The following is a 218,573-nucleotide window of genomic DNA, read 5'->3' on the forward strand; positions in this document are numbered from 1 at the left end:
TGCCGCGACGACAGGGGCTGGACCGTGAGCCTGGAACACCTGGGGGCGTGCGAGGTGGTCAACCGCTTCCCCGCCTATCGCCGCTACATCCCTCTGGTCGCCGAGCAGCGCCTGGCCCTGCTGGGCGCCTTCGCCCAATTGCAGCGCCTGCTTTCTCCCGCCTGAACGGCCCTTGCCGGCTCTCCCGGATGCGTATCCGCCGGTCCATTTGCGCTAGCTTGTGGGTATATCGATAACATGTTAATCATAACGGCAGCGCTGCGTGGCTCGGTAATTGCCGCGCCATACAACAATAACGATGGCCGTTGCCGTCAGGAGGTGCCCGGTGCATACCCTGTCTTCCGCACACAACAGCTTCGAAGCCTGGAACCAGGCGTTGCGCCAGGTCTGCGGGCGCTTCGAATCGCAACCCGCGCTGAACCGGACGCTGTTCATCGGCGATATCTCGCGGCAGGACCTCGGCGGTCTGGAGTTGGCGCAGATCCGCACCAACGCAGGGCGCATCGCCCGCCAGGCCACCCATGCCGATCATGACGACGACCGCCACTGCTTCCTGGTCGTCCAGCGCAGCGGCCATGCGCAACTGCGCCAGGGTGGGGACAGCATAGAGCTGGCGCCAGGGGAAATGGCGCTGATGGACTCCGCGGGCGGCTGCGAGATCATTCCCCACGGACTCATCGAACACACCTCGTTCCATCTCTCCCGCGAAGAGGTATGCCGGCACCTGCCACCCAGCCAGCGGGCCTTCGGCAAACTCTCGCCGAACTGCGCCAGCGGTCGCCTGCTGAGCCTGCTGGTGCAGCAGGTGTGCGCCGGAGAACTGCAGCCGTGGGCGGTGGCGGACGAGGGCGGGGCGTTGCAGGAGGCGCTGATCGCCCTGCTCGGGCCGGCGCTACAGCACGCCGGCGAGGAATTGGAGGGACCGCTGGCCGGGCTCTATGGCTACAGTCTGCGCCGGCACGCGGAGCGTCTGATCGAGCAATCCCTGCAGGAGCCGCGCCTGAGTCCGGACATGCTCGCCGGCCGCCTGCGCATCTCGGTGCGCCAGTTGTACCGGTTGTTCGAGGAGCAGGGCGACAGCGTCTGCCGCTACATTCTCCGCCAGCGCCTCAGCCGCAGCGCCGCCGACCTCGGTAACCCACGGCTGCGCGGCGAATCGATCACCTCCATCGCCTTCAAGTGGGGTTTCAGCGACTCGGCGCATTTCAGCCGGGCGTTCAAGAAGCAGTTCGAGGTTTCGCCCAAGGACTATCGGGCCGGCGCGCTACCGGCCTGACGCCGCCGCGCGCTGCCATTCGTCCCGCCGATCCGCGCCGCAGGCGGAGCTGGCCCGGTGAATGCTTGACGCTTCACCGGAGGCACAGCAAGAATGCGGCGTGTCAGGTTGCATGAAAATAACGGCGGCGCTGTCCGGGGTACCTGCCGCGACAAGCAGCACCCGATGCCCGCACCTTTCATGTCGCCAGCGAGGCGCAGGATGTCATTGCCTTGGGGCGTGCGCCGCGTCGCTATTCACTATCAGATTTCGAGTGCCCCCCTACACCATGCGAATGCGCCTGATGCTTTTGGGCGGCGGTAATGCCCTTGGACAGGCGCTGATCCGCCTAGGGGCGGAGGAAGACATCGGTTTCCTCGCGCCCAGACCACCCGAGCAGGGCTGGGATGCCGCCAGCCTCACCACCCTGCTGGACGAAACGCGCCCCGACGCGGTGATCAACCTCGCCTTCTACCACGACTGGTTCCAGGCCGAGCAGGTCGAGGCGGAGCGCCTGGGCGCCCAGGAGCGCGCCGTCGAGCGCCTCGCGGAGCTCTGCCAGCACTACGAGATCCTGCTGGTCCAGCCGTCCAGCTACCGGGTCTTCGACGGCGCCCGCGCCACCGCCTACAGCGAGAAGGACGAGACCCTTCCGCTGGGCCTGCGTGGCCAGGCGCTCTGGCGCATGGAGCAGAGCGTGCGCGCGGCCTGCCCGCGACATGTGCTGATCCGCTTCGGCTGGCTGCTGGACGAAAGCCCGAACGGCTTGCTGGGACGTTTCCTCAGCCGCGCCGAACAACCGCAGCCGCTGTTCCTCGCCGACGACCGGCGCGGCAACCCGACGCCGGTGGACGACGCCGCGCGGGTGGTGCTCTCGGTGCTCAAGCAGCTCGACTGCCAGGCGCCGCTGTGGGGCACCTACCACTACGGCGGACTGGAAGCGACCACCACCCTGGCGCTGGGACAGGTGATCCTCAACGAGGCGCGTACCTATCGCTCCAACCTGATCCAGGAGCCTTCGGCGGAGGCCCATGCCGCGCGCCCGGACGCGCTCGACGAGCCGCAGCACGCGGTGATGGTCTGCAAGAAGATCCTCCACACCTTCGGCATCAAGCCGCGCGCCTGGCGCGCAGGTTTGCCGGCTCTATTGGACAGGTACTACAGGCATGTTTGAACGCCCCATCCTGATCACCGGCGGCGCCGGTTTCATCGGCTCCCACCTGACCGACGCGCTGCTGGCGCGCGGCTACCGCGTGCGTGTGCTGGACAACCTGTCCACCGGCAAGCGCGACAACCTGCCCCTGGACGACGAACGGATAGAGCTGCTCGAAGGCGACGCCGCCGACGCGGCGACCCTGGCGGCCGCCCTGAAGGGCTGCGCGGCGGTCGCCCACCTGGCCGCGGTCGCCTCGGTACAGGCCTCGGTGGACGACCCGGTCGCCACCCACCAGAGCAATTTCATCGCCACCCTGAACCTCTGCGAAGCGATGCGCGAGCAGGGCGTGAAGCGCGTGGTGTTCGCTTCCAGCGCAGCGGTCTACGGGCAGAACGGCGAAGGCACGGCGATCGACGAAGACACCCCGAAGTCGCCGCTGACGCCCTACGCGTCGGACAAGCTGGCCAGCGAGTACTACCTCGATTTCTATCGCCGCCAGCATGGGCTGGAACCGGCGATCTTCCGCTTCTTCAACGTCTACGGGCCACGCCAGGACCCGTCCTCGCCCTATTCCGGGGTGATCAGCATATTCACCGAGCGCGCCCTGAAGGGGACGCCGATCACCGTGTTCGGCGACGGCGAGCAGACCCGCGACTTCATCTACGTCGCCGACCTGGTCGATTTCCTGGTCCAGGCGCTGGAGGCGACGGCGGTGGAACCCGGGGCGGTGAACGTCGGCCTGAATCGCAGCATCAGCCTGAAGCAGTTGCTGGCAGAGATCGGCCAGGTGCTCGGTGGCCTGCCGCCGGTGACCCACGCCGACGCGCGAGCCGGTGACATCAGGCATTCGCGGGCGAACAACGAGCGCCTGCTGCGGCGTTTCCGCTTCGACCAGCCGACGCCGATGGGCGTGGGCCTGGCGCGCCTGCTCGGACGCTGATCACCACCAGGGCTTGTTCAGCGCCAGGTAGAAGATCCCGCCCAGCAGGGTGAGGCTGAGGACGCTGAGCAGGCCCTTGCCGGGGCCCCGCGCCATCCGCAGGGCGAACGCCGCGCAGACGATGTAGCCCAGCAACAGTCCCAGCTTCGCCAGCAGCCAGAGCGGCAGCGGCCAGGGCATCGCCAGGTGCACCAGGCCGAGCGCGCTGAGCAGCAGCAGGGTGTCCACCAGGTGCGGTCCCCAGCGGCGGATGCCGCTGGCCTTGCGCCCCGACCAGTTCCAGGCCAGGCGCCAGACGAATAGGGCGGCGCTGCTGAGGGCGAAGGTGATGTGCAGGGTCTTCAGCCAGAGGTACATGGGGTCCGTTTCCGCAGGATGAAAAAAGGCGCCCGAAGGCGCCTTTTCCCGTTGGGGGCGCAAGCCCCGCGACAGTCTACGACTCAGAACTTGTAGCCGAAACCGATCATGTAGACCCACGGATCGACGTCCACGTCGACCTTGGTCTTGTTCACGCCCAGGGCGCTCGGGCCGTTGATGCTGGCCTTGGTGTCGATGTCCATGTACCAGACGGCCATGTTGAACAGCGCGTGCTCGTTGAGCATGTAGTCGAAGCCCAGTTCGCCGGCCAGGCCCCAGGAGTCCTGCAGCTTCATGCTGCTGAAACCCTGCGCCTTGCGGTTGCTGGCCAGGTCTTCGTCGAAGAAGGTGGTGTAGTTCACGCCCAGGCCGCCGTAGGGCTGGAAGGCGCTGTTGGTACCGCCCATGGGGTAGTACTGGAGCAGCAGGGTCGGCGGCAGTTGCTTGATGTCGGCCAGCTTGCCGTCCAGGCCCGGGCCGAGGCCCTTGACGTCGACCTGGTGGTTGAACGGAGTGGCGGCGACCAGTTCCACGCCCCACTTGTCGGCGAACATGTAGGTGAAGGTCAGGCCGAGCTGGGTGTCGCTGTCGACAGTCGCCTTGGTACCGCGCTGCTTGGCGCCGTCCAGCTTGATGTCGGAACTGCTGTCGTCGGGATCGACGGTGGCGAAGCCGCCACGGATGATGAAGTCACCGGCCTTGTGTCCTTGAATATCCGCAGCGGCGAACGGGGAGGCGACGGTGAGGGCCAGCAGGGAAGCGGTAAGCCAGGACTTACGCATGATGAGCTCCATTCCTTGTATTAGAAAGTGTTGGTGCTGCTAATGGTCAGCCAGCTAACAGTTGCCTTCCTTGACACAGCTCAATCAATCCTAGGAGCAAATGTGACCGCCGCAACGTAAATGGCGCGGCGGATTGTCGCATGTCGTTCAGCCACCTTCGTACTCGTAGGGCGTCACCTTGCTCGCCTGCATGCGGTAGCCGGCCGCCGCCAGCTCGCTGCTGGCGTTCTCCACCTTGAAGGTGCCCTCGACCCAGAATGGCTGATACAACTCGTCCATCTGCACGCCCTTGGCGGTCTTCACGTAGACGATCTGGTTCGACGGCGGCGGCGGTACGTGGATGCAGGCGCCGTAGTAGGGGACCAGGAGGAACTCGGTGACCAGCCCGGCCTCGCTGATTTCCAGCGGCACGATGTAGCCCGGCAGCTTGGCCTCGATGCCGTCCAGTGCCTTCACCACCGGGGCGTTGGGGCTCTGCTGGCTGGCCGCCGGACCGGCTTCGCTGAGGGCGTTGGCGAGGTCGTGGATCGGCAGCGGCGCCGGGGCGGGCGGGGCGCCGGCCGGGATCAGTTGCGACCAGGTCAGTTCGCGCGGCGCGGCGCGCGCCACGGCACTGCCCAGGAGCAGGGCGAAAGCCAGCAGGAGGACGGTCAGGGAGCGCAGCATCGGGGAATATCTCCGGGTCATAGGCGGATCGACAGGCCATCGGCCAGGGACTGGCGGTAGGCGCGCCAGGCCGGCACGCAGCCGATCAGCACGGCGGCCGCCAGGATAGCCCCGAGCAGGCTCCACTCATAGTCGCTCGGCCAGGCCAGCGGCAGGTAGATGCCGTAGTTGGCCTGGACGTAGCCCTGGCTGGCGGCGATGCCGAGGTAGAGCAGGCCGAGGCCGAGGGCGACGCCGGCCAGCGCCAGGCTGAAGGCCTCGGCCAGCAGCAGGCCGAAGATGTGCCAGGGGCGCGCGCCCACCGAGCGCAGGATGGCCATCTCCCGGCGGCGCTCGTTGAGGCTGGTGAGGATCGCCGTGAGCATGCCGATCAGGCCGGTGAGGACGACGAACAGCGAGACCACGAACAGTGCCTTCTCGGCGGTGCCCATCAGGCCCCACAGTTCCTGCAGGGCGACACCGGGGAGGATCGCCATCAGCGGTTCGCCGGGATAGTCGTTGACCTCGCGTTGCAGGGCGAAGGTCGCCACCTTGCTCTTCAGGCCGACCAGGAACGCGGTGATCGCCTGTGGTTGCAGGTCCATGTGCCGCGCCTGCTCGGCACTGACGCGCCCGGCGCCCATCGCCGGCACCCCGTTGCGCCAGTCGACGTGCAGCGCCTCCATGCCGGCGAGGGATATGTGCAGGGTGCGGTCCACCGGGGTACCGGTGCGCTGGAGGATGCCGACCACGGTGAACGGCTTGTCGTCGTGCTTGACCAGGCTCACCGTGCTCACCCCATGGGCCAGCACGATCTTCTCGCCGAGCCTGTAGTGCAGGGCTTCGGCCACCTCGGCGCCGAGCACCACGTCGAACAGGTCCTGGCCGAAGGCGCGGCCCTCGGCCAGTTGCAGTTCCTGGCCGCGGCCGTAGCGGTAGTGCTCGAAATAGCCGGCATCGGTACCCATTACCCGGTAGCCGCGGTGCGAGTCGCCGAGGGAGATCGGGATCGCCCACTTCACCCGCGGGTTTCCGGCGAAGTGCCGGTAGCTGTCCCAGCGGATGTTGTTGGTCGCGTTGCCGATGCGGAATACCGAGTAGAGCAGCAGGTTCACCGAGCCGGAGCGCGCGCCGACGATCAGGTCGGTTCCGGAGATGGTACTGGCGAAGCTGGCCTTGGCCTCGGTGCGGACCCGCTCCACCGCCAGCAGCAGGCAGGCGGAGAGGGCGATGGCGAAGATCGTCAGCAGGGCGGTGAAGCGGCGGTTGGCCAGGCTGGCCAGTGCCAGTCGGAAGAGATACATGCTCAGAGTCCTGCCGGCCGGGCGGCGCGGTTGAGATCGGAAAGGGACAGGCTGCGGTCGAACAGCCCGGCCAGGCTCTGGTCGTGGCTGACGAACAGCAGGCTGGCGCCGGCCTCGCGGCATTCGGCGAAGAGCAACTGGAGAAACGCCTCGCGGCTGTCGGCGTCGAGCGCCGAGGTCGGCTCGTCGGCGATCACCAGCTCCGGCTGGCCGATCAGCGCGCGGGCGGCGGCGACCCGCTGCTGCTGGCCGATGGACAGGCTGTCGGCGCGGCGTTCGTGCAGTTCGCCGCCGAGGCCGAGCTGGCCGAGCAGATGGCTGGCGGCCTGCGCCGGGCTACCGTGGCGTTCGCGGGCGCGCTGACGGCGCAACGCGGAAAAGTGACAGGGCAGCTCGACGTTCTCGCGTACCGAGAGGAATGGCAGCAGGTTGAACTGCTGGAAGATGTAGCCGGTGTGGTCGACGCGGAAATGGTCGCGGCGCGCGGCGGACAGCTTTTCCAGGTCCTCGCCGAGCAGGCGGATGCTGCCGCGGCCGGGCTTCTGCACGCCGCCGAGGAGGCCGAGCAGGGTGGTCTTGCCGCTGCCGGAAGGCCCCTTGAGGAACAGGCTCTCGCCGCGTTCGAGATGGAAGCTGGGAATGTCCAGCAACTCCGCCTGGCCGGGCCAGGCGAAGCCGAGGTTGGTCAGGGTGATCAGTGCGCTCATGGGGGTAGGGGCGGAACGCTCCGCCGGAGCCTCGAGAATGGATGGAGGGGCGCCGCGCCGAATCCCTCGCGGCGCCTCCGGAACGATCCTACAGCTTCAGCTCGGCGCTGGCCGGAGCCAGGTCGGCGCCTTTCTGGCCGTCGGGACCGATCAGTTGTACCTGAATTTTCTGGGTGGCGGGGAAGCGCTTGAAGAACTCGGCGAGGGTCAGCAGCTTGAGCAGCTCGGGCTTCTCGCAACTGAGCTGGTAATGGGCGTGGATATCGGCATGACCGTGTTCGTGTTCGTGGCCTGCCTTCTCCTTGTGCGCGTGGGCCGGCGCCTTGTCGCCGAACAGCGGACTCCGCAGTTCCTGGCTGGCCACCGAGCAGCCGGCGGTGACCGGCAGGGCGAACAGCTCCAGCGGTTTTTCCAGCTGCGTGCGGGCCTTGGCCACGGCGGCCTTGTCCGCGTCGGTGCTGGCGGCGTGTTCGAAACCGACCAGGTTCATCGCCGGGCTGTCCAGCTCCAGTTCGAGGGTCTTGCCGTCCAGCGCCACGTTCAACTGGGCGACGCCGTGCTCGTGCTTGCCCAGGCTGCCATGGGCGTGGTCATGGTCGTGGTCGTCATGGGCCTGGGCGGCGAACGGCAGCAAGACGAGGGCTAACAGCAGTGGGCGCATGAACGGGACTCCGGCAAGGAAGGAAAAGAGTTTGTTACGTTATAACGAATTTTTCCGCCTGCCTAGCCTGGCCGATTTGGCCCCTACGCGCCGACGTGGGAGCATGGCGCGATTCGCTTGTGGAGAAACGAGATGGTGCGGATTCGCGGAAGCATCGGCGACTGGCCGGTGGACCTGACCCTGGAACTGGACGCCGAGGATTGGCGCCAGCTGGCGCAACACGTGCCCCCGCCGCCGCTGGGCGAGCCGCAGGTCGCGGCGGCCAGGGCGCCGGCGCCGGCAGCGCCGGTGGATCGCCTATGGCAGACCGCCCAGGACCTGCTGCGCGGCAGCGGGCGGATCGAGGGGCCGCAGTTGCTGGCGGAGTTGGAGGGGTTCAGCGGTAATGCCGGCGCCGCCAAGCAACTGCTGGTGCGCCTGCGGCACGACGCCCGGGTCAAGGTCGAGGTGGTCGACGGCACCCAGGTGTTCGTCTGGCTGGAGGACTGAGCCCCGCGGACGGGGCTCGGCGACTCAGTAGAGCGCCTGGTACAGCTTGCGGCGGTAGGCGGTGACCAGTGGGTGGTCGTTGCCAAGCAGGTCGAAGACCTGCACCAGGGTCTTGCGCGGCAGGTCGTCCTGGTAGCCGCGGTTGCGCAGGAACAGCTTGAGCAGTCCGTCCAGGGCCGCCTCGTACTGCTGCCGGGCGAGCTGCTGGACGGCCAACTGGTAGGCTGCCTCGTCGTCGCCGGCATCGGCCGCCAGGCGGCTCTTCAGCTCTGCGCTGTCGGGCAGGTCGGCAGCCTGGCGCAGGAAGGTCAGCTGCGCGCGGGCGCCGGCCAGGGCCTGCTTGTGCTCGTCGCTCTTCACCGCGTCGAGGATGGCCTGCGCCTCTTCCAGTTCGCCGCGCTCGGCCAGGCAGCGGGCGTAGAGGATCAGCGCCGCGGCGTTCTCGTTGTTCTCCGCCAGCAGGGCTTTCAGGGTCGCTTCGGCGTCGCCGATGCGGCCTTCGGCGAACAGCGCCTGGGCCACTTCCAGCGGGTCTTCGTCGGGCAGCGCCGGTGCTTTCACATGGGGTTCGAGCAGGGCGCGGATCTGCGATTCGGGCTGGGCGCCGGCGAAACCGTCGACCGGCTGGCCATCCTTGAACAGGACCACGGTCGGCAGGCTGCGGATGCCGAAGCGCATCACGATGTCCTGCTCGACGTCGCAGTTGACCTTGGCCAGCAGCAATTCGCCCTGGTAGGACTCGGCGATCTGCGCCAGCAGTGGCATCAGCGCCTTGCACGGGGCGCACCAGTCGGCCCAGAAGTCCACCAGGACCGGCTTGTGGAACGAGTTCTCGATGACCAGCTGCTCGAAGTTGGCGCCGGTGACGTCGAAGATGTAGGGCGTATCGCTCATGTCGATTCTCGGAAACGCAAGGTGGTGACCACTATAAGTGGGGGCGCGCCGCGCGCAAACAAGCCCGTGCCTCAGGCTTGCCCGCGTTCGGCGTGATACAGGCTGACCAGGCGGAATTCGGCGGGCTCGGCGAGGTCCGGCCAGGTACAGGCTTCGAGCACGTCCAGGCGTCGGTACAGCGGATGACGGAAGTCACGGACCCGCGAGTCGGCGACCAGCGCCTGGCGGCCGCGGCTGAGGAACTGGTCGAGCAGCGGCAGGTTGGCGCGGTCGTAGAGCACGTCGGCCACCAGGATCAGGTCGAAGCGATCGTCCTCGGCGAAGAAGTCCGCCGAATAGCTCAGCTCCACTCCGTTCAGTTCGGCGTTCGCCCGGCTCGCTGCCAGCGCCAGGGGATCCAGGTCGCAAGCCACCACCTCGGCGGCGCCGGCGCGGGCCGCGGCGATCGCCGCCACCCCGGAGCCGCTGCCGAAGTCCAGCACGCGCTTGTCGCGGACCCACTGCGGGCGCGCCGCCAGCCAGCGCGCCAGGACCAGCCCGCTGGCCCAGCAGAAGCACCAGTACGGCGGCTCTTCGAGGATGCGGCGGGTTTCCTCCGGGCTGAACTGGCGGTCCATGTTCTGCGCGTCGATCAGCCACAGGCGCAGGTCAGTGCCGGGCAGCGCGGTGGCGCTGAGCCGGGCGTCGCCGAGCAGCTCGCCCAGCGCCTGGGTCAGGGCTTGCGGTGCCGTCACGGCGCGCGTACCAGGCGCAGTTCGCCGAGGGACTGGGTGGTCGGCTGGGCGATCCGCAACGGATGCAGGCGCCAGGCCAACTGGCCGGACTGGATCACCCGCGCGTGCAGTTCGACGCGCAGCGCGCCACCGGCCGGCGGGAAGGATTCGGGGTTGAACGGCAGGCGGAAGGGCATGAGTTCGCCGGTGGCCAGCACCGTCTCGCTGGCCAGCAGCCGCTGTGGACGGTCGCGCTCGTCGATCACCAGCAGTGCCATCTGCACCTCGCTGCCGCGTGGCAGGCTGCCCTGGATGCTGCTCAGCGTTCCGCTCAGCTCGCGCAGGTGGGCCGGTAGCACCGGCTCGACCATGGTCACGCTGCGCGAAGCTTGCGGCGTTGGCGCAGGCTTCGGCTTGTCGCTGGAACAAGCGGCGAGGAGAAGGACGGCCAGCAGGGCGATCGGGCGCAGGGTCATGGGCTGCTCCATAGCGGTGGAATCCGGGCGGCGCTTGTATAGCGCAAAGTGTGATTCTTGTCGCGCTTCGCGTAGTCCGCAACGTCCGATTCCTCTCGCCTTTCCCAGCGTGCCGGCGCCGGTCGATTCTGCGGGTGCTCGGTCGGGCGCGGATGCGCTACCATGCGGCTTCCTTCAGCTACGCCTGTATCAGCACCATGCATTGTCCCTTCTGCGGTGCCCATGACACCAAAGTGATTGACTCGCGACTGGTCGCCGAGGGCGATCAGGTGCGCCGGCGCCGCGAGTGCCTGGCCTGCGGCGAACGCTTCACCACCTTCGAGACCGCCGAGCTGGTCATGCCGCGCCTGATCAAGCAGGACGGCAGCCGCCAGCCGTTCGACGAGGACAAGCTGCGCGCCGGCATGCAGCGCGCCCTGGAGAAGCGTCCGGTCAGCGTCGAGCGCCTGGAAGCGGCCATCGGCCACATCAAGCACCAGTTGCGCGCCACCGGCGAGCGCGAGATCAAGTCGCGGGTGCTGGGCGAACTGGTGATGGCCGAGCTGCAGAAGCTCGACGAAGTCGCCTACATCCGTTTCGCCTCGGTCTACCGGCGCTTCCAGGACCTCAACGAATTCCGCGAGGAGATCGAACGCCTCGCCCGCGAGCCGGCCAAGGAATGAACGCCGCCGACCCGCTGTACATGGCCCGCGCCCTGGAACTGGCGCGCCAGGGGCTGTACTCCACCCATCCGAATCCGCGCGTCGGCTGCGTGCTGGTCAAGGACGGCCAGGTGGTCGGCGAGGGCTGGCACGTCCGCGCCGGCGAGCCGCACGCCGAGGTCCATGCCCTGCGCCAGGCCGGCGAGAATGCACGCGGCGCCACCGCCTACGTGACCCTCGAGCCCTGCAGCCACTTCGGCCGCACCCCGCCGTGCGCCGATGCGCTGGTGGGCGCCGGGGTGGCGCGGGTGGTCGCGGCGATGCAGGATCCCAACCCCGAGGTCGCCGGTCGCGGCCTGCTGCGTCTGATGCAGGCCGGCATCGCGGTGCAGAGCGGCGTCCTCGAGGCCGAGGCGCGGGAACTCAACATCGGTTTCATCAAGCGCATGGAACATGGCCTGCCGTTCGTCCGGGTCAAGCTGGCGATGAGCCTGGACGGGCGCACCGCCATGGCCAGCGGGGAAAGCCAGTGGATCACCGGGCCCTCCGCGCGTTCGGCGGTGCAGCGCTTGCGCGCTCGCTCCAGCGTGGTGTTGTCCGGCGCCGATACGCTGCTGGCGGACGATGCGCGGCTCAACGTACGCCCCGACGAACTGGGCCTGAACGCCGAGCTTACCGCGCTCGCCGCGGCTCGCCAGCCGTTGCGGGTGCTGGTCGACGGGCGCCTGCGGGTGCCGCTGGAGTCGGCGTTCTACCAGGCCGGTCCGGCGCTGGTGGCGACCTGCGCCGCCGCCTCGGCGCGCGAACGCTTCCAGGACGCCGGCCACGAACTGCTGGCGCTGCCCTCCGCCGAGGGCCACGTCGATTTGCACAAGCTGCTCCTGGAACTGGCGGCGCGCGGCGCCAACGAAGTGCTGGTGGAGGCCGGCCCGCGTCTGGCCGGCGCCTTCGCCCGGCTGGGGCTGGTGGATGAGTACCGGCTGTTCGTCGCGCCGAAGTTCCTCGGCTCCAGCGCCCGTCCTTTGCTCGACTGGCCGCTGGCGCGGATGGCCGATGCGGCGCAGTTGCGGATCGACGACATCCGCGCGGTGGGCGACGACTGGCTGGTCACCGCGCGGCCCCATCCGCGGGACGCCTGAACTTCGCTGCGCGGCGACGCGGCGGACGATGCACAAGCGGCGCAACTGTGGTAAAACGCCACACGGCCATCTCGGTGGCCGTAACGTTCTCAGGGCGGGGTGAAAGTCCCCACCGGCGGTAATGGCGCGCAAGGCGCCTAGCCCGCGAGCGCTTGCCGGACCGGCCACCGCCGGACGACAAGGTCAGCAGACCCGGTGCGATTCCGGGGCCGACGGTCATAGTCCGGATAAAGAGAGAACGGGATTGCCTGCCTGGGCGTACCCTGTGCGCCCGCAAGATCCCCTTCGATCCAAAAAGCCCTGTTTTTCACGAAACAGGAGTTCGTCATATGTCTTCATCTTGGAATACCCGCGCTATGGCACGCAGGCCGCTCGGCGTCGCGCCGGCCATGCTGCGCGCCTGTGCGGCGGAAAAACGGGAGGTCGCATGTTCACCGGCATAATCGAGTCGATCGGCAGCGTCCGCGCAATGACGCCCAAGGGCGGCGACCTGCGGGTCTACATCGCCACCGGCAAGCTCGACCTGGGCGACGTCAAGCTCGGCGACAGCATCGCGGTCAACGGCGTCTGCCTGACCGCAGTGGAACTGCCCGGCGATGGCTTCTGGGCCGACGTCAGCCGCGAGAGCCTGGCGCGCACCGCCTTCCAGCACCTGAAGGTGGGCAGCCGGGTGAACCTGGAAAAGGCCCTGACGCCGACCACCCGCCTCGGCGGACACCTGGTGAGCGGCCACGTCGACGGCGTCGGCGAGGTGCTCAAGCGCGAGGAGAACGCCCGCGCCATCCAGTTCACCGTGCGTGCCCCGCGCGAACTGGCCAGGTACATCGCGCACAAGGGCTCGATCACCGTCGACGGCACCAGCCTCACGGTGAACGCGGTGAACGGCGCGGAGTTCGAGCTGACCATCGTCCCGCATACGCTCAGCGAAACCATCATGGCCGAGTACCAGCCCGGACGCCGGGTCAACCTCGAGGTCGACCTGCTGGCCCGTTACCTGGAGCGCCTGCTGCTTGGCGACAAGGCCGCCGAGCCCAGCGCCTCCGGCATCAGCGAAGCGTTTCTCGCCGAGAACGGTTTTCTCAAGTAACCCACGAATTGCATAAGGGGGTGCCCATGGCACTCAACACGATCGACGAACTGATCGAAGACATCCGCCAAGGCAAGATGGTCATCCTGATGGATGACGAGGACCGCGAGAACGAAGGCGACCTGATCATGGCCGCCGAATGCGTCCGCACCGAAGACATCAACTTCATGGTCAAGCATGCCCGCGGCCTGGTCTGCATGCCGATGACCCGCGAGCGTTGCGAGCGCCTCGGCCTGCCGCTGATGGTGCAGCGCAACGGCTCCGGCTTCGGCACCAAGTTCACTGTCTCCATCGAGGCCGCCGAGGGCGTCACCACCGGCATCTCCGCCGCGGACCGCGCCCGCACCGTGCAGGCTGCGGCGGCGAAGAACGCCGTGGCCGCCGACATCGTCAGCCCCGGCCACATCTTCCCGCTGATGGCCCAGCCGGGCGGTACCCTGGCTCGCGCCGGGCACACCGAGGCGGCCTGCGACCTGGCGCGGATGGCCGGGTTCGAGCCGTCCGGGGTGATCTGCGAGGTGATGAACGACGACGGCAGCATGGCTCGCCGGCCCGAACTGGAGGCGTTCGCCGCCGAGCACGGGATCAAGATCGGCACCATCGCCGACCTGATCCACTACCGGCTGATCCACGAGCGCACCGTCGAGCGCATCGCCGAGCAGCCGCTCGACAGCGAACTGGGCCACTTCAACCTGATCACCTACCGCGACTCGGTGGAGGGCGACGTGCACCTGGCGCTGACCCTCGGCAAGGTCTGCGCGGAAGAGCCGACCCTGGTCCGCGTGCATAACATGGACCCGCTGCGCGACCTGCTGCAGGTCAACCAGCCGGGCCGCTGGAGCCTGCGCGCGGCGATGACCAAGGTCGCCGAGGCGGGCAGCGGCGTGGTGCTGCTGCTCGGTCACCAGATCGGCGGCGACGACCTGCTCGCCCATGTCCGCGAGATCGCTTCGGCGCCGGCTCCGGCGCCCAAGGCCACCACCACCTACAGCACCGTCGGTGCCGGTTCGCAGATCCTGCGCGACCTCGGCGTGCGCAAGATGCGCCTGCTGAGTGCGCCGATGCGCTTCAATGCGATATCCGGTTTCGACCTGGAAGTTGTAGAATACCTGCCCGCCGAATAAGGCCTGTCCCGCCCGCCGCGTGCAAGATCGCGGTGGGCGCTATGCTGGACGGACCTTTCGACCCTTTTCGCTCGGGGCGCAACGGCGTCCCGGCTCTTTAACAGATGAGACCTGCTCATGACCCTGAAGACCATCGAAGGTACCTTCATTGCCCCCAAAGGCCGCTACGCCCTGGTGGTCGGCCGCTTCAACAGCTTCGTCGTGGAAAGCCTGGTCAGCGGCGCCGTCGACGCCCTGGTCCGCCACGGCGTGGCTGAAAGCGAGATCACCATCATCCGCGCCCCGGGTGCCTTCGAGATCCCGCTGGTGACCCAGAAGGTCGCCCAGCAAGGCGGCTTCGACGCCATCATCGCCCTCGGCGCGGTGATCCGTGGCGGCACCCCGCACTTCGAATACGTGGCTGGCGAGTGCACCAAGGGCCTGGCCCAGGTGTCCCTGCAGTTCGGCATCCCGGTCGCCTTCGGCGTCCTCACCGTCGACTCCATCGAGCAGGCCATCGAGCGCTCCGGCACCAAGGCCGGCAACAAGGGCGCCGAAGCCGCGCTGTCGGCCCTGGAAATGGTCAGCCTGCTGGCGCAGTTGGAGGCCAAGTGAGCAATCAAGACAGCGGCAACCCGGCAGCCAAGCCGCCGAAAGGCAAGACCGCCGCTCGCCGCAAGGCCCGCAGCCTGGCCGTCCAGGCCCTGTACTCCTGGCAGATCGCCGGCCAGCCCCTGCACGAGATCGAGGCGCAGTTCCGCACCGACAACGACTTCTCCGAGGTCGACGGCGCCTACTTCCACGAGATCCTGCACGGCGTGCCGCGACAGAAGAGCGAGCTGGACTCCACCTTCGAGCCCTGCCTGGACCGCCCGCTGGCCGAGATCGACCCGGTCGAGCTGGCCATCCTGCGGCTGTCCACCTACGAGCTGCGCAACCGCATCGACGTGCCCTACAAGGTAGTGATCAACGAGGGCATCGAGCTGGCCAAGACCTTCGGCGCCACCGACGGCCACAAGTTCGTCAACGGCGTGCTCGACAAGCTGGCGCCGCGCCTGCGCGCCGCCGAGCTGCGCGGCGGCAAGCGCTGATCCCGCGCCGGCGGCGTCATGGGTGAGTTCGAGCTGATCCGCCGCTTCTTCGCCGCGGCCGCCTGCGCGGCGCCGGCGGCGGAGGTGGCCCTCGGCATCGGCGACGACTGCGCCCTGCTGGCGCCGCCAGCCGGCGAACAACTGGCGGTCTCCACCGATACCCTGGTGGAAGGCGTGCATTTTCCCGCCGGTTGCGACCCTTTCCTTCTTGCCCAGCGCGCCCTGGCGGTCTCCGCCAGCGACCTGGCGGCGATGGGCGCCGCGCCCCTGGCCTTCACCCTGGCCCTGACCTTGCCGCAGGCCGACGCCGAGTGGTTGCAGGGCTTCGCCCGCGGCCTCGACGCCATGGCCCGGCAGTGCGGCCTGGCCCTGGTCGGCGGCGACACCACGCGCGGCCCGCTGAGCATGACCCTGACCGTATTCGGCAGGGTGCCGGCCGGCCAGGCGCTGACCCGCGCCGGTGCGCGCCCGGGCGACCTGCTCTGCGTCGGGGGCCCGCTCGGCGAGGCTGGAGCGGCGCTGGAACTGGTGCTGGAGCGAAGATCGGCGCCCGCCGAGGTGGCCGAACCGCTGCTGGCGCGCTACTGGACGCCGGCACCGCAATTCGGTCTGGGCCTCGCCCTGCGCGGCAAGGCCAGCGCCGCCCTGGACATCTCCGACGGGCTGCTCGCCGACTGCGGGCATATCGCCCGCGCTTCCGGCGTTGCCCTGTTGGTCGAATGCCAGCGCTTGCAGGCAAGCGCCGCGTTGAGCGGCCTGCTCGCCGGCGAGGAAGCCTTGCGCCAGCAACTGGCCGCCGGCGACGACTACGTGCTGGTTTTCACCCTGCCGCCTGAGTACCTTGGCGAGATTCGCGCCGCGTGGCCGGCCACGGCCGTCATCGGCCGGGTCGAGGCGGGACAGGGGGTGCACCTGCTCGACGCCGACGGAAAGGAACTCATACCGGCCGCGGCCGGTTACCAACATTTCGGAACCCAACGTGACTGAGCATCCTGATCAGGCGCCGGCGCAGCCGGTGCCGCCGTCGGTCTGGCGCAATCCCTGGCATTTCCTCGCCTTCGGCTTCGGCTCCGGCACCCTGCCCAAGGCGCCGGGCACCTGGGGGTCGCTGGTGGCCATCCCGTTCATCCCGCTGTGGCAGATGCTGCCGGACTGGGGCTACTGGCTGATGCTCGGAGTGACCATGCTGTTCGGCTTCTGGCTGTGCGGCAAGGTCGCCGACGACCTGCGCGTGCACGACCACGAAGGCATCGTCTGGGACGAGATGGTCGGCATGTGGATAACCCTCTGGCTGGTGCCGGAGGGCTGGTGGTGGCTGCTGATCGGCTTCGTCGTGTTCCGCATCGTGGATATTCTCAAGCCCTGGCCGATCAGTTGGGTGGACCGCAACGTGCACGGCGGCGTCGGGATCATGCTCGACGACGTCCTGGCCGGGGTATTCGCCTGGCTGGTCATGCAGGGTCTAGTCTGGGGATGGGTACACTGGCTGGTCTGAGGCCTCCCATGCGTCTGCTCGTCCTGTTCTGCTGCCTGTGGCTGCTGCCCGGCGTCGCTTCCGCCGCCCCCTCCGTGGGCGAGATCCGCGTGGTCAGCGAAACCTGGACGCGCTACACCCAGGAGGACGGTCGCGGGGTGGCCTGGGACCTGTTGCGGGCCGTCTACGAGCCGGCCGGGGTACGCCTGCGGATCGCCAACGAGCCCTATACCCGGGCGGTCGGCCTGGTCCTGCGCGGCGAGGCCGACGCCTGGGTCGGCGCCTACCGCGGGGAAATCGACGAAGCGCTTTATCCTCGCTGGCCCTATGACGTCGATCCGATCGCCGTGCTTTCCCTGAAAGACAATCCGCCGCCGCCACTGGAGGGCCTGAGCCGGTTCCGCCTGTCATGGATGCGTGGCTACGCCTTCGCCCGCTATTTCCCTACCCTGACCCCGCACAGCGAGTTGCAGCGCCGCACCTCGGCGCTGCCGATGCTGCTCAACCACCGGGTCGACTATTTCATCGATTCGCGTCCGGAACTCGAGGAAATGCTCGCAGGGGCCGGAGCGCTGGCGGCTGAGTACCGCATCACCGACGTCACTCGGTTGCCGCTGTATCTTGGCTTCTCCGATTCCCCCAGGGGCTGTGAGCTGCTGGCGCTGTTCGACCGGCGCATGCGGCAGTTGCATGCCAGCGGCGAGCTGGAGCGGATCTTCGCCCGCTGGAACTGGCCCTATGCGCCGTTGAAGGCAATCCTGCCACCCAAGGAGTGATCATGCTGCGGCTGTGCGTCGCCCTGTTTTCCAGCGTTCTCGCGTTGTCCTCGCCGGCCGCGCCCCAGGTGTTCGTGGTCGGCCTGTTCCCCGGCGCGGCGGTACTCAACGTCGATGGCCAGCGCAAGCTGGTCAGGGTCGGCCAGACCGGCCCGCAGGGCGTCCAGGTGGTCAGCGCCGACAGCCGCAAGGCGGTGCTGCGGATCGACGGCGTCGAGCGCACCTACGAACTGAGCCGCGAATACAACGAGGCAGGCTATTCGGCGCCGCAGCGGCAAAGCTTCAGCATCGCCCGCGGTACGGGTGGGCACTATTGGGTGGCTGGCTCGGTGAACGGGCAGAACATGCAGTTCCTGGTGGATACCGGCGCCACCAGCATCGCCATGAACGAGAACGAGGCGCGCCGCCTGGGTATCGATTACCGGGTGGACGGCAAGCCGATGGTCGCCTCCACTGCCAGCGGAACCTCGCGCGGCTGGCGGGTGACCCTGGACCGGGTGAAGATCGGCGGTATCGAGTTGCTGGGTGTCGAGGCGGCGGTGATCGAGGGTGGCTATCCGACCGAAGCCCTGCTCGGCATGAGTTTCCTCAACCGGGTGCGTTGGCGCGAGGAACAGGGAATGCTGCTTATCGAGGCCAAGCATTGAATGTCGCTCGCTCATAACCCGGGGTTCTATTCATCGTCCATCTCGATAGGTATTTGCGGCATTTCGAGCTGACCGGGCGCCGGACGCTGCTGGTACAATGGCGGACTTCCGTTTCCCTAGGAGTTCCCCGGTGTCCGTCGTGTTCGTCGCCGCCTCCAAACTGCCGACTCCCTTCGGCGAATTCACCATGCATGGTTTCCTCGACGAGGAGAGCGGCAAGGAACATGTAGCCCTGAGCATGGGCGACATCGCCGATGGCGCGCCGGTGCTTGGTCGCCTACATTCCGAATGCCTGACCGGCGACGCGCTGTTCAGCCTGCGCTGCGATTGCGGTTTCCAGCTGGAAGGCGCGCTTGCCGCCATCGCCGAGGAGGGCCGCGGCGTGCTCCTCTACCTGCGCCAGGAAGGTCGCGGCATCGGCCTGCTGAACAAGATCCGTGCCTATGAATTGCAGGATGGCGGTGCCGACACCGTCGAGGCGAACCTGCAACTGGGTTTTGGCGCCGACCAGCGCGACTACGCCATGTGCCAGCCGATGCTCGCGCACCTGGGCGTCTCCTCCCTGCGCCTGATGACCAACAATCCGCGCAAGGTCAAGGCGCTGGAAAGCTACGCCATCACCGTGGCGGAGCGCGTGCCGCTGCAAAAGGGCCTGAACAAGCACAACAGGCGCTACCTGGCGACCAAGGCCGGCAAGCTCGGGCACATGCTCGGCAGCCTGCACCAGGGCGAGGCGGAAACCACGTGAGTCGCCAGCAAGCCCGCGGCGCGCTGGGACGTGCCTGGTGGTTGCAACTGGCGTTGGCGCTGTTGCCGCTGATCCTGGTCGAGTTCTTCCTCGGCGAACTGCAACCCCTTCCCCATGGCCTGGCGATGCCGCTGTTCATCGCCGCGCTGCTGTCGATGTTCGTCAACCTGCCGCTGTTCGGTGCCTACAAGCGTGGTCTCATCGCCACCCAGAAAGCGCTGGATACGGCGGAGGAAGCCGCCGCCTGGACCCGTCTGGCGCAGGTGCGCCGCAAGGCCCTGTTCGGCGCCAGCCTGCCGGCCTGGATCGGCGTGCCGGGTGTGTTCGCCGGGCTCAACGGCGTTGCGCTGATCCTGCTCGGGGTCACCAGCCTGGTGCTGTTCTGGCTCTACCGTATTCCGCGTCAACTCGGTTGATGCGCTCGTTCTGGCTGCTCGCCTGCCTGCTCCTCAGCCTTTCCGCCGGGGCGGCGCAGCGGGTGGTCAGCCTGGCGCCTTCGCTGACCGACAGCGTCCTCGAACTCGGCGCAGCGCGCCGCCTGGTCGGCGTGCTGGATGGCGGCGAGCGTCCGGCGGCGATTGGCGACCTGCCTTCCGTCGGCCGCTACGGCCAGGTCAATCTCGAACGCCTGCTGGAACTGCAGCCCGACCTGATCCTGGTCTGGCCCGGCAGCGTGCCCGAGGCGCAGTTGCAGCGCCTGCGGGACTTCGGCATCGCCCTCTTCATCGCCGAACCGCACAGCCTCGACGAACTGGCCCAGCAACTGGCTGCGCTGGGCGAGGCATTGGGCGAGGCCGAGGCCGGCCAGCGGTTGTCGGCCAGGTTCCGCGAAGGCATGCGGCGCCTGGCCGAGCGCTACCGGCGGGACAAGCCGCTGAAAGTGTTCTACCAGGTCTGGGACCGGCCGCTGTACACCATTGGCGGACGCCAGGTGATCAGCGATGCGCTGCGCGTCTGCGGCGCCGAGAACCTATTCGGCGACCTGCCGCAGCCGGCGCCGCAGGTCAGCGTCGAGGCGGTTCTGGCGCGCGATCCGGCGGTCATCGTCGCCGGCAGTCACGCCCAACTCGAACTCTGGCGGCAATGGCCGGCGCTGGCGGCGACGCGGCGCGGACAGCTGTACCGGATCGAAGACAAGAACCTCGAGCGGCCGAGCTTCGCCATGCTGGCGGCGACCGAGAAACTCTGCCGCTCGCTCGCCGGGGCGCGCTGAATGCTTGCCGGTATCGCGCGCTGTATCGGCGGATAACGCCGGCGGCGTTGTTCGCCCTACGGGCAATTGGGGGGTAGGGCGAATAACCGCAACGCGGTTATCGCTGCCAGTCGGCGGGGTATGTCGGTATGGTGGTGTATCGGCGGATAACGCCGGTGGCGTTATTCGCCCTACGGCAATTGGGGGGTAGGGCGAATAACCGCAACGCGGTTATCCGCCGTTGTCGCTGGGTTTGGCGCTACTGCCGGTCGAGACGCTGGCGTACCGCCTTTTCGATGCCCGCGGCATCCAGGCCGCATTCGGCGAGCATCTCGCTGGGCTTGGCGTGTTCGACGTAGTAGTCGGGCAGGCCCAGTTGCAGCAGCGGGACTTCGAGGCCCTCGCTGGCGAGGAACTCGCCGACCGCCGAGCCGGCGCCGCCCATCACGGCGTTTTCCTCGATGGTCACCAGCAGTTCGTGGCTGCCCGCCAATTCGCGTACCAGGGCTTCGTCGAGGGGTTTGACGAAACGCATGTCGACGACCGTGGCGTCGAGGCTTTCGGCGACCTTCATCGCCTCCGCCAACTGCACGCCGAAGACCAGCAGTGCGACCCTGCCGCCGCGCCGACGGACCACGCCCTTGCCGATCTCCACCGGTTGCAGGTCCGGATCGATCGGATGGTTGGGGCCGCTGCCGCGCGGATAGCGCACCGCGGCCGGGCCATCAAACAGGTAGCCGGTGGTGAGCAGCTTGCGCAGCTCGTCCTCGTCGCTGGGGGTCATCACCAGCATGCCGGGGATGCAGCGCAGGTAGGAGATGTCGAAGCTACCGGCGTGGGTCGGGCCGTCCTCGCCGACCAGGCCGGCGCGGTCGATGGCGAACAGCACGTCGAGGTGCTGCACGGCGACGTCATGAATCAACTGGTCGTAGGCGCGCTGGAGGAAGGTCGAGTAGATCGCTACCACCGGCTTCATGCCCTCGCAGGCCATGCCGGCGGCCAGGGTCACGGCATGCTGTTCGGCGATGGCGACGTCGAAGTAGCGTTCCGGGTAGCGTTCGCTGAAGGCCACCAGGTCGGAACCTTCCTTCATCGCCGGGGTGATGCCGAGCAGGCGCGCGTCCTGGGCGGCCATGTCGCACAGCCACTGGCCGAAGACGCTGGAATACTTGGGTCCGCCGGTCTTCTTCGGCGCACTGCCGGGAGCTTCCAGCTTGGTGATCGCGTGGTAGCCGATCGGATCCAGTTCGGCCGGGGCGAAGCCCTTGCCTTTCTTGGTCACCACATGGAGGAACTGCGGGCCCTTCATGTCGCGCATGTTGCGCAGGGTAGCCACCAGGGTCGGCAGGTCGTGGCCGTCGATCGGGCCTATGTAGTTCCAGCCGAGCTCCTCGAACAGGGTGCCGGGGACCAGCATGCCCTTGGCGTATTCCTCGGTGCGCCGGGCGATCTCCCAGGCCCCGGGCAGGCGCGAGAGCACCTTCTTGCTGCCCTCGCGCATGCTGCTATAGGTGCGGCTGGAGAGGATCTTCGCCAGGTAGTTGGAGAGCCCGCCGACGTTGTGCGAGATCGACATGTCGTTGTCGTTGAGGATCACCAGCATGTCGGCGTCGACTTCCGAGGCGTGGTTGAGTGCCTCGAAGGCCATGCCGGCGGTCAGCGCACCGTCGCCGATCACGGCCACCGACTTACGCTCCTTGCCTTGCAGGCGGGCGGCGATGGCCATGCCCAGGGCGGCGCTGATGGAGGTGCTGGAGTGGCCGACGCCGAAGGTGTCGTACTCGCTCTCTGCGCGGCGCGGGAAGGCCGCCAGGCCGTTCTTCTGGCGCAGGGTGCCCATCAGCTCGCGGCGCTCGGTGAGGATCTTGTGCGGATAGGCCTGGTGGCCGACGTCCCAGACCAGGCGGTCGTCCGGAGTGTCGAAGACGTAGTGCAGGGCAATGGTCAGCTCGACCACGCCGAGGCCGGCGCCGAAATGACCGCCGGTCTGGCCGACGGTATACAGCAGGTACTGGCGCAGCTCGTCGGCCAGGGTTTCCAGGTCCGCCTCGCCCAGCCGGCGCAGTTCGGCCGGCGAAGAGGCGCGGTCGAGCAGGGGCGTGGCGGGGCGCTCGCGGGGAATCTCATGGAGCGTCTTGGGCATCAGGCTGTCGTTATGCAATCCGGAGAGGCCAGCAGTTTACCTGATGCACCGGCCGCGCCCAAGCAAGGGAGCCCCTACCTTTGCCGGGGACTTCCGACGACCCGTCGGTCAGTTGCGTCGCTCGACGATGTAGCGGGCCAGTTGGCGCAGCGGGTCGGCGCTCGGCGGAAAACCGTCGAGGGCGGCCAGGGCCAGGTCGCGCAGCTCCAGGGCATAGCCTTTGGCGGCCTCCAGGCCGAGCAGGGCGGGATAGGTCGGCTTGTTGTGCGCCTGGTCCTTGCCCTGGGTCTTGCCGAGGGTGGCGGTGTCGCTTTCCACGTCGAGGATGTCGTCCTGCACCTGGAAGGCCAGGCCGATCGCTTCGGCGTAGCGTTCCAGGGCGGCCAGCGCGGCGGGCTCGGCGCGACCGCTGGCGAGGGCGCCGAGGCGCACGCTGGCTTCGATCAGCGCGCCGGTCTTGTGCCGGTGCATGACTTCCAGGGCCGCCTGGTCGAGGGCCACGCCGACCGAGCCAAGGTCGATCGCCTGGCCGCCGACCATGCCGGCGGAGCCTGCGGCGCGCGCCAGGCGGGTGAGCATTTCCAGACAGACGGCATGTTCCTGCGGATTGCGCCGGGTGTCGGCGAGCACTTCGAAGGCCAGCGCCTGCAAGCCGTCGGCGGCGAGGATCGCGGTGGCTTCGTCGAAGGCCCGGTGGGTGGTCGGCTGGCCACGGCGCAGGTCGTCGTCGTCCATCGCCGGCAGGTCGTCGTGGACCAGCGAGTAGGCATGGATCAGCTCCACTGCGCAGGCCGCGGCGTCGGCGCGCTGCGGCGCACCGCCGAGGGCCTCGCAGGCGGCGTAGGCGAGCAGCGGGCGAACCCGCTTGCCACCGTTCATCACGCTGTAGCGCATGGCCTCGTAGAGGCGTTGCAGTTCTTCGCGGGGAGCGACGAACAGGGCGTCCAGGGCGGCATCGACGCGCGCCTGGCAGCGCGCCTGGTAGGCCGCGATCATGCCTCGTCGCCTTCCGCATCGAACGGCGCTTCGCTGAGCTCGCCGTCGCGTTCGAGGAGGATCTGTACCTTCTGTTCGGCCTGGCTCAGCGACGTCTGGCATTCGCGGGTCAGGCGGATGCCCTGCTCGAAGGCGCCCAGCGACTCTTCCAGCGACAGCTCGCCGCTTTCCAGGCGTTCCACCAGGGTTTGCAGCTCGGTGAGGGACTGTTCGAAATCGAGGGTTTTCTTGCGGGCCATCGGGGGAGTCTCGGCGAGGTGTACAAAACCCCGCGACACTAGCAGAGGGGCGGGGGCCGGGCAAATCGGCGGAAGGTCGCTACGACCGATCGGGACGACCATGGCGGCGGCCTTGGCTAAGGTGGAGAGAGGTCCAGCGAGGAGGAGCCGACAGGCGATGCGCATCCAGGAGGTCCGGGAACGCAGTATTCCCCTTTCCCGTTACGCCGGCGTGGCGGCTGCCACCGGTGGTTTGAACACCAGCCTGGTGGCGGTGCTCACCGATACCGTGCGCGACGGTCGGCGTGTGGTCGGCTACGGCCACGCCTCGGTAGGGCGTTACGCCCAGGGCGGGCTGATCCGCGAGCGTTTCGCCCCGCGCCTGCTGGGGGCTCCGGCGGACAGCCTGGCGAGCGACGACGGCAGTGGCATCGATCCGTTGCGTGCCTGGGACCTGATGATGCGCGACGAGAAGCCCGGCGGCCACGGCGAACGCTGCGTCGCGGTGGGCGCCCTGGACATGGCGCTGTGGGATGCCGCGGCCAAGGCCGCCGGCCTGCCGCTGCATCGCTTCCTGGCGCGACGCCTGGGGCTGGCGGAAGACTATCCGCAGCGCGTACCGGTCTACGCCGGCGGCGGCTACCCCTATCCGCACGACGACCTGGGACGCCTGGAAGAGGAACTGCGGCGCTTCGTCGATCTCGGCTACACCCACGCCAAGATCAAGATCGGCGCGGCCGGGCTGGACCAGGACCGGCGCCGTATCGACAGGGCGCTGCGGGTTCTCGGCGACGCTTCGCGGCTGGCGGTCGACGCGATGAACCGCTACGACGCGGAGGGCGCCGTCGATGCAGCGAAAGCCCTGGCGCCGCTGGGGTTGTGGTGGTTCGAGGACATCTGCGACCCCCACGATTTCCCTACCCAGGCCGAAGTGGCGGATATCTATCCGGGGCCCATCGGTGCCGGCGAGGCCTTGTTCTCTCTGGCCGAGGCTCGCTTGCTGGATCTCTATGGCGGCGTGCGGCGGGAGCGCGACGTGCTGGTGTTCGACCCCGTGCATTGCTATGGCCTGCCGGGCTACCTGGCGATACTCGACCACCTGTGCGCCCGGGGTTGGCCGCGCGCGGCCTTCCGCCCGCACGCCGGCTACCTGTTCAGCCTGCACTTGGTGGCGGCCCTGCGCCTGGGCTGGGCCGAGGCTACGCCGTCGGCTTTCCGGCCATTCGACGATTTCGCCGGTGCCCTGCCGTTTTCCTCGGGATTGGCGGGATTGCCACAATCGCCTGGTATCGGCTTCGAGCGCCAGGCGACACTTGCCGGGCTGTTCCGCAAGCTTCTGGAGGCCTAGAGAACGGTGATTGGCTGGGGTTGTGCGGAGGCATTAAAAAAGCCGGCTTGTGGCCGGCTTTTCTGGGGTGGGGTTGGCTTACTTCTGATAAGCCGCGCCTGCCTTAGGAATTCTGCATCGACGAGCCGAGGGCTCGTGAAGGAAGCGCTACTCTAGCAAACTCGGCCAGTCCTGCCCAGCATCCCGCGGGGCTCTATTTCGCCGGCTGCGAGCGGCGCCTGGCGAGAGCGCTCAGCACTTGGGCGACGAGGGCTTGGCCGGCTTGCTTTGCTTCACCGGCGATGCCTTGGGTGGCTGGGGCGCGGGAGCGGTATCCGGACTCAGACCCTCCACGCGGTAGCGCCAACCCTTGACGGCTGAGACCTGCCCGTCGGCGAAGCCCTTGCTGTCGGTCAGTTGCAACCAGTACTGGCGCTCCAGTTCCAGAAGCTGGCCCTGCAGCGTGCCGCCGGCGAAACTCTTGAGCGTGAAGGTCAGCAGCGGTTTTTGCCGCGAGGCCTTGGCCGGCGCGACCTCCAGCAGCCTGAGCGCAGCGAACAGGCGTGCGGCCTGCTCGGCTTCCGCCTCGCCCATCAACTGTGGCCTGGATGGGAACTGTCGCAGGCGGATGCCATCGTCCTTTTCACTGGCTCGGGAAATGTTCAGCCGTACGCCGTTGCCATAGGACAGGGTCAGTTCGCGCAACTGTTCGAATGGCAGGTCGGTCAACCGAGGGTCGAGCAGGGCCAGGTCGTTGACCGGCAGGCCGACCGTTCGGTCGATCAGCCAGGCCCCCTCATCGTCGGCCTGCCTGACCAACTGCCCGCCCTGCGAGGTGCGCTTGCCCAGCAACAGGACCAGCGGCGGCGCGTCGCCGCGCTCCAGGGTGATCCGGCTGGCCTGGCCCTTGCCCTGGTCGGAGAGTCCCATGCGTTCGCGGTTTTCCGGCGAGGCGCTCTTTTCCTCCAGCAGGCGCGCGTCGGCCAGGCTGCGCAACAGCTGCCGGATGGTTTCCCCCGAGGCGGGATAGCCGTCCTTGCTGGCGAGCGTCCAGTCCTTGCCATCGCGCCTGGCGCGGATCGTCGGTTGGCCGGGGGTGGCGATGCACAGCGCGGTCACCTGGTGCGGTTTCAGCCCTGGCAGCCAGGCGCGGCTCGCAGGCGGTTGCGCGGGCGGTTGCTGCCGTTCGTGGAGCCAGCCCAAGATTCCGGCGAACAGCGCCAGGGCGAGAGCGAGTCCCGCTACGTTACGCAGGCGCATGTCAGCCCCTCCTCCGGCGCATGCTGCGCCAGCTCCAATGCAGCAGGAGGAACAGGGTGAGCAGTGCCGGCAGCAGGACCGTATTGGCCAGTTTCACCTGTTCCCCCAGGCGCTCGACATCGGCATTCAGCTGGAACTGCAATTGACGCAGTTGCTGGCGGATGCGCAATTTGTCATCGATGAAGCGGCGCAGCGTCGCTTCCATTTCCGGAGTCACCTCCTGGTCGCCGGCGTCCATCGATTGCTGCAAGGTGCGCAGGTTCCTGTCGGTGTCGTTGAGGCTTTGCTGCAGCGCGTTGAGCTGTTCCTGGGCGCGCAGCCCGGCCTCGCGGCGGAGCGCTTCCACGCGGGTGAACGGGCGCTTCGTATGGCCTCGCGAGCGTAGGTCGATCAGCGCGTCCGAACCGGAGAGGTAGTCGAGGGCATTGCCGACGAACAGGTCGTTGTCCGCCCATACCTGCGGCTCGTTGTGGCCGGGCTGTTCCTGGAGCCAGAGCGGATTGCTCAGCAGGTCCGTATCGGCGACCAACAGCACATGGATGTTCGCGCTGTCGCTCAGGCCTTCGCCTTGCTTCCCGCGGTCCGCAGGGAAGGCACTCGTCGCCGGCCCCTCGACCTTGGCGGCCAGCACGTAGCGTTCCCCGGTCGGGACCAGGGTGGCGTTGAGCTGCTCCGTCGAGGATTGGCGGAAGCGTTCCAGCGACAGCGGCATGCTGTGCGCCGAGCTGTGCAGCAACGGAATGAAGCGCGTCGAGGCTCCGCCGAGAGGTTCGAGCAGGCCGACGCTGGCGAGGTTGAGGCTTTCCAGGCCGGTGGTCAGCACGTTGTCGTGGGGGAACGTGTCGCCGGGGAGGTGTAGCCAGGTCGGATTGCGCTCCGGGCGACGTTCGGCGTTTGGCTTGATCATGGCGAACGAGGCATCCGCCAGCAGGGTATCCGGCCGCAACTGGACGCCCCAGGAGCGCAGCAACGGGGCCAGGTCGGAGCTTTTCCCGCCGTCTGCATCGGCGAGACTCAGAGGGTCGACGAAGGCCAGCAGCTTGCCGCCGCGCAGGACGAACTGGTCGATGGCGTATTGGGTCTGTTCGGACAATTGCCTGGGGTGCACCAGCATCAACACCGAGACTTCGGCGGGGATTTCCGTCGAAGCGAGCCCCAGGGTGCGGATGTCGAACTGTTGGTAGAGCTTGTCCATCATCGCCCAGGGCCTGCTGCCCGGCTGCCCGTCGGTGGGCGCCTGCCCGGACATCGGCAGCGAGCTCATCAGGCCGACTACCGTGCGTTCCCGCTGTGCGAGTGCCTGGACCAGGCGGCTGAGATCGTATTCCAGAAGCGGCTCTTCTTCCGGCGAGAAGAACGGGATCACCTGGAGGCCGTCGGTCGGGTTGGTGGCCGCCAGGCCAAAGTAGATGGCTTCGCCATTCGGGCCGATGGGCGGCGCCTGCAGGCCGAAGCGCGCGGCACGGTCCTCGTCGTCGGAGAATGGCAGGGGATCGATCACGAACAATCGGACATTGCCATGGCTCCGCCGTGCATAGAGGTCCAGCACTTCCTCGACGCGGCGGGCGTAGTTGCGCAGGGCGGGCAGGTCACTGGCGCGGCTTTTCGAAAAGAACAGGTAGAGGTTGAGCGGTTCGTCGAGACTGTCGAGGACTTCCTGGGTGCCGGCGCTGAAGGTGTAGAGCTTCTGCTGGGTGAGGTCGAACTGCTGGTCGCGCAGCAGCAGGCTGGACAGCAGGTTGAAAGCGAGGAACAGCAGGCCGACCAGCAGCAGGCCGACGCCCGAGTACAGGGTTCGTTTCATGGATGTTTCCTACGCTGCCTTTTTCAGGTCGATGACGATGGTGGTGGCGACCAGCCAGGCGACGATCAGGCTGCAGAAGTAGGCCAGGTCGCGGACGTCGAGCACGCCCCGGCCGAGCGCCTCGAAACGGACCAGCACGCTCAGCGAGGCAATGCCGTCCAGCAGCCATTGCGGAAGCCAGCCGGAGAGCGCCTGTTGTACGTGGGGAGTGCCGGCGCCGACGAATAGCAGGCAGACGAGAACGGTCAGGGCAAAGGCGATGATCTGGTTCTTCGCCAGCGCCGACATGCAGGATCCGATGGCCAGGTAGCCGCCGGACAGCAGCCAGCCGGCCAGGTAGCCGGCGATGATCGCGCCGTTGTCGGGCGAGCCGAGGTAGTTCACCGTCAGCGGCATCGGGAAGGTCAGCAGCAACGCCAGCCCGGCGCAGAACCAGGCCGCGAGGAACTTGCCGGTGACCAGGGTGGCGCGGGAGACGGGCAGGGTCATCAGCATCTCGATGGAGCCGGACTTGCGCTCCTCGGCCCACAGGCGCATGGCCAGCGCGGGGATCAGCAGGAGGTAGAGCCAGGGCAGGCTGGAAAAGAACGGCGCCAGGTCGGCCTGGCCGCGCTCGAAGAAATCGCCCAGGTAGAAGGTGGCCACGCCGGAGAGGACGAGGAATACCAGGGTGAACACATAGGCGAGCGGCGTGGCGAAGTAGCTGCCCAGCTCGCGTCTGAAAATGGTGCCGATGGCGGTCATGCGGGGGTTTCTCGGGTCAGTTGGCGGAACACTTCTTCCAGTTGGCCGTGTTCGGTACGCACCCCGGATACCCGCCAGCCGCTGCCGTGGATCAGGCGGTTGAGCGCGGGAAGGATCTGCACGCCGGGGCGGGCCAGAATGGTCAGGGTGCCGGCCCGGTCGGGGCGTCCTTCGATACCGGCGACGCCGGGGAGCATGGCGATGGCCAGCGGGTCTACCGGTGCTTCGATGCTGAGGCTGACGGCATGGTGGTAGCGGCTGCGGGTCCTGAGTTCGCCCGGGGTGTTGTCGGCCAGCAGGCGGCCGCCGTTGATCACCAGGGCGCGGCTGCACATGAACGAGACTTCCTCGAGGATGTGCGTGGAAATCACCACGATCTTGCTTTCCGAGAGGTTCTTCACCAGTTGCCGGACCTGGTGCTTCTGATTCGGGTCGAGGCCGTCGGTGGGCTCGTCGAGCAGGAGCAGCTCGGGATCGTGGAGGATCGCCTGGGCCAGCGCGACGCGGCGCTTGAAGCCCTTGGACAGGGTTTCGATGATGCTCCTGCGCTCATCCCGCAGCTCCATGCAGTCCATGGCGCTGTCGATGCGCCGACGTTTTTCCCGTCCGCTGTAGTCGCGGATGGACGCGACGAAGGCGAGAAAGCCCTCGACCGTCATTTCTCCGTAGCTGGGAGCGTTCTCCGGCAGGTAGCCGATCAGCTTCTGTGCCTGGCGCGCCTTGTCCTGCATGTCGAAGCCGAAGATGCGTACGCTGCCGGCGCTCGGCGCGAGGAAGCCGGAAAGCATCTTCAGGGTGGTCGACTTGCCCGCTCCGTTGGGGCCGAGGAGACCGACGATCTCTCCCCGGTCGATGCGGAAGCTCAAGTCGTTTACCACCGTCCGGCCGGAAAAGCGTTTGCTCAGTCTGTCTATGTCGATCATGGTTTCACTGGAAGTTGAGCCGTTTGCTGATATGCGTAGGGGATCGCATGAGCGCGGTAGATTACCGGGAGTTATTGGCTGGTTTTTCCAGTGGGCTCTTTTTAAGATTAGTTACTTATATTGTTGGGAAACTTCCTACGAACTCTCGTTAAAAGATGGAAGTTATCGAGACTTCCAGGGCAGCCCTGTAGCTGGCGCAGCGCCTTGGTTCCGCTGTGGGAACGCGGCCATGTCGCGCTCGCTGGTGCCTATGTTGGGGACGCGTCGATTCCCCCTGCGGAGTTTCACGAGGGAAGGCAGTTGCCGTTTCGATAGACGGGAAGCGGAATAGCCCGGCCGCCTGGATCTTCCGAACTTCGAGACCAATGCAAGTTGGAGGAAGACCCGACTTCCGCCAGTAGCGGTTATTCCTCGCCTTTCAGCAGCGGAAGGCGAATCTCGAAAGTGGTGCCCTGGCCAACCTGGCTCTGGCAACCGATCCTGCCGCCGTGCCGGTCGATCACCGTCTTGACCATGGCCAGCCCCAGGCCCAGGCCGGCGCTGCCCTCGGCGGAAGCGAAGCGCTGGTACTGGCTGAACAGGCGCGGTAGTTCGGCGGCCGCGATACCTTTGCCCTGATCGACGATCCGGCAGCTCAGCCAGTCGCCTTCGAGGCGGATGCTCAGGCTGACGACGGTCCCCGCCGGGCTGTACTTGACCGCATTCTCCAGCAGGTTGAACAGCGCGCGCGTGAGCAGGCCGGGGTCGGCCCAGACCATCGGTTCCTGCTCGTCGTCCCAGTCGCGCCGCAGGTCGATGTCTTTCTGTTGCGCGAGGGGCCAGAGCTGGTCGGCGGCGTCCATCGCCAACATGGTGAACATGCACGCTTCGAAGCGGTAGGCGTCGGATTCGGCCTTGGCCAGTTGCACGAAGGCGTCGGTCAGGCCCAGGGCGCGACGGACCTGCTGCTCTATCTGTCGGTAGACCTGCTGGCCGGCTTCGTCCTCGGCGGGGCGGACGTCGAGCAGGGCGAGGATCGCCGAGTGCGGCGCGCGCAGGTCATGGGAGAGGAAGCGCAGGAGGGTGGCTCGCTGGCGCTCGGCATCGCGTTCGGCGCTCAGGTCGATCAGGCTCACCAGCCAGCCGATGGCGGTTTCGCTTTCGACCGGCAGCAGGCGCGCCAGGTCGAGGCGCAGGTCGCGTTCCCGGTGGTCGCGGAACTCGATGGCTTCCAGGGTTTCCAGCGTTGGGCGGGCGCCGCCGGCGAGGCTCGGATGGCCGAGTTCGGCCAGGCACTGGCGCAGTTCGGCGCCGCGCAGCTCGCCGCCGAACAGGTCGCGTGCCTTGCGGTTGGCCAGCAGGATCTGCCCCTGCGGGTCGCAGATCAGGGTCGCCACCGGCAGGCCTTCCAGGCCGTCGGCCATGAACCGCCGGCTGTCGCGGGTGCGGCTGACCGCCTGCTCCAGGGCGGCGATGCGGTTCTGCAATGGATCGTTGCCGGCGCGCGGGGGGCTGGCCCGCTCGGGCAGCACCTTGGGCTCGCGGTCGAGACGCGCCAGTTCCCAGCCAAAGTAGGCGAGCACCGCGTTCAGCCGGCGCCAGCTCCAGATCAGGTAGGCCAGCAGCAGGCCGACCAGGCTGGCCAGCGGCGACCACCACCAGCCGTTGAGCAGCAGCGCCCAGGAAAGACCCAGGGCCAGGACCGCGCAGGCCAGGGTGAGGAGCAAGGCGTGGCGCGAGCGGAACAGCATCAGGCCGAGCAGCAGCGCTACGCTGGCGGCGGAGAGCAGGGCGGCGAGCCAGGGTTGCAGGTCGACGGCGGTGCGCTGCTGCAACAGCCCGTTGAGGATGTTGGCCTGGATCTCCACCCCCGGCGTGGTGCCGAGGCTGGCCGACAGCGGGGTGACATAGCGGTCGCCGAGGCCCGGCGCGGTGGCGCCGACCAGGACCAGGCGGTCGCGCAGCAGGCTGTCTGGCACCTCGCCGCGCAACACGCTGACGTAGGGCACGCTGGGGAAGCCCGCGTCGGCACCGATGAAGGGAATGCGGATGGCGTGGTCACGCTGCCAGCCGGGCAGGTTGCGCATGTCGTCGAGGCCGGGCATGGGCATGGCGCCGGCATCGGCGAATGCTTGCCAGGCGAGCAGCGGGCGCGGCTGGCCGAGCGGTCCTTCGCGCAGGTAGACGCTGCGCACCGTGCCGTCGCTGTCCGCTTCGACGTTGATATGCCCGATGCCGGCGGCGCAGCCGGCCAGCGGCGCGGTCGGCGGTATCTCCCGTGGCGGTTCGCCGTAGCGCGGCACGCTTTCGCGCAGCAGTGGCAGGAGGACGTTGCCGGCCCGGCACAGCGATCTTGCCAACTGGCGGTCGCTGTCCGGATTGGAGGAGGGTTCGCTGAAGATCACGTCGAGCAGTACGCTGCGTGCGCCGGCGGCGGCCAGGCGATCCAGCAGCTCGGCGTGGACGCTGCGCGGCCAGGGCCAGCGACCGAGGCTTTCCAGGCTACGGTCGTCGATGGCGACGACGAGGATGCGCGGATCGACGGCCAGCGGGGCGAGGTTGCGCAGGCGGTCGTAGAGCAGGTTGTTCAGCGGCAGGCCGCTGCTCAGCGAAAGCAGGGCGGTGAGCGGAAGGAGCAGCAGGCTGACCAGCAGCCATTCGCGCACCAGGCCGCGGAACAGCCGCTGCGCCTGGCTGGGCTCGTCCTGGCGGTCGAGCGCCTTCATCGGCGAGGCCCCGGCGCCCTATCGGGCACTGCCGCCTCGCGGGTAGTAGAGAATGTCGTATACGCTGGTCTCGCCCTCCAGGCCGTCGTTGTCGAAGGCCGAGAGACGGACGTGGTAGAAGGCCGCCTTGAGTCCGCTGAAACTGACTTCCGGGGTGCTCGAGAAACGCTCCTGCTGGATGCGCAGGAAGTCCGGATCGCTGGCTACCTGGGCACGGTAGCGCTTGGCGCCGTGCAGCGGGGCAAGATAGAGCTTCCAAACCGGAGACTCGCCGTGCTCGCCGCCCTGGCCGCGCAATTGCGGGGCGGGTAGCAGGTCCACCGGCGTCAGCTTGCCCTGCGGCTTGACCTTCAGGCCGCGGCGGGCGTCGACCAGCACGTCCTCGTCCGGCTCGGCCTGCGCCGCCTTGCGGGCCGGGCGCCTGCCGTTGAGCGGCAGGTCGTCGCTGGTCAGCTCGCGGTTCACCGCGACGCGCCCGTCGAGCACTTCGGTCAGCGCCTGGCCGTCTTCGGTGCGGGCGCGGAAGTGGGTACCGCGCACGCCCAGTACGCCGACCGGGGTCAGCACCTGGAAGCGGTCGTGATCGCTCTTTCTCTTCAGGACATAGGACTCGACCTGCCCCGCGCGCAGGGCGATCTGCGGAATGCCGGTGTCCTCGTCGAGGTGCAGGGTGACTTCCGAACTGGAGGGCAGGACGATGCGGCTGCCGTCGCCGAGCAGCAGGCTGACGAAGGCGGTCGGAGAGGTCTTGACGCCTTCCAGTTCGTCGATGTCCATGCCTTCTTCCAGGGGCGTCTGGTTGCCCTTGGCGTCGAGCTTCCAGGCGTCGCCGGCGAGATAGAGCACGCTGGCGGGGAGCGGCTGGGGCAGGCACGTTTCGCCCTGCTCGATGAACGGCGGCCGTTTCGTCTTGGCCGGCGCGGCCGCGACGGAGCCGGCGAGCAGCGTCAACAGTCCGCCCAGCGCCAGGGCGGCGCAAGCCGGAAAGAGGGATCGGGAAGTAAGGGCGAGGGCTGTCATAGGCTTCACTGGGCGGCGGGTCAGGTATCGCTGGCGGTCCGGTCAGGCTGCAATCTGCCTGATCGGGCGCCGGTTTCGCAATCCTTGCAACGACATCGGGAGCCCGCACGCTCCCTTGTCGTTTCCTCGGCCGCAGCGCCTGGCGGTTGGGCCAGGCGCTTCGGTTCAGTCGTTCTTGTCGCCGATCAGGCGATAGGCCAGGGCGCCGAGTACCGCACCGAGAATCGGCGCGACCCAGAACAGCCACAGCTGGGAAACCGCCCAGTCGCCGACGTACAGGGCGACCGCGGTGCTGCGCGCCGGGTTCACCGAGGTGTTGGTGACCGGGATGCTGATCAGGTGGATCAGGGTCAGGGTCAGGCCGATGGCGATCGGCGCGAAGCCCTGCGGCGCGCGCTTGGAGGTGGCGCCGAGGATGATCAGCAGGAACATGCCGGTAAGTACCACTTCGCTAACCAGCGCGGCTTGCAACGAGTAGCCGCCCGGCGAGTGTTCGCCGTAGCCATTGGAGGCGAAGCCGGCGGCCAGGTCGAAGCCGGCCTTGCCGCTGGCGATCAGGTACAGCACGCCGCCGGCGGCGAGGCCACCGAGGACCTGGGCGACGACATAGGGCAGCAGTTGGCTGGCCGGGAAGCGCCCGCCGACCCACAGGCCTACCGATACCGCGGGGTTCAGGTGGGCGCCGGAGATCGGGCCGATGGCATAGGCCATGGTCAGCACGCTGAGGCCGAACGCCAGGGCCACGCCGAGGTAGCCGATTCCCAGTTCCGGTACGCCGGCAGCGAGTACTGCGCTGCCGCAGCCGCCCAATACCAGCCAGAAGGTGCCGAAGAACTCTGCTCCGTATTGCTTCATGATGAGGTCCTTTTCAGATCCAGGATGGGACGCGGATCGAGGCGTCCGGATAGCGGGAGGGGATGATTCGAACAAGGAAGGGGAGATGACACATCCGTGTGTCGAAGCCAGCCCTGGGGGGATTGGCTCGGTTGCCTGGGGCGATCGTCCGTTACCGACCCCTGACTGTGGTTCGAGTGGTCTCGTTCCACGGCCCGCCGGAGCGGGTTTACACATCCCTGTGTCGGAGCAATCCATTTGCTCCTTGGCCTACTCAGCGGTTGGAAATCTACCAAGCGCGATTTGTCTGCTGTGAGATTTGCCATATTTCTTCAGATTCTTCCGCGCTATTTCAGATTCGTCGCGTTCAAAACACCCAGCGCAACTCGTCACGCACGCTGACGGCGCCGGACAGGTCGACGTTCCACATCTCGGCCCTGGCGCGGGCCGGGCCGTCGAGGCCGAGCGGAGTAGCGAAGGACGGGCTGGCGGTGCCCTGGCTGAACGAGGGGGCCTGGACCGGGCCGGCCGGATGGCTTACCGATTCCAGGCCGAGGACCAGGGCAAGGCAGGAAAACTTGCCGAGGGCCTGCAGGTTGATGTCACGCAAACGTTGGCTAACTGGCCGGAAACCCATGGCTACGACTCCTTGATAGGTCAGGCTGGCGCTGGCTCGCGGGCTCTTCGTCCCGCTTAATGGCTATTTGGAATCAGGCTATCAAGGGCTGGTCGCGACCAGAGAGATTCGTCACAATTCTTCAGATTTGTACGTAATTCGCCGTTCCTGGAGCGAAAAAGGGGCGTTAGCCCGATTGAACAGGACCAGCTTTTATGCGTGTCGCGATACTGGACGACGAGTCGGCCGAACTGGACCGGGTCGAGCAGACCCTGCAGCAGATACCCGCGCAGGGCGAACAGGCCTGGACGGTGCACCGTTTCGCCCGTGGCGAGGACCTACTCAAGCAGCTCAAGCGGGAAACCTTCGACCTGCTGATCCTCGACTGGCAGTTGCCGGACCTCAGCGGCCTGCAATTGCTGCGCTGGAGCCGCGAGCATCTGGATGCGCCTCCGCCGGCGATCATGCTGACCAGCCGTGACGCCGAACAGGACATCGTGCAGGCGTTGAACAGCGGCGCCGACGACTATGTCAGCAAGCCGTTCCGGCCCAACGAACTGAAGGCGCGGGTAGCCGCCGTGCTGCGTCGCCACGGGGGAACGCGTCCCGCGCAGCATGAGGTGCAGACTTTCAACGACCTCAGCTTCGACGATGCCGAGCTGACCGTGACCCGGGCCGGCGCGCCGATCAGCCTGACCGAGCGCGAATACCGCCTGGCCCGCTGCCTGTTCGCCAACCTGGGACGGCCGTTATCGCGGGAATATCTCTACGAGCGCTTCTGGCCCCACGAGGAAGTGTTGTCCTCGCGGCCGCTGGATACCCACATCTATCGCCTGCGCACCAAGCTTGGCCTGACCGCCGAGCGCGGTTGGCAGTTGCTGACCATCTACGGCTACGGATATCGGTTGGAGAGCGTGGCGACGGTCGACTGAGCGGAGCGGGGTGGCGAGACCGACCTTGGCGGTCGGCGAGGGAGAATGAAAAAGCCCCGCGGCTGCGGGGCTTCTTTTCGGCGAGGCGCGCTTACTTCTGGAACGCGGCCACGGCCTTGGTGATCTCGGCGCGGGCGGCGTCGGCGTTGCCCCAGCCTTCGACCTTGACCCACTTGCCTTTCTCGAGATCCTTGTAGTTCTCGAAGAAGTGCTTGATCTGCTCCAGCAGCAGGGCCGGCAGGTCGGTGTATTCCTTCACGTCCTTGTACAGGACGCTCAGCTTGTCGTGCGGCACGGCGATCAGCTTGGCGTCGCCGCCTGCCTCGTCGGTCATGTGCAGGACGCCAACCGGGCGCGCGCGGATCACCGAACCGGGAGCGACCGGATAGGGGGTCACCACCAGCACGTCCAGCGGGTCGCCGTCGTCGGCCAGGGTGTTCGGGATGAAGCCGTAGTTGGCCGGGTAGAACATCGGGGTGGCCATGAAACGGTCGACGAACAGGCAGTCGGTGTCCTTGTCGATCTCGTACTTGATCGGCGCATGGTTGGCCGGAATCTCGATAGCGACGTAGATGTCGTTCGGCAGGTCCTTGCCGGCCGGGATCTTGCTGTAGCTCATGGGTGACTCCAGAGGTTTCTGGCCAAAAAAGAGGCCGCGATTATAGGCATATTCGGTTGTCGATGCCATGTACCGGCATTCAGCCGTTAGTCGTGTCGCCCGCCGCCTCGCGGTAGTCCGGATGCTCGGCCTGCAGGCGGCGCAGGCGTTGCAGTGGGTCCTGGCGGTAGAACAACTGGAGCTGCCGGTATACCGCCGGATAGGCCTCGTGGAGGAGATCCGGAGCGGTGAAGAAATACTCGCTGGTAACGGCGAAGAACTCCGCCGGATCTTCCGCCGCATAGGGATCGATGGCGGTCTGCGCGTCGGGATCGCGGTCGAGCAGGGCGTTCATCTCGTCGTAGGCGGCCTGCATGGCGCTCGCCCAGTCGCCGATGCGCATGCCGGCGTGCAGCGGCGGCAGGCCGTTGGCGTCGCCGTTGAGCATGTCCAGCTTGTGCGCCAGTTCGTGGATCACCAGGTTGTAGGCATCCCAGCCACCCCCGCCGACGACGCCGGGCCAGGCCAGGACCACCGGCCCTTGCAGGGACGTCTCGCCGCTGCGTTCGTCGTCGAACTCATGGACTACGCCGCTGGCGTCGCGGTATTTCTGCGGGCTGACGAAATCGTCGGGATACAGCACCAGTTCGTGGAAGCCCTGGTACCAGTTCAGCTCCGGCAGGTGCAACAGCGGCAGTTGCGCCTGCGCCGCCAGCAGCAGGCGGCCGAAGTCGTCGAGATCGACGCCGGCGAGTGCGGTCAGGTGCTTGTCGGCGAGAAACAGCACGGCCCGCTCGCGCAGGCGGCGGTCCTCGTCGGCGTCCAGGCCGTCGAGGATCGGCAGGTGCCGGCGTACCCGCTGCCAGAGCTCTTCGGCCACCGGGTGGCGTGCCAGCAGGCGCCGGCGCCGCCAGGCGCGGAACGACCACATGCTCAGTCGCTCTGGGCCTTGGCCTGTTTGGCGGCGCTCGCCTGCAGGCGATGGCGAATGAAGCCGAGGATCATCGGCAGCAGCGACAGCAGGATGATGCCGATCACCAGCAGCGACAGGTTCTTCTTGATGAACGGCACGTTGCCGAAGAAGTAGCCCAGGGTCACCAGGCCGCCGACCCAGGCCACGGTGCCCACCACGCTGAACATGACGAAGCGCGGGTAGTGCATCTTCGCCATGCCGGCGACGAAGGGCGCGAAGGTCCGCACGATGGGCAGGAAGCGCGCCAGGGTCACGGTCTTGCCGCCGTGGCGTTCGTAGAACTCATGGGTGCGGTCGAGGTAGTCGCGGCGGAATACCTTCGAGTCGGGGTTGCTGAACAGCCGCTTGCCGAGGGTCCGGCCGATCACGTAGTTGGTGCTGTCGCCGGTGATCGCCGCGACCATCAGCAGCCCGCCGAGCAGCCATGGGTCCATGCCGCCGGTGGCGCAGATGGCGCCGGCGATGAACAGCAGCGAGTCGCCGGGGAGGAACGGAGTCACCACCAGGCCGGTTTCACAGAAGATCACCAGGAACAGGATGGCGTAGATCCAGACGCCATAGTTGCTGACCAGCATGGCCAGGTAGGTATCCAGGTGGAGAATCAGATCGATTGGGTTGAAGTCCATTGAGCAACCTGCGGAGACAACGCGTTGAGCGGCAGAGGGCCGCCATTATAGGGGGGCGTCCGGATGGGTGGGGGGCTGTTTGTCGCGATCCCGGCAAAACCACTGATTGCAGGATGTTTCGGTAATTTTTCCGAAATTGGTCGGCATAAAGTCTGCAAGAACAGGAGAAATTTCTAGCAGGGAAGGGCGTGCGATGACACTCCAGCCTTTTGCCCAGCCACCGCTCAGTCTCGCCCTGGGCGCCGGGCGCGACCTCCCGGGGCAGGCCGCGCGGGTTCGCGCCGAATGGCTCGCGCCTCGCCCCGGACGGGCTCCGGCGTTTCTCCTGGCGCTGCTCTGGGGACGCGGTTGCGCCAACGTGGTGCAGGCCATCGAAGGCCATCTCGACGCCCTGTTCGCCGACTACGCCTGTACCCCCGAGGGTTGGCCGGAAGCGCAGGCGGCGCGGCAGGTCCTGGCTTCGCTGAACATGCAGCTCTATCGCCGGCGCCGCGAAGGCGAGCCGGGCGTGCTCGAGCTGGCGGCGGGGTTGCTGCTGGTCCATGCCGGAGGCGTGCACTTTCTCCAGTGCGGCGCCGTCGGCCTGCTGCGTTATCGCCAGGGCAGCCCGCAGCGCCTGGGAGGGAGCGGCCAGCCGCTGGGTAGCAGCGCGGAGCTGGCGCTGGTCCAGCACAACCTGACCCAGGTGGCCGGCGAGCCCTTGTTGCTGGCGCCCCAGCCGCTGCTCGAAGTGGCCGACCTGCGCGCCCTCGGAGAGCGTTGTGCGGGGCTGGCCACGGGGCGCCTGGAGGGCGTGCTGCAGCCGTTGCTGCATGCGCCGGGGGCGGTGGCGCTGGTCTTGCCGGGGGCGCTCGAGCGCGCCCCGGCGGCGCCACGGCATACCGGCTGGCCAGCGCTGGGCGCGGCGTGCCCCGGCGACTGAGTGGATGGCTGGACCTTGCAGGCAGCTTGCGCGTTCGGCCCGCCCGGGCGGCTATTCCGCGCCTGCGACGAGCAAGGACGCGAGGCGTTGCTGCTGCTCGCGGCGGTCGATGCCGACGAAGCGTTCTGGCAGCGCGAATGGGCATTGCGGCGCTGCCGTGCGGAGAGCCTGCCGCGAGTATTGTCGTCGCCCCGGTTGCGTCGTCATGCCTTCCAGTTGTTCGCTCCGCCGCGCTGGCCGATGCGCAGCCTGCTGGATTGGGCGCCAGCGCACCTGCCGCTGGAACCGCAATGCGCGCTGGTCCTCCTGGAGCAACTTATCGATGCGGTTCGCGCCTTGCAGCGGCGCGGCGTACAGGGCTTGTGGCTGGCGCCGCGGCAGATCCTGCTGGACGAGGGCGGGCGCCTGCTGTTCCTCCCCGAGGCGGCGGCGATCCTGCCGGGGGTGGCGCGCCAGGCGCTGCCTGCGGACAGCGTGCCGCTGGCGCCGGAGTTGCGTCGCGGCGAGGCGCTCGATGGCCGGGCCGACCAGTTCGCCCTGGCGGCGCTGTTCTATTGGCTGCTCTGTGGTCGCTGGCCGTCGATCGCCTGCCCGGAGAGCGACGGCGGATGCCGCTACGAGCCCCTGGGCGAGCGTCAGGCGGACCTGCCGGTCGGCTGGGATGGGGTATTGGCGCGGGCCCTGGCGCCGCGTCCGGAGGGGCGCTTCGAAGCGTTGTCGGAATTCTGGCTGGCCTTGCAGAAGCCGCTAGCGCATCCCCAGCGGGTCTTCGCGCCACGCCGGTTGCAACGGGGCGTGCTGGCCCTGGTCCTGCTCCTGGCCGGGGCTGCGCTGCTGGTCGGCCTGGCCGGTTAACGGATCGACGGCCAGCGTGCGGGTCTGCCCGCTGCGTTCGAGGTGTGCTTCGGCGATCAGTTGTTCCAGCCGGCCGCTGCGACGCATCAGGCGCAGGTTGCGGTCGAGGCTGGCGGCAAGGGCGGCGCCGCGGGCGTGTCTTTTCGGCACCAGTACATAGAGCGGCTTGACCTCCAGCGGCGGTTCGATGAACACCAGGCGATCCTTCAGCGCCGGCACGTTGCGCGCCAGCAGGTGGTAGCCGGTGTAGCGATCGACCACGGCCAGGTCGATACGCCCGCGCAGGAGCTTCTCGAGGTTCTGCCAGTCGTTGGTCACCGCGTCCTTGGTCAGGCTGCGGTCGGCGTCGAAATCCTCCCGGTTGACGTAGCCGCGGACCACGCCGATGCGGTACGGACGCAGGCTTTCCAGATGCGCGGGATTGACCGGCAGCAGGCGCTCGCGCTGGCGGAAGAAGCCCAGTTGCGAGTCGAGCAGGGGGATGGTGGCGTGGAACAGTTCGCGCCGCTCGGGCGACAGGTAGGCCGGCATGAGAGCGTCGAAGCGCCCCTCGGCGGCTTCTTTCAGGGCACGTTGCCAGGGCAGGAACACCAGTTCGGCGCGGTGCCCGTCGAGGGCCAGGGCTTCGTCGAGGATGCGGCTGGCGAGGCCCTTGCCCGGCAGGTCGGGGCCGACGTAGGGCGCCCAGTCGAGGGTCGCCACGCGCAGGGTGTCGGCCTGCGCGCCGGCCGTGGCGAGGAGCAGGCCGAGCAGGACGCCGGGCCAGTGCCAGGTGCGCGAACCCATGGATGCCTCTGCTCTGAGCGATCGGTTGGGAGGTGCCGTGCCTTTGTCTTCAGCTTAGTTCGTCGCTGATCGGCAGGGTGTAGTTCTTGAACTCCTGGTCTTCGCGGAAGCCGATCGACTCGTAGACTTTCTGCGCTACCTCGTTGTCGACGCTGGTGGAGACACGCATGCGCACCGCATGGGTTTCCCGGGCCATCTGCTTGGCGTGTTGCAGCAGGTGGTCGGCGACCAGTTGCCGGCGCGCCTCCTCGGCGACGTAGATGTCGTTGAGGATCCAGACGCGCTTGAGCGACAGCGAGGAGAAGCTCGGATAGAGCTGGCAGAAACCGAGCAGCCGGTCTTCTTCGTCGGCCAGCGCCAGGTAGATCACCGACTCCTTGCGGCGCAGGCGTTTCTCGAGGAATTTCCGCGAGGACTCGGGGTAGGAGAGCATGCCGTAGAATTCGCGGTACTTGACGAACAGCGGCGCCAGCAGGTCGAGGTGTTCGAGGGTGGCTTGCACGATTCGCATGACGGGCCTCGCATTGCGGGAAGGGGCTGCCGGGACGATGCAGGCTGCATGCCAGCAACGCTTCGATGCTGCCCAATCTCCCTGGAAAGCGCAATCCAAGCGAACGTTTGAATCGGCCGAAGGAGGGGCGACGCGCGCCGGCCCAGCCTTCGGCCGGGAGGCTCAGTCCCTCGCCAGGAGGAAGTTGCCGGTGCGCGGAGCCTCGCCGTCCAGCGCCTGGACCTCCGCCTCGTCCTTCAGGTTGACCCCGGAAAGCTGCCGCCGGCAGGCCTCGCGCATCAGGTAGAGCAGGCGGTGCGCGGCCATGCCGTAGCTGAGGCCTTCCAGGCGGACGTTGGAGATGCAGTTGCGATAGGCGTCGGTGAGGCCGACCCGCGGGGCCCAGGTGAAGTACAGGCCGAGGCTGTCCGGAGAGCTGAGGCCGGGACGCTCGCCGATCAGGATGACGCTCATCTTCGCCCGCAGCAATTCACCGATCTCGTCGGCCACCGCCACCCGTCCCTGTTCCACCAGGACCACCGGGGACAGCGACCAGCCTTCGGCCAGCGCCTGTTCCTCCAGGCGTTCGAGGAAGGGCAGGGTGTGACGCTGCACGGCCAGCGCGGAGAGGCCGTCGGCGACCACGATGGCCAGGTCGATCTGCCCGTCGTAGCAGGCGGCGTGTTCGCGCAGGCGTTGCACCGAGGCCTCGTCGAGGCGCCGGCCGAGGTCCGGGCGTTGCAGGTAGACGTGGCGGTCGGCGGCGGCGCTGTGCAGCAGCAGGCTGTCGCGGCCGCGCTGGCGCAGGCCGTCGCTGATGGCCGCATGGTCGAAGGGCAGGTGCACGGCGTCGCGCGCCTGGGCGTGGGCGTACTGGAAGTCCAGTTGCGGGCGGGTCGGCAGGCTGGTGCCGGTGCGGCCCAGGGCGATCCGCGCGGGGGTCAGCTGGCGCAGCGGCAGCCAGGGGTTCTCGGCGCTGGTGTCGGGCAGGTGCTTGTCGTTCATCGGCATCTCCTCAGGCCAGTTGCGCCAGGGCCTGGCGGAACGCCGGCGGTAACTCGTCACCGAAGCGGATGCGCCCGTCGGCCTGGGTGAAGATTCCCATCCGCTGCAACCAGTCCTCGAATTCCGGCGCCGGCTTCAGGCCCAGCGTCTGGCGCGCATAGAGGGCGTCGTGGAAGGAGGTGGTCTGGTAGTTGAGCATCACGTCGTCGGAGCCGGGAATGCCCATGATGAAGTTGATCCCGGCGACGCCCAGCAGGGTCAGGAGCATGTCCATGTCGTCCTGGTCGGCCTCGGCATGGTTGGTGTAGCAGATGTCGCAACCCATCGGCACGCCGAGCAGCTTGCCGCAGAAGTGGTCTTCCAGGCCGGCGCGGATGATCTGCTTGCCGTTGTACAGGTACTCGGGACCGATGAAGCCGACCACGGTGTTCACCAGGAACGGCTTGAAGTGACGAGCCACCGCATAGGCGCGGGTCTCGCAGGTCTGCTGGTCGACGCCGTGGTGGGCGTTGGCCGAGAGCGCGCTGCCCTGGCCGGTCTCGAAGTACATCAGGTTGTTGCCTAGGGTGCCGCGCTTCTGGCTGAGCCCGGCCTCGTAGCCTTCCTGGAGGATCTTCAGGCTGATGCCGAAGCTGGCATTGGCCGCCTCGGTGCCGGCGATCGACTGGAACACCAGGTCCAGCGGCACGCCGCGGTTGATCGCCTCGATGGAGCTGGTGACGTGGGTCAGCACGCAGGCCTGGGTAGGAATCTCGTAGCGCTGGATGATCGCGTCGAGCATCTCCAGCAAGGCGCAGATCGAGGCCATGCTGTCGGTGGCAGGATTGATCCCGAGCATCGCGTCGCCATTGCCGAACAGCAGGCCGTCGAGGATGCTCGCGGCGATTCCGGCCGGGTCGTCGGTCGGGTGGTTCGGTTGCAGGCGGGTGGAGAGTCGGCCGCGAAGGCCGAGGGTGTTGCGGAAGCGGGTGACCACGCGGATCTTCTGCGCCACCAGGACCAGGTCCTGGACACGCATGATCTTCGATACCGCCGCTGCCATTTCCGGCGTCAGGCCCGGGGCCAGGGCGCGCAGGCTGGCCTCGTCGGCGGCGTCGCCGAGCAGCCAGTCGCGGAAGCCGCCGACGGTGAGATGGGACACCGGGGCGAAGGCGTCGCGCTGGTGGGTGTCGATGATCAGGCGGGTGACCTCGTCGTCCTCGTAGGGAATCAGCGCCTCGTCGAGGAAGTGTTTGAGCGGGATGTCGGCCAGGGCCATCTGCGCGGCGACCCGCTCGCCGTCGTTGCTCGCCGCGACGCCGGCGAGGAAATCGCCGGAGCGCGCGGGGCTGGCCTTGGCCATCACGTCCTTGAGGCTGTCGAAGCGGTAGGTTTCGCCGCCGACGCTATGGGTGAAACGTGCCATGTGTGTCTCCAGTGCCCGGCCTCGCCAGCGGCGGGCCGGGCTTTGTCGTTGTCGCTCTCAGCGCAGGTCCTGTTCCGCCGCCTGGATCGCGGCGAACTCTTCTTCCGGGGTGCCGGACACCAGGTGATGCCGACTGTACAGGGCGAAGTAGCCGATCAGTACAGCGTAGATCGCCACCGCGCCGACCACGACCCGCGGGTCGACCAGGAAGCCGGCGACCACCGCGACGCAGGCCAGCGCCAGGGCTACGCCGGAGGTGAGGATGCCGCCAGGGGTGCGGTAGGGGCGCTGCATGTCCGGGCGGCGGATGCGCAGGGTGATGTGCGCGGCCATCATCAGCACGTAGGAGATGGTCGCGCCGAACACCGCGACCAGGATCAGCAGGTCGCCCTGGCCGGTCAGCGACAGGCCGAAGCCGATCACCCCCGGCACCACCAGGGCCAGTACCGGCGCCTTCTTGCGGTTGGTCAGCGAGAGGCTGCGCGGCAGGTAGCCGGCGCGGGAGAGGGCGAAGATCTGCCGCGAGTAGGCATAGATGATCGAGAAGAAGCTGGCGATCAGCCCGGCCAGGCCGACCAGGTTGACGAACTGGCTCATCCAGGTCGAACCCTTGTAGGCCGACTCCAGCGCTTCCACCAGGGGATTGCCCGAACCCATCAGCTCCTTGGCTCCGGCGGCCCCGGGACCGACGACCAGAATCAGTGCGGCGAAGGCGAGAAGCACCAACATGGCGCCGATCAGTCCGCGCGGCAGGTCGCGCTTGGGGTTCTTGGTTTCCTCGGCGGCCAGCGGCACGCCTTCGACGGCGAGGAAGAACCAGATCGCGTAGGGGATCGCCGCCCAGACCCCGACATAGCCGAACGGCAGGAAGCTGCTGGCGCCGGTCGCCGCGGTCTGCGGGATGTTGAACAGGTTGGCCGAGTCGAAGTGCGGAACCATCGCGACAATGAACACGCCGAGGGCGATGGCCGCCACCGCGGTGATGACGAACATCAGCTTCAGCGCCTCGCCGGCGCCGAGGATGTGGATGCCGATGAACACGATGTAGAACACCAGGTAGATCAGCCAGCCGCCGACGCCGAACAGCGACTCGCAGTAGGCGCCGATGAAGCAGGCGATGGCCGCCGGGGCGATGGCGTATTCGATGAGGATCGCGGTGCCGGTGAGAAAGCCGCCCCAGGGCCCGAAGGCGCTGCGGGCGAAGCCGTAGCCGCCGCCGGCGGTAGGGATCATCGAAGACAGCTCGGCGAGCGAGAAGCACATGCACAGGTACATGGTGGCCATCAGCAGGGTGGCGAGGAACATCCCGCCCCAGCCACCCTGGGCCAGGCCGAAGTTCCAGCCGGCGTAGTCGCCGGAGATCACGTAGGCGACGCCGAGCCCGACCAGCAGGACCCAGCCGGCGGCGCCTTTCTTCAGTTGACGGTGTTGGAAGTAGTCGGCGTCGACGCTTTCGAAGTCGACCCCGGAAGTTGCGGGCGCATGGCCGGTTTGTTCGAGGGACATGGGTTTTTCACCTCAATCTTGTTGTTATCGACCCCGGTTTTCCCGGTGGTGTGCTGTACGTGGTGAACGCAGGCAATAGCTATGCCAGCCGCTCTGCAATCGGCTTGGCGAGGAGGTGGAAGGGGCGCCGCCGTCAGCCTCGGCGGCGTGTTTCACGAGCCGGCGCGACCGCTCCGGGAAAGAGCGGTCGCGGCCGGTCCGGGGTCCTACTAGAAGAAGCCCAGCGGATTGATGTCGTAGCTCACCAGCAGGTTCTTGGTCTGCTGGTAGTGGTCGAGCATCATCTTGTGCGTCTCGCGACCGACGCCGGACTTCTTGTAGCCGCCGAACGCGGCGTGGGCCGGGTACAGGTGGTAGCAGTTGGTCCACACGCGACCGGCCTTGATCCCGCGGCCCATGCGATAGGCGCGGTTGATGTCGCGGGTCCAGAGGCCGGCGCCGAGGCCGTACTCGGTGTCGTTGGCGATGGCCAGGGCCTCGGCTTCGTCCTTGAAGGTGGTGACGCCGACCACCGGGCCGAAGATTTCCTCCTGGAACACGCGCATCTTGTTGTGTCCCTTGAGCAGGGTCGGCTGGATGTAGTAGCCGCTGGCCAGGTTGCCTTCGAGCTTCTCGACGCTGCCGCCGGTTAGCACTTCGGCGCCTTCCTGCTGGGCGATGTCGAGGTAGGAGAGGATTTTCTCGTACTGCTGCTGGGAAGCCTGGGCGCCGACCATGGTCTCGGTGTCCAGCGGGTCGCCGCGCTTGATCGCCCTGACCTTTTTCAGCACCTCTTCCATGAACGCCGGGTAGATCGACTCCTGGACCAGCGCGCGGGACGGGCAGGTGCACACCTCGCCCTGGTTGAAGAAGGCCAGCACCAGGCCCTCGGCGGCCTTCTCGATGAACGCCGGCTCGGCCTGCATGATGTCTTCGAAATAGATGTTCGGGCTCTTGCCGCCCAGCTCGACGGTGGAGGGAATGATGTTCTCCGCCGCGCACTTGAGGATGTGCGAGCCGACCGGGGTGGAACCGGTGAAGGCGATCTTGGCGATGCGCTTGCTGGTGGCCAGGGCCTCGCCGGCCTCCCTGCCGAAGCCCTGGACGACGTTGAGCACGCCCGGCGGCAGCAGGTCGCCGATGAGTTCCAGCAGCACGCAGATGCCCAGCGGGGTCTGCTCGGCCGGCTTGAGCACCACGCAGTTGCCGGCGGCCAGCGCCGGGGCCAGCTTCCAGGCGGCCATCAGCAGCGGGAAGTTCCACGGGATGATCTGCCCGACCACGCCCAGCGGCTCATGGATGTGGTAGGCCACGGTGCTGTCGTTGATCTCGGCGGCGGAGCCTTCCTGGGCGCGGATGCAGCCGGCGAAGTAGCGGAAGTGGTCGGCGGCCAGGGGGATGTCGGCGTTGAGGGTCTCGCGCACGGCCTTGCCGTTGTCCCAGGTCTCGGTGACGGCGAGCAGTTCCAGGTTCTGCTCGATGCGGTCGGCGATCTTCAGCAGGATGTTCGAGCGCTCCTGCACCGAGGTGCGGCCCCAGGCGTCGGCGGCGGCGTGGGCGGCGTCGAGGGCCTTGTCGATGTCCTCGGCGGTGGAACGGGGGAACTCGGCGATCGGCTGGCCGTTCACCGGCGAGGTGTTGGTGAAGTACTGGCCCTTGACCGGAGGCACGAACTCGCCGCCGATGTAGTTGCCGTAGCGGGCCTTGAAGGAAACGATGGCGCCTTCGCTACCGGGATGGGCGTAACGCATGATGGTATCTCCTGGCTCTTGTGCTTATTAGGGGAGGACGCGCTGTCGCGCTTGTCGTAAGCCTGGAGCAAGGGCCGGGCCAGAGTGGCGAAAGGCCCGGAGTAGAGCGTCCTGGAGGTTTCGCAGGGGAGCTTGCGAACGCTCCCTGTCACGCGGGCGGGACGCTCGTGAGTGACACTCTGTACCGTTTTCGGCGCAGCGCATGACTCATCGGTCAGTCCGTCGTTGCATTGCGCCCCGGCCTGTTGGATGCTGCACCGATAGCCGTCCTGAGAGTCGCGGACCGATCCACCGCGCCCAGGCAAGAGACGGCCCGTCCCTCGCGGAGAACCATAACAATGCCTGCCAGTTCCATGAGCCGCCACGCGCGGCAAGTGCTGACCGTCGCCCAGGGCAAGATCCCGCCGGGCGGCCCTGCGACCGATCCGTCCATCGCCCGCTCCTGGCTGCGCTGCCTGGAACAGCACCATCTCGATCCCGGCCAGCCGATGGCGCCGATGGTGCTGGAGCACGCGCGCATGCTCGAACGCCGCGAGCGCCTGCAACAGGTGCTGGAGATCGCCGATGGCGAGATGCACAGCCTCTACCAGCAGCTGTCCGGCAACGACCACGCGGTACTGCTCACCGATGCCCGCGGGGTGATCCTCAATTGCGTCAACGCCGACGCCCAGCGCCAGACCTTCGAACACGCCGGCCTCTGGCTCGGCGCCGACTGGAGCGAGCCCTGCGAAGGCACCAACGGCATCGGCACCTGCGTGGTCGAGCGGCAGGCCCTGACCATCCAGCAGGAAGAGCACTTCCGTAGCCGCCACACCGGCCTGACCTGCTCGGCGAGCCCGGTGTTCGATCCGCAGGGCGAGCTGATGGCGGTGCTCGACGTGTCTTCGGCGCGCCAGGAAGTCTCGCGGCAGAGCCAGTTCCACACCATGGCGCTGGTCAACCTGTCGGCGAAGATCATCGAGGGCTGCTATTTCCTCCGTCGCTTCGAGGGCTCCTGGCTGCTGCGCTTCCATGTCCAGGGCGACTATGTCGGCCTGTTCAGCGAAGGGCTGCTGGCCTTCGAGGAAGACGGGCGGATCCGCGCGGTGAACCAGAGCGCGCTGAACCTGCTCGGTTGTCCGCGCCAGCGCCTGCTCGGCCAGCCGGTGGAGACCTTCTTCGATTGCCGTCTCGACGACCTGCTCGGTCGCGCCTCGCCGCAACCCAGCGCCAGCTGGCCGCTGCGCACCCGCGAGGGACGGACCCTGTACGCCATGCTGCGCGGCGCGCCGCGGGCGATACCCCAGGGCCTGGCGGTGCCCACGGCAGCGAAGCCGGCGCCTGCCGCGCCCGGCCTGTGCCTGGGCGACGCCGAGCTGGCCGCCGATTTCCGCCGGGCGCTGAAGGTCTACGCGCGCGACGTGCCGCTGCTGCTCAACGGCGAGACCGGTTCCGGCAAGGAGGCCTTCGCCAAGGCCGTGCACCTGGCCGGCCCGCGCGCGGAACAGGCGTTCGTCGCGCTGAACTGCGCGGCGATCCCGGAAACCCTGATCGAGAGCGAACTGTTCGGTTATCGCGGCGGCAGCTTCACCGGCGCGCGCAAGGAGGGCATGCGCGGCAAGTTGCAGCAGGCTGACGGCGGCACCCTGTTCCTCGACGAGATCGGCGACATGCCGCTGGCCTTGCAGACCCGCCTGCTGCGGGTGCTGGAAGAGCGTCGGGTAGTACCGCTGGGCGGCGAGCCGGAGGATGTCGACGTGCGCCTGATCAGCGCTACCCACCGCGACCTGGCCGAGCTGGTCGCCGATGGACGCTTCCGCGAGGATCTCTACTACCGCCTCAATGGCATGGTCGTGAGCCTGCCGCCGCTGCGCGAGCGCAGCGACCGCGAGGAGCTGCTGGACTACCTGCTGGCCGAGGAGGCCAGGGGCCAGCGCATCCAGCTCGACGGCGAGGTTCGCCAGGGCCTGCTGGCCTACCGCTGGCCGGGCAACGTCCGGCAGATGCGCACGGTGCTGCGGACCCTGGTGGCACTCTGCGAGGACGGCCGGGTCGGCCTGCGCGACCTGCCCGCGGATATCCGCCAGGCCCTGGCGGCGCTGCCGCCCGCCGCAGCGGCGCCCGCCCCGGCCGCGGGCAACAGCCTGGACGACGCCGAGCGAGCCGCGTTGCTGGCGGCGCTGGACGGCCAGCGCTGGCACGTGAGCCGGGTGGCCGAGCAACTGGGGATCAGCCGCAACACCCTGTATCGCAAGCTGCGCCGGCACGGCCTGGTGCGCGGCCAGGCCTGACGGGCGGGACGGCTCCAGGCGGGCCGCCGCGAGGCCGGCGGGAACCCCGCCGACGCCGCGTCGTCTGATGCCGCGACGCCGGGCGGCCGGCGCCTCCGCTGTGCTAATCTGCCGCCCATTCACAGCGCCTTCGACGGCTTGATCTGCAGGAGTCTGCATGCACATCCACGTACTCGGCATCTGCGGGACCTTCATGGGCTCGCTGGCCGTGCTGGCCAAGGAACTGGGCCACCGGGTGACCGGTTCCGACGCCAACGTCTACCCCCCCATGAGCACCCAGCTGCAAGCCCAGGGCATCGAGTTGATGCAGGGCTACGATCCGGCCCACCTGGAGCCGGCGCCGGACCTGGTAGTGATCGGCAACGCCCTGTCGCGCGGCAATCCGGCGGTGGAGCATGTCCTGAACAAGGGCCTGCCCTACGTTTCCGGCCCGCAGTGGCTGGCCGACCACGTGCTGCAAGGACGCTGGGTGCTGGCGGTGGCCGGTACCCACGGCAAGACCACCACCACCAGCATGCTCGCCTGGGTCCTGGAGCACGCCGGCATGAGCCCGGGCTTCCTGATCGGCGGGGTGCCGCAGAACTTCGGGGTTTCGGCGCGCCTGGGCGGTACGCCGTTCTTCGTGGTCGAGGCCGACGAGTACGACAGCGCTTTCTTCGACAAGCGCTCGAAGTTCGTCCATTACCGCCCGCGCACGGCGATCCTGAACAACCTGGAATTCGACCACGCGGACATCTTCCCCGACCTCGCGGCCATCGAGCGGCAGTTCCACCATCTGGTGCGCACCGTGCCGGGCGAGGGCCTGATCATTCGCCCGAGCGCCGAGAAAGCCCTGGAGCGCGTACTCGGGATGGGCTGCTGGACCCCGGTGCAGACCACCGGCGAAGGCGGCCAGTGGCAGGCGCGCCTGCTCGCCGAGGACGGCTCGCGCTTCGAGGTGCTGTTCGACGGCATCGTCCAGGGCGAGGTGGACTGGCCGCTGACCGGCCTGCACAACGTCGCCAACGCCCTCGCCAGCCTGGCGGCGGCGCGCCATGTCGGTGTGGTGCCCAGCCAGGGCGCGGCAGCGCTCAGCGAGTTCCGCAACGTCAAGCGGCGCATGGAGAAGGTCGCGGAGGTCCGGGGCGTGACCCTCTACGACGACTTCGCCCACCATCCGACCGCCATCGCCACCACCCTCGACGGCCTGCGCAAGCAGGTTGGCGCCGATACCCAGGTGATCGCCATCGTCGAGCCGCGTTCCAACTCGATGAAGCTCGGCGCTCATCGCGACGGCCTGCCGGACAGCGTGCGCCAGGCCGACCAGGTGCTCTGGTACGCGCCGCCGAACCTGGGCTGGGACCTGGCCGCCACCGCCGCGCAATGCGCGATACCGTCGCAGGTCTGCGATACCCTGGAGGCGATCATCGAGCAGGTGCGCCAGCAGGCCAGGCCCGGCGCGCAAGTGGTGATCATGAGCAACGGCGGCTTCGGCGGCTTGCACGGCAAGCTGGCCGCGGCGCTGGCCGAGTGAGGGGCGCGATGAGCGGTCCGGAACGCATTACCCTGGCGATGACCGGCGCCTCCGGCGCCCAGTACGGCCTGCGCTTGCTCGATTGCCTGGTGCAGGAAGAGCGCGAGGTGCACTTCCTGATCTCCAAGGCCGCGCAACTGGTGATGGCCACCGAGACCGACGTGGCCTTGCCGGCCAAGCCGCAGGCGATGCAGGCCTTCCTCACCGAATATTGCGGTGCCGCCGCCGGACAGATCCGCGTGTTCGGCCAGAACGACTGGATGGCGCCGCCGGCCTCCGGCTCCAGCGCGCCCAATGCCATGGTGATCTGCCCGTGTTCCACCGGCACCCTGTCGGCGGTCGCCACGGGGGCCTGCAACAACCTCATCGAGCGCGCCGCCGATGTCGCCCTGAAGGAGCGCCGGCCGCTGGTGCTGGTGCCGCGCGAGGCGCCGTTCTCCAGTATCCACCTGGAAAACATGCTCAAGCTGTCCAACCTCGGCGCGGTGATCCTGCCGGCGGCGCCGGGCTTCTACCACCAGCCGCAATCGGTGGAGGACCTGGTGGACTTCGTCGTCGCGCGAATCCTCAACACCCTGGGGATTCCCCAGGATATGCTGCCGCGCTGGGGGGAACAGCACCTTGTCAGCGACGAGTAGGGTGCTGCTGCTGGTCCTGGCGGTGCAGGTGGGCGGTTGCGCCACCGTGCGCACCCTGGATGCGGCCAAGCCAGGGGCGCCGGTGGTCTACGCCGGCACCCGGCTGGACTGGTACAGCCTGCACGGCGGCTGCTGCCCGATGGAACGCTTCGGCGCGGAGGCGCCGGCCCATCCGGGGCTCGACCTGCCGGGCAGCGCGCTGCTGGACACCCTGTTGCTGCCGTTCTCGCTGGCCACCGCCATCGGCCTCAACCTCGGCGTCAGCGGCGGCATGTAGGGCGGGATCCGCCCCAGGCTCATTTCCCCAGCTTGCGCAGTTCGTCGGACTCGACGAAGCGCACGCCCTTGCCTTCCTCCAGCGCCAGGCGCCAGAGCGCGCGGGCCAGGTCGCAGGCCTCGATGCCGTGGTACTTGCCGGGAAGGATGCGGGCGATCGGCGCAGCGAGGATCTCGGCCAGGCGGAATTCCTCGCGCGGGCCGAACAGCAGCGATGGCCGGGCGATGGTCAGTTGTGGCCAGCCCTGTTCCTGCAGGGCCTGCTCCAGTTCGCCCTTGACCCGGTTGTAGAAGATCGACGACTTGGCGTCGGCGCCCAGGGCGCTGACCACCAGGTAATGCCGGGCGCCCATCTCCAGCGCGCGCTTGCCCACCGCCAGCGGCAGGTCGAAATCGACCGCGCGGAAGGCCTCCTCCGAGCCGGCTTCCTTGATCGTGGTGCCGAGGCAGCAGAAGGCGGTATCGATGCTGCCGTCGAGTTGCGGCAGCAGCTCGGCCAGCGGGCCGACCGGGTTGTCCAGCCGCGGATGCTCGGCCAGCGCCTTGCGGGCAGGGGCGATGACCTTGGCCAGGGTCGGCTCGCTCAATATCCGATCCAACAGGTGCTCGCCGGTAAGACCGGTCGCGCCGGCGAGCAGAACGCGCTTGGGCGTCGAGTGCATGTGTGTTTCTCCCCTTCCACACCAATGAGCGTAGTGCGCGGCGTATCTATTTGCCCGCCGCGCCCTCGCCGGTTTTTCCTTCCCGGGACGCGAGCGCGCGCTCGGCTTGCTGCCCCCGCAGCGTCCGCCAGTGCGCGAGCACGCGTTCCGGTAACCAGGCTTGCGGTTCCGAAGCTTCGAAACCTTCCTCCTTCTCCCTTTGACGCACTTCCTCTTTCGCCAGTTCGAACGCTTTGGACAGATCGTCGGTGCGGTTCAGCGCATTGGCCAGCAAGGCGCGGCCGAAATAGGTGAAGTCGGCGTCGTCGGAACAGCCGAACGAGACCCGGTCGGCACGCGCGGCGGTCAGGATCAGGGTACGTTCGTCTTTCAGCGGCGGGATGAAGCCCCCGCTGTAGCAGGCCGATACCACCAGCACCTTGTCGCGCTGGCGCAGCGGCGCGAGCAGTTCGGCCAGTTCCGCGGCCGGCAGGTCGCCGAGGTTCAGGCCGGGCATGTCCAGGGCCAACTGGTGGTCGCTGGAGCCGTGGCTGGTCAGGTAGATGAAGACCAGGTCTTCCGGCCCGCTGCGTTCGGCCAGGGTGCGCACGGCGCGGGACAGGCTTTCCCGGGTAGCCAGCGGGCGGTCGCCGAAGTGGTCGCGGTGGTTGACCAGGCGAATCACGCCACGAGCGGCGAAACGCTGGCCGAGCAGGTCACCGGCGTAATCGGCCTCGCGCAGGAACACGCCCTGGCGGCCATCGCCGCCCAGGCTCAGGGCATAGAGTTCGCTGGCCGGCGTCGAGGCCGGGATCTTGCGCAGTTCTTCGTCGAGCAGGCGACCCTGGGCCAACAGGCCGATTTCCAGGGTGTCGGGCAGGGCCTTGCCGGCGGCGTCGCGGATGCGCTTGCCGTCGGCCCAGAGTCCCTGCTCACGGCTGCCGTCGGCGCGGTCCAGGGTGCCTTGGCCGGCATAGGCGCCGGCGGCGAAGCCGCCTTCGTAGCGGGTGCCGTCCAGTTGTTCGAGCAGGCCCTGGCCATGGAAGCGCCAGAACTGGAAACCGCCGCGGTAGCGGCTGCCGTCGGCGCCGAGAAGCTCGCCGGGGCCGTTCAGCGCGCCTTCGCTGAAGCGGCCGATCCAGACATCGCCGCTGGCGCTTTCGTAGCGCCCCTGGCCATGGAACTGGTTGTCCTTGAACTGGCCGACGTAGCGGTCGCCATCGGGCCCGCTCCAGCGCCCCTTGCCGTTCAGTTGCCCGTCGCGGAAGGTACCGGCGTACTGGTTGCCCTGGCTGTCGCTGAAGCTGCCTTCGCCTTCCAGGCGGCCCTGGCGGAAGCTGCCCTGGTAGCGGCTGCCATCGCTGCCGTCCAGCGTGCCCTGGCCGCTGTACAGGCCCTTGCGGAAACCGCCGCGGTAGCGAGTGCCCTGTTGTTCCAGGCTGCCTTCGCCATCGAACAGGCCCTGGCGGAAACCGCCCTGGTAGACGCTGCCATCGGCCATCGCCAGGCGTCCCTGACCGTCGAACAGGCCGGCCGCGAAGCCACCGCTGTAGCGGCTGCCGTCGGCACCCTGCCAGGTGCCATGGCCGTGCAGCAGGCCATGCTCGAAGCGGCCGGCGTACCAGGCGCCGTTGTTGTAGTCCAGCCGGCCCTGGCCTTCCAGGCGCCCGTCCACCAGCTCGCCGCGATAGCGCGCGCCGTCAGGCAGGCGCGCATCGGCCGGGAGCAGCGGTTCGCCCTCGCCACAGGCGGCGAGCAGGATGACCAGGGCGGAGCAGAGCGAGAGAGACCTGGCGGGGCGAAGCATGCGGCGTTCCCGATGAGTGGTTCGGTCCGAGGGTGGAGGGGAGACAGTGTGGCGGAAAAATCGTTGCCTGGCAGTAGGGTATTTCCCTGCCGGCCCAGAGCGCCCCCGCGAGCGGGGGCTTTTGGAAGGGGGGAGAGGGGCGCGAAGGCGCCTGGCCGTCAAGCGAACGGCAGCGCTCGCTGGGGCGGGCTCAGACGAAGCAGAGGCTGAGGGTCTCGGCGATGTAGGCGGGTTTCTCCTGGCCTTCGATCTCCAGGGTGGCGCGCGCCTTGATCAGCCACTGGCCGGGATTCTTCTCGTTGACGTCGAGCAGGGTCAGGCCCAGGCGGACCCGCGAGCCGACCCGCACCGGCTGGATGAAGCGCACCGTATCGAGGCCGTAGTTGACCGCCATCTTCAGTCCTTCGGGAAGCACCAGCAGGCCTTCCATCAGCTTCGGGATCAGCGACAGGGACAGGAAACCGTGGGCGATGGTGCCGCCGAAGGGCGTCTTCGCCGCCTTCTCCGGATCGACGTGGATGAACTGGTGGTCGCCGGTGCATTCGGCGAACTGGTCGACCCGCTCCTGGTCGATGGTGAGCCATTCGGAATGGCCGAGATCCTTGCCGACATAGTCCTTGAGCGCTGCTACGGGTACGAATGGCATAAGTCCTCCGGGAGGATGGCTGTTGTTCTCATGGTGCAGGAAGATCAGCACGCGTTGGCGACCGGGTCAAGAAACCATCGGCCTGGCGAATATCGCGTCATGCGGTGCCGCGACTGCGACTGATGGATAGGCGAGGAGCGTGCCAATGTCCCGGCGGGCTGGGCATAATGGTCGGCCCTTGCTGGAGGTGCCCATGTTGCTTCGTGGTCTGACCTGGCTGGTGCTGTTCCAGTTGCTCGGCACAGGTCTGAACGTTCTGTTGTTGCCCATGCTGCCCGGTCCGATCATCGGCCTGGTGCTGCTGTTCGGTTATTTCCTGGCGCGTGGCGAGGTCGGCAAGCCGGTCAACGAGGCGGCCGGCTCGTTGCTGCGCTACCTGCCGCTGCTGCTGGTGCCGGCGGCGGTCGGGGTGATGGCCTATGCGCGGGAGATCGCCGCCGACTTCTGGGCCATCGTCGGCGCGCTGGTACTGTCGCTGGTGCTGTCGTTCCTGTTCGCCGGCTGGACGATGCAGAAGCTCATCGATCGCCAGCAACGTCGCCGGGAGGAGTCCTGATGGCCTGGCAGGCCGCCCTCGAGGCGGTGATCCACCATCCGCTGTTCGGCGTCGGCGTGACCCTGGGCGCCTACCAGTTGGCCCTGGCCGCCTATGAACGGACCCGCTGGGTGTTCCTGCAGCCGGTGCTGGTATCGATGCTGGTGGTGATCGGCGTGCTGCTGCTTTGCGGCATCGACTACGACGAATACAGTGCCAGCGCCAAGGTCCTGACCATTCTCCTCGGCCCCGCCACGGTGGCCCTGGCGGTGCCGCTGTTCCTCAACCTGCGGCGTATCCGCCAATTGTTCTGGCCGACCCTGCTGACCCTGGTGGTCGCCGGTACGCTGGCGACGGTGCTGGGCATCGCATTCGGCTGGTTGTTCGGTGCCGAGCCGCGGATGCTGATGAGCATGGCGCCGAAGTCGGTGACCTCGCCGATCGCCATGCTGGTGGCCAGCCAGATCGGCGGCGTGGCGGCGCTGGCCGCCGTGTTCGTACTGATCACCGGGGTACTCGGGGCGATCCTCGGGCCGGAGCTGCTGCGCGCCATCGGCGTCCGGCACCCCGCCGCGCAGGGCATGGCGCTGGGCATGACGGCCCACGCGGTAGGCACTTCGCGGGCCTTGCAGGAAGGCGAGGAGTGCGGCGCCTTCGCCGCCCTGGCGATGAGCCTGATGGGCGTTGCCACCGCAGTGCTGCTACCGTTGGCGGTAGCGCTGGTTGCCTGACGATGCCCGAGGAGTCGCGATGAAGTTGCCGTTGTTTCCCCTCAACGCCGTGCTGTTCCCCGGTTGCCGCCTGGACCTGCAGATCTTCGAGGCGCGCTACCTGGACATGATCAGCCGCTGCATGAAGCAGGGCACCGGTTTCGGCGTGGTGACCATCGGCGAAGGGCGGGAGGTCGGCGAAGCGCCGAGCCGCCTGGCGATGGTCGGCTGCGAGGCCTCGGTCCGCGACTGGCAGCAGCGCCCGAACGGCCTGCTGGGCATCCGCGTGGAGGGCGGTCGGCGTTTCCAGGTGCTGTCGGTGGAGGTCCAGGCCGACCAGCTCAGCGTCGGCGAGATCGAGTGGTTCGAAGACCTGCCGGAGCAACCCCTGACGTACGAACACAACGATCTCGCCGCGTTGCTCAGCGTGCTGGCCGAGCATCCGATGGTGGCCGCGCTGGAGATGGGCGGCGAGCCCGGCGGCCAGCAGGACCTGGCCAACCAGTTGGCCTACCTGCTGCCGTTCGATACCGAACGCAAGCTCGAACTGCTCGCCCTGCCCGACGCGCAGATGCAACTGGCGCGGATCCAGGTGCTGCTGGAGCACCTGCAGGGCGAGTTGGGTATCGACTGAGCGCCAACCCTCACAGCGGCCGGTAGCGCGCAATGGCTTCCGGCAGGGCCCAGCCGGCGGCGATCGCCAGGGTCGCCACGCAGACCGGCAACAGCAGCCACCAGACCCGTTGCGGCAGCGCCGGCAGCGACTCGCGGCGCTGGTTCAGCCACAGGCTGGCGGCGCAGACCGTAGTGGCGAGCAGGGCGCCGGCGACGATGTCCGACGGCCAGTGCACGCCAAGGTAGACCCGCGACAGGGCGATGCTCAGCGACGGGATCACCGCCAGCAGTACCCAGGTCAGGCGCCAGCGCGGCGGTTGCTGGCGGCTGGCGAGGACGCCCAGGGTGAGGAAGAAGGCGAAGGACGCCGAGCTGTGTCCGCTGGGGAAGCTGAAGCTGCTCAGCGGTTCGGCCAGCACTTCCGGGCGGGCGCGGGCGAACAGGGTCTTCAGGGTCTGGTTGGCCAGCGCGGTACCCACCAGGGTGCCGATGGCGAAGATGGCCGGACGCCATTGCCGGGTCAGCAGGAGGATACCGCCGAGCAGCGCACCGGCGATGAACTGGGTGCGGAAATCGCCGAGCCGGGTGACCACCACCATCACCGGGTTCAGGTCGGCGTTGCGATGCTCCTGGACCAGCGTCATCAGGCCCTGGTCGAGGTCCTGGAGGTACGGCCAGGCGACGGTCATCGCCAGCAGCAGGACCAGGCTCAGCGCGGCCGCCACAGCGGTTGCCCAGCGTTTGCGCCGCAGGCTGGCCTGGACTACCACGCCGACCAGCACCGCCAGGCAGGCCGCGACGATCCCGGCTTCGCTCCAGAAGCCTTCCGGCAACGGCAGGCGCAGGGCTGCGCCGGTGGCCCAGCCGGGCAACAGGTAGGCGACCGCCCAGCCGGCGGCGGCGATCAGCGAAACGCCGAGAAAACGGCCGAACGGCATGTCGAGCATGCCGGCGACCATCGGCAGCATCGGTCGCAGGGCGCCGATGAAGCGGCCGACCAGCAGGCTGGCGATACCGTAGCGTTCGAAGTACACCTCGGCGGCGGTGATCCACTGCGGATGGCTGCGCAGGCCGGGCAGGCGGCGGATGTTCTGGTGGAAGCGGCGGCCGATCCAGTACGAGCTGAGGTCGCCCAGCACCCCGCCGGCGTAGGCCAGCAGCAGGGTTTCGCCGAGGCCGAGGGCGCCGCTGCCGGCGATCACCGCGACGCCGAACAGCAGCACCACGCCGGGGAGGACGATACCGACGATGGCCGCGCATTCGAGGAAGGCGATGAGGAAGATGGCCAGCCCCAGCCACTCGGGGTTGGCGGCCATCCAGGCGTTGAAGCTGTCGAGACTCATTGCAGGTGCGGGTCCTGATGTCCGAGTAGATGATAGTCGCGCCCGGCGACCTGGCCGCGGCGCAGTGGGTTGCGGGTGCAGAAGGCGGCGAAGGTGGCATCGACGAAACGGTACGGCAGGTGTTCGTCGCGCCCCTTCGGAATGCCCAGCCGAGCGGCCTGGATCACCTGGCTGGGGCGCTCGCCGACATCGTCGACGAACAGTCGCTGCGGGTCGAAGCGCTGCGCGTCCCACTCCGGCACCTTCAGCCCCATGGCCTTGCACAGCAGGGTCTGGCCGGCGCACAGGCGGCCGATCTCGCGGGGCCGGCCCTGGCTGTCCGGGTTCAGGCTCTGCATCCGCTCCAGCGCCGTGTGGTCGCTGATGCGATCCAGCCAGGGATGGCCGGACTTGATCAGCACCGCATTGCCCGGCCCGCCGGCGCTGAAGTTCAGCGAGTCGCCGCCGCGCGCGTAATACATATAGATGTGCCCGCCGTCGAGGAACAGTGCCTTGCGCTTCTCGGTGTAGCCGAGCGAGGCATGGCTGCCTTTCTCCTCCAGGTAGTAGGCCTCGGTCTCGATGATTCGCGCCGCCAGCCAGAGATTGCCCTGGCGATGGCGGATCACCTTGCCCAGCAACTCGCGGGCGACCAGCAACGCATCGCGGTCGAAGAAGGTGTCGGGGAGCGGCCGGGCGTCGGGCCAGGGCAAACTAAGGATGGGATCGCGGGACATGGGATTGTCGCTGGGACCATGGCAGTCATAGGCTGGCGAATGATAACAACAAGAGCCTGAATCATGGTTGAACGAGAGCGTGTCGACAGTGCCCACATCACGCCCAGCGCCCATTACACCGGGTACGTCTGGTTCCGCCATCGACTCGCCGAACCGGCCTTCGCCACCGTCTTCGGCCGCTGGGTACACGGCTTCGTCGCGCCGATCAACTGGGGCGCGCAGCTCGGTTTCGGACTGAACATCGAGGATTTCCTGTTACAAAGACACCTCATGATCGACGCGCGCCTGACCCAGGCCGTCGAACGCGAGGGAGTGGTCCAGGTGGTGGAAATGGCCTGCGGGCTCTCGCCGCGTGGGCGACGCTTCCGGCAACGCTATCCACAGTTGCGCTACCTGGAGGCCGACCTGCCGCCGATGGCCGCGCGCAAGGCGGCGTTGCTCCGCGAGCAGGGGTGGCTGGGCCCGGAGCACGCGGTGGCGGCTGTGGATATCCTCGCCGAGGACGGCGAGCGCAGCCTTGCCGCGCTGTTCGCCGGGCTCGATCGCGAGCGCCCGCTGGTGGTGATCACCGAGGGGCTGGTGAACTATTTCCAGCGCCCGGTGATCGAGGCCTTCTGGAGTCGCCTGGCGACCGAACTTAAACGCTTCCCCCAGGGCACCTACCTGACCGACCTCTATCCCGATCTCCGCGAGCACCCGCGCTACCGGCAGATCCGCTGGGGAGTGGGGATCATCGGGCGGCTGACGCGGGGAAGCTATCCGTTGCATTACCGCAATGCCGCGGAAATCGAGGCGGCCTTCGCCCGCTGCGGCTTCGCCTCCACCCTGGTGCTCGACCCGCAGCGCGAAGGCGCCGCCCTGGGCTTGCCGCAGGGACGCCTGCCGAGCCTGGTGCGGGTAATCGAAAGCCGCACGGCATAGCCGCCTCTCAGGCGACCTCCGCTCGCTCCCAGGCGGCGAGGAGGTCGGCCAGTCCGGCGCTGGCCGCCGGATCGGAGTGCGGGAAGATGAAGGCGAAGCCGCCGGCGGTCGAGCGCAGGGGCAGGATGTCCAAGTCCGCCAGGCCGTCGCAGCACAACCGCCAGCCGCGTTGCGGGCGGGATTCGGGCAGCTCGGCGTGCAGCCGCCCGCCGAAATAGCCGAGTTCCACCAGTTCCGCCGCATAGACGCCGAACTGCGGATGTTCCAGCCGAGCGTGCCCTTGGGCTGGCCGATGGCGGACCTCGAAGCGTCGCTCCAGGCCGAGCAGGCGCGTGCGCGGGATCCGCGTGCTGCCCTCGGCGCGCTCCGGCAGTGCCTCGCCGCGCAGGAACGGGCCGTAGAGCCGGGCGCAGGCCTCGCGTCGTTCGAACTGGGCAAGATGGTCGGCGTCGTGGATCAGGGCGAACTCGGCGTTCCCGCAGGCATGGGCGAACACCGCATGTTCCCAGGGCTGGGTGAAATGGTCGTACTCGCCGGCGAGCACCAGGGTCGGGCAGGTCGGGTGCCGCTCGAAGCCGCCGAAGGCCAGCAGGCGCCGGCTATTCTGCCGGTAGCGTTCGATCTCCGCCGCGGTCAGGCGTTGCAACTGGCGCAGCATGGCCTTGCGAAATACCGGGGAGACGCCGGTACGTTCCAGCTGTAGCGGGTTGATCAGGCCGGTCAGTACGCCGTGGGCGAAGGCGCTCTGGTCGCCCTCGTCGAGCCGGGCCAGGGCTTCTTCCAGCAGCAGCCGCGCACCGGGGCGGCCGAATGCGGTGATGCCGGCCAGTAGCAGGCGCGCGCAGCGGCGCGGATGGCGGGCGGCGAACAGCGCGGCCAGGGCCGAGCCGTAGGACAGGCCGATGGGCATCAACGGCGGCAGGCCGAGCCGTTCGGCGAAGGCCGCGATCAGGTCGGCGAGGTCTTCCAGGCTCAGTTCCGCCGCCAGTTGCAGGTTGCCGCCCTGGCTCGGCAGGTCGAGCAGGATCACCGGGTGCTCGGCGAGCAGTTCGCTGACCTCGCCGGTGAACGAGCGGAAGCTCTGGAAGGCGCCGCCCAGCAGGAGCACCGGCGGGCGCGGGTCGTCGGCGCGGGCGGCGAAGGCCTGGTAGCGCAGTTGCCAGCCGTCTAGGAAGAGGATATCCGGTTCGCTGCTCAGCGACTGCGCGCTGTAGTCGGTACGGTAGCGCATGGCGAGGCCCCGCGGTGTGTGCGTCGTTATTGTTGTTCTGCCGAGCGGGTGCCGGTGGGTGGCAGTGGCCAGGCTCGCCTCGAAGGTAAACAGAGGTAGCAATTTTGTTTACCTATCCTTCGGCCGGCGCCTGCGCCCGGGTGTCACCGTCTCGCGCACAGCCCCAGGCGCAGCGGGGCTGCCGCGTTACCGCCGGGGGCGATGGAACGCACTGTCTACCGACCGGCTGTTGCGGCTGGGCGCGCCGGGGCTGGCTCGCTATAATCGCGCATTTCCCTGACGCCAGATGCCGAGACCATGACCGAGTCCGTCCTCGACTATATGAGCCGCCTTGGCCGCGATGCCCGCGCCGCCTCGCGGTTGCTCGCGCGCGCTGCCACCGCGCAGAAGAACCGCGCCCTGCTGGCCGCGGCCGATGCGCTGGACGCCGCCCGCGCGGAGTTGTCCCACGCCAACGAGCAGGACCTCGCCGCCGGCCGCGCCAATGGCCTGGAGCCGGCGATGCTGGACCGCCTGGCGCTGACCCCGGCGCGCATCGACGACATGATCGAGGGCCTGCGCCAGGTCGCCACGCTGCCCGACCCGATCGGCGAGATCCGCGACATGCGCTATGTGCCCTCGGGCATCCAGATCGGCAAGATGCGCGTGCCGCTGGGCGTGGTCGGGATCATCTACGAGTCGCGGCCGAACGTGACCATCGACGCCGCCAGCCTGTGCCTGAAGTCCGGCAACGCGACCATCCTGCGCGGCGGCTCCGAGGCGATCCACTCCAACCAGGCGATCGCCCGCTGCATCCAGCAGGGCCTGGCCGAGGCCGGCCTGCCGGCCGCCGCCGTGCAGGTGGTGGAAACCACCGACCGCGCCGCGGTCGGCGCGCTGATCAGCATGCCCGAATACGTCGACGTGATCGTCCCGCGCGGCGGCAAGGGCCTGATCGAGCGCATCAGCCGCGAGGCCAAGGTGCCGGTGATCAAGCACCTGGACGGCATCTGCCACGTCTACATCGATGTCGCCGCCGACCTGGACAAGGCGATTCGCGTCGCCGACAACGCCAAGACCCAGCGCTACGCGCCGTGCAACACCATGGAGACGCTGCTGGTACATGCCGGCATCGCCGAGCGGGCGCTGCCGCCGCTGGCCACGATCTACCGCGAGAAGGGCGTGGAACTGCGCGGCGACGCCGCGACCCGTGCGCTGCTCGGCGCAGACGTGCTGGAGGCTACCGAGGAGGACTGGCGTACCGAGTACAACGCGCCGATCCTGTCGATCCGCATCGTCGACGGGCTGGACGCGGCGATCGAGCACATCAACACCTACGGCTCGCAGCACACCGACGCGATCATTACCGAGAACTTCAGCGATGCGCGGCGTTTCCTCGCCGAAGTGGATTCCGCTTCGGTGATGGTCAATGCCTCGACCCGCTTCGCCGACGGCTTCGAGTACGGCCTCGGCGCCGAGATCGGGATTTCCACCGACAAGCTGCACGCCCGCGGCCCGGTCGGCCTGGAAGGCCTGACCAGCGAGAAGTACGTCGTCTTCGGCGACGGTCACGTGCGCACCTGATGGGCAAACGTATCGGCCTGTTCGGCGGCACTTTCGACCCCGTGCATATCGGACATATGCGCAGCGCCGTGGAAATGGCCGAGCAGTTCGCCCTCGACGAACTGCGCCTGCTGCCCAATGCGCGGCCGCCGCACCGGGAAACCCCGCAGGTGTCGGCCGCGCAGCGGTTGGCGATGGTCGAGCGGGCGGTGGCGGGAGTCGAGCGATTGACGGTCGATCCCCGCGAACTGCAGCGCGACAAGCCGTCCTACACCATCGACACCCTGGAGTCGGTGCGGGCGGAACTGGCGGCCGACGACCAGTTGTTCATGCTGATCGGCTGGGATGCCTTCTGCGGCTTGCCGACGTGGCACCGCTGGGAGGCGTTGCTGGATCACTGCCACATCGTCGTGTTGCAGCGTCCGGATGCCGACAGCGAGCCGCCGGAGTCGCTGCGCGACCTGCTGGCGGCGCGGAGCGTGGCCGACCCGCAGGCCCTGAAAGGGCCGGGCGGACAGATCACCTTCGTCTGGCAGACGCCGCTGGCGGTGTCCGCCACCCAGATCCGCGCGCTGCTGGGTGCCGGGCGCTCCGTGCGTTTCCTGGTGCCGGACGCGGTATTGAACTACATCGAGGCGCACCACCTGTATCGTGCGCCACACTGATAAAGAAACAGAGACCGACTCAATGCAAACCGAACAACTCGTCCAAGTGGCCATCGATGCCCTGGAAGACCTCAAGGCCCAGGACATCGTGACCCTCGATGTGCGGGACAAGACCAGCGTCACCGACTACATGGTGATCGCCTGCGGCAGTTCCAGCCGCCAGGTCAAGTCGCTGGCCGACAACGTCCTGACCAAGGCCAAGGAAAACGGCGTCAAGCCCCTGGGCAGCGAAGGCCTGGAGTCCGGCGAATGGGCGCTGCTCGACCTGGGCGACGTGGTGGTCCACGTGATGCTCCCGGCGACCCGCCAGTTCTACGACCTGGAGCGCCTGTGGCAGGGCGCCGAGCAGAGCCGCGCCCAGCACCAGCCGGAAGAGTGACGCCGGCATGCGGTTGCGCCTGATCGCGGTTGGCTCGCGCATGCCTCGCTGGGTCGAGGAAGGCTGGCAGGAATACGTCAAGCGCCTGCCGGCCGAGCTGTCCCTCGAACTGGTGGAGATCCCGCTCAACACCCGCGGCAAGAACGCCGACGTGGCGCGCCTGATCCGTCAGGAAGGCGAGGCCATGCTGGCGCGCGTGCAGCCGGGGGAACGGGTGGTGACCCTGGAGGTCGAAGGTCGGCCCTGGAGCACCGAGCAACTGGCTCGCGAACTGGATCGCTGGCGTCTCGACGCACGCACCGTGAATCTCATGGTCGGCGGCCCGGAAGGGCTGGCGCCGGAGGTCTGCGCGCGCAGCGAGCAGCGCTGGTCGCTGTCGCCGTTGACGCTGCCGCACCCGTTGGTGCGGATCCTGGTCGGCGAGCAGATCTACCGGGCCTGGACCGTATTGTCCGGGCACCCCTACCACAAATAGTCCCCAGTCCCGATGCCGCAGCCGATCCACCTGAAAGACCACGAGAAAGACGCCCGCCTGGTGCGTCGGCGCGTCATCGTCGGGGCGGTGGCGGTGGTCTTGCTGACCCTGGTGCTGGTGGCGCGCATGTACCACCTGCAGGTGACCCAGTACGAGTACCATTCGACGCTGTCGGAGAACAACCGGGTCCATGTGCAGCCGATCCCGCCGACCCGCGGGATCATCTTCGACCGCAACGGCGTGATCATCGCCGACAACCGGCCGAGCTTCAGCCTGACCATCACCCGCGAACGCACCGAGGACCTGCAGAAGACCCTCGACACGCTGGTGGAGATCCTCGGCCTGACCGAGGACGACCGGGCCATCTTCGAGAAGCGCATGAAGCAGGGGCGGCGTCCGTTCGAGCCGGTTCCCATCATGTTCGAACTCAACGAGGAACAGATCGCCCGCATCGCGGTGAACCAGTTCCGCCTGCCGGGCGTCGACGTGGCGACCCAGTTCGTCCGCCACTACCCGCTGAAGGAGCACTTCGCCCATTCGGTCGGGTACGTCGGGCGGATCAACGAGCAGGAACTGAAGAACCTCGACCCGATCAACTACAGCGGCACCCACCATATCGGCAAGACCGGCATCGAGCGCTTCTACGAGAGCGAGTTGCACGGCACGGTTGGCTACGAGGAAGTCGAGACCAACGCCCGCGGGCGGGTGCTGCGGGTGCTCAAGCGCACCGACCCGATTCCCGGCAAGGACATCGTCCTGAGCATCGACAGCCGCCTGCAGGAGGCCGCCGAGAACGCCCTGGCCGGGCGGCGGGGCGCCATCGTGGCGATCCAGCCGTCCACCGGCGACGTGCTGGCGATGGTCAGCCAGCCGAGCTACGACCCCAACCTGTTCGTCACCGGCATCAGCTTCAAGGCCTATGCCGAGCTGCGTGACTCCATCGACCGGCCGCTGTACAACCGCGTCCTGCGCGGGCTCTATCCGCCGGGCTCGACGGTGAAGCCGGCGGTGGCGCTGGCCGGCCTCGACGCCGGGGTGGTCACGCCGACCTCGCGGGTCTTCGACCCCGGCTACTACCAGTTGCCCAACTACGACCACAAGTACCGTAACTGGAACCGCTACGGCGATGGCTGGGTGAGCCTGGAGTCGGCGATCTACCGGTCCAACGACACCTATTTCTACGACCTCGCGCACAAGCTGGGGATCGACCGCCTGCACGCCTTCATGAGCCGCTTCGGCTTCGGCCAGAAAGTCGCCCTGGACATGTTCGGCGAAGCCGACGGGCTGATGCCCTCGCGCGAATGGAAGCGCAAGACCCGCCGCCAGGTCTGGTACCCGGGCGAGACCCTGATCCTCGGCATCGGCCAGGGCTACATGCAGGCGACGCCGATCCAACTGGCGCAGATGACCGCGCTGCTGGCCAACAAGGGCCACTGGATCCGCCCGCACCTGGCCAAGACCATCGACGGCCAGCCGCCGGTCGACCCCGACCCGATGCCCGACATCGTGCTGCGCGACCCGGCCAACTGGGACCGCGTCGACTACGGCATGCAGCAGGTGGTGCATGGCGCCCGCGGCACGGCGCGCAAGGTCGGCGCCACCTCGGCCTACCTGATCGCCGGCAAGAGCGGTACCGCCCAGGTGGTGGCGATCAAGCAGAACGAGCGCTACGACCGCTCCAAGCTGCTCGAGCGGCACCGCGACCACGCCCTGTTCGTCGGCTTCGCGCCGGCCAACAACCCGCAGATCGCGGTGGCGGTGATGGTGGAGAACGGCGAGTCCGGCTCCGGCGTCGCCGCCCCGGTGGTCAAGCAGGTGATGGACGCCTGGCTGCTCGACGAGCACGGCAAGCTCAAGGCCGAATACGCGGAACCCGTCGCGCCGCTCGCGGCGGCGGTGGCCAAGCCCGAACCCACGGCAGCCGAGCCGGAGGCGCCCGCCCTTGAACAGTAACTTCGACCGCACCCTGTCCAACGAAGACGTGATGCGCCGGCGCGCCAGCCTGTTGCAGCGCCTGCACATCGACGGGATTCTCCTGCTGCTGTTGCTGATCCTCGGCGCCACCGGCCTGTTCGTCCTCTATTCGGCGAGCGGCAAGAGCTGGGACATGCTGATGAAGCAGGCCACCTCGTTCGGCCTGGGACTGGGCATGATGGTGGTGATCGCCCAGATCGAGCCGCGCTTCATGGCCCGCTGGGTGCCGCTGGGCTACCTGGTGGGGGTCGCGCTGCTGGTGGTGGTCGACGTGATCGGCCACGACGCCAAGGGGGCGACGCGCTGGATCAACATCCCCGGGGTGATCCGCTTCCAGCCCTCGGAGTTCATGAAGCTGCTGATGCCGATGACGGTGGCCTGGTACCTGTCCAAGCGCAACCTGCCGCCGGGGCTCAAGCACATGGTGATCAGCCTGGCGATCATCATCACCCCGTTCGTGCTGATCCTGAAACAACCCGACCTCGGCACCGCCATGCTGATCCTCGCTTCCGGCGGCTTCGTGCTGTTCGTCGGCGGCCTGCGCTGGCGCTGGATCGTCGGCGCGGTGTCGGCGGCGGTGCCGATCGCCGTGGCGATGTGGTTCTTCATCATGCACGACTACCAGAAACAGCGGGTGCTGACCTTCCTCGACCCGGAAAGCGACCCGCTGGGCACCGGCTGGAACATCATCCAGTCTAAGGCGGCCATCGGTTCCGGCGGGGTATTCGGCAAGGGCTGGCTGCTGGGCACCCAGTCGCACCTGGATTTTTTGCCGGAAAGCCACACCGACTTTATCATTGCGGTCCTCGGCGAGGAGTTCGGCCTGGTCGGCGTCTGCCTGCTGCTGGTGCTCTACCTGCTGCTGATCAGTCGTGGCCTGGTGATCACCGCCCAGGCGCAGACGCTCTACGGCAAACTGCTGGCCGGTGGCATCACCATGACGTTTTTCGTTTATGTCTTCGTGAATATCGGTATGGTGAGCGGGTTGTTGCCGGTGGTGGGGGTACCGCTGCCTTTCATTAGTTATGGCGGAACTTCGCTGGTTACCCTGTTGTCAGGGTTCGGGGTTCTGATGTCGATCCATACCCATCGGAAGTGGATCGCCCAGGTTTGAGACCAAGAGTGAAGAACGCAATGCAAGTACTGCGTACATGGGCGGCCAGGGGCGTCCAATGGGTCGGCGTAGCCGGCGTCATTGGCCTGTCCGGGGCGGCCCAGGCGGGGGACTACGACGGCTCGCCGCAAGTGGCCGAGTTCGTCAGCGAAATGACCCGCGACTACGGCTTCGCCGGAGAGCAGCTGATGGGGCTGTTCCGCGACGTGAACCGCAAGCAGTCGATCCTCGATGCGATCTCGCGCCCGGCCGAGCGGGTCAAGCAGTGGAAGGAATACCGGCCGATCTTCATCAGCGACGCGCGCATCAGTCGTGGCGTCGACTTCTGGAACAAGCATGCCGAAGACCTGGCGCGGGCGGAGAAGGAATACGGCGTGCCGGCCGAGATCATCGTCTCGATCATCGGCGTGGAAACCTTCTTCGGCCGCAACACCGGCAGCTACCGGGTGATGGACGCGCTGTCCACCCTCGGCTTCGACTACCCGCCGCGAGCCGACTTCTTCCGCAAGGAGTTGCGCGAGTTCCTCCTGCTCGCCCGCGAACAGCAGGTCGACCCGCTCAGCCTGACCGGCTCCTACGCCGGCGCCATGGGCCTGCCGCAATTCATGCCGAGCAGCTTCCGCGCCTACGCGGTGGACTTCGACGGCGATGGCCACATCAATATCTGGAGCGACCCGACCGACGCCATCGGTAGCGTCGCCAGCTACTTCAAGCAGCACGGCTGGGTCACCGGCGAGCCGGTGGTCTCGGTGGCCGAGATCAACGACGAGAGCGCCGAGAGCGCGGTGACCAGGGGCGTCGACCCGACCATGAGCCTGGGCGAGCTGCGTGCCCGCGGCTGGCGCACCCACGATGCGCTGCGCGACGACCAGAAGGTCACGGCGATGCGTTTCGTCGGCGACAAGGGCATCGAGTATTGGGTCGGTTTGCCGAACTTCTACGTGATCACCCGCTATAATCGCAGCGCCATGTATGCCATGGCGGTTTATCAGCTGGCGGGCGAGATTGCCCGCGCGCGAGGTGCCCATTGAGCAAGCGTGTCCGCTCCTCCCTGATCCTGCCCGCCGTCTGCGGCCTCGGGCTGGCGGCCGTGCTGTTGAGCAGTTGCTCCAGCAAGGCGCCCCAGCAGCCGGCCAGGCAGGCGGGCATTTCCGGGCCGGGCGACTATTCCCGTCCGCATCGCGACGGCGCCCCCTGGTGGGACGTCGACGTGTCGCGGATCCCCGATGCGGTACCGATGCCGCACAACGGTTCGGTGAAGGCCAACCCCTACACCGTGCTGGGCAAGACCTACTACCCGATGAACGATGCGCGGGCCTACCGGATGGTCGGCACCGCGTCCTGGTACGGCACCAAGTTCCACGGCCAGGCCACCGCCAACGGCGAGACCTACGACCTCTACGGCATGACCGCCGCGCACAAGACCCTGCCGTTGCCGAGCTATGTGCGGGTGACCAACCTGGACAACGGCAAGAGCGTGATCGTCCGCGTCAACGACCGCGGCCCGTTCTATTCCGACCGGGTCATCGACCTGTCCTTCGCCGCGGCGAAGAAGCTCGGCTATGCCGAGACCGGCACCGCGCGGGTCAAGGTCGAAGGCATCGACCCGGTGCAGTGGTGGGCCCAGCGCGGCCGGCCGGCACCGATGGTCCTGGCGCAGCCCAAGCAGGCGGTGGCCCAGGCCGCTCCCGCCGCGGCGCAGACGCAGGCGGTGGCGATGGCCCAGCCGATCGAGACCTACACTCCGCCGCCGGCGCAGCACGCGGCCGCCGTGCTGCCGGTGCAGATCGACTCAAAAAAAAACGCTTCATTACCAGCCGATGGCCTGTATCTCCAGGTGGGCGCCTTCGCCAACCCGGATGCGGCGGAGCTGCTGAAGGCCAAGCTGAGCGGCGTGACGGCTGCGCCGGTGTTTATCAGCTCGGTCGTGCGCAACCAGCAGATTCTGCACCGGGTGCGGCTGGGACCGATCGGTTCGGCGGACGAGGTTAGCCGCACCCAGGACAGCATCCGCGTGGCCAACCTTGGCCAGCCGACGCTGGTACGCCCCGACTGAGCGCCTACTCACGCAGGGAATTCCCGCAAGGGATTGTTTGACCATTGGTAGAACCAGAGAGACGGATGAACATCACCACTATCGCGAAACGCTTGTCACTGCTTGTCCTGTTCATCGCCCCTACGGCTGGCTGGGCTGCTGAATCCATGGTTCCGGCGCCGCCGCAACTGGCCGCCAAGTCGTACGTCCTGATGGACGGCGAGAGCGGCCAGGTTCTGGTCGAGAACAACGGCGACCAGCGCCTGCCGCCGGCCAGCCTGACCAAACTGATGACCGCCTACATCGCCACCAAGGAGATCGAGGCCGGCCGCATCGGCGAGAACGACCTGGTCACCGTCAGCGAACATGCCTGGCGCACCGGCGGTTCGCGGATGTTCATCAAGGTCGGCAGCCAGGTATCGGTGAGCGACCTGCTGCATGGCATCATCATCCAGTCCGGCAACGACGCCAGCGTCGCCCTGGCCGAGCATATCGCCGGCAGCGAAGACGCCTTCGCCGACATGATGAACACCACCGCGCAGAAGCTGGGCCTGACCAACTCCCACTTCATGGACGCCACCGGCCTGCCCAACCCGGACCACTATTCCTCCGCCCGCGACATGGCGGTGCTGGCCCGCGCGATCATCTACGGCGAGCCGAGCCACTACGCGATCTACGCGCAGAAGGAATTCCTCTGGAACAACATCAAGCAGCCGAACCGCAACCTGCTGCTGTGGCGCGACAAGACCGTCGACGGCCTGAAGACCGGCCACACCGACGAAGCCGGCTACTGCCTGGTGGCTTCCGCGGTACGCGACGGCCAGCGCATGATCGCCGTGGTGTTCGGCACCAACAGCGAGCAGGCCCGCGCCGCCGAGACCCAGAAGCTGCTGACCTATGGCTTCCGCTTCTTCGAAAGCCGCAACTTCTACAAGAAGGGCACCGAGCTGACCAAGGGCCTGGTCTGGAAGGGTTCCGAGCATGAAGTGAAAGCCGGCCTCGCCGAAGACCTGACCATGACCCTGCCGCGCGGCCAGATGCAGAAGCTGCAGGCCAGCATGGTCCTGGAGCCGCAGCTGATGGCGCCGATCCAGCAGGGCCAGGTGATCGGCAAGGTGGAAGTGAAGCTGGACGACAAGGTCATCCGCAGCGCCGACCTGGTCGCCCTCAACGCCGTCGAGGAGGGTGGTTTCTTCCGCCGTCTGTGGGATAGCATCCGCCTGTTCTTCTACGGTTTGTTCAACTGACCGACCGGCGCCCGCCCGCTCACGAGGCCAGCGGGCGCCCGTCCCCGCGGACCACGGGTCCGCCGCCGCCATGACCGATACCCCTGACGTTCAACCCCCGAAAATCGAATTCCCCTGCGAGCGTTATCCGATCAAGGTGATCGGCGACGCCGGCGAAGGTTTCTCCGACCTGGTCGTGGAAATCATCCAGCGCCACGCGCCGGATCTCGACGTCGAGACCCTGGTGGTCCGTGACAGCAGCAAGGGGCGATTCCTCTCGGTGCAGGTGCTGATCACTGCCACCGATGTCGACCAACTGCAAGCCATCCATAACGACCTGCGCGCGACCGGACGCGTGCACATGGTGCTCTGATGGGGCTCGAGCTGGGCTTCCGTGAGCTCGGCGAGGTTCCCTACGAACCGACCTGGCATGCCATGCAGCGCTTCGTTGCCGAACGCGACAAATCGGTAATGGACGAAGCCTGGCTGTTGCAGCACCCTGCGGTCTTCACCCAGGGGCAGGCCGGCAAGGCGGAGCATGTGCTGTTCCCCGGCGACATCCCGGTGATCCAGGTAGATCGCGGCGGCCAGGTGACCTACCACGGCCCCGGCCAGTTGGTCACCTACCTGCTGCTCGATGTCCGCCGCCTGGGACTGGGCGTGCGCGAGCTGGTCAGCCGGATCGAGCAGAGCCTGATCGGCCTGCTGGCGTCCTATGACGTGCAGGCCGTGGCCAAGCCGGACGCGCCGGGTGTCTACGTCGACGGGGCGAAGATCGCCTCCCTCGGCCTGCGCATCCGCAACGGCTGTTCCTTCCATGGCCTGGCGCTGAACCTGGACATGGACCTGCGACCGTTCCAACGAATCAATCCCTGCGGCTACGCCGGGATGCCCATGACCCAACTGCGCGACCTGGTTGGGCCGGTGGATTTTGCCGAGGTGTGTACCCGATTGCGCGCTGAGCTCGTCTCACGCCTTGGCTACGCTGAACAGAAGACCCTTACGGGCGGGATCGAACTGACATGAGCACTGTTGTGGAGAAGTCCGGAGAAGCCAAGCCGGGCAAGGTGGAAGTCGGCGTGAAGCTGCGCGGCGCGGAAAAGGTCGCGCGGATTCCGGTGAAGATCATTCCCACCGAGGAACTGCCGAAGAAACCCGACTGGATCCGCGTGCGCATCCCGGTTTCCCCCGAGGTCGACCGCATCAAGCAACTGCTGCGCAAGCACAAGCTGCACAGCGTCTGCGAAGAGGCGTCCTGCCCGAACCTGGGCGAGTGCTTCTCCGGCGGCACCGCGACCTTCATGATCATGGGCGATATCTGCACCCGACGCTGCCCGTTCTGCGACGTCGGTCATGGCCGGCCGAAGCCGCTGGACGTCGACGAGCCGACCAACCTGGCCATCGCCATCGCCGACCTGCGGCTGAAGTACGTGGTGATCACCTCGGTGGACCGCGACGACCTGCGCGACGGCGGCGCCCAGCACTTCGCCGACTGCCTGCGCGAGATCCGCAAGCTGTCGCCGGGGATCCAGCTGGAAACCCTGGTGCCCGACTATCGCGGTCGCATGGACATCGCCCTGGAGATCACCGCCAACGAGCCGCCGGACGTGTTCAACCATAACCTGGAGACGGTACCGCGCCTGTACCGCTCCTCGCGGCCGGGCTCGGACTTCGAGTGGTCGCTGGACCTGCTGCAGAAGTTCAAGCAGATGGTTCCGCACGTACCGACCAAGTCCGGGCTGATGCTCGGCCTGGGCGAGACCGACGACGAGGTCATCGAGGTCATGCAGCGGATGCGCGAGCACGACATCGACATGCTGACCCTCGGCCAGTACCTGCAGCCGTCGCGCAACCACCTGCCGGTGCAGCGCTTCGTGCATCCGGACACCTTCGCCTGGTTCGCCGAGGAAGGCGAGAAGATGGGCTTCAAGAACGTCGCGTCCGGTCCGCTGGTGCGTTCGTCCTACCATGCCGACCAGCAGGCGCACGGCAACAAGATCGGCTGATCGACGCCGCGCCAATGCCTTCCGACGCCGCGTCCCTGCACAGGGACGCGGCGTTTTTCATTGGGCAGCCACCAAGCCTCTTCGGACGTAGGACGAACAACCGCTTGCGGTTATCCGCCGGCGCGTAGGTGAGTGCCGTTTGCGCTCATCCCTGCGCGGTAACGAAGCGACTGCGCTGGCCGAGCTGCCGCACCGCCTCGATCAGTGCATCGGCCGCCAGGCTGGGTTGGCGCGAGAAGGCGTAGAAACGCGCCTCCGGCAGCGTCGGAAAACCCTGTTCCGGGCCCAGTTCGCGCAGCCCCTCGCGCATCTGGCTGCGCGCCACCACCGTCACGGCGAAACCGGCCAGCGCGGCGGACAGGCAGCCGGCCATGCTGGCGCTCTCGAACACCAGGCACCAGGGACGCGCAGCGGCGCCGAGGGCTGTGATTGCCGCTTCGCGGTAGACGCAGGGTTCGGGGAACAGCGCCAGCGGCAGCGGTTCGCCCACGGGCAGCTCGATCGCGGTCGCCGCGGCCCAGACCAACGGTTCCTCCCAGAGCAGTTCGCCGTCGTCTCCGACCCGCCGGCACTGCTTGCCGAACACCACGTCGGTGCGCCCCTGGGCCTGCTGGCGGAGCAGGTCGGTGGTGATACCGACCTTGAGTTCGATGGATGCTTCGGGGTGCCAGCGGCGAAAGCGTTGCAGGACGCGTGGCAGCCAGGCGCTGGCGAAGTCCTCCGAAGCGCCGATGCGCAGGCGGTCGCGGATCGGCGTGCCGTGCAGCCTGGCGCGGGCCTCGCGCTCCAGCTCGACGATATTGCGGGCATAGGCGTAGAGCGTCTCGCCCGCCTGGGTCAGCTCCAGGCGGCGGGTGGTGCGGCTGAGCAGGCTGACGCCGGCTGTCTGTTCCAGGCGCTTGATATGCCCGCTGACCGCGGAGGGAGTGAGCGCGAGATTGTCCGCGGCGAGGGCGAAGCCGCCACTGTCGACCACTTCGAGAAAGGTACGCAACAACACGATATCCAGGGATTGGGAGGTGGGGACGGCAAGCTCCATGAGGTCTTCCATTCATCTCGTTTCATGAATAGTAGACGCTAACTATTCATGAATCACGCTTGGCAAGCGTCCTAGGATGTCCCTTCGCTTTCTCTTGGAGAGGTCCGATGAGCCGCTATGCCTTCGTTTCCACCGATGTCCTGGATATCGCCTACCTGGAGTGGAATCCGCAGGGGGCGCGCAGCGCCGTCTTGTTGCACGGTTGGCCGGACAGCCCGCATGCCTGGGAAGACCTGGCGGAGTCCCTGGCGGACGCCGGCTATCGGGTGCTGGCACCAGCCCTCCGGGGATTCGCCCCGACCCGCTTCCGCGATGCGTCTACTCCGCGCAGCGGGCAACTGGCGGCTCTGGCTTGCGATCTGCTGGCATTCGTCGACGGCCTGGCATTGCAACGTCCCCTGCTGGTCGGCCATGACTGGGGTGCCCGCGCGGTGGCCAGTGCCTGCGGACTGCGCGAGGGCTTCGCCTCGCACCTGGTGATGCTCTCGGTGGGGTACGCCAGCAACGATCCGCAGCAAGTTCTTTCCCTGCCGCAGGCCCGTAGCTTCTGGTACCAGTGGTTCATGGCCACGCCACGCGGTGAGCGCGCGCTGCGCGAGGAGGGCGAGGCGTTCGCCCGGCAGATGTGGGACACCTGGTCGCCGCCGGGATGGTATGCCGAGCGCGATTTCCAGGAGGCCGCCCAGGCCTTCTCCGGGCCGGACTGGGTCGCCGTGGTGCTGCACTATTATCGGCATCGCTGGGGCTTCGTCGCGGGGGAGCCGCGCTACGGGGCGGCGGAACAGCGCTTGCTCCCGGCACCGCGCCTGGCGCTGCCGACCCTGGTGCTGCACGGCGGCGCGGATGCCTGCACCCACCCCGACGGCTCCCGCGGACGCGAGCACTACTTCAGCGGGCGCTACCAGCGGCTGGTGCTGGAGAGCGTCGGCCATTTTCCGCAGCGCGAGGCGGCCGCCCAGGTGGCGGACGCTATCCTGCGGTTCTGCGCGGATGACTAGGTCCTGGACACCGCAGCGGCGGATAACGCCCATGGCGCTATCCGCCCTACGAACCGGTGTGCCGCGAGCGGTCGCGGCGGACGTGGGGTCGTAAGCTCCGCCGGCGGCCCTATGGCGTCCGCAGGCGGTCGAGCAGCGCCGGGGTCGGATAGCCGTCCGCCGGCCAGCCGAACTCCTGCTGGCAGGCGCGGATCGCCTTGCGCGTATTGGCGCCGATGATGCCGTCCACCGCGCCCGGATCGTGTCCGCGGGCGGCCAGTTGCCGTTGCAGCTCGATGCGCTGCGAGCGGCTCAGCGGAACATCCTCCAGCGGCCAGGCGCCGACTATCCGGCCGCCGCCCTTGAAGCTGTCGGCGAGCAGGCCGACGGCCAGGGCGTAGGCGCTGGAGTTGTTGTACTTGAGGATGGCGCGGAAGTTGTGCAGCACCAGGAAGGCCGGGCCGCGGTGCCCGGCCGGCAGCAGCAGCGAGGCCTGTTCGCCGGAGAGTCCGGAGGGCAGGGGGCCGCCGTTGACGCCTTGTACGCCCATCCCTTGCCACTCGCCCAGGGGCTTGCGGATGGTGAGTTCCGCCAGGGAATAGTCGAAGCCTGCCGGCAGGCGGACTTCGAAACCCCAGGGTTGTCCGGCGATCCAGCCGGAGGCTTTCAGGTAGTTGGCGGTGGAGGCCAGGGCGTCGCCGGGCGAGCCCCAGATGTCACGCTTGCCGTCGCCGTCGAAGTCCACGGCATACTGGTTGTAGGTGGTCGGGATGAACTGGGTCTGGCCCATGGCGCCGGCCCAGGAGCCGATCATGAAGGAGGCCGGAACGTCGCCGTGCTGGAGAATCTTCAGGGCGGCGAGCAACTGGGCGTGGGCGAATTCCGGGCGGCGTCCTTCATAGGCGAGGGTCGCCAGGGAGCGGATCACGTTCTTGTTGCCCATGTGCGAACCGTAGTTGCTCTCCATGCCCCAGATCGCCACCACCGCATCCGCATCCACCGCATAGCGCGCGTCGACTTCGCCGAGGATGCGCGCATGCTGCGCCAGGCGCGCCTGGCCCTGGCGAACGCGCAGCGGATCGAGGGCGCCTTCCAGGTACTTCCATACCGGTCGGGTGAATTCCGGCTGGCTGCGGTCGGCTTCGACCACGGCGGGATCGGGCTGGACGCCGGCGAAGGCGCGATCGAAGGTCTGCGCATCGATTCCACCGGCCAGCGCCTGTTGACGGAAGGCGTCACGCCACTGTTCGAAGCTTTGCCCAGGCTGGGCCTCGTTCGGCGCGCCAGCGGGCACCGAGGCGGCCGGGCCGGCGCCGGAGAAGGGCGCCTTGGTCTGCAGGGGAGCGGCAGGCTGGTTGTATTCGACTGTCGGATTCTTCTGCGCGCAGGCGCTGGAGAGGCCAAGCCCCATGGCGACGACGGTGCTGCCCAGCAGCCCGCTCACCTTCAGCAGGGCGGATCGTTCGGGGTTACGCATTGCTCTCCTCAGCAGGGTCCTCGGGACGGGCCACCTTAGCACGCCGGCCAGGACGCGTCTGCCGTCGTTGGACGCGCCGGCGGGGCCCCGGGTTCGCCAATGTGGTTCCATCGGCGCGGTGGATATCGTTTGCCATATGTTCGGTCACTGTCGGGCGGCCAATGGTTTCGTCCGTATCGCTCCGCCGCCTGTCGAAGCCTCGCGGCGCACCCGAGTCGGGATCGGCGACGGGTCGCGCGGCATGCTCGAGGCCTTCGACTTCTTCTTCCTGGCCTTCGTTCTGCGCGACATGGCTACCCGCTTCGGCGTCGGCATCGAACGCCCGAGCCTGGTTCGTGCGCTGTAATGGCCAGAGGGTTGCCAGTCGGCCGCGCGGGATGTCGAGGCTGCGGATCATGATGGAGGAACCATTGGCTTTTCGCCCAACCCGATGGGGCCAGGGCTTGCGCGCCGACGATAGTGTGCCCATGGGCGGCAGGCTGGCGGTGGGGTTGGTCTTGTCGACGGGCTTCGGGCGGGGTAGGCGGGGCGCGTGGGTGAGGAGGGCGTTGCGGGAGGATGGACCAGCGGCTGTTTCAGGCCGCCATAACGAAAGAAGCCTCCCAGTTACGGGAGGCTTCGCGGCGGTAGCTGCCTTTGCCTTTCTTCGCCTGTTCCTGGCGGCTGCGGAACAGTGGCTGGGCGACCAGGGATTTGGCCTTGTTCGGCCGCTTGCTTTTCTTTGCCATGGCAGAGGTCCTCGAAGGTGATCGGGCTGGCGCTCGCCAGCGCGCGCATCATCTGCCTGTCGCCGCGGATTGTCCAGTGCCGGTTGCGCCTTCAGGCTGCCGGCAGGCCGAGACGCTGGCCGGCGAGGCTCAGGGCGAGAAGCGAGAGACCGCTCCAGGGGCTGCCGGGTGCCTGTCCCTTGATCTGCGCGTCGATCAACTGGGCATCCCGCAGCATCTGGTTCCAGCGGCTGCTGGAGTGGCGTTGCAGGGCACGGGTCAGCAGCGGACGGCGCTTGTCCCAGACCGGCGGACGCGCCTGGGCGAAGGCTTTCTCCAGCGGGATGCCCTGGCCGTATTGCTGGGACAGGCCAGCCAGCAGGCGGATCTCGCGGGCCAGGCCCCAGAGGATCACCGGCGGCTCGATGCCTTCGCCGCGCAGTCCTTCCAGGATGCGCAGGGCGTGGGCCGCTTCACCGCCAAGGGCAGCGTCGATCAGGCCGAAGACATCGAAGCGTGCGCTGTCGGCGACCGCGGCCTGTACGGTGGCGGCGTCGATCTGGTTGCCCTCGGCGAGCAGCTTGAGCTTTTCGATTTCCTGGGCGGCGGCGAGCAGGTTGCCTTCCACGCGCGCGGCGATCAGCTCCAGGGCTTCGGGGCTGGCGGACAGGCCGGCCTGGGACAGGCGCTGGCGAATCCACTGCGGCAACTGGTGGACGTCGACCGGCCAGACCTGGATGAACTGCGCGGCGTTGCCATCGATCAGGGCCTTGGCCCACTTGGTCTTCTGCGTGCTGCCATCGAGCTTGGGCAGGCTGAGCAGGAGCACGGTGTCTTCCGGCGGCCGTTGCAGGTATTCCTGGAGAATCGCCGCGCCTTTGTCGCCGGGCTTGCCGGAGGGCAGGCGCAGTTCGATCAGGCGCTTCTCGGCGAACAGCGACAGGCTGGCGCCGGCCTCCAGCAGCAAGCCCCAATCGAAGTTGGCTTCGGCATTGAATACCTGGCGCTCGCCGAAGTCGCGCTCGCGGCAGGCCTGGCGAATGGCATCGCAGGCTTCCTGGCAGAGCAGCGGTTCATCGCCGCTGACGACATAGACGGGCGCCAGGGGGCCCTGGAGGTGCTTGGCGAGTTGCGCGGGAGTCAGCTTCATAGGAGAAGACGGGGCCGGCGAAACCGGCCCCGGGGCATCACGGGGTGGGGAACTCGATCGGCGACTGCTGCGGCTCGGCGGCGCGGCGCTGGCGCTCCGCCTCGTCGGCGGCGCGCAGGGCTTCGGCTTCCGCCTTGGCCTTGGCTTCTGCCTGGCGCTGGGCTTCGTCGAGTTGCGCCGGGGTCAGCGCCTGGAGGCGCATGGACAACTGCTGGATCAGGTCGCGCCGCATCTCGCTGCGCAGCTGCGCGGCTTCCTGGTCGGAACCGATCAGGTTGTTTTCGTCGTGCACGTAGACCTTCTGCACCTGTACCTGGTTGCTCATCAGGACCAGGTCGTTGGCGCCGACGATCTCGTAGTTGATCGTGTTGGTCAGCTCGAACTCCGCGCCGCGCGCGGAACCGGTGTAGCTGACGGTGCGCTGCTGGTTGTCCTCGCGGACCAGCACCAGGTGGTAGGGCGCGTTGCTGGTGACCTTCACGCCGCTGTTTTCCAGGGTTTCCTTCAGTTCGCGCACGGTCGGGCCGTAGGCGTTGCGCGCGGATACGTCGATTTCCTTGAGCGCGAATTGCGCATCGCCCAGGCCGCGCAGTTGGAAGCCGCAGGCGGCCAGCAGGGTGGTCATACCGATCAGCGCGGCGCTGGTCAGGATACGTTTCATCAAGCTTCCCTCACTCCTGTTGATCAGCGCCCCCGGATGGCCGGGGGCGTCCAATGGAATCGCGTATCAGTTGGCGACGATGTTGACCAGTTTGCCCGGTACCACGATGACCTTGCGGATGCTCAGGCCTTCGGTGAAACGCAGCACGTTCTCGTTGGCGCGCGCGGCGGCCTCGACATCCTCGCGGCTGGCGCTGGCGGCCACGTCGATGTGTCCGCGCAGCTTGCCGTTGACCTGCACCACCAGTTGCAGGGTGTCCTGCACCAGTGCGCTCTCGTCGACGCTCGGCCAGCGCGCATCGATCACCGCTTCGGCATGGCCGAGCTGGCCCCAGAGCACGTGGCAGATGTGCGGAGTGATGGGCGCCAGCAGCAGGACCACGGTTTCCAGGCCTTCCTGGATCAGGGCGCGGTCCTGGGCGTCCTGGTTCGGCGCCTTCTCCAGCACGTTCATCAGGGTCATCACCGCGGCGATGGCGGTGTTGAACTTGTGGTGCTGGCCGACATCCTGGCTGGCCTGCCTGATCGCCAGGTGGATGGCGCGGCGGACCTGCTTCTGCGCGTCGCTCAGGGCGGCGACGTCCAGCGCGCCGGGGAGGCCGGCGCTGACGTGGGCGTGAGCCAGGCGCCAGACGCGGCGGAGGAAGCGGTTGGCGCCCTCGACGCCGGCGTCCGACCACTCCAGGCTCATGTCCGGCGGCGAGGCGAACATCATGAACAGGCGGCAGGTATCGGCACCGTACTGGTCGATCATCGATTGCGGGTCGACGCCGTTGTTCTTCGACTTCGACATCTTCTCGGTGCCGCCGATCTCGACCGGCTGGCCGTCGCTCTTCAGGCGCGCGCCGACGACCTTGGCCTTGGCGTCACGCTCGACCTCGACGTCGGCCGGGTTGAACCAGTCCTTGCCGCCGTTGGCGGTGGTCCGGTAGTAGGTATCGGCGACCACCATGCCCTGGGTCAGCAGGTTCTTGAACGGTTCGTCGCTGCCGACCAGGCCTTCGTCGCGCATCAGCTTGTGGAAGAAGCGCGCATAGAGCAGGTGCAGGATGGCGTGCTCGATGCCGCCGATGTACTGGTCGACCGGCAGCCAGTAGTCGGCCGCCTTCCTGTCCAGCATGCCGCCTTCGAACTGCGGGCAGGCGTAGCGGGCGAAATACCAGGACGACTCGACGAAGGTGTCCATGGTGTCGGTTTCGCGCTTGGCCGGCTGGCCGCATTTCGGGCAGTTGCATTCGTAGAATTCCGGCATCTTCGCCAGCGGCGAACCGGAGCCGTCCGGTACCACGTCTTCCGGCAGCACCACCGGCAACTGGTCGGCCGGCACCGGGACGTCGCCGCAAGCCTCGCAGTGGATGATCGGGATCGGGCAGCCCCAGTAGCGCTGGCGGCTGATGCCCCAGTCGCGCAGGCGGAACTGGGTGCGCGCCTGGCCCAGGCCCTTGGCCTCGAGGTCGGCGCCGATGGCGTCGAAGGCAGCCTGGTAGCCGAGGTTGTCGTACTTGCCGGAGTTGACGGTGAGCACGGACTCGTCCTTGGCGCCGTACCACTCCTTCCAGACGCTGGACTCGAAGTCGTTGTCGCCCTCGACCTTGGCGATCACCTGGCGGATCGGCAGGCCGTACTTGTTGGCGAACTCGAAGTCGCGCTCGTCATGGCCGGGCACCGCCATCACCGCGCCTTCGCCGTAGTTCATCAGCACGTAGTTGGCGACCCATACCGGCAGCTTGTCGCCGGTCAGCGGGTGTTCGACGAACAGGGAAGTGGCCATGCCTTTCTTCTCCTGGGTGGCGATGTCGGCCTCGGCGACGCCGCCGCGCTTGCATTCGTCGATGAACGCCTGCAACTGCGGGTCGTTCTGCGCTGCCTGGGTGGCCAGCGGGTGTTCGGCGGCGACGGCGACGTAGGTGGCGCCCATCAGGGTGTCCGGACGGGTGGTGAACACCTTCAGTTGGCCGGCGTGGCCGATGGAGACCTGGTCGTAGGGGAAGCCGATCTCCATCCCGCGCGACTTGCCGATCCAGTTGCGCTGCATGGTCTTCACCTGCTCCGGCCAGCCGGGCAGGTTGTCGAGGCTCTCCAGCAGTTCCTCGGCGTAGGCGGTGATCTTGAAGTAGTACATCGGGATCTCGCGCTTCTCGATCAGCGCGCCGGAGCGCCAGCCGCGCCCGTCGATCACCTGCTCGTTGGCGAGTACGGTCTGGTCGACCGGATCCCAATTGACCGTGCCGTTCTTGCGGTAGATCACCCCTTTTTCGAACAGGCGGGTGAACAGCCACTGCTCCCAGCGGTAGTAGTCCGGCTTGCAGGTGGTGACCTCGCGGCTCCAGTCGATCGCCAGGCCGAGGCTGTCCAGCTGCGACTTCATGTAGGCGATGTTGTCGTAGGTCCAGGCCGCCGGGGCGACGTTGTTCTTCATCGCGGCGTTTTCCGCCGGCATGCCGAACGCGTCCCAGCCCATCGGCTGCAGCACGTTGCGGCCCTGCATGCGGTGGTAGCGGCTGATCACGTCGCCGATGGTGTAGTTGCGCACGTGGCCCATGTGCAGCTTGCCGCTCGGATACGGGAACATCGACAGGCAGTAGAACTTCTCCTTGTCGGGTAGCTCCCTGACGAGGAAGGACTGGTGTTCTTTCCAGTAGTTCTGGGCCTGGGTTTCGATCTCGAGTGGCTGATATTGCTCGTGCATGGCGCTACTTAGACGTGACTGTTCGAAAGCCTCGTAGCATACATGACCCCCACTCCTGTCGATAGCCCGCGCCGTTTGTCGCCGGGGGCGGTTCAGCCGAACGGGAACGCTAAGCTTGCCCTATGGGCCGTCGATGGCTGGCTGCCCAGTGGTACCTTCAGAGGTGTTCGATGGCTGAGCTGCAACGCGCGAGTGTAACGGGAGGTGGGCTGTACGAGAGGCTGCTGCAGCGTCTCGCCCTGGCTCTGGATGAAGCGGATACGGCCGAGCGCCTGCGTGACGAGCATCCCACGGAGCTTGAGTTGCGTGGTTTGAGCGAAGCGGAGATGGGGCTGATACGCGCCTATCTCGACCAGGACCTGCACTGGTTGCGCGGCTGGCATGCGGCCGCCGAGGAGCTGGCGCTGCTCGAGCGCCAGCCCGGCAGGACACCTCGGCCGCCCCGGCCGCAACCGCCGGCGCCCCGTCGCCACGTCTCGTTGAAACAGCGGCAACTGCTCTGTGCGCTCTGCGGTGCGCCGGTGCAGTGGAGCAAGGGGCATGGTGTGTTGCCGTGCGGCCATTGCGGCTCGCAACTGTTCCGTTCGGGCAACGGCCGCTAGGGTCTCTTTCCGGGAAGTTTCGCCAGGCGTCGCGCAATCCTTTAGATTGCCTCTTCCGACAGGGAGGGGGCGATGCCGATCCGTTATTTCTTCAAGCAACTTCTGCTGCCGCCGGGTGGCCTGTTGCTGCTGCTGTTTTTCGCTTTCTGGTGGCGCACCAGCCGACCGAGGCTGGCGCGGCTGTGCGGTGTCTGCGGGTTCTTCGGTCTGTGGCTGATGAGCATGCCGCTCAGCGTGGAGTGGATGGCGCGCTGGCTCGAAAGCGAACCGGCCCTGCTGGCGGAGGATCTACCGGGCCTGGCGCAGCGCGCCGACGCCATCGTCATCCTCGGTGCCGGCCGGCAGACCAACGACCCGGCCTGGGGCGACGATGCGCCGAGCCTGCTGGCGGCCGAGCGGCTGCGCTATGCCGCGCGGCTGGCCAAGACCTCGGCGCTGCCGGTACTGATCAGCGGCGGGTTGCATTACGGACGCCCGCCCAGCGAGGCGGCGCTGATGGCCAATGCCCTGTTGCAGGACTTCGGCGTGCCGACGCGCTGGCAGGAAGGTCTCAGCCGTACCACCTGGGAAAACGCCACCCTGAGCGCCCCGCAGTTGCGCGAGGCCGGCGTGCGCCGGGTGGTGCTGGTGACCCAGGCCTGGCACATGCAGCGGGCACGCTGGAGCTTCGAGCGCCAGGGGTTCGAGGTGATCCCGGCGCCGGTCGGCTTCCTCGGCGGGGCCAACCTGCGGCCCTTCGGCGGCTGGCTGCCGGAAGCGCAGGCCTTCTGGCAGAGCGGCATGCTGCTGAACGAGGCGATCGGCCTGGTCGGCTATCGCCTGTTCTACCGCTGAGACGCAACCGGCGGGGGCGCCGGTCTTTCCAGGAGGGGCTGGTTTCAGCCGAACAGGCGTCGCTCCTGCGGACGCAACTGGCGGCCGAGCAGAGCCCATAGCAGCAGCACGCCGGCCAACCCGGCCAGCGGCCAGACGCGGTATTGCAGATAGGGCGTCAGGCCCTGCATGGGTATCACCTCGCCGCGCAGGATGCCCTGCTGGAACTGCGGGATCTGCCGGACGATCCGGCCATAGGGATCGATCAGGCCGGTGACGCCGTTGTTGGTCGCGCGGATCATCCAGCGACCGCTTTCCAGGGCGCGCATCTGTGCCATCTGCAGGTGCTGCAAAGGGCCTATGGAAGTGCCGAACCAGGTGTCGTTGCTCACTGTCAGCAACACCTGGCTCTGCGCCGCGAGCGCGGCGGCGAACTCCGGGTAGACCACTTCGTAGCAGATATACGGGGCGATCTGGTAGCCCTTGGCCTTGAGCAGCGGCTGGTCGGCCGGACCGCGAGCGAAGTCGGACATCGGCAGGTCGAAGAAGGCGATCAGGCCGCGCAGCAGGTCCTGCAGCGGCACGTACTCGCCGAACGGCACCAGCTTCTGCTTGAGGTAGGTGCCCGCGCCTTCGCCGACCACGGTGATGCCGTTGAAGTAGCGACTCTTGCCGTCGGCGAGACGTTCACGCACCGGGACCCCGGTGATCAGCGCGGCGTTCTTCTCGTCGGCGACCTGGCCCATGGCGCCGAGGTAGCCGCTGGCCATGTCCTGGAGAATCGGCACCGCGGTTTCCGGCCAGACGATCAGGTCGACGTCCTGCTGCGGCAGGCTCAGGTCGCGGTAGAGGTCGAGTTGCGCGCGGACCTGATTCGGGTCCCATTTCAGCTCCTGGGCGATGTTGCCCTGGATCGCCACTACCCTCAGCGGTTCGCCGGCCGAATGGGTCCAGGCGTGGCCCTTGAGATAGAGGCCGGCCGCCCACGGGCCGAGCAGCAGGACCAGCCCCAGAAACAGGCTGGCACCGTGCGGGAAGAGGCGCGGCAGGTTCACCAGCAGGGCCGCGCTGAGGGCGATGACGAAGGAGGACAGCCATACGCCGCCCACCGGTACCAGCCCGGCCAGCGGTCCCTGCAACTGGCTATAGCCGGCGTAGAGCCAGGGGAAACCGGTAAGGAACCAACTGCGGAACAGCTCCAGTGCCAGCCACAGGGCGGCGAACGCCAGGGCGTCGCCCAGCGGCGCGTTGTCTCGGCGCAGGCAGCGCGCCCACAGCCAGGCCGGCAGGGCGAAGAAGAAGGCGACGCCGGCGGTGAAGCCGAGCATGAGGAAGCTTGCCAGCGGCACCGAGGCGGCGCCGTAGTCATGGATACTGACGTAGATCCAGCTGGTGCCGGCGCCGAACGCGCCGAAACCGTACCACCAGCCGCGCCACAGGGCGGACTTGCCGGGAAGGCCGCGCAAGCCGAGATAGAGCAGGGCGATCGAGAGGATCGCCAGCGGCCAGTAGTCGAAGGGCGCCAGGGCCAGGGGTGTGAGCGCGCCTGCGGCGAGTGCCAGCAGGTGTCCGGGCCAGCCGGGACGAGAAATCCAACGCATCGAATGTCCTTAGAGCCTGTTCAATGTCCGACTGCGCAGACCGGGGCCGCCTTCGGCTGCCGGACGGCAACGTCCGCGGCGACAGGGGAGTCTGGCGCAAGGCGCAAGAGTAAAGGAGGGGCTGGCGAGACGCCAGAAGGACGGCGCGGGAAGATGCCCCCTCCGCCGCGGCGGAGGGGGCGCGCTCAGTTCTGCAGGGGAGACAGGCGCAGCAGATGGACGCGGCGGCTGTCGGCGTTGAGTACGCGGAAACGGAACTCGCCCAGCTCGACCACTTCGTTGCGCTTGGGCAGGTGGCCGAAGGCGCTCATCACCAGGCCGCCCACGGTATCGAATTCCTCGTCAGAGAATTCCGAGCCGAAGAAGTCGTTGAAGGCGTCCACGGGGGTCAGCGCCTTGACGATGAAATCGCCGCTGGGCAGCGGCTTGATGTAGCTGTCCTCCTCGACGTCGTGCTCGTCCTCGATATCACCGACGATCTGTTCCAGCACGTCCTCGATGGTCACCAGGCCGGCCACGCCGCCGTATTCGTCGATGACGATGGCCATGTGGTTGCGGTTGGCGCGGAATTCGCGGAGCAGCACGTTGAGGCGCTTGGATTCGGGGACGAAGGTAGCCGGACGCAGCAGTTCCTTGATGTCGAAGGGACGCTCGTCGTTGTGCAGGATCAGTGGCAGGAGGTCCTTGGCCAGCAGTACGCCCATGACGTCGTCGAGGCTTTCGCCGACCACCGGGTAGCGCGAGTGGGCGGCTTCGATGATGGCCGGAAGGAATTCCTTCGGCGTCTGGGTCGAGCGGATGCTCATCATCTGCGAGCGCGGCACCATGATGTCGCGCACCTGCAGGTCGGCGACCTGGATCGCCCCCTCGACGATGGACAGCGCCTCGCTGTCCAGCAGCTTGTTGTCGTGGGCATCGCGCAGCAGCTCGAGTAGCTCCTGGCGGTTTCTCGGCTCGTGGGCAAAAGCCTGGGTGATCTTGTCCAGCCAGGACTTGTGCCCGTTGCTCGATCGGTCTTCGCTCATTTTTCCTTGCTCGGTGGCTCTTCGTCGTCGCAGGCGTACGGATCGGGATGACCCAGTTCCGCCAGCAATTCACGTTCCAGTGTTTCCATTTCTTCCGCTTCGGCGTCGTCGATGTGGTCGTAGCCGAGCAGGTGCAGGCAGCCGTGGATCACCAGGTGGGCCCAGTGGGCCTGCAACGGCTTGCGCTGTTCCAGGGCTTCGCGGGCGACCACCGGGGCGCAGATCACCAGGTCGCCGAGCAGCGGGATATCGAGAAGCTCGTCCGGGACATCGGCGGGGAAGGACAGCACGTTGGTCGCGTAGTCCTTGTGCCGGTAGGTGCTGTTCAGTTCCAGGCCTTCGGCCTCGTCCACCAGGCGGATGGTCAGCTCCGACTCCGGACGCTGGCGCAGGGCCAGTTCGCACCAGGCGCGGAACTGCGCTTCGGAGGGCAGGTCCGGGGCGGCGCTAGCGACCTGCAGGTCGAGCTCAAGCGGCATCGTGACCGCCCTTGCCCGTTCCCTCGACCGGCCGCACCTGGCCTTGCTGGCGGCTCTCGTGACGCTCGTAGGCTTCGACGATACGCTGCACCAGCGGGTGGCGGACCACATCCTTGGGCTTGAAGTGGGTGAAGCTGATGCCGGGGACGTCCTGCAGGACCTCGATCACGTGCTTGAGGCCGGAGCGGGTGCCGCGGGGCAGGTCGACCTGGGTGACGTCGCCGGTGATCACCGCGGTGGAGCCGAAGCCGATCCGGGTGAGGAACATCTTCATCTGCTCGACTGTGGTGTTCTGGCTCTCGTCGAGGATGATGAAGCTGTTGTTCAGCGTGCGCCCGCGCATGTAGGCCAGCGGCGCGACCTCGATGACGTTGCGCTCGATCAGCTTGGCCACGTGTTCGAAGCCGAGCATCTCGTAGAGCGCGTCGTAGAGCGGGCGCAGGTAGGGGTCGATCTTCTGCGACAGGTCGCCGGGAAGGAAACCGAGCTTCTCGCCGGCCTCGACCGCCGGGCGCACCAGCAGGATGCGGCGGATCTGCTCGCGCTCCAGGGCGTCGACGGCGCAGGCCACGGCGAGGTAGGTCTTGCCGGTGCCGGCCGGACCGATGCCGAAGTTGATGTCGTGGTCGAGGATCGCCTTGACGTAGCGCTGCTGGTTGGCGCCGCGCGGGCGGATGTGCGCCTTGCGCGACTTCAGGGTGACCTGCGGCGCGCTCTGCAATTCCTCGAGGTCTTCCAGGCCGGACTCCTGCAGGTACAGGTGCACGGTGTCGGGAGTGAGATCGGTGCCGTTCTGCGCCTCGCGGTAGAGACGCTGCAGCAGGCGTTCGGCAACCTTGGTCCGGCGCGGTTCGCCGGCCAGTTCGAACTGGTTGCCGCGGTTGCGGATCTCGATGTCGAGGCGTTTCTCGATCTGGTGGAGATGCTCGTCGAACTGCCCGCAAAGTGTCGCGAAGCTGCGGGCGTCGAACGGCTCGAGGATAAAGCGATGAAGTTCCTGGGGGGCGTTCAAGGTGTTCTGTCGTACTCGCCAGTGGCTGATTGATAGGGAAGAGAATAACCGCTGGATATCGTCGCGCAAAGTTGCCGTATCGCGGCGGCGCTTTCCCGGTTCCCGCTGAAACGTTGGTGCACCGTGGCGGCGGGAAGGTTCAGCGAGCCCGCCGTACGGTCGTCGGCCTCAATGCAGGGTGCTGTCGATCAGGGTACCGCGCAGCGAGTGCGGCAGCGCGTCGTCGATGTGCACCTGGGCGAACTGGCCGATCAGGCGTGGATTGTCGCAGCGGAAGTTGACGATCCGGTTGTTCTCGGTGCGCCCCTGGAGCATGCCTGGGTCCTTCTTCGAGAAGTCGGTGACCAGGATCCGCTGGGTGCTGCCGACCATGCGCCGGCTGATCTCGTAGCCTTGCTGGTGGATGCGGCTCTGGAGGATCTGCAGGCGCTGTTTCTTCACTTCTTCCGGCAGGTCGTCGGCGAGGTCGGCGGCGGGCGTGCCGGGCCGCGCGCTGTAGATGAAGGAGAAGGAGAAGTCGAAGCCGACGTCCTCCACCAGCTTCATGGTCTGCTCGAAGTCCTTCTCGGTTTCGCCGGGGAAACCGACGATGAAGTCGGAGCTGATGCAGATGTCCGGTACCGCGGCCTTCAGCTTGCGGATACGCGACTTGTATTCCAGCACGGTATGGTTGCGCTTCATCGCCGCCAGCACGCGGTCGGAGCCCGACTGCACCGGCAGGTGGATGAATTTCACCAGCTCCGGCACCTCGGCGTGGGCCTGGATCAGCGCGTCGGAGAATTCCAGCGGGTGCGAGGTGGTATAGCGGATGCGCTCGATACCGTCGACGGCGGCGACCACCCGCAGCAGTTCGGCGAAGTCGGCCAGGCGGCCATCGTGGGTCAGGCCGCGGAAGCCGTTGACGTTCTGTCCCAGCAGGGTGACTTCGCGGACGCCGTTCTCGGCCAGGTGGATCACTTCGGCGATCACGTCGTCGAATGGTCGGCTGACTTCCTCGCCGCGGGTGTAGGGCACCACGCAGAAGCTGCAGTACTTGCTGCAGCCTTCCATCACCGAGACGAAGGCGGTGGGGCCATCGACCCGCGGTTCCGGCAGGCGGTCAAATTTCTCGATTTCCGGGAAGGACACGTCGACCTGCGGCTTGCGCGTGCTGCGCGCGGCGTCGATCATTTCCGGCAGGCGGTGCAGGGTCTGCGGGCCGAAGACCACGTCGACATAGGGCGCGCGCTCACGGATCGCGGCGCCTTCCTGGCTGGCCACGCAGCCGCCGACGCCGATCACCAGGTCGGGATTCTGCTGCTTCAGCTCGCGCCACATGCCGAGCTTGGAAAACACCTTTTCCTGGGCCTTCTCGCGGATCGAGCAGGTATTGAGCAGGATGACGTCGGCCTCGGCGGCGTTTTCGGTCACCTCGAGGGCTTGGTGTTCACCGAGCAGGTCCGCCATTCGCGACGAGTCGTACTCGTTCATCTGGCAGCCGTGGGTTTCGATGAAAAGCTTCTTGGCCATGCGCTTCGTCGGACAGTTCGAAAAGGACCGCGCATTATAGAGGGCGGGGCCCCCGGTTCCTAGCGTTGCTGGCCGAAAGGCTGTGCTATGATTCGCGCCCTTCATTTTCCGGCATTGCTTTCCCCGCCATGAACAAGCGCGAAAACCCCATCTACAAGGTGATTTTCCTCAACCAGGGCCAGGTCTTCGAGATGTATGCCAAGCAGATCTACCAGAGCGATCTGTGGGGCTTCCTGGAAATCGAGGAGTTCGTCTTCGGCGAGCGCACCCAGGTGGTGGTGGACCCCAGCGAGGAGAAGCTCAAGGCGCAGTTCGAAGGCGTTCTGCGCAGCTTCGTGCCGATGCACGCGATCGTCCGCATCGACGAGGTCGAGCGCCTGGGTACGCCGAAGATCAGCGAGGCCAAGGGCGCGGGCAACGTCATGCCGTTCCCCATGCCGATGCCCGGCAAGAGCGACTGATTCGCGAAAGGGACGTCAGGGCAGCGGCGCGAAGGGCGTGACGCCGCCGGCAGTCTGCAGTTCGATCAGGTAGTTGCGGAAGATCTGCCCCAGCACCCGGGTGGCGATGTCCAGTTCGTCGCGGTTCATCTGCTCGGCTACCAGGTCGGCGCTGTCCAGGGCGTCCTCGGCGCCGTTCACCGCTGCCATCTTCAGCACGATGTAGGCCTGTACGTTGTTCGCCGGAACCCCTTCGCCACGGAAGAACATGGTGCCGAGGTGGTACTGGGCCTGGGCATGGCCCTGTAGAGAAGCTTTCTCGAACCAGTTGAGGGCGGCCTGGAGGTCGCGCGGGATGCGCTCGCCGTCGTAGAAGAATTCGCCCAGTTCGTATTGCGCCTCGGCGTCGCCGCCATTGGCGACCTGCTGGCAGGCGGCGAGCGCCTGTTGCAATTCTTCGGGAACGGTGTTCAGCGCGCAGCGGCCGGTCGCTGGAATCAGCAACGAGTTGCCTCCCGCCTGCGCGAGCAGCGGCTGGAGGATCAACAGGCAACCCAGGGCGAGGGTGCGGCCGGTACGGAACATGAGGGGAAGACACCTCCTGGATCGGGGCGGGCAAGGGCTGCCCGGCCAACGAAATGCGCTGACCCTCACATTATGAAATAAGCCGACGCCTCCTTACAAAGTCTTTACTGTCTTTTCGGGAACTTTGTCGGCGCGTTTATGCATTTCGGCTAGGAAGGCGTTCCGGCGGGGAGGAGGGCGGCGCCCGGGAAGGGCGCCGCGAAGAGGATCATTTCAGCGCGGCGAAGGCTTTTTCGGCGGCGTTCAGCGTGATTTCCAGCTCCTTGTCGCCATGGGCGATGGAGGTGAAGCCGGCCTCGAAGGCGCTAGGCGCAAGGTACACGCCACCGTCGAGCATCAGGTGGAAGAAGCGCTTGAAGCGTTCGACGTCGCTGGCCATCACGTCCTCGAAGGTGACGATGGCGTCGGCGCCGCTGAAGTACAGGCCGAACATGCCGCCCGCCTGGGTGGTGACGAAGGGGATGCCGGCGGCATCCGCGCGCTGTTGCAGGCCGTCGAGCATGCGCGTGGTGTAGGCGGTCAGTTCGTCGTGGAAACCGGGGCGGCTGATCAGGCGCAGGGTGGTCAGGCCGGCGGCCATTGCCAGCGGGTTGCCCGAGAGCGTGCCGGCCTGGTAGACCGGGCCCAGCGGGGAAATCTGCTGCATGATCTCGCGCTTGCCGCCGAAGGCGCCCACCGGCATGCCGCCGCCGATGATCTTGCCGAAGGTCGACAGGTCCGGGGTGACCCCGTAGTAGGCCTGGGCGCCGCCGAGGGCGACACGGAAGCCGGTCATCACTTCGTCGAAGATCAGCACCACGCCGTGTTCGTCGCAGGCTTCGCGCAGGCCTTCGAGGAAGCCCGGCGCCGGCGGCACACAGTTCATGTTGCCGGCAACCGGCTCGACGATGATGCAGGCGACCTCCTTGCCGACTTCGCCCAGGGTCTTGCGCACCGCCTCGATGTCGTTGAACGGCAGGGTCAGGGTGTGCTTGGCGAAGGCCGCCGGAACGCCCGGGGAGTTCGGCACGCCGAAGGTCAGGGCGCCGGAGCCGGCCTTCACCAGCAGGCTGTCGGAGTGACCGTGGTAGCAGCCTTCGAACTTGATGATGCTGTCGCGCCCGGTGTAGCCGCGGGCCAGGCGGATGGCGCTCATGGTCGCCTCGGTGCCGGAGCTGACCATGCGCACCATCTCCATCGACGGCACCATGGAGCAGACCAGGTCGGCCATTTCCACTTCCAGCGCGGTCGGCGCGCCATAGGACAGGCCGTGGTCGAGTTGCCGGCGCACCGCGTCGAGCACGTCCGGATGGCTGTGGCCGAGGATCATCGGACCCCAGGAGCCGACATAGTCCACGTAGCGCTTGTCGTCCTCGTCCAGTACATAGGCGCCTTCGGCGTGCTTGAAGAACAGCGGGGTGCCGCCGACGCTCTTGAAGGCGCGCACCGGGGAGTTGACCCCGCCGGGAATGTGTTTCTGGGCGTTGTTGAACAGCGTTTCGGAACGGGACATGGCTAGCTCTCTATCTCTCGGGCGAGGCGCGGAGGCGTCAGGCAGGTTCGAACAGGGCGCTGAAGGCGCGGGCGCGGCGTTCCACCTCGGCGGCGGACGCGGCGGCGAACAGCGCATGGATCACGGCGACCAGATCGACGCCGCGGGCGATCAGGCCGGGCGCGGTGTCGAGGCTGATGCCGCCGATGGCGGTGATCGGCAGGTGCAGGCGCGGCCGGGCCTGGTCGAGCAGTTCGACGCTGGCGGCGGGGGCGCCGGGTTTGGTGCTGGAATTGAAGAAGCGGCCGAAGGCGACGTAGCTGGCGCCCTCGGCCACCGCTTGCTCGGCCAGTTCCAGTTGGGCGTGGCAGGTGGCGCCGATGATCGCCTGGCGGCCGAGCAGGGCGCGCGCCGCCGACAGCGAACCGTCGGTCTGGCCGAGGTGCAGGCCGACGCCCAGGCGCGCGGCGAGTTCGGCGTCGTCGTTGACGATCAACTGCGCGCCGTGGCGTTCGCAGAGTTCGCGCAGGCTTTCCGCCTCGCGCAGGCGCCGCGCCTGGTCGCTGGATTTGTCGCGGTATTGCAGCAGGCGCGCGCCTCCGCGGAGCGCGGCTTCGACGTAGGGCAGCAGGCGGCCGTCGTCCAGTAGCTGGCTATCGGTGATGGCGTACAGGCCGCGCAGTTTCATCGGCTGGCTCTCAGTGACAGAAGTCGGTGGGCAGGCGGCGCGGCACGTATTGGCCGTGGCCCGGACTCTCGGCGTCGCGCAGGGCCCGCCAGGTGTAGTCGAGGGCGCTCTGCACGGCGCCGTGCAGCGCTTCGCCGAGGGCGATGCGACCGGCCAGGGCGCTGGCCAGGGTGCAGCCGGAGCCATGGTAGCTGCCGGGCAGGCGCTGGCAGGTGAAGGTGCGGCGGCTGCCGTCGCGGCTGTACAGGCGATTGTGCACTTCGCTTTCGTCGCCGTGTCCGCCGGTGATCAACAGGTGCTCGCAGTGTTCCAGCAGGCGCTCGGCGCACTGGTCGGCGCTGCCCTCGGGCAGGTCGGCGAGCAGGCGCGCTTCCGGCAGGTTCGGCGTGGCGATGGTGGCGCGCGGCAGCAGCCGCTCGCGCATGGCGAAGCCGACGTCGCCCTTGCCCAGCGCACCGCCGCCGCCGGCGCGCAGCACCGGATCGCAGACCACCGGCAGGTGCGGGTGGGCGGCGAGGATCTCGGCCACCGTGTCGACCATCTCCAGCGAACCGAGCATACCCAGCTTGACCGCCGCGACGGGCAGGTCGGCGAGTACGGCGTTGGCCTGGGCCAGCACCCACTCGCGGTCGAGGACGCGGAAGTCGCTGACGTTGACGGTGTCCTGCACGGTCAGCGCGGTGACCGCCGGGGCGGCGTGGCAGCCCTGGGCGAGCAGGGCTTCGATGTCGGCTTGCAGTCCGGCGCCACCACTGGGGTCGTGACCGGACAGGCAGAGCACTACGGGGCGGGAAGTCGGTGTTTTCATGGCGCGTGAGCTTACCACTAAAAGCGCTTCGTGGCGGCTGCGCGGACGACCTTTCGGGCGCCGCGCCCGGGCCCTGCGTGACACGTCCCGGGCCTGACGTGGCGTGGCGTGTGCTAAAGTTCGGCGAATATTCATACAACGCTCGCCAAGGGCGGACCATGACGAGGGAGGTGGGGCTCCCGGTCCGTTCGAGGAGCACTGCGGGGCATCATGCGGCACTGGCTGATTCTCTTTCTTCTTGCGTTGCCGTGCCTGGCGGGTGCGGTGAGCTTCAACGAGCAGGTCGAGCGCCTGCCGCTGGGGCAGTCCATCGACGTGTTCGAGGACGTGCGCGGTAGCGCCGATATCAACGACATCACCTCGCGGGCCATCGACAGCAGCTTCCGCCGCCATGACAAGGACGTGCTCAATGCCGGCTATTCGCGCTCGGTGTTCTGGTTGCGCCTGGACCTGGACTACCGGCCGGTCGCCTCCAGCGATCCGCGCACCTGGCTGCTGGAGCTGGCCTATCCGCCGCTGGACAAGCTCGACCTCTACCTGCCCGATGGCCAGGGCGGCTACCGCCTCGCCCAGCGCACCGGCGACACATTGCCGTTCGCCAGTCGGCCGATCCGGCAGAACAACTACCTGTTCGAACTCGGCCTCGAGCCGAACAAGCCGCAGCGTGTCTACCTGCGGCTGGAAAGCCAGGGGTCGATCCAGGCGCCGCTGACCCTGTGGTCGCCCAAGGCCTACCTGGAGGAGCAGCCCGAACGCATCTATGTGCTCGGCATCATCTATGGCGTGCTGCTGGTGATGCTGATCTACAACCTGTTCATCTTCCTCAGCGTCCGCGATACCAGCTATCTCTACTACATCCTCTATATCGCTTCGTTCGGGCTCTACCAGGTCTCGGTGAACGGCGCCGGCATCGAGTACTTCTGGCCCGACAGCCCCTGGTGGGCGAACGCCGCCACGCCATTCCTGATCGGTTCGGCGGCGCTGTTCGGCTGCCAGTTCGCGCGCAGCTTCCTGCATACCCGCGACCACAGCGTGTGGGTCGACCGCGGCCTGCTGGCGCTGATGGCGGTCGGCGCGCTGGTCATGCTGATGGCGCTGACCATGAGCTACGCCGTGGCCCTGCGCCTGGCCACCTACCTGGCGCTGGCCTTCACCGGCCTGATCTTCGCCGCCGGCATCCTCGCCTGGCTGCGCGGCATGCGCGTGGCGCGCTATTTCATCATCGCCTGGACCGCCTTCCTTCTCGGCGGCATCGTCAACACCCTGATGGTCCTCGGCTACCTGCCGAACATGTTCCTCACCATGTATGCCAGCCAGATCGGTTCGGCGCTGGAGGTGGGCTTGCTGTCGCTGGCACTGGCCGACCGGATCAACGCAATGAAGGAGGAGCGCGCGCGAATCCTCCAGGAGTCCAGCCGCAAGCTGGAAGCGCTGAACCAGGAACTGGCCAACAGCAACCGCCTGAAGGACGAGTTCCTCGCCACCGTCACCCACGAACTGCGCACCCCGATGAGCGGGGTGATCGGTTCGCTGGAGCTGATGCAGACGGTGCCGATGGACGTCGAACTCGCCGAGTACCAGCGCACCGCCGCCGGTTCGGCGCGGGACATGATGCGGATGGTCAACGACATCCTCGCCCTCATCGAACTGCAGGCCGGCAAGCTCTACCCGCGCCGCGAGCCGTTCAGCCTGCGCGGCCTGTTCGACAGCCTGCGCGCGCAGTACGCGCCGCGCGCCGAGGAGAAGGGCCTGCGCTTCGCCCTGCAACTGGACGACAGCCTGCCGGACACCCTCGAAGGTGATGCCGGCAAGCTGGCCCAGGCGCTGGGCTACCTGGTCGACAACGCGATCAAGTTCACCGCCAGGGGCAGCGTGACCCTGCGCGTCGCCGCCGGGCGTACCCATGACGGGGTGGCGCTGCGGGTGGAAGTGATCGACACCGGCATCGGTTTCGACATGGCCGCCGGCAGCGACCTCTACCAGCGTTTCGTCCAGGCCGACAGCTCGTTGACCCGTGGCTACGGAGGCCTCGGCATCGGCCTGGCTCTGTGCCGCAAGCTGGTGGAGCTGCTTGGCGGCGAGCTGACCCACGAGTCCCGGCCGGGACAGGGCAGCCGCTTCCTCCTGCGCCTGCAACTGACCCAGCCGGCCCAGGGCCTGGCGCCGCCGCCGCGGCGCGCCGGCGGGCAGGCGGTGCGGCGTCCCGAGGAGTGCACGGTGCTGGTGGTGGAGGACAACGCCATCAACCAGTTGGTGACTCGCGGCATGCTGCTCAAGCTCGGCTACCGGGTGCGCACCGCCGACAACGGTAGCGAAGCCCTGGAATTGCTGGCGCGCGAGCGGCCGGACGGCGTACTGCTCGACTGCCAGATGCCGGTGATGGACGGCTTCGCCACCTGTCGGGCGATCCGCGCGCTGCCCGGCTGCGCGGAACTGCCGGTGCTGGCGTTGACCGCCCACAGCCACAGCGGCGATCGCGAGCGCTGCCTGGCGGCGGGCATGAGCGACTACATGGCCAAGCCGGTCAAGTTCGAAGAGTTGCAGACCCTGCTGCACGATTGGCTGCTGTGCCAGCCGATCGTCACCAAGTCCGCCTGAAGCCGTTCCGCGGCTGGCTGAAATGCCGGCCTGCGCGACCTGTATGTCTCTTTAGGCAAAGCCTGAAGCGTGATTCACTGGGAAAAAGTGAATCCGGATTCAGTCATGGTCTATCGTGTCACCGAACGCCGCCTGCAACGCGATTCCGCGCTGCGCGAGCGCATCCTCCAGCTAGGCCTGCGGCGTGTCGCGGAGGGCGGTTTCGCCGCGCTGACCATGCAGGCCCTGGCCGACGACGCGGGGATCGCCACCGGCAGCCTGTACCGCCACTTCCGGGGCAAGGGCGAGCTGGCGGCGGAAATCTTCCGCCGCGCCAGCCAGCGTGAGGTCGATGCCCTGGCCGTCGTTCTGCGCGGTCCCGGCGCGCCCGCCTGGCGCCTGGCCGAGGGCTTGCGGCGCTTCGCCGCGCGCGCCTGGAGCAGCCAGCGGCTGGCCTTCGCCCTGATCGCCGAGCCGGTGGATCCTGAAGTCGACGAGCAGCGCCTGCGCTATCGCGAGGCCTACGCCGCACTGTTCGTCGAACTGCTCGAGGAGGGCCGGCGCAGTGGCGCATTCCAGCTTTCCCTGGTGCCGCTTGCCGCGGCCTGCCTGGTCGGGGCCATCGCCGAGGCGCTGGTCGGCCCCTTGTCTCCCCCGGCGCGCGCCGCTCGCGACAGCGGCCAGCCGGAACCGAGTCTGGAGCCGGTGAGTACGGCTCTGGTGAACTTCTGCCTGCGCGCGGTGGGCGCGCCTGTCTGCGAGGAACCCTCATGAACCTGCACCAGTACGCCGAAACCCACGAAGTGACCAACCAGGTACCGTCGCTGGATGGCGCCAACCTCTACCGCCTCGATCTGCCTCTCCAGGAGTGGGTGCGTCGCTACCAGGGCGGCTGGGCCGAGGAGCGCCTGCAGCGCTACGGCGAGCTGGCCGGCGGCCCGCTGATGGCGGCCGGCTTCCTGGCCAACCAGCACAAGCCGGAGTTCCATAGCCACGACCGCTACGGCAACCGCGTCGACCTGGTGGAGTTCCATCCCGCCTACCACGAGCTGATGCGTGCCGCCATCGAACACGAACTGCCCTCGCTGCCCTGGACCGACCCGCGCCCCGGCGCCCAGGTGGCGCGGGCCGGGCTGTCCTACCTGCACAGCCAGGCGGAGGCCGGCACCGGTTGCCCGTTGACCATGACCTACGCCAGCGTGCCGGCGATTCGCCTGCAGGCGGACCTGGCCGAGAAATGGCTGCCGAAGATCCTCTCCCGCGAGTACGACCCGCGCAACGTGCCGATGGAGCAGAAGGCGGGCGTCACCATCGGCATGGCGATGACCGAGAAGCAGGGCGGCACCGACGTCCGGGCCAATACCACGCGGGCCTACCCGGTGGGGATTCCCGGGCCGGGGCAGGCCTACGAACTGGTCGGGCACAAGTGGTTCTGCTCGGCGCCGATGTGCGACGCCTTCCTCACCCTGGCCTACACCGACAAGGGCCTGACCTGCTTCCTGCTGCCGCGCCACCGGCCGGACGGCAGCCGCAACCAGTTCTACATCCAGCGCCTGAAGGACAAGCTGGGCAACTGGTCGAACGCCTCCAGCGAAATCGAGTATCGCGGCGCCCTGGCCTGGATGGTCGGCGAGGAGGGCCGTGGCGTGCCGACCATCATCGAGATGGTCGCCATGACCCGCTTCGACTGCATGATCGGCTCCAGCGCACTGATGCGTCAGGCGTTGACCCAGGCCGCCCACCACTGTGCCTACCGCAAGGTCGGCGGGCGGGTGCTGGCCGAGCAACCGCTGATGCAGAACGTGCTCGCCGACCTGGCGCTGGAAAGCGAGGCGGCGCTGGCCCTGACCCTGCGCATGGGGCATGCCCTGGACCGTGCCCACGACGAGCAGGAGGAGAAGTTCGCCCGCCTGGTCACCGCGGTGGGCAAGTACTGGATCTGCAAGCGTGCCCCGGCGATGATCAACGAAGCCTCCGAATGCATGGGCGGTGCCGGCTACGTCGAGGAAACCATCCTGCCGCGGCTGTACCGCGAGGCCCCGGTGAACTCGATCTGGGAAGGTTCCGGCAACGTGCAGTGCCTGGACGTGCTGCGTGCCCTGTCGAAGGAGCCGGGGGTGCTCGACGCGTTGTTCGCCGAACTGGGCGACGGCCATGGCGACGCCCGTCTCGCCGCGCACATCGGCAACCTCAAGGCGGCCTTCGCCGACACCGCCGACATCCAGTACCGCGCCCGCCAGCTCACCGAGGACGTGGCGATCGCCCTGCAGGCCAAGCTGTTGCTGGAAGCCGGCAACTCCGCGGTGTCCGACGCCTTCATCGGCAGTCGCCTGGGGGACGGCGGGCGGGTCTACGGCACCCTGCCGCGCGGCGTCGAGGTCGAGGCGCTGTTGGCTCGCGCCACCCCGCACCTGGCCTGAGGCGCGTCGCGATGCAGGCGCATCCGCGCTACCGGGAGCTGGTCGAGCAGGGCTTCGCCGCGGCCAGTTTCGTTGGCGACCTCGGCATCCGTCCGCTGGACTGCGGGCCGGGTTGGGTCGAAGCGGGGCTGGACATCCTGCCCCGCCACGCCCAGCAGAACGGCTTCATCCATGCCGGGGTCCAGGCGACCCTGGCCGACCATGCCGCCGGGGCCGCCGCCGCGACCCTGGTGGAGGAGGGGCAGACGGTGCTGACCCTGGAGTTCAAGCTCAACCTGTTGCGCCCGGCGCTTTGCCAGCGCCTGTTGTGTCGCGCCGAGGTGCTCAAGGCCGGGCGCCAGGTGACGGTGGTCGAGGCCGAGGTGTTCGCCGAGCGGGACGGTCGGCCGCACCTGTTCAGCAAGGCCACCGTGACCATGGCGGTGGTGGCGCTGGCCGAATGAGGTAACGGGAGAAAAGCGCTGTGTTTTCCTGTCGGTACAGGCAAGATGTTTTCCATGCGAACCGACAGGAAGCCCACCATGAGTATCGATTCCGACGACGGGTTCGTCGTCGCCCGCACGGCCGAGGAGGCCGTCGACCGTCTTGCCGAGCTGCACCGCCAGGCCACCGCGGCGCTGAGCCAGGCGCTCAAGCGCTACATCAAGGAGCGCATCGAGCCAAGCGAGGCCGAGCGGCAGAACTTCCACTACCCGCAACTGCGCATCGGCTACCGCTGCCAGGGCGAGGTGCCGTCCACCACCCGCGCCTACGCCAAGGTCCAGGTGCCGGGCGAGTACAGCGTCACCGTCACCCACCCCGACGCCTTCCGCAAGTACCTGCTGGAACAGTTGCGTCCGCTGATGGACGATTTCACCGTGCAGGTGCAGGTCGGCCCGAGCCAACAGGACATCCCCTATCCCTACGTGGTCGAGCAGGGCGACGAGCTGGCCGGCTCCGGGGTGACCGCCGCCGAGCTGGCGCGGGTGTTCCCCAGCACCGACCTGTCCGCCGCTTCCGACGACATCGCCGACGGCCTCTACGAATGGGAACGCGCCGACCAGTTGCCGCTGGCGCTGTTCGACGCCGCGCGGGTGGACTTCTCCCTGCGCCGCCTGGTGCACTACACCGGCAGCGACTGGCGCCACGTGCAGCCGTGGATCCTGCTGACCAACTACCACCGCTACGTCGACCAGTTCATCCGCCTCGGCCTGACCCGCCTGCGCGAGGACCCGCGCTTCGTGCGCATGGTCCTGCCGGGCAACGTGATCATCGAACGCGGGATGGACGAAGGCGAGGCCAACGCCATCGTCGCCGGGGTGGTCTGGCACCGCTACCAGATGCCGGCCTACCACCTGATCGCCGCCGATGGCGACGGCATCACCCTGGTCAACATCGGGGTCGGCCCGTCCAACGCGAAGAACATCACTGACCACCTGGCGGTGTTGCGTCCGCATTGCTGGCTGATGATCGGCCACTGCGGCGGCCTGCGGCAGTCGCAGACCATCGGCGACTACGTACTGGCGCACGCCTACATGCGCCGCGACGGCATCCTCGACCGCGCGCTGCCGCCGCACATCCCGATCCCGGCGCTGGCCGAAGTCCAGGTCGCCTTGCAGGAAGCCGCCGCCGAAGTCACCGGCGAGCGCGGCGAGTCGCTCAAGCGACGCCTGCGCACCGGCACCGTGCTCACCTACGACGACCGCAACTGGGAGCTGCGCTGGGCCCAGGAGCGGCCGCTGATCAACCTGGCGCGGGCCATCGCGGTGGACATGGAGAGCGGCACCATCGCCGCCCAGGGCTATCGCCTGCGGGTGCCCTACGGCACGCTGCTGTGCGTCTCGGACAAGCCGCTGCACAGCGAGATCAAGCTGCCCGGCTCGGCCAACGCCTTCTACGAGCGCGCGGTGAACCAGCACCTGCGGATCGGCATCGCCGCCCTCGACCTGTTGCGCAGCCAGCTCAACTCGCTGCACTCGCGCAAGCTGCGGAGTTTCGACGAGCCGCCGTTCCGTTGATCGGACGCGCCCCGGTTTCCGCGCGGAAACCGGGGTTCGCTTCTACGCCTCGCGGCGCCGAGGCCCTACAATGATGGCCCTTCGCCCTGCGTGGAACCGCGGCGCCTTCTGCCGGTCGGAACGACCACGCCTGCCATCGATGTGAGCCCCATGCCGTTCAGCGCCCCCACTCATCTCAGCAACCCGCTCCGTCGCTTCGCCCGCTGCCTGGTGCCCGATGCCGCGCCGGAAGTGGCAGCGCCGTTGCCGATGCCGGAAAGTCTGGCCGGCGAACCGTGGTTCTCGGTCGGTCGGGCGGTCGAAGCCCTCGGCGGCGAGCGGGTCGACGGCTGGATCCTGGAAGAATGGCGCGGCCTGGCCCTGCGCGCGCGTTTCAGCGCTTGCTGGCGCGATCCGCGCGGCAACCTCTGGAATGTCCTGCCGCAGGCGGGCGCCATCGCTTTCCTGGCCGACCCGCAGCGGCGCTACGAAGGCGTGCCGCTGGCCGACCAGTACCAGGCGCTCAGCCGCGATGTCCTGCTGGAAGACTACCTCGGCCTGCGGCGCCAACTGGCCCGCGCCGGCCTGGACGACGAGGCCCGCGAGCGCCTGGCCGGGATGGCCGCGCGCCTGGAAAGCTGGCTGGCCCTGGGCGGCCGTGGCGACCAGGCTTGTCCGTGCGGCAGCGGCAAGCGCTACCGCAACTGCTGCTCCCGCCTGGTGGCCTCGGCCTCCTGAGCGACGTTGCGCGGTGCGACGCGCCACTGCTCGCCGGGTTTCGGCGTGCCGAAGGTCGCCGGGTCCACGCCTTGGCTGCGCAGCGCCGCCTGGAGTGCCTTGGGCGGGTCGTCCTGCTGTTCGTCGGTGAGATTGAAGGTACCGAAGTGGATGGCCATGCTGGTCTGCGCCTGCAGCGTGCGATGGGCCTGCACCGCGTCGTCGGGATTCATGTGGTGGTCGCGCATGAACCAGCGCGGCTCGTAGGCGCCGATCGGCAGGGCGGCGAAACGCATCGCCCCGAAGCGCTGGTGGATCAGCCCGAACTCCGGGCCGAGCCCGGTATCGCCGGGAAACAGCAGCGGGCCGTCCGGCGAGTCGATGACGAAGCCGAGCCAGAGCGTGCGGTTGGTGTCGCTGCGGGTGCGCGACGACCAGTGCTGCACCGGTACGCCATGCAGCGTCAGGCCAGCGCCCAGCGGCACGGCCTGCCACCAGTCGATCTCCACGACGTCGGCGAAACCTGTCTGGCGGATCAGCCCGGCGTTGCCCAGGCCGCTGACTACCTTGGCCGTCGGCCAGCGCCGGTGGAGCTGGCGCAGGGTTTCCAGGTCGAGGTGGTCGTAGTGGTTGTGGCTCACCAGCACCAGGTCGATCGGCGGCAACTGGTCGAGCGTCAACCCGGGCGGATGGTGGCGCTTCGGGCCGATGAAGGCGAGCGGGCTGACCCGTTGCGACCAGACCGGGTCGGTGAGGATGTTCAGGCCGCGGTGCTGGATCAGCAGGGTGGCGTGGTTGATGTAGGTGACCCGCAGTTCTTCGCCGCGGGCGCGCTCGTTCACCCTTGGCGGCGTTGCCGTCGGCGGCAGGGCGACCCACGGGCGTTGCGGCGGGCGGTTCCACTGCCACTTGAGCAGGTCGCGCAGGCTCTTGTGCGCGGTCGGCTGGATATTGCGGAAACGTTCGCCGTCGAAATGGTCCGAAGGCGGACCCTGATAGGCGCTGCCAGCGCAGCCGGCCAGGGTCAGCAGGCTGATCAGCCAGGTGGGACGCAGGGAGGGCATGAGGGGATGCTCTTGCGGTCAGGCTCTCGGACAACCTAGCATGCCGCCCGGTACCCCGATCAAGCCAACTCGTTTCCAGTCATGTCCCGTCCCCCGCGTCCTTCCCCGCGTCATCCCGTCCGCCCTGCGCCACGCCGGGTGGCCAAGGCGCCGCCGAGCGAGCCGAAGCTGCTGCTGTTCAACAAGCCGTTCGACGTACTGACCCAGTTCAACGACGAGCAAGGGCGTTCGACCCTCAAGGACTTCATCCCGGTGCCGGGCGTGTATCCGGCCGGGCGCCTGGACCGCGACAGCGAGGGCCTGTTGCTGCTGACCAACGACGGTCGCCTGCAGGCGCGCATCGCCGACCCCCGGCACAAGCTGCCGAAGACCTACTGGGTGCAGGTCGAAGGCACGCCGGACGAGGAGCAATTGCGGCGCCTGCGCGAGGGCGTGACGCTCAACGACGGCCCGACGCTGCCCGCCGAGGCGCGTCTGCTGGATGAGCCGACGTTGTGGGAGCGGGTGCCGCCGGTGCGTTTTCGCAAGTCGGTGCCGACCCACTGGCTGGAACTGGTGATCCGCGAGGGGCGCAATCGCCAGGTGCGGCGGATGACGGCGGCGGTGGGCTTGCCGACGCTGCGGCTGGTGCGGGTGCGGATCGGCCCCTGGAGCCTGGACGGCCTGGGCCTCGGGGAATGGCGGGAAGTGCCGGCGCGGCTGGACTGACGAGAGGGGCGTCGTCCAGCGGGCGCGGAACGATCAGTAGTACGACTTGATCACGGCGATGCCGCGACCCATCACGTCGCGCCAGGCGTCGCGGGTCTCGGCGTCGCAGTCGCGGTCGTGCTCGGCGACAGCCATCAGCAGGGCGTCCAGCCACAGGTCGTAGAGTTCCGGGCGGATATCCAGCGCGGCGCGCGAATGGCTGGCGCCGAGGGCGCGCAGCTTGCTGTCGGACATGCCGCGGGCGTACATCACCAGGTTCATGATCCCGGCACGCAGCAGGTGTTTCTGAGCAGTCATGTCGGTGGTGGCGAACTTGGCGCGAATCTGCGGGGAACTGGCAAGGAAATGCCGGTAGAAATCATCGAAGAATCCGGTGCTGGCACAGCAGCGTCCATAACTCTGCATGACGCGGTCGGCGGCGTTCATGGCGACTCCCTTGTTCTAGGCAATGGCAAGGCGAGCCGGCCCCGTTGGCCGGGGCCGGCGGATGATTACGAGTGGTTGGATGACGCGTGTGGCGCCGGGGTTACATGCCCGCGCCTTCGAGGCTGCCGATGACCAGGCCCTTGATGATGAAGCCCAGTACGCCCAGGCCGAGGGCGAAGAACAGGATCAGGGTTCCGAACTTGCCGGCTTTCGACTTCTTCGCCAGGTCCCACACGATGAAAGCCATGAACAGGATAAGCACGGTCACCAGACCGGTCATCATCCACTCTTCGAACAGTTCGGGATCCATTGGCAACCTCCGGATTTTCAAGCAAACGAAGTCCGGCTCGCGGTCGGACGGAGCGTGCCATGGGGGGCGGGCAAGGCGTTTATCGTTCTACGAGCAGGCTGCTCTTTATATGCGGGGGCCACGCGGGCATGACAACTGAAACAGGTTGCCGATTATACGGCATGCCGCCTGTTCCGTGTCATGTCCCAGGTCTCGCTACGATCAATCGCGCAGGTGCTCCAGCGGCAGTTCGGTACTCGCCAGCACCTGGTTGAGGACGAAGCTGGAGCGCACGCTGGAGACCCCCTCGATGCGCGTCAGGGTACCCAGCAGGAGCTTCTGGTAGTGGTCCATGTCCGGCACCACGACCTTCAACTGGTAGTCCGCGTCCATCCCGGTGACCAGGCTGCACTCCAGCACTTCCGGGCATTTGCCGATGACTTCCTGGAAATGTTCGAAGCGTTCCGGGGTGTGTCGGTCCATGCCTATGAGGACGAAGGCGGTGAGGCTCAGGCCGAGCTTCTTGCGGTCCAGCAAGGCTACCTGGCGGACGATGTAGCCGTCGTCCTCGAGCTGCTTGACCCGTCGCGAACAGGGCGATGGCGACAGGCCTATCCGTTCTGCCAGTTCCTGGTTGGAGATGCGTGCGTCGCGCTGGAGTTCTTCGAGGATACGCAGGTCGTAGCGATCGAGTTTGTTCATGGCGAGGATTTCTTTCAGGTTGGTTGCCATTGGCAAGGTGAATTTGAGTGATTTATTGCGCAATCAAGGTTCTGGTGAGCAATATTAGCAATCATTGGTCGCGCCTGGCGACGTATTCTTTTACCCAGATTCACGGCCCGGACATCTCGTCCATCACGGCTCGCCCAATCAGGCCAGCCGTGGCCGCCGACCCTACAGGGTTGCGCCGGCCTCCGGGTTGCACACCGCCCAGAAGGTGGAGTGAGGTGAGCCGTCGCCAACAGCGCCGAGCCAGGACAGTTACCCCAGAAGGGAGGTCGACGGGCCTCCCTTTTTCTTTGCCCGCGATCCGGCCCGTGCCGCGCTTTTACCCATTCTTTACCCGGCGTTTACCCACCCTTGGCGGAAAACGGCGGAAAGTCGTTCCCGGGATCATTCGAACGTGGCCGGGCGACCAGGCCCGGGGCGAGGCAGACGATGAACGGTGGATGGTGGCGAATGCTCGGGGTGGGCGCTCTCTCGCTGAGCCTGTGCGTCCAGGCGCAGGCCGACGACGGCCGAGGGGGACGCGGCGGACCCGGCGGCGAGCGCGGTGTTGCCCACGGACAACCGGGACCTGGCCGCGGCGAAGCGCATGGCGGCAGTTGGGGACCGCATCCCGACTGGCGTCCGGGCCGGGTGGTGGAGGCCTTGCCGCGCGGACACCTGCGGGTGCCCTATCGCGGCGGCGAGTATTTCTTCGACGACGGCTACTGGTACCGACCCGACGGCCCGCGCTATGTGCTGGTCGTGCCGCCCCGCGGGGTGCGCGTCCGCAGCCTGCCGCCCTATGCGGAGCAGGTCTGGCTGGGCAGCGTGCTGTACTTCCTTGCCGCCGGCACTTACTACCTGTGGCATGCCGACACTCGCGAGTACGAAGTGGTCAGCCCGCCGCCGCGGGCAGCGGGGCCCGGTTATCCGGTCAGCGTGCCGGCCGCCAGCTACGACGTGGTGGCCTACCCCGCGCGCGGCCAGGGGCCCGACCAGCAGGGCCGCGACCGCTACGAGTGCCACCGCTGGGCGGTGGGCGAGAGCGGCTTCGACCCGGCGGGGGCGACCTACGCGCCGGCCGCCGAGGTCGCCAACGGCTACCGCCGGGCCATGGCCGCCTGCCTGAGCGGGCGCGGCTACAGCGTCAACTGACGGTTTCCTTGCCGACCACTTCCTGCGGGTCGGCATGGATCAGCACCTCGGCCTTCGGGTATTCGCGCTTGATCGCCAGCACTGCGCGGTCGGTCAGGGCGTGGGCCACCGACAGGCTCAGCTCGCCGGGCAGTTCGAGGTGCAACTGGACGAACCAGTGGTTGCCGGAAATCCGCGTGCGCACGTCGTGCGCGCCGAGCACTCCCGGCACGCTGCAGGCGAGTTCGCGCATGCGCTCGCTGATGTCGGTGGGCAGTTCCCGGTCCATCAGGATCGACACCGACTCGCGAGCGATCTGCAGGGCGCTCCAGAGGATGTACAGGGCGATGCCCAGGCCGAACAGGCCGTCGCTCTGTGGCCAGCCGTAGCGGGCCAGGAGCAGTGCCACGAGGATGCTGGCGTTGAGCAGCAGGTCCGAGCGGTAGTGCAGCGAGTCGGCGCGTATCGCGGTGGAACCGGTGCGGCGGATGACGTGGGTCTGGAAGGCCAGGAGAAGGGCCGTGAGCAGCAGCGACAGCAGCATCACCGCGATGCCCCAGGTGGCCGCGCCGAGGGGCTGCGGGTCGCGCAATTGCTCGACCGCCTGGATAGCCACCAGTACCGCGCTGGCGCCGATGAACATGGCCTGGGCCAGGCCGGCCAGGGCCTCGGCCTTGCCGTGGCCGTAGCGGTGGTCGTCGTCGGCCGGGCGCAGCGAATAGTGCACTGCCAGCAGGTTGAGCAGCGAGGCGGCACTGTCCAGCAGGGAGTCGGTGAGGCCGGCGAGCAGGCTCACCGAACCGCTCAGCCACCAGGCGATGGCCTTGCCGATGACCAGGGTGACGGCGACACCGAGCGAGGCCAGGGTGGCCAGGCGCAGCAGGCGGGCGTGGGGGGAATCGGGACTCATGGGGCGCTTCTGTCAGGAGGGACGGCGCCACTGTAAACCAACCGGGCGGCGACCGGGCACTGACGCACGGTCGCGCTCGGAGGGCGGATCAGGCGGCCGGCTTCAGGCCATAGGCCGCCAGTTGCTCGACGCTGCCGCTGTGGCGGATCAGGCGCGGGTCGTCGAGCGGCAGTTCACGGCCGATCTCGCGTTCGAGGATGGCCTTGAGCTTGCGGTTGTCGACCTTGCCGTCCGCGCCGACGGCATCCTTGAGCACTTCCGGGGCGACCGAGTACTTGGCGTCGGGCAGGTAGATGGCGCCGGTGGCGAAGTCGACGCCGAAGGCGATCAGGCCGGGGATGATATAGAACAGCAGGCCGATGGCGTCGAAGGCGACGATGGCCGGATCGATGCGACCGTCGATCTGGCCGCGTCGCTCGGGGTAGAACAGCGTACCGCAGGCCGACAACTGGCTCAGCAGGGCTGCACTGAGAACGGCACAGGAAACGCGGGTGGCAAGGCGCATGTATGACCTCCGGGTGAACATGACGGCGAACTATAGCAATCGACCAGCGTTCGGCAATCTTCTGCCGCGACGATGACGATAAGACCGCCGAAAGCGCCCGCCGGTTCGCCGGTATACTTCGCCGGTCAGTCCGGAGCCAGCATGATTTCCCTACCCATCGACGCCGTTGTTCCCGCCCTGCGCCAGGCCCTTGGCGCACAACACCAGGCCGTTCTGGAAGCCCCGCCGGGCGCCGGCAAGACCACCCGCGTGCCGCTGGCCCTGCTCGACGAGCCGTGGCTCGCCGGCCAACGCATCCTCATGCTCGAACCGCGGCGCCTGGCGGCGCGGGCCGCGGCCGAGCGGCTGGCCGCCGAGCTGGGCGAAAAGGTCGGCGAGACCGTCGGCTACCGGATCCGCCTGGAGAGCAGGGTCGGCCCGAAGACCCGCATCGAAGTGGTCACCGAGGGTATCCTTGCCCGTCGCCTGCAAGACGACCCGGCGCTGGACGGTGTCGGCCTGGTGATCTTCGACGAATTCCACGAGCGCAGCCTGGATGCCGACCTGGCCCTGGCGCTGACTCTCAATGGCCGCGAACTGTTGCGCGACGAGCCGCCGCTGAAAGTGCTGGTGATGTCGGCGACCCTGGAGGGCGAGCGTCTTGCGGCGCTGCTCGGCGAAGCGCCGGTGCTGCGCAGCGAGGGCCGCATGTTCCCGGTGGATATCCGCTGGGGACGGGCGGCGCAACCCGGCGAGTTCATCGAGCCGCGGGTGCAGCAGGCGGTGCTCCAGGCGCTGGCGGAGGAAAGCGGCAGCGTGCTGGTCTTTCTTCCCGGCCAGGCCGAGATCCGCCGCGTTCACGAAGGCTTGCGCGAGGCCCTTGGCGGTCGCCCCGAGGTGCTGCTCTGCCCGCTGCATGGCGAGCTCGACCTCGCCGCCCAGCGCGCCGCCATCGAGCCGGCGTCGCGGGGCACGCGCAAGGTGGTGCTGGCGACCAACATCGCCGAGACCAGCCTGACCATCGACGGCGTACGGGTGGTGATCGACGCCGGCCTGGCGCGGGTGCCGCGCTTCGATCCGGGTAGCGGCATGACCCGCCTGGAGACCCAGCGCATCTCCCGCGCCTCCGCTACCCAGCGTGCCGGCCGCGCAGGGCGCCTGGAGCCGGGCGTATGCTACCGCTTGTGGTCGGAGAGCCAGCATGAGCAGTTGCCTGCCTACGGCACGGCGGAAATCCTCCAGGCCGATCTGGCCGGGCTGGCCCTGCAACTGGCGCGCTGGGGCGTGGCGCCGGAGGAGCTGGCCTGGCTCGACGCGCCGCCCGCGGCGGCCTACGCCCAGGCCCGCGAGCTGCTCGGGCGGCTGGGGGCGCTGAACGCCAGCGGCGCGTTGAGTGCCCATGGCCAGGCGATGGCCGCATTGCCGACCCATCCGCGCATTGCCCACCTGCTGCTGCGCGGCCAGGCCCTCGGCCTTGGCGAACTGGCTTGCGACGTAGCGGCGCTGCTCGGCGAACGTGACATACAGCGTGGCGGCGGCGCCGACCTGCACAGCCGTCTCGCCCTGCTCGCCGGCGAGGCCCGCACTGGCGCCTCGCGCGGCGCGGTACAGCGCGCCCGGCAACTGGCCCGGCAGTTCCGCGGTTACCTGCGCGGCGCCGCCAGCGAGGCGGTCGTCGATCCCGGTCATCCGCGTTGGCTGGGCTGTCTGCTGGCCTTCGCCTATCCCGACCGCATCGCTCGCCAGCGCCGCGCCGGCGGCGGCGACTACCGGCTGGCCAATGGGCGCGCTGCGCAGTTCGGCGAACCGGACAGCCTGATGAAGCAGCCTTGGCTGGTGATCGCCGATCTGGGCAGCCGCCAGGGCCAGCGCGAAGAGCGGATCTACCTGGCCGCCGAACTCGATCCGAGGTTGTTCGATACGGTCCTGGCGGAGCAGGTCAGCCAGCGCGACGAGCTGCAGTGGGACGAGCGCGAAGGCGTGCTGCGTGCCGAGCGCCAGCGCCGGGTCGGCGAACTGGTGCTGTCCAGCGAGGCGCTACCCGGCCTCGACGAAGCGGCGCGCAGCCAGGCGCTGCTCGGCCTGGTCCGGCGCAAGGGCCTGGAGTTGTTGCCCTGGACCCCGGAACTGCGCCAGTGGCAGGCGCGCATCGGCTTGCTGCGCCGGCTGGACCTGGAAGACAAGGGCGAGAGCGAGTGGCCGGACGTCAGCGACGCCGCGTTGCTGGAACGGTTGGAGGAATGGTTGCCGGCCTATCTCGGCAAGGTCACCCGCCTGGCTCACTTCGCCAACCTCGACCTGGCTTCGATCCTCGCCGGGCTGTTGCCCTGGCCATTACCGCAGCGTCTCGACGAGTGGGCGCCGAAAACCCTGGAAGTCCCCTCCGGCTCGCGCATCCGCCTGGACTACAGCGAAACCCCGCCGATCCTCGCGGTGCGCCTGCAGGAACTGTTCGGCCTCGGCGACACTCCGCGCATCGCCCAGGGCCGCCTGGCAGTGAAGCTGCACCTGCTGTCTCCCGCGCATCGCCCGGTGCAGGTGACCCAGGACCTGGCGAACTTCTGGCGCAGCACCTATGCGGAAGTCAGGAAGGACCTGAAGGGACGCTATCCGAAGCATTATTGGCCGGACGACCCGCTGGTGGCCGAGGCCACTGCCCGGGCCAAGCCACGCAAGTAGTCGACGGCGCTCAGAGCACCCGGGTCAGGTCGTCGTCGAGGAAGTGCCGGAAACTCAGGCGCTGGCCGTCGGCGAAGTCGAAGTGGCTGTCCAGGGTCGGGCCGTTGAGGACGAACTCCAGGGCCAGCAGGCGCACACCGACCAGGCCGCGCTGCCGGCCGAGGTCGTGCAGGCGGTACTCGCCCGGGCCTTCGTCGTTCTCGCAGGGCCGCGGCGCTTCGCCGCTGCGCCAGAACACCGTCTCGCCCTCGAAGTAGAGGCGATACCAGCGTTGCTCGAACTGCAGGTAGACCACGTTCACCGGATCGGCCGGACGGCCTTCCCACCACCATTCCTGGATCAGCAGCGACTGGCAGACCTGTCCGCGCAGGGCGGGCTGTTCGCCGTTGATCGTGCAGCAGGGGATGGCGGTATGCATCGGGCTCCTCCTCCGGGGTCGGTTCACAGCAGGGACAGGTCGGCGCCGTCGCTCCGCAACTGGTCGTAGGCCTGGTCCAGGCGGTCGCGCAGCGCTTCGGCGCCGGGAATGTGGCGCGAGACGATCATCCGCAGCGGCAGGCGGTACAGTTCCTGGCTTGCCAACGCCTGGCGGCTGGCCGCTTCCACCGGCGCCTGGTAGTCGAGCAGGTAGTCGCCGCGCCCGAGTTCGAGCATGCGCAAGGCGGCGTGGTGGGTGCCGGTGCGGTACAGGCGCAGGTGCAGGTTGGGGTCCTGGATGAAGTTGGTGACCGGTTTCCAGTAGCTGTAGCCGCTGATCAGGATCAGCCGGCGTCCGGCCAGGTCCTGGGGAACCCGCGGTGCCGGCTGGTGCGCCGGGTAGTACAGGTTCAGGCTGACGTGGCCGAGCACGCGCCGCGCCTGGAGGGTGTCGGCGGCCAGCTCCGGCTTGGCCGCGCCGGCCCACAGCGCCACGCTGCCATCCTGCAGCCCCAGGTACAGGCGCGCGCTGGGCAGGGCGCGGAACGCCGGACGATAGCCGGCCCGCTCCAGCAGCAGGCGGACCAGGCGGGCGCCGGAACCGGCGGCGTGGCCATCCCGGGCGGTATAGATGTAGGGGGGGAATTCGTAGTAGCCGACGTTCAACGACGGCCTTGCGTCCTGCGCATGGAGCTGCGGGGCGGCCAGCAGGGCGAACGCCAGCAGCGCGAGCAGGGGCGTTGTGGTGCGTAGGGGCATGGTGTGCGGCCTTGCCGTTTTTTGTTGTTATGAATGGGGGCGAAGCATGCGGCGCGCCGGGCCGCTTGTCCAGCCCGGCGCGCGCCCGGTCAATGGGGCAGCAGGAAGCGCGCGGCGAGCGGCAGGTGGTTGGAGATCTGCAGCGTATCGCTGCGCCGGACCCGGGCATCGAGACGGGTCAGCGAGGGGCTGTGGAACAGGTAGTCGAGGGTCCGATCCGGCCCCTGGACCCGTGGGTCGTTGGGGAAGTGCGTGTACCAGCGAACCTGGTCGACGCCACTGGCCTCTTCCAGCGACGGCACCATCGGGAAGCGCCCGCTCAGGATGGCCAGTTCGCTGTCTTCCCGGTAGGGCGCGCGCAGCGGCGCCAGCAGGTAGGGATACTGGCCGGGCGGCAGCAGGTTGAGGTCGCCGCCGAGCAGCCAGGGCGTGCGCCTGGCCTGCAGTTCGTCGAGCAGCGTACGGGTGGTCTCGACCTGGCGCTCGAGGGTGTCGTCGTTCGCCTGCGGGCGGTCGAAGCGGGCGTTGAGCACGGCCAGCTCGCCGCCGCCGTCGATCGGCAGGTGGCTGACCAGGATCGCCGGGCGCGGCCCGAACAGGCGGTCGAACAGCCCGCCATCGCGTGGCGGCAACTGGCGCCGCTCGGCGCTATCGATGCGATAGCGGCTCAGGGTGGCCTGCTTGCGGCCGACGCTGCCGAAGATGTGCGGCGTCGGCACGAAGGCCGACTTCCACTCGTAGGCCTGGGCGCTGCAATGGTAGAGATCGTTGATGCGCTCCTGGATCAGCGCCAGTTGGTCCTGATCGTCGGTGGCGCTGGAGCCATCGTCGATCTCCTGGAGCAGGACCAGGTCCGGCTGCTCGTCGCGGATCACCCGGACCACCTCGTCGAGGGTGAACGCCAGGTCTTCGGCGGTGGGGCGCTGGTCCGGGCCGGTGGCATCCGGCAGGTCGTCCCAGAAGACGTAGCGCTTGCCGGCCAGGTACTGGATGTTCCAGGTCATCACCTTCAGGGCCTGCCCCGGCTTCAGCGCCGGCGCGGCGCCCTGGCAATGCAGGGGCGCGGCTTCGCGATCGGCGGGTTGCCAGCTCAGCAGGTAGCTGGCGAGCAGGGCACCGCCGACCAGCAGGAGCAGGCCGACGAACAGCAGGTTGCGTAGACGGGGCAGTGACATCGCAATCGAGACTATGCTGGAAAGGACCAGAGCATAGAGCTTGCCGCCGCGCATTTCACCCTTGCAGGTCGAATTGACGCAAGGGTTCGCGTTTTTTCGAGCGGGAGGGTACCGCATGCCGCGCAAGGTATTCAGCAGCCAGGCCTACCGCCACAAGGTGGTGCTGGTCAGCGGCGGCTGTTCCGGCATCGGTCGCGCGCTGGCGCTGCGTTTCGCCCGGGCCGGTGCGCGACTGGCGATCCTCGACCTCGACCAGGCGGCGCTGGACAGTTTGGTCCAGCACCTGCGCGACCATCTCGGCGGCGAGGCGCTCGGCCTGCGCTGCGACGTCGCCGACGCCGATGCGGTGGAGCGTGCCGTGGCGCTGGCGGTGGAGCGCTTCGGCGGCATCGACGTGCTGGTCAACAACGCCGGCATCACCCACCGCGGTACCTTCGCCGAAACCGGCCTGGGGGTTTTCCGCAAGGTCATGGCGGTGAACTTCTTCGGCGCCGTGCATTGCACCCGCGCGGCGCTGCCGAGCCTGCTCGAACGGCGCGGGCAGATCGTCGTGCTCGGTTCGCTGACCGGTTTCGCCCCGTTGCTCTACCGCAGCGCCTACAACGCCAGCAAGCATGCCTTGCACGGTCTGTTCGATACCCTGCGGATGGAGCTGGAAGGCACCGGCGTCAGCGTGACCCTGGCCTGCCCGGGATTCACCGCCACCGACCTGCGCAAGAACGCGCTGGTCGGCGATGGCTCGGTGACTCGCCAGCCGGTGCAAGTGCTGGGCAGCCAGGTGGCATCGCCGGTGGAGGTCGCCGAGGCGATCTTCCAGGGCGCCGCGCGGCGCCGGCGCCTGCTGGTGCTGTCCAACGTCAACTGGCGGGCGCGGCTGCTGGCGCGCTTCTTTCCGCGTCTCTTCGAAAAGCTGCTGGTGCCGCGCCTGTCGGGACTCAAGCCGCAACCCTGACGGTGCTCAGTGGGCGTGGTCGTGGGCGTCGAAGCCCTGGCTCATGTCCCAGTAGGAGGCCTCGACCTTGTGCCCGTCGAGGTCGCGGATGAAACACCCGTAGTAGGGCTCGCCGTACAGCGGACGCGGGCCCGGCGCGCCCTCGTCGCGTGCGCCGGCGGCCAGGGCCGCGGCGTGGAAGGCGTCGACCTGGGCCTTGCTGTCGGCGAAGAAGCCGACGTGGCTGCCGTTGCCGACGCTGGCGGGACGGCCGTCGATCGGCGCCTGCACCCAGAACTCCGGATAGAGCTTGCCGTAGGCTACGGCGCCGGGGTATTCGAGGATCACCTTGCAGCCGAGGGCGGCCATCACCGCGTCGTAGAAGGCTCGGGCACGGGGAAAGTCGTTGGTGCCGATGGACAGGTGGGAAATGCAGCTGGGGTTGGCCGATTCGTCGCTCATGGTCCGTTCCTCGAGGCAGGGCTCGTCAAGCATAGGCCAGCGCGGCGAATCGGCGCGCGGCGCCGTTCACATCCCGTTGCGTGGCGCCGGACCGAGGCTGTAGATGCGGAAGGCGACGATGGTCAACAGCAGCTGGAAGAACCCGCTGAGCGTATGCAGGGCGACCCGCAGCACGACGGCGTCGCCGGCCGAATCGGCGAGCCAGGCTTCCAGGCTCCAGACCGGCAGCAGGATCACCAGCGAACAGGCGAGGATCAGGAAGAATCGCCCACGGGTGAACTCGAAGCTTTCCCGCAGCGCCTGCAGCGGACTACGGCCGCGCAGCACCAGGCAGAATTCGGCGAAGGACAGCTTCACCATGACGAAGATGCCCGGCAGGATCAGCAGCGACAGGCCGAGCACGATCAGCAGCGAAGTCAGCGCCGCGAGTAGCGCGAAGGCTGGCCACAGGCGCAGCGCGGCGCTCCACAGCTGGCCGACGCGAGGCCGCTCGTCGCGCCCGCGCGCGTCCATGAACAGGATCAGGGCTGCGGTGTAGAGCGGGTAGAAGAGCAGTCCGGCGACCAGGCTCCAGGCGCCCATCTGCTGGGGGCCGACGGCTTCGTCGATCTGCTGCTGGAGCAGGCTTTCGAGGAATATCCAGGGCAGGCAGAGCGGCACCAGGGTGGTCAGGTGGCGGGTGAAGAAGAACCAGGCGTCACGCAGCGGCAGCAGAGGATTCATCGCGGGTCGGCAGATCGGATACGAGCCCGCGACTCTAACCCAGCCGGCCGCCGAGGCCAACGCCTGGCGGCCGCCGTTGCCGTTCAGGCCGCTTCGCGAGCCTGGGCCTGCTCCAGTTCGCGGACCAGCGGCAACACGTGCTTGCCGAAATACTCCACTTCTTCGTGGAAGTGCAGGAAGGCCGACAGCACCAGGTCGACCCCGGCCGCCTTCAGCGCGACGATGCGCTCGGCGATCTGCCGTGGCGTGCCGATCAGGTTGGTCTTGAAGCCGTCGTTGTATTGCACCAGGTCTTCGAAGGTGGATTTGGCCCAGTTGCCATCGCCCTCCGGCGAGGCCTTGCCGGCCTGTTTCACCGCGTCGCCGAAGGCGTTCACCGCCTCGTAGTCGGCCTTGGCGATGATCTCGTCGAGCACCGCCCGCGCTTCCTCCTCGGTGTCGCGGGCAATGATGAAGGCGTTCACTCCGACCTTGACCGAATGGCCGTTGGCCGCCGCCTTGGCGCGGATGTCCTCGACCTGGGCGCGGATGCCGTCGATGCTGTTGCCGTTGGTGAAGTACCAGTCGGACACGCGCGAGGCCATGTCCCGCGCCGCCCGCGAGCTGCCGCCCTGGAAGATTTCCGGGTGCGGCTGCTGGATCGGCTTGGGTTTCAGGGTGTAGTCGTGGAAACGATAGAAATCGCCCTTGAAGGTGAAGTTTTCCTCGGTCCAGATGCCTTTCAGCACGCGGATGAACTCCTCGGAGCGCCGATAGCGTTCGTCGTGCTCCAGCCAGGGTTCGCCGATGCCGGTGAACTCTCCCTTGAACCAGCCGCTGACGATGTTCACCGCGACCCGGCCATTGGTCAGTTGGTCGATCGTCGCCAGTTGCTTGGCCACCACCGCCGGATGCCAGGGGCCAGGCAGGATCGCCGCGATCACCTTGAGCTTCTCGGTGGCCGCCAGCAGGGCGTGGCTGATGGCCACCGACTCGTGCTGGTACTCGGCGCCGTAGCCGGCGGTGAAGCGAATCTGCGAGAGGGCGTAGTCGAAGCCGTTGCGTTCCGCCAACTGGGCCAGCTTGCGGTTGTAGTCGATGTCCCAGCTGGTGCGTTGCTCGATCTTGCTCACCACCAGGCCGCCGCTGACGTTGGGGACCCAGTAGGCGAAGCGGATCGGCTGTTGCTCTTGGCTCATCGGGGGTATCTCCGGGTAGGGGCGTGGTCCGGTGTCTATGAAGGAACCGTGCCATCCCGGATTCATGTTTTCGAATCAATGGCTTATGGGGGATATGGCGGAACCGGCCTGTCTTCTGCCGGACAGCCCTGTTGTCCCGCTGTTGCCCGGCAGACAGTCAGGCCGGCAAGCGCTGCAACAGTTCGGCGGCGCGCAGTACCACGGCGTACTCGCCGTGCAGGTTGGCCAACGCCATCGCATGCACCTCGTCGGCGCTGCGCGGGGTGCCGTGGAAATCGGGCTTGGCGAAGGTGAAGCAGGCGTCGGCCACTACCCAGGTCTGGAAGCCGAGGTTGCCGGCGCTGCGTGCGCTGGCTTCCACCGAGTTCTCCGTGGCTACCCCGACGAGCGCCACCTGGCGGATGTCGCGGACATGGAGCCAGCGTTGCAGGCCGCTGTTGATGAAGGCGTCGGGAACGTTCTTCTCGAACACCGCCTCGTCGTCGCGCGGCGCCAGCGCTGGCTGGAACTCCACGCCAGGCTGGCCGGGCGCGAAGGGCGAGCCGGGCTGCCGGGATACGTGCCGGACGTGCACCACCGGCCAGCCGGCGGCGCGCCAGGCGGCAAGCAGTTCGACGATGCGCGCCTCGGCGCCGGGATTGTTGCGCGGCGGCAGGTCGTGGCGCTGCATGCCGCGTTGCAGGTCGACGATCAGCAGGGCGACCTGGGACCGTGCGGAGCGCTGGGCATCGTCATTCATCGGGAATTCACCGGAGGAACTTGAGATCGTGCAGGGTGCTCCAATATTTCCCTTTGGTGCAATCCATCCTTCCTTCTCGAAATGCAGTCGAGGCGTGCGATGAAATCCGATGAGAAAACCCTGATCGACGGCCTGTTCAGCCGCCTGCGCGAGGCCGAGGGGCAGTCCGCTCCGCGTGACGCCGAGGCCGAGGCGCAGATCAACCAGCACCTGGTGCGGCAGCCGGCGGCGCCGTACTACATGGCGCAGGTGGTGCTGATCCAGGAAGCCGCGCTGAAGCGCCTCGACCAACGGGTGAAGGAGCTCGAGGCGCAGGTCGCCCAGTTGCAGCAGAGCCGTCCGAGCAGCGGCGGCTTCCTCTCCGGCCTGTTCGGCGGCGGCGCGCGCGACGAGCCGGCGCCGAGCCAATCGGGGCGCCCGGCGGGCTGGGGCGAGACGCGTTTCTCCAATCCGGCGGCGGCGGCCGGCGACATGCGTCCGGGTATGGCGCCCGCCGCGGCGGCCGCGCCTTCGCGGGCCAGCGGCTTTCTCGGCGGTGCGCTGCAGACGGCCGCTGGGGTCGCTGGCGGGATGCTGGTGGCCGACCTGCTCACCGGCATGTTCCGCCACAGCCAGCCGCAGGAAATCGTCGAGGTGATCCAGGACGTCCCGGTGGATAACCTCGACGCCAGCCAGTTTGCCGATCCCGAGCCGGCGCCCGAGCGCTTCGCCGATAGCGACTATCCCGCCGACGGCGGTTTCGCCGATGGCGATTTCAGCGACAGCGACTTCAACGACGACTCCAGCTTCCTCGGCGACGACGATTTGTTCACCTGACCGTTAGGGTTGCGGGCCGTGGGCTGCGATAATGGTGGCCCACTGCCGTCGTTCCGGAGTTCCCCTTGAGTCGTCCCGAGTCGCCCGCGGCGAAGAAGATCGCTGTCTTCGCCGATGTGCAGAACCTCTACTACACCGTGCGCCAGGCCTACGGCTGCCATCTCAACTACGCCGCCCTGTGGGCAGACATCGCTCGCGGCGGGAGCATCGTCGAGGCCTATGCCTACGCCATCGACCGCGGCGACCCGCGTCAGCAGCAGTTCCAGCAGATTCTGCGCAACCTCGGTTTCACGGTGAAGCTGAAGCCCTACATCCAGCGTGCCGACGGCTCGGCCAAGGGTGACTGGGATGTCGGCATCACCATCGACGTACTGGATGCCGCGCCGCGGGTGGACGAAGTGGTGCTGCTGTCCGGTGACGGCGACTTCGATCTGCTGCTGGAGAAGGTCATCCGCGCCCACGGCGTCGTGGCTACGGCCTACGGGGTGCCTGGCCTGACCGCCAACGCGCTGATCCGCGCAGCGTCGCGCTACGTGCCGATCGAGGGCGGACTGCTGCTCAAGGGCTGACCGGCCGCGCGCCAGAGGACGATGGGAGACGGCGAATCCGCTAGAATGCCGTCCGTTTCCTTTTTTCCGAGCCGCTCATGACGTTCGCTTCCCTCGGTCTGCTCGACCCCCTGCTCAAGGCCCTCGAAGGGCTCGGCCACGGCACGCCTACGCCGATCCAGGCCCAGGCCATACCTCCGGCGCTCAAGGGCCGCGACCTGCTCGCCGCAGCACAGACTGGCACCGGCAAGACCGCCGGTTTCGCCCTGCCGTTGCTGCAGCGGCTGACCCTGGAGGGGCCGCAGGTCGCTGCCAACTCGGTGCGCGCACTGGTCCTGGTTCCGACCCGCGAACTGGCCGAGCAGGTCCATGCCAGTATTCGCGACTACGGCCAGCACCTGCCGCTGCGTACCGCGGTGGCCTACGGTGGGGTCAGCATCAACCCGCAGATGATGAAGCTGCGCAAGGGGGTGGATATCCTCGTCGCCACTCCCGGGCGGCTGCTCGACCTGTATCGGCAGAACGCGGTGAAGTTCGCCCAGCTCCAGGCGCTGGTGCTGGACGAAGCCGATCGCATGCTCGACCTCGGTTTCGCCCGCGAGCTGGACGAGCTGTTCGCCGCGCTGCCGCGCAAGCGCCAGACCCTGCTGTTTTCCGCGACCTTCTCCGACGCCATCCGCACGCTGGCCCGTGAACTGCTGCGCGACCCGCTGTCCATCGAGGTCAGTCCGCGCAATACCGCGGCGAAGAGCGTCAGGCAATGGCTGGTGCCGGTGGACAAGAAGCGCAAGGCCGAGCTGTTCTGCCACCTGTTGCAGGCCAATCGCTGGCGCCAGGCGCTGGTCTTCGCCAAGACCCGCAAGAGCGTCGAGGAACTGGTCGGACTGTTGCAGCGGCAGGGTATCGCCGCCGACTCGATCCATGGCGACAAGCCGCAGCCGGCGCGGCTGCGCGCCTTGCAGCGGTTCAAGGCCGGCGAGGTAGACCTGCTGGTAGCCACCGACGTGGCCGCGCGTGGCCTGGATATCGAGGAAATGCCGCTGGTGGTCAACTTCGACCTGCCGATCGTCGCCGAGGACTACGTGCATCGCATCGGCCGTACCGGCCGTGCCGGTGCCTCCGGCCAGGCGGTGTCGCTGGTCTGCGCCGACGAAGTGGAGCTGCTGGCGGCGATCGAGACACTGATCGGGCAGACCCTGCAGCGCCGCGAGGAGCCCGACTTCGCGCCGGAGCACCGGGTGCCGCAGACCGCACCGGGCGGCGTGGTGCTGAAGAAACCGAAGAAGCCGAAGAAACCCAAGGCCGCGGAGAGCGCCGGCAAGCCCGGCAAGATCCACTTGGGCAGTTGGTTCGACAGCAGCGCGCCGACGGTCAAGGCGGTGCGCAAGGCGCCGGGCTTCGGCGCGGGCGCGGCGGGCAAGCCGAAGAAGCGGCCATCCGGCAAATAGCGAGGCGCTGGCGTACTGGCCTCTAGCCCCTGCCGCGCAACCAGGCCAGCGCGCCGAGTCCGGCTAAGCGCCCGCTGGCGAAGCAGGCGGTCAACAGGTAGCCGCCGGTGGGCGCCTCCCAGTCGAGCATTTCCCCGGCGCAGAACACACCGGGCAGGCCAGCGAGCATCAGGTTGCGGTCGAGCGCCTCGAAGCGCACGCCGCCGGCGCTGCTGATCGCTTCGTCCAGCGGACGCGGGCGCAGCAGCGTCAGCGGCAGGCGCTTGATCGCCGCCGCCAGGCGGGCCGGCTCGGTATAGGTGGCGGCGGGGGTGAGTTCACGCAGGAGGCCGGCCCGAACCCCATCGATGCCCAACTGGCTGCGCAGGTGATTGGCCATCGACCTGGAACCGCGCGGGCGAGCCAGGGCTGCCTCGATCTGCTCGCGACGCCTGTTCGGCAACAGGTCCAGCCATACTTCGGCCGAGCCCCGTGCCTCGATCCGTTCGCGGATGGCGGCGGAGAGGGCATAGACCAGGCTGCCCTCGATACCGTCGCGGGTCACGACGAATTCGCCCTGGCGCGGCGTTTCGCCCGCCAGTCCCATGGCCACCGGTTTGACCGGAGCGCCGGAGAACTTGTCGCGAAACAGCTCGCTCCAGCCGTCGATCTCGAAACCGCAATTGCTTGGCCGCAGGGGCTCGACCTCGATGCCACGGGCGCGCAGCAGGGGCACCCAGGCGCCGTCGGAGCCCAGGCGCTGCCAACTGCCGCCACCGAGCGCCAGGATCACGGCGTCGGCGCGTATCGACAGGCGCTCGGCGGCGCTCTGGATGTCCAGCGTACCGTCCGCGTTCCAGCCCAGCCAACGGCAGCGGGTGTGGATGAGCACGCCTTGCTCGCGCAGGCGCTTGAGCCAGGCACGGAGCAACGGCGCGGCCTTCATGTCGGAGGGGAACACCCGGCCGGAACTGCCGACGAAGGTGTCGATACCCAGGCCGTGGATCCAGGCGCGCAACGCATCCGCGTCGAATTCGCCGAGCAGTGCGGCGATTTCCTTCTGGCGCCTGCCATAGCGGCCGAGGAATTGTTCCCTGGCCTCGGCATGGGTGATGTTCATGCCGCCGACGCCCGCGAGGAGGAATTTCCGGCCGACCGAGGGCATGGCGTCGAACACTTCCGTGCGTACGCCCGCCTGGCTCAGGACCTCCGCGGCCATCAGGCCTGCGGGACCGCCGCCGACGATGGCGACCTGGGGGGAAGGGGAGGATGCTTGACTGGGCATGTGGACGACGAGCGAGACCTGGGGAAACCGGCGTGCAGTGTAACCGAGGCGAAGACCGCCTCCGAGCCTTGTCGATGCCACCTGGTCCGCTCGCCGTGCGCCTGGTCAGGAACTGATCAACCGTCGCAAGGCCAGGCACGATGCGCTGCGCGAAGCGTTTTTCGCACCTTATCCACAGGCGGTTCCACACGCTTTGTGGAAATCCGCCGACGCTCGTCGCGTGGCAGGAACGGCTTCCGGTCGCGCTTGCCCGAAGGTGCCCTAGGCCTTGGCTTCGACAGCCAAGCGCCAGGTCAGTGGATCAGCGAATTGCGCTTGGCGAACTCTGCGAGGTCGACCAGCGAACCCAGGCCGAGCTTCTGCAGCAGGCGGGTCTTGTAGGTGCTGACGGTCTTGTTGCTGAGGAACAGCTTCTCGCCGATGGCCTTGTTCGAATAGCCCATGGCGAGATGCTGGAGGACGATCATCTCGCGGTCGGAGAGCAGGCCGATAAGCTCGCTTTCGGAAATGCGTTCCGGCGGGGTGCCGAGGGTATCGAACGTGAGCGAAGGAAAGAACGTGTAGCCAGCGGTCACCGCGTTCAGGGCGTTGATCAGGTTGTTCAGGTCTTCTTCCTTGTTGACGAACCCACGGGCACCGACCTGGATGCAGCGCTTGCAGAACGCCTCTGCGGATTGCGAAGTGAGTACCAGCACCTGGCTACGCAGTCCCAGGGACTTGATCCGCGAGATCACGGTCAGGCCATCGAGTTTGGGAATGCCGATGTCGAGAATCACCACGTCCGGTTCGTGCTCCCGGACCAACTGGATGGCATCCACGCCATTGTCCGTCTCGGCGACCACCTGCAGACCATGCTTTTCCAGCAGGACGCGCACGGCGAGACGGATGACGGGGTGGTCGTCGACGATCAGGACGGTATGCATAAATTCGATTTACCTTGAGGGACCGGGACAGGGTCGGGATTCGATTTCCCGGGCGCTGCCGCCGGTGGTCATCCATGTTGGGCGCTAGGCCGAGATCGCCGTCCAGAATAGCCTGTTAAGGCGGGGCGACTCGGTTTTTCATGTGGAACCATGCTAATCCAACCGAACCTCCAAATCAGTAGGAAAATTCCCACAAAACATGGGGACTTGTCCCATAGGTCTAGTAAGGGAAACACAGCAGTATATCGCCGGTATTTCCTGGAAACCCTGTGTGGACCGTGATGAATGATTTGAATGTTCTGGTGTTGGAGGATGAGCCTTTTCAGCGCCTGGTAGCCGTCACAGCCCTGAAGAAAGTGGTGCCCGGATCGATCCTCGAGGCGGCGGACGGCAAGGAGGCGGTGGCGATCCTGGAGTCCTGCGGACACGTCGACATCGCCATCTGCGACCTGCAGATGAGCGGCATGGACGGCCTGGCGTTCCTTCGCCACGCAAGCCTGAGCGGCAAGGTCCATTCGGTGATCCTCAGCAGCGAGGTGGATCCCATCCTGCGCCAGGCCACCATTTCGATGATCGAGTGCCTGGGCCTCAATTTTCTCGGCGACCTCGGCAAGCCATTCAGCCTGGAGCGGATCACCGCCCTGTTGACCCGCTACAACGCTCGTCGCCAGGACCTGCCGCGACAGATCGAAGTCGCCGAGCTGCCCTCCGTGGCGGACGTGGTGCGCGGCCTCGACAACGGCGAGTTCGAAGCCTACTACCAGCCCAAGGTGGCCCTGGATGGCGGCGGCCTGATCGGCGCCGAGGTCCTGGCACGCTGGAACCACCCGCATCTCGGCGTATTGCCGCCGTCGCATTTCCTCTATGTGATGGAAACCTACAACCTGGTCGACAAGCTGTTCTGGCAACTGTTCAGCCAGGGGCTGGCGACGCGCAGGAAGCTGGCGCAGTTGGGGCAGCCGATCAACCTGGCGTTCAACGTCCATCCTTCGCAACTGGGTTCGCGTGCCCTGGCCGAGAACATCTCGGCGTTGCTGACCGAGTTCCACCTCCCGCCCAGTTCGGTGATGTTCGAGATCACCGAGACCGGGTTGATCAGCGCTCCTGCCAGCAGCCTGGAGAACCTCGTGCGTCTGCGGATCATGGGCTGCGGCCTGGCGATGGACGATTTCGGCGCCGGCTATTCGTCCCTCGACCGGCTCTGCGAGTTTCCCTTCAGCCAGATCAAGCTGGACAGAACCTTCGTCCAGAAGATGAAGACCCAGCCCAGGAGTTGCGCCGTCATCAGCAGTGTCGTGGCGTTGGCGCAGGCGCTGGGAATTTCCCTGGTGGTGGAAGGGGTGGAGAGCGACGAACAACGGGTACGCCTGATCGAACTCGGTTGCTCCATAGCCCAGGGCTACCTGTTCGCCCGGCCGATGCCGGAACAGCACTTTCTCGACTATTGCTCCGGATCCTGACGCCGCCGCCCTGGCCTCGGCTGCCTCTAGCCGAACGCCGGGCCTCGCGCCGGACGCGTTTCCTTTCCATACAACTGCCGGCCCTGCCGCACAGACCTTTCATGCGATCAAAACTATTCCTGCTGTTCTTCTGCCTGCTGCTGTCGGGCGGACGCCTGTTCGCCGTCGAAGCGCATCCGTCCCTGACGCTGTTCAGCCAGTTGCGCATCGAGCACGAGGACATGGCGATCGCCGAGGACGACTGGGCCTGGCTGCGCCACAAGGGTCACCTGAGGCTCGGCGCGGCGCTGGACGAGACCTCGCCCTTCAACGTCCGGCTCGACGACGAGAACTACGAAGGCATAACGGCGGACGTCGCCACGCTGGTCGGGCAGTTGCTCGGCATGCGCATCAAGGTCGTGAGCTTCGATACCCATGCGGATGCCGTGGCGGCGCTCGCTGCCGGAAAGATCGACCTGCTTGGCAGCCATTACAGCTCGGCGGGTGATTCCTCCCTGGTGCTCAGCCAACCCTATGCCCGTGATCGATTGGCGGTGTTCAAGCGGATGGGGGAAAAGCGCAACTCGCCGGAGGATCTCGCCGGACTCAGCGTGGCGGTGGCCCGGGAGCATGTCGGGGAATTGCGCCAGCGTTTCCCGCGGGCGCGTTTCGTGGTCTTCGGCAGCCATGACGAGGCCGTTGCCGCGGTGGCTTTCGGACATACCGACCTGTATCTCGACGATGTGCTCAGCGCCTACCACCGGATCAATCGGTCCTATTACGGCTACGTGAGGTTCGAGCGGTTTGCCGATGCCCGCCTGGAAGGGGGCTACGGCTTCCTCCTTCGTCGCGGCGACACGAACCTGTTGCGCGTCGTCAACTCGGCCATCGGCGCGATCAACCAGGACCGTCTCGAAAGCATCGCCAGGCGCTGGGTCGGCAGCGGTTCCCTGCCAACGGGCCAGCGTATCGCGCTGACGCCGCAGGAGAGTCGCTGGATCGCTCGCCACCCGGTGGTGCGGTTGGTCATCAACGACGACCTGGCGCCGCTGGCCTTCTTCAATTCCGACGAGACCTTCTCGGGCATCGCCTCCGACCTGCTGGACATGATTTCCCGCCGCACCGGCCTGCATTTCCAGGTCACGCCTCGCAGTGGGGGCTTCCCCGAGCAGATCGGCGTATTGGCCAGGAAGGAGGCGGACCTGGCGATCATGAGCCGCAGCAGCAAGCGCGAGGAAATGCTGCGTTTCACCCGCTCGTTCCTGTCCACCTCGTACGTCCTCGTCACCCGGGCGGACGACAAGGGACGCGCGGAGAGCCCCGGGAGCCTCGACGGCAAGCGCATAGCGATTCCCGCCGGCCATGTGGGCATGCAACAGGTGCGCGAGCGCTATCCGCAGGCCTCGATGGTGGAGGTCGGCGTCGCGCTGGATGCCATGAACCTGGTCTACGAAGGACGGGCCGACGCGGCGGTGGTGCCGCTGGTCACCGCTCGCTACTACATCGTCCGGTTGTTCCGCGAGAGGCTGGCGATCGCCGACCTGGTTCCCATCGGTGCGGCCACCGCCCACTTCGCCGTTCGCCGAGGCGACGCCGAACTCCAGTCGATTCTCGACAAGGCCTTGCTGAGCATCTCGCCGGACGACCTGAGCGATATCGTCAATCGCTGGCGCTCGCCGCCGGGAATGAGCGGCCAGACCTGGGTCGACTACATCCTGGTGATCACCGAGATCCTGGCGATCGCAGCGGCCTTGCTGCTGCTCTGCCTGGGCTGGGTCACTTATCAGCGCCGGCAGATCAGGGTGCGCGCGCGGGTCGAACAGGCGCTCAGCGACCAGTTGCGGTTCGTCGAGGCCCTGACCGACTGCATGCCTCCGCCGCTGTATGTGCGCGATGTCAACGGACGGATGCTGTCCTGCAACCGCAGCTACCTGCAGAGCGTCGGCTTGAGTTCCGAGGAGGTGATGAACCGCACCGTGCTCGAACTGCCCATGGAAAACTTCGAGACCGCTCCGGAGTTCCATCGCAGCTACCTGATGGCCATGCGCGAGGGCAGGACCATCGAGGCGGTCTACCCGGTGGCGCTGGGCGGTCGGGAGTGCTGGATCGACCACTGGATCCAGCCGTTCCGCGATTCCAGCGGGACCATCCGCGGTGTCATCTGTGGCTGGCTGGACATCACCGAGCACCGCCAGTTGATCGATGAGCTGGAAGAGGCAAAGAATCTGGCCGACGAAGCGAGCCGGGCCAAGACCACCTTCCTGGCGACCATGAGCCACGAGATCCGCACGCCGATGAACGCGGTGATCGGTATCCTCGAACTGGCGCTCAAGCGTGCCGAGACCGGTCGGGTGGACCGTTCCAGCATCGAGATCGCCTATGCCTCGGCGAAGAGCCTGCTGGAGCTGATCGGCGATATTCTCGACATCGCCCGCATCGAGTCAGGTCGCCTCAGCCTGTCGCCGAAACGGGCCAACCTGCGCGAGCTGGTGGAATCGGTGGCACGGGTATTCGAAGGCCTGGCCCGGCAAAAGCGCCTGAGCCTGGTGCTGGAGATCGATTCGAGCATCAACGGCGACGTACTGCTGGATGCCATGCGCTTCAAGCAGATCCTCTCCAACCTGGTCAGCAACGCGATCAAGTTCACCGACGAGGGCTCGATCCGCATCCGCATCGATGGCCGCCAGGTGGAGCCGTCGCTGTTGCAGGTCAATCTCTGTGTGGAAGACACCGGCATCGGTATTTCCCTGGGCGACCAGCAGCAGTTGTTCCGGCCTTTCGCCCAGGTCAACCGCAACCTGCAGAACACCGAGGGCACCGGGCTCGGCCTAGTGATCTCGCGCTCGCTGTGCGAAATGATGGGAGGGCGCCTGGTGATGAGCAGCGAGCTGGGGCAGGGTACGCGGATCGACGTCGAGCTGCGCCTGCAGGTGCTGGAACCGATCGTCGAGAACGTGCGGGCGATCCCGCTCGGCAGTCGCCAGGCGCGGCGGTTGCAGGTGCTGGTGGTGGACGATCATGCGGTCAACCGGCAGATCCTCCATCAACAGCTGAGCTTCCTCGGTCATGACGTGGAGGAAGCGGAGAACGGCCTGAGCGCTCTCAACCTGTGGCATGGGCAACCGTTCGACATGGTCATCACCGACTGCCACATGCCGCTGATGAGCGGCTCCGACCTTGCCCGCTCGATCCGCCAGGAGGAGCGCGAGAATGGCGAGGAGCCGGTGGTCATCATCGGCCTCACCGCGGACGCCCAGCCGGAGGAGATCGAGCGCTGCATCCAGGCTGGAATGAACGAGTGCCTGATCAAGCCCATCGGCCTCGATGTCCTCGAGGAGCGCCTGCTGGCCCTGGGCTTCGCCGCCGACGAGCTGCCCGTCACCATCGATGCCGAACCCGTCGCCATACCGACGGCCCCCCGTCTCTACGACCTGGATTCCCTGCATGCGCTGACCGGCGGCGAGCCGACGATGCTCAGGCGGCTGCTCGACGAACTGCTGACCAGCAACCGCAAGGACCTGGAGACCCTCGAGGGACTGGTGCAACGCCAGGAGACCGGCGAACTGGCCGAGCTGGCGCATCGGATCAAGGGCGCGGCGAGGGTGGTGCGTGGCGAGCAACTGGTGGAAAGCTGCCGGCGCCTCGAGGATGCCTGCCTCAGCCCGAACGCCTCGTTCGCCTGGGTGGAAGAGTGCGCCGTTGGGGTGAAACTGGCGATCCTCGCCCTGGACGAAAGCCTGGTGGAAGAGTGCACGGATTGACGCGGCCCGCGCCCGTTGCCCGGGCGGTAAACCAATCGTCATCGCTTTGCCCGAGGATCGGGCATGTCCAGGCGCGGAAAAGACTACACTCCGGTTGGGGAGCCTTTTCCGCGGAGCCTGACCAAAGATCGGAATACCGCCCTCGCGGGCACCCCAGCCGATTCCTGCGGTCAGATAGTCCTTCTGGGGTGCGTTGAACGAAAGGAACCAAGCGATGGCCGACCTGACCAGCCTGAGCATCGAGCATCTTCGCTCGCCACGGCTGTATACCCACCGTCTGATCCTGCGGCCCTGGCTGGTGCAGGACCGGGCCAGGTTCGCCGAGCTGAATGCCGATCCACTGGTGATGGAGTTCTTTCCGTCCTGCCTGGATCGTGCCCAGAGCGACGCGTTGCTGCGCCGCATCGACGCGCACTTCGCCGAGCACGGTTTTGGCTGGTGGGCGCTGCAGGTCAAGGGCGGCGATCCTTTCATCGGCTACGTGGGGCTGGAGGTCGTGGACTTCGATGCGCCCTTCGTACCCGCGGTGGCCATCGGCTGGCGTCTCGCCGCCGAGTATTGGGCGGAGGGCTTCGCCCACGAGGCGGCCGAGGCGGCGCTGAGCTACGCCTTCGATACCCTTGGCCTGGACCAGGTGGTGGCTTTCACCGTACCGGCCAACGAGAACTCCCTGGGGCTGATGGAGCGCCTGGGGATGCATCGCGATCCCACCGACGACTTCGAGCATCCCGACCTGCCTCCCGGCCACCGCTTGCGGCATCATGTGCTGTACCGGTTGACGCGCGAGGACTGGCTTCGCAGATGAGTCGGCCGTTTCCGAAAAGGCCTCCCATGAACGCGAACCTTCCCCCTTCCGCCATTTCCGAACTGCATGGCCCGCGCCTGCTGCTGCGCGCCTGGCGCGACAGCGACCGCGAGGCGTTCGCCGAGATGTGCGCCGACCCGCAGGTAATGGAATTCTTCCCCAGTGTGCTCGACCGCGCGCAGAGCGACGCCTTGGTCGATCGCGTCCAGGCGCATTTTGCCGAGCGTGGCTACGGGCCCTGGGCCCTGGAGCTACCGGGCGAGGCGGCGTTCATCGGATTCACCGGCCTGTTCGACGTGACCATGGACGTGCACTTCGCCCCGACCGTGGAGATCGGCTGGCGCCTGGCGCCCGCCTACTGGGGCCGTGGACTCGCCCGCGAAGCGGCGGAAACCGCCTTGGACTTCGCCTTCGAGCGGCTGCGCCTGCCCGAGGTGGTGGCCTTCACCACGCCGCCCAACCGCCGCTCCTGGGGCTTGATGGAGCGCCTGGGCATGCGTCGCGATCCGGCCGAGGATTTCGACCACCCACTCCTGGCAGCGGATCACCCGATGCGCCGGCATATCCTCTATCGCGTCGACGCGGCCCGCTGGGCGGAGCGGTGAACATGGGCGACGGCGGCGGCGAGGTGCTCTCCTACCATCGCCTCAGCATGCATCGCCCGGAGCGCTACGCACCCGGTCCCGGCGGACTGGACTGGGCGACCCAGCCGGCGCCGTTCCGCCAGTACCGGGGCTGCCGGCAAATCGAACTGCTGCATCGGCCGCTGGAGGAGTCGCCACCCTACGACGGGGTGTTTTCCGGGCCGGCGGCCGCGCCCTCTCGGCTCGATCGCCGCAGCCTCTCGCAGATGCTCTACGACGGATTGGCGCTGTCGGCCTGGAAGGAGGCCGGCGGCACTCGCTGGGCGCTGCGGGTCAATCCGTCGAGCGGCAACCTGCATCCCACCGAAGCCTACCTGCTGCTTCCCGGCGGTACCCTGGAGCCGGCGCCGCTGCTCGCCCACTACCGTCCCGACAAGCATGCCCTGGAGGTGCGCGGCGAACTGCCGGCGCCGCTGGCTTCGCTGCTGGATGACTGCTTGCCGCCCGGCGGCTGCCTCCTGGCATTGACCAGCGTGCCCTGGCGCGAGGCCTGGAAATACGGTGAGCGAGCCTATCGCTACTGCCAGCATGACCTCGGCCACGCGCTGGCCTGCCTCTCGATCGCCGCGGCGATCCAGGGCTGGGAGATGCGCCTGCTGCGCGGCGTCGCCGAAAGCGCACTGGACGGCCTGTTCGGCCTTGACCGGGACGGCTTCGCCGAGTGCGAGAGCGTCGACGCACTGTTCTGGATCGGGCCGGCGCTCACGCAAGAGCCTTCCCTTTCGCCGCGCCTGTGCGAAGGACTGGCGGCCCTGCCGTTGGCCGGCGCGCCGAACCGGCTGTCGCGGGAGTACCGGGACTGGCCGGAGTTGCAGCGGATACATGGGCTATGTCGGGCGCCGCGCCTGCCGGCACGCCCGTGGAGGGTCGCACCGGGCGAGCCCGGCAACGACAACCCCGGCCTGCCGCTGCGACCGCTGCTGCATCGGCGGCGTAGCGCGCAGCGCATGGACGGGCGCGCCGGCATCGATGTCGGGCTGCTGCGGGCCTGGCTGCGCAGGCTGCTGCCGGAGCGCTCGCCGGTGCCTTTCGCGGTCACCGGCGAGGCCGCGCGGGTCGATCTGCTGCTGTTCGTCCATCGCGTCCGGGGCCTGGTGCCGGGGTTGTACTGGCTGGACCGCAGCGGCCTGCGGCGGCCGCCGATGCGCGAGGACTTCCTCTGGCAGCACGTCGATCCGGAGTTGCCGCTGTACCTGTTGCAGGAAGGCGATGCACGCGCGCTGTCGGCGTATCTCTCCTGCCAGCAGGACATCGCCGGCGACGGCTGCGTCGCGCTCGCCATGCTCGCCCATCTCGGCGCGGCGCTCGAAGAAGGTCCCTGGTGCTATCCGCGGCTGTACTGGGAATGCGGGCAGGTCGGCCAGTTGCTCTACCTCGAGGCGGAGGCCGCCGGGCTGTCTGGGACGGGTATCGGCTGCTACTACGACCCCCTGGTGCATGAGCTGCTTGGACTAACGGATGAGTCCATGGCCAGTCTCTACCATTTCACCCTCGGCCGCGCGGTGTGGGACACTCGTCTTTGCAACATGCCCGCGTACCCGGCCATGCGCCGCGACTAGCCCGTCGACAGCCCGAATTCGAGGAAACACCCCATGACCCAGATACTGGACAACCTGGTGGCTTTGCTGAGCCTGGAACCCATCGAGGAGAACCTGTTCCGGGGCATGAGCCAGGATCTCGGCTTCCGCCAGCTCTATGGCGGCCAGGTCCTGGGGCAGGCGCTGTCGGCGGCCAGCCAGACGGTGGAGGACGATCGCCACGTACACTCCATGCACGGCTACTTCCTGCGTCCCGGCGACGCCAGCATGCCGGTGGTGTACCAGGTGGACCGGGTGCGCGACGGCGGCAGCTTCAGCACCCGCCGGGTCACCGCGATCCAGAAAGGCCAGCCGATCTTCACCCTGAGCAGCTCCTTCCAGTACGACGAGGAAGGTTTCCACCACCAGATCGAGATGCCCGAGGTGGTTGGCCCGGATAATCTGCCTTCGGAACTGGAGCTGACCCGCCAGCGCGCCGAGCGGATTCCCGAGCGCATCCGCGACAAGCTGCTGTATCCGAAGCCCATCGAGATTCGTCCGGTCACCCAGCACGACCCCTACGACCCGCAGCCCGACGAACCGGTGAAGTACCTCTGGTTCCGTGCCGACGGCAAGCTGCCGGACGTCCCGGCGCTGCACAAGTACCTGCTGGCCTACGCCTCGGATTTCGGTTTCCTTACCACCTCGATGCAGCCCCATGCCGTTTCGGTGTGGCAGAAGACCATGCAGGTCGCCAGCCTCGACCACGCCCTGTGGTTCCACCGCGACCTGCGCGCGGACGAGTGGCTGCTCTACGCCATCGACAGCCCCTGGGCCGGCAACGCACGCGGTTTCGTGCGCGGCAGCATCTTCAACCAGAGCGGCCAGCTGGTCGCCTCGTCGAGCCAGGAAGGCCTGATCCGCAAGCGTGAGGACTGGGCGTGAGGCTGGCCGACATCCGCCACTGGGTGTTCGACATGGACGGCACCCTGACCCGGGCCGTGCACGACTTCCCGGCGATCCGCCGAGCGCTGGACATCCCCGAGCAGGACGACATCCTGCTGCACCTCGCCGCCCTGCCCGAGGCCGAGGCGGCGGCCAAGCACGCCTGGCTGCTCGAACACGAGCGCGCCCTGGCCGAGGCCGCGCGGCCGGCGCCGGGCGCACTGGAACTGGTGCGCGAGTTGCAGCGGCGCGGCGTGCGCCTGGGCATCCTGACCCGCAACGACCACCAGTTGGCGCTGATCACCCTCGAAGCGATCGGCCTGGGCGGCTGCTTCCCCACCGAGCACATCCTCGGGCGCGGCGAGGCGCGGCCCAAGCCGGACCCTGATGGCTTGCTGCGCATCGCCCGACGCTGGAACGTGACGCCGGCGGAGCTGGTGATGGTCGGCGACTACCGTTTCGACCTCGACTGCGGACGCGCCGCGGGTAGTCGCACGGTGCTGGTCAACCTGCCGGAAAACCCCTGGCCGGAGCTGGCCGACTGGCACGCTGCCGATTGCCATGCGTTGCTCGAGCAACTGCAAACGCCGTAGGAATATCCGGCGGAAAACCTCGAGGGCGGCAGCGCCAGCGGCTCCCCGAAAACGAAAAAAGCGCAGGAGGCCAGGCTCCTGCGCTTTTTTCCTGCGCATCCGTGCGGGATGCGGCGGCCGTTATCAGCCGTTGATCGCGTCGGTCAGTGCCTTGGCCGGAACGAACTTGGCTACACGCTTGGCAGCGATCTCGATCGCCTTGCCGGTCTGCGGGTTGCGGCCGGTGCGCGCGGGACGCTCGGAGACCTTCAGCTTGCCGATACCCGGCAGGGTGATTTCGCCATCGTTCTCCAGGGCGTCCTTGACGATCTCGGCGAGCTGGTCGAGCGCGCTGCGAACGGTGGTCTTCTGCGCGTCGATGGCTTCGGCGATGTCCTGGATCAGTTGGTCTTTGGTCAGTGCCATGGTGGTGTAGCTCCTTGGTAAAAGACTGCGCGAGGGGCCTCGCACAGAAACGGGCGTGATTTTAAACAGCTTGGCGCGAATAAGGTTCCCTTTTCTCCGCTTATTTGTTTCCTCGCACGACGCGCATGACAGAGCCGTTACAGAGGTTTTCGCGGCTGTCCGGAATGATGCCGGCGTCGGTTGCCCGACGCATCCTCATGGTTCTGCCAGGGGCGCATGCCTCCGGTTCTTAGTTAAGGATTATTGGTTATTTATAGGTTAGGGTTTCATCCATTAGGGTTATAAGCAGGACATCCCGTCCCTTTCCATCACCGGAGCCTGCTTACCTCGCGCCAACGCCTGGCCCTCGCTCCCCGTTCGAGGTGCCGCATGAGCGAAGCCCGGCTCCACTCGCCCGACCCCAGGACACCGCGACCCATGGCCGGTTGGGCGGCAAGCCTGCGCGACAGTGGACTGCTGGCGCTGGCAGTGCCGCGCGTGTTCGCCGGCATGGAGCGGGACTGGGGGGAAATCTTCGCTGGCGTCCGCCACCTGGCCGAGCAGGAACTCGAGCTGGCACGGCGCCTGGCCCTGCATCATCTGCAGATCGCTTCCATTCGCCTGCTGGGTAGTCCTGAACAGCAGCGCCGCCTGTTGCCGGCCAGCGTCGAGCGCCGCTGGCTGTGGAGCGAGGCGGTCGATCTGCGGCGCGCCCAGCCCGAAGCGCAGGAGCACTGGCGGGGCGGTTTCCTGGTGGGTGGACGGGGTAGCGATTGCTTCGCCGTGGAAGACGTGGATCGCTTGCTGATCTCAGCCTGGCACGCGCCCTCCCGCGCTCACCTGATCGCTGTCGCCGAAACGGGGCGGGCAGGCATCGACATCTCCGGCCTCGCCGATGGTTCGGGGCTGTTCTTGCCCGCCGGGCAGCGGCTGCATTACCAGCGGCTGCGGCTGCATCCCGAGGACATCCTGGTGCCGCCCGGCCTGCCGCCGACCCCGTGCGGGCAACTGCGCGAAGGCTTGACCCGATTGGCCCAGGCCAACCTCGACCTGGGCCAGGCTGCGCGGGTGCCGGGCGACGTGGCGGGGCAGGGAGAGGCGCCGCGTCTCCTCGCCCTCGCGCTGCGTCTTGTCGAACTGGCGGCGGAGTCCTTCCAGGCGGCATTCGCCCGCGGCGGCGCGCTGACATTCCGCGAAAGCGCGGCGGCGTCGCTGCTGGCGAGCGAGGCGGAGGCGGTGGCCCGCGCCGGGCTGCTCGCCTGCCTGCGCCGACAGGCCCTGGAAGCCCGTTTGCTGGGCGCGGCCCTGTAGGGACGGGGGCATGGAGCAAGGGCGGAAGGGCATCCGGGGGCGCATTCGCGCTCATAAACTAATTCCAAAATATTATTTATATCGAGTTTTTTATATCTGTAATCTGCATCGCACCGGACCACCGGACTTGCTGTCGCCACCCATTGCCCGTCCCTGGTCCGTTCTCCTCCGGAGCGCGGCACCGTTGCCTCCGAGGTTCGCCCGATGAAACGCCCGAATTCCCTGCACCGCCTGGTGGCAGCCCTGGCCTTTGCCAGCCTTTCCGTCGCCGCCCAGGCCGCCGACATCACGGTCGGCTACCAGACCGGCATCGACCCGACCAAGGTGCCCCAGGCCGATGGCCTGTACGAGAAAGCCATCGGCGAGAAGATCGACTGGCGCCGCTTCAACAGCGGTCCGGAAGTGATCGCCGCGCTCGCCTCCGGAGACCTGCAACTCGGCAACATCGGGTCCAGCCCGTTGGCAGCGGCGACCTCGCGGAAGCTGCCGATCGTCGCCTTCATCGTTTCCGCGCAGATCAACGCCGCCGAGGCGCTGGTGGTGCGCAATGGAAGCGGGATCGGGAAACCCGAGGACCTGGCCGGCAAGACCATCGCTACCCCGTTCGTTTCAACCTCCCACTACAGCCTGCTCGGCGCCCTCAAGCACTGGCAGATCGAACCGTCCAAGGTGAAGATCGTCAACCTCAACCCGGCCGAGATCGCTGCCGCCTGGCGTCGCGGCGACATCGACGGGGCCTTCGTCTGGTCGCCGGCGCTGGGCGAGATCAAGAAAAGCGGCAAGGTCCTCACCGACGCCGCCGAAGTCGGCCAGTGGGGTGCGCCGACATTCGAGGTGTGGGTGGCGCGCAAGGACTTCGCCGAGAAGCATCCTGAAATCGTCGCCCGCTTCGCCCGCGTCAGCCTCGATTCCTTCGCCGACTACAACGCGCACAAGGCCGAATGGACCGCCGACTCCGAGCCGGTGAAGAAGATCGCCCGGCTGACCGGCGCCGATCCCAGGGACGTCCCCGAACTGCTGGCCGGCTCGACCTTCCCGGAAAGCCAGGCGCAACTGTCCGCCGACCTGCTCGGCGGCGGCACCGCCAAGGCTATCGCCGGCACTGCCGAATTCCTCAAGGAACAGAAGCGCGTGCCGGCCGTCCTCGGCGACTACTCGCCCTACGTCAGCGCCGACTTCGTGCGCCAGGCGGAGCAGGTCCAGGTCGGCCAGCGCTGAATTCCGCGACTCCGCTCCGGCCTGTCGAAGCGGAGGCTTTCTTACCCTACGGAGGGCAGAACACATGAGCCGTCTGACGGCCGAGGCGATCAGCCTCTCATTCGAACAGCGCGGCCAGCGCCGCGCCATCCTCCGCGATCTCAGCCTGGGCCTGGCCAAGGGCGAGTCGCTGGTGGTGCTGGGTCCTTCGGGCTGCGGCAAGTCGACACTGCTGAACATCCTCGCCGGTTTCCAGAAGCCGGACCAGGGACGCGTGCAGATCGACGGCCGGACACTCGAAGGGCCCGGCGGCGAGCGCGGCGTGGTGTTCCAGGACGACGCCCTGATGCCCTGGCTCAACGCCCTCGAAAACGTCGCCCTGGGCCTGCGCATCCGTGGCCTGGGCAAGGCCGAGCGCAGCGCGCGGGCGCGCCAGGTCCTGCAACTGGTGGGCCTCCAGGAGTACGCCGAGCAGTCCGTCGCCCAGCTCTCCGGCGGCCAGCGGCAACGCCTCGGGCTGGCACGCGCGCTGGCGGTCGAGCCGGACTTCCTGCTGCTCGACGAGCCGTTCGGCGCGCTCGACGCGCTGACCCGCGAGCGCATGCAGGTGCTCCTGCTGGACCTGTGGAAGCAGACCGGCAAGGGCCTCTTCCTGATCACCCACAGCGTCGACGAAGCCCTGTTCCTGGCTACCGACCTGGTGGTGATGGACGGCCCGCCGGCGCGCATCGTCAAGCGCCTGCCGGTGGACTTCGCGCGGCGTTACGCCGCCGGCGAAACGGTGCGTTCGATCAAGGCTGATCCCGAGTTCGGCCGTTTGCGCCAGGCGTTGCTGGACGAATTCCTCGATGTCGCGGAGGCCGAACATGCCCACTGATACCCTCGGACTCGCCGTTGCCAATCCTGTCCCGCGCAAGCGCCGTCTGCCCGGCGACCGTCGGCGCTGGGCCGCCGGTGCCAGCGTGCTGGCCCTGGCCCTGCTGTGGTGGGCGGCGACCCGTTTCGGCTGGGTCGACGTGCTGTTCCTGCCGGCGCCCGAACAGCTCTTCGAAGCCCTGCAACGGCTATGGCAGGAGGGCTACCTCGATGCCAGCCTGCTGCAACACGTCGGCACCAGCCTGCTGCGGGTGCTCCTGGCGCTCGGCGCGGCGGTGCTGACGGCGATCCCGCTGGGCGTGCTGATGGGCCTCAATCCCTTGGCCGGAGCGGCCCTCGATCCGCTGGTGGAGTTCTACCGGCCGATCCCGCCGTTGGCCTACCTGCCGTTGATCGTCATCTGGTTCGGCATCGGCGAGCTGAGCAAGGTGCTGCTGATCTACCTGGCGCTGTTCGCGCCGCTGCTGATCGCTACCGCCGCCGGCGTGCGTCGCGTAGACCGATCGCGGGTGCAGGCGGTGCGCTGCCTGGGGGCCAGCCGCTGGCAGGTGGTGCGCTACGTGATCCTGCCGAGTGCCTTGCCGGAGGTCCTCACCGGCCTGCGCATCGCCCTCGGCGTCGGCTGGTCGACCCTGGTCGCCGCCGAGCTGATCGCGGCCAACCGAGGCCTCGGCTTCATGGTCCAGTCCGCCGCGCAATTCCTCGCCACCGACGTGGTGGTGGTCGGCATCCTGCTGATCGCCGCCATCGCCCTGGCCTTCGAACTGGGGCTGCGCTGGGTCCAGCGGCGCTTCGCCGCCTGGGGTTGAGCGCGAGAGTCCCGAGTCATTTCCGAACCGGCCTTCACTCACGCGGCGAAGGCCGGAGCGAGGGCGCGCAGGGCGCGCCCGCAACCTGCCCGACGAGTAGCACGACATGAGCCTGACCATCCAACCCATCAGCCCGGCCCTGGGCGCCATCGTTTCCGGCATCGACCTCGGCGCGCCGCTGGACGACACCGGCCAGCGGGCCATCGAGCAGGCCCTGCTCGAACACCAGGTGCTGTTCTTCCGCGACCAGTCGCTGGAACCCAGGAGCCAGGCGCGCTTCGCCGCCCGCTTCGGCGACCTGCACATCCATCCGATCTACCCCAGCGTGCCGGAGCAGCCGGAGGTCATCGTCCTCGACACCGCGGTCACCGACGTGCGCGACAATGCCATCTGGCACACTGACGTGACCTTCCTCGAGACCCCGGCGCTGGGAGCCGTGCTCGCCGCCAAGCAATTGCCGCCGTACGGCGGCGACACCCTCTGGGCGAGCAGCACGGCGGCCTACGAGGCGCTGTCGGCGCCGCTGCGGCGTCTGCTGGACGGCCTCACGGCGACCCACGACATCGGCAAGTCCTTCCCCCGCGAACGCTTCGGCGTCACCGAGGCCGACCTGGCGCGCCTGGAGGAGGCCCGCCTGAAGAATCCGCCGCGCTCGCATCCGGTGGTGCGCACCCATCCGGTCACCGGGCGCAAGGGCCTGTTCGTCAGCGATGGCTTTACCACCCGCATCAACGAACTGGAGCCGGCCGAGAGCGATGCGCTGCTGAAGTTCCTCTTCGCCCATGCCACGCGACCTGAATTCACCGTGCGCTGGCGCTGGCAGGAAAACGACGTGGCGTTCTGGGACAACCGCGTGACGCAGCACTACGCGGTGGACGATTACCGGCCACAGCGGCGGGTCATGCATCGCGCCACCATCCTCGGCGACAAGCCCTTCTGACGACGCCGCGCGCGGGCTTCCTCCGGCGGCCCGCGCCGGCAACTGTCCGTTCCGCCAGCTTTTGCTCTCGAAAAGGTCGCCTCTGCGACATTCGCTGTCGTGTCCCGGCGTGCCGCTCTCGCCTAAGCTTGGCGGGTCCAATTGTTTCGAGAGTTTTCATCCATGCAAGAACGCATCCCGGATGAGCTGACCCTGCCAGAGCTCACCCTGCGTGGCCTGATCCTCGGTGCGCTGATCACCGTGGTCTTCACCGCCTCCAACGTCTACCTCGGTCTGAAGGTCGGCCTGACCTTCGCCTCGTCGATCCCGGCGGCGGTGATCTCGATGGCCGTCCTGCGCTACTTCTCCGGCGCCAACATCCTCGAGAACAACATGGTGCAGACCCAGGCCTCGGCGGCCGGCACTCTGTCCTCGATCATCTTCATCCTTCCCGGCCTGCTGATGATCGGCTACTGGAGTGGCTTCCCGTTCTGGCAGACCGCGGCGATCTGCTCCATCGGCGGCATTCTCGGGGTGCTCTATACCATTCCGCTGCGCCGGGTGATGGTGGTGCAGAGCGAACTGCCGTATCCGGAAGGGGTGGCGGCGGCGGAAATCCTCCGGGTCGGCAGCGACGGCGCCGAGGACGAGGAAGACGCCCGCGCGCCGCGTGCCGCCGGTAACGCGCCGGGGCTCTACGACATCCTCGGCGGCGGCCTGGTGGCGGCGCTGTTCAGCCTCTGGAGCAGCGGCTTCAAGGTTCTCGCCGAAGGCTTCAGCGTCTGGCTCAGTGCCGGGCAGGCGGCGTTCCGCCTTTCCACCGGTTTTTCCCTGGCGCTGGTCGGTGCCGGCTACCTGATGGGCATCACCGCCGGCATCGCGATCCTCATCGGCGTGGTGATCTCCTGGGGCGTCGCGGTGCCGCTGCTGACCGTCAACAGCGTGCCGGCCGACGGCCAGAGCCTGTCGGACCTGGCCACCCAACTGTGGAGTTCGCAGGTGCGCTTCCTCGGCGCCGGCACCATCGGCGTGGCCGCGCTGTGGACCCTGGCGACCCTGTTCAAGCCGATGGTGCGGGGCGTCTGGGCCTCCCTCGGGGCAGTGCGCGGCAATAGCCAGGCGAACAGCCTGCGCACCGAGCTGGACATGCCGGCCAAGTGGATCCTGCTGATCGCCGGGATACTGCTGGTCTCGCTGTTCGTGGTCTTCAGCCACTTCCTCGGTGCCGCCGCGCCGGACATGGCCAGCCCGCAGTTCTGGAGCCTGGTGGCGGTATGCGTGGTGTTCGCCTTCTTCTTCGGCTTCCTGATCGCCGCCGCCTGCGGCTACATGGCCGGCCTGGTCGGTTCGTCGAGCAGTCCGATCTCGGGGATCGGAATCATCGCGGTCATCCTGGTGTCGTTGCTGATACTCGGCTTCGGCAGCATCGAGGGCGGCCTGCTGGACCGCCAGAACGGCAAGCTGGCGATCGCCCTGGCGCTGTTTACCACCTCGGTGGTGCTGGCCATCGCGGCGATCTCCAACGACAACCTGCAGGACCTCAAGACCGGCTACCTGGTCGGCGCCACGCCCTGGCGCCAGCAGGTCGCGCTGATCGTCGGCTGCATCGTCGGCGCGCTGGTGATCCCCCCGGTGCTGGAACTGCTCTACAGCGCCTACGGCTTCACCGGGGCCCTGCCGCGCGAGGGAATGGACCCCGGCCAGGCCCTGGCCGCGCCGCAGGCGACCCTGATGACGGCGATCGCCAGCGGGATTTTCCACGACGCGCTGAACTGGAACATGATTCTCATCGGCGTCGCCCTGGGCATCGCCCTGATCCTCGTCGACCTGCTCCTGCGCCGTACCGGCAAGGCCTGCCTGCCGGTGCTGGCGGTGGGCCTGGGGATCTACCTGCCGCCGACCATCGGCATGACCCTGGTGGTCGGTGCGCTGATTTCCTGGCTGCTGGAAAATGCCCTGAAGAAGCGTGCGGCGGCGGCCGGGGTCGACGAAGAGGCTTATGCCGAAGAGCCGAAGCGACGCGGCGTGCTGCTGGCTTCGGGGCTGATCGTCGGCGAGAGCCTGATGGGCATCCTGCTCGCCGGGGTGATCGGCGCCACCGGCGAGGACGCGCCGCTGGCGCTGGCCGGCGCCGGCTTCGCGGGCATCGCCCAATGGCTGGGACTGGTGGTATTCGTCGCGATCTGCGTGCTGTTCTACCGGCGAGTGCTGGCGCGCTGAGGGATTCGTGGCTGCACGGGGAGGGGATGTTGCCGCTAGCGTCATTCCCTGCGGTCAGGGACGGAGGATGAGGGAAGGGGCGCCCTGCGCGCCCCCTTTTCCTGCACTCAACGCACCAGGTGCAGGAACTGCAGGTGCCGCTCGTACTGGTCGAGCATGTCGTTGATGATCTGCTCCTTGGTGTAGCCCATCAGATCGTAGTCCTGGCTACCTTCGGCGAGATGCACCTCGGCACGGAAGTAGCGGCGATTCTTCAGGTGCAGGCCGCCCATGCCGGCACGCGCGAAGGACGGCGTGAAGTAGCCGCGCATCAGCACCTGGTAGAGGAACCGATGCTGCTCGCCATGACCGATCTCCAGGCTCAGCGAGGCGTTGCCCGGGTCGAGCTGGGCGTCCACCGCCAGGCCTTTCTCGCGGAACACCTCGGAAACCTCGCTGATCGCCGGGCGCACCACGTCGTTCATGAAGCGGTACACCTCGTCCCGCGAGGGGAAGTGCACGGCCTGCGACAGGCGTCGCTTCCAGCCGCCGGAGCGCTTGCCGTTGCCGCTCATCAGCGGCGCCAGGGAGTGGCTCCGCGCCCGCTGGCGCTGCGACTCCATGTAGAAGGCCTTGTGCAGGCCCCACATCATCAATAGCAGGATCAGCGAGAAGGGCAGGGAGGTCAGCACCACCGCCGACTTCAGCGCGTCGATGCTGCCGGCGAACAGCAGCCCGCCGGTGACCAGCGCGGTGACCGAGCCCCAGAACACCCGCAGCCACTTCGGTCCGTCGTCGTCGGCGCTGCCGCCGTGGGCGGAGAGGGTGGAGAGGACCACGGTGCCGGAGTCCGCCGAGGTGACGAAGAAGACGAAGCTCACCAGCACCGTGACGGTGATCACCGCGCGGCTCCAGGGGTAGTTCTGGAGCATCTGGTAGAGGGCCATCGACGGCTGCTCGATGGCCACCCGGCCGAGTTCGCTGGCGCCGCCGAGGGCCTGCTCCAGGGCGCTGTTGCCGAAGATCGACATCCACGCCAAGGTGAAGCCGAGCGGGATGAACAGCACGCCGAAGACGAATTCGCGGATCGTCCGGCCGCGCGAGATGCGCGCGATGAACAGGCCGACGAAGGGCGCCCAGGCGATCCACCAGGCCCAGTAGAACACCGTCCACGAGCCCAGCCAGTCGCTGGGGCCGCCGTAGGCGTAGAGGTCGAAGCTCTTGCCCGGCAGGTGGCCGAGGTAGTCGCCGACGTTCTGCACCAGGGTGTTGAGCAGGTGCTGGGTCGGACCGGCGAACAGCACGAACAGCAACAGGCTGCAAGCCAGCAGCATGTTGATGTCGGAGAGGATGCGGATGCCCTTGTCGACCCCGGAGACCGCCACCGAGATCGCCGCGCCCATCATCAGCACGATGAGCGCCATCTGCACCGGGTGGGTATGCGGGATGGCGTACAGGTAGTCCAGCCCGGAGTTGAGCTGGAGCACGCCGAAGCCCATGTCGGCGCCGAGGCCGAACACCGTGGCGATGATGCCGAAGCAGTCCACCGTGTAGCCGATCGGCCCGTTGATGCGCTTGCCGATCAACGGGTAGAGCGCCGAACGCAGGGCCAGCGGCAGGTTGTGGCGGTAGGCGAAGTAGGCCAGGGCCATCGCCACCAGGGCGAACACGCCCCAGCCGTGCAGGCCCCAGTGCAGGAACAGCAGTTCCATGGCCTGCCGCGCGGCTTCCTGGGTACCGGCCTCGCCTTGCGGCGGCTGGAGGAAGTGGGTCAGCGGTTCGGATACGCAGAAGAAGAACAGGGTGATGCTGATGCCGGCGGCGAACAGCATGCCGGCCCAGGACAGGTAGCTGAATTCCGGCTCGTCGTGGTCGGCACCGAGCTTGATCTTGCCGTAGCCGGAAAGCGCGGTGACCACCACGAAGATCAGGTACAGCGTCATCGCCAGCAGGTAGTACCAGCCGACGGTCTGCGAGGCCCAGGTCTGCGCGGCCAGCAGCCATTCGCCGGCGCGCTGGGGGAAGCCGATGACCACTGCGGCGAACAGCAGGATCAGGATCGCCGCACCGTAGAACACCGGGGGATTCATGCGGATGGGCGTGGGGGTGGAGGGGGTGGCGGAGGGCGATTGTGCGTCAGTCAAAACAGGCTGGTCTCCTCGTCCTTAATTTGATCAAGCGTTCAATATAAACACGATCAAGGGCTCGGGAGCCAATCCTTCGGACGTATGGAAGCCTTCGGCGCCGCGCTTTTCCCGCACGTTCGCCGAAGGATTCCTTCAGTTCGCCGCCAGTCCCAGGCGCCGCCTTCCCGCCTCCTCGTCGCCGCCTGCCTGCTCGGTGGCCAGTTGCAGGAGCAGGGCCTGTACCTGCTCCAGCGACGGCGCTCCGGCTTGGCCGAGCAGGCGCCGCAGACCGGCCAGCGATGGGTCTGGCGTTGCCCCGCCAAAATTCAGATGCTGCGGCAGGATTTCTTCCTTGTCGCTGACCAGCAGGGCGAAGTGGACGACGTTTTCCAGCTCGCGGATGTTGCCTGGCCAGGGATAGCTCTCGAGGACCCGCTGGGTTTCCACGCCGATGGCCGGCACCGGCAGGTCCAGGCGCTGGGCATAGACGCCGATGAAGTATTCCGCCAGCGGCAGGATGTCTCCCGGACGTTCGCGCAATGGCGGCAGGCTCAGGCGGCCGTCGTGCAGGTATTGTTGCAGGCCGGCCAGGAACTTGCCGGCGCGCACCGCCTGGTCCAGGTCGACGCTGGTGGCGGTGACCAGGCGCACGTCATGGGGAATCGGCTGCTGCGCGCCGACCCGCAGCACCTCGCGTTCCTCCAGCGTCTGTAGCAGCCTGGCCTGCAGCGTCAGCGGCAGGTCGGCGATCTCGTCCAGGTACAGGGTGCCGCCATTGGCCGAACCGAACCAGCCGGCGCGGCTGCCGACCGGGCCGTTATGGGCGCCGGGAGCGTAGCCGAACAGCTCGGCTTCGGCATGGTTGCGACTGAGGGCGCTGCAACTGACCGCGACGAACAGACCGGCGCGTTCGCTGTGGCGGTGGATCTGCCTGGCGAGCAGCTCCTTGCCGGTGCCGGTCTCGCCTTCGATCAGCACCGGCTGGCCCTGTGGCGCGAGGCGCTCGAGTTCTTCGCGGACCCGGTGCGAGCGTGGGTCGAAGAACACCAGGGCCTTGGCGCGGATGCTCAGCGGACTGCGGTCGGCGTCGGGGAAGGTCAGCGGCGCGGGGCGTGGTTTCTCGCTCATGGGTAACTCCTTGGCGGCACGGGGCGCCTCCAGCGCCTGCGCCGTGACGACGGCCGGAACGGCTGCGGGCGGGGGCCGTTGCGGAAAAAGAAACGCCGGTGCAAGCCATGCGACACCGGCGTGAACAAGGGGCGCTGCAACGGCGCCCAGCGTGGGAGTCGGGACGGGCTGGGGTCAGAAGGCCGGGACCACCGCGCCGGCATATTTCTTCTCGATGAAGGCTTTCACTTCCGGGCTGGTCAGCGCGGCGGAAAGCTTCTTCAGGGCGTCGCTATCCTTGTTGTCAGGACGCGCCACCAGGTAGTTCACATAGGGCGAATCGCGGTCTTCCAGGACCAGCGCGTCCTTGGCCGGGTTGAGCTTGGCCTCCAGCGCGTAGTTGGTGTTGATCAGGTCCAGGTCGACCTGGTCCAGCACGCGCGGCAGCAGGGCCGATTCGAGTTCCTTGAATTTCAGGTTCTTCGGGTTCTCGGCGATGTCCTTGGGCGTGGCCAGGGCGTTGTTCGGATCCTTCAACTTGAGCAGGCCGGCCTTCTGCAACAGCAGCAGGGCGCGCCCGCTGTTGCTGCCTTCGTTGGGAATGGCGACGGTGGCGCCGTCGGGCAACTCGGCCAGCGACTTGTATTTCCTCGAATAACCACCGAAGGGCTCGACGTGTACGCCGACCACGGTGACCAGGTTGGTGCCCTTGCCTTTGTTGAAGTTCTCCAGGTACGGCAGGGTCTGGAAGTAGTTGGCGTCCAGGCGCTTCTCGGCGACCTGCACGTTGGGCTGCACGTAGTCGGTGAACACCTTGATCTGCAGGTCGACGCCTTCCTTCGCCAGGGTCGGCTTGATCAGCTCGAGGATTTCCGCGTGGGGGATCGGCGTGGCGGCGACGAGGAGCTTTTCCGCTGCATTGGCGGAAACGCTGATGACGGAGGCCAGGGCAGTCAGCAGGAGCAGTTTTTTCATTCTTCGATCCTTGTAGGGCGATGTCCGCCGCTGCGTTCAGGGCGGTGAAGGAGGGGCGCCAACACGCGAGGGGCGGCTTGAAGGGGAGAGTAGCGACTCTTTTTATTCCATAAAAATATTATTTGTTTATTTTTATATTCTATTAATGAATATGAGAGAGCTGAGGCAATTTGTCTCGCGACAACCGACCACAGCAGGACGGTCTAGGCTAACGGGTAAGATTTTCGTACCGAATTGCTCTGCATCAAGGCGGGCGGTCCGGGAATCTGCTTGCGACCCTTCCCGCATTCCTGCCATCCAGGGCTGCGGTCGCTTTCCAATGACAAGAACGATAGCTGAAGGATGTGTTCCAAAACCTTGCGTAGCGTTGCGCGTGAGGAAGCACGGCCGAATCCGCACGTAAGCCGGAAGGGCCGAGAACCTGAAGAGGAGTTGCCATGTTCGGATTGGAGGCTATCGACCTTGCCCGCATCCAGTTCGCGTTCACCGTGTCCTTCCACATCATCTTCCCGGCGATCACCATCGGGTTGGCCAGCTACCTGGCCGTACTGGAAGGCCTCTGGCTGAAAACGAACGAAGAGGTCTACCGCGACCTCTATCATTTCTGGTCGAAGATTTTCGCGGTCAACTTCGGCATGGGCGTGGTGTCCGGGCTGGTCATGGCGTACCAGTTCGGCACCAACTGGAGCCATTTCTCCGACTTCGCCGGGTCCATCACCGGTCCGCTGCTGACCTACGAGGTGCTCACCGCGTTCTTCCTCGAGGCCGGTTTCCTCGGGGTCATGCTGTTCGGCTGGAACCGCGTGGGACCGGGCCTGCATTTCTTCGCCACGGTGATGGTGGCGATCGGCACGCTGATCTCGACGTTCTGGATCCTCGCTTCCAACAGCTGGATGCAGACCCCGCAGGGTTTCGAGATCGTCGACGGCCGGGTGATCCCGGTGGACTGGCTGGCGGTGATCTTCAACCCGTCGTTCCCCTACCGCCTGCTGCACATGTCGGTCGCCGCGTTCCTCGCCACCGCCTTCTTCGTCGGCGCCTCGGCCGCCTGGCACCTGCTGCGCGGGCGCGACAACCCGGCGATCCGCAAGATGCTCTCGATGGCCATGTGGATGGCGCTGATCGTCGCCCCGGTACAGGCGCTGATCGGCGACGCCCATGGCCTCAATACCCTGGAGCACCAGCCGGCGAAGATCGCCGCGATGGAAGGCCACTGGGACAACAGCAGCGGCGAGCCGACCCCGCTGATCCTGTTCGGCTGGCCGGACATGCAGCGCGAGGAAACCCGCTTCAAGGTGGAGATCCCGGTGCTCGGCAGCCTGATCCTCAAGCACAGCCTGACCGAGCCGATCCCGGCGCTGAAGGACTTCCCGCCGGAAGACCGGCCGAACTCCACCGTGGTGTTCTGGTCGTTCCGGATCATGGCCGGCCTCGGCATGCTGATGATCCTGGTCGGCGTCTGGAGCCTGTGGCTGCGCTGGCGCGGCCAGGACAAGCTGTTCAACTCGAAGGCCTTCCTGCGCCTGACCCTGCTGATGGGACCGTCCGGCCTGATCGCGATCCTCGCCGGCTGGTTCACCACCGAGATGGGCCGCCAGCCCTGGGTGGTCTACGGACTGATGCGCACCGCCGACGCCTCCTCGGCGCAGAGCGTGACGCAGATGAGCCTGACCCTGCTGACCTTCGTGGTGGTGTACTTCTCGCTGTTCGGCGTCGGTATCGGCTACATGATGCGCCTGGTGCGCAAGGGCCCGGTCACCCATGAGGGACGCGAGACCAACCCGGGAGGCGCCGGGCAGAAGCGCACGCCGGCACGGCCGTTGTCGGCCGCCGGCGAAGGTTTCGACGAAGAGCACGACGGCCACGCGCAGGCGGCCGACCGCGACCAGGACAAGAGGAACTGAGACATGGGTATCGATCTTCCCCTCATCTGGGCGGTCATCATCATCTTCGGCATCATGATGTACGTGGTGATGGACGGCTTCGACCTGGGCATCGGCATGCTCTATCCGTTCTTCAAGGACAGCGGCGACCGCGATGTGATGATGAACACCGTGGCGCCGGTCTGGGACGGCAACGAGACCTGGCTGGTGCTGGGCGGCGCGGCGTTGTTCGGGGCTTTCCCGCTGGCCTACGCGGTGGTCCTGTCGGCGCTCTACCTGCCGTTGATCTTCATGCTCGTCGGGCTGATCTTCCGCGGCGTCGCCTTCGAGTTCCGCTTCAAGGCCAAGCCGGCCAAGCAGCACATCTGGGACAAGGCGTTCATCGGCGGTTCGCTGGTGGCGACCTTCTTCCAGGGCGTGGCGCTGGGCGCCTTCATCGAAGGCATCCCGGTGGAGAACCGCAGCTTCGCCGGCGGTTCGCTGGACTGGATCGCGCCGTTCCCGCTGTTCTGCGGCCTGGCCCTGATCGTCGCCTACACCCTGCTCGGCTGCACCTGGCTGATCATGAAGACCGAAGGCCGCCTGCAGGAGCGCATGCACGACCTGGCGCGCCCGCTGGCGTTGGTGCTGCTGGCGATCATCGGGGTGGTCAGCCTGTGGACGCCGCTGGCCCATGCCGAGATCGCCGCACGCTGGTTCAGCCTGCCGAACCTGTTCTGGTTCCTGCCGGTGCCGATCCTGGTCCTGGTGACCTTCTATGCGCTGCTGCGCTCGGTGGCCAACAACGACCACGTGAAGCCGTTCGTGCTCACCCTGGTGTTGATCTTCCTCGGCTACAGCGGCCTGGGGATCAGCCTGTGGCCGAACATCATCCCGCCGGCGGTGAGCATCTGGGAGGCCTCGGCGCCGCCGCAGAGCCAGGGCTTCATGCTGGTCGGCGCGCTGTTCATCATTCCCTTCATCCTCGGCTACACCGCCTGGAGCTACTACGTGTTCCGCGGCAAGGTGAAGCACGGCGATGGCTATCACTGAGGAGGCGCCGCATATGGTCCGTACGCCGAGTCATCCCGAACGAGATAGCGCGGCCAAGCCAGCGCTCTGGCGACGCCTGGCCTGGCTGGCGGGTATCTGGACCGCCAGCGTGCTGGCCCTGGGCGTCGCCGCCTGGCTGATGCGCCTGTTCATGAGCGCGGCGGGGCTGGGCGTCCCGCACTGATCGACGATCCCATCCGGGCGCTCCGGCGCCCTTTTCCGAGAGCCCTCCGCTGGAGGGCTTCTTTTTGTCCGCCGATCCGCCAGTGCTCGGTGTTGCGCCCTAGGGCGTCAATCCTCGCGTTCCCGCCTTGCACCATCCAGGCCGGTTCGGCGGATAACCGCGCTGCGGTTATGCGCCCTACGGGAGCGGCGGATGCGCCCTACTGAAGCCTTGGTAGGGCGAATAACGCCGCAGGCGTTATCCGCCGATTCGCCATTGCTTGGCGTTGCGCCGTGGGGCATCAGTCCTCGCGGCCCCTGACCCGTGCCAGTTGCTCCAGTCGCCCCAGGTAGTCGCGCGGGGTTTCGCCGAGCAGGCGGCGGAACATGCTGCTGAAGGCCCGCGTACTGCCGTAGCCGAGGTCGCGGGCGACCACCTGCACGCTGTCGCCGGCCAGCAGGCGCGGCAGGGCTTCGGTCAGGCGCAATTGCTGGCGCCACTCATGGAAGCTCATCTGCAGTTCCTGGGCGAACAGCCGCGCCAGGGTGCGCGAGCTGGCGCCGACCCGCAGGCCCCAGTCATCGAGGGTCAGCCCCAGTTCCGGCTGTTTCAGCAATGCCTGGCAGATCGCCTGCAAGCGGCGGTCGCGGGGCATCGGCAGGTACAGCGGCATCCGTTCGAGGTTGGCGATCTCGCTGAGGATCAGCCCTTGCAGGCGCTGGCGGAAGTCGTCCAGGCGCGGCTGGCTCTCGAGGTGGATGGCGCGCAGGATCATTTCCCGCAGCAGCGGCGTCACCGCCAGTACGCAACAGTCGCTTAGCGGTGTCGGCGTTTCGGGTTGCTCGATGAACAGGGTGCGCATGTGCACCTCGCCGGACATGAATATCTCGTGCTCCACCCGGGGCGGAATCCATACCGCGCGGGTCGGCGGGATCACCCAGGCGCCGTGGTGGGTGGCCAGGCGCATCAGGCCGCGAGCGGCGTAGAGGAACTGCGCCTGCGGGTGGAAATGCCGCCCCAGGTGATGGCCGTCGGGGAAGTCGAGGGAGATGGCGGCCAGCAGGCCGTCCGGGCGGTGCTCGATCAGCATGTCCGTTTCGATGACCTCGCTGTCCTGTCTGCGCTTTTCGGTCAACCTATCATGCCCGGGTCATGACGCCCATTCCTCACCGACCATTCAGGCCGCACGCCATGAACCGACCTCGAACCGTTATCCGCTTCATCAACGCCGCGCATGTCATCGACCACATGTTCATGCTGATCTTCCCCGCCGCCGTGCTCGGCATGGCCGGCAGCTTCGACCTCGACTACGCCGGTCTGATCGGCCTGTCGCTGGGCGGTTTCATCGCCTTCGGCGCCTGTTCGCTGCCGGCCGGCTGGCTGGGCGATACCTGGAGCCGGCGGCGGATGATGCTGCTGTTCTTCTTCGGTATCGGCGCCGCCGCACTGCTCACCGGGCTGGCCGGCAGCGTACCGATGCTGGTGACCGGGCTGACCCTGATCGGGGTATTCGCCGCGATCTACCACCCGGTCGGCACCGCGATGCTGGTGGCACACGCGGAGAACCGCGGCCGCGAGATCGGCATCAACGGCATGTGGGGTAACCTCGGGGTCGCCTTCGCCGCGCTGCTTACCGGCTTTCTCACCGCGCACTTCGGTTGGCGTGCGGCGTTCATCCTGCCCGGCGGGGTGGCCATCCTGCTCGGCATCGGCTTTTTCTTCTGCGTGCGCGAGGAGCCATCGCCGCACCTGTCGGCCAAGGCCGCGGCGCGTGGCGAGGACAGCGAGGGCCTGTCGATGCGCCGGGTGTTCGGCGTGCTGGCGCTGGTCACCGCCACCGGCGGGGTGGTGTTCAACGCCAGCACCGTGACCTACCCGAAGCTGTTCCAGGAGCGCCTGAGCGACTTGCTGGCGTCGCCGCAGACCCTCGGCGTGGTGGTCAGCCTGGCCTATGCCTTCGGCGCGGTGGCGCAACTGATCATGGGCCGCCTGATCGATCGCCTGAACCTGAAGTTGCCGTTCGTCTTCCTCACCTTCTGCCAGGTGCCGCTGCTGCTGGCCCTGGCCTACGGCCACGGCAGCGCAGTGGTGCTGTTCGGCGCGCTGTTCATGTTCGCGGTGTTCGGCCAGGTGACGGTGAACGATGCGATGGTCGCCCACTTCGTCGCGCCGCAGTGGCAGGCGCGGGTCTTCGCCCTGCGCTATTTCCTGTCGTTCGGCGCCAGCGCGGCGGCGATCCCGATGATTGCCTACCTGGAACCACGGCAGGGGCTGCTGGGGTTGTACCTGGTACTGGCGGGCTTCGCCGCGCTGACCTTCGCCGCGGCGCTGGTGTTTCCGCGTCCGGCGCGCAGCGCCGCGGTGGGCACCTGAGGAAGAGGGCGCCCGGACAGCGCGAGCCGGCCGGGCGCCGATGGCTCAACGCCGTATCAGAGCAGTTCGAGCGCCACGGCGGTGGCTTCGCCGCCGCCGATGCACAGCGAGGCGACGCCGCGCTTGCCGCCTTTCTGGCGCAGGGCGTTGATCAGGGTGAGGATGATCCGCGAGCCGGTGGAGCCGACCGGATGGCCCTGGGCGCAGGCGCCGCCATAGACATTGACCTTGGCATGATCGAGGCCGTGTTCGCGCATGGCGAGCATGGTGACCATGGCGAAGGCTTCGTTGATCTCGAACAGGTCGACGTCGTCCTTGCTCCAGCCGGTCCTGGCGAACAGGTTGGTCATCGCGCCGATCGGCGCCAGGGTGAACTCGCTCGGGTCCTGGCTCTGGGTGGCATGGCCGACGATTCGCGCCAGCGGCTTCAGGCCACGGCGCTGGGCTTCCTCGGCGGTCATCAGGACCAGCGCGGAGGCGCCGTCGGAGATCGAGCTGGCATTGGCGGCGGTGATGGTACCGTCCTTGCGGAACGCCGGCCTGAGGCTCGGGATCTTCTCCAGGTTGGCGGTCAGCGGTTGCTCGTCGTCCTTCACCACGCTCTCGCCCTTGCGGCTGGTGACGGTGACCGGGACGATTTCCGCCGCCAGCGAGCCATCGGCGATGGCGGCCTGGGCGCGCTTGAGCGATTCGATGGCATAGGCGTCCATCTCCTCGCGGGTCACGCCGTACTTGTCGGCGGTCTCCTGGGCGAACGAACCCATCAAACGGCCGGTACGGGCGTCCTCCAGGCCGTCGAGGAACATGTGGTCCTTGATCTCGCCGTGGCCCATGCGCAGGCCGCTGCGGGCTTTCTCCAGGACATAGGGCGCGTTGGACATGCTTTCCATGCCACCGGCGACCATCACCTGGTTGGTGCCAGCCTTGAGCAGGTCGTGGGCCAGCATCACCGCCTTCATCCCCGAGCCGCACAGCTTGTTGATGGTGGTGCAGCCGGTGGCGGCGGGCAGGCCGGCCGCCAGCGCGGCCTGGCGGGCCGGGCCCTGCTTCAGGCCGGCGGGCAGGACGCAACCCATGATCACTTCCTGTACGTCCTCGGCGGCGATGCCGGCGCGCTGCACCGCTTCGCGGATCACGACGGCACCCAGGTCGACCGCGGAAACGCCGGCCAGGCTGCCCTGGAAGCCGCCCATGGGAGTACGGGCGCCGGCGACGATGACGATATCGGACATGGAACGTTACCTCTTGTTCTGGATAGGGTCTGAACGATTCAGTGGGCGGATTCTATCTTGTGACCGGGAGGCTCCGAAAGGTCACGGGGCAAATCACTCTTTTGACTGATGAACAAAGCCCGCCGACGGCTCTAGAGTCGGCCTCATCCTGACAACGAACCCGCTCCCAGGTGTACGCCCCATGCTGAAGACCCGTCTCATCCCGGCCGCCGCCGGCGCTTATCAGTATCCGTTGCTGATCAAGAGCCTGATGCTTTCCGGCCGTCGTTACGAAAAGAGTCATGAAATCGTCTACCGCGACCAGGTGCGCTACAGCTACGCCACCTTCAACGAGCGCGTCGCGCGCCTGGCCAACGTACTCAGCGAGGCCGGGGTGAAGGCCGGCGACACGGTGGCGGTGATGGACTGGGACAGCCATCGCTACCTGGAATGCATGTTCGCCATCCCGATGATCGGGGCGGTGCTGCATACCATCAATATCCGCCTCTCCCCGGAGCAGATCCTCTACACCATGAACCACGCCGAGGATCGCTTCGTGCTGGTGAACAGCGAGTTCGTCCCGCTCTACCAGGCGGTGGCGGGGCAGCTGCCCACGGTGGAGCGGACCATCCTGCTCACCGACGGCGCGGAGAAGAGCGCCGAACTGCCCGGCCTGGTCGGCGAATACGAGTCGCTGCTGGCCGCGGCCAGCCCGCGCTACGACTTCCCCGATTTCGACGAGAACTCCATCGCCACCACCTTCTACACCACCGGCACCACCGGCAATCCGAAAGGTGTGTATTTCAGCCACCGGCAACTGGTCCTGCACACTCTGGCGATGGCTTCGACCATCGGCAGCCTGGACAGCATCCGCCTGCTCGGTACCAGCGACGTGTACATGCCGATCACCCCGATGTTCCATGTCCACGCCTGGGGCACTCCGTACGTGGCGACCATGCTCGGGGTCAAGCAGGTCTATCCCGGGCGTTACGATCCGGAACTGCTGGTCGAACTGTGGAAGCGCGAGAAGGTCACCTTCTCCCACTGCGTGCCGACCATCCTGCAGATGGTGATGAACGCCAGGGCTGCCCAGGGCGTGGACTTCAAGGGCTGGAAGGTGATCATCGGCGGGAGCGCGCTGAACCGCTCGCTCTACGAGGCGGCCAAGGCGCGCGGCATCCAACTGACCGCCGCCTACGGCATGTCGGAGACCTGTCCGCTGATTTCCTGCGCCTACCTCAACGACGAACTGCTGGCCGGAAGCGAGGACGAGCGCACCACCTACCGGATCAAGGCCGGTGTGCCGGTGCCGCTGGTGGATGCGGCGATCATGGACGAACAGGGCCGCTTCCTCCCGGCCGACGGCGAGTCCCAGGGCGAGCTGGTGTTGCGCTCGCCATGGCTGACCCAGGGGTATTTCCGCGAACCCGAGCGCGGCGAGGAGTTGTGGCGCGGCGGCTGGATGCACACCGGCGACGTGGCGACCCTGGACGGCATGGGCTTCATCGAGATCCGCGACCGCATCAAGGACGTGATCAAGACCGGCGGCGAGTGGCTGTCCTCCCTGGAGCTGGAAGACCTGATCAGCCGCCATCCGGCGGTACGCGAAGTGGCGGTGGTCGGGGTGCCCGATCCGCAATGGGGCGAGCGCCCGTTCGCCCTGCTGGTGGTGCGCGAGGGCCAGCAACTGGACGCCCGTGGCCTGAAGGAGCACCTCAAGCCTTTCGTCGAGCAGGGCAACATCAACAAGTGGGCGATCCCCTCGCAGATCGCGGTTGTTACCGATATTCCCAAGACCAGCGTCGGCAAGCTGGACAAGAAGCGCATCCGTATCGAGATCGCCCAGTGGCAGGAAGCCGGCAGCGCCTTCCTGTCGACCGTCTGACGGGGCTTTCCTACACCGCCGAAACGCCCGGAGGCCAAGCAAACGCTTGGTCTCCGCGTTTTCGCGACCGCCCGGTCATTCTCCATCCGCCGCAAAGGCGCGAGCCAGAGTGGTTGCGCCGCGCAAATCACACTTTCGAGGGATCAAGCGGCAGGCAGCGCTAGCTATAGTCCACGCACTCATAACAAAAAACACACATGGAGTAGCGTCGATGACAACCCGTAATCCGTTCTCGCGTCGGGCCCGGTTGCCGTTGGCCGTCAGCCTGGCTTCCTCGCTGGCGGCTCCGGCCTTTGGGGTGACCTTCAACATCGGGGAAATCGAAGGTTCCTTCGACTCGGCGTTGTCGGTCGGGGCCAGCTGGTCGACCGCCAAGCCGAACAAGAACCTGATCGGTGTGAACAACGGCGGCAAGGGACTTTCCCAGACCTCCGACGACAGCCACTTGAACTTCAAGCGTGGGGAAACGTTCTCGAAGGTCTTCAAGGGCATCCATGACCTCGAACTGAAGTACGGCGATACCGGTGTGTTCCTGCGCGGCAAGTACTGGTACGACTTCGAGCTGAAGGACGAGCACCGCGAGTTCAAGGACATCGACGACAGCGGCCGCAAGACCCTGGCCAAGTCCTCCGGCGCCGAACTGCTCGACGCCTTCATCTACCACAACTATGCCATCGGCGACTTGCCGGGCAGCGTGCGCCTGGGCAAGCAGGTGGTGAACTGGGGCGAGAGCACCTTCATCCAGAACGGCATCAGCGCCATCAACCCGATCGACGTCACCGCCTTCCGCCGGCCCGGCTCGGAGATCAAGGAAGGCCTGATCCCGGTGAACATGTTCTACCTGTCGCAGAACCTCACCGACAACCTGTCCGCCGAAGGCTTCTACCAGATCGAGTGGGACCAGACGGTGGTCGACAACTGTGGCACCTTCTTCTCCCAGCCGGACGTGGTGGCCGATGGCTGCGACCAGAACCTGGCGGTGCTGACCAACAACAAGGCGTCCATCAACCTGCTCAACAACGTGCTCGCCGGGGCTGGCCTGAGCGTTACCCCGTCGCCCTGGGACGAGGGCATCCTGGTCCGCCGCGGGCCGGACCGCGACGCTCGCGACAGCGGCCAGTACGGCTTCGCCCTGCGCTACTTCGCCGACGAACTGAACACCGAGTTCGGCGCCTACTACATGAACTACCACAGCCGCCTGCCGATCTTCAGCGGCCAGGGCGCCTCGGCCAGCACCATGGCGGCGATCAACGACCTCGCCACCCGCCTCGCCGCGATCAACCCGGCACTGGCCGCCCAGGCCGCGGCGGCGGCCACCGCCGGCAACTCCAGCTACTTCATCGAGTACCCGGAAGATATCCGCATGTTCGGCCTGAGCTTCTCCACCACGTTGCCCAACGGCACCGCGTGGAGCGGCGAAGTCAGCTACCGGCCCAACGCGCCGGTGCAGTTGAACACCACCGACATCCTCTTCGCCGGCCTCGACCCGGTGAGCATCGGCGGCAACCGCCCCTACGACAACGCCTCGGTGCTGAACGGCCAGGCCGGGCAGGACCTGCACGGCTATCGGCGCAAGGAGATCACCCAACTGCAGACCACCCTGACGCACTTCTTCGACCAGGTGATGGGCGCCGAGCGCCTGACCCTGGTGGGCGAGATCGGCTGGACCCACGTCGGCGGCCTGGAAAGCACCTCCAAGGCACGCTACGGGCGTGACCCGGTCTTCGGACCGGGGCCGCTGCCGGGGACCATCTCCGGCCTGGCCAGCTGCCAGGCGCTGAACGTCAGCACGCTGGGCACCGCCGAAGCGAACAACGTCAGCCGCTACTGCGAGAACGATGGCTATACCACCTCGGACGCCTGGGGTTATCGCGCCCGTGCGATCTGGGACTACAACGACGTGTTCATGGGCGTGAACCTCAAGCCCAGCGTGGCCTGGTCGCACGACGTCGATGGTTATTCGCCCGGTCCCGGCGCCAACTTCGAGGAAGGCCGCAAGGCGGTCAGCCTGGGGGTGGACGCGGAGTACCAGAACACCTACACCGCGAGCCTCTCCTACACCAACTTCTTCGACGGCAAGTACACCACCGTGGACGATCGCGACTTCGTCGCGCTCAGCTTCGGCATGAACTTCTGATGTACGCCGGCCCGGTGCGAACCGGGCCGGCGAGCAGGACTTAACGAGGACGACGAGCGAATGAAAACAACGAAGATTCTTCTGCATACCGGTGTACTGGCCCTGAGCCTGCTGGCCACCCAGGTGATGGCGGCGGTATCCGCCGACGAAGCGGCCAAGCTCGGCACCAGCCTGACTCCGTTGGGGGCGGAGAAGGCCGGCAACGCCGACGGCAGCATCCCCGCCTGGGACGGCGGCCTGGCGACCAACGCCGGCAGCGTCGACAGCCGTGGCTTCCTCGCCAACCCCTATGCCAGCGAGCAACCGCTGTTCACCATCACCGCGCAGAACGTCGACCAGTACAAGGACAAGCTGACTCCCGGCCAACTGGCCATGTTCAAGCGCTACCCGGATACCTACAAGATCCCGGTATACAAGACCCACCGCAGCGCCACCGTCCCGGCGGCGGTGCAGGAGGCGGCCAAGCGCAACGCCACTACCACCAAGCTGGTGGAAGGCGGCAACGGCCTGGAGAACTTCGATACCGCCAACCCGTTCCCGATCCCGCAGAACGGCCTGGAGGTGATCTGGAACCACATCACCCGCTACCGCGGCGGCAGCGTCCGGCGCCTGGTGACCCAGGCCACTCCGCAGGTCAACGGCTCCTACCAGCTGGTCTACTTCCAGGATGCCTTCACCTTCCGTACCAACCTGAAGGACTACAACCCGAACAAGCCGAGCAACGTGCTGTTCTACTTCAAGCAGCGGGTCACCGCGCCCTCGCGCCTGGCCGGTAACGTGCTGCTGGTCCACGAGACCCTCAACCAGGTCAAGGAGCCGCGCCTGGCGTGGCTCTACAACGCCGGCCAGCGCCGCGTGCGGCGGGCTCCGCAGGTGTCCTACGACGGTCCTGGCACCGCCGCCGACGGCCTGCGCACCTCGGACAACTTCGACATGTACAACGGTGCGCCGGACCGCTACGACTGGAAGCTGGAAGGCAAGAAGGAAATCTACATTCCCTACAACAGCTACAAGCTCGACGATCCGAAGATCAAGTACAGCGAAATCGTCAAGGCCGGCCACATCAACCAGGACCTGACCCGCTACGAGCTGCACCGCGTCTGGCATGTGGTCGCGACCCTGAAGCCGGGCGAGCGGCACATCTACGCCAAGCGTGACTTCTACATCGACGAGGACACCTGGCAGGCCGCCGAGATCGACCATTACGACGGTCGCGGCACCCTGTGGCGCGTGGCCGAGGCGCATGCCGAGCAGTACTACGACAAGCAGGTGCCCTGGTACGCGGTGGAAACCCTCTACGACCTGCTCTCCGGCCGCTACCTGGCGCTTGGCATGAAGAACGAGGAGAAACAGGCCTACGACTTCAACTACAGCGCATCGGAAAGCGACTACACCCCGGCGGCGCTGCGCCAGGAAGGGGTACGCTGAGAAACGGCGTTCCTAGCCACGAAGAAACCGGCCTTGTGCCGGTTTCTTCGTTTTCGCGGGCGGCGTGCCGCTCCGGCCGTCAATTCATTACAAAGTGTTTTCCCGCCTCGCCCGCGGATTCCGTCGTCGCCATCCTCCCGGCGGGCACCTGTGTGGCCGGGAAACGTTTGCCGCGCCTGGACCGCGCCGGGAAACCGGTCTTTCCTTGGTTATCGAGCTGAAGCGCCGGTGCGCTATTTCGTCCGAGCCGATGGATAGTGCTTCAAATAGCCATCACTTGTGGTTAGTCTCCGGAGCGTTCACGCCCCATACATAAACCAAGAAACCGGGTGATGACTGACTTCTCGCGCACCTTCTCGGGCACTCCATCCGCCGTTCTGCCGACGGCCAACCGCTTTTTCCGCCCCCCGCTGCCGTCGGCCCATGTGGCGCGCCCGCGTCTTTGCCGTCGACTGCGCGACGGACTGGACGGTCGCCTGCTGCTGATCGCCGCGCCCGCCGGATTCGGCAAGAGTTCCCTGGCCATCGAGTTCTGCGAAAGCCTCGATCCGCGCTGGCAGAGCCTCTGGCTGGGACTGAGCAGCCGCGAGAGCGATCCCGGACGTTTCCTCGAACGCCTGCTCGATGGCTTGCGACAGTACCACCCGACCCTGGGCGAAGAGGCCCTCGGCCTGCTGAAGATGCGCCAGCGTCACCAGCCGTTCGCCTTCGAGACCTGGCTCGACGACCTGCTCGACGAACTCGCCCCCTGCCTGGACCCGCAGCGTCCCCTGCTACTGGTGCTGGACGATTACCACCTGGCCCAGGGCGCGGTGCTCGACCGTTGCCTGCAATTCCTCCTCAATCACCTGCCCGAGGGCCTGGTGCTGCTGGTTACCAGCCGGCAGCGGCCGGACTGGCACCTGGCGCGCCTGCGCCTGTCGCGGCAATTGCTCGAACTCAGCGAACAGGACCTGCGCCTGACCGCCGAGGAGAGCGGGGCGCTGATGGCCGCCAGCGGCCTCGAACTCGACGAGGACGCGCTGGACGCGCTGCTCGAGCGCAGCGAAGGCTGGGTCGCCGGGCTGCGCCTCTGGCTGCTGGCGCGCGGCGATCCAGAGGAGCAGGTCAGCCCCGGGGTACACGGCGCCGACGAACTGATCCGCGACTACCTGCTGGAGGAGGTGATCGAGCGGCAGCCGCCCGAGGTCCAGGCGTTCCTCGCCCAGACCGCGCGCTTCGAGCGCTTCTGCGCCGAGCTCTGCGATACCGTGCGCGAGGCCGGCGACAGCGCGGCGATCCTCGACCACCTGCAGCAGCACCAGGTCTTCCTCGTGCCGCTGGACGAAAACGGCCAGTGGTTCCGCTACCACCACCTGTTCTCCGACCTGCTGCTGGCGCGTCCCTTGCCCGACTTCGGTCCGTCCGCCGGCTCCCTGCACCTGCGCGCCTGCGGCTGGTTCAGCCGCCATGGCCTGCTCGACCAGGCGGTGGAGCAGGCGCTGCGCGCCGGCCAGCCGGACGTGGCGGCGAGCCTGGTGCAGAACCTGTCGGAAGAGCAACTGCTGGCGGAGCAGAACATCGCCACCCTGCTGCGCTGGAAGATGGACCTGCCGGACAGCCTCCTGGCGAGCACGCCGCGCCTGATCCTGCTATACGGCTGGGCGCTGGCGCTGGCCTGCCAGCTGGATGCCGCGGAAGAACTGGCCGGCCAACTGGCGCGTTTCCTGCCGGCGCCGGACGAGTCCGCGCAGCGCGACCTGCTGGCCCAGTGGCAGGCCCTGAGCGGGGTGATCGCGCGCGGCCGCGGCGATATCGACAAGGCCGAGGCGCACTGCCGCGAGGCCTTGCAGGACCTCGCCGGGGAGCGCTATGGCACCCGCCTGCAATGCCTGTCGACGCTGAGCAACCTGGCGGTGACCCGTGGCGACTTCTGGCAGGCGCGCAACTACAACCGCGACGCCCTGGAGTTCGCCCAGCGCTACGGCAACCCGCTGTTCGAGGCACTGGTCCATTACGACCGCGCCCGCGTCCTCCAGGCGCGCGGCGAGGTGGCGCGCGCCGAGGAGGAGGTGCGCCAGGGCCTGGAACGCCTCCAGCACCTGCCGGCGCAACGCCGCTACGCGGTGCGCGGGCGGCTCCTGCTGTACCGCGGCTACCTGCGCAGCCTGGCGCTGCAGCCGGACGAAGCGCGCAAGTGGATCAAGCAGGGAATCGAGGAAACCCGCAGCTGCCGGGATGTCAGCCTGGTGATCGGCTATTGCGTCCTGGCCAGCCTGGAAGGGCGCCTGGGCAACTACGCGGCGGCGTTCGCCCGGCTTGGCGACGTCGAGCGGTTGATGCATGCCTGGGATATCCCGCCGATCTACTACCTGGCGGCGATCACCCTGATCAAGTGCGAACTCTGGCTGGCCCAGGGCCAGACCGAACTGGCCGGCGTCTGGCTACAGCGCCTGGGCGGCACCTACGGCGGGCAGGCGGCCACGCCGCCGGAATGCAGTCCGCTGCTGCCGCTGCATGTGGAGTTGCTCCAGGCCGGCCTGGAGCGCCGCGAAGGACGCCCGGAGGAAGCCGCCCGGCGCCTGGACCGGCTGGCCCGCTCGACGCGGGAGAACGGCGCGTTGCTGCCGGCTCGCCTGGCCCTCGGCCAACTGGCCGCGCTGCACCTGGAGCAGGGCCGCGAGCGCGAGGCGCTGGCGACCCTGCAACAGGCCATGGAGGGCGCAGTCGGGGGAGCCTTGCTGCCGCTCCACGAATTGCTCGTGCAGCAGCCGGAATGGTTGCGCGAACAGTTGCAGCGCTTCCCTGCCTGTCCCGGCGCCCAGCGCATGCGCGCGCTGTTGCCGGAGCCGCCCGCCGAGCCCGCGGGCAGTGCGGGCGAGGTGCTCAGCGGGCGCGAACTGGCGGTGCTGGAGCTGATCGCCCAGGGGTTGTCCAACCAGGAGATCAGCGAGCGGCTGTTCATCTCGCTGCATACGGTGAAGAGCCACGCCCGCCATATCAACGACAAGCTCGGCGTCGAGCGTCGCACCCAGGCGGTGGCGCGGGCCAAGCACATGGGGTTGTTGCGCTAGGCGCGCCACCCCATATGCCTGGCGTGCTGGCTCAGGGCTTCCAGCGTCGCAGGAGCAGGGCGTTGCCGACCACGCTGACGCTGGAGAAGGCCATCGCCGCGCCCGCCACCATCGGGTTGAGCAGGCCGAAGGCCGCCAGCGGGATGCCGATCACGTTGTAGATGAAGGCCCAGAACAGGTTCTGGCGGATCTTCGCGTAGGTCCGCCGCGAGATGTCCAGCGCCGCCGGCACCAGGCGCGGGTCGCCGCGCATCAGGGTGATGCCGGCGGCGTGCATGGCCACGTCGGTGCCGCCACCCATGGCGATGCCTACGTCGGCAGCGGCCAGCGCCGGGGCGTCGTTGATGCCGTCGCCGACCATCGCCACCACCCGGCCCCGGCCTTTCAGCTCGGCGACCGTGGCGGCCTTGTCCGCCGGCAGCACTTCCGCGTGTACGTCGTCGATGCCCAGGGCCTTGGCCACCACCGCCGCGCTGCCGCGGTTGTCGCCGGTGATCAGGTGGCTGTGGATATCCCGTCCGCGCAGGGCCTCCACCGCTTCGGCGGCGCCGTCCTTGAGGCTGTCGCCGAAGGCGAACAGGCCGAGCACGCGTTTCTCCGGAGCCAGTTCCAGCAGCCAGGACAGGGTGCGGCCCTCGGCCTCCCAGTCCGCGGCGGCACTCGCCAGCGCGCCGGGCTTGAGTTCCTGCTCGTCGAGCAGGCGGCGGTTGCCCAGGGCCAGCCGGCGACCCTCGACCTCGCCCTGGATGCCGCGACCGCTGAGGGCCTGGCTGGCGTTCACCGGCGGAACCTCCAGGTCGCGCTCGGCGCAGCGCTCGAGCACGGCCTTGGCCAGCGGGTGCTCGCTGCCGCGTTGCAGGGCGCCGGCGAGCCTGAGCAGTTGCTCCTGGTCGTCGCCGCCGAGGTGGATGATCTGCGGTCGCCCGGAGGTCAGGGTGCCGGTCTTGTCGAAGGCCACGCTGGTGACCGCATGGGCGACTTCCAAGGACTCGGCGTCCTTGATCAGGATGCCGTGGCGCGCGGCCACGCCGGTGCCGGCCATGATCGCGGTCGGGGTGGCCAGGCCGAGGGCGCAGGGGCAGGCGATCACCAGCACCGCCACGGCGTTAACCAGGGCCTGCTCCAGGCCGACCCCGGCGACCAGCCAGGCGCCGAGGGTGACCAGCGCGATGAGGATCACCACCGGGACGAAGACCTGGCTGACCTTGTCCACCAGCTTCTGGATCGGCGCCTTGGCGGCCTGGGCGTCTTCCACCAGGCGGATGATCTTCGCCAGCACCGTTTCCCCGCCGAGCGCAGTGGTGCGCAGGAGCAGGCGGCCTTCGCCGTTGATCGCGCCGCCGGTGACCTTGTCGCCGGGAGCCTTGGGCACCGGCAGGCTCTCGCCGGTGATCAGCGCCTCGTCGGCGTGGCTGCTGCCGTCGAGCACCTCGCCGTCCACCGGGAAGCGTTCGCCGGGACGCACCACCACCTCGTCGCCGAGGCGCAACTCGGCGATCGCCACCTCTTCCTCGCGACCGTCGCGCAGGCGCACCGCGCGCTCCGGGCGCAACGCCTCGAGGGCGCGGATGGCGCTGGCGGTCTGGCGCTTGGCGCGGCTTTCCAGGTACTTGCCGAGGAGGATCAGGGCGATCACCACGGTGGAGGCTTCGAAGTAGAGGTGCGGCATGTGGCCGGGCGGGGCGGTCAGCCAGAGGTAGACGCTGAGGCCGTAGCCGGCGCTGGTGCCGAGGGCGACCAGCAGGTCCATGTTGCCGGCACCGGCCTTCACCGCGCGCCAGGCGGAGACATAGAAGCGCGCGCCGATGACGAACTGCACCGGGGTCGCCAGGAGGAACTGCGCCCACGGCGGCAGCATCCAGTGCAGGCCGGCCCATTCCACCAGCATCGGCAGCACCAGCGGCAACGCCAGCAACAGCGCGGCGATCACCCACCAGCGTTCGCGGCGCAGGCGGCGCTCGGCATCGTCCTGGCGTGGTTGCCCCGCGTCGAGCAGGCGGGCCTTGTAGCCGGCCTGTTCCACCGCCTGTAGCAAGGCCTGGCTGTCCACGGCGCCGAGCAGCTCGAGGTGGGCGCGCTCGCTAGCCAGGTTGACGCTGACCTCGCGTACGCCGGGCACCTTCTTCAGCGCCCGCTCGACCCGGCCGACGCAACTGGCGCAGGTCATGCCCTCGATGGACAGTTCCAGGCTGCGCGCCGGAACCTGGTAGCCGGCCTGCTCGACCGCCGCCACCAGGGCCGGCAGGCTGTCCGCCGGGGCCTGTACGCGGGCCTGCTCGCTGGCCAGGTTGACCGAGGCGGCCGCGACCCCGGGCACTTTCTTCAGGGCTCGTTCGACACGGCCGGCGCAGGACGCGCAAGTCATGCCGCTGACCGGCAGATCGAGCTCGGTTAGCGTGGCGCTGTTCATGAGTCCTCCTTGGAATGGACAGAAGTGGCACCGCAGGCGCCCTGGGAGGCGCCGGTGAGATCTGTCGCCAGGTTCAGCCTTGACATCGTGTCAAGGTCAAGCCCCGGATTCATACAGGAAGGCGGCGCAGGGCGCAGTGGCGGCTTTATGTCGCAGGAGCAGGGGGGAGGGGGAATGGCGCTGGAAAACCGTTGCGGCACGGAAAAGCGGAGGGTTTTCACAGGGGTGGGACCGATAACACTAGACCTCGCGAAGGGCTGCGCCAAGGTATTTCGTCGCTTGCGGAAAAAAAACCTGCTGATGACGAAAAGTACTTTTTACCGTCATATTTTTTGCGGTATTTGTGGAACCGTAGACCGCCGAACCCTGCAGCACAGGTGGCGGCCCCGGCCCTCACCTCTGCTGTCAGGCTCTCCCCACCGGAAGAGAGAAGGCGGCTCGCCCCCCGGCGGAGCGCCGACCCGGCATTCCGTCGCCAGGCCCTTAGCAGAAGGTGATCGCGTATGGATGACCACGGACGTTCCCGCCCCACCCAGCCCACCCTGTACGTCCTCGATACCAATGTCCTGATCCACGATCCGAATGCCCTGTTGAACTTCCAGGAACACCGCGTCGCGATCCCGATGACGGTGCTCGAAGAGCTGGACAAGCTGAAGACCGGAAAGCACACCATCGCCGCCGAGTGCCGCCAGGCCATCCGCCTGATCGACCAGGTACTCGGCGAGGCCACGCCCGAGCAGGTAGAGGGAGGGGTACCGATCCAGCGTGGCAAGAACGGCCCCAGCGGCAGCCTGTCGATCCTCATGAGCAAGCGTGCCGAGCCCATCACCTGGCTGCCGGAGCACCTCAACGACAACAAGATCATCAACCAGTTGGTCGAGCTGAAGAGCCGCCACAGCGGCGTGCGCGTGGTGCTGGTGACCAAGGACATCAACATGCGCCTGAAGGCGCGCGCCTGCGGGGTGGACGCGGAGGACTACCACACCGACCAGTTGATCGACGACGTGGCCCTGCTGTCGCGCGGCTACCATTCCCTCGCCGGCTCTTTCTGGGACCGCGTGAGCAAGGTCGAGACCCGCCAGGACCACGGCCGTACCTGGCATCGCGTGCAGCTCACCGACAACCTGCCGGCGGTGCACATCAACGAGTTCATCGTCGACGAACAGGGCTTCGTCGGCTGGATCAAGGGCATCCAGCAGGACGAGCTGACCATCCTCGACCTGCACCAGGAGCCGCTCCTGCACCAGGAAGCCTGGGGCCTGCGGCCACGCGACGTGTACCAGTCGCTGGCGCTGTACGCGCTGCTCGACCCGGACATCCACCTGGTCAACCTGTCCGGTGCCGCCGGTTCCGGCAAGACCATCCTGGCGCTCGCCGCGGCCATCGAGCAGACCATGGTCAGCAAGCGCTACCGGCGCATCATCGCCACCCGCAGCGTGCAGGGCCTGGACGAGGACATCGGCTTCCTGCCCGGCACCGAGGCGGAAAAGATGGAGCCCTGGCTCGGCGCCATCACCGACAACCTCGAAGCGCTGCACATGGACGACGAATGCACCCATGGCAGCGTCGACTACATCCTCAGCAAGGTGCCGTTGCAGTTCAAGTCGCTGAACTACATCCGCGGGCGCAGCTTCCAGCAGAGCCTGATCCTCATCGACGAATGCCAGAACCTCACGCCGCACCAGATGAAGACCATCATCACCCGCGCCGGCAGCGGTTCGAAGGTGATCTGCCTGGGCAACCTGGCGCAGATCGACACGCCCTACCTGTCCGCCACCAGCTCCGGCCTGACCTACCTCACCGAACGCTTCAAGGACTTCCCCCACGGCGTGCACGTGACCCTGCAAGGGGTGCCGCGCTCGGTGCTGGCGGAGTACGCCGAGGCGCACATGTGAAGTAGCCGGCGGCAATCGCCGGCCGATATCCCGCCCGGTTGAAAAAGCCGGGCGGGATATACATCCTGCCAGGCCCGGTCCGGGGACCGGGCCCGCATCGTTACCCGATCGGGATGAGGCGCCTTGCGCCGGCCTGCCCTACCTCTTTATGTATACAATCATCCCCCTTCCGAACCTCCCCCAGGCATCGCGTCATGCCCTCCAGGGCTTACAATGACTGGCCAGTATCCTCTTCCAGGAGCACCCACGTGCTGACCCATCTCGATTCCCAGGGCCGCGCCAACATGGTCGACGTCACGGAAAAGGCCGTGACCTCCCGTGAAGCCACGGCCGAGGCCGTGGTGCGCATGCGCCCGGAAACCCTGCAACTGATCCAGGACGGCGGCCATCCCAAGGGCGACGTCTTCGCCGTGGCGCGGATCGCCGGCATCCAGGCGGCCAAGCGCACCCACGAACTGATCCCGCTGTGCCATCCGCTGCTGCTCACCAGCGTCAAGCTCGAACTGCAGGCCGAGGCGCCGGACGCCGTGCGCATCCGCGCGCGTTGCCGGCTGGCCGGGCAGACCGGCGTGGAGATGGAGGCGCTCACCGCCGCCAGCGTCGCGGCCCTGACCATCTACGACATGTGCAAGGCGGTGGACCGCGGGATGGTCATCGAGCAGGTCCAGTTGCTGGAGAAGCTCGGCGGCAAGAGCGGCCACTACCGCAAAGAGGAGGAAGGGCAGGCATGATCCGCGTGCAGTATTTCGCCCGTTACCGCGAAGCCCTCGGCATCGACGGCGAGCAGTTGAACTGGGACGCCGGGCTGGCGACCCTCGGCGCCTTGCGCCAGCTCCTGGTGGAGCGCGGCGGGGCCTGGGAGCGTACCCTCGGCGAGCAGAACCTGATGTGTGCGCGCAATCAGGAACTGTGCGGCCTCGACGAGCCGTTGCAGGACGGCGACGAAGTCGCCTTCTTCCCCACCGTCACCGGAGGTTGAACCCATGGCCATCCGCGTCCAGCAGGCCGCTTTCGATCCGGGGCAGGAGCTTAACGCCCTGCATGCGCAGAACGTCGGCATCGGCGCGGTGGTCGGCTTCGTCGGCTACGTGCGCGACTTCAACGACGGTCGCGAGGTCGGCGGGATGTTCCTCGAACATTATCCGGGCATGACCGAGAAGGCCCTCGGCAAGATCGCCGCCGAGGCCGGGCAGCGCTGGCCGCTGCTGCGCCTGGAGATCCTCCACCGCATCGGCCGCCTGGAGCCGGGCGAGCCGATCGTCTTCGTCGGTTGCGCCAGCGCCCACCGGCAGGCGGCGTTCGACGCCTGCAACTTCGTCATGGACTACCTGAAGACCCGCGCGCCGTTCTGGAAGAAGGAAGACACCGCCGAAGGCCCGCGCTGGGTCGAAGGCCGCTGCAGCGACCAGGCCGCCGCGCAGCGCTGGGAGGAGTGACGTCTACCTCCTCGCGCCGCCGGCTTACCTCTTCGGAGGAATAGCCAGCCGGGGGCCCGCGGTTCAGGCTGAGGCATCGCCCGTTCCTAGGACCCCCTTCCATGAGCCACCTGGCCACCTCCACCTTCCAGCCGCTGAACATCGCCATCCTCACCGTCAGCGACACCCGTACCCTGGAAACCGATACTTCCGGCCAGACCCTCGCCGACGCGCTGCTGGCCGCCGGTCATCGCCTGCACCAGCGGAGCCTGAAGACCGATGACATCTACCAGATCCGCGCGGTGGTCTCGGCCTGGATCGCCGACCCCGAGGTACAGGTCGGCCTGATCACCGGCGGCACCGGCTTCACCGCGCGGGACAACACCCCGCAGGCGGTCGGGCCGCTGTTCGAGCGCGATGTCGAGGGCTTCGGCGAACTGTTCCGCCAGGTCTCGCAGCGCGAGATCGGCACTTCCACCATCCAGTCGCGGGCGCTGGCCGGGCTCAGCAACGGTACCCTGGTGTGCTGCCTGCCCGGCTCGCCGGGCGCCTGTCGCACCGCCTGGAACGAGATTCTCCTGGCGCAACTGGACAGCCGCACCCGCCCGTGCAATTTCGTCCCGCACCTGAAGACCCCGCCAGCCGTGGCGCCGGTGGCCGGCTGCGGGTGCCGCTCGTGAGCGCTTGCGCCTGCGATGGCGGCCAACTGCGCCCGCTCGACGAGGCGCTGGCCGAACTGCTGGCGCGCGCGCCGCGCCCGCCAGCCTGCGAGAGCCTGGCCCTGGAGCGGGCGCTGGGACGAGTGCTCGGCGAGGACCTGCTGGCGCCGATGGACCTGCCGCATTGGGACAACAGTGCGATGGACGGCTACGCCTTGTGCTCCGCCGACCTGCCGCGCAGCGGCGGCAGCCTGACGGTCGGCGCGCGGATCGCCGCCGGCGACACCCGCGGCATGAGCCTGCCGCTGGGCCAGGCGGCGCGGATCTTCACCGGCGCGCCGCTGCCGACCGGCGCCGACTGCGTGGTGCCGCAGGAACTCTGCGTGGTCGACGGCGAGCGCGTGCAGTTGCCGCCGGTGAGCGCCGGCCAGCATGTGCGCCGGCGCGGCGAGGAGTTGCGTCGTGGCGCGCCGGTGCTGCGTGCCGGACAGCGCTTGCGCCCGCAGGAACTCGGCCTGCTGGCGAGTCTCGGCGTCGCCACGGTCTCGGTGCGTCGGCGCTTGCGCATCGGCCTGCTGAGCAGCGGCGACGAATTGCGCGAGCCCGGCCAGACACTGTTGGCCGGGCAGATCTACAACGCCAACCGTTACTGCATCGGCGCCTTGCTGCGCGGTCTGGGCTTCGAGGTGCACGACGAGGAAGTGCTCGCCGACGAACTGGTGGCCAGCCGCGATGCGCTCAGCCTGGCGGCCTCCGAATGGGACGCGCTGGTCACCAGCGGCGGTGTCTCGGTAGGCGAGGAAGACCACCTCAAGCGCGCCATCGCCGAGCTTGGCGAGGTCAACCTGTGGCGCCTGGCGATCCAGCCGGGCAAGCCGTTCGCCTTCGGCTCCGTGGCCGGCAAGCCCTGGCTGGGGCTGCCCGGCAACCCTGCGGCGGCGCTGGTCACCGCATTGCTGGTGGCGTGTCCGTTCCTGCTTCGCCAGCAGGGACTGTTCGACGTAGTGCCGCGGCCGCTGGCGCTGCCGGCGGCCTTCGACTGGCCGCAACCGCGGGCGCGTCGCCAGTACCTGCGGGCGCGGCTCGATGAACGGGGGCGGGTGGAAATCCACCCGCAGCAGGGCTCGGCGATGCTGCTTGCCGCCAGTTGGGCGGACGGGCTGGCGGTGATCGAGCGCGGCGCCACCCTGGGCGTGGGTGATGCGATCGACTTTCTGCCGTTCTCCGCACTGATGGCCTGAGGCCTTCTTGATCCCGGTCAAGCGCCGACCGGGAGCGTCTTTCTAGAGTGTGGCGCCTGTGCCCCGGGGTTGCCCACTGCCGCGGAGCGCGTTTTTCGCCAGAGGAGCAACCCCATGCAACTGGTCTGTCCGGCGGGCAGCCTGCCCGCCTTGAAGTCGGCCCTGCGACAGGGCGCCGATGCCATCTACGTCGGTTTCCGCGACGACACCAACGCCCGCCATTTCGCCGGCCTCAACCTTGACGAACGCCAGTTGCAGGAAGGCCTGCGGCGAGTCCACGAGGCCGGGCGGCAGCTCTACGTAGCGGTCAACACCTATTCCAGCGCGCAGGGCTGGGAGCGCTGGCAGCGCGCGGTGGACCAGGCCGCCGACCTCGGCGTCGATGCGTTGATCGCCGCCGACGTGGCGGTGCTCGGCTATGCCGCGAAGCGTCATCCGCGGCTCAACCTGCATCTGTCGGTGCAGGGCTCGGCAACCAATGCCGCGGCCCTGGCCCTCTATCACGAACGCTACGGCATCCGTCGCGCGGTCCTGCCCCGCGTGCTATCGCTGGCGCAGGTACGCCAGGTGGCGGCCGGTAGCCCGGTGCCGGTGGAGGTGTTCGCCTTCGGCAGCCTGTGCATCATGGCCGAGGGCCGCTGCCACCTGTCCTCCTACGTCACCGGCGAGTCGCCGAACCTCTGCGGCGTCTGTTCGCCGGCCAGGGCGGTGCGCTGGAGCGAGGAACCGGAGGGGTTGACCTCGCGCCTCAACGAAGTGCTCATCGACCGCTACGCCGCCGGCGAGGCGGCCGGCTACCCGACCCTCTGCAAGGGCCGTTTCCTGGTCAATGGCCAGCGCTTCCATGCGCTGGAGGAACCGACCAGCCTGAACACCCTGGACCTGGTCCCGCAACTGGCGGAAATCGGCGTGGCGGCGGTGAAGATCGAAGGCCGCCAGCGCAGCCCGGCCTACGTCGAGCAGGTCACCCGGGTCTGGCGCCAGGCGCTGGACAGCTACGCCAGCGCGCCGGGCGCCTATAGCGTGCAGCCGCAATGGCAGCGCGCGCTGGCCGGACTTTCCGAAGGGCACCAGACCACCCTGGGCGCCTATCACCGTTCCTGGCAGTGAGGACCGCCGCGATGAAACTGAGCCTGGGACCGCTGCTGTTCTACTGGGACAAGCGGCAGATATTCGATTTCTACGCCGAGATGGCCAGCCAGCCGCTCGACGTCATCTACCTCGGCGAGACCGTCTGCGCCAAGCGCCGGGCGCTGTCCCTGAATGACTGGCAGGCGCTGGCCCGCGAGCTGGCGCAGGCGACCCGTGCCGAGCTGGTGCTCTCCGGGCTGGCGCTGATCGAGGCCGCTTCGGAGCTGTCCAGCCTGCGCCGGCTATGCGAGAACGGCGAACTCCGGGTCGAGGCCAACGACATGGCCGCCGTCTATTACCTCAGCCAGCGCGGCGTGCCCTTTGTCGGCGGTCCGGCGCTGAACCTCTACAACGGTCATGCCCTGGCCGAACTGTATTCCTGGGGCATGCGCCGCTGGATTCCGCCGGTGGAAGTCTCCGGCAAGCTGCTGCGCGGGGTGCTCGACCAGGCTGCGCAGCTGGGCCTGGAGCAATTGCAGACCGAGGTCTTCGCCTACGGTCACCTGCCGCTGGCCTACTCGGCGCGCTGCTTCACCGCGCGGGCGGAGAACCGGCCCAAGGACGACTGCCAGTTCTGCTGCCAGCAGTATCCCGAAGGTATCCCGCTGCTCAGCCAGGAGGGCGAGGCGCTGTTCACCCTCAACGGCATCCAGACCATGTCCGGCAAGGTCAGCAACCTTCTGGCCGACTACCGCTCGCTGGAACATAGCGGCGCTGACCTGCTACGCCTGAGTCCTCGGGCGCAGGGCATGGCCGAGGTGATCGTGGCCTTCGATCGGGTACGCAAGGGTGCCGCTCCGCCGCTCGCCGTGGAAGGCTGCAACGGCTACTGGCACGGCCGGCCGGGGATGCTGCGGGCAGAGGAGGCAGGGCTATGCTGAACCGCCAACGCCTGCTCCTCGGCGTCGCCGGACGCCTGTTGCCGCTGGCGGCGAAGGTTCCGCGCGGGCTCCAGCACCTGGTCCTGCAACGGGTCGCCAACCGGCTGTTCGCCCAGCCGCTGGAGGAGGGCGCCTTCGACCTGCTGGAAGGTCGCTGGCTGCGCCTGGAAGTCAGGGACCTCGGCGTCGGCTGGTGCGTCACCCGGGTGCCCGGCGGCCTGCGCCTGGTCGAACGGCCACGGGCCAGCGTGACCATCCGCGGCGACTGGCGCGACTTCCTGCTGCTGGCCAGCCGGCATGAGGACCCGGATACCCTGTTCTTCCGCCGCCGCCTGGTGATCGAGGGCGACACCGAGCTGGGCCTGGCGGTCAAGAACCTCCTCGACAGCCTCGACCCGGAGCACCTGCCGCCCTGGTTGTGGAACGCCGTGGAACGGGCCGGGCGGGCAGTGCAGGAGGAGCGCGGCGAGGCGCCCCAGGGGCCGGTCCAGGGGGCGCGGGGCGGCTGAGGTCGGTGGAAAGGGGCGTATAGCGACGCCAATGTCGCTGGGCGCGCCCTCCGATTGGGTGTATTCCCTGAAGCCTGAAACTCACTGAGGCTCTTTTCAGCGAGGCAACGCCCGGTTCGTTGCCGCATGGGCGGCGCGGAGCGAATGGGCGTTTCCCCTGACCAAACGGATAGCCTGTCTGTCCCCGTAACGCCCCTGTCAACTTGCCCCGGTAAACCGGACCTTCGTGAAGCCTGCGGAGAACTCCGGTATGAGTGGGATGGACCTCAAGCGCCGTCGCGTCGTGCAAGGCCTGGGCGCTGGACTGCTGTTGCCGGCGCTGGGCGCGCCGGCGGTGATCGCCTCGCCCAGGGCGCGGCCGAAGCTGACCGATGGCGTGCAATCCGGCGATGTGCAGGGCGACCGCGCGCTGGTCTGGAGCCGCACCGACCGCCCGGCGCGGATGATCGTCGAATGGGACACCCGTAGCGTCTTCAGCGAGCCGCGTCGGCTGGTCTCGCCGGTCACCGACGAGCGCCTCGATTACACCGCGCGCATCGACCTGCGTGGCCTGCCGGCCGACCAGTCGATCTTCTACCGGGTGCGCTTCGAGGATGCCCGCGACGGCAGCCTGAGCAAGCCCTGGTTCGGCCACCTGCGCAGTGCGCCGAGCGAGGCGCGCAATATCCGTTTCGTCTGGAGCGGCGACACCTGCGGGCAAGGTTTCGGGATCAATCCGGATATCGGCGGCATGCGTATCTACGAAGCCATGCGCCGGCGCCAGCCGGATTTCTTCCTGCACAGCGGCGACACCATCTATGCCGATGGGCCGATCCCCGAACGCATCGAGACCGAGAGCGGGCGCATCTGGCGCAACCGGGTGACCGAGGCCAAGAGCAAGGTCGCCGAGACCCTCGACGAGTTCCGCGGCAACTACCGCTACAACCTGCTCGACGACAACCTGCGCCGCTTCAACGCCGAGGTGCCGCAGATCTGGCAATGGGACGACCACGAGACCACCAACAACTGGTCCTCCAGCAAGCAGCTCGACGAGCGCTACCAGGTGAAGGACATCGACGTGCTGGCGGCCCGTGCACGCCAGGCGTTCCTCGAATACGCGCCGCTGCGCTTCCAGCGCCAGGGGCGCGACGGGCGGATCTACCGCAAGGTCGCCTACGGCCCTTTGCTCGACGTGTTCGTCCTCGACATGCGCAGCTACCGCGGCGGCAACAGCGCCAACCTGCAGGCGCGGCGCAGCGCCGCCACCGATTTCCTCGGCCGTGAACAGTTGCAATGGCTCAAGCGCGAGTTGCGCGGTTCGCGCGCGCAGTGGAAGGTGATCGCCGCCGACATGCCGATCGGCCTCTGCGTGCCCGATGGCAAGGACGCCCAGGGCCGCGACCGCTGGGAGGCCATCGCCAACGGCAACGACGGCGCCGCCCTCGGCCGCGAGCTGGAGATCGCCGACCTGCTGCGCTTCGTCCAGCGCGCCGAGGTGCGAAACACCGTCTGGCTGACCGCCGACGTGCATTACTGCGCAGCCCACCACTACAGCCCGGAGCGTGCCGCGTTCAAGGACTTCGCGCCGTTCTGGGAATTCGTCGCCGGGCCTCTCAATGCCGGTAGTTTCGGACCCAACGCGCTGGATGGCACGTTCGGCCCGCAGGTGATGTTCCAGAAGGCCCCGCTGGTCCAGAACAGTTCCCCCTTCGCCGGCTACCAGTTCTTCGGCGAGGTGGAGATCGATGCGCAAAGCCGCGCGCTCACCGTCACCCTGCGCGACCTCGACGGCGAGCCGGTGTTTTCCCAGGAACTGCAGCCCGACGGCGCCTGAGCCGCGGCGACCCCATTCCGATAAAGGAGTATCCCGATGCACCCCTTGCGTAACGCCGCCCTGCTGGGCGGCCTGGCCCTGCTGGGCCTGCCGGTGGCCAACGCCGCCGAGCTGATCATCTCCGAGTATGTCGAAGGCAGCGGCAACAACAAGGCGCTGGAGTTCTACAACAGCGGCAGCCAGGTCCTCGACCTCTCCGCCTACCGCGTCGAGTTCTATTTCAACGGCGCCAGCGCGGCGGGCCGCAGCATCGACCTGAGCGGCAGCCTGGCGCCGGGCAAGACCTTCGTCCTCGCCAACGGCGTGGCCGACCCGGCGTTGCTGGCGCTGGCCAGCCAGCGGGTGGAAGGCAGCTGGTTCAATGGCAACGATGCGGTGCTGCTGCGCCGGCGCAGCGGCGAGATCCTCGACAGCCTCGGCCAGGTCGGCTTCAACCCCGGCACGACCTGGGGCAGCGGCGATGTGCAGACCCTCGACCGGAGCCTGGTGCGCAAGGCCGACATCCGCGACGGCGACAGCGATCCCAGCGACGCCTTCGACCCGGCGGCGCAATGGCTGGGCTACCCGCGCGACACCTTCGCCAACCTCGGCCAGCATGGCGCTGGCGAGCCCGGCGGCGGCGAGGAGGCCGGCCTGCGACCGATCCACGAGGTGCAGGGCGCCGGCGCCGAAAGTCCGCTGGTGAACCAGCGGGTCGCCATCGAGGGCGTGGTGGTCGGCGACTTCCAGAACGCCAGCGAGCTGAAGGGCTTCTACGTGCAGCAGGAAGATGCCACGGTGGACGGCGACCCGGCGACCTCCGAAGGCATCTTCGTCTACGACGGCGGCAACGGCAGCGACGTCAAGCTCGGCGACCGCGTCCGGGTGACCGGCCAGGTCCGCGAGTTCAACGGCCTCACCGAGCTGGTCGGGCCGCTGCAGGTCAGCGTCCTGGCGAGCGGCGTGGCCTTGCCGACGCCGGCCGGCATCAGCCTGCCGCTGGCCAGCGCCGATGCGCTGGAGCGCTACGAAGGCATGCGCGTGCAGCTCCGCCAGACGCTGACCGTCAACGAGGTCTACAACCTCGGCCGCTACGGCGAGGTCCTGCTGTCCTCCGGCGGCCGCCAGATGACTCCGACCAACGTGGTGGCTCCCGGCGAACAGGCCAAGGCCATGCAGGCGCGCAACGACCTCGACCGGATTCTCCTCGACGACGGCCGCAGCGGGCAGAACCCCGACCCGATCCGCTACCCGGCACCGGAACTGAGCGCCTACAACAGCCTGCGCGTCGGCGACCGTACCAGCGCCATCGACGGCGTGCTCGACTACTCGGCCGGCAGCTACCGTATCCAGCCGTTGCAGACGCCGACCTTCGAGGCAGCCAATCCGCGTCCGGCCCAGCCGGCGGTGGAAGGGCGCCTGCGGGTGGCCAGCTTCAACGTGCTCAACTACTTCAACGGCGATGGCAAGGGCGGCGGTTTCCCCACCTCGCGCGGAGCCAACACGGCCGAGGAGTTCCAACGGCAGAAAGCGAAGATCGTCGCGGCGATCCTCGCCTCGAAGGCGGACATCGTCGGCCTGATGGAGATCGAGAACGACGGCTACGGCGAGTTCAGCGCCATCGCCGACCTGGTCAACGGCCTCAACGCCAGCCTACCCCAGGGCCAGCGCTATGCCTTCGTCAACCCGAACCGGGCGAAGCTGGGCAGCGACGAAATTGCCGTGGGGCTGATCTATCGCGGCGACAAGGTCCGCACCTATCGATCCGCGGCGGTGCTCGACAGTTCGGTGAACCCGGAGTTCGACGACACCCGCAACCGTCCGACCCTGGCCCAGACCTTCCAGGAGATCAATGGCGGCGAACGCCTGACCATCGCGGTGAACCACCTGAAGTCGAAGGGCTCGGCCTGCGACGGCGACCCGGACACCGGCGACGGCCAGGGCAACTGCAACCTGACCCGGGCGCGCGCCGCCCAGGCCCTGGTGGACTGGCTGGCGGGCGATCCGACGGGCGCCAAGGAGCCTGATCGCCTGATCATCGGCGACCTCAATTCCTATGCCAAGGAAGACCCGGTGAACGTCATCCGCAGCGCCGGCTACACCGACCTGGTGGCGCGTCAGGCGGGCGCAGGAAAGGGCTATTCCTACGTGTTCTCCGGGCAGTCCGGCTACCTTGACCACGCCCTCGCCAACGCCAGCCTGGCGCGCCAGGTACGCGGCGCGGTGGAGTGGCACATCAACGCCGACGAGCCCCGGGTGCTGGACTACAACGTCGAGTTCAAGACCCCTCGGCAGCAGGACAGCCTGTACAACGCCGAGCCGTACCGGGCCTCCGACCACGACCCGGTGGTGATCGGTATCGACCTGCGCCGGGTGGCGATGAAGAAGCACCGCAGGTAGGCAGCGGATAGCGCCCGTGGCGTTGGTCGCCATGCAGAAAGGCCACCCTCGGGTGGCCTTTCTGCATGGCACGTGGGCCTGTAGGGCGAATAACCGCTTGCGGTTATCCGCCGTTGTGGCGGGATCTCGGCGGATAACGCCGGTGGCTGTGGGGAGGTGACTGTTTTGACACATGCCAAAAGAGGGAGGAGTAGGCTAGAGCCCCTATAGCACTAGGGCTCCAGCCGGAGAGGCACCGTGCGGGTGTTTGAAAAATATCGATCAGGATTGAGCAAGGACTGCAAAATATTGATCGTTTATTGACACCGAATGAGCTTCAAACCATCCAGTAGCTGGCCCAAACCACGCGCCCGACAATATCCAGGTCTTGTAACTGATCTTTGGGGACAGTCATTTCTGTGTACGCCCGATTCTCGCTTATGATCGCAATCGATCCGTCAAACCTACGCTGTAGGCGCTTGGCATACAGGTGATCCTGGAGGCGGATGACGTAAACAGCCTCGTCCCGTACCTCTCGATATGTGTGGTCAACCAGGACGGTATCCCCATCGGACAACAACGGCTCCATTGAGTCGCCGCCAACGCGGACAGCTGAGAGGTTATCGGTGTCGAGCCCCTTCTTTCTCAGGCTGTACTTGGTAAACGCCAGCTTCGTCAGTTCTCGGGCTCCCTCTGTCCAGGAGCCATGCCCCGCGCTTACCTTCGTGTCATACAACGGGATGTAGGCATAGTCGGGGGCCGCTGGGCTAGCAGCCTCCGGGGACTCGCCCCCCGTACTTCTCGATGCACTCTGTTTGCCGGCGATCAACCAATCCAAGGATACGCCTGCCGCCTCCGCTATAGCCGCACAGCGGGATGCCTTTGGCTCGCTATCACCTGTGAGGTAAGCCTCCAAGGTGCTTCGGGGGATAGCCGTTTTCCGGGCAAGGCTATCACCGTTTCCGACTATGTTTGCGCACTCACGAATGCGGGCCGCAAGGCTGTCTGTCATTTCGCTTTCTCACCTGAGGAATACGAAACCTGGACGAAACTAGGTTTCTGATTTCGCATTCCGAAAAAAACCATACAAATCAACGTAATAGTCAATTTCGGAATCTCGAATGCCGAAATTCAGCAAACGAAATTCCGTTTTCGGTTGATCGGCATTCCGAAAACGACTATGTTTATGCCCTAAGTCACGTTAGACAACCCAAGTAGTCGCCCTGCATGGCGGCTGAAATGGAACGTAGGCATGAACAGAACCGAAATCCCCCGCGACAACAACGTCCGCTGGGAGTGGATCAAATACCAGCTCCGCGCCAGGGGTTCGTCCCTGGCCGAGGTGGCCCGCTCCCTCGACGTATCCAGCCCGGCAGTCAAAAACGCCAAGCTGAATCCCTACCCTCGGGTAGAGCGCGCCATCGCTGCTGTACTCGACCTCAGCCCCCTAGTGCTGTGGCCTGAGCGCTGGCTCGACGACGAGAATCCGAAGCGGCAACGGCCGAATCGTTCGGAAACCCTCAAGGCATATGACAGTGTCATATGCCGATCCGGGAAAAATACCAGATACGCTGACCAAGCGCAGCGTAAAGCCGACGCGGGGGCTTGAACATGGCCCGCCGCAAAGACGACCGCACCCTGGACATCTTCGATGTTCCGCAGCCAGCCCGCGCTATACCCGGCGAGTGCAACTATGCCGCGCAGGTCAGCGAGCTGGTCAGCGAAATTCTGAAGGCCGCCAACCTCGACCGTTACGAGATTGCCGCCCGCATGTCGCGCCTCTCCGGCGATGACGTGAGCAAGAACATGCTCGACGCCTGGTCGAGTCCCGCCCGAGTTGATCACAACTTGCCTTTCTACCGCGCCGCCCTCCTGGAGGACGTCTGCGCGAGCCACCTGCTGACCAACTGGCTGGTCGATGTGCGGGGCGGCCGCGTGGCCTATGGCCGAGACGCACTGCTCGCCGAACTGGGCCGCCTGGAGCGGACCCGCGAGGAAGCGGGTCGGCAGGCGCGTGAGCTGAAACGAATCCTGGGGGAGCCGTGATGACAAACACCGACCTCAAACCGCTGTTCGACAACCTGCGGAACGCCACCGAGTTCTTCAACTCGGTCGATGGCGACCTCGCCTCGATCTGCAACGGAACCAAACAGATTGCAGCCGAATGGCTGGAAACTGCCGCGCTCGCCCTCGGCGACGCCCTGATCGCCCAGTGCGAAGCGGTAACGCAGGAGGACTCAGTTGACGGGAGGCCTCGCGCTATCGAGTGCCCAGTGTGTGGGGAACAGGAACTGATGCCGGGCAACCTTTGCGCCTGCGGATATGAAACCGATCCGGCAGCCGGTTGCGCATGTCCCGAATGTGACGGATCAGGCGACGGTTGTGTCGGCGAGGTCTGCCGCGAATGCGATGGCAGTGGCTGGTTCGTACGTCCGACCGCGAAGGACGACGGAGGCGACCATGAGTGAATGGTTCAGCGCCCAGCAGCTAGCCGGCCTGCCAGGCCTCGGCTCGACTGATCGAGCTATTCAACTACGCGCCAAGAGGGAGGGCTGGACCAGCCAGCGCCGCGTCGGCACCAAGGCCATCGAGTACCACGTTTCGGCCCTGCCGAAGGAAACCCGCGCCGCGCTGCTGAACGCCGCCCTGGGCGAGGTGGCCACCAAGGTCGTCCGCCAGGAGACGCAGCTGGCCCTGGTCGAAACCAACCGCCAGCAGCTGGTCGCCGATGCCCGGCAGGGGGTGCTGCACGCCCTGGACCTGATGATGGCCCGCACCGGCTACAGCCGGAAGCGCTCCATTACCCTGATGCTGGACATGGCGCGCCTCGGCCAGGTCGAGCCGCAGCTGCTCGCCATGCTCAAGATGGCCCGCGATCCTCGCGGCCGCCCCAGCGCGGATGGCCTGCCGAGCGTTCGCAGCCTGGAGCGCTTCCTGGACCAGGCCGAGCGTGGCGCCCTGGTGCCGAAGGTCCGCCGCCCGGACATGAGCGTTCCCGACTGGGCGCCTGCCTTCATGACGATCTACCAGGGGCCGGAGAAGCGCAGCGCCCGCGCTGCCCATGCACTGCTGGAGAAGCACTGGCAGGGGCAAATGCCCAGCCTGGACCAGGTCTATGCGTTCCTGCGCAAGGTGGGCAACGTCAGCCGCGAGGTCGGGCGCATGGGTGAGCATGAAATCAAGGCGCTGCGCCCGTTCATTCGCCGCGACTTCACCAAGCTGCTGCCGACCGACGTCTATTCCTGCGACGGCCACACGTTCGACGCCGAGGTCCAGCACCCGATGCACGGCCGGCCCTTCCGGCCGGAAATCACCACCATCATCGACATCCGTACCCGTCGAATTCCGGGCTGGTCCACCGGCCTGGCCGAGTCGGCCCTGGTGGTGGTCGATGCCCTACGTGACGCCTGCACCAAGGGCGGCATCCCGGCCATTTTCTACGTGGACAACGGCTCGGGCTACGTCAACCACATGATGCGCGACGAGGCGGTCGGCCTCATGGGCCGCCTGGGCATCGATATGAAGAACAGCCTGCCCTACAACAGCCAGGCGCGGGGCGTGATTGAGCGCGTCCACCAGAGCCTGTGGATTCGGGCCGCCAAGGAACTGCCCGGCTACATCGGCGCCGACATGGACCGCCAGGCCAAGCTGGCCACCTTCAAGCTGACTCGCCGGGCCATTGCCAAGGGCGGCACCATGCCGCTGATGTCTTGGGAATCTTTTGTCGCGTTCTGCGAACAGCAGATTGCCGAGTACAACGACCGGCCGCACAGCAGCTTGCCGCGCATCGTTGACCCGAACACCGGCCGCCGCCGCCACATGACCCCCAACGAAGCCTGGGCGCTGCACGAAGCGGAGGGTTTCAGCCCGATGCGCGTCACCGACGACGAGGCCCGGCCGCTGTTCCGACCCCAGGTGCTGCGCACCGTCCGCCGCTGCGAACTGGAGTTCATCGGCAACCGCTACTTCGCCCGCGAGCTGGAGGAATTCCACGGCGACCAGGTGGCCGTGGGCTACGACATCCACGACGCCAGCAGGGTGTGGGTCTACGACGGCGAGGGCCGCTTCCTCTGCACCGCAGAGCTGAACGGCAACAGCCGCGACTACATGCCAGCTTCGTATGTCGAGCGTGCCCGCGAGAAACGCGCAGAGGCCCGCGAGAAGCGCGCCCTGGCTCACCTCGACGAGATTCGCGCCGAGCGTGACGGCGGGTATGCCCTGGAAATGGATGCGCCGCTGTCCATCCCCGGCCTCGGCACGATCACCCCCGAGCAACTCCGGTCGCGCAGCGCCGCGACCCTTGAAGTGCAGGCCGAGCGGATCGATGAACCGCGCCCGACCGCAGCCACCACCCAAGCCACCACCGCCCAGGTCTTCACCCTGCCGACCGCTCCCGCCCAGCGCTACCGGCAGTGGTGCGAGCTGGCCGAGCGGCAACGCTCCGGCCTGCCCATCGAGCCGGACGCCGCCCAGTGGTTCGAGGTTTACCCCAAATCCAAAGAATTCGCCGCCCAGCAGCGGCAAGCATGAAAGGAGCTGTATTCATGACCACCCCGAAAACCACCCAACTGGCCAATGGCATGGCCGACATCGCCAACATCGCCCTTTGCGATATCGCCCTGGAGAAAGCGCTGTCGCGTACCTCCACGTTGCCCGGCCTGGTCTGCTTCTACGGCCCGTCCGGCTTCGGCAAATCCGTTTCGGCCGCCTGGGTCGCCAATCGCCGCCGCGCCTACTACGTCCAGGCCAAAAGCGTCTGGACCCGCAAGCACACGCTGAAGTCGATCCTGGGTGAAATGGGCATCAAGCCGGCCGGGACCATCCCGGAAATGGCCGACCAGATCGCCGAGGAACTGGCCGCCAGCGGCCGCCCGCTGATCATCGACGAAATGGACCACCTGGTCGCCGCTGGCCAGGTCGAGCTGATTCGTGATCTGTACGAGTCCAGCCAAGCCTCCATCTTGCTGATCGGCGAGGAAATGCTGCCGACCAAGCTGAAGAAGTTCGAACGCTTCCATGGCCGCGTGCTGAGCTGGGTTCCGGCCCAGCCAGTGTCTCTGGAGGACGCCCGCAACCTGGCGCCGGTCTACAGCCCCGGAGTGGCTATCGCTGACGATCTGCTCGCGCACCTGGTGAAGAAGTCCCTGGGCTCTGTCCGTCGCGTCGCGGTGAACCTGGAGCAGTTGGCCGAGGCCGCCACCGTTCAGGGCCGGCGCGAGCTGGAACTGGCCGACCTCCAGCGCCTAAACCTGGAGCTGTACACCGGTGCGGCCCCGAGCCCGAGGACTTCGAAATGAGCCTCGGCAAGAACCCGGCTCACCTCTGCATGGTCGGGGGCAAGAGCCCCCGCCAGCAGATGTGGGAAGTCATCCGGGCCAACCGCGAAGAGTTCACCGTCTACCGCGTGGCGCGCCGCTCCAACCAGCACGACAAGACCGTCGAGAAGTATGTCGCCTGCCTTCGCCTGGGCGGCTACGTCGAGGCGATCCGTGGATTCAAGCGCGGCGAAGAGGTCGTGTTTCAGCTGATCCGCGACAACGGCGTCGAGGCACCGAACCTGAACGCCGATGGCAAGCCATCCCAGCAGGGATACACCACCGAGGCGGTCTGGCGGACGTTGCGAATCCTCGGTCCAGCGACCCCGGAGCAGATCGCCGCATCGGTGGCGGCCTCGGGCACGACCGTCTCGCCCAGCACCGTTCAGCGCTACTTCATCGACCTCCAAAACGCCGGATACCTGACCCGCAACGGCCGCCATTACGCCCTCAAGCCAGGCCGCTACACCGGCCCTCGGCCGCCCATCGTCCAGCGCGAGACGCGCCGCCAGGTCTACGACCCGAACCTTGACCAGGTCATGTGGAGTTCGCACGGCGAGTACCAGCACAACCGGAGTCGCTCCAAGAAATCAGAACAGGAGGTGCCGCCATGCGCCGAACACTGATCCCCATCGGCATCTTCCTGGCCCTCGGCCTGCTGCTGGTCCTAGTCGGTGATGCCCTGCTGCCGATCCGCCGCCTCATTGCCTGGCAGTGGGGGTGCTGATGGAACGCGCAATCGATCTGTCGGCCTGGGGCGAGCGTCCGCCTGTCTTCGTCCAGCTGCTGGCCGCCGAGGTGGCCCGCAGCAGCCAGACGAAGGCCGGCGAGGCAATCGGCATGAGCCGTTCGACCGTCAGCACCATCCTCGCCAACCGCTACCCGTCGCCCTCGACGATCCGCGTCGAGCGTCGTGTCCTGGCCGCGCTGAGCCGCATTGAGTGCCCGGCCCTGGGCGAGGCGGTGACCTCGGTCGAGTGCAGCGAGTACCTCCAGCGGCCGGCGCCGCTGAACAACCCCGTCGCGATGCGCTGCTGGAAAGCGTGCCGCGCCTGTCCACGCAACCCGCATACCGCCCCCATGAAACGAGAGGAACGAGGTCATGAGAACCGCATTGCCCTTGAAAGTCTTGACGCCTGACTTGGCCCTGAGCCTGCGCACTTTCAACGATGCCGCCCGGCTGCTCCAGCGCATGGGGGTCCGCCTTCATCGCCTGGAGCCGACAGAGGGGCGCGTGACCATCGCCGCAGATGACGCCCGCCGGCTCCTGGAGAAAGGCTACCTGATGGGCTTCCAGCGCGACGCCTCGGCTGGCAGCACTCGTTACATCACCCGCTTCCAGGGCATCACCCTGGCCTGGAGCGAACCGATCAGCTACCGCGACTTCGCCGGCAGCAACCCCGTAATTCACTGAAAAGGACTACCCCATGAACGACGTACATATCCCCGAGGGCTACCGGATGGACGGGCAAAAGCGCCTGATCCCGGAGGCCACCATCAAGCCCGTTGACCTGGCCCGCGACCAGTTGGTTATGGAGCTGGTGGGCAAGGCCAAGGCAGTCCAGAGCGAGCTGGCCCGCTTCAAGGCTTCCGCGTTCGGCGACATCGACGCTTTCGTCGATCTGTCGGTCGAGCAGTACGGCACCAAGCTGGGAGGCAAGAAAGGGAACGTCTCCCTCCTGAGCTTCGATGGCCGCTACATGATCAAGAAAGCGATCCAGGAAACCATCCAGTTCGACGAGCGTATCCAGGCCGCCCGCGAGCTGATCGAGGAATGCCTTCGCGACTGGACCCAGGGCGCCAGGCCCGAAGTGGTCACCCTGGTAACCAACGCTTTCCGCACTGACACGAAGGGCGAAATCCGTACCGCCCGAGTGCTCGCCCTGCGCCGCCTGGACATCCAAGACGAGCGCTGGCTGCGAGCCATGAATGCGATTGGCGACGCCTGCCAGGCGGTGGGTTCCAAGGCCTACATCCGCGTCTATGAACGGGTCGGCGACAGCGACCAGTACCAGCAGATCAGCCTCGATATGGCGGGGGTGTGATATGGCCCGCAACCGCGCGCAACAGCTGTGCATCGTCACCTTGGACTATCAGCGTTTCCTGTTACCCCAGGCTGATGCACTCAAGCTGATAGACATCATGAGTCGAGCCGCAGAGGTTCAGGCCGACTACGCCTCTGGAGCTGGGTTCAAGTACACCGTCGGCGAAGCGCCGGAAGTCGAGTTGACGGTAGTGCGCCCCAGTCAATTGGTCATGCCGCAGGCCGAGCCGGCCCCAGCTACACCACGCACTCGCCGGAAGTCTCCGGCCCAGCTCACGCACGATTCCATTCGGCTGCTGGAGGGGCTCTGATCATGACCAAGACGTTCGCCATGTGCCGCATCGACGGCCTGATCGAGCTGCGGGAAGAGCACCCAGGCGAGGGCTATTTCGCCCTTGCCGTGGGCGAGCTGGCCAGCGTGCGGGCGGCGGTCTTTGCAACCGCTGAGCCGCACCAGGTGGGCCAGAAAGTCGCCCGGCGCGTGCCGGGTGTGAGCCCCGACGCCACCGACCGCGAGAACCTGGGTTCCATCGCCCGCTACATCCAGACCCTGGGCCAGCAGGATCGGCCCGGCTTCCGTGCGCTGGGGGTGTGATATGGCAAGGGTGATTTTCATTCTGGAAGACACGCCGAACGGCGTTTCATTGGATGTGCGCCAATCGACCAGTCTTCCGCTGCTCTTTGGCCCAGTACATCAGACCCCCGCACTTCGTCTTGGCCAGTTGCTGCATGAGCACCTGAACCTCGAAATGGCTTTGGACAAGATTCCGCCCCATCAGCAGCAGCACAGCAAGAGCACCCATTGACGCGAAACCGCCCCGGCCTGGCCGGGACGGTCTGCCGGACGTGGTGGTCCGGTACTGACGAGCAGCCGAGGAATACATGGAACCCAACAAAGCCCTGGAAAAAATCAAGAAACTGCTTCGCCTAGCAGGCAGCAGCAACCCACACGAAGCGGCGGCCGCCATGCGCCAGGCGCGGGCGATGATGGAGAAACACGGCATTGGCGAGAGCGATATTGCTCTGGCTGACGTCACCGAACACGGCACCGGTAGCGGCTCCAAACTGAAGCCCGCGCAGTGGGAAGCTAATCTCGGCGGCACCGTCGCGAAGGCATACTCCTGCAAGCTGTTCTTCGCGGCTGGCATCGGCCAATGGCGCTTCGTGGGCGAAATGGCCGAGGTGGCCAGCTACACCATGGCGATCCTGCTGCGCCAGGTGCGCAAGGCCCGCCGCGACTACATCGCCACCGAGCTTAAGCGCTGCAAGGCCTCCACCAAAACCAAGCGTGGCGACCTGTTCTGCGACGCCTGGGTGTGGTCGGTGCGTAAGCAGGTCAATCAGTTCGCCGGGAGTGCGCAGCCGTCGCTGGCAGCCGAGGCGTACATGGTGAAGCACCACCCCGACCTGACCACCGGGCAATGCACCGACCGCAGCAAGAAAGGCCCGCTCAGCAACCGCGACCTGGGCGACGTAGCCAAAGGCATCGCTGCGGCTGATGGCGTCCAGCTCAACCATGGTGTCGGCGGATCGGCTCCGCTGGCCTTGACCTGAGCGCGTCCGGCGATGACGACCGAAACCAAAGCCGAACGTCGGCGCCGGATGGCACGGGAACGCCAACGGGCGAAGCGCGAGCGCGATGCCCTGCGCCGCGCTGCGCTGGGCGGCCGCCGCTTCAACATGGACATGTACCAGGGAACGGCTGATGCACTCGATCTGATCTGCGCGGCCGGTGGCTTCGCCGAGCCGGCCGAGGCGGTCACCTTGCTCCTACACAACGTTGCCGAAATTGCTGAGCGTGACGCGTCACGTTTTGCCGAATTGATCCAAAAGAGAAGCCATCCAGAGAGGACAAAGCGATGAGCCTACGCGCCGTCAACCTCGCAAAAATCCACATCGCCAAGACCCAGCTCGGCATGGACGATGACACCTATCGCGCATTGTTGGCCCGCGTCGCGGGCGTGCGCTCTGCCAAGGACTTGGGGCCGCGCCAAGTGGGCAAGGTGCTGGCCGAGTTCCAGCGCCTGGGCTGGAAACCGAAGAGCAACCGGCAAGGCCGGGAGACGCCAAAAGTTCCGCAAAACCGGCAAACCGTGCTGCGCAAAATCACCGCACTGCTGGCCAGCGCCCATCGCCCCTGGAGCTACGCCGACCACATGGCCCGGCGCATGTTCCAGGTCGAGCGGGTCGAGTGGCTGGACGACAGCCAGCTCTACCGGCTGATGCAGGCGCTTATCATTGACAGGAGCCGCCATGAGTAGGTCTGAAGTCGATCTTCGGGAGGTCCAGGACATGCTGCCGGATACCGTCCGCGACATGGCCGGACGCATCGGCCTGCCGGCCACGCTGGTAGTAGTCGAGCAGCTCGGCGGCACGTCCTGGCGGATAGCCGAGGGCCGGGCGCGGAGGGGCGAAGCGCGCCGGGCTGCGCTGGCCGAGCTGGTGGGCAGCGACATCGAGGAGCAGCTCCATACGCACTATCGGGGCGAAGAAATTTACGTGGCTCGCTGCCACAAGGCGCTGGTACGGTGGCGCGACCTGGAGATCGTCGAGCGCTTCGAACAGGGCTTGCGTGATGGGCAAACCGCCCGTAGCCTGCTCAGCGATCTAGCCCGCCAGTACAACCTATCCGACCGCTGGATATGGGAGATTGTCAACCGGCCGAGCGAGCCGGCACCGCAGCAATCCACCCTGTTCCACTAAGCCGGGGCGCAACGCCCCGGCCGGCGTCTCCGCGCCGATCCTGTCTCAGCCGTTGAACCCCTTCCGCTAATCCCGCGTCGCACTCGCCGCCACGATGGCGGCATGAGCACATCTAGCCCCCCAACGTCTCTACGCAGCCCCCGCGACTACGCCGCCGCCATCCTGGCCGAGCCCAGCCGCGAGCGTCGTAACGCTCTGCTGGCAGCCTGCCCGGTCAACTGGCAGCCGCTTGTTCGGGCGCACGTCGAGGACGCCTTCGCGAAGGTCAAGGCGTATCGCCAGATGATGGACAACCGCGCCGAGTCGATCCGGCGCGGCCCGCCTGCTGCTCCCCGCGTCACCGACACCGATTTCCGCATATCCAATTACACCAAGTCCGCCCCGGAGGTAGGCAATGCGCACCTATCCGCAATTCGGGCAGCGCTCGCAACGGAAGCACCAAATGCCTGATCCCGCATCCACCTCGGCCGGCAGCGCCGCGCTGCTGAAAATGTTTGGCATCCATATCAGCGCGGGCGCCCTGGCAGCCGCCCTGGGCTTCCTGGTCCTGTGGCCCAGGACCATGAAAGAGGGGTTTGCCCGGCTGTTCTGCACCATCGTCGCGTCCAGCGTCTTCGGCCCGATCCTGGTCGTTTACCTGCACTCCAACCGCCCCGAGCTGTTCGAGTCCGCCCAGGTGGTGGCCGGGCTCTACCAGTTAGAGCCGGCAGTCGGCCTGCTGTTCGTTTCCGCTCCGCTCCTGGTGATTGCCGGTCTGCCCGCCTGGTGGCTGATCGGGGCGGCCCTGCGCCTGTTTGAGCGGGACGGCGATTCATGGCTGGGCGCGTTCGCCCAGTGGGTAAAACGCAAACTGGAGAACACCTGATGGCCCTTCAACCTCGCGGCATCCGCAACAACAACCCCGGCAACATCGTCTGGTCGGCACGCAACAACTGGCAGGGCCAACTCCCCCACGACCCGCAGATCGAGCCGCGCTTCTGTCGTTTCGACACGGCGCATAACGGCACCCGCGCATTGGCCAAGCTGCTGCTGAACTACCGCAAGGTCTATGGCCTGCGCACCGTCGAATCGCTGATCGCACGCTGGGCGCCGTCGAACGAGAACAACACCCGCGCGTATGCCTCGGCCGTGGCCCGAGCAATGGGAGTTCCGCCGCAGGCCAGCCTGCACCTGGACCAGGCCACCCTGGTCGCCCTGGTGACCGCCATCATTCACCAGGAAAACGGGCAGCAGCCCTACAGCGCCGAGCAGATCGCCCAGGCCGTGCGGGAGGTGCTGTGATGCAACGCCCCAGCGGAATCAGCCTCAGCGATCTGTTCGCGATCTGCCGTGAAGACCCGGCCAACCGATGGCTCTGGATACGCCTCTATCTCCGCGACCTGCTGGCCCGCGTCGTGGTTCTGGTCTTCATGGCAATCGGTGCCGCAGGCCTCGCCTATGGCCTGGGAGGGGCGTTCGCCTACGGCTTCATGCAGACCGTTGCGTCCTACCAGGTCCAGCTCAGCGTCGAGAAATCGCCATGACCTGGCGCGTCGGCCTGATTGTCTTTGTGCTCCTGGTGATGGTCTGGACGGCCGGCTGGTGGGGCGGTCGCGAGGCTGGTCTGTCCGATGGGCGCGCCGCCTGCGCCGACGCACAGACCCGAGCCTACCGCGACGTCCTGGAGCAATCGGCGACACAACTGAAGGCGGTCCAGGACACCAGCGCGGCTCTTTTCCAGCGCCTGGCCCAGCGGGCCGACAGCGACCAACAAACTACTCGGGAGCTTCGCCATGCCCTGGCCGAAACCGCTGCTGATCGCGCTGCCTGCCGCTTTCCTGCTGGCGTCATGCAGCAGCTCGAAACCGCCCGTCAACGTGCCGCCAAGGCCACTACCGGCGGCCTTGGCTCAACCGTGCCCGACCCCGGTGGCGGTGACTGATGACAGCCCCGATGCCACCGCAATTGCCCTCAAACAACTCTACGACCAATACGGCCTCTGCGCCGGACTGCACTGGGACACCGTGCGGCACCTTCAAAAGGACTGATCCGATGACCGAAAAGAAAGCCTCTCCCGAGTTCGAACTGCTGCAACGCATCGACGGCCGCCTGGAGCGCTTCGAGGACCGATTCCCGCAGATCGAGCGTAAGGCCGTGCTGTACGGCTCGGCGGCCGGCGCGCTGGCGGGTGGCCTGGTTGCCTGCGGCCTGCTCGCGGCGCGTATCAAGCTCGGCATCTGAGGTAGTCCATGGCGCACCCGAAGGAAACCCGCGACGCCCTGCGCCGCGCCTATGTCCTCGACCGGCAATCCCTGGAGGTCGCGGCCGCCATGTTCGGCGTCTCCTATGGCACCGCTCGCCGCTGGAAACAGCAGGCGGAAGCCGAGGGGGACGACTGGGACAAGGCGCAATCGGCGCAGTTGCTAGCCGGTGGCGGACTGGAAGACGTGGCGCGCCAGGTGCTGGCCGGCCTGGTGACTCAGTTCCAGGCCACGATGGAAGCCATCCAGGTAGACGCGGACATCAAGCCCGCCGTGAAGGTGCAGCTGCTCGCCAGCCTGGCCGATGCCTACAACAAGACGGTCAGCGCGTCCAAGCGTGTTCTGCCCGAAACATCAGCACTGGCCACCGCTATGGAGGTGCTCCAGCGCCTGGCCAGCTTCATCCGTGAGCGGTTTCCGCAGCACGCCCACGCCTTTGCCGAGGTACTGGAGCCGTTTGGGGAGTTACTTGCGAGAGAAATTAAATGAACTTAGAACAGCCTACGACTAGGTCTCGGTTTGAGGGGGGCGGATGGCCTTATCTGAAGTTTAGTTCCACAACGGGGACAGTTTACGTAAATGGAGTTATGCCGTTGCAAAACACTTTTAACTCCCTCATTGAAACATTTAACACAAAGAGAGTGAGCAGGTTCGTCCCCTTGGCACTCTGGCTTAATACGGTAAATAAATGTCCCAAACTCGGTGGCGGTGAGGGTATATCGGGCACTCTCCTCTTCCCATCGAATGTACTTGGCTATTTCCGCCTCAAGTTCCCGTATGCGGGCCGTAAGGCCTGTATGTTCTGCATGGGCTGCGTTCAACTGCCCTTGGAGCCCAAGAAGAACGCCGTTGAGTTCAACAACCTTGGAAGTTACAGCAGCGTCCGTCTTCAACGTAAGCATGCCTTGCGTAATATCCGTGGCCGCCTTGATGCCGCCGTAGGCACCAGCAATCCAGTCCATCATGACCAGGTTCCTTCTGGGGAGAAATCGACCCATGAAGGGTAACACCAGAGACTTCCTGGCGGATATTGCCCAGCTTGCGGGGGAGTTCCGCCGCCAGATCGAGGCCGAGGTCGCAGGTTTCGACCCCGACCCGAAGGCCAGCGCCGCCCGGCGTGAACGGGCCAGCGCGGACTATGAGTATTTCGCCCGGACCTACTTCCCGCACTACGTGAAGCGCGGTAACGCGCTGCTCCACGACTACCTCTACAAGCGGTTGCCCGAGCTGGTGGACCACCCGGACGGCCAGCACGAAGCCATTGCAGCACCGCGTGGTAATGCCAAGTCCACCCTGGTGAGCCAGATATTCGTGATCTGGTGCGTACTCACCGGCCGCAAGCATTACCCCCTGATCATCATGGATGCCTTCGAACAGGCCGCCACGATGTTGGAGGCGATCAAGGCGGAGCTGGAGTTCAACCCGCGCCTGGCCATGGACTTCCCCCAGGGCGCCGGCAAGGGCCGCGTCTGGCAAGTCGGCACCATCGTTACGGCGAACGATGCCAAGGTCCAGGTCTTCGGCTCCGGCAAGCGGATGCGCGGTCTTCGACACGGCCCGCATCGTCCTGACCTGGTGATCGGCGACGACCTGGAGAACGACGAGAACGTCCGCAGCCCGGAGCAGCGCGACAAGCTGGAAAACTGGCTGAAGAAGACCGTTCTGTCCCTCGGCTCGGCCGACGACACCATGGACGTGATCATCATCGGCACCATCCTTCACTACGACTCGGTCCTGTCGCGCCTGCTGAAAAACCCACTGTGGAAGCGGCGCAAGTTCAAGGCGATCATCGAATGGCCGCACCGCATGGACCTGTGGGAGACGTGGGAAGAGCTTCTGCTCAACTCGGACGACGAAGGGGCCGCCGCCCTGGAGTTCTACCAGGAGCGCGCCGCCGCCATGGAGGACGGCGCGATCATCTGCTGGCCGGATGGGCAGCCCCTCTACAAGCTCATGGTGAAACGTGCCCGCGATGGGCACTCGGCGTTCGACTCGGAACAGCAGAACGACCCAGTCCAGGGCGAGAACGCCCCGTTCGCCGCCTGCATCACGTTCTGGGTCAACCGCCTGGCGCAGTGGATGTTCTACGGCGCGTGTGACCCGTCCCTTGGCAAGCAAGGTTCCAGCCGCGACCCCAGCGCCATCCTGGTGGGTGGGTTCAATCGGGAAACAGGCGTCCTGGACGTGGTCGAGGCCGGTATCCGCAAGCGCCTGCCGGACAAGATCATCGAGGACATCATCGCCATGCAGCGGGCCTATCGCTGCCTGGTCTGGGGCGTTGAGGCGGTCCAGTTCCAGGAGTTCCTGCGCACCGAGCTGGTGAAGCGCTCGGCCAAGGCGGGCTGCCCAGTACCTGCCCGAGCGATCACCCCGCACGCCGACAAGCTGCTGCGCATCGAAAGTCTCCAGCCGCACATGGCCAACGGCCTAATCCGTCTGCATCCAAGCCAGACCGTCCTGGAACAACAGCTGCGCCACTTCCCGGCCGCAGACCACGACGATGGCCCCGACGCCCTGCACATGCTCTGGATGCTCGCGACAACCGGTTTCGCTTCCATGGAGTTCGCCCTGGTAGGCCGGCAAGGGACCGCCAGCTCTGGTGGATTTGACGATTCATTTGACGTAGGTGGCCGCATGGGCGGCGACTGGTAGGAGACGCAACGATGGCCACCATCGTGGATATTTACGGCAACCCCCTGCGAACCCAGCAGCTGCGCAAGCAGCAGACCGCGCACCTGGCGGGCCTGGCCAAAGAGTTCGCCAACCACCCGGCCAAGGGGCTGACCCCAGCCAAGTTGGCTCGCATCTTGATCGAGGCCGAGCAGGGTCAACTCCAGGCTCAGGCCGAGCTGTTCATGGACATGGAGGAACGCGACGCCCACCTGTTCGCCGAAATGAGCAAGCGCAAGCGCGCTGTCCTCGGCCTGGACTGGACCATCGAGCCGCCGCGCAACGCCTCGGCGGCAGAGAAGGCCGACGCGGAGTATCTCCACGAGCTGCTGCTCGACCTGGAGGGCATTGAAGACCTCATGCTCGATTGCATGGACGGCGTCGGCCACGGCTATAGCGCTATCGAGCTGGACTGGTCGCTTCAGGGGCGGGAGTGGTTGCCGCAGGCCTTCGACCACCGGCCGCAGAGCTGGTTTCAACTGAACCCGGACGACCAGGACGAGCTGCGCTTGCGCGATAACAGCATCGCGGGCGAGGTACTCCAGCCGTTCGGCTGGATCATGCACAAGCCGCGTTCGCGCTCGGGATACGTGGCGCGTAGCGGGCTGTTCCGGGTCGTGGCCTGGCCATACCTGTTCAAGCACTACTCCACGGCCGACCTGGCGGAAATGCTCGAAATCTACGGTCTGCCGATCCGGCTCGGGAAGTACCCGCCCGGCACGCCCGACGAAGAGAAGGTAACCCTGCTGCGAGCCGTGACCGGCCTCGGCCATGCCGCAGCGGGCATCATCCCCGAGAGTATGTCTATCGACTTCCAGGAAGCGTCGAAAGGCTCGGCCGAGCCGTTCATGGCCATGATGCGCTGGTGCGATGACTCGATGTCAAAGGCGATCCTGGGCGGCACGCTCACCAGCCAGACCAGCGAGTCGGGCGGCGGCGCCTACGCCCTGGGACAGGTCCATAACGAGGTGCGCCATGACCTTCTGGCGGCGGATGCCCGCCAGCTCGCCGCGACGCTGAGTCGCGACCTACTCTGGCCCCTCCTGGTCCTCAATCGCTCCGGCAACCTCGACGCACGCCGCGCCCCCCGCCTGGTGTTCGACCTCAAGGACCGGGCCGACCTGGCCGCCATGGCAACGTCATTACCGCCCCTGGTCAAGCTGGGCGTCCAGGTGCCGGTCAACTGGGTCCAGGAGCAGCTGGGAATCCCGCTGCCAGCCAATGGCGAGGCGGTCCTGGTCGATCAGGTCGGCGCAGGTATCGCCCAGCTGAGCCGGCGCCCTGGTCCTCGCATCGCTGCGCTGGCCCAGGTGATCGGACCACGCTACCGCGATCAGGAAGCGCTGGACCAGGTGCTGGCCAGCCTGCCGGCCCAGGACATGCAAAACCAGGCCGATAGCCTGGTCGCGCCGCTCCTGGATGTGATCAGCCGCGGAGGTAGCGAGGCCGAGCTGCTCGGCGCCCTGGCCGAGGCATTCCCGGATATGGACGACAGCGCCCTGGCGGATGCCCTCCATCGGTTACTGTTCGTGGCCGACACCTGGGGCCGGCTCAACGGCACGCTGGATCGGATCGACTGATGGCAACGCCAACCGAGGCCGATCTGCGGGCCATCTTCGCCATGCGGCCGGAGGCCGCCATCGAGTACCTGGAGCGCAAAGGCTTCTCGATCACCTGGAACTGGCACGATGTTGACGCGGCCACCCATGCCCGAGCGCTGACGGTGGCCAAGGCGGCACGCCTGGACGTGCTCCAGGACATCCGCGACGCACTGGTCGATAACCTGGAACGTGGCGGAACGCTGCGCGACTTCCAGCGCAACCTGCGGCCGATCCTGGAGGCCAAGGGCTGGTGGGGACGCCAGATTGTGGTTGCGCCGGACGGCGGCGCCGAGGTCGCCCAGCTCGGCAGCCCGCGCCGGCTGGAAACCATCTATCAGACCAACATGCAGTCGGCCTACATGGCCGGGCGCTATGCCGCCGCATACGAGGCCAGGGAAACCCACCCCTACTGGATGTATGTGGCCGTCATGGACAGCGTCACCCGGCCCAGCCATGCGGCGCTACATGGCAAGGTGTACCGCTGGGACGACCCGATCTGGCAGCACATCATGCCGCCGAATGGCTACAACTGCCGCTGCCGAATCGTTCCGTTGACGGCGGCCGCTGTGCGTCGCCGGGGTCTGACGGTCGAGTCCAGCGCCGGCAAGACCGGCCAGGTGACCGTCGAGACGGGCGTAGACAAGCGGACAGGGGAGATTCGGGAGCAGACCTTGACCACCCTGGAAACGACCGACCGGGCCGGTCGGAAGATCCAATTTCGCCCCGATGCCGGGTTCGACGGCAGCCCGATACAGAGCGCCCTGATGGACCAGGTGCTGTACAACAAGGCCGAGCGCACCCTGGGAGCGCCTGCCGCCCTCGGCGAGGTCCAGGACGTGCTCCTGGACCCGGTACGCCAGCGCGCCTGGAAGGCGTTTGTGGACCGCTCCACGTCGCCCCAGGGACAGACGATGTCGGTCGGCGTCCTCGATCCGACCGACATCACCTACGCGGCTGCCCAGGGTGCCCAGCTCCAGGCTGGCGTGGTATCGGCCAGCGACACCGTGATCCGTAACAGCCCGGTCGCTCGCGAGCAGCTGGCGAACCTGCCGCAGCGCCTGGCCCAGCCCGCCATGGTGCTGTGGGAGCGTGGCAGCGAGTCGCTGGTCTATGTCGTCCAGGACGGCGACTCGACCCTGGCGGTTCGGCTGCGCGGTGGCGTCTATGGGCCGGGCCAAATGGAGAACATCAGCCAGGTTACAGAGGTGACGATGGAAAGCATCGACGACGGGCTCGCCCTGGGCCGTTACAGGAGGGTTCGCTAATGGCCAATCGCATCGAGCTGGAGCTGGTGGACCGCGAGGTCCAAGAGCGCCTGGCGGCGCTCTACGCGGCTGTAACCGACACCCTGCCGCTGATGCGCGGCATCGCTGCTGAGCTGCTGGCCGAGACGGAGTTTGCATTCATGGACGAGGGGCCGGGATGGCCCCAGTTGAGCCCCGTTACCGTTGCAGCGCGAGCGGCGAAGGGGCGCGGCGCGCATCCAATTCTCCAGGTCACCAACGCCCTGGCGCGCTCGATCACCACCCGCGCCGACCGTGACCAGGCGCAGATCGGCTCCAATCTGAGCTACGCAGCTATCCAGCAGTTGGGCGGTCAGGCTGGGCGAGGCCGTAAGGTGACAATCCCGGCGCGCCCGTATCTGCCGGTCCTCAGAAACGGCCAGCTCAAGCCAAGCGCCCGCGATGCGGTCCTGGACGTCCTCCTGGCTGTTCTGTCCCAGGGTCGCTAGAGGGAATGTATTCGGATAAGCGGCACATTGTGCCTATTGTTAATTAGGCACAATGTGCCTAATATGGCGTCATGCCAGCCACAACGGCGAGGCGCCAACAAGGATCGAAGCCATGACTACGTTCACCAGCATCGTTACCACTAACCCTGATTTCGGCGGATTCGAGTTCTACGTTGAAGCGGGACAGCAGTTCGACGATTCAGCATATGAAGAGGCATACGGTGTTAGCGTTCCTACCGCCGTGGTCGAGGAAATGAACGCTAAAGCGGCGCAGTTGAAAGACGGCGAGTGGCTTAATGTCTCGCATGAAGCCTGACGCCTCCAGCCACAATCCAGACCCGCGCTACCTGCGCGGGCTGCTCAAGAAAGCCGGTATCAGCCAGCGGCGCGCAGCCGAGCTGCTCGGCCTCAGTGACAGGGTGATGCGCTATTACCTGAGCGAGGACGTCAAAGAGGGCTACCGTCCCGCGCCGTATACCGTCCAGTTCGCCCTGGAGTGCCTTGCGAACGACCCGCCATCTGCGTGATCAACTGATCCGCCCGCAAACGCGCTACACGCGCCGAAACGGGGTTAGCCGCTACCTCGCATCAGAGTCGGTGCGTTAACCCCGTTAGAACCCCGTTAGAAATCGCTCCACCGCCATCCGCGTGCCAGGGCTTGGCCAGAAGATGGCGCCGGACGGTTTCCGCAGTCGTTGAACCCCTTCCCGTAACCGCCGCGCTCGACCGTCGCCACCATGGCGGCATGAAGAAGAACCGCCTACACATTGCCATCGCCGCTTGCTCTTTCCAGCTCCCCAAGCTGGAGGACGGCAGCGCCTGGATTCAAGTTACGCCTGCTGGTGAGTTCTGGCCCATGGATGGGCGCCCTATGGATGTGCCGGGCTGGCGGATCGATGCCGCCAGTGCCGCCGCAGTGATCGAGCGCGCACGGTCGCGCAAGACTCCGCCCGTCCTGGACTACGAGCACCAGACCCTAAAGAAAGAGCAGAACGGCCAGCCCGCGCCCGCTGCCGGCCGTTTCCTGGACTTCGAATGGCGCGAAGGCTCCGGCCTGTGGGGGCGTGTCGAATACACCGCCCGCGCCGCGAAGCTGATCGAGGACGGCGAGTACCTCTACTTCAGCCCCGTCTTCAGCTACGCCCCGGACGGCACGGTCCTCTCCATCCTCATGGGCGCAATGACAAATGACCCCGCCATCGACGGTCTGGAGCCTCTCGCACGCCGAGCGGCCGCGACCTTTGGCCTCTACAACCCCGACGAGGAAACCCCTGTGGATGAACTCCTGAAAGCCATCATCGCGGCCCTGTCGCTGAAAGAAGGCACGACCGAGGCAGAGGCCATTGCGGCCCTGACCGCCCTGAAGCCGGCCCTGGACGCCCAAGCGACCAACCTGGCCAAGCTGCGCGAAACCCTCGGCCTGGCCAAGGATGCGGACGTCGAGCAGATCGCCGCAGCCACCGCCCAACTGAAGGTCGCCGCCCCCGGTAACCCCGACCCGGCGAAGTATGTGCCCGTTGAGGCCGTCGCCCAGCTCCAGGGTCAGGTCGCGGCGCTGACCTCTCGCATCAACGGCGGCGAGCTGGACGGCCTGATCAACAGCGCTATCCAGGAGGGCCGACTCATTCCGTCCATGGAGCCCTGGGCGCGTGAATACGGCGCCAAGGACTTGGCCGGCTTGAAGAGCTACCTGGGCCAGGCCAAGCCCATCGCCGCCCTGACCCAACAGCAGAGCGCCGGGCGTACCTCGGTGCCTACCTCGATTGACCAGCTGGACGAGGCCGCCCTCGCGGTTTGCTCGGCCATGCAGATCAAGCCGGAGGATTACCTCAAGACCCTGAAAGGCCAGTAAGGAGGCGCTATGACCGCCCTGACCACCGACCGCAACACCCCGCTCCAGGACGCCGAGGTCATCGGCGTGCCGGTAGCGGCCAACGTCCAGGTCTTCGCCGGCGCCATCGTCGTGGCGAACGCTACCGGGTTCGCCGTAGGCGGCAGCACCGCCACCGGCTTGACCTACCTGGGCCGCGCTGAGGAATACGTGGACAACCGCAATGGCGCGGATGGCGCCAAGGTCGTCCGCGTGCGCCGCCTGAACGCCTTCAAGTGGGCGAACGACGGCAGCGTCACCCAGGCGCACCTGATGAAACCCGCCTACATCGTGGACGACCAGACCGTCGCCGCCACGGACGGCACCGAAACCCGCTCCCCGGCCGGCCGCATCATCGGCGTCGAACCGGACGGCGTGTGGGTGGAATAACAGGCTCACCAACGGAGAACCGGACACATGCTGATCAATAAGCAGAGTCTCAGCGCGGCATTCGTCGCGATCAAAACCATCTTCAACAACGCCTTCGGGGCAGCCCCCACCACCTGGCAGAAGATCGCCATGGAAGTGCCGAGCAACACCGGCAGCAACGATTACAAGTGGCTGAGCGCCTTTCCGAAGATGCGCCGCTGGATCGGCGCGAAGGTGGTCAAGAACCTGAAGGCCTACAAATACGTTGTCGAGAACGAGGACTTCGAAGCCACCGTCGAGGTGGACCGCAACGACATCGAGGACGACCAGCTCGGCATCTACTCGCCCCAGGCGCAGATGGCCGGTTTCTCGGCGGCGCAACTCCCGGACGAACTGGTCTACGAAGCGGTCAACGGTGCCTTCACCAAGCTCTGTTTCGACGGCCAGTATTTCATCGACACGGACCACCCTGTCGGTGATGCCTCGGTGAGCAACAAGGGCACCGCTCCGCTTTCCAACGCCAGCCAGGCGGCGGCGAAGGCAGGTTATGGCGCTGCTCGCACTGCGATGAAGAAGTTCAAGGACGAGGAAGGGCGTTCCCTCAACGTCTCCCCCAACGTGCTCCTGGTCGGCCCGGCGCTGGAAGACGTGGCGAAGATGCTGCTCACCAACCCGAAGCTCGCGGACAACACCCCGAACCCCTACGTCGGCACTGCTGAGCTGGTAGTGGACGGGCGGATCGAGTCCGACACCGCCTGGTTCCTGCTGGACACCACCAAGCCGGTAAAACCGTTCATCTACCAGCCCAGGAAGAAGCCGGTATTCGTTTCCCAGGTCAACCTGGATTCGGATGACGTCTTCAGCCTGCGCAAGCTGAAGTTCGGCGCCGAGGCCCGCGCTGCTGCCGGTTACGGCTTCTGGCAACTGGCCTATGGCTCCACCGGCACTGGCGCATAAGGGGGCAGCTCATGGCACGCAAAGCCGTAACTACCGCCAAGCCGACCGCCAGGCAGGCCCGCCAGGCGGCGGGCGATGAAGCCCAGCAGAGCGTCGAGGGCATCTTCGTGCGCAGCTATCCGCCGACCTTCCGGCGTGCTGGCTTCGCGTTCACCAGCGAAGGAATCGGAATCGCCCTGTCCGCCCTGACCGAGGCGCAGCTCAAGGCCATCAAGGAAGAGCCCCAACTGCGCGTCGAGTCCTGCGAGTTCCTGCCGGACGACGTCGGCGGCGAGGGTGAGCCGTCCGCGTCGGACAACGACACCCAGGAATAACCCGCCCCAGCAGAGGGACCGCCCCTGGCCACGGATGGCCACCTATTCATCAGGAGTTCGACATGAGCGACCACACCCTGGCCATCAGTCAACTGACCATCGCCGCGCAGAACGCCGAGCACAACGCTCCGATCATCGAAGCCCAGGGCGACCTCGCCCAGGCCGAGCTGGATCGTCGGGTCGCTGCCGAGTGCCATAGCGCCATCGACGTCCTGGAGCACCAGGAGCCGCAACAGTGAGCTATTGCACCCAGGCCGACCTGGTCGAGCAGTACGGCGAGGCGTCCATCCGCCAGTTGAGCGACCGCGTCAATAAACCCGCCACGACCATCGATCCGGCGGTCGTGGCCCAGGCTATCGCCGATGCGGACGCGGAGATCGATCTCCACCTGCACGCCCGCTACCAGCTGCCGCTGGCCCAGGTGCCTGTGGTGCTGAAGCGCGTAGCGTGCGTGCTGGCATTTGCCAACCTGCACACCCAGGTCAAGGACGACCACCCCGCGATCCTGGATGCCGAGCGCAAGCGGAAGCTGCTGGGCGGTATTTCCTCCGGGAAGCTCAGCCTGGCCTTGACCAGCTCCGGCACCCCGGCGCCCATTGCCAACACCGTGCAAATCAGTTCGCAACGCAACGATTTCGGGGGCACCTGGTGAGCACTGCCGAACCGTTCGATTACCTGTTCTTGGAGACGCTCCTGGTCGAGCGCATCCGCGCCGAGGTGCCCGGCCTTCAGGACGTTTCGGGCGTCCCCGATCTGGCCACCCTCGACGAACAGCGCCAGGGCTCGCCTTGCGTCTATGTCGTCTACCTGGGCGACGAGATCGGCACCGGGGCGTCGCACCAGGGCGGCAGTCGGGCGATTCAGACGGTCACCCAGCACTGGGCAGCCGTGCTGACGTTGTACTACGCCGACGCCCAGGGCGACGGCCAGGGCGCCCGGCGCGAAGCCGGCCCGCTGCTCGGCCGGCTGCTCAAGGCACTGACCGGCTGGGTTCCTGATCAGGGCGTCACTCCGCTGGCCCGCAGCCCGCAGGCTTCGCCAGTCAGCTACAGCAACGGGTTCTTCTATTTCCCACTGGTATTCACCGCCAACTTTGTCTTCCCGAGGCTCAAGTCATGGAAACCGTAAAAGTCACCATCACCGCCGAGAAACCCAATCACACCCATGCCGGCAAGCCGGTGGCGCAGGGCGACGAGATCGACGTCAGTCGCGCCGAAGCCGAGTTCCTGCTGCGCCGTCAACTGATCACCAAGATTCCCGCCGAGCCCAAGGCCGACGAGAAACGCGACAAGTAACGCGCAACATCTGATTCCTACGGAGGCCTCACATGGCACAGGAAACGTATTTCTACGGGCAAGGTGAGATTGACGCCGCGCCTATCGTCAACGGCGTCCTCGGCAAATGGCGCTGGATTCAGGATGTCTCGGCCATGAGCATCCAGCTCGCAGTCGAGAAGGTCGAGCACAAGGAAAGCTACAGCGGCCAGAAAGCCCTGGTCCGAAGCTTCCCCATCGGCAAGACCGCCACCGTCAGCATGACCTTGCACAGCATCGACCCAGATAACTTGGCGCTCACCCTCTATGGCAAGGTCGTGACGAAGGCGGCCGGCTCTGTGACGGGTGAGGCGCTCCCCGCCGCCCTGGTGGCTGGTGATGTAATCCGCCTGGCCAATCCGGGCGTCAGCGAGCTGGTCATCACCGATAGCGCGAGCACGCCGGCGCCCCTCGATCCGCAGTATTACGCCCTGCGAGCCGATGGCGCCTACGGCGAGGTCCAACTGCTGGGTCTGCCGACGCCGGCCCCGACCCAGCCGTTCAAGGCGGCCTATGAGTACGCGGCGACTCGCCAGGTGGGCATGTTCACCGCGCCGCAGCCGACCATCGCCCTGCGCTACAAGGGCATCAACCTGGCCGAAGGCGGCGCGCCGGTCATCGTCGAGCTGTTCAAGGTTGCGACCGATCCGCTCCAGGAGCTGGCATTGATCAGCGACGGCAACACCGTCGCCGGTATGCAGATCAGCGGCGGAATCCTGCTGGACACCAGCAAGCCGGATACCGGCGACCTGGGCCGCTTCGGCCGCATCATCCAGCTGGGGAGTGAGGCATGAAGAAGCCGAACGACACCCCCGTCGATGACAGCCTGGAAGTTCTGTTCCCCGACCGTCGTTTGACGGTCGGGGGCGAGGACCTGGTTGTCCGCGAGCTGACCTTCGAAGAGCAGCTCACCCACCACGCGGCCCTCAAGGCCATTGCCGAGGCGTTCCTCCAGGTGCCGCGTGAACACCTCGAAGGAGTCGAGGGCGCGACCATTGCGCTGGACGTGCTGACGGAGCATTGGAAACTCGTTCTGCCGTTGATTGCCGTGAGCTGTGGCAAGGCGGATGACTGGGTCCGTTCGCTCCGTCCAAGCGACGGTGAGTCCCTGATGCTGGTCTGGTGGGCAGCCAACCAGGGTTTTTTCGTCCGCCGCCTGTGGCGACCGATAGTCGTGGCTCAAGCCCTCCAACAACGTGGGGTCGAGTCTTCGCCTGCCTCGTCGCAGCAGGACACCAGCGCGACCAGCTCGGCCGCTACACCGAGCGACAGCTAATGCTGTTCTTCCGCGAAGCCGAGGCAGAAAAGGGCCGCCAGCAAGCCCGCGAGCTGATGGCGGTCAACCATGGCTTCGCCGGGGGCTCTGTAGCGATTGCCGCCTATGATCAGCTCATGAGTAAGTGAACGTGGCCGACCAAGACCTTGTATTAGCCCTGCGCATCCGCGCTGACCTTCAGCAGGGTGCGGACCAGGTCGAGGAACTGTCCAACTCGATCCAGGCCGCTGGTGACCATGCCAGCCAGGCTGGCCGGGAGCTGTCCGGTTTGGGGGAGACGGCCGACCAGCAGGCGGCCCGGATCAAGGCGATGGTCGCCGCCTCCCTGCAACAGCGGGAAGCGCTGGACGCGCTGGCGGAAAGTTCGGATCGGATGAACACCGCCACGCGGGCAGCCACCAGCGGCTGGCAGGAAAGCGCCCGTGCGCAATCGGCGTCGATGAATGCCTACCACAACGCCGAGCGCGCCCGCGAACAGCAGGTTGCAGCCGAGCAACGAGCGGCCGAGGCTGCGGCGAAAGCCACCGCCGAGTTCGACCGGCAGCAGGCCGAGCTGGGAAAACTGCTCGCGGCCATCGACCCGGTCACTCGCGAGCTGGAGAAGCTCGACAGCCTCCAGGCGCGCCTGAATGCTGCCAGGGGGCGAGGGATCGACCCGGACGTCTTCACGACCTACAACGCCAAGCTCCAGGAGCAGCGGGACCGCCTGCTCGGCACGTCTGACGCCATGGCCGTGGCCGGCATTTCGGCAGGCCAGTACCGCCAGGCAATGCGACAGCTGCCGATGCAGATTACCGATGTGGTCACCAGCCTGGCCAGCGGGATGCCGTTGTGGATGGTTGCCATTCAGCAAGGCGGACAGATCAAGGACAGTTTCGGTGGCGTCGGCGCGACGTTCCAGGCGCTGGGCGACCAGGTCAAATCGTTCTTCGGGATCGCGAGTAACGCCAGCGACGGCCTGGACGACATCGCCCGAGGGGCGGACGCTGCCGCAGCGTCGGCCAACAACGCCAAGACGGCTATGGTGGGGCTCAGCGGAGCAGGTAGCGCCTTTATCGTCATCGGCGCGGCGGTGGCCGCTGCGGGCGTGGCGCTGGCTCTGGCGTATGAGAAAGGCAGCTCAGAGGCGGACGAGCTGAACAAAGCCATCGTCCTGACCGGAAACTATGCCGGAACCACCGCCGGGCAACTGTCCGCCATGGCAGCGTCACTCGCCAGGGCGAACGGCACTCAGTATGAGGCCGTGGCGGTACTGTCGGAAATCACCGCGACCGGCAAGTTCACGGTTGACCAGATCGAGCAGGTTGCCACTACCTCCATCGCGATGCAGGAAGCGACCGGCAAGGCTGTTTCGGATACGGTCGCCGAGTTCTCCAAGCTGGCCGACGAACCGGTCAAAGCCTCGCAGCAACTCAACGAGAAATATCACTACCTGACCGCCTCGGTTTACGAGCAGATAGCCGCCCTCGATCAGCAAGGCGATTCGCTGGGTGCCGCCCAACTGGCCATGGACGCCTATAGCCAGGCAATGGACGAGCGGGCGAGCCAGATCGTCGAGAACCTGGGCACCCTGGAAACCGCTTGGAAGACCGTTGCCGGGGTGGCCAAGGGCGCCTGGGACGAAATGCTCGGCGTGGGCCGGACGGAGACACCCGAGGAACGCCTGGAGCAACTGACCAAGGGGCAGGCCTACCAGCCGGGGCGCGCTGTGGCCAGCGGGGCTGTCTTCGGCCCGTTGGGCTGGTTCAACGAGCTACGCAAGGCGTATCAGCGCAGCTCGATGTCGGACGACGAGCGCGGGAAGCAATTCACCGATGCCCTCCAGGAAATCCAGGACGAGGGCGAGAAGGCGCAGAAGGCGCGCCTGGATCGCTACCTGGAGGACGAGGCAATACGCGGCCAGCAGAGCATGGACAAGCTGCTGGAGTCGGTGCGCACCAACAAGGAAAAGCGCGACAAGCTCAACAGGGAGCTGGACCGGAGCATTGCCGCGATCCAGGCGGCTAACCCGAACGACGAACGCCTGCGGCCGGAAAATATCGCCGCCGCTCGCAAGGCCATCGATCAGAAGTACAAAGACCCGAAAACCCCGAAAGGGCCGTCTACGCCCCTCGACCAGTCCAGCGTCACCGAGGCGAAGAACCGCCTGGACCAGTTGCAAACCGATTTCAGGAACGCCGAGCAGAAGCTCCAGGCGCAGCAGCGCGCCGGCCTACTGAGCTATGCGGACTATGTCGCGCAGCGCGGCGAACTGATCAGCCAGAACAAGGACCAGGTCACCGCAGCCTATGAAGGGGAAATCCAGGCGCTGGAGGCGCTGCGCGACAAAAGTTCCACCACGGCGGCCCAGCGCATCAGCCTGGACCAGAAGATCGCCGAGGCCAGGAACAACATGGTCAAGGCGCAGAAGAAGGCCGACGCCGACCTGGAAGTCCTCCAGCTCAACGAACAGGGCCGCCTGAAGAAACAGGCCCAGGCAGTCAAGGCCTACAGCGACGCGCTCCAGCAACAACAGGATGCGCTGGCCCTCCAGGGTCAACGTGCCGCCGCTGCCGTGGGCATGGGCGCGCAACAGCGCCGCTTGTTCGATCAGCGTGGCAGCCTTGACGACCGATTCGCGCAGCAGCGCCTGGACCTGGCGAGCCAGTACGGTGACGGCTCGCGAGGCATGAGCCTCGACGAGTACAACGACAAGCTCAAGGCGCTGGAAGCTAACCATGCCGCGATGACCCAGCAGCTGCAACGCAACTACGCCGACCTCCAGGCCGCCCAGGGCAACTGGGTCAACGGGGCGACGTCGGCGTTCGCTGACTACATCGACTCCGCCAGGGACGTCGCGGGCCAGACCTACGAACTGTTTAGTAACGCCTTCTCCGGTCTGGAGGATGCCGTCGTTACCTTTGTGACGACTGGCAAGGCCTCGCTGGATGACTTCGTCCGCACCATGATTGGCGACCTGGCCAGGATGGCGACCCGCCAGCTAGGGGCGTCTCTGCTTTCCGGGTTTGGCCTGGGCGGTGGCACCGATGGCGGCGCCCAGGGGCTGACGGTCGGCGCCTCGGCTGTATCCGCCTCGGCCGGCGCCCTGGCGACTGCTGGCGGCACGCTCCTGAGCGGCGCCGCCGCTATCCAGGCCGCTGCCGCCTCGCTGGCCGCCGCCAATGGTGTCAGTGGGGTGACCGGCGCTGCGGGAGCTGCCGGGGCCGCTGGAGTGGCTGGTGGCGGGAGTGGCTGGTTGTCTTCGATCACCAGCATTTTCGGCTTCGCGGGTGGCGGCCAGGTCCAGGGACCAGGCACACCGACCAGCGACAGCATACCGGCCTGGCTATCCAACAATGAGGTCGTAATCCGGTCGGCATCCGCCATGCAGCCAGGGCTTACTCCGCTGCTGCTGGACATCAACCAACGCGGATGGGCGGCGCTACATGACTGGGCGGGGGCCGTCCGCCACGCCACCGGGGGCGTCGCCGGCATTCCCGCGCCATCCCTACCACGCCCAAGCATGGGCGCCGCTCAGATACAGGAACCGTCCAAGAACTTCAGCGCATCAGTCTCCAACGCGGTCCACCTCCATGCTGTTCAAGACCCCGACCAGGTGGCGGCCGACATGTGGGCCGGCAAGGGCGGCGACCATTACATCGTCTGGCTGAACAAGAACCGCCAGGCCGTCAAGCAAATACTCGGAAACTAGGAATCCATGGCTACTGAAATCGGCACTGCAACGAACCATGCTGACCTGGTCGAGCGCCTCGTCCAGTTCCTCACTGCGAACCCAAACCTGGTCGCGGCTGGGCAGGCCTACGAGAAGGTTTTCGACAACACCATCCCCGCGTCCGGCACGGCCATCGCCGTGCGCCAGGTGACCCTGCGCGCCCCAGGTCTGGGCGGCACCGACAGCATCTACATGGGGATTCAGAGCTACGGCGATACCGCCCTGGACTACTACAACCTTCGCCTGATGGGCGGCACGGCGTTCAATCCTGGAGCAATCCCGCCTGGCGGCGACTACTGGACCGCGTTTGCCAACTACAGTCCGCGGGTTCAGGCGCTGCTGTGGAACCAGCCCATGCCGTACTGGTTCTTCGCCAACGGCCGACGCTTCTGGGTCGTCGTGAAAGTCTCGACGATCTACGAGTCTGCCGGCGCCGGCTTCATCCTGCCACCCTGTCCGCCGTCGCAGTATCCGTACCCGCTTGCCGTCGTGGGCTCCTACCGTGGTGACGTTGCAACTCGCTGGTCAGACGTCAGCGACCGGCACAGAGGCATCAGCAGCCCCTACGAGCGCAGTTGCTATCTCCGCGATCCCGCCGGGCGCTGGCTCGGTTTCACTGTCGCAGGTGGGTCAGCCAACGAGTCCGACTACAGCAATCGGACCCTGCTGCCGCTTGGCTGCGGTCGCTATGCGGGTGGTAGCGACACTGTGATCAACCAGCTCCGCGACTCTTTCAGCAAGTTCCCGCTGAAAGCTTTGCAGTTCGTCACCCGCGAAACCGAGGGGCGCCGCTATCTGGGCGATTTCGACGGCGCCTTCTACGTGCCGACGCTCAACTCCGGCGCCGAAGACGTGATTGTCGAGGACGGTGTGGACCACGTCGTTTTCCAAACCGCTTGGCGTAGCGGTAACCCTTGGCTCTACGCGATCAGGAAGGACTGAAATGGCTTACTTCACAGGAACAGCGAACAACCCGGCCGACTTGCTCGCCAAGCTGCGCGTCCACGCCGAGTCGCTCGGCTGGGTCACCGACCGCGCCTCGGCATCGGAATGGCTTTGTCACAACGCCGACGGCTACTGGTCGTTCAACGCCGGTTCCAATCAATGGCAGCTCGCGGGCAATACGGGGTTCGACGACGGGCTTGCGTGGAATGCGCAGCCCGGCAACTCGGTGCAGAACAACCCGTATTCGTCGAAAGAAGCAACCATAGCGCAGCTCAGCGCCGGGCCATTCACGCGCTATCACCTGTTCGCCACCGCTGCCTATCTGCACCTGCACGTCGAAATCGCTGCCGGTCAGTTTCGTCCAGTGATGATCGGCTCCCTCAACAAGCGTGGCGTCGGCTATACGGGCGGCCAGTATGTTTGCGGCTCGTTCCTCTACAGCTCTGGCCAGGCGCTCACAAACAACTGGTCATCACATCCATTCGATGGTTACCACATTCGATACAGCGGCGGCGGCAGCATGCTGCGGCTAGACAGCCTCGACGGTAGCCCATCGCCGGACTGGTTGCCGTTCGACTACACAACGAACGTCTCCCGGCGCGTCGTCGGCCCCGGTCGCGGAAACTACAGCAGTCAGTACCATCCCGATGTGGGGCTGATCGACGCCAGCGCAAACGAGCTGAACAGCTCGACCACCCCTGTGCCCTGCGCCATCTATGCGTTCGGCGCTCAGCAGCGCTCGCGGTACGTGGGCGAGGTGCCGGACTTTGGCATATGCAACATGGCGTTCCTCGCGCCCGGCGATCCGCTGGTGATCGGCAGCGACACTTGGCGCGTCTATCCGTTGCTCCAACGCGGAAGCGCTACCGATTTCGGCAACACCAGCGCCTGGGTCGGCTACTGCTTCCGGGTGCTTGAGTAATGGCGACGTTTCCGGGGTTCCAGGTGCCAAAGCCGCTGGTGGGGATCGTTGCCGGCATCACGCCGAATATCGACGCCCTGGAGCTGAACCAGGACATCAGCCTGGCAGCAGTCGCGGCCTCGACCTGGGCCGGCGTCTACGCGGCGCATCAGCCGGTAGAGGTGATCCATTCGTCGTACCCAGCCGTCCACCAGAGCGCTCTGGAAGACAACTATTACAACCGGCTGTGGCTGATCCCTACGACCATGGAGTTGGGCAACGTCGTCAGCACTCAGGTACGCCCTGCATCTGTCTGGAACGCTTATTTCAGTCCGCGCACGCTGACCGCCATCGACCGCGAAGCCGCAGACGGCATTACGCTGTCTGGCCAGGCGTCGCCGCCGCTGGGTTTTGCTGCCCTGGAGGAACGCACCTGGACGGTCAGCATCGGCACCGACGGCCCGCCCGTGGTCAATGCACGGATCGTCTGGAGGCTCCTGGGCGAGCCGGACCTGGTCCTGGTCATCACCGGCAATCGGATCATCGCCTGGACGTTCGCCCCGGACTGGGGCGACAGCATCGTCGAGCGCCTGAGCGCCTCGACAAATATCCTGCAAAGCGAATCAGCCGTGACCCAGCGCCGGGCTATGCGCCTGGCACCGCGCCGGGAGTTCGAAGCGAACATGTACGCGGTGGACCGCGAGCGGCAGCTGCTGGACATGACGCTGTTCGGCTGGGGCGCGCGCATTTGGGCACTGCCGATCTGGCCTGATATCCAGCTGCTCCAGGAACCGCTGGCGGCCGGCTCGCTGAACATTCCGTGCGACACGGCCGGCCTCGACTTCCGCGACGGCGGTCTGGCGATGCTGCGCGGCGAGGACGCCTTCACCTATGAAGTCGTCGAGGTCAAGGCAGTGACCGCCGCCGGCCTGGACCTGGTCCGCCCCGTCCAGGCCACCTGGAGAACTGGCTCGCGACTGTACCCGGTGCGCACCGCGCAGTTGACCGAACAGCCCACGCTGACCCGGCTGACCGATACCGCGCAGTCTGCGCGGGTGTCGTTCCTGATAATGGAGCCCAGCGCCTGGCCCGAGGTAATGCCGGCGACGACCTACAGGGGGCGGCCAGTGCTGGAGCAGCACCCGGACGAAAGCGAAGACCTGACGTCGAGCTATCAGCGCCTGCTGTCCACCTTGGACAACGGCAGCGCGATTCCCCGCGTGACCGACGTCGCCGGGATGGCGCTGCCGGTCATCGGCCATCGCTGGATCGGCATGGGCCGAGCCGAGCGGTCGGCGTTCCGTAGCCTGGTCTATGCGCTGCGCGGCCAGCAGAAGCCGCTATGGGTGCCGACCCACGCCGACGACCTGACCCTGGTCGCCACCGTCTCGCAACTGGCGACCGCGCTGGATGTGCGCAATATCGGCTATGCCCGTTTCGCGAATGGTCGGCCGGGCCGTCGCGACATCCGTATCGAGCTGTACGACGGCACGGTCTATCACCGCCGCATCCTCACCAGCACCGAGCTGGACGCCGACACCGAGCGTTTGGCCATCGACGCCGCCCTGGGCCGCCTGGTCGAGCCGACCGATGTAGCGCGCATCTGTTTCATGGCGCTCTGTAGCGCCGCCACCGACGTGGTCGAGATAGAGCACGTCACCGATAGCGAGGGCGTCGCAACCGCCGCGCTGACGTTCAAAGGGGTTCGTGACGATGAGTTTTAACAGCCGCGAAAGCTCGCTCGCGGATGGGCAGCCGGTGCGGCTGTACCAGTTCAGCCGTGGAGCGATCCGCTGGAGCTACAACAGCAGCGACCGGGACATCACCTACCAGAACCAGATTTTCCGCACCGTGCCGGGCGGCATCACCGACAACGGAATTATCTGCTCCGGCGATCCGCAGTCCGACCAGTTCGTCATCACCGCGCCGGCCGACCTCGATGTCGCGCTGCTGTACAAGACCCGGTCACCGAGCGGTGCCATCGACCTGGTCGTCTACGACATGCACTACGGCGACGCCGAGGCAGCGGTTTCTTGGGTAGGCCAGATTGGCGATGTGGACTGGCCGACCGTGGATAGCTGCCGCATAACGTGCGTGTCCGAAGACGAACTGATGGACCAGCCCGGCTTGATCGATACCTACTGCCGCACCTGCACGGCAGTCGTTGGCGACCATCGCTGCAAGGTCAACCTCGTTCCGTATCGCGTGACGCTGACGCCGCAGAGCATCAGCGGCTGGGTGATCTCCAGCGGCGTGGTCGCCGGCTATGCCGATGGCTGGTTTACCGGAGGCTACGTCGAGTGGCAGGTGGACGGCGACAACTACGATAGCCGCTACATCGAGCGGCACGCCGGACCCGATCTTTACATCCTGGGCGGCACCGAGGGCATTCCGGCAGGTGGCCAACTGCGGGTTTATCCGGGTTGCGACGGGCTCGCGCAAACCTGCGACGACAAATTCAGCAACCTCCCCAACTTCAGGGGGTTTAACGCGATGCAAGGCAAGTCGCCGTTCGATGGCGATCAGGTCTGGTGAGGTAGGCCGTGGATCCGATCACAATCAATCTCGTCATTCTGGCGGCGTCGTTCATCCTATCCAAGGTCTTGGCGCCGAAGCCGCAGAAGCCCAAGCCGACCGCCTTTGAGGACATCGATTTCCCGCGCTGTGACGAGGGCGACGAGCAGGTCGCCGTCTTCGGTCAGTGCTGGTCGAAGAGCTGGATGGTGCTGACCGTAGGCAACTACCGAACGAAGGCGATCAAGACCAAAGGGAGCAAGAAATGATCGTTACGGCTCAGCACCTGCATACCGTGCCGACCTGGACCACTCGGCAGGGCTACTGCCATCGCCAGGCGAGGGAGTTCTTCAAGCGCCATGACCTCGACTGGATGGCGTTCCTACGGGACGGCATCGAGGCCGACGTGCTGGTCGCGACCGGCGACGCGCTCGCGCTCAAATTGGTTGAACATGCACGCCAGGAGATCGCGAATGGGCGCTAAACCGAAGGCACAGACGGTCGGGTTCCGCTACTACTTCGACATCCATTTCGCCCTGGGCAAGAAAGTCGATGAAGTTTGTGCAATCCGGGCGAGTGGCAAAACCGCGTGGAAAGGGTCGATCACCAGCAACGGACAGGTCCGCATCAATGCGCCTGAGCTGTTCGGTGGTGACAAGGGCGAAGGTGGGCTCGATGGGACGCTGGATGTCCTGTTCGGTGAAGAGGACCAGGGCGTCCTGCCGCGCCTGGCGGCGATGCTCGGCGGCCTGGTGCCGGCGTTCCGGGGCGTTACCACGTGCTTCTATTCCGGCCTGGTTACCTCGGTTAACTGGTACCCGAAAAAGTGGGAGATTTTGCGTCGAGGCGGGAACCGGCTGTGGGACGGCAACCCCTGGTATCCCGAAAAGCAATTTATCTGGCTCGCGGACGGTCAGATCAAGGCGATGAACCCGGCGCACATCCTATATCTCGTCTACACCGGCCGGGACTTCCGGGGACTGGCCCGCACGCGAATGGACGAGGCGAGCTGGCGGGCCGCTGCTGACAAGCTGTATGCCGAGGGTTTCGGGTTGTGCTTTGAATGGACCAGGTCCGACACGTTCGCCAACTTCTGCGAGACGGTGAAGTCGCACATTGGCGCCGAAGTCTACCCGAACCGCCAGACCGGACAGATCAGCATCCGGCTCCTGCGGGACGACTACAACGTCGCGGACCTGCCGCTGTTCGACGAGGACAGCGGCCTCCTGGAGATCACCCAGGAGAAGACCGGCTCGACCTCGCTCGCGCCGAGCCAGCTTATCGTGAAGTACATCGACCAGACCGACGGTGCGCAGCGCCAAGTCATCGTCAACAACAACGCGGTCGCCGCGTCGCAGGGGCGGCGGTCGTCCGAGGAAGTCGAGTTCCTGGGCGTGCCGACTGGCGAGTTGGCCGGGCGAGTCGGTGAGCGGGAAATGCGTCTGAAGACAACCGGCCTGAAGCGCTATAAAGGCGTATTCGACCGCCGCGCCCGTAGCCTGAACCCAGGCCAGCCGTTCCGTATTCGCTCGACCCGGCGCGGCATCCCTGAAACCGTCGTTCGGGTCGGCCGGATCGAGGACAACTTCCTCGGCGACGGCAAGATCGTCCTGACCGTCGTTCAGGACCAGTTCAATCTGCCGGCGACTACCGGCGTGGCACCGCCACCACCGGGCTGGATTCCGCCAGACCGGACGCCTCGGGCGATCACTGTGCGCCGCCTGATGGAGGCACCCTATCGCGAACTGGCCGGGGTGATCGATCCGGCCAACTTGCAGCTCCTGGACGTGTCCGCGTCGTACCTTGCCGCACTGGCCGTGGCGCCGACCAGCCTGTCGCAGAGCTACACCTTGACCGACCGCGTCGGCAGCTCTGGCGCGTTCGTTGATCGCGGAACCGGCGACTGGTGCCCGACCGGACTACTCGCTGCCGAGCTGCCGCTGGTGGCCGGCCCGAGCGTGGTCACGCTGACCAACGCCAGCCGGCTGGAGGACGTCACTGTCGGCCAGGCCGCAGTCGTGGACGATGAGATAGTCCGGGTCGATGCAGTCAACTACGCCAGCGGCACGGTCACCCTCGCGCGCGGCTGCGCCGATACCGTACCGGCCAAGCATCTGGCCGGGGCTCGGGTCTGGTTCTACGACACGTTCGAAGCGGTGGACGAAACGGTCTACAGCCAGGGCGTGACGCTCCAGGCCCGGCTGCTGACGAACACCAGCGAGGGCCAACTGGCCCCGGCGCTGGCCGCCACCGACAGCCTGACGCTGACCGGGCGCCAAGGTAAGCCGTACCCGCCCGGCCAGTTCCGCATCAACGGTAGCGCGTACCCGGCGAAGGTCTACGGGGCGTTATCAGTGAGCTGGGCGAAGCGCGACCGCATTGGCCAGGCCGACCAGCTGATCGATACCACGGTCGGCAACATCGGCCCGGAAGCTGGGGCGACGGTGACGCTCCAGGTCTACAGCGGCACGACGCTGAAGCGCACCTACGCCGGCCTCACATCCAGTAGCTGGTCCTATCCGCTGGCCGAGGACATGGCGGATGGTCCGCTCCAGGACGTGCGCCTTGTCCTGCGCAGTGTCCGCGACGGCATCAACTCTTGGCAGCAGCACGACATCACGATTGAACGCCACGGCCTCGGTTTCCGGCTTGGCGAAGAACTAGGAGGCGTTTCCGCATGAGCCTGACGATGGGGCCGAACACTGGCCTACTGATCAACGGCGCACCCGGTGAGGGGCACTACAACGAACTTATGCGCCTGTTGCGCTGGGATGACTTCCTGCGCCAGCCCGTGGTCAAGGGCCGCGTCGCCACGCTGCCAACTTCCGGCCAGGCCGAGGGCGACACTTACATTTTCACTGGGGCCGGGGCGAACCAGAACCGCCTGGCCCGCTGGTGGGCGACTGGCGCGACCACGCCCATTTGGGAGTACATGCCACCCAGGCTGGGCTGGCGGGTGCAGGTGGCGAACGAGGCCACGCCTGCTGGCCAGGTCAAGACGTATGAGTTCGGGGGCAGTGGCTGGACTGAGCTGGTGGGCGGGATGGCCGACGCGCCGAGCGACGGAAAGCCGTATGCCCGCGAAAGCGGCGCCTGGGCGGAGCTGGGGTCGGCCGCGAAATCGGCGCTCAACGTTCTGCCGTTCATGAACCTGATGCCGGACATGGGGCGTTTCGCGGGAACCGCAGCCAACCCGCTGGCTACGATGTTCACAACGTCGTGGACTCCAAGCTCGTTTCTCAACGGCTGGAACGGCGCCACCGTTGCAGATGGGGGCAAGTTCGCCTTCGACAACAGCACGAACGGCGGGGCCGGGCCGGCGCTCAATGCGCGGGTGCAGGCGCTGCTCGCGGCAATGGGCCGGACGTGGACGTCAGTGTCCCGATACGGGGTCGAGTTCTTCACCACCGTTCTGACTGCGGGATCGCAGACAACTACCGGCTCGGCCGGCGCGGATGGGGTCACACGGTATCTGTGCTGCTCCAACGGCAGCAAAACAGTTTTCAACGCGGGCGCATGGGCGACTGTCGTCATGTGGCTGCGTGTCGAAAGCGGCTCGGCTCATATCTCCTCTGCGCCCTATACGACCCATCGCCTTTGGATCAATGGCGCTGTCGCTGCGCCTGGCGTGGTACTGCCGGCGAATCAATGGGTACATCTGCGATTCTCGATGCAGTCATACAACGGCTATGACAATGCGTGTCCGTACATCTACGCATCCGCAGGTGCTCAGATCGCCATTGCGTGTCCAGCCTGGTTCGGCGGATTGGTCGATCCGGGCATCCACGTCGCACCCATCCTGACAATCAACGGAGCAAGCGCATGATGAAGCGGGTTCTCTACAAAGGGGTCTTCTTCACTGAGTGGGACGGCCCACTGGCGGCCATCGCTGAAACTGCCGGGGTGAGCCTGGACGATCTTACGTTCCACCCGGATGACGCGCTGGCCGAGGTCCAGGAGCTTCGCCGCCAGGCCTATCGCACCGAGTCTGATCCTCTGCGGCTAGAGGCAGAATATGACGCCATCGCTACCGGCACAGCGCCGGACTTGTCGGCCTGGATGGCGGCAGTGCGGGCAATCAAGGCGCGTTATCCCCTTCCCGCAGAGTAAAGAGAGGGCGCCATAGGTAGGAGCTGCAACTCCCATCCGTGGCGTCAACGAGCAGACACAACCTGCAAGTCAACCGAGGCCCTCCCACTCTCGCGAGAGCGGGCCAAGCCTAACTGATAGTTGTAGGTTTTGCAGAATGTTTGACGTTCGTTGTGGCGGTTGCAACCGCCTGCTCGCCCGCGCTAGCGGGTTCCAACACTTACAGATCAAGTGCCCGCGATGCCGGACACTGAACGCATTGACAGCCGCGAGCTGCATTGAACCTGAGCGCCATGGAGCGCCTGTTTCAGAGGTAGCTCATGGCTCAGAAGCCTTCTCACCATCCCAAAGCTCCGGGTGCGTACCATGCGCCTAAAAGTGACAAGCCGGAATACATTCAGGGCGAGACAGGACTCGCCGGGTTTGGCTCCAGATCGTTCTATGTGGCGCAGATACCACGGGTGGAGGCTAATGCTGTCATCAAGCAGCATCACTACTCTCGTCGGATCGTCGCAAACTCCTATGTCCACCTTGGCGTCTTCATCGACGGGGTCCAAGTAGGCGTGCTTCAGTTTGGGTATGCACTAAACCCCGTGGCGGGAGCGACGAAAATCATTGAGGGAACACAGGTTGATCAGTACCTGGAGTTGAACCGCATGTGGCTGGATGACTCAGCTCCTCGCAACAGCGAGAGTCGAGCTTTGAGCTATGCGTTCAAGTTCATCAAACGAGCCTGCCCGCGAGTTGCTTGGGTGCAGTCATTCGCCGACGAGCGATGTGGGGGATGGGGGATCGTCTACCAAGCCGCCAACTTTCTTTACTTCGGACATCACCGAAAGGGCTTCTATGAGCTTGACGGGGAGACCTATCACGAGATGCTGCTCACGGCGCGCCCTGGAGGAGGCGGACGTGCGAAGTACCTGCGGGACAACCTGGAGCGGGCGGTACGCAAGAGCCTATTGCAGTTCCGCTATATATATCTGATCCGAAAGAACTGGCTAGCGCGAGCCAAAGTCCCGCCTCTTCCGTATCCAAAGCCTGGTCAGCCCCTTCCATCTCGACGTCGTAAGAAGGGGGTGTTCTTGGCATGACCGCGAGACATTGTCACTAGGCGTTTTGATAATTGTGACCAGCATCTCCTATTTGCTACGGTCCCGACTGATATGCGCAGTAGATAGGGATGCTGGGATGGACGATGCATTGAGGCGTAGATTGCGTGCGGAGCTGTTGGAGGTGGGGTTCCTCAACCAGTGCTGCCTAGACCTGATGGACAGCATGGAGGCCGAGTTCAGCCTCACCGATGACCAGCGCGAGTGCATCGAGCAGCTCAGCCGATTTCTGCGGGAAGGAATCGGCAAGCTTACAGCTCTTTCTGAGCGTGTGGCCGATGGCGACATCGTGGTCTTGTGCTGATCTTTTGAAAGTCTTTTGCCGCGCCCGAAACGGCTAGGTCGTGTCATTTATGGCGCAAATCCGCGCCAAATTTCGCGCCGCGCTACAGTGGCGTATTCGCCCCACGGAACGGAGCCCCCTCCAGGGTGGCCTTCTGCATGGCACGTGGGCCTGGTAGGGCGAATAACCGCTTGCGGTTATCCGCCGTTGCGGCGGGATGCCGGCGGATAACGCCGGTGGCGTTATTCGCCCTACGGAACGGAGCCCCCTCCAGGGTGGCCTTCCAGTGTGGCACGTGGGCCTGGTGGGGCGAATAACCGCTTGCGGCTATCCGCCGTTGCGGCGGGATATCGGCGGATAACGCCGGTGGCGTATTCGTCCCACGGAACGGAGGTCACTCCAGGGTGGCCTTGCTGCGTGGCACGTGGGCCTGGTAGGGCGAATAACCGCCTGCGGTTATCCGCCGTTGCGGCGGGATACCGGCGGATAACGCCGGTGGCGTATTCGCCCCACGGAACGGAGGCCCCACCAGGTTCGTACGTCGTCAGCCGCGCAGCGGCGGCAGGTAGCCCAGTTCCATCAGCTTGATGTCCGCTTCGCCGACGCGCTCGAAATGTTCGCGACGGGTTTCGTCCATCGGTTCGCGGCCGTTCAGCAGCAGGGTGCCACGGCCGGGAATGTCGACCAGCTCCGTAGCCGCCGGGAAGTCCGTGGCCCTTAGCGGATGCGGGCAGAAGCCGATCCAGCCGATGCTGCGGCGGTCCGGGAAGGTCCGCTGGTGTACGAAGTACGCATGCGGAGCGAGCATGCCCCAGGTCGTTTCGGGCCAGATTTCCAGCGCCGCGAGGAAGATCGCGACGAAGGAGGACGCCGGTGCGTCGAACACCTGCAGCAGGCTGCCGGCATCTTCCAACTGGAGCCTGGACGAGACGGCCCTGCCGCTGGCCTCGTAGTCCAGCGACAACCCGCCCTTGAGCGGATCCTCCTCGCCGTTCCATAGCACCAGTTCCACCGCCCGGGTGCGTCGGTCACGCGACAGGGCCTTGGCGAGATCCTGGCGGTGCTCGGTGACGTTGTGGCTGAGGGCATCGCGCAGGGAGTCGCCGCACAGGTACCAGTTCTCCAGCACCGGATGGAGGGGCGCGAGGGCATCGAGGAAGCGCTCTATCCGTTGCAGGTGCTGGTCGTCGTCCAGTTCGAGGAGCCGTGCCGGATCGAAGTACAGCTCGAATATGTAGCGCCTGAAAGCCTTGGCGTCCGTCATGCGCAATACCCCGGGTTCTCTTCGCAAAACCTTTTCATCTCTTCCTGTTCCTTCGCGCGGGTTTCCTGGTAGTCGTCGTGCTCGTCCGTTCCCGGCATCGGATTCCAGAATGCCTTCAGGTTGGCCAGTCCCATGCGCAGGTACTCCGCGGCGCAGTACTCGTAGACGATCCGCTGCAGGAAGTGCCATTCGACGAACACCGGCGGGGTCGGTCGGGCCTTGTCGCTGTGGACCTCGGCCTTCTGCAGCAGGTCCGACTTCACCTTGGCCCGCGCCCAGGGCCTGGGCACGCCGAGCAGCGGGACGAACAGGAAGGCGTAGTTGGCCTTCGCCTCCAGCAGGGTGCAGCGCGGCTCGTCGAAGCCGTCCCACCAGGTGCCGCTCCAGAACCATTCGTGGGGAAACGGGAAATTGGTCACCCACTGCTGGTAGCGCGCGGACAGGTCCGACATGCTGTGGCCCTTGCCGTTATTGGCGATGGCCATTTCGCCCCGGGACGGCGGGCACTCCACGCAGTCCTTGTCGCGGCCCTGGCTCTTGCTGCAATCGCGCTCGGCTTCCCGGGTCCGGTCGCGGCTCAGCGTGCCGGTCTCGGTCCTGGGCAGGGTCTGCGGCACCGGCATCGGACGCGGTACCGGCCTGGGCAGCGCGCCGGGGGCCGGTCGCGGCAGCGGGCGCGGCGCCGGCATCGGCAAGTGCGGCCGGGGCGGCGCGGGTAGTTCGAAGGGCAGCCGCGGACCCATGCGGGGCAGCGGTCGGAAAAGCGCGCCTATGCCGCTCATGCCGGTCTCCCCGAGGTTTCGTACGCGCGCCATTTCTGGCTGGCCAGGCGAAACTCGACGATCCGTTCGTAGTCCTGGAAGCGTTGTTCCGGGCTGTCCGCCAGCGGCCGGCGCATGTGTGCGAGAAACGCCGGCGTGTCCTGGAAAGCGGGGAAGGCCAGGCCGTGCAGAAGAAAGCGTTCGATCGTCCCGGGCTCTTCGATACCCAGTTCCAGCGCCGTCGCGCGCAGCTCGCCGAGTTGCCGGATGGCGGGCAGCAGGCCGCGTCGTTCGAGCCAGGCGGGAGCCTCCCGGCGTACCTCCAGCAGGACCCGCTCGATGACTTCGTCGTCGCGGACCCGCTGCAGGCGATCCAGTTGGCCGGCATCCAGTTCAAGCATCGGCGGTCCGCTCCGTTTCCCGGTCATAGACGAGGTAGCCGCCCTGCAGGGGCTGCCAGACCTGCCAACGCTCCAGCGGCGCCATCACTTGCGTCCATTGCCGCGCGGTCATGACCTGTTCCAGCGCCCGGCGCACTTCCGGGCTGTAGTAGCGCAACAGCGCCCGGCGGCCGTCGGGCATGCGGGTGAAGAGCAGCCCGGCGAAGTGTTTCGCGAGGTTTTCGAAGGACGCCCGGCTCCACAGCCAGGAGGCCATGGGCGAGCGGCGGTCCCAGTCGCGCAGCCAGCCGAGGAACTCGCCCGATGACGAAAGCGGGGCGCTGTCCATGAATTCGATCAGGACCGGCCCGGCATGGGCGATTTCGTCCAGCTCGCTCCCGGCCAGCAGCCAGCGCGAGCGGATTTCCCCCGCGGCCTTTTCCAGGCGGGTGTCCAGGGTCAGGTAGCGGGCGCCGTCCGCCAGGGCGAACAGGCGGCTGTCCGGCGTAGGCGCCGCGAGCGCCGGCTGGAGCTGGCTCACGGTGCGCCGCCGAGGCTTTCCAGGGGCACCAGGGCCTGGTTGCGGCGTGCCGCCAGCAGCAGGCATTGCAGGCACAGCTTCGGTGGGGCGAGGGCGAGAGCGGGTGCGCCGCCGCCGCTGTTGCCGATCAGCACCGTGCCCGCCCCGCCGACCACCAGGTTGCCGTGGGTGCCGACGCTACCTACCACGGTGGCGGGCTTGCCGTTGATCAGTACGTTGGCGATGACGTTGGCGCTGAGGGTGGCGCCGCAGGCGGTGGCGTCGCCCTGGCGGGCAGCGGACAGATGGTCGAAGAAGACGTCGGGCGAGCCGCCGACGATCGGGTTGCTGCCGTGGCCCGGCAGCGGACACGCGGTCGGATCGCCCAGGCGCGCAGCGGGTTTGCCGCTCATGCTCAAGTCCCTATGAGATAAACCCTGGCACTCTGCCGTGCCACTCGGGGGCGGACAACCTATCTGAACTGCTCAGGAGGCACCTTCGGAAACGGCTTGGGCAACCGCGTCCTTGCCTGGTGGCGCTTGAAGGGATTTCCTACCTGGAAGTCTCGTCACCCGCCTGCGAAAGGCGCAGGCGTACGGAGCGATGGCGCGATGGGGAGGGGAGCCTGGGAGGAGGGAAGGAGGCGTTTCGCGCAGCGTCGCGTTCGCTTTGCCTGCGCAGGGACTGTCCGCCGATATCGCGCTGGAGCGACGGATAGCCGCGATAGGGTTATCCGCCCTGCGCCGAGACCGCCGGGGGAGGAGCCAGGGAGGCTGTCCCTGGCTCCTCCCGTGCGATCAGTGATGCTCGCGCGTCGCGCGGAAGCGGATGTCCGGCCAGCGTTCTTCCATCAGGCTGAGGTTGACGCGGGTCGGCGCCAGGTAGGTGAGGCGCCCGCCGCCGTCCACGGAGAGGTTCTCGAAGGCCTTGTCCTTGAACTCCTTGAGCTTCTTCTCGTCGTCGCACTCGATCCAGCGTGCCGACCAGACGTTGATCGCCTCGTAGGCGCACTCGACCTTGTATTCCTCCTTCAGGCGGCTGGCGACCACGTCGAACTGCAGCACGCCCACCGCACCGAGGATGATGTCGTTGTTGCGCTCGGGGAAGAACACCTGGGTCGCACCTTCCTCGGCCAGTTCCTGCAGGCCCTGGCGCAACTGCTTGGATTTCAGCGGGTCTTTCAGGCGCACGCGGCGGAACAGTTCCGGGGCGAAGTGCGGGATGCCGGTGAAACCGAAGTTCTCGCCTTCGCTGAAGGTGTCGCCGATCTGGATGGTGCCGTGGTTGTGCAGGCCGATGATGTCGCCGGCATAGGCCTCTTCCAGTTGCTCGCGCTCGGAGGAGAAGAAGGTCAGCGCGTCGGCGATCTTCACGTCCTTGCCCAGGCGCACGTGGCGCATCTTCATGCCTTTCTCGTACTTGCCCGAGCAGATGCGCATGAAGGCGATGCGGTCGCGGTGCTTGGGATCCATGTTCGCCTGGATCTTGAACACGAAGCCGGAAAACTTCTCCTCGGTCGGCTCCACGCTGCGTTCGTGGGTGGCGCGCGACAGCGGCTGCGGCGCCCAGTCGACGATGCAGTCGAGGACCTGGTCGACGCCGAAGTTGCCCAGCGCGGTGCCGAAGAACACCGGGGTCATCTCACCCTTGAGGAAGGCGTCCTTGTCGAATTCGTGGCAGGCGCCCTGCACCAGCTCCAGCTCCTCGACGAAATTGTCGTAGAGATCGCCGAGGTGGGCGCGGGCTTCGTCAGAGTCGAGCTTTTCGATGACCTTGGTCTCGATGCGCTCGTGGCCGTGGCCCGGGACGTAGACGATGATCCTGTCGTCGGCCAGGTGGTAGACGCCCTTGAAGTCCTTGTAGCAGCCGATCGGCCAGGTGATCGGCGCGGCCTTGATCTTCAGCACCGCCTCGATCTCGTCGAGCAGCTCGATGGGGTCGCGGATGTCGCGGTCGAGCTTGTTGATGAAGCTGACGATGGGCGTGTCGCGCAGCCGGCAGACTTCCATCAGGGCGATGGTCCGCGGTTCGACGCCCTTGCCGCCGTCGAGCACCATCAGCGCCGAGTCCACCGCGGTCAGGGTGCGGTAGGTGTCTTCGGAGAAGTCTTCGTGGCCGGGGGTGTCGAGCAGGTTGATCATGTGCTCGCGGTAGGGGAACTGCATCACCGAGGTGGTGATGGAGATGCCGCGCTGCTTTTCCATCTCCATCCAGTCGGACGTGGCGTGGCGGTCGGACTTGCGCGACTTCACGGTACCGGCGACGGCGATCGCCTTGCCCATCAGCAGGAGCTTCTCGGTGATGGTGGTCTTACCGGCGTCGGGGTGGGAAATGATCGCGAAGGTACGGCGCTTCGCGACTTCGGCGGCCTGAGTGGTCATGGATGCGTGCCTGCTGGAATCCGTTGGCGTGGGCGCGGGACGGCCCGGAAAAACGCGGGATTATAGCGGTAAAACGCGGCGCGTCGGGATGCCTGTCATCCGGCGATCGATGGAATTGCCGGTGGACAGCGAACTTGTCGCAGTCGTGCCGTTCCAAGCAGCCAGCGGCGGCCACCGCCGGATAGACTGCTTTCATTTCACCCGATCGAAGGAAATCACCATGAACGGAGTATCCAGACTGCTCTCCCTGGCCTTGCTGGGCGCGGCGCTGCACTGGGCGCCGGCGCAGGCCGAGGAGCAGCCGCGGCTGTTCGAACTGCTCGGCCAGCCCGGCTACAAGGCCACCTGGCATGCCATGTTCAAGGGCGAGAGCGACGTGCCGAAATGGGTTTCCGACGCCAGCGGCCCGAGTTCCCCGTCCACCAGCCTGAGCCTGGAGGGCCAGCCCTACGTCCTGGCCAACAGTTGCAAACCCCACGATTGCGGCAACAACCGCCTGCTGGTGGCGTTCCGCGGCGACAAGAGTGCCGCCTACGGGCTGCAGGTGAGCCTGCCGGACGAGCCCGCCGAAGTCATGCAGACGCCGAGCAAGTACGCCACCTATCGCTGGTACGGCGAACCCTCCAGGCAGGTCCGCGAGCTGCTGATGAAACAGTTGGAGAGCGATCCGAACTGGAAGTGACGCCGGGCCTGAGGGTAACCAGGCCCGGCGGCGGGGAGGGCGGATGATCGCTGGCGATCGTCCGCCGTTGCGCCATGCGCTCCCGCGGTCTTTCTTCAGAAACCGACCGAGGCCTGTACGTACAGGGTGCGCGGCTGGCCGACGTAGAGGCCCTTGTTGTTGTCGTCGAACGAGCGGGTGTAGTAGCGGCGATCGAACAGGTTCTTCACCCCCAGGCCGAGCTTGAGGTCGTTCAGTTGCGGGCCGAAGTCGTAGGTGCCGCGCGCGCTCCAGACCATCCAGCCGGCGATCCGCCCGGTGCTGCCGTCGGCGCTTTCGCTCTCGGTGTTGGCGTTGTCGGCGTACTGGCTGGTCTGGAAGCTGCCGTCGAGGTTGTAGCTCCAGGCGCCGGTGCGGTAGTTGGCGCCAAGGGTGCCCTTGTGCTTCGAGGAGAACGGCACCTGGTTGCCCTTGTTCGGCCCGTCTTCGCGAATGCTCGCGTCGACGTAGGCGTAGCTGGCATAGACGTCGAAGCCGGAGAGCAGCGGGTCGAGATCGGCCAGGTCGTAGGCGATCGCCGCCTCGATGCCCTTGTGCCGGGTCTTGCCGCGGGCGGTCACGCTGTCGGTCTGCTGGTTGCTCTCGTACTGGTTGTCGAAGTTGATCAGGAAGGCGCCCAGTTCGGCGCGCAGGATGCCGTCGTCGTAGCGGCTGCCGAGTTCCCAGGTGCGGGCCTTCTCCGGCTCGATGTCGCCGCTGCGCACCGCCTTGCCCATCTGGCTGTACTGCACGGTGCCGAACGAGCCCTCGGTGTTGGCGTAGAGGTTCCAGCTCGGCGTGAGGTGGTAGGTCACGTTGAGCGCCGGCAGCGAGGCGTTGTAGCGGCCGCTGTCCTTGCTGTTCTTCAGCAGGTTCTTCTGTTCGGAATCGATCTTCTCGTAGCGGATGCCGGGGGTGATGGTCCAGTTGCCGATGTCGATGCGATCGTCGATGTAGAACGCGTTGGCTTCGGTGCTGCCGCGGGTGTCGCGGTCGTTGCGGCTGCCGGTGCTGGGTAGCTGGCCGCTGTCGGCGCGGGTCCAGTAGCGCAGCTCGTGGCTGGCTTCGTTGACGTAGCGGTGGCCGATGCCCACTTCGTGGCGACTTTCGCCCAGCTCGAAGCCCTGGCTGAAGCGGGTTTCCAGGCCTCGCACCCAGTATTCGCGCGGCGACAGGGTGAGGTTGCGGCCCTGGTCGAGGTAGCCGCTGCGCAGGGTCTTGGTGAAGAAGCCGGTGACGTTGAGCTTCTGGCTGGCGTTGGGGGTGTATTCGTAGCTGGCGCTGGCCAGGGTACGGCGGCCCCAGAACTTGTCGTAGGGACGGGTCGACTGGTACGGGTCGTCGCGGTAGGCCGCGGTGCCGAGGCCGCCGGGCATGTCGGCCTCGCCGTCGTAGTACTGGGTCATCGCCGAAAACGCGTGTTCGTCGCTGGGCTGGAAGCGGCCCTTGAGGATCAGGTCGTCGATCCGCGTATCGCTGTGCTCGCGCCAATCGCCGCCGCGGGTGCCGGAGTAGAGCAGGGCGCCGCCGAGGCCGTTGGCGCCGGTGCCGCCGATCAGCACGTTGTGGGTGGTCTTCAGGCCGTCCTGGCTGGAGCTGGGGCTGAGTTCGCTGTGCACGTCGAGCTTGGTGGCGAAGTCCTCGGGGATCGCCCGGGTCACGAAGTTGACGATGCCGCCGACGTTCTGCGGCCCGTAGCGCACCGCGCCGCCGCCGCGGACCACGTCCACCGCGTCCATGTTGCCGATGGACACCGGCGCCAGCGACAACTGTGGCTGGCCGTAGGGGGCGAAGGGCACCGGGATGCCGTCCATCAGCACCGTCGAGCGCGACGCCAGGCGCGGGTTGAGGCCGCGAATGCCGAAGTTCAATGCCAGGTCGTGGCTGCCGGTGCCGTTGTTGAGCGGCGCGCTGACCCCGGGAATGCGCTCCAGCACTTCGCGGGTGCTGGCCGCGCCTTGGGCCTGGAACTGCTCGCGGCGGACCACGTCGCGCGCACCGGGATGCTCGAAGACGTCGGCGGCGCTGGCGTCGGCCAGCCAGTCGCCGACCACGGTGAGCGCCTGCAGGTTGGCCGGGTCTTCCACCGGCAGCGCTTCCAGGGTGTAGGCGCCGTCGCCGCGGGCGCGCGCCTCCAGGCCGGAGCCGGCGAGCAGGGCGGCCAGGGCTTCCTCCAGGGTGTACTCGCCGTCCAGCGCCTGGCTGCGTCGCGCGGCGGTCTGTTCCGGGCTGAAGGCGATCAGCACGCCGGCCTGGCGGCCTAGGTGGTTCAACGCCTGCTCCAGCGGCTCGGCAGGCAGGCGGTAGTACTGGCGGGCATCGGTGCGGATCTCGGCGGCGCAGGCGCTGCCGGCGGAAACCAGGACGGGACCGCCGAGGCAGGCGAGGAGCAGGGCGCGGCTGAGCGGCGACAGGGCGCGTGACGGGGACATGAGGGACACTCCAGTGGATCTTTCGAGGTTGGCTTTCCTCCTCTGTCACGCGAGGTGGGGAAAAAGGCTCAGGTGCGCGGAAATATCTTTCCGCTCATTCGCGCGGGTGCACGCCGACCCAGTAGCGGGTGATGCGCCGTACCTCCACGGGCAGCACCGCCGGCAGGGTGGCGAGGATCCGCTCGCTATCGTCCAGCGGATAGCTGCCGGAAATCCGCAGGCCGCCGATGCGCGGGTCGCAGCCCAGCCGGCCGGGGCGGTAGCGCGCGACTTCGGCGAGGAATTCGTCCAGGCGCATGCCGGCGGCCACCAGCATGCCGTCGGTCCAGGCGCCGCTGCCGACCGGCAGCGGCTGCGGAGCGCCGAGTCGCTCGCGGTCGAAGTCCAGTTGCCGGCCGCTGGGCAACAGCAGGCCCTGGCCGGCGCGGTTCTCCACCTGTACCGCGCCTTCGTGGACGGCGACGCGGGTGCGTCCGGCGAACTGGCGCACGTCGAACCGGGTGCCCACCGGTCGCAGCCGGCCTTCCGCGCTGTACACGTGCAGCGGGCGCGGGTCGTGGCCGGTGCTGAGCTGGATTTCCCCGCGCAGCAGGAGCAGGCGCCGTTCGCCGGCATCGAAGCGGACATCCACCGCCGTGTCGCTGTTCAGCTCGAGGCGACTGCCGTCGGCCAGGGCCAGGCGCCGGCGTTCGCCGACGCCGGTGGCATAGTCGGCGCTCCAGCGCTGCAGGCTGCCGCTCTCGCGCAGGCCCCAGGCGCTGCCGCCGGCGGCCAGGACCAGCAGCAGGGTCTTCAGCGCGCGCCGGCGTTGCGGCGAATGCGGTGCGTTGATGGCGGCCAGGGCCAGTGGCGTGCCTATCCCGGCCAGGCGCTGGTTGACCGCCTCGATGTGGCGCCAGGCCTGCTCGTGTTCCGGGGCCGCCTGGCGCCAGCGCTGCCAGGCCTGGCGCAGGCGTTCGTCGTCGGCGCCGCCCTGCAGCTCGACCAGCCAGCGCACGGCCTGTTCAGCCACCTGCGGCGGCACCTTGGGTGCGGCGGGCAGGCTCATGGCAGCTCGGCGAAGTAGCAGCGTTGCGCAGCCTTGAGCATGTAGCGCTTGACGCTGCTCAGGGAGATGCCCAGCTGCGTGGCGATCTCGGCGTAGCCCAGGCCGTCGAGCTGGGCCAGCAGGAAGGTCTCCTTGGCCAGCGGCGGCAGACCGTCGAGCAGACGGTCCAGCTCGACCAGGGTCTCCAGGACGATGGCGCGGGTCTCTTCGCTGGGGACTTCCCGCTCGGGCAGGCTGGCCAGGGCTTCCAGGTAGGCGCGCTCGACGTCCTGGCGGCGGTAGTGGTTGCACAGCACGCGGCGGGCGATGGTGGTGAGGAAGGCGCGCGGTTCGTCGATGCGCGCGGCCTGGCGCGAAACCAGGACCTTGACGAAGGTGTCCTGGGCCAGGTCGGCGGCGTTCTGCGGGCAGCCGAGGCGGCGCCGCAGCCAGCCCGTGAGCCAGTGGTGGTGGTCGCTGTAGAGGGTATGCAACGCGGCCGCATGGGCGAGGTCGGCGCTCGACACCTGGACATTCCCGGAGCAGAAGGATTAACGAATGATAATAGTTATCATTTTATGCTGCGGGAATGCCTGCCTACAACCGCAGGCTGTCGGCGCCTGGCTTTCAGGAGCCTTTCAGGGCGGCGCGGTACTGCCCCGGGGTGGCGCCATGGGCTTCGCGGAAGCGCCGGTTGAAATGGCTCGGACTGGCGAAGCCGCAGGCCAGCGAGACCTCCTGGAGCGACTGCGCGGAGTACGCCAGCAGGTCGCGGGCCCGCGCCAGGCGTCGTTCCAGCACGTAGCGGTGCGGCGGCAGGCCGAAGGAGACGCGGAACATACGCGCGAAGTGGTACTCGGAGAGCGCCGCCAGCTCCGCCAGCGACC

The 218,573-nt window shown here is 67.0% G+C and carries 227 protein-coding genes, 1 other RNA gene, 1 pseudogene and 1 riboswitch (2 of these 230 running past the window's edge); of the genes and pseudogenes, 146 read left to right on the forward strand and 83 right to left on the reverse strand.

Annotated features, from left to right (window positions below; translation table 11 throughout):
- The 4 genes from FHW81_RS00735 to FHW81_RS00750 form a co-directional block, all read left to right on the forward strand.
- Positions 1-165, forward strand: the end of a protein-coding gene (locus FHW81_RS00735; RefSeq protein WP_003132379.1) for a DUF3156 family protein. The gene continues 414 nt to the left of window position 1, outside the view; the window shows 165 of its 579 coding nt (coding positions 415-579); the start codon falls outside the window, past its left edge; the stop codon is at positions 163-165.
- A 160-nt stretch (positions 166-325) separates the two neighbouring features.
- Positions 326-1,276 carry a transcriptional regulator FeaR gene (gene feaR, locus FHW81_RS00740; protein ID WP_003105262.1) on the forward strand — a complete coding sequence of 317 codons (951 nt, stop codon included), beginning with the start codon at positions 326-328 and terminating at the stop codon, positions 1,274-1,276.
- Between the two features lie 268 nt (positions 1,277-1,544).
- Positions 1,545-2,429, forward strand: a complete 885-nt coding sequence (locus FHW81_RS00745) for a dTDP-4-dehydrorhamnose reductase (protein WP_003113045.1) — start codon at positions 1,545-1,547, stop codon at positions 2,427-2,429.
- Positions 2,422-3,351, forward strand: coding sequence for an NAD-dependent epimerase/dehydratase family protein (locus FHW81_RS00750; protein ID WP_023114685.1), 930 nt, complete (start codon positions 2,422-2,424; stop codon positions 3,349-3,351). Before FHW81_RS00745 ends, FHW81_RS00750 begins: the two co-directional genes overlap by 8 nt.
- Here FHW81_RS00750 and FHW81_RS00755 read toward each other — a convergent pair whose 3' ends face one another.
- From FHW81_RS00755 to FHW81_RS00780, 6 genes are all read right to left on the reverse strand, one after another.
- Positions 3,352-3,708, reverse strand: coding sequence for a SirB2 family protein (locus FHW81_RS00755; RefSeq protein WP_003093338.1), 357 nt, complete (start codon positions 3,706-3,708; stop codon positions 3,352-3,354).
- An 83-nt stretch (positions 3,709-3,791) separates the two neighbouring features.
- A complete protein-coding gene (gene oprG, locus FHW81_RS00760) occupies positions 3,792-4,490 on the reverse strand; it encodes an outer membrane protein OprG (protein WP_003093337.1) in 699 nt (232 codons plus the stop codon).
- Between the two features lie 147 nt (positions 4,491-4,637).
- Positions 4,638-5,156 carry a DUF3299 domain-containing protein gene (locus tag FHW81_RS00765; protein WP_003105266.1) on the reverse strand — a complete coding sequence of 173 codons (519 nt, stop codon included), beginning with the start codon at positions 5,154-5,156 and terminating at the stop codon, positions 4,638-4,640.
- Positions 5,157-5,173: 17 nt separating this feature from the next.
- Positions 5,174-6,439 (reverse strand): ABC transporter permease, encoded by a 1,266-nt coding sequence (locus FHW81_RS00770; protein ID WP_003105268.1) that lies wholly within the window; start codon positions 6,437-6,439, stop codon positions 5,174-5,176.
- A 2-nt stretch (positions 6,440-6,441) separates the two neighbouring features.
- Positions 6,442-7,146, reverse strand: a complete 705-nt coding sequence (locus tag FHW81_RS00775) for an ABC transporter ATP-binding protein (RefSeq protein ID WP_003093325.1) — start codon at positions 7,144-7,146, stop codon at positions 6,442-6,444.
- Between the two features lie 88 nt (positions 7,147-7,234).
- Positions 7,235-7,807, reverse strand: a complete 573-nt coding sequence (locus FHW81_RS00780) for a DUF2796 domain-containing protein (RefSeq protein WP_010793424.1) — start codon at positions 7,805-7,807, stop codon at positions 7,235-7,237.
- 132 nt (positions 7,808-7,939) lie between these two features.
- On the opposite strand from FHW81_RS00780, the gene FHW81_RS00785 reads away from it, so the two are divergent.
- Positions 7,940-8,296 carry a hypothetical protein gene (locus tag FHW81_RS00785; RefSeq protein WP_003105273.1) on the forward strand — a complete coding sequence of 119 codons (357 nt, stop codon included), beginning with the start codon at positions 7,940-7,942 and terminating at the stop codon, positions 8,294-8,296.
- 24 nt (positions 8,297-8,320) lie between these two features.
- Here the strand turns inward: FHW81_RS00785 and trxA are convergent, their stop codons facing one another.
- The 3 genes from trxA to FHW81_RS00800 form a co-directional block, all read right to left on the reverse strand.
- Positions 8,321-9,190, reverse strand: coding sequence for a thioredoxin (trxA, locus tag FHW81_RS00790; protein ID WP_003105274.1), 870 nt, complete (start codon positions 9,188-9,190; stop codon positions 8,321-8,323).
- Positions 9,191-9,261: 71 nt separating this feature from the next.
- Positions 9,262-9,924: a class I SAM-dependent methyltransferase gene (locus tag FHW81_RS00795; RefSeq protein ID WP_003113049.1), complete on the reverse strand. Its 663-nt coding sequence runs from the start codon at positions 9,922-9,924 to the stop codon at positions 9,262-9,264.
- Positions 9,921-10,391 (reverse strand): YbaY family lipoprotein, encoded by a 471-nt coding sequence (locus FHW81_RS00800; protein ID WP_003113050.1) that lies wholly within the window; start codon positions 10,389-10,391, stop codon positions 9,921-9,923. The genes FHW81_RS00795 and FHW81_RS00800 overlap by 4 nt, the downstream gene beginning before the upstream one ends.
- Before the next feature lie 185 nt (positions 10,392-10,576).
- On the opposite strand from FHW81_RS00800, the gene nrdR reads away from it, so the two are divergent.
- The 13 genes from nrdR to FHW81_RS00865 all read left to right on the forward strand — a co-directional run bounded on the left by nrdR (position 10,577) and on the right by FHW81_RS00865 (position 20,298).
- Positions 10,577-11,041, forward strand: coding sequence for a transcriptional regulator NrdR (nrdR, locus tag FHW81_RS00805; RefSeq protein WP_003107181.1), 465 nt, complete (start codon positions 10,577-10,579; stop codon positions 11,039-11,041).
- Positions 11,038-12,159, forward strand: coding sequence for a bifunctional diaminohydroxyphosphoribosylaminopyrimidine deaminase/5-amino-6-(5-phosphoribosylamino)uracil reductase RibD (gene ribD, locus FHW81_RS00810; RefSeq protein ID WP_003107179.1), 1,122 nt, complete (start codon positions 11,038-11,040; stop codon positions 12,157-12,159). Before nrdR ends, ribD begins: the two co-directional genes overlap by 4 nt.
- A gap of 81 nt (positions 12,160-12,240) precedes the next feature.
- A riboswitch (FMN riboswitch) is annotated at positions 12,241-12,403 on the forward strand.
- Positions 12,404-12,586: 183 nt separating this feature from the next.
- Positions 12,587-13,246, forward strand: coding sequence for a riboflavin synthase (locus FHW81_RS00815; RefSeq protein WP_003093316.1), 660 nt, complete (start codon positions 12,587-12,589; stop codon positions 13,244-13,246).
- 26 nt (positions 13,247-13,272) lie between these two features.
- Entirely contained in the window at positions 13,273-14,370 is a 1,098-nt protein-coding gene (gene ribBA / locus FHW81_RS00820; protein ID WP_003093313.1) for a bifunctional 3,4-dihydroxy-2-butanone-4-phosphate synthase/GTP cyclohydrolase II, read from the forward strand.
- A gap of 117 nt (positions 14,371-14,487) precedes the next feature.
- Positions 14,488-14,964, forward strand: coding sequence for a 6,7-dimethyl-8-ribityllumazine synthase (gene ribH / locus FHW81_RS00825; RefSeq protein WP_003093311.1), 477 nt, complete (start codon positions 14,488-14,490; stop codon positions 14,962-14,964).
- Complete coding sequence (nusB, locus tag FHW81_RS00830) at positions 14,961-15,440, forward strand: transcription antitermination factor NusB (RefSeq protein WP_003093308.1); 480 nt, start codon at positions 14,961-14,963, stop codon at positions 15,438-15,440. Before ribH ends, nusB begins: the two co-directional genes overlap by 4 nt.
- 18 nt (positions 15,441-15,458) lie before the next feature.
- Positions 15,459-16,427 (forward strand): thiamine-phosphate kinase, encoded by a 969-nt coding sequence (thiL, locus tag FHW81_RS00835; protein ID WP_017002403.1) that lies wholly within the window; start codon positions 15,459-15,461, stop codon positions 16,425-16,427.
- Positions 16,420-16,935, forward strand: coding sequence for a phosphatidylglycerophosphatase A family protein (locus tag FHW81_RS00840; RefSeq protein ID WP_003093304.1), 516 nt, complete (start codon positions 16,420-16,422; stop codon positions 16,933-16,935). Before thiL ends, FHW81_RS00840 begins: the two co-directional genes overlap by 8 nt.
- An 8-nt stretch (positions 16,936-16,943) precedes the next feature.
- Positions 16,944-17,690: a substrate-binding periplasmic protein gene (locus tag FHW81_RS00845; protein WP_171893948.1), complete on the forward strand. Its 747-nt coding sequence runs from the start codon at positions 16,944-16,946 to the stop codon at positions 17,688-17,690.
- 2 nt (positions 17,691-17,692) lie between these two features.
- Complete coding sequence (locus FHW81_RS00850; protein WP_004351646.1) at positions 17,693-18,337, forward strand: TIGR02281 family clan AA aspartic protease; 645 nt, start codon at positions 17,693-17,695, stop codon at positions 18,335-18,337.
- A 130-nt stretch (positions 18,338-18,467) separates the two neighbouring features.
- On the forward strand, positions 18,468-19,085 hold the full coding sequence (gene ribA, locus FHW81_RS00855) for a GTP cyclohydrolase II (RefSeq protein ID WP_003110510.1): 618 nt from the start codon (positions 18,468-18,470) through the stop codon (positions 19,083-19,085).
- A complete protein-coding gene (locus FHW81_RS00860) occupies positions 19,082-19,501 on the forward strand; it encodes a hypothetical protein (RefSeq protein ID WP_003102818.1) in 420 nt (139 codons plus the stop codon). Before ribA ends, FHW81_RS00860 begins: the two co-directional genes overlap by 4 nt.
- A complete protein-coding gene (locus tag FHW81_RS00865) occupies positions 19,501-20,298 on the forward strand; it encodes a cobalamin-binding protein (RefSeq protein ID WP_033936210.1) in 798 nt (265 codons plus the stop codon). Before FHW81_RS00860 ends, FHW81_RS00865 begins: the two co-directional genes overlap by 1 nt.
- A gap of 238 nt (positions 20,299-20,536) precedes the next feature.
- Here the strand turns inward: FHW81_RS00865 and dxs are convergent, their stop codons facing one another.
- From dxs to FHW81_RS00880, 3 genes are all read right to left on the reverse strand, one after another.
- The gene (gene dxs / locus FHW81_RS00870) at positions 20,537-22,420 is read right to left on the reverse strand and encodes a 1-deoxy-D-xylulose-5-phosphate synthase (protein WP_003102816.1); all 1,884 of its coding nucleotides are present in this window, start codon (positions 22,418-22,420) and stop codon (positions 20,537-20,539) included.
- A gap of 108 nt (positions 22,421-22,528) precedes the next feature.
- Positions 22,529-23,416 (reverse strand): polyprenyl synthetase family protein, encoded by an 888-nt coding sequence (locus tag FHW81_RS00875; RefSeq protein ID WP_003093289.1) that lies wholly within the window; start codon positions 23,414-23,416, stop codon positions 22,529-22,531.
- Positions 23,413-23,655, reverse strand: a complete 243-nt coding sequence (locus FHW81_RS00880; protein WP_003093283.1) for an exodeoxyribonuclease VII small subunit — start codon at positions 23,653-23,655, stop codon at positions 23,413-23,415. Before FHW81_RS00880 ends, FHW81_RS00875 begins: the two co-directional genes overlap by 4 nt.
- 157 nt (positions 23,656-23,812) lie before the next feature.
- On the opposite strand from FHW81_RS00880, the gene FHW81_RS00885 reads away from it, so the two are divergent.
- Positions 23,813-24,982 carry a mandelate racemase/muconate lactonizing enzyme family protein gene (locus tag FHW81_RS00885; RefSeq protein ID WP_023116373.1) on the forward strand — a complete coding sequence of 390 codons (1,170 nt, stop codon included), beginning with the start codon at positions 23,813-23,815 and terminating at the stop codon, positions 24,980-24,982.
- 231 nt (positions 24,983-25,213) lie between these two features.
- On the opposite strand, the gene FHW81_RS00890 is transcribed toward FHW81_RS00885, so the two are convergent.
- The 8 genes from FHW81_RS00890 to mucE form a co-directional block, all read right to left on the reverse strand.
- On the reverse strand, positions 25,214-26,221 hold the full coding sequence (locus tag FHW81_RS00890) for a DUF4340 domain-containing protein (protein WP_003102810.1): 1,008 nt from the start codon (positions 26,219-26,221) through the stop codon (positions 25,214-25,216).
- Between the two features lies 1 nt (position 26,222).
- Entirely contained in the window at positions 26,223-28,025 is a 1,803-nt protein-coding gene (locus tag FHW81_RS00895) for a GldG family protein (protein WP_096067744.1), read from the reverse strand.
- Positions 28,026-28,034: 9 nt separating this feature from the next.
- Positions 28,035-28,769, reverse strand: coding sequence for an ABC transporter permease (locus FHW81_RS00900; RefSeq protein ID WP_003102804.1), 735 nt, complete (start codon positions 28,767-28,769; stop codon positions 28,035-28,037).
- Entirely contained in the window at positions 28,766-29,692 is a 927-nt protein-coding gene (locus FHW81_RS00905) for an ABC transporter ATP-binding protein (protein ID WP_003119130.1), read from the reverse strand. The genes FHW81_RS00900 and FHW81_RS00905 overlap by 4 nt, the downstream gene beginning before the upstream one ends.
- A 404-nt stretch (positions 29,693-30,096) precedes the next feature.
- Positions 30,097-32,397 (reverse strand): CHASE2 domain-containing protein, encoded by a 2,301-nt coding sequence (locus FHW81_RS00910; protein ID WP_016253006.1) that lies wholly within the window; start codon positions 32,395-32,397, stop codon positions 30,097-30,099.
- 18 nt (positions 32,398-32,415) lie between these two features.
- On the reverse strand, positions 32,416-33,417 hold the full coding sequence (locus tag FHW81_RS00915; RefSeq protein WP_003110517.1) for a FecR family protein: 1,002 nt from the start codon (positions 33,415-33,417) through the stop codon (positions 32,416-32,418).
- A 165-nt stretch (positions 33,418-33,582) separates the two neighbouring features.
- Positions 33,583-34,272 carry an aquaporin Z gene (gene aqpZ, locus FHW81_RS00920; RefSeq protein ID WP_003102790.1) on the reverse strand — a complete coding sequence of 230 codons (690 nt, stop codon included), beginning with the start codon at positions 34,270-34,272 and terminating at the stop codon, positions 33,583-33,585.
- Between the two features lie 346 nt (positions 34,273-34,618).
- On the reverse strand, positions 34,619-34,888 hold the full coding sequence (mucE, locus tag FHW81_RS00925) for a mucoid induction factor MucE (protein ID WP_016253007.1): 270 nt from the start codon (positions 34,886-34,888) through the stop codon (positions 34,619-34,621).
- 194 nt (positions 34,889-35,082) lie between these two features.
- Here mucE and FHW81_RS00930 point away from each other — a divergent pair, with 194 nt between their 5' ends.
- Entirely contained in the window at positions 35,083-35,799 is a 717-nt protein-coding gene (locus FHW81_RS00930; protein WP_174215780.1) for a response regulator transcription factor, read from the forward strand.
- A gap of 91 nt (positions 35,800-35,890) precedes the next feature.
- Here the strand turns inward: FHW81_RS00930 and ppa are convergent, their stop codons facing one another.
- The 3 genes from ppa to FHW81_RS00945 form a co-directional block, all read right to left on the reverse strand.
- Positions 35,891-36,418 carry an inorganic diphosphatase gene (gene ppa, locus FHW81_RS00935; protein WP_003093248.1) on the reverse strand — a complete coding sequence of 176 codons (528 nt, stop codon included), beginning with the start codon at positions 36,416-36,418 and terminating at the stop codon, positions 35,891-35,893.
- Between the two features lie 79 nt (positions 36,419-36,497).
- Positions 36,498-37,328, reverse strand: a complete 831-nt coding sequence (locus tag FHW81_RS00940) for a zinc-dependent peptidase (protein WP_004365822.1) — start codon at positions 37,326-37,328, stop codon at positions 36,498-36,500.
- A 2-nt stretch (positions 37,329-37,330) separates the two neighbouring features.
- The gene (locus FHW81_RS00945) at positions 37,331-37,996 is read right to left on the reverse strand and encodes a DedA family protein (protein WP_003093241.1); all 666 of its coding nucleotides are present in this window, start codon (positions 37,994-37,996) and stop codon (positions 37,331-37,333) included.
- Positions 37,997-38,189: 193 nt separating this feature from the next.
- Between FHW81_RS00945 and FHW81_RS00950 the strand changes: the two are divergent.
- A pseudogene (locus FHW81_RS00950) lies at positions 38,190-39,773 on the forward strand (protein kinase).
- On the opposite strand, the gene FHW81_RS00955 reads toward FHW81_RS00950, so the two are convergent.
- The 6 genes from FHW81_RS00955 to exaC all read right to left on the reverse strand — a co-directional run bounded on the left by FHW81_RS00955 (position 39,666) and on the right by exaC (position 46,695).
- Entirely contained in the window at positions 39,666-40,559 is an 894-nt protein-coding gene (locus FHW81_RS00955) for a substrate-binding periplasmic protein (protein WP_003102782.1), read from the reverse strand. The pseudogene FHW81_RS00950 and the gene FHW81_RS00955 overlap by 108 nt on opposite strands.
- A 49-nt stretch (positions 40,560-40,608) precedes the next feature.
- The gene (locus FHW81_RS00960) at positions 40,609-41,070 is read right to left on the reverse strand and encodes a GNAT family N-acetyltransferase (protein WP_003093235.1); all 462 of its coding nucleotides are present in this window, start codon (positions 41,068-41,070) and stop codon (positions 40,609-40,611) included.
- 162 nt (positions 41,071-41,232) lie between these two features.
- Positions 41,233-42,054, reverse strand: a complete 822-nt coding sequence (gene eutC, locus FHW81_RS00965) for an ethanolamine ammonia-lyase subunit EutC (protein WP_023081564.1) — start codon at positions 42,052-42,054, stop codon at positions 41,233-41,235.
- 10 nt (positions 42,055-42,064) lie between these two features.
- Positions 42,065-43,459, reverse strand: a complete 1,395-nt coding sequence (locus tag FHW81_RS00970; protein ID WP_003093232.1) for an ethanolamine ammonia-lyase subunit EutB — start codon at positions 43,457-43,459, stop codon at positions 42,065-42,067.
- 57 nt (positions 43,460-43,516) lie between these two features.
- A complete protein-coding gene (eat, locus tag FHW81_RS00975; protein ID WP_003093230.1) occupies positions 43,517-44,965 on the reverse strand; it encodes an ethanolamine permease in 1,449 nt (482 codons plus the stop codon).
- Between the two features lie 209 nt (positions 44,966-45,174).
- Positions 45,175-46,695, reverse strand: coding sequence for an acetaldehyde dehydrogenase ExaC (gene exaC / locus FHW81_RS00980; protein ID WP_009313359.1), 1,521 nt, complete (start codon positions 46,693-46,695; stop codon positions 45,175-45,177).
- 338 nt (positions 46,696-47,033) lie between these two features.
- On the opposite strand from exaC, the gene eatR reads away from it, so the two are divergent.
- The 4 genes from eatR to FHW81_RS01000 all read left to right on the forward strand — a co-directional run bounded on the left by eatR (position 47,034) and on the right by FHW81_RS01000 (position 51,393).
- Positions 47,034-48,965, forward strand: a complete 1,932-nt coding sequence (gene eatR / locus FHW81_RS00985) for a sigma-54-dependent transcriptional regulator EatR (protein ID WP_009877475.1) — start codon at positions 47,034-47,036, stop codon at positions 48,963-48,965.
- A 157-nt stretch (positions 48,966-49,122) separates the two neighbouring features.
- Positions 49,123-50,478, forward strand: coding sequence for a UDP-N-acetylmuramate:L-alanyl-gamma-D-glutamyl-meso-diaminopimelate ligase (mpl, locus tag FHW81_RS00990; protein WP_003124067.1), 1,356 nt, complete (start codon positions 49,123-49,125; stop codon positions 50,476-50,478).
- 8 nt (positions 50,479-50,486) lie between these two features.
- On the forward strand, positions 50,487-51,116 hold the full coding sequence (gene ubiX, locus FHW81_RS00995) for a flavin prenyltransferase UbiX (protein WP_003093227.1): 630 nt from the start codon (positions 50,487-50,489) through the stop codon (positions 51,114-51,116).
- A complete protein-coding gene (locus FHW81_RS01000) occupies positions 51,100-51,393 on the forward strand; it encodes a YceK/YidQ family lipoprotein (protein WP_106120602.1) in 294 nt (97 codons plus the stop codon). Before ubiX ends, FHW81_RS01000 begins: the two co-directional genes overlap by 17 nt.
- 19 nt (positions 51,394-51,412) lie before the next feature.
- Here the strand turns inward: FHW81_RS01000 and FHW81_RS01005 are convergent, their stop codons facing one another.
- From FHW81_RS01005 to FHW81_RS01015, 3 genes are all read right to left on the reverse strand, one after another.
- A complete protein-coding gene (locus FHW81_RS01005) occupies positions 51,413-52,054 on the reverse strand; it encodes an oxidoreductase (protein WP_003100290.1) in 642 nt (213 codons plus the stop codon).
- 46 nt (positions 52,055-52,100) lie between these two features.
- The gene (locus FHW81_RS01010; RefSeq protein ID WP_023091044.1) at positions 52,101-53,840 is read right to left on the reverse strand and encodes a C13 family peptidase; all 1,740 of its coding nucleotides are present in this window, start codon (positions 53,838-53,840) and stop codon (positions 52,101-52,103) included.
- Between the two features lie 190 nt (positions 53,841-54,030).
- On the reverse strand, positions 54,031-54,486 hold the full coding sequence (locus tag FHW81_RS01015; RefSeq protein WP_003093220.1) for a MaoC family dehydratase: 456 nt from the start codon (positions 54,484-54,486) through the stop codon (positions 54,031-54,033).
- A 193-nt stretch (positions 54,487-54,679) separates the two neighbouring features.
- Here FHW81_RS01015 and FHW81_RS01020 point away from each other — a divergent pair, with 193 nt between their 5' ends.
- The 3 genes from FHW81_RS01020 to FHW81_RS01030 are packed head-to-tail and all read left to right on the forward strand — an operon-like array spanning position 54,680 to position 56,365.
- Positions 54,680-55,042, forward strand: a complete 363-nt coding sequence (locus tag FHW81_RS01020) for a CidA/LrgA family protein (protein ID WP_031636980.1) — start codon at positions 54,680-54,682, stop codon at positions 55,040-55,042.
- Positions 55,042-55,752, forward strand: a complete 711-nt coding sequence (locus tag FHW81_RS01025; protein WP_003093214.1) for an LrgB family protein — start codon at positions 55,042-55,044, stop codon at positions 55,750-55,752. Before FHW81_RS01020 ends, FHW81_RS01025 begins: the two co-directional genes overlap by 1 nt.
- Positions 55,753-55,771: 19 nt before the next feature.
- Entirely contained in the window at positions 55,772-56,365 is a 594-nt protein-coding gene (locus tag FHW81_RS01030) for an LON peptidase substrate-binding domain-containing protein (RefSeq protein WP_003093212.1), read from the forward strand.
- Positions 56,366-56,375: 10 nt separating this feature from the next.
- On the opposite strand, the gene FHW81_RS01035 is transcribed toward FHW81_RS01030, so the two are convergent.
- Both FHW81_RS01035 and FHW81_RS01040 read right to left on the reverse strand, forming a co-directional pair.
- Positions 56,376-57,689 (reverse strand): bifunctional DedA family/phosphatase PAP2 family protein, encoded by a 1,314-nt coding sequence (locus tag FHW81_RS01035; RefSeq protein ID WP_003159335.1) that lies wholly within the window; start codon positions 57,687-57,689, stop codon positions 56,376-56,378.
- Complete coding sequence (locus tag FHW81_RS01040) at positions 57,686-58,405, reverse strand: DNA-3-methyladenine glycosylase (RefSeq protein WP_003100299.1); 720 nt, start codon at positions 58,403-58,405, stop codon at positions 57,686-57,688. Before FHW81_RS01040 ends, FHW81_RS01035 begins: the two co-directional genes overlap by 4 nt.
- Before the next feature lie 63 nt (positions 58,406-58,468).
- Between FHW81_RS01040 and FHW81_RS01045 the strand changes: the two genes are divergently transcribed.
- Entirely contained in the window at positions 58,469-59,326 is an 858-nt protein-coding gene (locus FHW81_RS01045) for a class I SAM-dependent methyltransferase (protein ID WP_003093206.1), read from the forward strand.
- A 7-nt stretch (positions 59,327-59,333) separates the two neighbouring features.
- Here the strand turns inward: FHW81_RS01045 and FHW81_RS01050 are convergent, their stop codons facing one another.
- The gene (locus tag FHW81_RS01050; protein WP_012613611.1) at positions 59,334-60,557 is read right to left on the reverse strand and encodes an alpha/beta fold hydrolase; all 1,224 of its coding nucleotides are present in this window, start codon (positions 60,555-60,557) and stop codon (positions 59,334-59,336) included.
- 297 nt (positions 60,558-60,854) lie between these two features.
- Here FHW81_RS01050 and FHW81_RS01055 point away from each other — a divergent pair, with 297 nt between their 5' ends.
- From FHW81_RS01055 to lipA, 12 genes are all read left to right on the forward strand, one after another.
- Entirely contained in the window at positions 60,855-62,120 is a 1,266-nt protein-coding gene (locus FHW81_RS01055; RefSeq protein ID WP_003100303.1) for a glutamate-5-semialdehyde dehydrogenase, read from the forward strand.
- Positions 62,120-62,764, forward strand: a complete 645-nt coding sequence (nadD, locus tag FHW81_RS01060) for a nicotinate-nucleotide adenylyltransferase (RefSeq protein ID WP_003093199.1) — start codon at positions 62,120-62,122, stop codon at positions 62,762-62,764. The genes FHW81_RS01055 and nadD overlap by 1 nt, the downstream gene beginning before the upstream one ends.
- 22 nt (positions 62,765-62,786) lie before the next feature.
- Entirely contained in the window at positions 62,787-63,143 is a 357-nt protein-coding gene (gene rsfS / locus FHW81_RS01065) for a ribosome silencing factor (RefSeq protein ID WP_003100305.1), read from the forward strand.
- A gap of 7 nt (positions 63,144-63,150) precedes the next feature.
- Positions 63,151-63,618, forward strand: a complete 468-nt coding sequence (rlmH, locus tag FHW81_RS01070) for a 23S rRNA (pseudouridine(1915)-N(3))-methyltransferase RlmH (RefSeq protein ID WP_003093193.1) — start codon at positions 63,151-63,153, stop codon at positions 63,616-63,618.
- A 12-nt stretch (positions 63,619-63,630) separates the two neighbouring features.
- Positions 63,631-65,571 carry a penicillin-binding protein 2 gene (mrdA, locus tag FHW81_RS01075; protein ID WP_003093191.1) on the forward strand — a complete coding sequence of 647 codons (1,941 nt, stop codon included), beginning with the start codon at positions 63,631-63,633 and terminating at the stop codon, positions 65,569-65,571.
- A gap of 31 nt (positions 65,572-65,602) precedes the next feature.
- Positions 65,603-66,706 carry a rod shape-determining protein RodA gene (gene rodA / locus FHW81_RS01080; protein ID WP_003114090.1) on the forward strand — a complete coding sequence of 368 codons (1,104 nt, stop codon included), beginning with the start codon at positions 65,603-65,605 and terminating at the stop codon, positions 66,704-66,706.
- Between the two features lie 8 nt (positions 66,707-66,714).
- Positions 66,715-67,737, forward strand: a complete 1,023-nt coding sequence (gene mltB, locus FHW81_RS01085; protein ID WP_003132500.1) for a lytic murein transglycosylase B — start codon at positions 66,715-66,717, stop codon at positions 67,735-67,737.
- Positions 67,734-68,762 (forward strand): septal ring lytic transglycosylase RlpA, encoded by a 1,029-nt coding sequence (rlpA, locus tag FHW81_RS01090; RefSeq protein WP_003100310.1) that lies wholly within the window; start codon positions 67,734-67,736, stop codon positions 68,760-68,762. Before mltB ends, rlpA begins: the two co-directional genes overlap by 4 nt.
- A gap of 65 nt (positions 68,763-68,827) precedes the next feature.
- The gene (locus FHW81_RS01095) at positions 68,828-69,988 is read left to right on the forward strand and encodes a D-alanyl-D-alanine carboxypeptidase family protein (RefSeq protein ID WP_003093182.1); all 1,161 of its coding nucleotides are present in this window, start codon (positions 68,828-68,830) and stop codon (positions 69,986-69,988) included.
- A gap of 70 nt (positions 69,989-70,058) precedes the next feature.
- Positions 70,059-70,340, forward strand: a complete 282-nt coding sequence (locus tag FHW81_RS01100) for a DUF493 domain-containing protein (RefSeq protein ID WP_003100311.1) — start codon at positions 70,059-70,061, stop codon at positions 70,338-70,340.
- A complete protein-coding gene (gene lipB / locus FHW81_RS01105) occupies positions 70,340-70,993 on the forward strand; it encodes a lipoyl(octanoyl) transferase LipB (protein ID WP_003093177.1) in 654 nt (217 codons plus the stop codon). Before FHW81_RS01100 ends, lipB begins: the two co-directional genes overlap by 1 nt.
- Positions 70,990-71,973: a lipoyl synthase gene (gene lipA, locus FHW81_RS01110; RefSeq protein WP_003119196.1), complete on the forward strand. Its 984-nt coding sequence runs from the start codon at positions 70,990-70,992 to the stop codon at positions 71,971-71,973. The genes lipB and lipA overlap by 4 nt, the downstream gene beginning before the upstream one ends.
- Before the next feature lie 145 nt (positions 71,974-72,118).
- Here lipA and FHW81_RS01115 read toward each other — a convergent pair whose 3' ends face one another.
- Positions 72,119-73,012, reverse strand: a complete 894-nt coding sequence (locus tag FHW81_RS01115; protein ID WP_016253010.1) for a LysR family transcriptional regulator — start codon at positions 73,010-73,012, stop codon at positions 72,119-72,121.
- Positions 73,013-73,119: 107 nt separating this feature from the next.
- Here FHW81_RS01115 and FHW81_RS01120 point away from each other — a divergent pair, with 107 nt between their 5' ends.
- Positions 73,120-74,010: an alpha/beta fold hydrolase gene (locus FHW81_RS01120; protein ID WP_016253011.1), complete on the forward strand. Its 891-nt coding sequence runs from the start codon at positions 73,120-73,122 to the stop codon at positions 74,008-74,010.
- Positions 74,011-74,119: 109 nt separating this feature from the next.
- Here the strand turns inward: FHW81_RS01120 and FHW81_RS01125 are convergent, their stop codons facing one another.
- On the reverse strand, positions 74,120-75,466 hold the full coding sequence (locus tag FHW81_RS01125) for a lytic murein transglycosylase (RefSeq protein ID WP_003118255.1): 1,347 nt from the start codon (positions 75,464-75,466) through the stop codon (positions 74,120-74,122).
- A 136-nt stretch (positions 75,467-75,602) separates the two neighbouring features.
- Here FHW81_RS01125 and FHW81_RS01130 point away from each other — a divergent pair, with 136 nt between their 5' ends.
- Positions 75,603-75,812, forward strand: coding sequence for a hypothetical protein (locus FHW81_RS01130; RefSeq protein ID WP_019396850.1), 210 nt, complete (start codon positions 75,603-75,605; stop codon positions 75,810-75,812).
- Positions 75,813-76,041: 229 nt separating this feature from the next.
- Here FHW81_RS01130 and arfA read toward each other — a convergent pair whose 3' ends face one another.
- The 4 genes from arfA to leuS form a co-directional block, all read right to left on the reverse strand.
- Complete coding sequence (arfA, locus tag FHW81_RS01135) at positions 76,042-76,194, reverse strand: alternative ribosome-rescue factor A (protein ID WP_003093169.1); 153 nt, start codon at positions 76,192-76,194, stop codon at positions 76,042-76,044.
- Between the two features lie 91 nt (positions 76,195-76,285).
- Entirely contained in the window at positions 76,286-77,323 is a 1,038-nt protein-coding gene (gene holA / locus FHW81_RS01140; RefSeq protein WP_003093168.1) for a DNA polymerase III subunit delta, read from the reverse strand.
- A gap of 37 nt (positions 77,324-77,360) precedes the next feature.
- Positions 77,361-77,984 (reverse strand): LPS assembly lipoprotein LptE, encoded by a 624-nt coding sequence (gene lptE / locus FHW81_RS01145; RefSeq protein WP_003100322.1) that lies wholly within the window; start codon positions 77,982-77,984, stop codon positions 77,361-77,363.
- Positions 77,985-78,050: 66 nt separating this feature from the next.
- Positions 78,051-80,672 (reverse strand): leucine--tRNA ligase, encoded by a 2,622-nt coding sequence (leuS, locus tag FHW81_RS01150; RefSeq protein WP_004365850.1) that lies wholly within the window; start codon positions 80,670-80,672, stop codon positions 78,051-78,053.
- A gap of 170 nt (positions 80,673-80,842) precedes the next feature.
- Between leuS and FHW81_RS01155 the strand changes: the two genes are divergently transcribed.
- Together FHW81_RS01155 and FHW81_RS01160 are read left to right on the forward strand one after the other, a co-directional pair.
- Positions 80,843-81,274 (forward strand): hypothetical protein, encoded by a 432-nt coding sequence (locus FHW81_RS01155; protein ID WP_003114329.1) that lies wholly within the window; start codon positions 80,843-80,845, stop codon positions 81,272-81,274.
- A gap of 72 nt (positions 81,275-81,346) precedes the next feature.
- Entirely contained in the window at positions 81,347-82,108 is a 762-nt protein-coding gene (locus FHW81_RS01160; RefSeq protein ID WP_003100328.1) for a YdcF family protein, read from the forward strand.
- Positions 82,109-82,152: 44 nt separating this feature from the next.
- Here FHW81_RS01160 and lnt read toward each other — a convergent pair whose 3' ends face one another.
- The 5 genes from lnt to miaB all read right to left on the reverse strand — a co-directional run bounded on the left by lnt (position 82,153) and on the right by miaB (position 87,713).
- A complete protein-coding gene (gene lnt / locus FHW81_RS01165; RefSeq protein WP_019396852.1) occupies positions 82,153-83,688 on the reverse strand; it encodes an apolipoprotein N-acyltransferase in 1,536 nt (511 codons plus the stop codon).
- Between the two features lie 185 nt (positions 83,689-83,873).
- A complete protein-coding gene (locus tag FHW81_RS01170) occupies positions 83,874-84,713 on the reverse strand; it encodes an HlyC/CorC family transporter (protein WP_003093161.1) in 840 nt (279 codons plus the stop codon).
- On the reverse strand, positions 84,710-85,192 hold the full coding sequence (ybeY, locus tag FHW81_RS01175; RefSeq protein ID WP_003093160.1) for an rRNA maturation RNase YbeY: 483 nt from the start codon (positions 85,190-85,192) through the stop codon (positions 84,710-84,712). The genes FHW81_RS01170 and ybeY overlap by 4 nt, the downstream gene beginning before the upstream one ends.
- On the reverse strand, positions 85,182-86,204 hold the full coding sequence (locus FHW81_RS01180; RefSeq protein WP_003093159.1) for a PhoH family protein: 1,023 nt from the start codon (positions 86,202-86,204) through the stop codon (positions 85,182-85,184). The genes ybeY and FHW81_RS01180 overlap by 11 nt, the downstream gene beginning before the upstream one ends.
- Positions 86,205-86,372: 168 nt before the next feature.
- The gene (gene miaB, locus FHW81_RS01185) at positions 86,373-87,713 is read right to left on the reverse strand and encodes a tRNA (N6-isopentenyl adenosine(37)-C2)-methylthiotransferase MiaB (RefSeq protein WP_003093158.1); all 1,341 of its coding nucleotides are present in this window, start codon (positions 87,711-87,713) and stop codon (positions 86,373-86,375) included.
- A gap of 128 nt (positions 87,714-87,841) precedes the next feature.
- On the opposite strand from miaB, the gene FHW81_RS01190 reads away from it, so the two are divergent.
- Entirely contained in the window at positions 87,842-88,174 is a 333-nt protein-coding gene (locus FHW81_RS01190) for a DUF1820 family protein (protein ID WP_003093157.1), read from the forward strand.
- A 15-nt stretch (positions 88,175-88,189) separates the two neighbouring features.
- On the opposite strand, the gene FHW81_RS01195 is transcribed toward FHW81_RS01190, so the two are convergent.
- From FHW81_RS01195 to FHW81_RS01210, 4 genes are all read right to left on the reverse strand, one after another.
- Positions 88,190-88,738, reverse strand: a complete 549-nt coding sequence (locus tag FHW81_RS01195; protein ID WP_003093155.1) for a tetratricopeptide repeat protein — start codon at positions 88,736-88,738, stop codon at positions 88,190-88,192.
- A 208-nt stretch (positions 88,739-88,946) separates the two neighbouring features.
- Positions 88,947-90,230, reverse strand: coding sequence for a glutamate-1-semialdehyde 2,1-aminomutase (gene hemL, locus FHW81_RS01200; protein ID WP_003093150.1), 1,284 nt, complete (start codon positions 90,228-90,230; stop codon positions 88,947-88,949).
- 37 nt (positions 90,231-90,267) lie between these two features.
- Complete coding sequence (gene thiE, locus FHW81_RS01205; RefSeq protein WP_003093148.1) at positions 90,268-90,897, reverse strand: thiamine phosphate synthase; 630 nt, start codon at positions 90,895-90,897, stop codon at positions 90,268-90,270.
- A 10-nt stretch (positions 90,898-90,907) separates the two neighbouring features.
- A complete protein-coding gene (locus tag FHW81_RS01210; protein ID WP_019396853.1) occupies positions 90,908-91,705 on the reverse strand; it encodes a hydroxymethylpyrimidine/phosphomethylpyrimidine kinase in 798 nt (265 codons plus the stop codon).
- A 210-nt stretch (positions 91,706-91,915) separates the two neighbouring features.
- Here FHW81_RS01210 and ladS point away from each other — a divergent pair, with 210 nt between their 5' ends.
- From ladS to FHW81_RS01240, 6 genes are all read left to right on the forward strand, one after another.
- Entirely contained in the window at positions 91,916-94,303 is a 2,388-nt protein-coding gene (ladS, locus tag FHW81_RS01215; RefSeq protein WP_003093145.1) for a hybrid sensor histidine kinase/response regulator LadS, read from the forward strand.
- Positions 94,304-94,408: 105 nt separating this feature from the next.
- Positions 94,409-95,056, forward strand: a complete 648-nt coding sequence (locus FHW81_RS01220; RefSeq protein WP_003093144.1) for a TetR/AcrR family transcriptional regulator — start codon at positions 94,409-94,411, stop codon at positions 95,054-95,056.
- On the forward strand, positions 95,053-96,702 hold the full coding sequence (locus FHW81_RS01225; protein WP_003122024.1) for an acyl-CoA dehydrogenase family protein: 1,650 nt from the start codon (positions 95,053-95,055) through the stop codon (positions 96,700-96,702). Before FHW81_RS01220 ends, FHW81_RS01225 begins: the two co-directional genes overlap by 4 nt.
- 11 nt (positions 96,703-96,713) lie before the next feature.
- Positions 96,714-97,145 (forward strand): PaaI family thioesterase, encoded by a 432-nt coding sequence (locus tag FHW81_RS01230; RefSeq protein WP_171893953.1) that lies wholly within the window; start codon positions 96,714-96,716, stop codon positions 97,143-97,145.
- Between the two features lie 54 nt (positions 97,146-97,199).
- On the forward strand, positions 97,200-98,699 hold the full coding sequence (amn, locus tag FHW81_RS01235; RefSeq protein ID WP_003119204.1) for an AMP nucleosidase: 1,500 nt from the start codon (positions 97,200-97,202) through the stop codon (positions 98,697-98,699).
- 150 nt (positions 98,700-98,849) lie between these two features.
- Positions 98,850-99,416 (forward strand): SEC-C metal-binding domain-containing protein, encoded by a 567-nt coding sequence (locus FHW81_RS01240; protein ID WP_019486581.1) that lies wholly within the window; start codon positions 98,850-98,852, stop codon positions 99,414-99,416.
- Here the strand turns inward: FHW81_RS01240 and FHW81_RS01245 are convergent.
- On the reverse strand, positions 99,374-100,459 hold the full coding sequence (locus FHW81_RS01245) for an MBL fold metallo-hydrolase (protein ID WP_003119208.1): 1,086 nt from the start codon (positions 100,457-100,459) through the stop codon (positions 99,374-99,376). The genes FHW81_RS01240 and FHW81_RS01245 overlap by 43 nt on opposite strands.
- Before the next feature lie 138 nt (positions 100,460-100,597).
- On the opposite strand from FHW81_RS01245, the gene FHW81_RS01250 reads away from it, so the two are divergent.
- Positions 100,598-101,167 (forward strand): pseudouridine synthase, encoded by a 570-nt coding sequence (locus tag FHW81_RS01250; RefSeq protein WP_003114324.1) that lies wholly within the window; start codon positions 100,598-100,600, stop codon positions 101,165-101,167.
- A 33-nt stretch (positions 101,168-101,200) separates the two neighbouring features.
- Here FHW81_RS01250 and FHW81_RS01255 read toward each other — a convergent pair whose 3' ends face one another.
- The 3 genes from FHW81_RS01255 to FHW81_RS01265 form a co-directional block, all read right to left on the reverse strand.
- Entirely contained in the window at positions 101,201-101,593 is a 393-nt protein-coding gene (locus FHW81_RS01255) for a globin (protein ID WP_003093127.1), read from the reverse strand.
- 100 nt (positions 101,594-101,693) lie between these two features.
- Entirely contained in the window at positions 101,694-101,903 is a 210-nt protein-coding gene (locus FHW81_RS01260) for a DUF2788 domain-containing protein (RefSeq protein ID WP_003093125.1), read from the reverse strand.
- A 201-nt stretch (positions 101,904-102,104) separates the two neighbouring features.
- Positions 102,105-102,614 carry an Lrp/AsnC family transcriptional regulator gene (locus tag FHW81_RS01265; RefSeq protein WP_079392231.1) on the reverse strand — a complete coding sequence of 170 codons (510 nt, stop codon included), beginning with the start codon at positions 102,612-102,614 and terminating at the stop codon, positions 102,105-102,107.
- Between the two features lie 447 nt (positions 102,615-103,061).
- On the opposite strand from FHW81_RS01265, the gene FHW81_RS01270 reads away from it, so the two are divergent.
- The gene (locus FHW81_RS01270; RefSeq protein WP_106120603.1) at positions 103,062-103,745 is read left to right on the forward strand and encodes a DUF6515 family protein; all 684 of its coding nucleotides are present in this window, start codon (positions 103,062-103,064) and stop codon (positions 103,743-103,745) included.
- Here FHW81_RS01270 and fieF read toward each other — a convergent pair.
- Both fieF and FHW81_RS01280 read right to left on the reverse strand, forming a co-directional pair.
- The gene (fieF, locus tag FHW81_RS01275; RefSeq protein ID WP_003093118.1) at positions 103,738-104,634 is read right to left on the reverse strand and encodes a CDF family cation-efflux transporter FieF; all 897 of its coding nucleotides are present in this window, start codon (positions 104,632-104,634) and stop codon (positions 103,738-103,740) included. The two genes, FHW81_RS01270 and fieF, sit on opposite strands and share 8 nt — an antisense overlap.
- A gap of 88 nt (positions 104,635-104,722) precedes the next feature.
- Positions 104,723-105,139: a hypothetical protein gene (locus tag FHW81_RS01280; protein WP_003093116.1), complete on the reverse strand. Its 417-nt coding sequence runs from the start codon at positions 105,137-105,139 to the stop codon at positions 104,723-104,725.
- Positions 105,140-105,280: 141 nt separating this feature from the next.
- On the opposite strand from FHW81_RS01280, the gene hrpB reads away from it, so the two are divergent.
- Positions 105,281-107,797, forward strand: a complete 2,517-nt coding sequence (hrpB, locus tag FHW81_RS01285; RefSeq protein ID WP_106120604.1) for an ATP-dependent helicase HrpB — start codon at positions 105,281-105,283, stop codon at positions 107,795-107,797.
- 10 nt (positions 107,798-107,807) lie between these two features.
- Here hrpB and FHW81_RS01290 read toward each other — a convergent pair whose 3' ends face one another.
- From FHW81_RS01290 to FHW81_RS01300, 3 genes are all read right to left on the reverse strand, one after another.
- On the reverse strand, positions 107,808-108,215 hold the full coding sequence (locus tag FHW81_RS01290) for a hypothetical protein (RefSeq protein ID WP_003093113.1): 408 nt from the start codon (positions 108,213-108,215) through the stop codon (positions 107,808-107,810).
- Between the two features lie 23 nt (positions 108,216-108,238).
- Entirely contained in the window at positions 108,239-108,973 is a 735-nt protein-coding gene (locus tag FHW81_RS01295; RefSeq protein WP_003093112.1) for a substrate-binding periplasmic protein, read from the reverse strand.
- Positions 108,974-109,062: 89 nt separating this feature from the next.
- Positions 109,063-110,202: an endonuclease/exonuclease/phosphatase family protein gene (locus FHW81_RS01300; RefSeq protein ID WP_003106827.1), complete on the reverse strand. Its 1,140-nt coding sequence runs from the start codon at positions 110,200-110,202 to the stop codon at positions 109,063-109,065.
- Positions 110,203-110,263: 61 nt separating this feature from the next.
- On the opposite strand from FHW81_RS01300, the gene FHW81_RS01305 reads away from it, so the two are divergent.
- Positions 110,264-111,100 carry an SDR family oxidoreductase gene (locus tag FHW81_RS01305; protein WP_003106828.1) on the forward strand — a complete coding sequence of 279 codons (837 nt, stop codon included), beginning with the start codon at positions 110,264-110,266 and terminating at the stop codon, positions 111,098-111,100.
- Between the two features lie 6 nt (positions 111,101-111,106).
- Here FHW81_RS01305 and FHW81_RS01310 read toward each other — a convergent pair whose 3' ends face one another.
- The 4 genes from FHW81_RS01310 to FHW81_RS01325 form a co-directional block, all read right to left on the reverse strand.
- A complete protein-coding gene (locus tag FHW81_RS01310; RefSeq protein ID WP_003106829.1) occupies positions 111,107-111,541 on the reverse strand; it encodes a VOC family protein in 435 nt (144 codons plus the stop codon).
- Between the two features lie 66 nt (positions 111,542-111,607).
- The gene (locus tag FHW81_RS01315) at positions 111,608-112,264 is read right to left on the reverse strand and encodes a hypothetical protein (RefSeq protein ID WP_003106831.1); all 657 of its coding nucleotides are present in this window, start codon (positions 112,262-112,264) and stop codon (positions 111,608-111,610) included.
- Positions 112,265-112,347: 83 nt separating this feature from the next.
- Positions 112,348-113,442, reverse strand: a complete 1,095-nt coding sequence (gene sfnG / locus FHW81_RS01320) for a dimethylsulfone monooxygenase SfnG (protein ID WP_003093107.1) — start codon at positions 113,440-113,442, stop codon at positions 112,348-112,350.
- A gap of 157 nt (positions 113,443-113,599) precedes the next feature.
- Complete coding sequence (locus FHW81_RS01325; RefSeq protein WP_003106834.1) at positions 113,600-114,181, reverse strand: cysteine hydrolase family protein; 582 nt, start codon at positions 114,179-114,181, stop codon at positions 113,600-113,602.
- A 99-nt stretch (positions 114,182-114,280) separates the two neighbouring features.
- On the opposite strand from FHW81_RS01325, the gene FHW81_RS01330 reads away from it, so the two are divergent.
- The 3 genes from FHW81_RS01330 to FHW81_RS01340 all read left to right on the forward strand — a co-directional run bounded on the left by FHW81_RS01330 (position 114,281) and on the right by FHW81_RS01340 (position 116,993).
- Positions 114,281-114,997: a DUF2076 domain-containing protein gene (locus FHW81_RS01330; protein ID WP_009877017.1), complete on the forward strand. Its 717-nt coding sequence runs from the start codon at positions 114,281-114,283 to the stop codon at positions 114,995-114,997.
- Between the two features lie 65 nt (positions 114,998-115,062).
- Positions 115,063-115,566 carry an NYN domain-containing protein gene (locus FHW81_RS01335; RefSeq protein WP_003093104.1) on the forward strand — a complete coding sequence of 168 codons (504 nt, stop codon included), beginning with the start codon at positions 115,063-115,065 and terminating at the stop codon, positions 115,564-115,566.
- Positions 115,567-115,643: 77 nt separating this feature from the next.
- Positions 115,644-116,993 (forward strand): DEAD/DEAH box helicase, encoded by a 1,350-nt coding sequence (locus FHW81_RS01340; RefSeq protein ID WP_019396680.1) that lies wholly within the window; start codon positions 115,644-115,646, stop codon positions 116,991-116,993.
- A gap of 22 nt (positions 116,994-117,015) precedes the next feature.
- Here the strand turns inward: FHW81_RS01340 and FHW81_RS01345 are convergent, their stop codons facing one another.
- Both FHW81_RS01345 and FHW81_RS01350 read right to left on the reverse strand, forming a co-directional pair.
- Positions 117,016-118,257: a TIGR03862 family flavoprotein gene (locus FHW81_RS01345; protein WP_106120605.1), complete on the reverse strand. Its 1,242-nt coding sequence runs from the start codon at positions 118,255-118,257 to the stop codon at positions 117,016-117,018.
- A 293-nt stretch (positions 118,258-118,550) separates the two neighbouring features.
- The gene (locus tag FHW81_RS01350) at positions 118,551-119,180 is read right to left on the reverse strand and encodes a response regulator transcription factor (RefSeq protein WP_003106011.1); all 630 of its coding nucleotides are present in this window, start codon (positions 119,178-119,180) and stop codon (positions 118,551-118,553) included.
- Between the two features lie 281 nt (positions 119,181-119,461).
- On the opposite strand from FHW81_RS01350, the gene rocR reads away from it, so the two are divergent.
- The 7 genes from rocR (at position 119,462) to FHW81_RS01385 (ending at position 128,884) form a co-directional block, all read left to right on the forward strand.
- On the forward strand, positions 119,462-120,640 hold the full coding sequence (gene rocR / locus FHW81_RS01355; RefSeq protein WP_003106013.1) for a two-component system response regulator cyclic di-GMP-specific phosphodiesterase RocR: 1,179 nt from the start codon (positions 119,462-119,464) through the stop codon (positions 120,638-120,640).
- Between the two features lie 101 nt (positions 120,641-120,741).
- Positions 120,742-124,380 carry a transporter substrate-binding domain-containing protein gene (locus FHW81_RS01360; protein WP_088171088.1) on the forward strand — a complete coding sequence of 1,213 codons (3,639 nt, stop codon included), beginning with the start codon at positions 120,742-120,744 and terminating at the stop codon, positions 124,378-124,380.
- 214 nt (positions 124,381-124,594) lie between these two features.
- Positions 124,595-125,185 carry a GNAT family N-acetyltransferase gene (locus tag FHW81_RS01365; RefSeq protein ID WP_023096465.1) on the forward strand — a complete coding sequence of 197 codons (591 nt, stop codon included), beginning with the start codon at positions 124,595-124,597 and terminating at the stop codon, positions 125,183-125,185.
- 26 nt (positions 125,186-125,211) lie between these two features.
- On the forward strand, positions 125,212-125,790 hold the full coding sequence (locus tag FHW81_RS01370) for a GNAT family N-acetyltransferase (RefSeq protein WP_003106018.1): 579 nt from the start codon (positions 125,212-125,214) through the stop codon (positions 125,788-125,790).
- Between the two features lie 2 nt (positions 125,791-125,792).
- On the forward strand, positions 125,793-127,388 hold the full coding sequence (locus FHW81_RS01375) for a SagB/ThcOx family dehydrogenase (protein ID WP_003453913.1): 1,596 nt from the start codon (positions 125,793-125,795) through the stop codon (positions 127,386-127,388).
- A gap of 33 nt (positions 127,389-127,421) precedes the next feature.
- On the forward strand, positions 127,422-128,291 hold the full coding sequence (gene tesB / locus FHW81_RS01380; RefSeq protein ID WP_003093084.1) for an acyl-CoA thioesterase II: 870 nt from the start codon (positions 127,422-127,424) through the stop codon (positions 128,289-128,291).
- Entirely contained in the window at positions 128,288-128,884 is a 597-nt protein-coding gene (locus FHW81_RS01385) for an HAD family hydrolase (protein ID WP_003107576.1), read from the forward strand. The genes tesB and FHW81_RS01385 overlap by 4 nt, the downstream gene beginning before the upstream one ends.
- Before the next feature lie 123 nt (positions 128,885-129,007).
- On the opposite strand, the gene FHW81_RS01390 is transcribed toward FHW81_RS01385, so the two are convergent.
- A complete protein-coding gene (locus FHW81_RS01390; protein ID WP_223198316.1) occupies positions 129,008-129,334 on the reverse strand; it encodes an HU family DNA-binding protein in 327 nt (108 codons plus the stop codon).
- Between the two features lie 324 nt (positions 129,335-129,658).
- Between FHW81_RS01390 and FHW81_RS01395 the strand changes: the two genes are divergently transcribed.
- From FHW81_RS01395 to FHW81_RS01420, 6 genes are all read left to right on the forward strand, one after another.
- Positions 129,659-130,579, forward strand: coding sequence for an acyl-CoA dehydrogenase family protein (locus tag FHW81_RS01395; RefSeq protein ID WP_003143037.1), 921 nt, complete (start codon positions 129,659-129,661; stop codon positions 130,577-130,579).
- A gap of 204 nt (positions 130,580-130,783) precedes the next feature.
- On the forward strand, positions 130,784-131,797 hold the full coding sequence (gene tauA, locus FHW81_RS01400; RefSeq protein WP_003119230.1) for a taurine ABC transporter substrate-binding protein: 1,014 nt from the start codon (positions 130,784-130,786) through the stop codon (positions 131,795-131,797).
- Positions 131,798-131,861: 64 nt separating this feature from the next.
- Positions 131,862-132,653 (forward strand): taurine ABC transporter ATP-binding protein, encoded by a 792-nt coding sequence (locus FHW81_RS01405; RefSeq protein ID WP_004351571.1) that lies wholly within the window; start codon positions 131,862-131,864, stop codon positions 132,651-132,653.
- Positions 132,643-133,461 carry an ABC transporter permease subunit gene (locus FHW81_RS01410; protein ID WP_003114312.1) on the forward strand — a complete coding sequence of 273 codons (819 nt, stop codon included), beginning with the start codon at positions 132,643-132,645 and terminating at the stop codon, positions 133,459-133,461. The genes FHW81_RS01405 and FHW81_RS01410 overlap by 11 nt, the downstream gene beginning before the upstream one ends.
- 106 nt (positions 133,462-133,567) lie before the next feature.
- Positions 133,568-134,401 (forward strand): taurine dioxygenase, encoded by an 834-nt coding sequence (tauD, locus tag FHW81_RS01415; protein ID WP_003114311.1) that lies wholly within the window; start codon positions 133,568-133,570, stop codon positions 134,399-134,401.
- Between the two features lie 162 nt (positions 134,402-134,563).
- Positions 134,564-136,600, forward strand: coding sequence for an OPT family oligopeptide transporter (locus tag FHW81_RS01420; protein WP_003114310.1), 2,037 nt, complete (start codon positions 134,564-134,566; stop codon positions 136,598-136,600).
- Between the two features lie 107 nt (positions 136,601-136,707).
- Here FHW81_RS01420 and betT read toward each other — a convergent pair whose 3' ends face one another.
- The 3 genes from betT to FHW81_RS01435 form a co-directional block, all read right to left on the reverse strand.
- Positions 136,708-138,669 (reverse strand): choline BCCT transporter BetT, encoded by a 1,962-nt coding sequence (gene betT / locus FHW81_RS01425; RefSeq protein WP_003119234.1) that lies wholly within the window; start codon positions 138,667-138,669, stop codon positions 136,708-136,710.
- 189 nt (positions 138,670-138,858) lie between these two features.
- On the reverse strand, positions 138,859-139,833 hold the full coding sequence (locus tag FHW81_RS01430; protein ID WP_003119235.1) for a sigma 54-interacting transcriptional regulator: 975 nt from the start codon (positions 139,831-139,833) through the stop codon (positions 138,859-138,861).
- Between the two features lie 174 nt (positions 139,834-140,007).
- Positions 140,008-140,787 (reverse strand): MetQ/NlpA family ABC transporter substrate-binding protein, encoded by a 780-nt coding sequence (locus FHW81_RS01435; RefSeq protein WP_003118275.1) that lies wholly within the window; start codon positions 140,785-140,787, stop codon positions 140,008-140,010.
- A gap of 437 nt (positions 140,788-141,224) precedes the next feature.
- On the opposite strand from FHW81_RS01435, the gene cioA reads away from it, so the two are divergent.
- From cioA to FHW81_RS01450, 3 genes are read left to right on the forward strand one after another with little or no spacing between them, the layout of a single operon-like run.
- Positions 141,225-142,691 (forward strand): cyanide-insensitive cytochrome bd quinol oxidase subunit I, encoded by a 1,467-nt coding sequence (gene cioA, locus FHW81_RS01440; protein ID WP_003103027.1) that lies wholly within the window; start codon positions 141,225-141,227, stop codon positions 142,689-142,691.
- A 3-nt stretch (positions 142,692-142,694) separates the two neighbouring features.
- On the forward strand, positions 142,695-143,702 hold the full coding sequence (cioB, locus tag FHW81_RS01445; RefSeq protein ID WP_003093053.1) for a cyanide-insensitive cytochrome bd quinol oxidase subunit II: 1,008 nt from the start codon (positions 142,695-142,697) through the stop codon (positions 143,700-143,702).
- Between the two features lie 13 nt (positions 143,703-143,715).
- Positions 143,716-143,886 carry a DUF2474 domain-containing protein gene (locus tag FHW81_RS01450; protein WP_003103026.1) on the forward strand — a complete coding sequence of 57 codons (171 nt, stop codon included), beginning with the start codon at positions 143,716-143,718 and terminating at the stop codon, positions 143,884-143,886.
- A gap of 280 nt (positions 143,887-144,166) precedes the next feature.
- Here FHW81_RS01450 and FHW81_RS01455 read toward each other — a convergent pair whose 3' ends face one another.
- Positions 144,167-144,955 (reverse strand): AraC family transcriptional regulator, encoded by a 789-nt coding sequence (locus FHW81_RS01455; RefSeq protein ID WP_004345774.1) that lies wholly within the window; start codon positions 144,953-144,955, stop codon positions 144,167-144,169.
- A 101-nt stretch (positions 144,956-145,056) separates the two neighbouring features.
- On the opposite strand from FHW81_RS01455, the gene FHW81_RS01460 reads away from it, so the two are divergent.
- Positions 145,057-146,238: an MFS transporter gene (locus FHW81_RS01460; RefSeq protein ID WP_003093049.1), complete on the forward strand. Its 1,182-nt coding sequence runs from the start codon at positions 145,057-145,059 to the stop codon at positions 146,236-146,238.
- Between the two features lie 56 nt (positions 146,239-146,294).
- On the opposite strand, the gene FHW81_RS01465 is transcribed toward FHW81_RS01460, so the two are convergent.
- Entirely contained in the window at positions 146,295-147,470 is a 1,176-nt protein-coding gene (locus FHW81_RS01465) for an acetyl-CoA C-acyltransferase (RefSeq protein WP_003118278.1), read from the reverse strand.
- 181 nt (positions 147,471-147,651) lie between these two features.
- Between FHW81_RS01465 and FHW81_RS01470 the strand changes: the two genes are divergently transcribed.
- From FHW81_RS01470 to FHW81_RS01485, 4 genes are all read left to right on the forward strand, one after another.
- Complete coding sequence (locus FHW81_RS01470) at positions 147,652-149,334, forward strand: fatty acid--CoA ligase (protein WP_023081554.1); 1,683 nt, start codon at positions 147,652-147,654, stop codon at positions 149,332-149,334.
- Positions 149,335-149,545: 211 nt separating this feature from the next.
- Positions 149,546-151,471, forward strand: coding sequence for a DUF1302 domain-containing protein (locus FHW81_RS01475; protein WP_003093045.1), 1,926 nt, complete (start codon positions 149,546-149,548; stop codon positions 151,469-151,471).
- Between the two features lie 60 nt (positions 151,472-151,531).
- A complete protein-coding gene (locus tag FHW81_RS01480) occupies positions 151,532-152,899 on the forward strand; it encodes a DUF1329 domain-containing protein (RefSeq protein ID WP_003103009.1) in 1,368 nt (455 codons plus the stop codon).
- A 332-nt stretch (positions 152,900-153,231) separates the two neighbouring features.
- Positions 153,232-155,952: a LuxR C-terminal-related transcriptional regulator gene (locus tag FHW81_RS01485; protein ID WP_003103006.1), complete on the forward strand. Its 2,721-nt coding sequence runs from the start codon at positions 153,232-153,234 to the stop codon at positions 155,950-155,952.
- Positions 155,953-155,983: 31 nt separating this feature from the next.
- Here FHW81_RS01485 and copA1 read toward each other — a convergent pair whose 3' ends face one another.
- Entirely contained in the window at positions 155,984-158,362 is a 2,379-nt protein-coding gene (gene copA1 / locus FHW81_RS01490) for a copper-translocating P-type ATPase CopA1 (RefSeq protein ID WP_003093042.1), read from the reverse strand.
- Positions 158,363-158,865: 503 nt separating this feature from the next.
- Between copA1 and FHW81_RS01495 the strand changes: the two genes are divergently transcribed.
- The 11 genes from FHW81_RS01495 (at position 158,866) to FHW81_RS01545 (ending at position 170,285) form a co-directional block, all read left to right on the forward strand.
- Positions 158,866-160,257 (forward strand): PhoH family protein, encoded by a 1,392-nt coding sequence (locus tag FHW81_RS01495; RefSeq protein WP_003093038.1) that lies wholly within the window; start codon positions 158,866-158,868, stop codon positions 160,255-160,257.
- 248 nt (positions 160,258-160,505) lie between these two features.
- Complete coding sequence (moaC, locus tag FHW81_RS01500) at positions 160,506-160,988, forward strand: cyclic pyranopterin monophosphate synthase MoaC (RefSeq protein WP_003093030.1); 483 nt, start codon at positions 160,506-160,508, stop codon at positions 160,986-160,988.
- Complete coding sequence (moaD, locus tag FHW81_RS01505) at positions 160,985-161,236, forward strand: molybdopterin converting factor subunit 1 (protein ID WP_003093027.1); 252 nt, start codon at positions 160,985-160,987, stop codon at positions 161,234-161,236. Before moaC ends, moaD begins: the two co-directional genes overlap by 4 nt.
- A 4-nt stretch (positions 161,237-161,240) precedes the next feature.
- Positions 161,241-161,693, forward strand: a complete 453-nt coding sequence (gene moaE, locus FHW81_RS01510) for a molybdopterin synthase catalytic subunit MoaE (protein WP_003093025.1) — start codon at positions 161,241-161,243, stop codon at positions 161,691-161,693.
- Positions 161,694-161,794: 101 nt separating this feature from the next.
- Positions 161,795-162,352: a molybdenum cofactor biosynthesis protein B gene (moaB, locus tag FHW81_RS01515; RefSeq protein WP_003093023.1), complete on the forward strand. Its 558-nt coding sequence runs from the start codon at positions 161,795-161,797 to the stop codon at positions 162,350-162,352.
- A complete protein-coding gene (locus tag FHW81_RS01520) occupies positions 162,349-163,572 on the forward strand; it encodes a molybdopterin molybdotransferase MoeA (RefSeq protein ID WP_171893942.1) in 1,224 nt (407 codons plus the stop codon). The genes moaB and FHW81_RS01520 overlap by 4 nt, the downstream gene beginning before the upstream one ends.
- 114 nt (positions 163,573-163,686) lie before the next feature.
- A complete protein-coding gene (gene ubiU, locus FHW81_RS01525) occupies positions 163,687-164,682 on the forward strand; it encodes a ubiquinone anaerobic biosynthesis protein UbiU (protein WP_003093020.1) in 996 nt (331 codons plus the stop codon).
- 11 nt (positions 164,683-164,693) lie between these two features.
- On the forward strand, positions 164,694-165,584 hold the full coding sequence (locus tag FHW81_RS01530) for a U32 family peptidase (RefSeq protein ID WP_023085556.1): 891 nt from the start codon (positions 164,694-164,696) through the stop codon (positions 165,582-165,584).
- The gene (gene ubiT / locus FHW81_RS01535; protein WP_003104247.1) at positions 165,578-166,093 is read left to right on the forward strand and encodes a ubiquinone anaerobic biosynthesis accessory factor UbiT; all 516 of its coding nucleotides are present in this window, start codon (positions 165,578-165,580) and stop codon (positions 166,091-166,093) included. Before FHW81_RS01530 ends, ubiT begins: the two co-directional genes overlap by 7 nt.
- 250 nt (positions 166,094-166,343) lie before the next feature.
- A complete protein-coding gene (locus FHW81_RS01540) occupies positions 166,344-167,906 on the forward strand; it encodes an alkaline phosphatase D family protein (protein ID WP_003104245.1) in 1,563 nt (520 codons plus the stop codon).
- Positions 167,907-167,942: 36 nt separating this feature from the next.
- Positions 167,943-170,285, forward strand: coding sequence for an endonuclease/exonuclease/phosphatase family protein (locus FHW81_RS01545; protein WP_003104243.1), 2,343 nt, complete (start codon positions 167,943-167,945; stop codon positions 170,283-170,285).
- 316 nt (positions 170,286-170,601) lie between these two features.
- On the opposite strand, the gene FHW81_RS01550 is transcribed toward FHW81_RS01545, so the two are convergent.
- Positions 170,602-171,276, reverse strand: a complete 675-nt coding sequence (locus tag FHW81_RS01550) for an XRE family transcriptional regulator (RefSeq protein ID WP_134288004.1) — start codon at positions 171,274-171,276, stop codon at positions 170,602-170,604.
- Between the two features lie 240 nt (positions 171,277-171,516).
- On the opposite strand from FHW81_RS01550, the gene FHW81_RS01555 reads away from it, so the two are divergent.
- The 54 genes from FHW81_RS01555 (at position 171,517) to FHW81_RS01820 (ending at position 208,242) form a co-directional block, all read left to right on the forward strand.
- Positions 171,517-171,873, forward strand: coding sequence for a helix-turn-helix domain-containing protein (locus FHW81_RS01555; protein ID WP_003094467.1), 357 nt, complete (start codon positions 171,517-171,519; stop codon positions 171,871-171,873).
- 2 nt (positions 171,874-171,875) lie between these two features.
- Entirely contained in the window at positions 171,876-172,310 is a 435-nt protein-coding gene (locus FHW81_RS01560) for a hypothetical protein (protein WP_015649675.1), read from the forward strand.
- Positions 172,310-172,732, forward strand: a complete 423-nt coding sequence (locus tag FHW81_RS01565) for a hypothetical protein (protein ID WP_134288005.1) — start codon at positions 172,310-172,312, stop codon at positions 172,730-172,732. Before FHW81_RS01560 ends, FHW81_RS01565 begins: the two co-directional genes overlap by 1 nt.
- Complete coding sequence (locus tag FHW81_RS01570; RefSeq protein WP_134288006.1) at positions 172,725-174,794, forward strand: DNA-binding protein; 2,070 nt, start codon at positions 172,725-172,727, stop codon at positions 174,792-174,794. The genes FHW81_RS01565 and FHW81_RS01570 overlap by 8 nt, the downstream gene beginning before the upstream one ends.
- A gap of 14 nt (positions 174,795-174,808) precedes the next feature.
- Positions 174,809-175,561 (forward strand): AAA family ATPase, encoded by a 753-nt coding sequence (locus FHW81_RS01575; protein WP_023102198.1) that lies wholly within the window; start codon positions 174,809-174,811, stop codon positions 175,559-175,561.
- Positions 175,558-176,205 (forward strand): hypothetical protein, encoded by a 648-nt coding sequence (locus FHW81_RS01580; RefSeq protein WP_004365128.1) that lies wholly within the window; start codon positions 175,558-175,560, stop codon positions 176,203-176,205. Before FHW81_RS01575 ends, FHW81_RS01580 begins: the two co-directional genes overlap by 4 nt.
- 100 nt (positions 176,206-176,305) lie before the next feature.
- Complete coding sequence (locus FHW81_RS01585) at positions 176,306-176,719, forward strand: hypothetical protein (protein WP_134288008.1); 414 nt, start codon at positions 176,306-176,308, stop codon at positions 176,717-176,719.
- Positions 176,682-176,993: a hypothetical protein gene (locus FHW81_RS01590; protein ID WP_134288009.1), complete on the forward strand. Its 312-nt coding sequence runs from the start codon at positions 176,682-176,684 to the stop codon at positions 176,991-176,993. Before FHW81_RS01585 ends, FHW81_RS01590 begins: the two co-directional genes overlap by 38 nt.
- A 13-nt stretch (positions 176,994-177,006) precedes the next feature.
- Complete coding sequence (locus FHW81_RS01595; RefSeq protein ID WP_023107237.1) at positions 177,007-177,624, forward strand: DUF3164 family protein; 618 nt, start codon at positions 177,007-177,009, stop codon at positions 177,622-177,624.
- A 1-nt stretch (position 177,625) separates the two neighbouring features.
- The gene (locus FHW81_RS01600) at positions 177,626-177,934 is read left to right on the forward strand and encodes a hypothetical protein (RefSeq protein ID WP_134288011.1); all 309 of its coding nucleotides are present in this window, start codon (positions 177,626-177,628) and stop codon (positions 177,932-177,934) included.
- A 2-nt stretch (positions 177,935-177,936) separates the two neighbouring features.
- On the forward strand, positions 177,937-178,218 hold the full coding sequence (locus FHW81_RS01605; RefSeq protein ID WP_003099423.1) for a hypothetical protein: 282 nt from the start codon (positions 177,937-177,939) through the stop codon (positions 178,216-178,218).
- Between the two features lies 1 nt (position 178,219).
- Positions 178,220-178,429 (forward strand): hypothetical protein, encoded by a 210-nt coding sequence (locus tag FHW81_RS01610; protein WP_134288012.1) that lies wholly within the window; start codon positions 178,220-178,222, stop codon positions 178,427-178,429.
- Positions 178,429-178,500, forward strand: an RNA gene (locus FHW81_RS01615) — hammerhead ribozyme type II. The genes FHW81_RS01610 and FHW81_RS01615 overlap by 1 nt, the downstream gene beginning before the upstream one ends.
- A gap of 5 nt (positions 178,501-178,505) precedes the next feature.
- Positions 178,506-179,177: a DUF7168 domain-containing protein gene (locus tag FHW81_RS01620; protein ID WP_003094515.1), complete on the forward strand. Its 672-nt coding sequence runs from the start codon at positions 178,506-178,508 to the stop codon at positions 179,175-179,177.
- A 12-nt stretch (positions 179,178-179,189) separates the two neighbouring features.
- Positions 179,190-179,486 (forward strand): hypothetical protein, encoded by a 297-nt coding sequence (locus tag FHW81_RS01625; protein ID WP_134288013.1) that lies wholly within the window; start codon positions 179,190-179,192, stop codon positions 179,484-179,486.
- Positions 179,483-179,884, forward strand: a complete 402-nt coding sequence (locus FHW81_RS01630) for a gp16 family protein (protein ID WP_134288014.1) — start codon at positions 179,483-179,485, stop codon at positions 179,882-179,884. The genes FHW81_RS01625 and FHW81_RS01630 overlap by 4 nt, the downstream gene beginning before the upstream one ends.
- A complete protein-coding gene (locus FHW81_RS01635) occupies positions 179,877-180,326 on the forward strand; it encodes a Mor transcription activator family protein (RefSeq protein WP_031806171.1) in 450 nt (149 codons plus the stop codon). The genes FHW81_RS01630 and FHW81_RS01635 overlap by 8 nt, the downstream gene beginning before the upstream one ends.
- 102 nt (positions 180,327-180,428) lie before the next feature.
- Positions 180,429-180,776: a hypothetical protein gene (locus FHW81_RS01640; RefSeq protein WP_134288015.1), complete on the forward strand. Its 348-nt coding sequence runs from the start codon at positions 180,429-180,431 to the stop codon at positions 180,774-180,776.
- Positions 180,769-181,191, forward strand: a complete 423-nt coding sequence (locus FHW81_RS01645; protein WP_003137288.1) for a hypothetical protein — start codon at positions 180,769-180,771, stop codon at positions 181,189-181,191. Before FHW81_RS01640 ends, FHW81_RS01645 begins: the two co-directional genes overlap by 8 nt.
- Entirely contained in the window at positions 181,191-181,607 is a 417-nt protein-coding gene (locus tag FHW81_RS01650; protein WP_003094530.1) for a structural protein, read from the forward strand. The genes FHW81_RS01645 and FHW81_RS01650 overlap by 1 nt, the downstream gene beginning before the upstream one ends.
- Entirely contained in the window at positions 181,607-181,849 is a 243-nt protein-coding gene (locus FHW81_RS01655; RefSeq protein WP_003094532.1) for a hypothetical protein, read from the forward strand. Before FHW81_RS01650 ends, FHW81_RS01655 begins: the two co-directional genes overlap by 1 nt.
- Positions 181,846-182,247 (forward strand): hypothetical protein, encoded by a 402-nt coding sequence (locus FHW81_RS01660; RefSeq protein ID WP_031643715.1) that lies wholly within the window; start codon positions 181,846-181,848, stop codon positions 182,245-182,247. Before FHW81_RS01655 ends, FHW81_RS01660 begins: the two co-directional genes overlap by 4 nt.
- A gap of 110 nt (positions 182,248-182,357) precedes the next feature.
- Positions 182,358-182,546, forward strand: a complete 189-nt coding sequence (locus FHW81_RS01665) for a hypothetical protein (protein ID WP_003094538.1) — start codon at positions 182,358-182,360, stop codon at positions 182,544-182,546.
- 8 nt (positions 182,547-182,554) lie between these two features.
- Positions 182,555-183,055 (forward strand): DUF1804 family protein, encoded by a 501-nt coding sequence (locus FHW81_RS01670; RefSeq protein ID WP_031806168.1) that lies wholly within the window; start codon positions 182,555-182,557, stop codon positions 183,053-183,055.
- A 507-nt stretch (positions 183,056-183,562) separates the two neighbouring features.
- Complete coding sequence (gene terL / locus FHW81_RS01675; RefSeq protein WP_429476547.1) at positions 183,563-185,218, forward strand: phage terminase large subunit; 1,656 nt, start codon at positions 183,563-183,565, stop codon at positions 185,216-185,218.
- A gap of 11 nt (positions 185,219-185,229) precedes the next feature.
- On the forward strand, positions 185,230-186,816 hold the full coding sequence (locus FHW81_RS01680) for a DUF935 domain-containing protein (RefSeq protein WP_034032644.1): 1,587 nt from the start codon (positions 185,230-185,232) through the stop codon (positions 186,814-186,816).
- Complete coding sequence (locus tag FHW81_RS01685) at positions 186,816-188,102, forward strand: phage minor head protein (protein ID WP_034032645.1); 1,287 nt, start codon at positions 186,816-186,818, stop codon at positions 188,100-188,102. The genes FHW81_RS01680 and FHW81_RS01685 overlap by 1 nt, the downstream gene beginning before the upstream one ends.
- Entirely contained in the window at positions 188,102-188,569 is a 468-nt protein-coding gene (locus FHW81_RS01690) for a phage virion morphogenesis protein (RefSeq protein ID WP_033997460.1), read from the forward strand. Before FHW81_RS01685 ends, FHW81_RS01690 begins: the two co-directional genes overlap by 1 nt.
- A 112-nt stretch (positions 188,570-188,681) precedes the next feature.
- Entirely contained in the window at positions 188,682-188,885 is a 204-nt protein-coding gene (locus FHW81_RS01695) for a hypothetical protein (RefSeq protein WP_034032646.1), read from the forward strand.
- The gene (locus tag FHW81_RS01700) at positions 188,875-189,096 is read left to right on the forward strand and encodes a winged helix-turn-helix domain-containing protein (protein WP_033997463.1); all 222 of its coding nucleotides are present in this window, start codon (positions 188,875-188,877) and stop codon (positions 189,094-189,096) included. Before FHW81_RS01695 ends, FHW81_RS01700 begins: the two co-directional genes overlap by 11 nt.
- A 218-nt stretch (positions 189,097-189,314) precedes the next feature.
- The gene (locus tag FHW81_RS01705; RefSeq protein ID WP_429476554.1) at positions 189,315-190,421 is read left to right on the forward strand and encodes a phage protease; all 1,107 of its coding nucleotides are present in this window, start codon (positions 189,315-189,317) and stop codon (positions 190,419-190,421) included.
- Between the two features lie 9 nt (positions 190,422-190,430).
- The gene (locus FHW81_RS01710; RefSeq protein ID WP_012613793.1) at positions 190,431-190,829 is read left to right on the forward strand and encodes a hypothetical protein; all 399 of its coding nucleotides are present in this window, start codon (positions 190,431-190,433) and stop codon (positions 190,827-190,829) included.
- A 27-nt stretch (positions 190,830-190,856) separates the two neighbouring features.
- Entirely contained in the window at positions 190,857-191,765 is a 909-nt protein-coding gene (locus FHW81_RS01715; protein WP_429476557.1) for a Mu-like prophage major head subunit gpT family protein, read from the forward strand.
- Positions 191,766-191,776: 11 nt separating this feature from the next.
- Positions 191,777-192,079: an HI1506-related protein gene (locus FHW81_RS01720; protein WP_058147136.1), complete on the forward strand. Its 303-nt coding sequence runs from the start codon at positions 191,777-191,779 to the stop codon at positions 192,077-192,079.
- Positions 192,080-192,141: 62 nt separating this feature from the next.
- Positions 192,142-192,318 (forward strand): hypothetical protein, encoded by a 177-nt coding sequence (locus tag FHW81_RS01725; protein WP_015972873.1) that lies wholly within the window; start codon positions 192,142-192,144, stop codon positions 192,316-192,318.
- A complete protein-coding gene (locus FHW81_RS01730) occupies positions 192,315-192,731 on the forward strand; it encodes a gp436 family protein (RefSeq protein ID WP_015972874.1) in 417 nt (138 codons plus the stop codon). The genes FHW81_RS01725 and FHW81_RS01730 overlap by 4 nt, the downstream gene beginning before the upstream one ends.
- The gene (locus FHW81_RS01735) at positions 192,728-193,207 is read left to right on the forward strand and encodes a phage tail terminator protein (RefSeq protein ID WP_015972875.1); all 480 of its coding nucleotides are present in this window, start codon (positions 192,728-192,730) and stop codon (positions 193,205-193,207) included. The genes FHW81_RS01730 and FHW81_RS01735 overlap by 4 nt, the downstream gene beginning before the upstream one ends.
- Complete coding sequence (locus FHW81_RS01740) at positions 193,195-193,374, forward strand: DUF7210 family protein (RefSeq protein ID WP_015972876.1); 180 nt, start codon at positions 193,195-193,197, stop codon at positions 193,372-193,374. Before FHW81_RS01735 ends, FHW81_RS01740 begins: the two co-directional genes overlap by 13 nt.
- Positions 193,375-193,406: 32 nt before the next feature.
- On the forward strand, positions 193,407-194,186 hold the full coding sequence (locus FHW81_RS01745) for a hypothetical protein (protein ID WP_043549725.1): 780 nt from the start codon (positions 193,407-193,409) through the stop codon (positions 194,184-194,186).
- Positions 194,183-194,668 carry a DUF6631 family protein gene (locus FHW81_RS01750; RefSeq protein WP_012613798.1) on the forward strand — a complete coding sequence of 162 codons (486 nt, stop codon included), beginning with the start codon at positions 194,183-194,185 and terminating at the stop codon, positions 194,666-194,668. Before FHW81_RS01745 ends, FHW81_RS01750 begins: the two co-directional genes overlap by 4 nt.
- Positions 194,668-194,796, forward strand: a complete 129-nt coding sequence (locus FHW81_RS01755; RefSeq protein WP_258190513.1) for a hypothetical protein — start codon at positions 194,668-194,670, stop codon at positions 194,794-194,796. The genes FHW81_RS01750 and FHW81_RS01755 overlap by 1 nt, the downstream gene beginning before the upstream one ends.
- Before the next feature lie 2 nt (positions 194,797-194,798).
- Positions 194,799-198,359 carry a phage tail tape measure protein gene (locus FHW81_RS01760; RefSeq protein ID WP_429476565.1) on the forward strand — a complete coding sequence of 1,187 codons (3,561 nt, stop codon included), beginning with the start codon at positions 194,799-194,801 and terminating at the stop codon, positions 198,357-198,359.
- Positions 198,360-198,365: 6 nt separating this feature from the next.
- Positions 198,366-199,322, forward strand: coding sequence for a hypothetical protein (locus FHW81_RS01765; protein ID WP_058179911.1), 957 nt, complete (start codon positions 198,366-198,368; stop codon positions 199,320-199,322).
- Between the two features lies 1 nt (position 199,323).
- Positions 199,324-200,247, forward strand: coding sequence for a hypothetical protein (locus FHW81_RS01770; protein ID WP_003094576.1), 924 nt, complete (start codon positions 199,324-199,326; stop codon positions 200,245-200,247).
- Entirely contained in the window at positions 200,247-201,950 is a 1,704-nt protein-coding gene (locus FHW81_RS01775; RefSeq protein WP_134288019.1) for a hypothetical protein, read from the forward strand. Before FHW81_RS01770 ends, FHW81_RS01775 begins: the two co-directional genes overlap by 1 nt.
- The gene (locus FHW81_RS01780; protein ID WP_023102216.1) at positions 201,940-202,761 is read left to right on the forward strand and encodes a phage BR0599 family protein; all 822 of its coding nucleotides are present in this window, start codon (positions 201,940-201,942) and stop codon (positions 202,759-202,761) included. Before FHW81_RS01775 ends, FHW81_RS01780 begins: the two co-directional genes overlap by 11 nt.
- An 8-nt stretch (positions 202,762-202,769) precedes the next feature.
- Positions 202,770-203,009 (forward strand): hypothetical protein, encoded by a 240-nt coding sequence (locus FHW81_RS01785; protein ID WP_003094581.1) that lies wholly within the window; start codon positions 202,770-202,772, stop codon positions 203,007-203,009.
- Positions 203,006-203,224, forward strand: coding sequence for a hypothetical protein (locus FHW81_RS01790; protein WP_023102217.1), 219 nt, complete (start codon positions 203,006-203,008; stop codon positions 203,222-203,224). Before FHW81_RS01785 ends, FHW81_RS01790 begins: the two co-directional genes overlap by 4 nt.
- A complete protein-coding gene (locus FHW81_RS01795; protein WP_429476571.1) occupies positions 203,214-205,421 on the forward strand; it encodes a phage tail protein in 2,208 nt (735 codons plus the stop codon). The genes FHW81_RS01790 and FHW81_RS01795 overlap by 11 nt, the downstream gene beginning before the upstream one ends.
- Positions 205,418-206,566, forward strand: a complete 1,149-nt coding sequence (locus tag FHW81_RS01800) for a hypothetical protein (RefSeq protein ID WP_429476573.1) — start codon at positions 205,418-205,420, stop codon at positions 206,564-206,566. The genes FHW81_RS01795 and FHW81_RS01800 overlap by 4 nt, the downstream gene beginning before the upstream one ends.
- Positions 206,563-206,850, forward strand: a complete 288-nt coding sequence (locus FHW81_RS01805; RefSeq protein ID WP_034072578.1) for a hypothetical protein — start codon at positions 206,563-206,565, stop codon at positions 206,848-206,850. The genes FHW81_RS01800 and FHW81_RS01805 overlap by 4 nt, the downstream gene beginning before the upstream one ends.
- Positions 206,851-206,986: 136 nt before the next feature.
- Positions 206,987-207,205: a Com family DNA-binding transcriptional regulator gene (locus FHW81_RS01810; RefSeq protein WP_071536009.1), complete on the forward strand. Its 219-nt coding sequence runs from the start codon at positions 206,987-206,989 to the stop codon at positions 207,203-207,205.
- Positions 207,150-207,920 carry a hypothetical protein gene (locus FHW81_RS01815; RefSeq protein WP_023102220.1) on the forward strand — a complete coding sequence of 257 codons (771 nt, stop codon included), beginning with the start codon at positions 207,150-207,152 and terminating at the stop codon, positions 207,918-207,920. The genes FHW81_RS01810 and FHW81_RS01815 overlap by 56 nt, the downstream gene beginning before the upstream one ends.
- 97 nt (positions 207,921-208,017) lie before the next feature.
- Positions 208,018-208,242, forward strand: coding sequence for a DUF7364 domain-containing protein (locus FHW81_RS01820; protein WP_023102221.1), 225 nt, complete (start codon positions 208,018-208,020; stop codon positions 208,240-208,242).
- A 523-nt stretch (positions 208,243-208,765) separates the two neighbouring features.
- Here FHW81_RS01820 and tsiT read toward each other — a convergent pair.
- The 6 genes from tsiT to FHW81_RS01850 form a co-directional block, all read right to left on the reverse strand.
- Positions 208,766-209,485 (reverse strand): type VI secretion system immunity protein TsiT, encoded by a 720-nt coding sequence (gene tsiT, locus FHW81_RS01825; RefSeq protein WP_003093015.1) that lies wholly within the window; start codon positions 209,483-209,485, stop codon positions 208,766-208,768.
- Complete coding sequence (tseT, locus tag FHW81_RS01830) at positions 209,482-210,267, reverse strand: type VI secretion system effector protein TseT (protein WP_003104240.1); 786 nt, start codon at positions 210,265-210,267, stop codon at positions 209,482-209,484. Before tseT ends, tsiT begins: the two co-directional genes overlap by 4 nt.
- Complete coding sequence (locus tag FHW81_RS01835) at positions 210,264-210,647, reverse strand: hypothetical protein (protein WP_003104238.1); 384 nt, start codon at positions 210,645-210,647, stop codon at positions 210,264-210,266. Before FHW81_RS01835 ends, tseT begins: the two co-directional genes overlap by 4 nt.
- Positions 210,640-211,167: a DUF4123 domain-containing protein gene (locus FHW81_RS01840; RefSeq protein ID WP_016253029.1), complete on the reverse strand. Its 528-nt coding sequence runs from the start codon at positions 211,165-211,167 to the stop codon at positions 210,640-210,642. Before FHW81_RS01840 ends, FHW81_RS01835 begins: the two co-directional genes overlap by 8 nt.
- Positions 211,164-211,559 (reverse strand): PAAR domain-containing protein, encoded by a 396-nt coding sequence (locus tag FHW81_RS01845; RefSeq protein ID WP_003104235.1) that lies wholly within the window; start codon positions 211,557-211,559, stop codon positions 211,164-211,166. Before FHW81_RS01845 ends, FHW81_RS01840 begins: the two co-directional genes overlap by 4 nt.
- Before the next feature lie 384 nt (positions 211,560-211,943).
- A complete protein-coding gene (locus FHW81_RS01850; protein ID WP_411311154.1) occupies positions 211,944-213,527 on the reverse strand; it encodes a peptide chain release factor 3 in 1,584 nt (527 codons plus the stop codon).
- A gap of 220 nt (positions 213,528-213,747) precedes the next feature.
- Between FHW81_RS01850 and ivy the strand changes: the two genes are divergently transcribed.
- Complete coding sequence (gene ivy / locus FHW81_RS01855; RefSeq protein WP_003093002.1) at positions 213,748-214,209, forward strand: lysozyme inhibitor Ivy; 462 nt, start codon at positions 213,748-213,750, stop codon at positions 214,207-214,209.
- Between the two features lie 95 nt (positions 214,210-214,304).
- On the opposite strand, the gene fecA is transcribed toward ivy, so the two are convergent.
- The 4 genes from fecA to mdrR1 form a co-directional block, all read right to left on the reverse strand.
- Positions 214,305-216,659 carry a TonB-dependent Fe(3+) dicitrate receptor FecA gene (gene fecA, locus FHW81_RS01860; RefSeq protein ID WP_003161901.1) on the reverse strand — a complete coding sequence of 785 codons (2,355 nt, stop codon included), beginning with the start codon at positions 216,657-216,659 and terminating at the stop codon, positions 214,305-214,307.
- A gap of 94 nt (positions 216,660-216,753) precedes the next feature.
- The gene (locus FHW81_RS01865) at positions 216,754-217,707 is read right to left on the reverse strand and encodes a FecR domain-containing protein (RefSeq protein ID WP_003453883.1); all 954 of its coding nucleotides are present in this window, start codon (positions 217,705-217,707) and stop codon (positions 216,754-216,756) included.
- Positions 217,704-218,213: a sigma-70 family RNA polymerase sigma factor gene (locus tag FHW81_RS01870; RefSeq protein ID WP_003092999.1), complete on the reverse strand. Its 510-nt coding sequence runs from the start codon at positions 218,211-218,213 to the stop codon at positions 217,704-217,706. Before FHW81_RS01870 ends, FHW81_RS01865 begins: the two co-directional genes overlap by 4 nt.
- A 100-nt stretch (positions 218,214-218,313) precedes the next feature.
- Positions 218,314-218,573, reverse strand: the final stretch of a protein-coding gene (mdrR1, locus tag FHW81_RS01875) for a transcriptional regulator MdrR1 (RefSeq protein WP_031754616.1). Its footprint extends 622 nt past the window's final position; the window shows 260 of its 882 coding nt (coding positions 623-882); its start codon lies beyond the right edge, outside the window; its stop codon occupies positions 218,314-218,316.

The organism is Pseudomonas sp. RC10-4-2, from assembly GCF_050433085.1.
In the GTDB taxonomy this organism is placed as follows: domain Bacteria; phylum Pseudomonadota; class Gammaproteobacteria; order Pseudomonadales; family Pseudomonadaceae; genus Pseudomonas; species Pseudomonas aeruginosa.

Excerpts from the sequence above, each read along its gene's own strand:
- FHW81_RS01710 (WP_012613793.1), top strand. The coding sequence starts at position 190,431 with ATGACCGCCCTGACCACCGACCGCAACACCCCGCTCCAGGACGCCGAG.
- FHW81_RS01125 (WP_003118255.1), bottom strand. The coding sequence starts at position 75,466 with ATGCGTAACCCCGAACGATCCGCCCTGCTGAAGGTGAGCGGGCTGCTG.
- FHW81_RS01340 (WP_019396680.1), top strand. The coding sequence starts at position 115,644 with ATGACGTTCGCTTCCCTCGGTCTGCTCGACCCCCTGCTCAAGGCCCTC.
- FHW81_RS01475 (WP_003093045.1), top strand. The coding sequence starts at position 149,546 with ATGACAACCCGTAATCCGTTCTCGCGTCGGGCCCGGTTGCCGTTGGCC.
- nadD (WP_003093199.1), top strand. The coding sequence starts at position 62,120 with ATGGGCAAACGTATCGGCCTGTTCGGCGGCACTTTCGACCCCGTGCAT.
- FHW81_RS00850 (WP_004351646.1), top strand. The coding sequence starts at position 17,693 with ATGCTGCGGCTGTGCGTCGCCCTGTTTTCCAGCGTTCTCGCGTTGTCC.
- lipA (WP_003119196.1), top strand. The coding sequence starts at position 70,990 with ATGAGCACTGTTGTGGAGAAGTCCGGAGAAGCCAAGCCGGGCAAGGTG.
- FHW81_RS01190 (WP_003093157.1), top strand. The coding sequence starts at position 87,842 with ATGAACAAGCGCGAAAACCCCATCTACAAGGTGATTTTCCTCAACCAG.
- FHW81_RS01635 (WP_031806171.1), top strand. The coding sequence starts at position 179,877 with ATGAGTAGGTCTGAAGTCGATCTTCGGGAGGTCCAGGACATGCTGCCG.
- hrpB (WP_106120604.1), top strand. The coding sequence starts at position 105,281 with ATGATTTCCCTACCCATCGACGCCGTTGTTCCCGCCCTGCGCCAGGCC.
- rsfS (WP_003100305.1), top strand. The coding sequence starts at position 62,787 with ATGCAAACCGAACAACTCGTCCAAGTGGCCATCGATGCCCTGGAAGAC.
- FHW81_RS01240 (WP_019486581.1), top strand. The coding sequence starts at position 98,850 with ATGCCGTTCAGCGCCCCCACTCATCTCAGCAACCCGCTCCGTCGCTTC.
- FHW81_RS00895 (WP_096067744.1), bottom strand. The coding sequence starts at position 28,025 with ATGAAACGAACCCTGTACTCGGGCGTCGGCCTGCTGCTGGTCGGCCTG.
- FHW81_RS01545 (WP_003104243.1), top strand. The coding sequence starts at position 167,943 with ATGCACCCCTTGCGTAACGCCGCCCTGCTGGGCGGCCTGGCCCTGCTG.
- FHW81_RS01465 (WP_003118278.1), bottom strand. The coding sequence starts at position 147,470 with ATGTCCGATATCGTCATCGTCGCCGGCGCCCGTACTCCCATGGGCGGC.
- moaB (WP_003093023.1), top strand. The coding sequence starts at position 161,795 with ATGAGCCACCTGGCCACCTCCACCTTCCAGCCGCTGAACATCGCCATC.
- cioB (WP_003093053.1), top strand. The coding sequence starts at position 142,695 with ATGGGTATCGATCTTCCCCTCATCTGGGCGGTCATCATCATCTTCGGC.
- FHW81_RS00970 (WP_003093232.1), bottom strand. The coding sequence starts at position 43,459 with ATGGCACGTTTCACCCATAGCGTCGGCGGCGAAACCTACCGCTTCGAC.
- FHW81_RS00890 (WP_003102810.1), bottom strand. The coding sequence starts at position 26,221 with ATGCGCCTGCGTAACGTAGCGGGACTCGCTCTCGCCCTGGCGCTGTTC.
- rlmH (WP_003093193.1), top strand. The coding sequence starts at position 63,151 with ATGCGGTTGCGCCTGATCGCGGTTGGCTCGCGCATGCCTCGCTGGGTC.
- FHW81_RS01650 (WP_003094530.1), top strand. The coding sequence starts at position 181,191 with ATGGCCCTTCAACCTCGCGGCATCCGCAACAACAACCCCGGCAACATC.
- FHW81_RS01795 (WP_429476571.1), top strand. The coding sequence starts at position 203,214 with ATGGGCGCTAAACCGAAGGCACAGACGGTCGGGTTCCGCTACTACTTC.
- FHW81_RS00800 (WP_003113050.1), bottom strand. The coding sequence starts at position 10,391 with ATGGAGCAGCCCATGACCCTGCGCCCGATCGCCCTGCTGGCCGTCCTT.
- FHW81_RS01155 (WP_003114329.1), top strand. The coding sequence starts at position 80,843 with ATGGCTGAGCTGCAACGCGCGAGTGTAACGGGAGGTGGGCTGTACGAG.
- lnt (WP_019396852.1), bottom strand. The coding sequence starts at position 83,688 with ATGCGTTGGATTTCTCGTCCCGGCTGGCCCGGACACCTGCTGGCACTC.
- FHW81_RS00945 (WP_003093241.1), bottom strand. The coding sequence starts at position 37,996 with ATGGACTTCAACCCAATCGATCTGATTCTCCACCTGGATACCTACCTG.
- FHW81_RS01485 (WP_003103006.1), top strand. The coding sequence starts at position 153,232 with ATGACTGACTTCTCGCGCACCTTCTCGGGCACTCCATCCGCCGTTCTG.
- FHW81_RS00785 (WP_003105273.1), top strand. The coding sequence starts at position 7,940 with ATGGTGCGGATTCGCGGAAGCATCGGCGACTGGCCGGTGGACCTGACC.
- FHW81_RS00885 (WP_023116373.1), top strand. The coding sequence starts at position 23,813 with ATGCGCATCCAGGAGGTCCGGGAACGCAGTATTCCCCTTTCCCGTTAC.
- FHW81_RS01010 (WP_023091044.1), bottom strand. The coding sequence starts at position 53,840 with ATGCTTCGCCCCGCCAGGTCTCTCTCGCTCTGCTCCGCCCTGGTCATC.
- FHW81_RS01685 (WP_034032645.1), top strand. The coding sequence starts at position 186,816 with ATGGCAACGCCAACCGAGGCCGATCTGCGGGCCATCTTCGCCATGCGG.
- FHW81_RS01035 (WP_003159335.1), bottom strand. The coding sequence starts at position 57,689 with ATGAGTCTCGACAGCTTCAACGCCTGGATGGCCGCCAACCCCGAGTGG.
- FHW81_RS01470 (WP_023081554.1), top strand. The coding sequence starts at position 147,652 with ATGCTGAAGACCCGTCTCATCCCGGCCGCCGCCGGCGCTTATCAGTAT.
- trxA (WP_003105274.1), bottom strand. The coding sequence starts at position 9,190 with ATGAGCGATACGCCCTACATCTTCGACGTCACCGGCGCCAACTTCGAG.
- FHW81_RS01290 (WP_003093113.1), bottom strand. The coding sequence starts at position 108,215 with ATGCATACCGCCATCCCCTGCTGCACGATCAACGGCGAACAGCCCGCC.
- FHW81_RS01315 (WP_003106831.1), bottom strand. The coding sequence starts at position 112,264 with ATGAATCCTCTGCTGCCGCTGCGTGACGCCTGGTTCTTCTTCACCCGC.
- FHW81_RS00775 (WP_003093325.1), bottom strand. The coding sequence starts at position 7,146 with ATGAGCGCACTGATCACCCTGACCAACCTCGGCTTCGCCTGGCCCGGC.
- FHW81_RS00755 (WP_003093338.1), bottom strand. The coding sequence starts at position 3,708 with ATGTACCTCTGGCTGAAGACCCTGCACATCACCTTCGCCCTCAGCAGC.
- tesB (WP_003093084.1), top strand. The coding sequence starts at position 127,422 with ATGACCCAGATACTGGACAACCTGGTGGCTTTGCTGAGCCTGGAACCC.
- moaE (WP_003093025.1), top strand. The coding sequence starts at position 161,241 with ATGGCCATCCGCGTCCAGCAGGCCGCTTTCGATCCGGGGCAGGAGCTT.
- FHW81_RS01160 (WP_003100328.1), top strand. The coding sequence starts at position 81,347 with ATGCCGATCCGTTATTTCTTCAAGCAACTTCTGCTGCCGCCGGGTGGC.
- FHW81_RS01585 (WP_134288008.1), top strand. The coding sequence starts at position 176,306 with ATGGAACGCGCAATCGATCTGTCGGCCTGGGGCGAGCGTCCGCCTGTC.
- FHW81_RS01295 (WP_003093112.1), bottom strand. The coding sequence starts at position 108,973 with ATGCCCCTACGCACCACAACGCCCCTGCTCGCGCTGCTGGCGTTCGCC.
- FHW81_RS00955 (WP_003102782.1), bottom strand. The coding sequence starts at position 40,559 with ATGGGTTCGCGCACCTGGCACTGGCCCGGCGTCCTGCTCGGCCTGCTC.
- FHW81_RS01255 (WP_003093127.1), bottom strand. The coding sequence starts at position 101,593 with ATGAACGCCGCCGACCGCGTCATGCAGAGTTATGGACGCTGCTGTGCC.
- mucE (WP_016253007.1), bottom strand. The coding sequence starts at position 34,888 with ATGGGTTTCCGGCCAGTTAGCCAACGTTTGCGTGACATCAACCTGCAG.
- FHW81_RS01220 (WP_003093144.1), top strand. The coding sequence starts at position 94,409 with ATGGTCTATCGTGTCACCGAACGCCGCCTGCAACGCGATTCCGCGCTG.
- thiE (WP_003093148.1), bottom strand. The coding sequence starts at position 90,897 with ATGAAACTGCGCGGCCTGTACGCCATCACCGATAGCCAGCTACTGGAC.
- tauD (WP_003114311.1), top strand. The coding sequence starts at position 133,568 with ATGAGCCTGACCATCCAACCCATCAGCCCGGCCCTGGGCGCCATCGTT.
- FHW81_RS01395 (WP_003143037.1), top strand. The coding sequence starts at position 129,659 with ATGAGCGAAGCCCGGCTCCACTCGCCCGACCCCAGGACACCGCGACCC.
- FHW81_RS01800 (WP_429476573.1), top strand. The coding sequence starts at position 205,418 with ATGAGCCTGACGATGGGGCCGAACACTGGCCTACTGATCAACGGCGCA.
- FHW81_RS01055 (WP_003100303.1), top strand. The coding sequence starts at position 60,855 with ATGACCGAGTCCGTCCTCGACTATATGAGCCGCCTTGGCCGCGATGCC.
- FHW81_RS00815 (WP_003093316.1), top strand. The coding sequence starts at position 12,587 with ATGTTCACCGGCATAATCGAGTCGATCGGCAGCGTCCGCGCAATGACG.
- FHW81_RS01720 (WP_058147136.1), top strand. The coding sequence starts at position 191,777 with ATGGCACGCAAAGCCGTAACTACCGCCAAGCCGACCGCCAGGCAGGCC.
- FHW81_RS01670 (WP_031806168.1), top strand. The coding sequence starts at position 182,555 with ATGGCGCACCCGAAGGAAACCCGCGACGCCCTGCGCCGCGCCTATGTC.
- FHW81_RS01120 (WP_016253011.1), top strand. The coding sequence starts at position 73,120 with ATGAGCCGCTATGCCTTCGTTTCCACCGATGTCCTGGATATCGCCTAC.
- FHW81_RS01630 (WP_134288014.1), top strand. The coding sequence starts at position 179,483 with ATGAGCCTACGCGCCGTCAACCTCGCAAAAATCCACATCGCCAAGACC.
- FHW81_RS01595 (WP_023107237.1), top strand. The coding sequence starts at position 177,007 with ATGAACGACGTACATATCCCCGAGGGCTACCGGATGGACGGGCAAAAG.
- FHW81_RS00845 (WP_171893948.1), top strand. The coding sequence starts at position 16,944 with ATGCGTCTGCTCGTCCTGTTCTGCTGCCTGTGGCTGCTGCCCGGCGTC.
- FHW81_RS00765 (WP_003105266.1), bottom strand. The coding sequence starts at position 5,156 with ATGCTGCGCTCCCTGACCGTCCTCCTGCTGGCTTTCGCCCTGCTCCTG.
- amn (WP_003119204.1), top strand. The coding sequence starts at position 97,200 with ATGCGAACCGACAGGAAGCCCACCATGAGTATCGATTCCGACGACGGG.
- FHW81_RS01495 (WP_003093038.1), top strand. The coding sequence starts at position 158,866 with ATGGATGACCACGGACGTTCCCGCCCCACCCAGCCCACCCTGTACGTC.
- FHW81_RS00780 (WP_010793424.1), bottom strand. The coding sequence starts at position 7,807 with ATGCGCCCACTGCTGTTAGCCCTCGTCTTGCTGCCGTTCGCCGCCCAG.
- copA1 (WP_003093042.1), bottom strand. The coding sequence starts at position 158,362 with ATGAACAGCGCCACGCTAACCGAGCTCGATCTGCCGGTCAGCGGCATG.
- ladS (WP_003093145.1), top strand. The coding sequence starts at position 91,916 with ATGCGGCACTGGCTGATTCTCTTTCTTCTTGCGTTGCCGTGCCTGGCG.
- ubiU (WP_003093020.1), top strand. The coding sequence starts at position 163,687 with ATGCAACTGGTCTGTCCGGCGGGCAGCCTGCCCGCCTTGAAGTCGGCC.
- lipB (WP_003093177.1), top strand. The coding sequence starts at position 70,340 with ATGGGGCTCGAGCTGGGCTTCCGTGAGCTCGGCGAGGTTCCCTACGAA.
- FHW81_RS01350 (WP_003106011.1), bottom strand. The coding sequence starts at position 119,180 with ATGCATACCGTCCTGATCGTCGACGACCACCCCGTCATCCGTCTCGCC.
- FHW81_RS00960 (WP_003093235.1), bottom strand. The coding sequence starts at position 41,070 with ATGCGAATCGTGCAAGCCACCCTCGAACACCTCGACCTGCTGGCGCCG.
- FHW81_RS01360 (WP_088171088.1), top strand. The coding sequence starts at position 120,742 with ATGCGATCAAAACTATTCCTGCTGTTCTTCTGCCTGCTGCTGTCGGGC.
- FHW81_RS01765 (WP_058179911.1), top strand. The coding sequence starts at position 198,366 with ATGGCTACTGAAATCGGCACTGCAACGAACCATGCTGACCTGGTCGAG.
- FHW81_RS01665 (WP_003094538.1), top strand. The coding sequence starts at position 182,358 with ATGACCGAAAAGAAAGCCTCTCCCGAGTTCGAACTGCTGCAACGCATC.
- FHW81_RS01455 (WP_004345774.1), bottom strand. The coding sequence starts at position 144,955 with ATGCTGATCGAGCACCGCCCGGACGGCCTGCTGGCCGCCATCTCCCTC.
- FHW81_RS01225 (WP_003122024.1), top strand. The coding sequence starts at position 95,053 with ATGAACCTGCACCAGTACGCCGAAACCCACGAAGTGACCAACCAGGTA.
- FHW81_RS01645 (WP_003137288.1), top strand. The coding sequence starts at position 180,769 with ATGCCTGATCCCGCATCCACCTCGGCCGGCAGCGCCGCGCTGCTGAAA.
- FHW81_RS01265 (WP_079392231.1), bottom strand. The coding sequence starts at position 102,614 with ATGGCAACCAACCTGAAAGAAATCCTCGCCATGAACAAACTCGATCGC.
- FHW81_RS01045 (WP_003093206.1), top strand. The coding sequence starts at position 58,469 with ATGGTTGAACGAGAGCGTGTCGACAGTGCCCACATCACGCCCAGCGCC.
- FHW81_RS01835 (WP_003104238.1), bottom strand. The coding sequence starts at position 210,647 with ATGCTTGAACTGGATGCCGGCCAACTGGATCGCCTGCAGCGGGTCCGC.
- FHW81_RS01680 (WP_034032644.1), top strand. The coding sequence starts at position 185,230 with ATGGCCACCATCGTGGATATTTACGGCAACCCCCTGCGAACCCAGCAG.
- holA (WP_003093168.1), bottom strand. The coding sequence starts at position 77,323 with ATGAAGCTGACTCCCGCGCAACTCGCCAAGCACCTCCAGGGCCCCCTG.
- FHW81_RS00910 (WP_016253006.1), bottom strand. The coding sequence starts at position 32,397 with ATGAAGGCGCTCGACCGCCAGGACGAGCCCAGCCAGGCGCAGCGGCTG.
- FHW81_RS01345 (WP_106120605.1), bottom strand. The coding sequence starts at position 118,257 with ATGCCCAGTCAAGCATCCTCCCCTTCCCCCCAGGTCGCCATCGTCGGC.
- FHW81_RS01660 (WP_031643715.1), top strand. The coding sequence starts at position 181,846 with ATGACCTGGCGCGTCGGCCTGATTGTCTTTGTGCTCCTGGTGATGGTC.
- FHW81_RS01280 (WP_003093116.1), bottom strand. The coding sequence starts at position 105,139 with ATGCGCCTTGCCACCCGCGTTTCCTGTGCCGTTCTCAGTGCAGCCCTG.
- FHW81_RS01270 (WP_106120603.1), top strand. The coding sequence starts at position 103,062 with ATGCTCGGGGTGGGCGCTCTCTCGCTGAGCCTGTGCGTCCAGGCGCAG.
- FHW81_RS01565 (WP_134288005.1), top strand. The coding sequence starts at position 172,310 with ATGACAAACACCGACCTCAAACCGCTGTTCGACAACCTGCGGAACGCC.
- rodA (WP_003114090.1), top strand. The coding sequence starts at position 65,603 with ATGCGCCGGCGCGCCAGCCTGTTGCAGCGCCTGCACATCGACGGGATT.
- FHW81_RS01040 (WP_003100299.1), bottom strand. The coding sequence starts at position 58,405 with ATGTCCCGCGATCCCATCCTTAGTTTGCCCTGGCCCGACGCCCGGCCG.
- FHW81_RS01865 (WP_003453883.1), bottom strand. The coding sequence starts at position 217,707 with ATGAGCCTGCCCGCCGCACCCAAGGTGCCGCCGCAGGTGGCTGAACAG.
- FHW81_RS00905 (WP_003119130.1), bottom strand. The coding sequence starts at position 29,692 with ATGATCGACATAGACAGACTGAGCAAACGCTTTTCCGGCCGGACGGTG.
- FHW81_RS01325 (WP_003106834.1), bottom strand. The coding sequence starts at position 114,181 with ATGAATGACGATGCCCAGCGCTCCGCACGGTCCCAGGTCGCCCTGCTG.
- FHW81_RS01170 (WP_003093161.1), bottom strand. The coding sequence starts at position 84,713 with ATGAGCGAAGACCGATCGAGCAACGGGCACAAGTCCTGGCTGGACAAG.
- oprG (WP_003093337.1), bottom strand. The coding sequence starts at position 4,490 with ATGCGTAAGTCCTGGCTTACCGCTTCCCTGCTGGCCCTCACCGTCGCC.
- FHW81_RS01850 (WP_411311154.1), bottom strand. The coding sequence starts at position 213,527 with ATGACCACTCAGGCCGCCGAAGTCGCGAAGCGCCGTACCTTCGCGATC.
- FHW81_RS00900 (WP_003102804.1), bottom strand. The coding sequence starts at position 28,769 with ATGACCGCCATCGGCACCATTTTCAGACGCGAGCTGGGCAGCTACTTC.
- FHW81_RS01845 (WP_003104235.1), bottom strand. The coding sequence starts at position 211,559 with ATGAGCGGCAAACCCGCTGCGCGCCTGGGCGATCCGACCGCGTGTCCG.
- rocR (WP_003106013.1), top strand. The coding sequence starts at position 119,462 with ATGAATGATTTGAATGTTCTGGTGTTGGAGGATGAGCCTTTTCAGCGC.
- lptE (WP_003100322.1), bottom strand. The coding sequence starts at position 77,984 with ATGAAACGTATCCTGACCAGCGCCGCGCTGATCGGTATGACCACCCTG.
- FHW81_RS01600 (WP_134288011.1), top strand. The coding sequence starts at position 177,626 with ATGGCCCGCAACCGCGCGCAACAGCTGTGCATCGTCACCTTGGACTAT.
- FHW81_RS01005 (WP_003100290.1), bottom strand. The coding sequence starts at position 52,054 with ATGCACTCGACGCCCAAGCGCGTTCTGCTCGCCGGCGCGACCGGTCTT.
- FHW81_RS01755 (WP_258190513.1), top strand. The coding sequence starts at position 194,668 with ATGCTGTTCTTCCGCGAAGCCGAGGCAGAAAAGGGCCGCCAGCAAGCC.
- tseT (WP_003104240.1), bottom strand. The coding sequence starts at position 210,267 with ATGAGCGGCATAGGCGCGCTTTTCCGACCGCTGCCCCGCATGGGTCCG.
- FHW81_RS01450 (WP_003103026.1), top strand. The coding sequence starts at position 143,716 with ATGGTCCGTACGCCGAGTCATCCCGAACGAGATAGCGCGGCCAAGCCA.
- FHW81_RS01740 (WP_015972876.1), top strand. The coding sequence starts at position 193,195 with ATGGAAACCGTAAAAGTCACCATCACCGCCGAGAAACCCAATCACACC.
- FHW81_RS01300 (WP_003106827.1), bottom strand. The coding sequence starts at position 110,202 with ATGCGCGGCGGCAAGCTCTATGCTCTGGTCCTTTCCAGCATAGTCTCG.
- FHW81_RS01620 (WP_003094515.1), top strand. The coding sequence starts at position 178,506 with ATGGAACCCAACAAAGCCCTGGAAAAAATCAAGAAACTGCTTCGCCTA.
- FHW81_RS01725 (WP_015972873.1), top strand. The coding sequence starts at position 192,142 with ATGAGCGACCACACCCTGGCCATCAGTCAACTGACCATCGCCGCGCAG.
- FHW81_RS01430 (WP_003119235.1), bottom strand. The coding sequence starts at position 139,833 with ATGAGCGAGAAACCACGCCCCGCGCCGCTGACCTTCCCCGACGCCGAC.
- leuS (WP_004365850.1), bottom strand. The coding sequence starts at position 80,672 with ATGCACGAGCAATATCAGCCACTCGAGATCGAAACCCAGGCCCAGAAC.
- FHW81_RS01770 (WP_003094576.1), top strand. The coding sequence starts at position 199,324 with ATGGCTTACTTCACAGGAACAGCGAACAACCCGGCCGACTTGCTCGCC.
- FHW81_RS01815 (WP_023102220.1), top strand. The coding sequence starts at position 207,150 with ATGGCTCAGAAGCCTTCTCACCATCCCAAAGCTCCGGGTGCGTACCAT.
- FHW81_RS01260 (WP_003093125.1), bottom strand. The coding sequence starts at position 101,903 with ATGGATCCCGAACTGTTCGAAGAGTGGATGATGACCGGTCTGGTGACC.
- sfnG (WP_003093107.1), bottom strand. The coding sequence starts at position 113,442 with ATGAGCCAAGAGCAACAGCCGATCCGCTTCGCCTACTGGGTCCCCAAC.
- ubiX (WP_003093227.1), top strand. The coding sequence starts at position 50,487 with ATGAGCGGTCCGGAACGCATTACCCTGGCGATGACCGGCGCCTCCGGC.
- eutC (WP_023081564.1), bottom strand. The coding sequence starts at position 42,054 with ATGAACGACAAGCACCTGCCCGACACCAGCGCCGAGAACCCCTGGCTG.
- cioA (WP_003103027.1), top strand. The coding sequence starts at position 141,225 with ATGTTCGGATTGGAGGCTATCGACCTTGCCCGCATCCAGTTCGCGTTC.
- FHW81_RS01790 (WP_023102217.1), top strand. The coding sequence starts at position 203,006 with ATGATCGTTACGGCTCAGCACCTGCATACCGTGCCGACCTGGACCACT.
- FHW81_RS00865 (WP_033936210.1), top strand. The coding sequence starts at position 19,501 with ATGCGCTCGTTCTGGCTGCTCGCCTGCCTGCTCCTCAGCCTTTCCGCC.
- FHW81_RS01480 (WP_003103009.1), top strand. The coding sequence starts at position 151,532 with ATGAAAACAACGAAGATTCTTCTGCATACCGGTGTACTGGCCCTGAGC.
- FHW81_RS01590 (WP_134288009.1), top strand. The coding sequence starts at position 176,682 with ATGAGAACCGCATTGCCCTTGAAAGTCTTGACGCCTGACTTGGCCCTG.
- FHW81_RS01030 (WP_003093212.1), top strand. The coding sequence starts at position 55,772 with ATGAAGTTGCCGTTGTTTCCCCTCAACGCCGTGCTGTTCCCCGGTTGC.
- FHW81_RS01305 (WP_003106828.1), top strand. The coding sequence starts at position 110,264 with ATGCCGCGCAAGGTATTCAGCAGCCAGGCCTACCGCCACAAGGTGGTG.
- FHW81_RS01640 (WP_134288015.1), top strand. The coding sequence starts at position 180,429 with ATGAGCACATCTAGCCCCCCAACGTCTCTACGCAGCCCCCGCGACTAC.
- FHW81_RS01560 (WP_015649675.1), top strand. The coding sequence starts at position 171,876 with ATGGCCCGCCGCAAAGACGACCGCACCCTGGACATCTTCGATGTTCCG.
- FHW81_RS01230 (WP_171893953.1), top strand. The coding sequence starts at position 96,714 with ATGCAGGCGCATCCGCGCTACCGGGAGCTGGTCGAGCAGGGCTTCGCC.
- FHW81_RS01575 (WP_023102198.1), top strand. The coding sequence starts at position 174,809 with ATGACCACCCCGAAAACCACCCAACTGGCCAATGGCATGGCCGACATC.
- FHW81_RS01805 (WP_034072578.1), top strand. The coding sequence starts at position 206,563 with ATGATGAAGCGGGTTCTCTACAAAGGGGTCTTCTTCACTGAGTGGGAC.
- FHW81_RS00770 (WP_003105268.1), bottom strand. The coding sequence starts at position 6,439 with ATGTATCTCTTCCGACTGGCACTGGCCAGCCTGGCCAACCGCCGCTTC.
- ppa (WP_003093248.1), bottom strand. The coding sequence starts at position 36,418 with ATGAGCTACAGCAAGATCCCGGCCGGCAAGGACCTGCCGAACGACATC.
- FHW81_RS01195 (WP_003093155.1), bottom strand. The coding sequence starts at position 88,738 with ATGTTCCGTACCGGCCGCACCCTCGCCCTGGGTTGCCTGTTGATCCTC.
- ribBA (WP_003093313.1), top strand. The coding sequence starts at position 13,273 with ATGGCACTCAACACGATCGACGAACTGATCGAAGACATCCGCCAAGGC.
- FHW81_RS01370 (WP_003106018.1), top strand. The coding sequence starts at position 125,212 with ATGAACGCGAACCTTCCCCCTTCCGCCATTTCCGAACTGCATGGCCCG.
- dxs (WP_003102816.1), bottom strand. The coding sequence starts at position 22,420 with ATGCCCAAGACGCTCCATGAGATTCCCCGCGAGCGCCCCGCCACGCCC.
- betT (WP_003119234.1), bottom strand. The coding sequence starts at position 138,669 with ATGAATCCCCCGGTGTTCTACGGTGCGGCGATCCTGATCCTGCTGTTC.
- tauA (WP_003119230.1), top strand. The coding sequence starts at position 130,784 with ATGAAACGCCCGAATTCCCTGCACCGCCTGGTGGCAGCCCTGGCCTTT.
- FHW81_RS01100 (WP_003100311.1), top strand. The coding sequence starts at position 70,059 with ATGACCGATACCCCTGACGTTCAACCCCCGAAAATCGAATTCCCCTGC.
- FHW81_RS00875 (WP_003093289.1), bottom strand. The coding sequence starts at position 23,416 with ATGATCGCGGCCTACCAGGCGCGCTGCCAGGCGCGCGTCGATGCCGCC.
- mpl (WP_003124067.1), top strand. The coding sequence starts at position 49,123 with ATGCACATCCACGTACTCGGCATCTGCGGGACCTTCATGGGCTCGCTG.
- FHW81_RS01210 (WP_019396853.1), bottom strand. The coding sequence starts at position 91,705 with ATGAAAACACCGACTTCCCGCCCCGTAGTGCTCTGCCTGTCCGGTCAC.
- FHW81_RS00940 (WP_004365822.1), bottom strand. The coding sequence starts at position 37,328 with ATGTGGTCGTTCCGCGCCTGGCGGCGCCGGCGCCTGCTGGCACGCCAC.
- FHW81_RS01810 (WP_071536009.1), top strand. The coding sequence starts at position 206,987 with ATGTTTGACGTTCGTTGTGGCGGTTGCAACCGCCTGCTCGCCCGCGCT.
- fieF (WP_003093118.1), bottom strand. The coding sequence starts at position 104,634 with ATGAGTCCCGATTCCCCCCACGCCCGCCTGCTGCGCCTGGCCACCCTG.
- FHW81_RS01375 (WP_003453913.1), top strand. The coding sequence starts at position 125,793 with ATGGGCGACGGCGGCGGCGAGGTGCTCTCCTACCATCGCCTCAGCATG.
- FHW81_RS01705 (WP_429476554.1), top strand. The coding sequence starts at position 189,315 with ATGAAGAAGAACCGCCTACACATTGCCATCGCCGCTTGCTCTTTCCAG.
- FHW81_RS01015 (WP_003093220.1), bottom strand. The coding sequence starts at position 54,486 with ATGCCATTCGTACCCGTAGCAGCGCTCAAGGACTATGTCGGCAAGGAT.
- FHW81_RS01695 (WP_034032646.1), top strand. The coding sequence starts at position 188,682 with ATGACTACGTTCACCAGCATCGTTACCACTAACCCTGATTTCGGCGGA.
- FHW81_RS01605 (WP_003099423.1), top strand. The coding sequence starts at position 177,937 with ATGACCAAGACGTTCGCCATGTGCCGCATCGACGGCCTGATCGAGCTG.
- exaC (WP_009313359.1), bottom strand. The coding sequence starts at position 46,695 with ATGCGTTACGCCCATCCCGGTAGCGAAGGCGCCATCGTTTCCTTCAAG.
- FHW81_RS01130 (WP_019396850.1), top strand. The coding sequence starts at position 75,603 with ATGTTCGGTCACTGTCGGGCGGCCAATGGTTTCGTCCGTATCGCTCCG.
- FHW81_RS01245 (WP_003119208.1), bottom strand. The coding sequence starts at position 100,459 with ATGCCCTCCCTGCGTCCCACCTGGCTGATCAGCCTGCTGACCCTGGCC.
- FHW81_RS01050 (WP_012613611.1), bottom strand. The coding sequence starts at position 60,557 with ATGCGCTACCGTACCGACTACAGCGCGCAGTCGCTGAGCAGCGAACCG.
- FHW81_RS01115 (WP_016253010.1), bottom strand. The coding sequence starts at position 73,012 with ATGGAGCTTGCCGTCCCCACCTCCCAATCCCTGGATATCGTGTTGTTG.
- FHW81_RS00745 (WP_003113045.1), top strand. The coding sequence starts at position 1,545 with ATGCGAATGCGCCTGATGCTTTTGGGCGGCGGTAATGCCCTTGGACAG.
- fecA (WP_003161901.1), bottom strand. The coding sequence starts at position 216,659 with ATGTCCCCGTCACGCGCCCTGTCGCCGCTCAGCCGCGCCCTGCTCCTC.
- FHW81_RS01745 (WP_043549725.1), top strand. The coding sequence starts at position 193,407 with ATGGCACAGGAAACGTATTTCTACGGGCAAGGTGAGATTGACGCCGCG.
- FHW81_RS01780 (WP_023102216.1), top strand. The coding sequence starts at position 201,940 with ATGAGTTTTAACAGCCGCGAAAGCTCGCTCGCGGATGGGCAGCCGGTG.
- FHW81_RS00750 (WP_023114685.1), top strand. The coding sequence starts at position 2,422 with ATGTTTGAACGCCCCATCCTGATCACCGGCGGCGCCGGTTTCATCGGC.
- FHW81_RS01020 (WP_031636980.1), top strand. The coding sequence starts at position 54,680 with ATGTTGCTTCGTGGTCTGACCTGGCTGGTGCTGTTCCAGTTGCTCGGC.
- ivy (WP_003093002.1), top strand. The coding sequence starts at position 213,748 with ATGAACGGAGTATCCAGACTGCTCTCCCTGGCCTTGCTGGGCGCGGCG.
- miaB (WP_003093158.1), bottom strand. The coding sequence starts at position 87,713 with ATGGCCAAGAAGCTTTTCATCGAAACCCACGGCTGCCAGATGAACGAG.
- tsiT (WP_003093015.1), bottom strand. The coding sequence starts at position 209,485 with ATGACGGACGCCAAGGCTTTCAGGCGCTACATATTCGAGCTGTACTTC.
- FHW81_RS01820 (WP_023102221.1), top strand. The coding sequence starts at position 208,018 with ATGGACGATGCATTGAGGCGTAGATTGCGTGCGGAGCTGTTGGAGGTG.
- terL (WP_429476547.1), top strand. The coding sequence starts at position 183,563 with ATGAAGGGTAACACCAGAGACTTCCTGGCGGATATTGCCCAGCTTGCG.
- FHW81_RS01625 (WP_134288013.1), top strand. The coding sequence starts at position 179,190 with ATGACGACCGAAACCAAAGCCGAACGTCGGCGCCGGATGGCACGGGAA.
- nrdR (WP_003107181.1), top strand. The coding sequence starts at position 10,577 with ATGCATTGTCCCTTCTGCGGTGCCCATGACACCAAAGTGATTGACTCG.
- mrdA (WP_003093191.1), top strand. The coding sequence starts at position 63,631 with ATGCCGCAGCCGATCCACCTGAAAGACCACGAGAAAGACGCCCGCCTG.
- thiL (WP_017002403.1), top strand. The coding sequence starts at position 15,459 with ATGGGTGAGTTCGAGCTGATCCGCCGCTTCTTCGCCGCGGCCGCCTGC.
- moaD (WP_003093027.1), top strand. The coding sequence starts at position 160,985 with ATGATCCGCGTGCAGTATTTCGCCCGTTACCGCGAAGCCCTCGGCATC.
- FHW81_RS01540 (WP_003104245.1), top strand. The coding sequence starts at position 166,344 with ATGAGTGGGATGGACCTCAAGCGCCGTCGCGTCGTGCAAGGCCTGGGC.
- FHW81_RS01460 (WP_003093049.1), top strand. The coding sequence starts at position 145,057 with ATGAACCGACCTCGAACCGTTATCCGCTTCATCAACGCCGCGCATGTC.
- FHW81_RS01715 (WP_429476557.1), top strand. The coding sequence starts at position 190,857 with ATGCTGATCAATAAGCAGAGTCTCAGCGCGGCATTCGTCGCGATCAAA.
- FHW81_RS00915 (WP_003110517.1), bottom strand. The coding sequence starts at position 33,417 with ATGACAGCCCTCGCCCTTACTTCCCGATCCCTCTTTCCGGCTTGCGCC.
- FHW81_RS01700 (WP_033997463.1), top strand. The coding sequence starts at position 188,875 with ATGAAGCCTGACGCCTCCAGCCACAATCCAGACCCGCGCTACCTGCGC.
- FHW81_RS01095 (WP_003093182.1), top strand. The coding sequence starts at position 68,828 with ATGAACATCACCACTATCGCGAAACGCTTGTCACTGCTTGTCCTGTTC.
- FHW81_RS01025 (WP_003093214.1), top strand. The coding sequence starts at position 55,042 with ATGGCCTGGCAGGCCGCCCTCGAGGCGGTGATCCACCATCCGCTGTTC.
- FHW81_RS01410 (WP_003114312.1), top strand. The coding sequence starts at position 132,643 with ATGCCCACTGATACCCTCGGACTCGCCGTTGCCAATCCTGTCCCGCGC.
- FHW81_RS01435 (WP_003118275.1), bottom strand. The coding sequence starts at position 140,787 with ATGAAAAAACTGCTCCTGCTGACTGCCCTGGCCTCCGTCATCAGCGTT.
- ribD (WP_003107179.1), top strand. The coding sequence starts at position 11,038 with ATGAACGCCGCCGACCCGCTGTACATGGCCCGCGCCCTGGAACTGGCG.
- FHW81_RS00880 (WP_003093283.1), bottom strand. The coding sequence starts at position 23,655 with ATGGCCCGCAAGAAAACCCTCGATTTCGAACAGTCCCTCACCGAGCTG.
- hemL (WP_003093150.1), bottom strand. The coding sequence starts at position 90,230 with ATGTCCCGTTCCGAAACGCTGTTCAACAACGCCCAGAAACACATTCCC.
- FHW81_RS01570 (WP_134288006.1), top strand. The coding sequence starts at position 172,725 with ATGAGTGAATGGTTCAGCGCCCAGCAGCTAGCCGGCCTGCCAGGCCTC.
- FHW81_RS01420 (WP_003114310.1), top strand. The coding sequence starts at position 134,564 with ATGCAAGAACGCATCCCGGATGAGCTGACCCTGCCAGAGCTCACCCTG.
- FHW81_RS01310 (WP_003106829.1), bottom strand. The coding sequence starts at position 111,541 with ATGAGCGACGAATCGGCCAACCCCAGCTGCATTTCCCACCTGTCCATC.
- FHW81_RS01555 (WP_003094467.1), top strand. The coding sequence starts at position 171,517 with ATGAACAGAACCGAAATCCCCCGCGACAACAACGTCCGCTGGGAGTGG.
- ubiT (WP_003104247.1), top strand. The coding sequence starts at position 165,578 with ATGCTGAACCGCCAACGCCTGCTCCTCGGCGTCGCCGGACGCCTGTTG.
- FHW81_RS01405 (WP_004351571.1), top strand. The coding sequence starts at position 131,862 with ATGAGCCGTCTGACGGCCGAGGCGATCAGCCTCTCATTCGAACAGCGC.
- eatR (WP_009877475.1), top strand. The coding sequence starts at position 47,034 with ATGCCTGCCAGTTCCATGAGCCGCCACGCGCGGCAAGTGCTGACCGTC.
- FHW81_RS01775 (WP_134288019.1), top strand. The coding sequence starts at position 200,247 with ATGGCGACGTTTCCGGGGTTCCAGGTGCCAAAGCCGCTGGTGGGGATC.
- aqpZ (WP_003102790.1), bottom strand. The coding sequence starts at position 34,272 with ATGAAGCAATACGGAGCAGAGTTCTTCGGCACCTTCTGGCTGGTATTG.
- FHW81_RS01365 (WP_023096465.1), top strand. The coding sequence starts at position 124,595 with ATGGCCGACCTGACCAGCCTGAGCATCGAGCATCTTCGCTCGCCACGG.
- FHW81_RS01610 (WP_134288012.1), top strand. The coding sequence starts at position 178,220 with ATGGCAAGGGTGATTTTCATTCTGGAAGACACGCCGAACGGCGTTTCA.
- FHW81_RS01750 (WP_012613798.1), top strand. The coding sequence starts at position 194,183 with ATGAAGAAGCCGAACGACACCCCCGTCGATGACAGCCTGGAAGTTCTG.
- FHW81_RS00930 (WP_174215780.1), top strand. The coding sequence starts at position 35,083 with ATGCGTGTCGCGATACTGGACGACGAGTCGGCCGAACTGGACCGGGTC.
- FHW81_RS01580 (WP_004365128.1), top strand. The coding sequence starts at position 175,558 with ATGAGCCTCGGCAAGAACCCGGCTCACCTCTGCATGGTCGGGGGCAAG.
- FHW81_RS01550 (WP_134288004.1), bottom strand. The coding sequence starts at position 171,276 with ATGACAGACAGCCTTGCGGCCCGCATTCGTGAGTGCGCAAACATAGTC.
- arfA (WP_003093169.1), bottom strand. The coding sequence starts at position 76,194 with ATGGCAAAGAAAAGCAAGCGGCCGAACAAGGCCAAATCCCTGGTCGCC.
- FHW81_RS01655 (WP_003094532.1), top strand. The coding sequence starts at position 181,607 with ATGCAACGCCCCAGCGGAATCAGCCTCAGCGATCTGTTCGCGATCTGC.
- eat (WP_003093230.1), bottom strand. The coding sequence starts at position 44,965 with ATGTCCCTCGAACAAACCGGCCATGCGCCCGCAACTTCCGGGGTCGAC.
- ribH (WP_003093311.1), top strand. The coding sequence starts at position 14,488 with ATGACCCTGAAGACCATCGAAGGTACCTTCATTGCCCCCAAAGGCCGC.
- ybeY (WP_003093160.1), bottom strand. The coding sequence starts at position 85,192 with ATGCCGCTTGAGCTCGACCTGCAGGTCGCTAGCGCCGCCCCGGACCTG.
- FHW81_RS01530 (WP_023085556.1), top strand. The coding sequence starts at position 164,694 with ATGAAACTGAGCCTGGGACCGCTGCTGTTCTACTGGGACAAGCGGCAG.
- FHW81_RS01690 (WP_033997460.1), top strand. The coding sequence starts at position 188,102 with ATGGCCAATCGCATCGAGCTGGAGCTGGTGGACCGCGAGGTCCAAGAG.
- FHW81_RS01330 (WP_009877017.1), top strand. The coding sequence starts at position 114,281 with ATGAAATCCGATGAGAAAACCCTGATCGACGGCCTGTTCAGCCGCCTG.